Below are 228,513 nucleotides of genomic sequence, written 5' to 3'. Positions count from 1 at the left end.
TGAACCCCGAAGAACTCATCGGTGATCTTCGTGCCGAACAGGGCCGACTCGGCGTTGGACGGCACCCAGTAACGCTCCATGCCGGGCTCGCGGTAGGCGTTGACCATCGCGATCCGGGTGCCGGCCTTCTTGGCGTGGTAGAGATACTTCATCGCCACCGGCTGGTTGTTCGACGGGTTCGACCCGATGAACACGATCAGGTCGGAGCCGATCCAGTCCTGATACGAGCAGGTCGTGGCCGCCGCCCCGATGGTGTCCTTGAGCGCCACCGTCGACGGCGAGTGGCAGATGCGGGCGGCGTTGTCGACGTTGTTGGTGCCGAGCGCCCGCACCGCCTTCTGGGCCGCGTAGTAGTTCTCGTTCGGCATGCCGCGGCTGGTCAGGTAGGCGCCGAAGCGCGCGTCGCGCAGCCCTCCGGCCGCCACCCGCAGCGCCTCGTCCCACGACACGCGGGTGAAGCCGGGCTCGCCGGCGCGCCGCAGCATCGGGTACGGCAGCCGCCCCAGCTCGCGCAGCTCGGCGCTCCTCTTCCCGGCGAGCCGGTCGGCGTCCGCCAGCACCGACACGTCGAGCGCGGGCATCGTGTTGAGCGGCAGCAGCCGCAGCCTGATGTTGCACAGGTGGACCTCCCGCATGGTCCAGTCGCGCATGCCCTTGGTGCCGAGCGCGCACCCGTCGCACGTCCCCCGGGTGAGGATCCGCCACGCGTAGCGCCTGTTGCCCTTGACCGACCGGAAGGCCTTGATCAGCTCCAGGTAGTTGTTCGGCTTGCGCAGCCCGAGGCCGAACGGCCGCCACGAGGCCCAGTTGCGCGGATCCAGTCGCTTGCTCATGCGTCCATCTTGCTCCTGGCCGATCCGTGGTTCCGCCCGGCCCTTCCGGAGTCCGGCAGGCGGATGCGACAGGATGGGAGGATGTCTCGCTACCACGACCTCGACCGGCCACCCCTGTCCGAGGCGGCGCTCAACCGCGCCCTGGTCCGCCCCGGCTCGCTGTGGACGGGCGTCAGGGTCGTCGACAGCACCGGCTCCACCAACGCCGACCTCGCCAAGGCCGCCAGGGACGGCGCGCCCGAGGGCGCGGTGCTGGCCGCCGAGGAGCAGGTGGCGGGCCGCGGCAGGCTGGGCCGCCCCTGGACCGCTCCGGCGTACGCGGGGCTGACGTTCTCGGTCCTGCTCAGGCCCGAGGCGCCGGTCACCGCGTACGGGTGGCTGCCGCTGCTGTTCGGCGTGGCCGCCGCGTCCGCGGTGCGCCGCCTGGCCGAGGTGGACGTGCGCCTGAAGTGGCCCAACGACCTGCTGATCGGCGAGCGGAAGCTGGCCGGGGTGCTCGCCGAGCGGGTCGAGGGCGGGGTGGTGATCGGCATCGGGCTGAACGTGCTGCTGAGCGAGGACGAGCTGCCCGTCGCCACCGCGACCTCGCTGGCTGTGGAGAAGGCCGCCTGCGTCGACCGCGACCCGCTGCTGCGGGCCGTGCTGCGGGAGGTCGAGACCCACTACCGCGAGTGGGACGAGGCGGGCGGCGACGCCGACGCCTGCGGGCTGCGCGCCGCCTACCTGGCCCGCTCCGCCACCGTCGGCCGCGACGTGCGGGTGGAGCTGCCCGGCGGCAGCGTGCTCACCGGACGCGCCACCGGCGTCGACCGGTCGGGCCACCTTCAGGTGAGCGCCGAGGACCGGGCCTACGCGCTGAGCGCGGGGGACGTCGTACACGTTCGGGCCACGACGTAGCCGCCGATCGGCCGAGGTGGCACCATTTGCCCATGACCATTCCCGACCACCACCTGACACAAGGTGAGCGCCGCGTCCGGTCCTTCAACCCGCACTGGAAGCGGCTGGTCGTCCCCTTCATCGCGCTCCTCCTGATCGCCGCGGCCTCCGGCGCGGCGATCTACTTCGTCCCGGACACCTGGGAGTACGCCTCCTACGCCCGCATCGCGGTCGTCGTCATCGGGCTGATCCTCATGACGATCTGGTCGTTCGTCCCGTACCTGCAGTGGAAGAACACCGGTTACGTCCTCACCACCCACCGGTTCTCGATCAGCACCGGCGTGCTCAACAAGTCGACCGACGAGATCCCGATGGCGAAGGTCAACACCGTCAGCTCCGACCAGACGCTCTTCGAGCGGCTGCTTGGCTGCGGCACCCTCACCGTCGAGTCCGCCGGCGAGCGGGGTGAGATCGTGCTGCGCGACATCCCGCGGATCCAGGAGGTCCGCACCGAGCTGTTCCGGCTCCTGGAGGACGCCTCCGACGGCGACATCGACGGCCGGTAGCCCGTGCAGCGGCTCGGGCAGCGGCTCGGGCAGCGGCCGGTGAGAGGTCTCGGCGTGGTGCGGCCCCATGTCTTGCGGAGATCACCCTCCTGGACACAAGATGGCTGGCATGCCGTACGAAGTTCAGGGTGTCATCGCCCGAGGTAAGGGCCAGGAAGTCTCACTTGAAACGGTGCTCGTCCCCGACCCGGGCCCGGGCGAGGCGGTGGTGACCGTGCAGGCGTGCGGGGTCTGCCACACCGACCTCCACTATCGCCAGGGCGGCATCAGCGACGACTACCCGTTCCTGCTCGGGCACGAGGCGGCCGGCGTCGTGGAGGCGGTCGGCGAGGGCGTCACCGGCCTGGAGCCCGGCGACTTCGTCATCCTCAACTGGCGGGCCGTGTGCGGCCAGTGCCGGGCGTGCCTGCGCGGCCGGCCGTGGTACTGCTTCAACACCCACAACGCCACCCAGAAGATGACACTCACCGACGGCACCGAGTTGTCGCCCGCGCTCGGCATCGGCGCCTTCCTCGGCAAGACGCTGGTCGCCGCCGGGCAGTGCACGAAGGTCTCGGCCGAGGCGCCCGCGTCCGTGGCCGGGCTGCTGGGCTGCGGCGTGATGGCCGGCCTCGGCGCCGCCATCAACACCGGCGGCGTCACCCGCGGCGACACGGTCGCGGTCATCGGCTGCGGCGGCGTCGGCGACGCGGCCATCCTCGGCGCGTCCCTGGCCGGGGCCGCCAAGGTCATCGCGGTGGACGTCGACGAGCGCAAGCTGGAGTGGGCGCGCGGCTTCGGCGCCACCGACACGGTCAACTCCCGCGAGAACGACCCGGTCGAGGCGATCCGCGACCTCACCGGCGGCTTCGGCGCCGACGTGGTGGTCGAGGCGGTCGGCCGGCCCGAGACGTACGAGCAGGCCTTCTACGCCCGCGACCTGGCCGGCACGGTGGTGCTGGTCGGCGTGCCCACCCCCGAGATGCGCATCGACCTGCCGCTGCTGGACGTGTTCGGCAGGGGCGGCGCGCTGAAGTCGTCGTGGTACGGCGACTGCCTGCCGAGCCGCGACTTCCCGATGCTCATCGACCTGTTCCTGCAGCACCGGCTGCCGCTCGACAAGTTCGTCACCGAGACGATCGCGCTCGACCAGGTCGAAGAGGCCTTCCACAAGATGGAGCGCGGCGACGTGCTGCGGTCGGTGGTGATCCTCTAAATGCTCGACAAGGTCATCACCTCCGGCACCTTCTCGCTCGACGGCGGCACCTGGGACGTCGACAACAACGTCTGGCTGGTCGGCGACGCCCGCGAGGTCGTCGTCATCGACGCCGCCCACGACGCCGAGGCCATCGCCCAGCGGGTCGGCGGGCGCAGCGTGCGGGCCATCGTCTGCACCCACGCGCACAACGACCACATCAACGCCGCCGCCGACCTGGCCCGCCGCACCGGCGCGCCGATCCGGCTGCACCCCGCCGACCAGGTGCTCTGGGAGCAGGTCTACGGGGACGAGGTCGCGTACGAACCACTCGCCGACGGCGACAAGTTCGAGGCCGGCGGGATCGAGCTGCAGGTCCTGCACACCCCCGGCCACGCGCCCGGCGCGGTCTGCCTGTACGCGCCCGAGGTGGGCGCGCTGTTCAGCGGCGACACGCTGTTCAAGGGCGGGCCGGGGGCGACCGGGCGGTCCTACTCGTCCTTCGGCACGATCATCGAGTCGATCCGTGAGCGGCTGCTCACGCTGCCTCCCGAGACCGTCGTGCACACCGGTCACGGCGACTCGACCTCGATCGGCGCGGAGGCGCCGCACCTGGAGGAGTGGATCACCCGAGGTCACTGAATCCGCCTTATGGCGGACCTCACATAGGCAAGCCTTACCTCAGTGGGCTACCTTAGGTGTGCCTTACCTGAGTTGTTCCCCTGAGAGGCTGCCCCGGATGTACGTGTGTGTCTGTCGTGCCGTGACCGAGAACGAGGTTCACGACTGCATCGCCGCGGGCGCCAAGAGCGCGAAGCAGGTACGCGACACCACGGGCGCCGGGGGCGACTGCGCCCGGTGTGTACGAAAGATCTGTGCGATGCTGAAAAGGTCGGAGGAACTCACGACCGCATAGCACAAGGGGCTTGTTTCATGCAGGGTGACAGGCAGATCATCGAGCTGCTCAACGAGCAGTTGACCGCGGAGCTCACGGCGATCAACCAGTACTTCCTGCACGCCAAGATGCAGGAGAACTGGGGCTACACGAAACTCGCCGAGCACACCCGCGCGGAGTCGTTCGACGAGATGCGACACGCCGAGCGGCTCACCGATCGCATCCTGTTCCTGGAGGGACTGCCCAACTACCAGCGGCTGGGTACGCTCCACATCGGCCAGACGGTCCCCGAGCAGCTCCGGGCCGACCTGGACGTCGAGCTGGGCGTCGTGGAACGGCTGCGGCCCGCCATCGCGCTGATGCGCGAGAAGGGCGACATCACCTCCGCCCGCATCTTCGAGGAGATCCTCGAGGACGAGGAGGAGCACATCGACTACCTGGAGACCGAGCTCGAACTCATCCAGACGCTCGGTGAGCAGCTCTACCTCGCCCGCTACGCCGAGCCGCCGTCCAGCGACGACTGAGCCCGTCGCCCGCGCCCGAACTTCCGTCAATGCGACCCCCGCCCGCCGGTTCTCCCGGCGGGTGCGCGCGTTTCTGGGGGACGTAAGGGTTTAGCCCCGAGTATCGCGGTAATTTAATCACGACTAACCGACATTTAGTCGCGTTTGCCCAGGTCAATAGATAGGTCAACTACGAGTCAAACCGCGCGCTGTGCCCGGGAAACGATCGCCTAAGGACCTACGATCGCCTCATGACCTGCGTACTTCTCGCCGAGGATGACACCTCGATTTCCGAGCCGCTCGCGCGCGCCCTGCGCCGCGAGGGCTACCAGGTTGAGGTGAGCCCCGACGGCCCGCAGGCCCTGGAGAGGGCACTGTCGGGTGGCATCGACCTCATCGTCCTGGACCTGGGCCTTCCGGAGATGGACGGCCTGGAGGTGGCGCGCCGCATACGTGCGGAGGGGCACGGCACTCCGGTGCTGATCCTCACCGCACGCGTTGACGAGGTGGACACGGTGGTCGGCCTCGACGCCGGCGCCGACGACTACGTCACCAAACCGTTCCGGCTCGCCGAACTGCTCGCCCGGGTGCGGGCACTGCTGCGGCGCGGCACGTCCGAGACCCCGGTGGTCCAGGGCGTCCGCATCGACGCCGACTCACGCCGCGCCTGGATGGGCGACAAGGAGCTCCACCTCACCACCAAGGAGTTCGACCTGCTGCGCGTGCTGGTGCGCGACGCGGGCAAGGTGGTCACCCGCGAGCAGATCATGCGCGAGGTGTGGGACACCAACTGGTGGGGCTCGACCAAGACGCTCGACATGCACATCTCCTGGCTGCGCCGCAAGCTGGGGGACGACGCGGCGAAGCCTCGTTACATCACCACCGTCCGGGGAGTCGGCTTCCGCTTCGAACGCGAGTAGGCATGCGCCGACGCCTGCTCACTTCAACCCTCCTCGTCGCGGGCATCGCCGTCCTTCTGCTCGGAGTGCCCCTGGGCGTCGTCGTCAGCCGGCTGATCGTCGATGATGCCGCCCAGCAGCTCAGAGCGGAAGCGACACGCCTGGTGGGCGAGGTCGAGTACGCCCGGATCCAGGAGACGCCGCTCGACCCGCAGCAACTGGAGCAGAAATATCCGGATCGCTACATCCAGATATTCGAACGCGGGAACCCCCCGAAGGCCACCGTCATCGGCACGCCACCGCCGTCCGGTCAGCAGATGACCGAGGACGCGGAGTCCGACAGCGGCATCTTCGTCCGGGTGAGCCGCGACAGGGCACAGGTCGAGCAGGACGTGTACGCGCGCCTGCTGCTGATCGTCGCCCTGGCCGTCGCGGCTCTCGCCGTCGCCGTCGGCCTGGCCATCGTGCAGACACGCCGGCTCACGCTGCCCCTGCGCGACCTCGCCATGATCGCCGAGCGGCTCGGCTCCGGGGACGCCCGGCCGAGCAAGCACCGCTACGGCATCCCCGAACTCGACAGGGTGGCCCAGGTCCTCGACCGCAGCGCCACCCGCATCTCCGACCTGCTCACCCGTGAGCGCGAGTTCGCCACCGACGCCTCACACCAGCTGCGCACCCCGCTGACCGGCCTCACCATGCGCCTGGAGGAGATCGTCGCCGCCTCCAACCACCCGGAGGTCGTGCGCGAGGAGGGCGAGGCGGCCATCGTGCAGGCCGAGCGGCTCACGGCGGTGATCGACGAGCTGCTCGCCGCGGCCCGCCGCCAGCGTCACTCCCAGGCCGAGCCGACCTCGATCGACCAGGTGCTGGTCCAGCAGGTGACGGAGTGGGACCCCGTCTTCCGCGGCGTGGGACGCAGGCTCGTGCTCGAAGGCACCCGCGACCTCAAGGCGCTGGCCACCACCGGCGGCTTCGGCCAGGTCATCGCCACGCTGCTGGAGAACTCCCTGCGCCACGGCGGCGGCACCGTCACCGTCACCACGACGAGCGGCGACAACTACGTGGTGACCGAGGTGACCGACGAGGGGCCGGGCATCGACGACGAGATCGCACCCAAGATCTTCGACAGGAACGTGAGCGGGGGCGGCGGCACCGGTCTCGGGCTGACGCTCGCCCGCGCGCTGGCCGCCGCCGACGGCGGACGGCTGGAGCTGGTCCGGAGGAGGCCGGCGACGTTCGCCGTCTTCCTGCGCCCGGCCGACGCGCCTAACAGGAACCGCGTGGTCAGCGGTCCTGCCTGAGCTCGATCGCGGGCAGCTCGGCCGGGATCGGCGTGGTCGCCTCCAGGAACACCCACTTCTTGTAGGACCAGTAGCGGAAGAGGGTGCCTAGGCCGACGCCGACGATGTTGGCGATGTTGAGGCTGACCGGGTCGTCGAACTTGAGCGTGTAGGTGGTGAACCCGATCACCAGCACGCCGAACAGCAGCGCGATGCCGTTCATCAGGAAGAACAGGAAGTATTCGCGCCCCAGCCCGCTCTGCTCGCGGTGGCGGAACGTCCAGAAGCGGTTGCCCGCGTACGCGAAGGTGGTCGAGATCGTCGTGGCGAAGACCTTCGAGGTCATCGGCCCGATGCCGACGACCAGGTGGAAGAAGTTGAGCGCGCCCAGGTCGATCAGGAAGGCGAGCCCTCCGACGATGCCGAACTTCGTCAGCTCATGCAGAAGGGCGGCGAACCGCTGGTACAAGCTCTTGACGAACCGCACGTGTCTGCTCGGCCCTTCCGCCTCGTCACGCCATGACCACTTCAGCGTACCGGGGTACCTTACCGTGGCGTGTCAGCATCTTCTTTCCTGAAGACTGCCCGTTATAGCGCGGTTCGCACCGAGGGCGCTCTACCTGCGAGCGCTCCGGAATGCGGCCGGTATGCTCACCTCACGTGAACGCATACAGTCCCATCGGCCCCGTCGTCGGCATCGTCGGCGCCGGACAGCTCGCCCGGATGTCGCAGCCCCCCGCCATCGCTCTCGGCATCGAGCTGCGGGTGCTGGCCGGGTCCTCTGACGAGAGCGCCGCCCGGGTCATCGTCGACACCCGCGTCGGCGACTACCGCTCCCTCGACGACCTGCGCGCGTTCGCCGAAGGCTGTCACGCGATCACGTTCGACCACGAGCACGTCCCCGGCGAGCACATCCGGGCGCTCATCGACGACGGCCACGCCGTCCACCCCGGCGCCGACGCCCTCGTCCACGCCCAGGACAAGGCCGTCATGCGTGAGCGGCTGACCGCGATCGGCGCCCCGTGCCCGGCCTGGGCCCGCGTCTCCGGCCCCGGCGAGGCGGCCGCGTTCGCCGCCGGGCACGGCTGGCCGGTGGTGCTCAAGGCGGTCACCGGCGGCTACGACGGCCGCGGCGTGTGGGTGTGCGACTCGGAGGAGGCCGCGGCCGAGGCGTTCGCCGGCGCCGGCGGCCCGCTGCTCGCGGAGGCGCTCGTGCCGTTCGAGCGTGAGCTCGCCGTGCTCGTCGCCCGTTCCCCGCACGGCCAGGGCGTCAGCTACCCGGTCGTGGAGACCGTGCAGCGCGACGGCATCTGCGTAGAGGTGCTCGCCCCCGCCCCCGGGCTCGACCCCGAGGAGGCCGCCGAGGCGCAGCGCGTCGCCCTGCGGATCGCCGACGAGCTGGGCGTCACCGGCATGCTGGCCGTCGAGATGTTCCAGACCCGGCAGGGGCTGCTCGTCAACGAGCTGGCCATGCGCCCGCACAACAGCGGCCACTGGACCATCGAGGGCTCCCGCACCTCCCAGTTCGAGCAGCACCTGCGGGCCGTGCTCGACCTGCCGCTCGGCACGCCCGCCATGACCGCGCCGGTGGTCGTCATGGCCAACCTGCTCGGCGGCGACGACCCCGACCTGTTCAAGCGGTACGAGCACGTCATGGCCCACGATCCGGCCGTCAAGGTGCACTTCTACGGCAAGCAGGTGCGCCCCGGCCGTAAGATCGGCCATGTCACCGCCGTCGGTGACGACCTCGACGAGGTCAGGGCCCGCGCCCGCCACGCCGCCGTCTACCTGATGACCGGGGAGTACACGTGAGCATCGGCATCGTCATGGGCAGCGACTCCGACTGGCCGGTGATGAAGGCCGCCGCCGAGGCGGTCGCCGAGTTCGGGATCCCGTTCGAGGCCGACGTCGTCTCCGCCCACCGGATGCCCGCCGAGATGATCGAGTACGGCAGGCAGGCGGCCGGCCGCGGCGTCGAGGTCATCATCGCGGGCGCGGGCGGCGCCGCCCACCTGCCCGGCATGCTCGCCTCCGTCACGCCGCTGCCGGTGATCGGGGTGCCGGTGCCGCTGAAGTACCTCGACGGCATGGACTCCCTGCTGTCGATCGTCCAGATGCCGGCCGGGGTGCCCGTCGCGACCGTCGCGGTCGGCGGCGCCCGCAACGCCGGCCTGCTCGCCGTACGCATCCTCGCCGCCACCGACGCCACCCTGCGCGCCCGCATGGTCGAGTTCCAGGAGCGGCTCAAGGAGCAGGCGCACGCCAAGGGCGAACGGCTGCGCGCCGAGGCCGCGGCGCTGAAGCCGGCCGATTGATCCGCCCGCCCCGGGAGAGGGCCGTGCTGGACGTGCTCGCGGGCCACGCCGCCCGGGTACGCGCCGCCGACCCGCTGGCCGGCGGGCAGGACCGGCTGCCCAAGCCCGGTCCCGGGGAGCAGCTCGTCGAGGTGCCCGGCGCCGTCGGCCTGGCCTCGATGGACCGTTCCGGCCTCGACACACTCAACGCCACCTGGGGCCCGCTCGTCGTCCACCGGCTGCACGCCCGCGTCGGCGGCCCCGACCCGGAGGCGGCGCTCGGCGCGCTGCTGGACGCGTGGACGGCCGTGCCCCGGCGGGAGCCCGGCCCGCTCGCGGTGCTGTGGCCCAGCCGCGACACCGCCGCCGTCCGCGCCCTGGCCGTCCGCGGCTTCGCCCCGACGGTCACCGTCGCCGCCCGCCCCCGCAGGCCCCCGGCCGGGCAGGCCACGGACCCGTGCGTACGGCCCGCCACCGCTGACGACCTGGACGGGATCGCGCGCCTGTACGAGGCGCTGGTGGCGTACGACGCGCAGTTCGGCTGGGTCACGCCGCGGCCGTCGACGCCCGCCAGGATCAGGGAGCATCTCACCGGCACGCTGCCCCGCTCCTGGGCCTGCGTGGCCGAGCACGACGGCACGGTGACCGGCGTCGTCATCGTCGACCCGCCGCCCCGGTCGCGGTGGATCGCCTCCATGGTGACCCGGATGCCGGCCGCCTACCTGGGCGTCATGTACGCCGACCCCGCCGTACGGGGCCGGGGTGTCGGCGCGGCGCTGGCCGCCGCCGCGCACGCCCGGCTGGACGCGTGGGGCGTGGCCACGACGCTGCTGCACCACGCGGTGGCGAACCCGCTGTCAGGGCCCTTCTGGGCGCGCCAGGGCTACCGGCCGGTGCACACCCAGTGGGTGCGTCAGGGGCGGCCCAGCGCCCGGTAGTGCCACCCGGCGGAGCGCCACGCCTCGGCGTCGAGCGCGTTGCGCCCGTCGACGATCTTGCGGGTGGCCACGACCTCGCCCAGCGCCTCCGGGTCCAGGTCCAGGAACTCCTGCCACTCCGTCAGCAGCAGCACGACGTGCGCGCCCCGTACCGCGTCGAGGGCCGACTCGCCGTAGGCGAGCTGGGGGTGCGCCTTGCGGACGTTGTCGAGCGCGATCGGGTCGTAGATCGTGACCCGCCCGCCCTGCCGCCCGATCGTCACCGCCACGTCGAGGGCGGGGGAGTCGCGTATGTCGTCGGAGTTGGGCTTGAAGGCGGCGCCGAGCACGCCCACCGTGCAGCCGTGGAAGGAACCCCCGGCCAGCTCGCGGGCCAGGTCGACCATGCGGGCGCGGCGGCGCATGTTGATCGCGTCCACCTCGCGCAGGAACGTCAGCGCCTGGTCGGCGCCGAGCTCGCCGGCCCGCGCCATGAACGCCCTGATGTCCTTCGGCAGGCAGCCGCCGCCGAACCCGAGCCCCGGGTTCAGGTAGCGTCCGCCGATGCGGTCGTCGTACGAGAGCGCGAGCGAGAGCTGCTGCACGTCGGCGTGCGCCGCCTCGCACACCTCGGCCATCGCGTTGATGAAGGAGATCTTGGTGGCCAGGAAGGAGTTGGCGGCGGTCTTGACCAGCTCGGCCGTCGGGAAGTCGGTCACCACCATCGGCACGTCGCCGAGCGGCTCGTAGACCTCGCGCAGCACCTTCTCGGCCCGTTCGGAGCGCACGCCCAGCACGATGCGGTCGGGGTGGAGCGTGTCCTGCACGGCGAAGCCCTCGCGCAGGAACTCGGGGTTCCACGCCAGCTCGGCCTGCTCGCCCGCCGGAGCCAGCGCGGCCAGCCGGTCGGCCAGCCGGGACGCGGTGCCGACCGGGACCGTCGACTTGCCGACGACCAGGGACGCGCGGTCGAGATGGGGGGCCAGCGAGTCGATCGCGGCGTCGATGTAGGACACGTCGGCGGCGTACTCGCCCTTCTTCTGCGGCGTGCCCACGCAGACGAAGTGGACGTCGCCGAACGCGCCGGCCTCCTCGTAGGAGGTGGTGAAGCGCAGGCGGCCGGAGTCGAGGCCGCGGCGGAGCACGGGTTCGAGCCCAGGCTCGTGGATGGGGAGCTCGCCGTTGTTGAGGCAGCGGACCTTGTCGGCGTCGATGTCAAGGCCGAGCACCTCATAGCCGAGATCCGCCATGCAGGCCGCATGCGTGATGCCCAGGTAGCCGGTCCCGATCACCGTCAGGCGATATGGCACGAGTGAGCTCCTTTCCATTGCGGAGGAATGCTACAGGCCCGCGCCCACCCTTCTTCGTGCCACCTCTTCTCAAGCACAAACCGTACCGGTTGGTAGCAAGATGCTCGGACGTCCTACTATCTGTGCATGAGCTTTCCTCTGTACGCGCCCGCCGAAGAGCACGACATGCTCCGGGAGACGGTCAGGGCCCTCGCCGACGAGAAGATCGCCCCCCGCGCCGCGGAGGCGGACGAGGCCGAGGAGTTCCCCTGGGACGTCTACAAGGCCCTGGTCGCATCCGACCTGCACGCCATCCACGTCCCGGAGGCGTACGGGGGAGCCGGCGGCGACGCGCTGGCCGCCGTCATCGTCATCGAGGAGGTCGCCCGCGCCTGCGCCTCCTCCTCGCTGATCCCCGCCGTGAACAAGCTCGGCACCGTGCCGATCATGCTGTCGGCCTCCGAGGAGCTCAAGCAGCAGTACCTGCCCGCCGTGGCCCGCGGCGACGCCATGTTCTCGTACGCGCTCTCCGAGCCGGAGGCGGGCTCCGACGCCGCCGCCATGAAGACCCGCGCCGTCCTCGACGGCGACCACTACGTGCTCAACGGCACCAAGATGTGGATCACCAACGCCGGCGTGTCGGAGTACTACACGGTCATGGCCGTCACGGACCCGTCGGCCGGGGCGCGCGGCATCTCCGCCTTCGTGGTGGAGAAGTCGGACGAGGGTGTCTCGTTCGGACCCAAGGAGCGCAAGCTCGGCATCAAGGCCTCCCCGACGCGTCAGGTGATCCTGGAGGACGTGCGCATCCCCGAGTCGCGGATGATCGGCGCGCCAGGGACCGGATTCAAGACCGCCCTGGCCACCCTGGACCACACCCGGGTGACCATCGCCGCGCAGGCCCTCGGCATCGCGCAGGGGGCGCTGGACTACGCGGTCGGGTACGTCAAGGAGCGCAAGCAGTTCGGCAAGGCCGTCGCCGACTTCCAGGGCGTGCAGTTCATGCTCGCGGACATGGCGATGAAGCTGGAGGCGGCGCGGCAGCTCACCTATCACGCGGCGGCCAAGTCGGAGCGGGCCATGAAGGGTGAGCCGCAGAAGGACCTCACGTTCCTGTCGAGCGCGGCCAAGTGCGCCGCTTCGGACGCGGCCATGGAGATCACCGTGGACGCGGTGCAGATGCTGGGCGGGTACGGGTACACGAAGGACTTCCCGGTGGAGCGCATGATGCGCGACGCCAAGATCACGCAGATCTATGAGGGTACGAACCAGATCCAGCGCATGGTGATGGCGCGCCAGCTCCTCAAGTAGTCGTTGACGTGCACGAACCCCGCCTGGGCGGGCGGGGTTCGCCGTCCCGGGATCCCGGTTCAGCTGATCACTGACACCTGAGTCATAGCGCCCCGGGGGGGCCGGGCAGGACGATCTCGAAGAAGCCCTGCGCTCTGTACGTGGCGAGCTTCCTGGCCTTGCCGGTCCTGACGTTCACCGCGTACGCGGTCATGGTCCGGTACGGCTGGTCGATCACCGCGGGCTCGTCGTCCGGCACGTCGGACGCCGGCCTGCACCGCACGGACATGGTGAGAGCGGTGACCTCCTCGGCGCTAAGCCAGGTGCGCAGCGAGATCTGGGAGACATCGGCGGGCAGGCCGCTGATGACGGTCGGCTTCCGCTTCTCGCCGGTCAGCGTGTCCATGAGGGCCAGGTCGCCGCGGCGGCACGGCCGCTCGGCGGTGCTGAGGTTCTCGATCACCGCGACGGTTCTGCCATCGGGGGCGAGAGGGCTGAAGTGGTAGTCCACCGGCAGGATGACCGACGTGGTGTCGCCCTTGGAAGAACTGGGCCACAGGTTGGAGATCGTCCGCAGCCGTGATCGCGGCGAGTACTCCGCGAGGGTGATGGTCGCGCCGTCCGGGGACAGACCGATGGGGACCCAGCGGTTGGGCAACTCGCGGACGGCCCCGCCACGCATGTCGATGAGCAGCGCGGGATCCTTGAAGTCCGGAACCTTGCTGAAGGCGACGAACCGCCCGTCGTCAGACAGCATCAGTCGCGAGACGCTGCCCAACAGACTCTTGGGCACCTTCTGCGCGGCCGTCGTCTTCCGGCCCGAGGCCAGGTCGCGGACCTGGAAGGTGCCTTCATCGGCGCTGTAGTAGGCGATCTTGCGGCCGTCGCGGCTGATCGCCAGCGGGCTGTCGCGCAGGCCGGTGCGGCCGGGAGCGAGGCTGCGCAGCGCGTCCGGCACGTGGTAGGTCTCGCCGCTCCGGGTGACCACCCGCCAACCTCCGTCTCTGCAGCCCTTCGGCGCCTCCCCGCGGGCCGGCTCGCAGAAGGTCTTGTACGCGTGGCTCAGCGGCCCCACCCCGCGCGCCGGCAGGTCGCCCGTGGAAGCGGCCTCCTGCCGCCTGTCGGGCAACAGCCGGACGGCGGCCGTCGCACCAAGAGCGACGACCACGACCATGCCCGCCGCCAGGAGCGAGACCACCGTACGCCGCCTGCGGTGATGTGCCGCGATCGTACGTTCGGCCAGGTCCACCTGCGGAGAGTCGTCGGCCAGATCGACGAGCACGTCCCGTAGCCAGGTCATCGGCGGGCCTCCTCTGCTTCCAGGTCTGAGAGTTTCGGCGCCAGTTCGGGCGCCAGCTCGCGTAAACGGGCCAGCGCGTAGTGGGCCTGGCTCTTCACCGTGCCGACCGAGCAGTTCAGCAGCTCGGCCGTCTCGCGTTCGGTCCGGTCCTCGTAGTAACGCAGCACGATCACCGCCCGCTGCCGGGGCGGCAGCCGCATGAGAGCCCGGCGCATGACGAGCCGCACGATGGTGGAGTCCTCGCTCGAGTACAGCCGGTCGGGCGGGTCGGCGGTCGGAAGCTCGGCCCTGACCCGGCGCCGTCGCCACGAGATGTACTGATTCAGCAGCACCTTGCGCGCGTACGCCTCGGGATACTCGACGCGCGACAGCCTGAACCAGCGGCCGAACACCTTCAACAGGGCGCTCTGCAGCAGGTCCTCGGCCTGGTGGGCGTCTCCCGTGAGCAGGTACGCGGTGCGCATCAGCGCCTGCTGATGGGCGGCGACGAACTCGCGGAAGCTGTCATTGCGATCCAAAATGACTCCTCTCGACCGTTACGGACGCCGGTGACGCGTCGAAAGGTTCGGTCCCGTCAGGTGAGGGCTTCGGGTCGCGTTTCCTGAGGTGGACGGGCGGGGCGTCGGAAATCACGCAGATCTGTGAGGGTACGAGCCAGATCCAGCGCATGGTGATGGCCACCTTGACTTGGCGAAGCGCTGGGGAAGGACGTCGAGCCTGCGGTGGATATCAGACTAATCCCGGCGATTCGGTTGCTCTGACTTGTGTGCACCGCAGTCCAATGGCGTCACACCTCGACCTCGTGCCCATCATCGCGCCCGAGGGAGTCGCGCATGACCCGGGAGCAAGTGGAACAGGCGTTACGCCGAGCGGAGCAACTCACCGACGAGGCCAGGACCAGTCTCGATCGGGCGTTGGCCCTGATGGCGCAGAACATCTGGACCGGGCCGGCCGCGCAGCGCTTCGGCCAGGAGCTCACCGGTCAGCGCCAGGTCCTGCTCAGCGCCTGCACGGAGACGGTGAACGAACTTCGAGCGCTGCTCGCCCGTACCCCTGCCGACAGCCCCGGCTGAGCCGTGGGCGGTCTCGAAGGAATGGTCCCCGAGGGCGTCCGGGCGCTGAAGGCGGCCATGTATGCGGCCGAGACCTCGTTGGGCTCCATCGGCGACGAGTTGTGGGAGCTGCTGCGTGGGGCCTGGTTGTCGCCGATCCCGGCCGACAAGATCCGCCAGGTAGCCGCGTGGGCCGGACAACAAGGCCCGGAGATGAAGCCGTCCGTGGACGCTGACGCCGGGTGGTGAATCCGTTGCCGGTGACGCAGGACGCCAAAATGCGGTCCCGCGCATTCGGGTTGTGCAGTAGGTAGATGACGCGGATCAAAGAGTCGAGTTCCATGCGGAGCACGCTGCCGGCGATCGCCCACCAGCCCCGCTCCAGCGCGATCTCCATGGCTTGGTGATGTTCCAGCGAGCGGGCCTCGACTGTCCTGCGGAAGGTGTGGAAGTCCTCGGCTGCCGTCACAAGGGGGATGCTACGGGCGAGCGCCGTCCCGTGCGCTCCGGTGCAGGGATCACACTCGCAGACACACGGTCAAGGGCAGAACACCCGCAGGCGCCCGCTTCGGCGGCGAAGCCGGCGCCGCGGTGATGTCGTCGAGAAGGTGGTCGGCGACCGCGCCAGGGCAGACGTACGGGCCCGGTCAGCGGTGGGCCGGTGAGGGGCCGTGGAGGACCTGCCCGTCCTGGTCAGGGATGGTGCCGAGCTTGTCGACCTCCTGGGCCAGCCCTGCCAGCACGGCGCGCAGCTGCACCCGGGTGACGTCGGCGAAGGTGCGCAGGTAGGCGATCTGCCGCTCCAGTTCCTCGGCCTCGGCGCCGTGTTCGCCGCCGCGCGAGCGGTAGGCGCCGACCGCCTGGTCGGCGGCCTCCTCCGCCTGCCGCTGCGCCTCCGTGAGAATCACCTCGTACTGCTGGCGGGCTTCCCCCAGGATCCGCCGGGCGTAGTCTTCCGCCTCCGCGATCTGGACGTCGGCGGTCTGCTGGGCGCGGGAGAGGATATTGATCGCGTCGACGCTCAGGGCCTGCTGGGGAGCGGCGTGCTCGACGCTGACGCCGTGGTCCTTGTACCACTGCTTCAGACGGTCGATGTACGCCCGCAGGTCCGCCTTCTCCTTGTCCCCGGCCGCCATGTCCTCCGCGACCCGGTACAGGAACGAGCGCACCTCGTCCTCGCTGTAGCCGCGGCGTCCGAGCGGTGTGCGCGAGAACTCCTGCTTGCGTACCCGATCCGGGGTGAGAGGCTGGCGTTCGCGCTCCGGGTGATCTCCCCAAGGCATCTCTGCCGTCATGACTCCCCGCCTTTGTCGCTCGTGAACTCGTCGAAGTGGATCCGCTCGGAGGGCACGCCCGCGTCCAGCAGTCGTCCGACGGTGCTCTGAGCCATCTCCGTGGAGCCGCAGACGAAGACCTGCTGGCCACGCCATGCCTGGAGCGCGACGTCCACGGCGTTGCCGCGGACGCCCCGGTAGAAGGGGTCGTTGGAGACGGCCGGGACGACGGTCAGCCAGGGGTGCTCCGCGGCCATCTTGGACAGCGCTTCGAGGTCGTACAGCTCCCGGGACGTCCGGGCGCCGACGACGACGTCGACCTTCCGTGACGGGCCTTCGTACATCACCTGTTCCACCAGCGCCTTCAGCGGCGCGAGGCCGGTGCCGCCCGCGATGAGGAGCAGGTCGCCGGTGATCTCGGGGGTGAGGCTCAGCCGGTCTCCCACGGGCGCTCCCACGCGCAGGACGTCGCCGCGCCGCGCGCCCATGACCAGGGCGGCGCTCAGCACGCCGCCGTCGACCATGCGGACGTGCAGGTCGATGGTGTTGTCCTGGCGCGGCGCGTTGGCGAAGGAGTAGAAACGCCAGACGCGCGGCCGCATGGGATGCGCGATCGACGCCGACTGGCCGGGACGGTAGCCGTACTGGTAGTTCAGCCGCGCCCTGATCACCGCGATGCCGAGGGCGGGGGTCTCGTGGCTGATGATCTCGCCCTCCCACCAGGGCGGGGTGGTCCTGGACGCGTCCGCGGCGGCGTCCGTCATCACCTGGGCCACCAGGCTGTACGCCTTCGTCCAGTCCTCGGCGAGGGCGGGCGTCCACCGGTCGCCTATGAAGTGCTCCAGGGTGGCGAGCAGCGCCCTGCCGACGGCCGGGTAGTGCTCCGTCACCACGGCGAACTTGCGGTGGTCCCGGCCGAGCTGCTGCAGGAACGGGACCAGCTCCTCCACCCGGTCGACGTTGCTGACGATGTGCCCGAGCGCGCTGACGAGCCGGTCGCGCTGGCTCGCCATCGACACCGGGAACAGGTCCCTCGTCTCCGGGTTCATCAGGAACAGGGCCGAGTAGAAGTACAGCGGCACCTGGTCGCCTGACCGGGCGACGAGGCGCCAGCTGTCTTTCAGAGCTTGCGCGTCCACTCAGTCGGCCGTCTCTACAGGTTCGGCCACGATGGACGACTCCACCTTGTTCAGGGTCAGCACGACGTGCTGCAGGATCTCGTCCCCCACGCCGGCCCCCTGCAGCACCGAAAGCAGGATCTCGCCGACCTTCGCGTAGTGGTCGGCGGTGATGCCCATGCCGCGGTGCGCCTCCGCCAGGTCGCGGCCCTCGTACGGCTCGGGGCCGCCGAGGACGGAACACAGCAGCACCACCATGTGCCGCTTCAGCCTCGGCATGTCGATGCCGGCGAAGTAGGGCTTGAGGTCGGCGTCGTCGAGGACCCGCACGTAGAACAGGTCGACGACGTCGCGAACAGCCGGCGCGCCGCCGATCTGGTCATAGTAGGACGTCGAGGTTGTCACAGATCCTCCAAGGGGGCCAATGCGTCGCAGGACGCGGTCACGACTCGGGGCATGGTGAATAGACGCGCCCTGGCGCTCGGGGACACCGGAAGCCCGGGTGCCCGCGAGAAGGTGAGTGATGGTCGTGGGCTTCCTGCCGTCACCCTTCTTCGGAGCCAGAGCATCGGCGTCGAGACGGATGCCGTGACACGGGGCACGGCGGGGGCATCGCCTCAGACGCCTGGCCTATCTAAGCATGTCCCATACGCCACATGAACCCAGTTAGAGGCATTTTTGACTGCCGTCCCTCACGGACGGCAACCTCCGGTGTCCGACGGTGGAGGCGCCGATGAGCGTCCCGACCTCGGTGAACTCTCCCTCGCGACACACCGCGACGGAACCCTCACAGCGCACTCGCCGACGCTTAATCTGCAGAAACAGATTCATGTACGACGACCGCTGGATGTGGCGGCGGGCACCGAACGCCTGGTCGAGTGTCCTGGTGGCTTCCCGGCGAGCGAGCGATCGAAGGGCCTGACATGTCGAACCACTTCACCGGCCTCAGCCTCGGGCCACCACTGGGCGACCAGCGCCTCGATCTGTGCGACCTGTACGCCTTCCAGGCGCCCGGCGATCCGGGCAGGACCGTTCTCATCCTCAACGCCAATCCCGACGCGGACGCCCTGCACCCCGACGCCGTGTACCGCCTGAACATCGACAACGACGGCGACTACCTGACCGACGTCGCCTTCAGCTGGGTCTTCAGCCGGCCGGCGTCGGACGGCTCCCAGACCTACAGCGTCTTCATGGCGACCGGAGCGGAGTCCCGCGACTTCGGGGCGGTGGGCACCAAGATCGTGTCGGGCGCCGCCGTCTCCTTCGGCCCCCGGGCCAACGTGGTCAACAGCGGCGACTACCTGGTGGCCGCCGGCAGCCGCAGCGACGCCTTCTTCTTCGACTTCGACGGCATCAAGAACCTGTTCGACACCAGCGGCAAGCGGAACTTCACCGCACCGCATCTGGGTGGGAAGTCCCCGTGGACCGGCGTCGACTCCAACACCACGGCCAACGTCTTCTCCATGGCCATCGAGCTGCCGACCGCGGAGCTGGCGCCCGAGCCCACGTTGCGCGTCTGGGGCCGGTGCAGCGTCCTGCGCGACGGCGAGCTCGTCCACGCGGACCGGGCGGGACACCCGTCGATGAGCAGCTTCTTCAACACCGACGACACGAAGGAGGAGTACAACGCCGGCGAGCCGGTCGACGACCGGGAGAAGTGGACGGACCAGTTCGTCCATCTGCTGGGCCACACCGGCGGCTACTCCCGTGAGGAGGCGATCGCCGCGATCGACGAGCACGGCCTCCTGCCGGACGTGCTGAGCTTCGACCCGGCCAAGCCGGCCGCGTACCCCAACGGGCGGACGTTCACCGAAGACGTCATCGACATCCGCGTCGCGTTCCTCACCAAGAACGAAGCGCCGCCCACCGGGCTGACGCCGCACACCGACACTCTGGACCGGTTCCCGTACCTCGGCGACCCGCACCCGGCGGCCACCTCCTGACGGATCCCGGACGCGGACACGAACCGTCCGCGTTCGGCGGCAAGCTGGCGGTATGCCGGACACCACCGCACGCGCCCTCGCGCTCCTCAACCTGCTGCAGACGCATCGGCACTGGACGGGCCCCGAGCTGGCGGACCGGCTCGGGGTCTCGCGGCGTACGGTGCGCCGGGACGTCGAACGCCTGCGTGACCTCGGCTACCGGATCGAGTCGGTTCCGGGGCTGGCCGGCGGCTACCGTCTGGAGCCCGGCGGTGTGATGCCGCCGCTGCTGCTCACCGACGAGGAGGCCGTCGCCATGGCGGCGGGCCTGCGCCTGGCGGCGACGCGGCAGCTCACCGACGGCGCGGATACGACGATCCGGGCTCTCGCCAAGCTCGAACGGGTCCTGCCCGCCGCACTGCGCGAACGGGTCAACGCGCTCGCCGCCGCGGTGCGACCGGCCGGGACAGGACCCGGGTCCGGGGTGTCCCCGGCCGTGCTCACCGAACTGGCGCTGGCCTGCCGGGGCCACGAGCGTGTCCGCTTCGCCCACGTGTCGAGGTCGGGGCCGTCGTCGCGCCAGGTGGAGCCGCACCACCTGGCGCCGTCCGAGCGGCACTGGTACCTGCTCTGCTGGGACCTCGATCGCGACGGCTGGCGTACGTTCCGCATCGACCGGATCGCCGGCGTGCGGCGCACCGGGGCGTTCTTCGAGCCGCGGCCGCTCTCGCACCGGCAGGTCGCGGAGTTCGTGGCCGTCGCGTCGTCATGGGGCAAGCAGGCGACCGACGCGACCGCGACGATGCGGATGCCGATCGAGCGGCTGCGTGATCTCTTCGGCGAGTGGGCGCAGGGCGCCGAGCCGGGGGACGCCGGCACCACGGTCTGGCCGGTGGGCGGCGCCGACTTCAGGGACACGATGTACGCCCTGTCGTGGATTCCGGCCGGCGTCGCGTACACCGTCGACCTCCCCGATCCCGCGCGCTCGGAGCTTTGCGAGGCGCTCGGACGGATGCTGCGCGCCCTGGAGACGCCGCCGGACGCACCCTGACGAACGCGGACGGGATGTGACCTCGTCTGCTGCGAGAGTGCGTGCACCGCTCATCAGGAAAGGAACCTCATGACCGCACGACCTCACGCGCCCGCCGGCTCCAACACGGTGAACCCGTTCGTCATCGCCGACGGGACCGCCGAGCTGATCGACTTCCTCATCGACGTGTTCGGCGCGACCGACGTGCCGGAGGCCCGCACGATCGACGAGGACGGGCTCATCCTGCACGCCGAGCTCCGTCTGGGCGACTCGCTGCTGTCGCTCGCCGACCGCAAGCCCGACTGGCCGTTCACCCCGGCGCTCACGCGGGTGTACGTGGACGACGTGGAGGAGACCCTGGCCCGCGCGGAGGCCCGCGGGGCGCGGATCGTCACGCGTCCGACCGATTTCTTCGGTGACACGCTCGCGCGGTTCCAGGACCGGTCGGGGAATCTCTGGTGGGTGTACCAGCACGACCCCACGGCCGGCCAGGACTGGGCCGCCGAGGCCGAGGACGCCGACGACTGGACGAGCTTCTCCACGCCCGAGCTGGAGTACATCCACGGGACCTTGGTGGAGGCGATGCGCTCGCTCCACGACCCGAGAACCCAGCGGCACGCTTCCCCTGCGGATCAAGAGGGGGCCGATCAGTCCCGGCTCCGGATCTGAGTGCATCGCGGAAGATCCCCGATGCCGCCGCCCTCCGGGATCATGCCCCAGAGGAACGGGATCAGGTATCGGGGCGGTTCGCAGAGGAGCGCGGCCAGCTCGTCCTCGGCGACGTCGAGGGTGAATGCCGGGCCCGAGCGGCCCGGCCGCCATCCTCGCTCGACGGCCCGCCGGATGCACCCGCCGACGAGGAGCGGACGGATGGTGATCGTCCGCTCTTTCCGCCAGTTGTCCGGCCGGGCGCAGGGGAGCGTCACCACGAGGACGCTTCCCGGCTCCTCGGCCCGTTCGACGGTGAAGCGGAGCGGGGTCCGGCCGTCGCCCTGACGGCGGGCCGGCTTGTGGCGAACCCGCCAGCGGTAGCCGACGTCACCGACGGTGATGAGCCGCGAGCCCTTCTCCGGCATCGCCACAACCGCCTCCAAGATCTGCTGTCGTCATCTCCGCATGAAGGGGACGGCGTACGTGGGCGGCCCGTGCAGCATGGCGGTCAGGTCGTCATCGGTGAGTGCGAGGTCGAAGGCGTTGCCTGCTTGCCGGGGGTCCCAGCCGCGGTCGAGCGCCATGCGGACGGCGGCCTTCACGAGCGACGGCCGGACGGCGGTGGCCCGCTCTCCCAGCCACGCGTCCGGCCTCGAACAGGGAAGTGACACCAGGAGCGCGCGACCCGGCGCGTCGGCCCGTTCCACCGCGAACGTCATCGGGCCCCATCCGTTCCCCTGGCAGTACGTGGGCTTACGGCGAACACGCCACCGGAACGCGGTGCCGTCGACGGTGATGGGCCGCGCATACTTCTTCGGGATCGCCATGAGACCAACCTGCCTCGTGAGAGGGCCGAGGACCAGGCGCCACCGTAGCCCGCGCCCAGGCTCCCGGTCGACCGCTTTGATCGTGCTCCACGTCCCACACGCGGCATGCTGGGCGCAGGTCAGGCGGACTAGGTCACACCGAGGCCGGGACGGACACGCGGCCGGCGGTGCGGCGGCGGAGCCCGAAGGCGGTGATCAGGGCGCCGGCGGCGGCGGCCGCGACCGGGACGACGAGGGCGAGCCGCAGGGAGTCCAGCATCGCCTCGGGCGTGCCGGCGTCGCCGAGCGCCGCGACGCTCACCGCGGTCACCGCCGACAGCCCGAGTGCGGTGCCGAACTGGATGGAGGTGTAGAGCAGGCCGCCGGCCAGGCCGTGCTCGTGCTCGTCGATCCCTTCGGTGGCGGCCATGGTCAGCGGGCCGTACGCCAGGGAGAACGCCACGCCGAGCAGGAGCATGGTCGGCAGCATGGCCGCGTACGTCCAGTCCATCCCGAGCGGCAGGAAGAATGCGTAGGCCAGGGCGGCGACCACCAGTCCGCCGAAGAGCACGCGGGCGTTGCCGAACCGGTTCACCAGCCGTGGGGTGAGCGTCGGCGCGAGGATCGTGTCGATGCCGATCACCAGCATGGCCAGACCGGTCTGCAGGCTGCTCCAGCCGCGCACCTCCTGCAGGTAGATGGTGACCACGAACTGGAAGCCGGCGAACGAGGCGAGGAACAGCAGCGCGCCCAGGTTGGCCCGCACCAGCGGGTGGGAGCGCAGGATGCCAAGCCGTACCAGGGGATGGGCCGTGCGTCGTTCGATGAGGACGAAGGCGGCCAGCAGGGCGAGGCCCGCGGCGAACACGCCGATCGTGCCCGCGAGGCCGTCGCCGGGGTGCTCAAGCCGGACCACGCCGTACACCAGCAGCAGCATCGCGCCGGTGATGCTGAACGCGCCGGCCAGGTCGAAGCCGCCCGGGGGCCGCTCGGGCGCCTCGCTCTCCTTGAGCAGGACCAGCGCCGCGACGAGGATCACCGCCGCCAGGATCACCGGCGCGAAGAACACCCATCGCCAGCCGACGGAGGCCAGCAGACCGCCGGCGACCAGGCCGAGCACGTAGCCGCCCGAGGCCGTGCCGGCGTACACCCCGAGCGCCTTGGTGCGCTGGGGCCCTTCGGGGAAGTTGCCGGTGATCAGGGAGAGCCCGGCGGGCGTCATGAACGCGGCCGCGACCCCGGTCACGAAGCGGGCCGTCAACAGCGTCCACCCTTCGGTCGCGAAGCCCCCCAGACCTGAGAAGAGCAGGAAGACGATCAGCCAGAACAGGAACATCCGGCGGCGTCCCAGCAGGTCGGCGGCCCGGCCGCCCAGCAGCATGAAGCCGCCGTAGCCGAGCACGTAGGCGCTGACCACGCCGCTGAGCATGCCGGTGGACAGGCCGAGATCCGCCCGGATCGCCGGCAGGGCCACGTTCAGCATGGCCACGTCGATCCCTTCCAGGAAGATGGCGCCGGCGAGCACGAAGAGCACGCCCCACGAGCGTGGGGACATCGAGGTGGGCACGGTGCGGTCCTTTCACGAAGCGGAACCGGCCCACAGTTCCTCGACCGCCTGCCGGTTCCTTCTTGTAACCAGCAGAATCGTCGAGCATCATGAAATGTCATGGAAGACGGCACTTCTGAGTCCCTCGGTCACTGCGGGGATACCGGCGACGACTACGACGTTCTCCAGTGGGACACCCGGGAGGACTGCGAGGTCCGGCAGATCCTCGACCGCGTCGCGGACAAATGGTCGCTGTTGGTGATCGCCCTGCTCGACCGGCGCAGCCTGCGCTTCACCGAGCTGCGCCGCATGATCGACGGGGTCAGCCAGCGCATGCTCACCCGTACGCTGCGGCACCTGGAACGCGACGGACTGGTCAGCAGGACCGTGCACCCGACCGTCCCGCCGCGCGTCGACTACGAGCTCACCTCGCTCGGCACGACCCTGCACTCCACCATCCGCGAGCTGGTCACCTGGACGGAGACGCACCAGAACGAGATCGCCGCCGCCCGCACCGCCTACGACGCCCGCGTGCTCGCCGAGAAGCGGGCGGCTGAGGCGGAGGCCGCCGACCGGGCCGAGATCGCCCGCACCGCCCTGGCGAGCACCCGCTGACGGCGCGGACCCCGGGAAAAGAGGTTGCGGGCCGGCATCGGCGTGGGGAGGCTGATGGCTGCGGGCGGAAGCGGAGGCGGCCCGGGAGCTGGCGGGCCGGACGCGGTTCCGTACGCCCGAGCCCGTCGCGCTGGGTGAGCCGGGGGCGGGCTATCCGCTGCCGTGGGCGGTGCAGACGTGGCTGCCCGGTGTCGTGGCCATGGGAGCGGGGCCGGGCGTGGGCGTTCCAGCAGGCGATGGGCGCGGTCTGGTACTACGCGGAGACCAACCGGGCCATGAGCCGGATGGGCCGCCGCACCCTGGACCGCGTCCTGGGCGGCTGAGCCGTCAGCCGTAGGCCGCGAGGAACACCTCCACCGCCTGGCCGGCGATGCTCTCCAGCTCCTCGGCCGCGGGACCGGCGGGGGTGCCGGCGAACATCACCTGGTTCATCGGCTTGTACATGACCAGCCCGGCGAACTGGTAGGCGGCCAGCGTCGGGTCAGGCAGGTTCCGCAGCAGCCCGCGGCCCTCCAGGCGGCGCAGCGTCTCGCCCAGCATCACCAGCGACTCGTGGAAACCGTGCTCGAACCACGCCCCGGAGATGTCGGGGAACCGGTCGGCCTCGGCGATGACCAGGCGGCGCAGCCGCAGGACGTCCGGCTGGGTGAGGTTGGCGAGGAGGGCGCGGGCCAGGTCGTGCAGGGCCTGGCGCGCGTCGGTGGCCCGGTCGAGGTCGGTCGCGACCTGCCTGAAGCCGTCCATGAGCTGGGCTGTGGTGCCGAGGATGATCTCGGTGAAGAGGTGCTTCTTGTCCGCGAACTGCTTGTAGACGGTCTGCTTGGACACCGCGGCCTTGGCGGCCACCTCGTCCATGCTCGCTCCGAGGTAGCCGTTCTGCAGGAACACCTCGGTGGCCGCGTCCAGGATCGCGCGCCGCTTCCTGGCCGTGCGACCGGTCTCGGGCCCGGCGCCGCTCTGCTGTGGGTCCACAACACCTCCTTAGGGCTAGGCAGGGATAGTACTGGACAGTTCCGTACGGAAGATAGTACTGTACCGTCCAGTTCCGAAAATGAAGGAGAGTAACCATGGGCACGGTCCGCTCGAAGGACGGCACCATCATCGCTTTCGACGCTGTGGGCGAGGGTCAGCCGCTGGTCATGGTCGACGGCGCCACCTCCCACCGCGCCGTCAACCCGCTGGGCGCCGAGGTCGGGGAGCTGCTGCGCGACGGGTTCCGCACCTACACCTACGACCGGCGCGGGCGCGGCCAGAGCACCGACACCGCCCCGTACGCGACGGAGCGCGAGATCGAGGACCTCGCGGCGATCATCGCCGACGCCGGAGGGCCCGCCATCGTCTGCGGATTCTCCTCAGGCGCGGCCCTGGCCCTCGACGCCGCGGTGGCCGGGCTGCCGATCAGCCGGCTGGTGGTATGGGAGCCGCCGTTCATCATCGACGACACCCGCCCGCCCCTGCCGCCGGACTATGTCGAGCGGCTCGACGAGGCGATCGCCCAGGGCCGTCCCGGCGACGCGGCGGCGCTGTTCTGCACCGCGGCGGTCGGCATGCCCGCCGAGGTCGTCGACGGTTTCCGGCAGAGCCCGTCCTGGGCGGCCGTCGAGGAGGTCGCGCACACGATCGCCTACGACGGCCGGTTCGTGGCGTCCGCGATGGCGGGCAATCCGCTGGACCAGGACCGCTGGGCCGCGGTCGACGTCCCCGTCCTGGCCATGCACGGCGACGGCACCGATCCGTCGCTGATGGTCGGCGCCCGCGCCGTCGCCGAGCTGCTGCCGACCGCCACGCTGCAGGTCGTCAAGGGGGAGCAGCACAGCGTGGCCGCCGACGTGCTCGCCCCGGTGCTCAGGCGGTTCGCCGAGACCGGCTGACGCGACGGACGTCAGCCCGCCGCCACCGGCAGGAACAGGGGCCCGGCGGCGGCGCGGCTCTCGTCGCTGATGGGCGTGGGGCGGAACGTGACCGGGTCGAGGTTGACGTTGGCGCGGTAGCCCTCGGCGTGGGTGATCTCATGATCGGGGGACAGCACGAGGAAGCCGTAGACCACGCTGCTGCGCCCCATGCGCTCGATCCAGAGACGCACCGCCAGCTCGCCCGCCCCCATGACGGGCGCCTCATAGGAGATCTTGAACTCACGCACGGCGAAGGACACGTCCTTGAACGCCGAGGTGGCAGGATCGGGCGACCAGCCGAGCCTGGTCCAGTAGGCGCCGATCGCCCGCTCCACCAGCAGGGCGTAGCGCGAGTTGTGCAACAGGCCCATGACGTCGAGGTCGTCGAAGTGGACGTGGACGGACTCGTAGTGTCCTTCGTCGGTCATTCAATCCTCCGGTAGCAGTGCGGGGTCGGGGCAGAGGGCGCGCAGCCTCTGCAGGACGGCGCGGCGGGCGTGCTCGACGGCCCGGTGGTCGTCGAGCAGGCGGGTGTGGGTGACGGCCAGCTCGCCGAGGGCCTCGATCTCGTACGCGAGTTGCCCGGGATCGACGTCGGGCCGGAGCTCGCCCAGCGAGATCGCTTCGGCGACGAGCCTCCGGATGAACGCCAGCCAGTCGCGCAGCGCCCGGGAGACGCGTTCGCGCACCTCTCCCGGCCGGTCGTCGAACTCGGTCTGCGCCGCCAGGAAGAAGCACCCGCCGGGCAGCACCCGGTCGGCGTAGAAGCGCAGCCGCAGCTCGTGCAGCGCGAACAGCCTCCGGACGCCCGCCGGCGCGCGCAGCGCGGGAGAGATGATCTGCTCGGTCCACTGGCGGGCCGCCCAGTCGACGGCGTCGAGCTGGAGCTGCTCCTTGTCGCGCCAGTGGGCGAAGAAGCCCGACTTGCTGATGCCGAGCGTGGTGGCCAGCCGGCCGAGCGAGAGCCCGTCGAGGCCCTCCACGGAGGCCAGGCTCACGGCCTGATCGAGGATCGCCTCCCGGCTCCGCTGGCCGCGCAGCCGGCGGCCGTCGTGTGTCATACCGGCAGACTATATGAACGACCGGTCGTTTACCTAATCAGGTCTTCCTCCTGTTAAACCGGGCTGATGGTGGATAAGGAGGAAACGACGGTAAAGACACTGATCAAGGGAGATGCGCATGCTGCGTCGGAGGAGTCACAGGTCGATGCTCGCGGCCGCCGCGATGGTGGCCGTGCTCGGGTTGACCGGCGCCTGCGGAGGCGGTGGCGACGACGGCGACGACGACCCGGATGTCGTCAACACCAACCAGCAGAACGACGACCAGGACGACGGCCAGGACGACAACGACCAGGACGGCGACTGACCCGGGAGCCGGGAGCACGGCCGCCGGGTCAACCAACCCCCTTGATCCGGATATTTCCGGATTCGCTTCTGGCGACGATCGTCCGATCGCTCCTGGCGCTCTTCAGCTCGGAGCGTTCGGACCCCTCGGCGGACTCGGCGGTGATCGCGTACTTCTCGCGCGGCACCGCCACCGTCACCCCGCCCTCTCGCGACCGGGCGTCCAGCCTGACGGGCGCGACGGCGAAGGCCAGCGCGATCGAGCCGCTCACCGTCCGGGCCCGCACGTCGGCCGACCTGAGGCCCGAGCCCTTGATCGGCTCCTCGCCGCCCAGGAGGCGCAGCCTGCCCGACGTCCCCTCGGCCGTGATGGGACCGCGGGTCGAGACGTCCGCATCCTGGTCGAGGTTCTTCAGGATGACGCCGTCGTCGGAGCCGTCGACCACGAGCCTCGTCCCCGGCGGCACCCGTACGTGGTAGCGGGCGCCGCAGGTGCCGAACACCATGGTGCAGTCGGCGCTCAGCCGGAGCACGCCCCCTCGGAACGACCAGGAGGCGTTGCCGTCGCTGGCCGCCTTCCCCTCCAGCCACCGGTCGACCCGGACCTCGCCGGCCGTGCCCGGCAGGAAGCGCAGGCCGCCCACGGAGGACTTGACGACCAGCGTCGCCCCTGAATGGGCGAACGCCCGCGCGGAGTGCGTCTCGGTGTCGTCGAAGGTCGCGCCGCAACCGGCGAGCCCGGCCATCCCGGCGATCACCGCTGCCACTGTCAAGGTCCGCTTCATGCTTCCGATCGTGGCCGGGGCGCCGGTGGGCGCGGATCAGCCTTCCGGCCGATCGCCGTCCGCCTTTCGGCCAGATCCCGGTACGGGTCAGAGCGCGGTGAGAAGGGCCTCCACGTGGGGGACCGGGTCGGCGGCCACCGGGCGGACCAGCACCGTGCCGGCGCCCGCCGACCACAGGGCCCTGACGTGCGCCGCGGCCTCCTCGGCGGTGCCGACGGCGCTCGCCACCTCCTCCGGCGCCACGCCCAGGAACTCGGCCTGGCCTTCGGCCACGTGGCCGGGGAAGCCCGGCCCGACGTGCAGGTAGGTGAAGGCGGCCAGCTCGTGGTCACCGGCGGGGGAGATCTGGCCGAGCGCCTGCCTGACCTGGTCGGGACCGAGGCCCTCGGGCAGGATCGTGCCCTGCGCCACCCGCCCGGACAGGGCCAGCGAGCGGGGACCCTTGACGCCCGCCAGCACCGGCGGGACCTCGCGCGGCGGGTGCACCAGCGACAGCCCGTCCAGCTGGACCGACCGGCCCGCCATGGTGACCGTCTCGCCCCTCAGCAGCGCCCGTACGGAGGTGATCGTCTCCTCCAGGAGGGCCAGCGGCGACGGCGGCGCGGCCCCCGCCTGGGCCATCCACGCCGGCACCCCGTGGCCGATCCCGGCGGCCAGCCTGCCGGGGTGCAGCCGGGCCAGGTTGGCCAGCTCCATGGCCAGCAGCATCGGGTTGCGCAGCGGGGCCGGGGCGATGCCGATGCCGACGCGCAGCCGGGAGGTGACGGCCAGGGCGGTGGCGGCGGAGGAGACGCCGCCGGTCCAGCCCAGGTCCTCGACCACCCACAGGTCGTCCACCCGGTCCAGGGCGTCGAGCGCCCGCGCCACCGGCACGAGCCGCTCCGGCGGCAGATCCCGGTCGAAGATCACACCAAGTCTCACGAGGACATCCCATCACGGAGTCGCCAGTAGTAGCGGTGGAGGCGGCCGGCCTCGGAGTATCCGGCCCGCAGGAACGCCGCCGCGGTCGGGGCGTTGGCCACGTCGGTGGCGGCCACGACGCGCTGGACCCCGGCCTCGGCGAGCGTGCGGGTGCCGTGGGCCAGCAGGTCGTCGACGTAGCCGTGGCCGCGGTGCTCCGGCACCACCCCGATGTAGGCGATCGAGTGGTCGTCGGGCGCGACCAGGCCGACCGGCTCGCCGTCCAGACAGCCGATCACGAACCAGCCGGGCTTGCCCTTGCGGTTCATCAGGTCGTCGTACATCCAGCGCGCCTCGTGCTCGGCCCCCGCCGTCGCCAGCTCCACCCGCGTGTCGTGGTCGAGCGACCCGTACGAGATGCGCACCAGCAGGTCGAGCACCGCGGCCGGGTCGAGCTCCCTGGCCGGGCGGTAGGTCAGCCGGCCGGGGTCGGCGGGCAGGTCGCCGCCTGGCCGCCATTCGAGCAGCAGCCGCTCGACCTCCAGCGCGAACCCGGCGCCGGTCAGCGACTCGTGCTCGACCGCACGGTCGATGAGCGGCGACAGGCCGGACGGCAGCGAGATGTCATGGATGACCTTCTGCACGCCGGCGGCGGCGAGGGCGCGGCGCAGCAGGCGCGAGGCGGCGGCCGGGTCGGGGCCGGCCGTGAACTGCCAGACGATCATCGGCTCCGCGCCGGCGAAGGGCGCCCAGAACGCCAGCCGGACGGGCCCGTCAGCGAAACACCACTCCGGCCGGGTCCTGCCCTCGTCGTGGGCGGCCACGAGCTGGGACCGCGCGGGCTCGGGGAACTCCTCGAACAACGCCAATGCCTCCACAGGAGAACCGCAGGGACGATGACATCGTCTCGCATCCCGGGGCGGGGCTACGCCGCGGCGGCGAGCGCCGCCTGGGCGTCCGTGAGCGAGGGGCTCGTCTCGAAGTGGCGGTCGAGGTTGGTGATCGTCAGCAGGTGGCTGATCATGCCCCCCTGGAGGACCAGGATCAGCCTGCCGCCGGTGCGCCGCGCGTGGTTGTGCGTCGAGACCAGCACGCCCAGCCCCACCGAGTCGCAGAACGGCACCTCGCTCAGATCCATCACGAGCATGAGCGGGCCGGGGGAGGACAGGACCGGCTCCAGCTCGGCGCGGAGCCGGGGAGCGCCCGCCACGTCGAGCTCCCCCGAGACGCGCAGGACCGTGCAGAGTTCCTCCTGCCAAGACCTGACAATCATGGGGAAAGGGTGCCCTCTTGGCTGACTGTTAACCTATTTCTTGCAGATGTTCTGCGTTGCCGTTTCCGCAGATGGGGAAGCGCTCGGCCGCGCCGACGGCGTCGTCGAGGCCTTGGGCTTGGCCACCTTCGGCTGGTCGGCGCCGATGACGACCTCGATCTCCTTGACATCCGCCTTCCGCAGGTCGGACCCGGGGATGGCGGCGGCGACCGTGCGGGCAGCGGCCTCCTGGCCGGGGCCGTAGCGCACCACGGTCTTCTTGTGGTCCTTGCGCGCGGTGTTGCCGGCGTCCTCGGGCACCCGGAAGCCGTAGGCGACCAGCGCGGTGCGCGTCCGGGCGCCGAGCCCGGTGATCAGCGTGCCGTTGAGCACCTTGACCGAGATCTCCTGCGGCGGGACGGACGCCGGCCCGGCCGAGGCCTTGGCCGAGGGGCTCGCCTTGGGGGTGGGCTTGATCAGGTCCTGGTCGGCCTCGATGGCCCGGAACAGCTCACGCGCCTTCTGCTTGTCCCACAGCACCGCCGACTCGCCCGTGGAGGTGCGGAAGTCGACGTCTTCCAGCGGCACGTCGGCGAACTGCACGTTGTCGAGCTTGACGTCCCGCAGCTGGGTGGCCAGCCCGAGCAGCCCGTCGTCGGGGTCGACCTTGATCGTGCCGAGCGTGGTGTTGACGAACGAGGCCAGCTTGGCCGGGTTGGCCAGCGTGTCCGCGCTCAGCGCCCGGTTCAGCAGGGCCGAGATCACCTGCTGCTGCCGGTCGATCCGGTCGAGGTCGGAGCGGGCGGTGGCGCGGGTGCGGGCGTAACCCAGCGCCTGCGCGCCCTGCAGCTCGTGGGTGCCGGCGGTGAGGTTGAGACCGGTCTTCGGGTCGTTGATCGGCACGGGCGTGCAGACGGTGACGCCGCCGAGCGAGTCGACCACGTCGATGAAGCCCAGCACGTTGACCTCGATGTACCGGTTGATCTTCAGGCCGGTGGCCTGCTGCACGGCCTGCACGGTGAGCTTCGGGCCGCCGAACTGGTAGGCCGAGTTGATCTTGTGATCGCCCTTGCCGGGGATCGTCGTCCAGGTGTCGCGCGGCAGGCTCACCACGGTGATCCGGCTGTGGTCCTCCGACAGGTGGATCACCATCATGGTGTCGGTGCGCTGGCCCGACTCGCGGCCGAGCTTGAGCTCGTTCTGCTTCTTGCGGGTGAGGTCGTCGCGCTTGTCGACGCCCACCAGCAGGATGTTCTCCGCCCCGCGCGGCGCGGTCTCCTCGACCCCCGCGTCGACCGTGCCGATCTGGCGCGGCGTCGCCCACACCACGCCGGTGCCGATCAGGACGCCCGTGGACAGCAGGCCCGCGAGGACCGCGTTGCGCCGCCGCACCCTGGCGCTCCTGCGCGGCCTGCGCCGCCCGCCGGCGAGCTTGACGCCGCCGTAGGCGTCGCCGCCCACGATCACCCCGGCGTCCTCCTCGCCTGGGTCGCGCATGACCGTCCCCCTCCGTGCCGCCGGAGGATTGCGCTCTCGATTGCCGTCCTCCCGTGGTCGTACAGTAGCGTGAGCCCCGCCATGAAGCAGTTCCCCGACTCGCCGCACGCGCCAGCGGAGACGCGTGGCTGGCCCCCCATCTCCGTCGTCATGCCGGTCCTCAACGAGGAACGCCATCTCCGCGAAGCCGTCGACCAGGTGCTCGCCCAGCACTACCCGGGTGAGATCGAGGTCGTCCTCGCCGTCGGTCCGTCACACGACCGCACGCAAGAGGTCGCCGACGCCATCGCCGCCGCCGACCGCCGGGTGACCGTCGTGCCCAACCCCACGGGCCGCACACCCAACGCGCTCAACGCCGCCATCGCCGCCTCCCGCAACGGCATCATCGCCAGGGTCGACGGCCACGCCATGCTCCCGCCCGACTACCTGCGGGTGGCGGTCGAGACCCTGTACGAGACAGGAGCCGACAACGTCGGCGGCGTGATGGCGGCCGAGGGCGTCAGCCCGTTCGAGCAGGCTGTCGCGTGCGCGATGACCTCCAAGATCGGCGTGGGCGCGGCGGCCTTCCACGTCGGCGGCACGGCCGGGCCCGCCGACACGGTCTACCTCGGCGTGTTCAGGCGCTCCGCGCTGGCCCGGGTGGGCGGCTACGACGAGCACTTCCAGCGCGCCCAGGACTGGGAGATGAACCACCGCATCCGCCAGACCGGCGGCCTGGTGTGGTTCCAGCCGCGGATGCGGGTCTCCTACCGGCCCCGGCCCAACGTCAAGGCGCTCGCCAAGCAGTACTTCCACTACGGCAGATGGCGCAGGGTGGTGGCCCGCACCCACGAGGGCACGATCAACCTGCGCTACCTCGCGCCACCGGCCGCCGTGCTGGCCATCCTGCTCGGGCTGGTGGTCGCGCCGTTCTTCCCCCTGGGGCTGATCGTCCCGGGCGGATACGCCGCGGCCATCGTGGCGGGTTCGGCGCTGACCGGAAGCGGGCTGGCCTGGTCGGCCAGGCTGCGGCTGCCTGTGGTGTACGCGACCATGCACATGTCATGGGGCTGGGGCTTCCTCACCAGCCCTCGAAAACTGGCCCGCCCACCCCGCTGACGCCACGCACCGTTCCGTACGGTGCGTGAGCGTGGGATCAGCCTTCCATGACCTGTCCGGTCAGGCCGGAGGCGAGCGCGTCCAGGCAGGTCCGCGCCGTCCGGTGGGGGTCGGTCGTGAGGACCGCGTTGACGCGGACGTCGTCGGCTGCCCACTCGGCGGCCAGGGCTCGGGCCAGCTCGGCGGTCGCCGCACGGGCCGGGGCGGCGACGCTGCCGTCGCCGCCGCCTGCCTGGAGGACGAGCGTGCCGCCGGTCTCGCGCAGGAGCGGGTACGCGGCCCTGGCGACGTTCGCCGCCCCGAGGCAGGCCAGGGCCAGGGCTTCCGCGTCGGCCGCCGCGAGCGAACCGGGGCGCGGCCCCGCGAGGTGGATGACGTGGTGCACCGGGCCCGCCTCGGCCAGGGCCTTGGCCGCCTGCTCCTCCGTACGGGCCAGATCCGCGGGGAAGCACCGCACCACCGCGCCGTATCCGGACGCCAGGGCGGCGAGGACGGCGCCGTCGCCGAACACCGCGACCGTGCGGCCGGAGAGGACCCGCCGGTAGTCGGGCGGGGCGGGCGCGGGCGTGCCGGCGGCGGCCAGGCGCAGCAGCTGGTCGGCGATGGACAGGTCGATCGGGTGGGTGACCTTCATGTTGCGCTCGCTCCCCGGCACCAGGTAGATCGGCACCTCCGGCAGGTAACGCAGCACCACGCCGCAGTCGTCGGTCGCCTGCCGGGTGGCGAAGCCGGGATCGGCCATCGCCCGCCGGTACGCCTCGCGGATCACCGACAGCCGGAACGCCTGGGGCGTCTGCGCCCGCCGCAGCCGCGACCGGTCCAGCACCTCGCGCACGATGTCGTCCTCGGCCACCAGCACCGTGTCGGAGCTGGGGATCGCCACCTCGACGGCTTCGTACGTCTCCAGGGCGCGGACACAGTCGGTGATGATCCGGGGCTCCAGCAGCGGCCGCACGGCGTCGTGCAGGAGCACGTTGCACTCCCGCTCCCCCACCGCCTGAAGGGCCCGCCAGGTGCTCTCGGTCCGGCTCGCCCCGCCCTCGACGATCGCGGTCACCTTGCCGAAACCGCACCGCCGCACCAGCTCGCGCACCGGCTCCACGAACCCCGGCGTCATCAGCACGACCACCTCGTCGACGTCGGGAGAGGCGTCGAACAGCTCGATCGTGTGCTCCAGGATCGTCCGCCCGGCCAGCTTGATGAGCTGCTTCGGCTCACTGTGGCCGACACGCTGGCCGATGCCCCCCGCGAGCACCACGCCGATGGAGGGCAGCCGAGAAATCATAGTTCGAGGGTAACGGTACTGGTCCGTGCTATCGCGTGGCCCGATCGCTACGCTGTGTGCCACGCGCTCCCTCATCAAACGGGAGGACCCGCGCCTTGACCGACTCGCTCACCGAGAGCGGCACGATCGTGCTGCTCGCCACGACACCGGCGGCCCGGCTCGGCTGCCGCGAGGGCACGCTCACCGACCGGCTCGCGGACCAGCTCGCGACCCTGCCCGCCCGCGAGGTCCAGGTGCTGACGTCGGCCGGCGGGCTCGCCGCCGACCTGCGCATGGTGGCCAAGCTGGCGCGCGTGGCGTCGGGGCCGGTCGCCCTGCTGCCCGGCGACCTGGTGGCCCACACGGAGGCGCTGGCCGTACTGCTGGAGCACCCGGCGCGCGACACGCGGGCGCTGGTCGACGGCGAGGCCGCGGCGGGGCCGACGCGGCCGCCGCTCCGCGTCGAGGGCGGGCGGATCACCGCGGCGGGCAGCTCGTTCCACACCGTGCCGGAGGCCAACGCCGCGTTCGCCGGCGGGCTGCAGGCCGGCGAGGCCGACCTGGGCGTGCTCGCCGAGGTCGCGGAGGAGCTGGCGGAGCTGGCGGAGTCGGGCAGGCTCGGCCCCGTCACCCCTGTCGAGACCGTCGACCTGCTGCTGGTCGGGCTTGTCAGATCGGGGGTGCCGGTGCGCACGGCGGCGCTCGGGCCGCTCCACTGCGTGCGGCCCACCGGCCAGGCATCCGCCGACGCCGCGATCGAGCGGCTCGCGGAGGTGGACGAGGACCAGGTCCGCCTCGACGGCGCGGTGAAGTCCGACGACGGCTTCTTCACTTCGTACCTCGTCTCGCCCTTGACCCGCCACCTGATCAGGCCCGCGCACGCGCTCAAGCTCACCCCGAACGCCGTCACCGGCGTCTCGGTCGCCGTGGCCGTGCTGGCGGCGGTCTGGTTCTCCGAGGGCGGCAGGGTCGCGCTGGTGGCCGGGGCCCTGCTCTTCTACCTGTCGTTCGCGCTCGACTGCCTGGACGGCCAGCTCGCGCGCTACACGCGCGGGTACACGCCGCTCGGCGCGTGGGCCGACGGGATGGCCGACCGGTTCAAGGAGTACGCGGTCTACGTGGGGCTGGCCTACGGCTACATGGCCACGCACGCGTACGGCGGCGGCAACCCCGACGGCATCTGGTTCCTCGCCGTCGCCGCCATGATGCTGCAGGCCGTCCGCCACTCGCTCCAGTTCGCGTACGCCGGATCCGTGTGGGACGCCGGCCAGACCGGCGCGCTGCCTGCCAGGCCATCGCGCTCGCTGCTGGAGCCGTCCGACGCCGGGCGCCGACGCCCTCGGCAGGGTCTGCTCAGGATCGCCCAGCGGGTGCGTCACGGCTCCGCGGTCCACTGGCTGCGCAGGATGGTCGTGCTGCCCATCGGGGAGCGTACGGCGCTGATCGCGGTCACGGCCGCGGTGTCCGACGCCCGGGTCACGTTCGTGGCGCTGCTCGGTTGGGGCGCGGTGGCCGCCGCCTACCAGCTCGTCGGCCGGATGATGAGGTCTGCTGAATGAGCTCTGTCCACATGGTGCCGGTGCCCCGGGGCAAGGTCGTGGCCTACCGCGACGACGGGCCGCTCTCGCGCGGCATGGGCATGCTCGTGGCCGGGCAGCTCCCGCCGTTGCCGCCGCTCGTCGCCGCCGCCTTCGTCATCGGGATCCTGCTGCTGATGGGGGTGGCGGGGGCCGGCGGGCTGGCGGTGTTCGCGCCGCTCGTCACGCTGCTGCTGGCCGGGCCGGGCAGCTCCCATCCGCACGACGGCCGGCTCGACTGGATGGCGCCGCCGATCCTGCGCGGGATCGAGTACGCCTTCATCGCCGCCTGCGGCTTCGCCCACGGCGTGCCCCCGGTGCTGATCTTCCTGCTGCTCGGGGCGGCCGCCTTCCACCATTACGACCTGGTCTACCGGCTGCGTCAGCAGGTCTACCCGCCGCCCTGGCTGGCCGCGCTCGGCCTCGGCTGGGAGGGGCGGATGCTGGTGCTCGGCCTGTTCGCCCTCGTGGGCTGGGTGACCGGCGGATTCGTGCTGCTGGCGGTGTATCTGTGGGGCGCTTTCGGGTGGGAGAGCCTCACGTGCTGGCTCGCCGCGCCCAGGACCGGGGTACGCACGGCGGACACGGGAACGCAAGACTAACGGCGGATTACCCTCACGAGGCCGAAAGCCAACTAACCTTTGGGCCTACGTAGTCATGCTCGACTGAGGAGTGCACGTTGCTGGGAATGGTGCTGGCCGCTGGAGCCGGACGACGCCTGCGGCCGTACACCGACACGCTGCCTAAGGCGCTCGTGCCGGTCGACGGCGAGACCACGATCATGGACATCTCGCTGCGCAACCTGGCCGCCGTGGGCCTGCGCGAGGTCGTGGTCGTCGTCGGTTACGCGGCGCAGGCCGTACACGAGCGCAAGCGCGAGCTGGAGGAGCGTCACGGCGTCGAGCTCACCCTCGTGCACAACGACAAGGCCGAGGAGTGGAACAACGCCTACTCCCTGTGGTGCGCGCGTGATTACTTCGGCCGCGGCGCGCTGCTGGTCAACGGCGACACCGTGCACCCCGTGTCGGTCGAGAAGACGCTGCTCGCCGCGCCCGAGACCAGCGACATCCTGCTCGCCGTCGACGACGTGAAGAAGCTGGCCGACGAGGAGATGAAGGTCACGCTCTCCGAGGAGGGGGCGCTGCGCCGCATCACCAAGCTGATGGACCCGTCCGACGCGTACGGCGAGTACATCGGCGCCACGCTCATCCGGCCGGGCGCCGCCGAGCGGCTGGCCGACGCGCTCAAGGCCACCTTCGAGCGCGACCCGCAGCTCTACTACGAAGACGGCTACCAGGAGATGGTCGAGCGAGGCGAGGCCATCCACGTCGCCCCCATCGGCGAGGTCGACTGGGTCGAAGTGGACAACCACGACGACCTGGCCAAGGCCCGCACCATCGCCGTCCACTACTGAGGGGGCCGGATGCCGCTTCTTGCGAGGATGCTGCCCGCGCCGATCCAGATGGAGGTCAGGCGCGGTGCCGTCGCGGAGCTCGGCGCGCTGCTCGCCGACAGCAGGGTCGCCACCTCCGGCCGGGTCGCGGTGGCTGTCGGCCCCGGCCAGGGCGACCACATAGAGAGCCTGATCGCGCCGACGCTGGACGAGGCCCAGGTGTTCCGCGTCTCCGACGGGAGCGTGGAAGCCGCCGTCTCGCTCGGCGCCGACCTGCGGAAGGGCGCCTACGAGGTGGTGGTGGGCGTGGGCGGCGGCAAGACCATCGACACGACCAAGTACGCCGCCTCGCTGGCCGGCATCCCCATGGTCGCGGTGGCCACCAACCTGTCCCACGACGGCATCTGCTCGCCGACGGCCTCCCTGCTGTACGAGGGCGGCAAGGGCACGTTCGGTGTGCCGATGCCGCTGGCTGTCCTGGTCGACCTCGACTTCGTGCACAAGGCCCCGCAGTCGCTGGTCCGTTCAGGCGTCGGCGACGTGCTCGCCAACCTGTCGGCGTGCGAGGACTGGCAGCTCAGCAACGTCGAGCGCGGCGAGCCGATAGACGGGCTGGCCTGCTCGATGGCGCGCACGGCCGCCGAGGCGCTGCTCGGCAGGGCCGACTCCGTCGAGTCCGACGCGTTCCTGACCGTTCTGGCCGAGTCGCTGATCCTGTCGGGCATGTCGATGGTGGTCGCGGGCTCATCGCGGCCCGCGAGCGGTGGCGACCATGAGATCATGCATGCCGTGGACCAGCTCTTCCCCGGCACCTCCAACCACGGCGAGCTCGCCGGGGTCGGCACCGCCTTCTGCTACTTCCTGAGGGAGGACGAGGCCCGGCTCAAGCAGGTGGTCGGCTGCCTGCGGCAGCACCAGCTGCCGGTGACCCCCGGCGACATCGGGCTGAGCAGCGAGCAGTTCACCGCCGCGGTCTCGCTCGCGCCCGCCACCCGTCCCGGCCGTTACACGATCCTGGAGCACCTGCGTCTGCAGGACTCCGAGATCCGCGATCGGGTGGAGGACTATGTCCGGGCCTTCGGTCGCTGAGCTGCGCGGGGTTGCCCAGCCCGCCGGTCACCTGGAGCGCCGCAACGGCGAGCACTGGGCGGGCGTGCTCTACATGCGCAGGCTGTCGATCTACGTCACCTGGTTGATGACCAGGACGAGCGTCACGCCCAACCAGCTCACCTGGGTGATGACGGTGGCGGGGGTCGCGGCCGGGGTGGTGATCGCGCTGCCGGGGTTGTGGGCGGCCGTGGCCGCCGCCCTGCTGATCCAGGTCTACCTGCTGCTCGACTGCTCCGACGGCGAGCTGGCCCGGTGGACCGGCAAGACGTCGCTGACCGGCGTCTACCTCGACCGGGTCGGCGCCTACTTCGCCGAGGCGGCGCTGCTGGCCGGGCTGGGCTGGCGGGCGTCGGCCGTGCTGCCCGACTGGTACACCGTGCTGGGCTTCGCGGCGGCGCTCGGCGCGATCCTCATCAAGGCGGAGTCCGACCTGGTGGAGGTGGCGCGGGCCAAGGGCGGCCTGCCCGCCGCGACCGAGTCCGCCGCCGTGCAGTTCCGCTCGGGCCTGCTGGGGCTGGGCAGGCGGGTCCTGGCGGCGACCGGGTTCCACCGGATCGTGCAGCCGATCGAGCTGTCGCTGCTCGCGCTCGCGACGGCGGTGATCGACGTGGTGCGGGGCGATCTGGCGGCCACCCGGGTGCTCGTCGTGGCCTGTGTGGTCGCGGCAGGGCTACAGGTTGTCCTGCATTTGGTCAGCATTCTCGCGTCGAGGCGGCTGGCGTGATGCGATTCTCGGAACCGGCAGCGCCTCTCGTCCGTCGTATTGATCGGACATCCCCGGTTCGGTGGGGGTTCACTACCGGTTCCGATACGCTTAGCTCCACCAATATCAGGAAATAAGCCACCCAGCAGACTCGGTGATCATGAAAGATTGCTCCGCCCGTGCTCTCAACGCGTCAGGACGATGATTCGTTGAAGATCTCGTGCGTCATCCTCACCATGGGAAACCGGGTCGCGGAGCTGGACCGGGCGGTCGAGTCCGCGCTCAACCAGATCGACGGTGACGTCGAGGTGGTGATCGTGGGCAACGGCGCAGACGTGCCCGAGCTGTCCGCGACGCCCCCCGCCGGCTCGTCGGCGACCGTCAAGACGATCCGGCTCGACCACAATACGGGCATACCCGCCGGCCGCAACCGCGGGGTCGAGGAGTGCTCCGGTGACGTGGTGCTGTTCCTCGACGACGACGGCTGGTACGCCAACCAGAAAGTGGCCGCGCACGTCCGCGACCGCTTCGCCACCGAGCCCGACCTGGCCGTCATCTCCTTCCGGGTGATGGACCCCGACGGCGGCATCGGCCAGCGACGTCACGTCCCGCGCCTGCGCGCCGGCGACCCGGAGCGCAGCTCACCGGTCACCACGTTCCTGGGCGGCGCCTCCGCCGTCCGGCGCTCGGCCTTCCTCCAGGTGGGCGGGCTGCCGGAGCGGTTCTTCTACGCGCACGAGGAGACCGACCTGGCCTGGCGGCTGCTCGGCGAGGGCTACCGGATCGAGTACGACGCCGAGACCGTGATGTACCACCCCCAGGTCCCGCCGACCCGCCACGCCGAGTTCTACCGGCTCAACGCACGCAACCGGGTGTGGCTGGCCAGACGCAACCTGCCGTGGCCGCTGGCGGCGCTCTACCTGCTCGACTGGGTGGTGCTGACCCTGATCAGGGAGCGCGGCTCCAAAGACTCGCTGAAGGCATGGTTCACCGGGTTCTTCGAGGGCCTGCGCACACCCGCGGGCGAGCGCCGCCCGATGGCCTGGAAGACGGCCTGGCGCATGGTGAAGCTCGGCCGCCCGCCCATCGTCTGAACGCCCTCGCCGCCATGGCGGGGGCTTTTCCCCGCTTGACGGCTAACAGTGTTAGCCATAGCCTGCGGCTAACAGCGTTAGCCGACGAGAGGGCGGTCATGAGAAGAGGCGCGTGGGGTGGTCTGGCGATCTTCTGCCTGGCCTTCATCGTCTTCGAGGTGGCCAAGCACGGGGGAATGGCCTGGGTCACAGCGGTGGTCTTCGCGATCCTGCCGGACCTGACCATGCTCGTGGGGGCGAGGAAGGCCGGCGGCGGGCGGCTGTCACCGCGGGCGGTGCCGTTCTACAACGCGGCACACCGGGCGTGGGCGCCCCTCCTGCTGCTGGTTGGATACATCTTCTGGCCGATCGGCGGAGTGCCGACGTGGACCGCCGGGCTCGCCTGGCTGATGCACATCGCCGCCGATCGCGCGTTCGGTTACGGACTACGGGAGCGGGATGGGAGCCGGCGTGTCCGAGCGGTCACGGCAGATCGTTGAGGCGGCCCTGCGGCTCGTCGAGGAGGGCGGCGCGGAGGCGCTCACCATGCGGGCGCTGGCCGGGCGGCTGGGCATCCGGGCCCCTTCGCTCTACAAGCACTTCCCCGACAAGAGCGCCGTCGAGGCCGAGGTGATCGCGATCGCCATGCAGGACCTGGCGCGGGCCCTGGAAGCGTCGCAGGGCGGCCCGGGAGTGCTGGCGCGGGCCTACCGCGCCTACGCGCTGGCCCACCCCCATCTCTACCGGCTGATGAGCACCGGGCCGCTGCCGCGCGGACTTCTGCCCGCCGGACTGGAGGACCGGACGGCGCTGCCCCTGGTCAAAGCCGTCGACGGTGACCCGCTGCTGGCGCGGGCCGTGTGGGCCTTCGCGCACGGCATGGTGATGCTGGAGCTCGACGGCCGTTTCCCGCCAGGTGCCGACCTCGACGGCGCCTGGCGGGCAGGGCTGGCCGCGTTCGCCCGCTAGCGGACGAGCTCGGCCTCTTCCAGGGCCATGGTGGCGTGCGCGACCGTGCCGGCCAGCAGGGGGCGCTTGGGCAGGCCCAGCTCGCTCAGCTCCTTGGCGATGGGGTGGTTGCCCAGCCGGATCAGCGCGCCGCCGGGGCGCACGCGGAGGCCGCGGGTCTGGACGGTCCACGGGATGCGCCGGGTGAGCCCGTCGCGGTGCGTGTAGGCGTCCAGGGCGATCACCGGGCCCGGTCCGGGCAGCGGAGCGGCGGGCTTGACCAGCATGTCGAGCACGAGCCTGCCGTCCCTGCTCAGGACGCACCGTTTGTACGGGGAGCCGAGCCGCAGGTCGATGTCGGCCAGCTCCTTCGGCACGCCCCACAGCGAGCGCCCCGCCTCCAGCGTGAAGCCCTGGTCGACCGGCATCCAGTGGACGAACGCGGCAGCGTTCCGCAGGTCGGCGAGCCCCACCGAGCCCGTCGCCCCCGGCCGACGGATCAGGAACGCCATGCCGAACTCGTGATAGGAGTCGAGATCGCCGTCGCGGTAGTCGGCGAACACCAGCACGCAGACGGCCTTGCCGGGCAGCACCTCGGCCACGTCCAGCCCCGAATACGCGAGCACGGCCCTTGCGGCGTCGGCCCGGACCAGGTAGAGAGCGCCACACACCATGACGTCCCGTACCCGGACGGGCATGCTCACCGTCCGGCCCTGGATCAGATGCGATGCCATGGCGTCTAGTACATCAACCGCCGGACGCCGTGACCATCACCCCACGGACCTGCTCTGTACCGCGAACGACGGGGCGCGGGCGGGAACCCCGGCCCAGCCTTCCATCCGGGCCACGAACGCCGGCGCGTGGTCCGGCCAGTGGTGGTGCGCGCGGGCGTGCGCGTGCCCGCGCGCGGCGAGCGACCGGCGCAGCTCGGGGCTCTCCTTCAGGTCGAGCACGGCGTCGAGCGCCGCGTCCACGTCCAGCGGGACCACGAAGCCGCAGCCCGCCCGCTCCACCACTCCGGCGCCCTGCGAGGTGGTCACGACGGGGAGGCCCCGGCCCAGGTAGTCGAGGATCTTGGTGGGCGGCCCGGTCACCGCTGGACCGGCCAGCGACAGGCCGGCCAGCGCGCCCTCGGCCATCCGCAGCGCGTGCCTGAGCGGCACGTGGCCGAACCAGTCCAGCAGGCCGACCCGCTGGGCGTCGCGCAGCAGCGGGCGCGCCGCCGGGTCGGCCTGGCCGATGAGGTCCATCCGGATGCCGTGCGGGGCCAGCCGCCGGGCCAGGCCGATGAGCTCGTTAACGCCCCTGGCGGCCGACAGCCGGCCGATGTGGACCACTCTCGTCTCCCCGGGAGGGGGCGGGTCCGGCGCCACGAGAGTGGCCTCGGGCACCACGTCCGGTGTGATCACGTGGCACCTGCGTGCGGCCCGCGCCAGCCTGGCCTCGGAGACGTCCTCGCGTACGTCCCAGACGACCGGAGGGCGGCGGTACGGCAGCGCGCGGAGGAGACGGGCGTCGTGCACGAGCAGGAGGTCGGCGCCCCGCACGCCGCGCCTGAGAGCCGACCGGGCCCGGCCCGGGCCCGCCTCGCGCGCCACGTCGACGGCGGTGAGCCGTGGGGTGGGCGTCACGTTGTGGTAGGTGAACGGCGCGACGTAGGTCACCTCGTGGCCGGCGTCGAGCAGCGCCCTGATCTGCCGATGCATGATCCGGGCGTCCTCGGGATGATGGACGACGGTGGCAACGCATACCCGCATGCGTCGATGCTCCGCGCCGACCGGGTCAAAGGCGTGAATGCGGGGGTAACTGCCGCTTAACTTCTGGAAGGACGGCGATAGAGCCAGGTCAGGCGCGGCTCCAGCACCCACTTGAAGACCGTCCGGGTCTCCGGCAGGCACAGCACGATCGCCAGCGCGAAGCAGCTGAAGCTGATCGCCAGCGCCCCGAGCGGGCCGTGCAGCCACGGCAGGTCGAGCCAGCCCTGCTCCTTGGCGATGAGCACCGGGATGCCATGGAGCAGGTAGCAGTAGAGGGTGCGGGTGCCGAGATCGGAGTACCACGTCTCGCCCCGCGGCACCAGCGCCAGCACCGCGAAGCAGAGCGCCAGGGCGCAGACCAGCAGCCCGACGCGCACGCCCAGCCCCATGTACCAGGACAGGTCCATCTTCTCGTAGCTGTTCTTGAAGTAGAACGGCGCGAGCTTGGCCCAGGGCGCGATGAGGATGGCCACGGTGGCCGCGGCGACGATGGTGAACACCGAGGCGATCTTGATCCACAGCCGGTTGAGCAGCTCGAAGTGCTCCGGCTGCATGACCAGCCCGATCACGAAGAACGGCAGCAGGCCGAAGAACCGGTCCATGCTGAAGTCACCGGAGATCTCGGAGAACCCGGCGAACAGGTAGATCGCGATCGCCACCGGGATCGGGAACTTCATCCGCTTCCACACCGGCGTCGACAGCCGCCAGAACAGCAGCGCCAGCAGATACCAGTTGAGCCACGCCGGGTCGATGATCGTCAGGCTCCACTTCTGCCCGAGGGAGAAGCGCAGCGCCGCGTAGCCGACCTCGACGATCACGTACGGCACGAGGAACGTGTCGACGAGCTTGTTGGTCTTGGCGTTGGAGTTCCAGAAGTTTCTGGACAGGTAGCCGCTGATCAGCACGAACAGCGGCATGTGGAAGGTGTAGATGAAGATGTAGAGCGCCCGGTTGGAGTCGGCGTCGAGCGTCGGCACCAGCGAGTGGCCCACCACGACGAGCGCGATGAGCACGAACTTGACGTTGTCGAGGTACGGGTCGCGCCTGCGCTTCGGCGGCCCGGCCTCGGGCTCGGGCTTCTGGGTGGGCTCGGCCTGCTCCTGGCCAGGGCGCTCGAAGAGGCCGCCGCCGCCGGGGAGCGGCCAGCGGGCCCCTGTGTTCGCCGGCCCCGCACTCTCATCGCCGGGAACCTGGACCGGAGGGGAGTACTTGGTGTCAGACACAGGGAAGTCGCTCAGCTTCGCTCGGGGCCGGGGTACGCGACAGGCGGCGACGCCCGCGAGGGCGAGCCGCGTCGCCGACCCGAACCACCCTAGCGGGCGCCGGAGGTCCTGTCTCACGGCCTGAGGGTTACACAGACAACTTGCAGGAGCCTTACACGCAGACGTTCTTCTGCTGGGACGCGGTGATGGTGTTCTTCTCCACGGCCTCCGACAGCTTGGTGACCTTGACGGCCTTGAAGTCGGTGCCGATGACGAGCTGGAGCACCGGACCCTTCGGCCCGTCGGCGGCCGGCGCGGTGGTGGGGGCCACCGTCGGCGTGTACGGCTCGGTGTTGGTGGGCCTGACCTTGCCGGCCGTCGCGTCGGGCGCGGGGTTGAGCTTCTTGGTCAGCACGTCGGCGTGGTCGGCGCCGGTCTCGGCCGTCTTCGGGTAGCGGACCTCGGTGGCGGCGACCGGCTGGCCGCCGGCGTCGGCGTAGTTGCCCAGCCCGGTGACCTGGAAGCCCTCCTTGGCGAGCTGGTCGGCGACCTCGCGCGCCCTGCCCGGTTCGCCGGTGGCGTTGAGCACCTGGATCCGCACCTGGCCGGGCTTGACGGCGACCTTCGGCTTGTCGGCGGTCGCGCTCGGCGTGGGCTCGGGGAGCTCGGTGTCGTTGATGATGGAGTCGAACAGCTCGCCCGCCGCCGGCTGCTGCCAGACGACGCGGTTCTCGTCCTCGGGGTCGGGGATCCACGGGACCGTGGTGAGCTTGACGCCCTTGGCGGTGAGGTCCTTGGCGCTCATGCCGATGTCGATGAGCTTCTGCGGGTTGTTGGCCAGGTCGGGGTCCATGGTCACCGACTGGGCGGCCGACTTGATGAACCCGGTGAGTTTGATCGGGTCAGTGAGCAGGTCACTGCTGGTGGCCTTGGCGATGACCTTGCTGAGGAAGATCTGCTGGCGCTTGATGCGCTGGATGTCGCTGCCGTCGCCGTAGCTGCGCAGCCGCACGTAGCCCAGCGCCTTCTCGCCGTTGAGCAGGCTCTTGCCGGGCGGGAGGACCAGCTTGGCATTCTTGTCGTTGACGCCGGACTTGAGGCAGATCTCGATGCCGCCGAGCGAGTCGACGATGTTCTTGAAGCCGCTGAAGTCGACCTCGACGAAGTGGTTGATGCGGATGCCCGTCAGCGTCTCCAGGGTGGAGATCGTGCAGGCGACGCCGCCGTGGTTGTAGGCGGAGTTGATCATCGCGCGGCTGGGCGGCATCTCCTGTTTGGTCGTCTCGTTCTTGCACTTGGGGATGTCCACCATCGAGTCGCGCGGGAAGCTGATGAGCCTCGCCTGATCGCGGTTGGGGGAGATGTGCAGGACGATGATCGTGTCGGTGCGCTTGCCGCCCGCGTCGGCCAGCCGGGCCGTCTCCTGGCCGTACTGGGCGTTGCCGTCGCCCGCGCGGGTGTCGGAGCCGACCAGCAGCACGTTGAGCGCGCCGGTGTCGCGGGGGCGGGGGTTGATGATGTCGTCCTTGACGTTCTTCTGGTCGATCGCGCCGAACGCGTCGCGGTAGGCGACGTAGCCGGTCAGCGAGCCGGCGACCATGAGGGACGTGGCCGCGATGCTGACCCAGGCCAGCACGCGCATCTTGCCGTTGCCGCCGTCTCCGCCCCGCCGGCCGCGCTCGGGCTCCTTCGGCGGAGGCGGCGCCGATGCGGCGAGCCTGCGTGCCATCCTGCTGCCGGGCTGGGGGGACCTGCTGTCCTCTACGGACATGCCTCTGTAGTCACTCATGCGCCCCCTAGCCTCGTCGCTGCGCCTCACGCGCTGGCTCGGTCGTTCTGCGCCACGAGACTAGGTCACCGGCGGCGTCGCCGCAGCCATGACTGGAGGAATCGACCGTGACCCAGCGGTGATGATACCGGGGCAAAGCATACTCAGAGTTGGACATTTCGTGGAATAAGATCAGTAAATTCTCTACCGTTCCCGCAGGCCAGCGCCGCCGCCAGGCAGGCGAGTGGCACCGCCGGCAGCACGTACCGGTAGTCGAACTCGGCCACGGCCGCCGGAGTGATCAACAACACGACGGCCACCGACCAGGGCAGCAGCCAGAGGGCACGAGGGGAACCCGGGCCCCGCCCGTACCGGAATGCCCGCCACGCCACGGCGGCGGGCGGCACGAGCAGGACCACCAGCAGGACCGTGCCGGGGATCCGCGCCACGTCCTGGTAGGCGCGCATCCACCCGGCGTACGGCTCCACGATCGAGGTGCCGATCGGGCCCTGCTCGTAGCGCTTGGCGAACTCGGTGCCGACCTGCGCCGGGTAGCGGCCCGGCGGCCCCGGCGGGGTCTCGGGGAACTGGTAGTAGCCGTAGATCTCCTGGTCGGGGTAGACCGGGCGGCCCCACACGAACGAGCGGCCCAGCTCCGCCAGCACCGAGCCGGCGTAGTCGAGCGGCTGCGTGCGGATCGCCAGCAGCGCGAAGCGCATGGCCAGGTCGTCGGTCTCCTTGGTGAACGTGATGCCGGGCAGGGCAACGATCGGCGCGTCCCTGGCCCAGATGTACTCCTGCGACGGCGGCCGCTGGTCGGCCGGGCGCGGGTCGCACAGCACCCGCAGGTCGGGCGGCGGGTCCATCTCGGCGCAGTCGGCGAACGACATCGTGCGGGCGTAGAGGAAGACGCCGTTCGCGCCGATGACGCCGACCCGCTGGTAGGTGGCGTAGAACCAGCCCCCGTACGCGAGGATCGGGACCACCGCGGCCACCAGCATGATCCAGGCCGGCCTGATCTGGCGGCGCAGCAGGAACCAGGCCACCAGCACCACGATCAACGGCTGCCCGACGGTCCTGGTGAGCGAGGCGGCGGCCAGCAGCAGCCCGATCGTGACCGCCTTGGGCCGTCCGGCGAGCGCGAGCGCGACGGCGGCGACGACCAGGAACATGAACAGCGTGTCGGATACGAGCAGGTGCTCCAGCTCGATCTGGTACGGCTCCACCAGCACGGGGACGGCGGCCAGCGTCGCGATCCACCTCCGGGTGTGCCGCGCCGCGGCCCAGTAGACCAGCACCCCGGTGGCCAGCCCCAGCAGGTGCTGGGCGGCGGTGACCGCGCCGAAGGAGTGCAGCGGCTCCAGCAGCTTCATGAACATCGAGTAGCCCGCCGGGCGCACCAGATCGGGCCGGGGCCGCAGGACGGTGACCACGTAGGTGTAGGAGTCGGGGAACCACAGCGCCGGCCGGTAACCCAGCATCGTGACCACCCGCAGCGCGGCGCCGATCGCCAGGACCGCCAGAAACCACCCGTGCCGCCCGAACCCGGCCCGCTCATCCACCACGCCGCGCACGCGAGCGGCTGTTCGCCGCGCGCCCTCCCGATCTCCCCCCACGCCGCGTACGCTACCGGCCCCCGCCCGCGGTGCCGTCATCTCAAGCCGGTTCCTTGTCTTCCGTCCCGCTGCGTTCGCTACCGGCCCCCGCGCCCTCCCGATCTTCCCCCCGTCACGTACGTGACCGGCCCCGCCCGCCCTGCCGGCATCCCAAGCCGGCGACGTCGTGTGCTGCCGTGGTCATCTACTCGGGCTGTGGTCTCCTTCTTCTGTTTTCCGCCGTAGTAGGTGGGGTGGACACTCAAAAAGCCTTTTGGGAAACCCCTCGGGCTGGGCGCCGATAGCAAGCCTTCGGCCTGCCCGACCCGCCGTAGGTGGGGTGAACCCGTGACTCGTCCCTTTGGTCTTGGCTTTCGTCATCGTGTGCTGGGGGCGGGGGTTTGGTGTGATCATGATTGGTGGGTTCTCGGCGCTGCCTGGCGTGCCGTCGGCGTGAGGTTGGATACGCTCGCTCACCGATGGGAATCGCCTGGTTGGACCCGATGCGGAGGCCGCCGGCGGGCCGGGTGCTCGCGGCGCTCTCGGTGCTGCCCGCGCTGGCCGTGGCCGGGTGGCTGCTGGCCGCGCTGCCGCTGCTCGCGTTCGGCGTCTACCGGCCGGCGGTGGCGATCCCGCTCGGGCTGGCCATGGCGGGGCTGCTGTGCTGGGCGGGCACGCGCGGGCTGGTCAGCGTGCCGGAGGACGCCGACGGAGACGGGCCCGTCGACACCGTGCGGGCCACGGTGGGGCAGGTGGCCGCTGCTGTGGCGGTCGCGGCGGGGGCCGGGGTGTTCAACGGGGTCATGCACGGTGAGCAGCTCGCCGTCCGCCGTGACCCGTCCACCTACGCGCAGTACGCGATCTGGCTGGCGCGGGAGGGGTCGCTGCCGATCCCCGCGCGGCCGGAGGCGTTCGGCGGGGCCGACCCGTCGCTGATCTTCGAGAGCGTCGGCTTCTACGCCGTCGGCGACTCCGTGGTGCCGCAGTTCATGCCGGGCGCGCCGATGCTGTTCGCGCTCGGGGAGTGGCTCGGCGGGCTGTTCCTGGCCCCGGTCGTGCTGGGGGCGCTGGCGGTGCTCGCCGTGGCCGGGCTCGCGGCCCGGCTGGCCGGCGGGCGCTGGGCCCCGGTGGCGGCGCTGGCGTTCGCCTGCTGCATGCCGATCATCTACACCTCGCGCGCCACCTTCAGCGAGATCCCGTCGATGCTCCTGCTGCTCGGCGGGCTGGCGCTGGTGCACGACGCCCTGTACGGGCACGGGCGGCGGATCGGGGCCGCGCTGGGCGGGCTGACGCTCGGGCTGGCCGTGCTGGTGCGGGTGGACGGCCTGCGTGACGTGCTGCCCGTGCTGGCGTTCGCCGGGCTGCTCGTCGCGATGGGCCGCCGGTCGCCCGGCCGCCACGGAGGGCTGGGGCCGCCGCTGCTGGCCGGGCTCGCCGCCGGGGCGGGCCTCGGCCTGGCCGCCGGTTACGGGCTGTCGCGGCCCTACCTGACGTACCTGTCCAGCTCGATGCGGCCGCTGCTGCTGATCTGCGCCGCCGTCCTGGTGCTGACGCTCGCCGGTACGGTGGCCGCGCCGCTGCTGGCCAGGCTCAGGCCGCCGGGATGGCTGCCGGCGGCGGGGGCGACGCTGGTGGCGCTGACCATGGCCGGGCTGGCGGTGCGGCCCTGGCTGGTGACCGTGCGCCGGGTCCCCGACAACGTCGACGACCGGCTCACCGCCACCTTCATCGAGCAGATCCAGAAGGCCAACGGCCTGCCGGTCGACGGCACCCGCCTGTACTTCGAGCACACCCTGCACTGGGTGGCGTGGTACGTGGGCGTCCCGGCGCTCGTGCTCGCCACGCTGGCCGCGGCCGTGCTGACGCACCGGCTGCTGCGCGGCCGCGGCCTGCCATGGCTGCTGCCGCTGGCGGTCATCGGCTGGGCCACGCTCACCACGCTGCTCCGCCCGGCGATCACCCCCGACCACCCGTGGGCCGCGCGCCGCCTGGTGCCGGTGGTGATCCCCGGCGTGATCCTGCTGGCCGTGTGGGGAGCGAAGTGGCTGCGCGAGCGGGCGGGAGAGGGCAGGTGGCGCGGCTGGGTCGTGCCGGCCTGCGCACTGCTCCTGGTCGTGCCGCCGGCCGTGACCTCGATCGGCACCGCGTTCACGCCGGTCGGGCGGGGCGAGGCGGCCGCGGTGGCCGCCATGTGCGCGCGCATCCCGCCGGACGCCTCGGTGCTCATCGCCGAACGGGTCACCGCCGACCGGTACACGCAGGTCGTCCGCGGCGCCTGCGGCGTCCCGGCCGCGGAGGTGCGCCAGGTGGAGGGCGACACCGCGCCGGAGTCCGACGTGCGCCGCCTGGTCGAGCGGGTCCGGGCCGCCGGGCGCACCCCGGTCGTGCTGGCCGCCGAGGAGGGGCAGGTGGCCCCGTACGGTCCGGCCACGCAGCTGATCGGGCTGGTCACCCGGCAGGACGAGCGGTCGCTCACCGAGGCGCCCGACGGCACCTGGTCACTGCGGATCAACGTGTGGATGGCCCTGCCTTGACCTGTGATGTGCACTCTGCTGAGAGCGGGGCTGGGAACTGCTTTCAGCCCCTGTCAGGCATTCTCGGCCGAGGGGGGTGGGCGGCTCTCCACGCACGCAGTGGCGCCTCCTCCCACATCAACGTGCGTACCGATTCGCCCTCGACCCCACCCCTGCTCAGGGGGCGCGCGCTCGCATCCCACTGCGGCGCGGGTGGCGTTCAACTGGGGCCTCGCGCGCATCAAGGCGAACCTCGACCAGCGGTCCGCCGAGCGCTCCTACGGCATCCCTGACGAGTTGTTGACGCCATCCCTGTCATGGTCGATGTACTCGCTGCGTAAGGCGTGGAACATCGCAAAGGACGATGTAGCGCCGTGGTGGCGGGAGAACTCCAAGGAGGCGTACGCGTCCGGCCTTGACCGCCTCGCCACCGCGTTGAAGAACTGGACCGACTCCAGAAAGGGCGAGCGCAAGGGCCGGAGGATGGGCTTCCCGTCGTTCCGGTCCAAGCGGAACAGCGCGCCGTCGGTCCGGTTCGAAGCGGGACGCTGGTTCGCGTCGTTCTCGGTGCACGTGAGCGCGCCGAGCGTAAACCCTCGCGTCCGGACGCGGTGCTCGGCGTTGACCTCGGCGTCAAGATGTTGGCGGTGTTCTCGGACGGACGGGCTCCGGCAGAGAACCCGAAGCATCTCGCTTCGGCGCTACGGAAGCTACGCCGCGCCTCGCGGTCGGTCTCCCGAAAGGTCGGCCCTGACCGGCGGACCGGGCAACGGCCGTCCAACCGGTGGCGACGTGCCAACGCGCACCGCAACCAGGTCCACCACCAGGTGGTGGCACCGCGTCTTGATGCGATCCACAAGCTGACCGCGAGTCTCACCCGCGAGTACGGCACCATCGTGGTCGAAGATCTCAACGTCTCCGGAATGGTGCGGCATCGGAAACTCGCTCGCGCCGTCTCCGATGCCGGGTTCGGTGAGATTCGCCGCCAACTCGCCTGCAAGACCGCATGGAACGGCGGGAACCTGGTCGTCGCCAACCGGTGGTTTCCGTCATCGAAGACGTGCTCGGGATGTGGGGCGGTGAAAGCCAAGCTGCCCCTACGTGTCCGTACGTTCACCTGCGAGTCCTGTGGACTCACTCTGGATCGCGATGTCAATGCCGCGATCAATCTCGCTTCCCTTGTGAAGCATGTCGCCGGGAGTGGCCCGGAGACGCTAACCGGACGTGGAGCCGACCGTAGGTCCCCGCCTGGCGAGGCCGGTGGCTATGAAGCGTCTACCCCGCACGAGGCCAATCCGCCTGGGTCAGACGGGGACCTTCGCCCAGCAATGGGCGAAGCACCGAGAATTGCTGATGCTCGGTGAACGGCAGAGTACCCTCGTCCCACGTGAGAACGCTCAGAGCCCCCGCAGCAAGGTGGACCCGCCGTGGATGAGGAAACCCCGTACGTCACCATCGTCCTGCCCTGTTACAACGAGCAGGACCATGTCATCGACGAGGTCGACCGCATCACCAAGGCGATGGACTCGAGCGGCTACACCTACGAGCTGGTCGCCGTCGACGACTGCTCGACCGACGAGACGCTGGCCAGGCTCAAGGAGGCCGCGCCGCTCTACCCCCACCTGCGCATCCGGGCCTTCCACCGCAACGGCGGCTCCGGCACCGTGCGCAGGATCGGCACGCAGGAGGCCAGGGGCGAGATCGTCGTCTGGACCGACGCCGACATGACCTACCCCAACGAGCGCATCCCCGAGCTGGTGCAGATCCTCGACAAGGACCCGACGATCGACCAGGTCGTCGGGGCGCGCACCAGCGAGGAGGGGTCCCACAAGCTGCTGCGGGTGCCCGCCAAGTGGGTGATCCGCAAGGTCGCCGAGATGCTCGCCGGGCAGAAGATCCCCGACCTCAACTCGGGGCTGCGGGCCTTCCGCAAGTCGGTGGCCAAGCCCTACCTGCGGCTGCTGCCGCCCGGGTTCTCCTGCGTCACGACGATCACGCTGTCGTTCCTGTCCAACCAGCACGACGTCTACTACCTGCCGATCGGCTACGCCAAGCGGGCGGGCAAGTCGAAGTTCAGCTTCGTCTCCGACGCCTACCGCTACATCCTGCAGGTGCTGCGGATGATCATGTACTTCAACCCGCTCAAGGTGCTCATGCCGCCGGCGCTCTGGCTGGTCGGCATCGGGCTCGTGAAGGGCGCGTGGGACATGATCCAGCACCCGTTCTACTTCCCGGCCAACACCGTCATGATCTTCCTGTCCGGGATGCTGATCGGTTCGGTGGCGCTGCTGGCCGACCTGATCGTGCGGTCGCGGGGAGACTGAGCGTGCGCGTCGCGATCGTCGGCCCCACCTACCCGTACAAGGGCGGCGGGGCGCAGCACACCACCGAGCTGGCGCACCGGCTGGCCGCGCTCGGCCACGACGTGGTCATCGAGTCCTGGCGGGCGCAGTACCCGTCGTTCCTCTACCCGGGGCAGCAGACGATCGACGCGCCGGAAGGCGTCCCGTACCCGAAGGTGCTGCGCGAGCTCGACTGGCGCAGGCCCGGCGGGTGGGTGGCCGCCGGGCGGCGGCTGCGCGCCGCCGACCTGGTGGTCCTGGCCGTGCTCAGCCCGGTGCAGGTGCCGCCCTACCTGGCGATCCTGGCCGGGCTGCGGGGCCGGGCCCGGACGGTCGCGCTCTGCCACAACGTGCTGCCGCACGAGCGCAAGCCGTACGACCGGCCGCTGATGAGGGCGTTGCTCAGGCGGGCGGGGGTGGTGCTCACCCACTCCGAGCAGCAGGCAGGGGTGGCCCGCGAGCTGACCACCAGGCCGGTGCGGGTGGCCGCGCTGCCGCCGCACCTGCCGTCCACCCACGCCGCCCGGTCCGACCGGGTGCACCGGCGGCTGCTGTTCTTCGGCATCGTGCGCCCGTACAAAGGGCTCGACCTGCTGCTGCGGGCGCTGCCCGCGGGGGTGTCGCTGACCGTGGCCGGGGAGTTCTGGGGCGGGCTCGACGAGACGAAGGCGCTGGTCGGCGAGCTGGGCCTGGCCGACCGGGTGGACCTGCGGCCCGGCTACGTCGCGGCCGAGGACGTGCCCTCGCTGTTCGCCGGGGCCGACGCGCTGGTGCTGCCCTACCGCAGCGCCACCGCCAGCCAGAACGTGTGGCTCGCGCACGAGCACGGCGTGCCGGTGATCGCCACCCGGGTGGGGGCGCTCGCCGACCATGTCACCGACGGCGTGGACGGGCTGCTCGTGGAGCCGGGCAGCGCCGGCGCGCTCCGCGACGCGATCGAGCGGTTCTACGCCTCGGGGGAGCCCGAGAGGTTGCGGTCGGGCGTCAAGGCCGTCGACCCCGACCCGTTCTGGGCCTCGTACACCGCCACCCTGCTCGGCTGACGGCCCAGCAGGAACGCCAGCCCGGCGGCCGTCACGTCGGCGAGCGTGAACACCAGCCGCGACACCACCGCCACCGCGAGCGCCGGGCCGGTGCCGAGGATCGGGTGGAGCACCAGCACCAGCGCGCCCTCCCGCACGCCCACCCCGGCCGGCACCAGGAACGCGAGCAGCCCGGTCGACCAGGCGAACGCGTAGGCGCCGGTCGCGATCACGTACAGGTCCCAGCGGCCCGCGAGCATCCACGTGTGGAGCCCGTACACGAGCCAGCCGAGCACCGTCCAGGCGGCCGCGACCAGGACCGTGCGGCCGGGCAGCACGGAGTCGAGCGTGTCGCGGCGGGCCAGCCGCAGCGCCAGGTTGAGCCCCCAGGTGAGGATCTTCGGATGCATGCAGACGGCGATCACCGGCAGCAGGAGCAGCAGGTACCACGCCTGCCGCACCACCTCCTGGGTGGCCAGGGTGGCGGCGGCGATCGCGATGCCGACGCCCAGGTTGATCACCAGCGCCAGCGAGATGCACGCGAACGTGCGGCGCGGCGGGCTGCCGTGGTCGCGGCCCAGGTCCATCATCGCCGCGTACGCCCAGATCGCGCCGGGGATGTACTTGCCCATCTGGCCCACGAACATGATGCGCCCCGCGGTCCGCACCGGCAGCGGCGAGCCCAGCCCGGCCAGCACCTGCCGCCAGGCGAGCAGCATGCAGAACTGGCCGAGCAGCACGGCGGCGAACGCGCCGGCGACCGCCCACAGCGGGATCTCGGCGACCGCCGCCGTGGTGTCGGCCCAGTTGGCCGCCAGGCCGTAGCCCAGGAACCCGAGCGCGACCAGCGCGAGGACGATGCGCAGCAGGCGGCGGAACATCACGCAAGGGTACGGTGTCCGCCCAGGTGAAAGCCAGTTACCGCATCACGAACAGCGAGACGACGAGCGCGACCAGCGCCACCGCCGCCAGCACCGCCAGGGTGATCTTCACGGCGCTGTACGGGCGATCGCCCTGCACCTCTCCGCCCACCCCGTTGACCAGCACCTGGTACGGCCTGCCTCCGTACAGGTAGGAGCCGACCCAGACCGGCAGCAGCACCAGCTTGAACGTGACGTCCGCGTAGCGGGTGTCGACGCTGTGCAGACGTTGCACGTCGCCGCCGATGTCGCGCTTGCAGTCGGCGGCGATCACCTCGGCCATCTTGCCCTTGGCGTTCTCCAGGCCGGCCTCGGGTCCGGCGTCGTAGCGGAGGCTGTGGTGGCCGGCGACGAAGCCGGGCTCGAACGCCACCGCGCGCTCCAGCGGCCACGGCTCCAGCGCGTCCAGCCGCTCCCTCGGCACCCGGGCGGTGGCCGAGACCAGCACGTCGTCGAACGCCCTGGTCACCGAGCCGCTGGCTGGATACCAGCGGGTCTTGCGCACCCGGCGGGTCTTGGTCTGGCCGTTGTCCGTGTAGGTCTCGGTGACCCAGTAGTGGACGCCGCGCTGGCCGGAGTAGTGGGAGAAGGTGCTCGCGTCGAACGTCCAGTGGGGCAGGTAGGTGCTCTTCATCGACTCCGCCTCGGTGACCTTCTTGAGGCGGTTCGGGGCGAACCAGCGGGACCTGGTCCACGTGCGGAGCGCGTCGCGGGCGGCTCCCTTGTCGAGCGCGAACGGCAGCACGGCCTCCGGCGCGATCTCGTCGCCGGTGCTGCCCGCGACCAGCGCGGTGCCGCAGAACTGGCAGTCCTTGGAGATCGCGTCGCTCTCGGTGCGGGCGCCGCAGCCCGGGCAGGTGAACTGGTTCGGCGCGATGGCCTGGACGCGGGGCTTGGCCAGGAACGCGTCGTAGGAGTGCTCGCGGACGTGCCGGGTGGGGGCGGCGATCGGCTGCTCGTGGCCGCAGTACGGGCAGCGCAGCACGCTGGTGCCGGGCGCGTACTGGACGCTCGCGCCGCAGCCCCCGCAGGGGTGGGTGGTGGGGGTGAGCGAGGTCATCGCGGGTCTTTCCGTACGGGGCGCCGGGGCGGTGAGGACGAGGGAGCCGGTCAGGACGGCGGGAGCGGCGGCGGGGTGTTGTGCAGCAGGGCGGCCAGTTCGGGGACGTCGCGGGCGGGCGCCCACTGGGCCATGCCGGCCCGCCACACCAGCGCGTCGGGGGTGAGCCCGGCGGCGGCCAGTCCGGCCTCGTCGAACGGGCCGCGCCGCTCGCCGCCGACCCCGAGGAACCACTGGTGCTGCTGAGGGAGCGGCGGCGGCTGCTGGGCGGGCTGGCTCAGGGAGGCCGCCATCTGCTGGCCGGCCGCGATGCCCATGCCGAGGCCCATGCCCTCGCCGGCGCCGCCCGCGTTCTCCAGCGCGTTGGCCGCCTGGAACCTCGTGTATTGGCCCAGGTCGCCCGCCAGGCCCATCTGGGTGCGCTTGTCCAGCGCCTTCTCCACCTCGGGCGGGAACGAGATGTTCTCGAAGGAGAAGTTCGGGATCGACAGCCCCACGGTGGACAGGTCGGCGGAGAGGATGTCGGCCAGCTTCTGTCCCATGGCGTGCTGGTCGGCGGCCAGGTCCAGCACCGGCACCTGCGCCGCGCCGAGCGCGCCCGCCAGCCGGCCGACGATCATCTGGCGCAGGTAGCCCTCGACCTCCTCGGTGCGGAAGCGCTGGTCGGTGCCGGCCAGCTCGCGCAGCAGGCTCATCGGCTCGGTGACCTGGACCGAGTAGGAGCCGAACGCCCGCAGCCGCACCGGGCCGAACTCCGGGTCGCGCAGCATGATCGGGTTCTGCGTGCCCCACTTGAAGTCGGTGAACCGCCGGGTGCTGACGAAGTACACCTCGGCCTTGAACGGCGAGTCGAAGCCGTACTTCCAGCCCTTGAGCGTGGACAGGACGGGCAGGTTGCGCGTCTGCAGCGTGAACGTGCCGGGTGGGAACGCGTCGGCGATGTGGCCCTCGTTGACGAACACCGCCACCTGGGACTCGCGGACCACCAGCTTGGCGCCCATCTTGATCTCGTTGTCGTGCCGGGGGAAGCGCCACACGATCGTGTCGCGGCTGTCGTCGAGCCATTCGATGATGTCGATGAATTCGCCGCGGATCATGTCCAGAAAAGCCATAGAGCACCCGCTTATTGGTGGTTCGCACTGGCGGGCACCGTACCAAAGCCGGATCGACTGATGGTCGCGGCGGGCGCGGGTACTGTTGGGCGTCGTGGGGAAGCAACGGGTCGCGCAGCTGGCCTACTCCGAGTTCCAGGCGGCGATGCTCGACGAGGAGAAGCGCCGGCGCAAGGCCGCGAAGATCATCGCGGTGCTGGAGCACTTCCACGGGCCGCTCGGCGGGCTGACCGTGGGCGACGTCGGCTGCTCGGCCGGGTTCATCGCCGACGAGCTGGCCGCGGCGGGGGCCAAGCACACGCTGGGCGTCGACATCGACGTGCCCGGGCTGCGCAGGGCGGCCGACCGGTTCGGCGAGCGGGTGGCGTTCGTCTGCGGCGACGGCACGGCGCTGCCGTTCCCCGACGGGTCGATCGACGTGCTGGTCTTCAACCACATCTACGAGCACGTGGTCGACCCCGACGCGGTGGTGGCCGAGATGCGCCGGGTGCTCTCCGACGAGGGCGTGCTCTACCTCGGGCTGGGCAACCGGCTGGGCGTCATGGAGCCGCACTACAAGCTGCCGTTCCTGTCCTACCTGCCGCCCTCGCTCGCCGACCGCTACGTGCGCGCGTCCGGGCGGGCCGACCACTACTACGAGCGGTTCCGCACCCGGCGCGGGCTGCGCAGGATGCTGCGCGCCTTCCACGTGTGGGACTACACGTTCCCCGTGCTCGCGACGCCGGAGCGGTTCGCGGGCGGCGAGCTGTTCTCCGGCGTCCCGGGCCGTGTGGCGCGCGCTCTCCTGGCCCGCACACCCCGGGCGGCGCTCCGGCTGCTGCTTCCCCTCGTTCCCACGTACCTCTGGGTCGCGACCAAGACCCCGCGCCCGCCCGCGGGCCCCGCGCTCCCGCAGCCCCCCGAACGGGTCCGGCCGCTGTGACGGACGTCCCCCGGTCCGAGGCGTCGCCGTCCCTTCCGTCCGGTGGAGAGCCGCGTGCCGTGCCCGCCAGGCGGTGGGGGTGGCGAAAGGCCGTGCGGGGCGGGTTCCTCGTCGTGGCGCTGGGGTTCGGGGCCTGGGCCGTGGCGTCGCGGTGGGAGGAGGTCGCCGCCGGGTTCCGGCAGCTGACGCCGGGCATGGTCGGAGCCTCGCTGGCCGCCGTGGTGGCGGCGCTGCTGGGCGCCATGCTGACGTGGCGGACGCTGCTGGCCGACCTGGGGTCGCGGCTTCCCGTACGGAGCGCGGCCAAGGTGTTCTTCGTGGGCCAGCTCGGCAAGTACATCCCGGGAGCCGTGTGGCCGATGCTCGCGCAGATGGAGATGGGCCGCGACCTCGGGGTGCCGCGGGCCAGGAGCGCGGCGGCGTTCTTCCTGATGATGCCGGTCCAACTCGCCAGCGGGCTGCTGGTGGCGTTCGCGACGCTGGGCTGGGACCGGTTCGGATGGCTGCTGCTCCTGGTGCCGGCGCTGCTCGTGCTGCTGGAGCCCAAGGTGATCAACGCGGTGATCGGCTACGGGCTGCGCAGGCTGAAGCGGCCGCCGCTGGAGCGGCCGCTCACCCGTAAGGGGATGCTCGCCGCGCTCGGCTGGGCGTTCGCGGGCTGGGCCTGTTACGGGATCCACCTCTACTTCGTCGCCCCGCAGGGCGGGGTGGTCTTCGCCGTCGGGGCGTTCGCGCTGTCGTGGTGCCTGGGCATCATGACGTTCGTGGTGCCCGCAGGGGCGGGAGTCAGGGAGGTGGCCATGGTGGCGGCGCTGGCGCCGGTGATGCCGGCCGGACCGGCCATCGCGGTCGCGCTCAGCTCCCGCGTGGTGATCGTGCTGGGTGACCTGATCTGCGCCGGTGTGGCCGGATTGTCAGCGCGGCGTTCCTCCGTGTGATTTGGCGCACGTTTTGGGGGACGCTGGTCATAAGGTGGAAGAAGAGGGGGGCCGCCGGGTCCCACGTTGATCTTGAGGGGAGAAGATCACGTAATGCCTCGAGTGCTCGTCGACGCGGCGGCGGTTCCCGCCGACCGCGGCGCACTGATCAGATATGTCGACGGCTTGGTGGCGGCGCTCGACCGGGCGGGCGCCGACCTGGCGGTGGTCTGCCAGCGGGCCGACGCCGCCCGCTACAGACGCCTGGCCCCGTCCGCGCGCGTCCTCCCCGGTCCCGTCTCGATCACGAATCGCGCGGCCAGGCTCGCCTGGGAGCAGACCGGACTGCCGCTGCTCGCCCGCCAGGCCGGGGCCGACGTGATCCACGCCCCCTACTACTCCATCCCGCTCCGCTCGGGCCTGCCGACCGTGGTGACGGTGCACGACGTCACCTGGTTCACCGAGCCCGAGCAGTACAGCCCGGCCAAGGCCTCGTTCTTCCGCTCCGCGACCCGCACCGCCGTGCGCCACGCCAACCGGGTGATCGTGCCGTCCAAGGCGACCAGGGACGAGCTCGTGCGCGTCCTCCACGCCGACCCGACCCGCATCGACGTCGCCTACCACGGGGTCGACCAGAGCCAGTTCCACCCGCCCTCCGAGGAGGAGACCAGGCGGGCGGCCAGCCGGTGCGGGCTGCACGGGCAGCCGTACGTCGCGTTCCTGGGCGCGCTGGAGCCGCGCAAGAACGTGCCCAACCTGATCCGCGGCTTCGCCACGGCGGTCAAGGACCTGGAGACGCCGCCGGCCCTGGTGCTCGGCGGCGGCGTGCACGAGGACGACGTCGACGCGGCGTGCCGCGAGGTGGAGGCCACGGTCAAGGTGGTGCGGCCGGGCTTCCTGGGCGCCCCCGACCTGGCGGGGTTCCTCGGCGGCGCGCTCGTGGTGGCGTTCCCGTCACGGGGCGAGGGGTTCGGGCTCCCGGTGCTGGAGGCGATGGCCTGCGGGGCCCCGGTGCTCACCACCCACCGCACGTCACTGCCGGAGGTCGGCGGCGACGCCGTCGCCTACACCGAGCCCGACGCCGGCAGCATCGCCGCGGGGCTCGCCGACCTGCTGGCCTCGCCCGAGAGGAGGCGGCGGCTCAGCGAGGCGGGGCTGCGGAGGGCACGCGAGTTCACCTGGGAAGCTTCGGCCGAGGCACACCTGTGCGCCTTCCAACGCGCGACGGAATAGTTCGGTAACCTCCCACAACTATGGAGAGCAGCTCTTTGCCAGACCTCGAGGCGATACTCCTGGTCGGAGGCCGTGGCACGCGCCTGCACCCGTTGACTCTCGGCACGCCGAAGCCGCTGCTGCCGACGGCGGGGGTGCCGTTCCTGGCCCACCAGCTGGCGCGCGCCCGCGCGTTCGGGGTGCGCCGGATCGTCTTCGCGACGTCTTACAAGGCGGCGATGTTCGAGCCGGTCTTCGGCGACGGGTCGGCGCTGGGGCTCTCCCTGGAGTACATGACGGAGGAGACCCCGCTCGGCACCGGCGGCGCGATCCGCAACGCGGCCCAGGCGCTCGGCTCGGGGCCGTCCGATCCGGTCCTGGTGCTCAACGGCGACATTCTGTCGGGTCACGACATCGGCGAGCAGGTGCGCCTCCACCTGGCGCGCCAGGCCGCTGTAACGCTCCATTTGACGGAGGTGGAAGATCCGGCCCGGTTCGGTTGCGTGCCCACCGACGACGAGGGACGGGTGACGGCGTTCCTGGAGAAGACGCCCAATCCGGTGACCAACCGGATCAACGCCGGCTGTTACGTGTTCACCCGGTCGGTCATCGACGAGATCCCGCGCGACGAGGTGGTGTCGGTGGAGCGCGAGACGTTCCCCGCCCTGATCGAGTCGGGGCGGCCCGTGCTCGGTTACGCCACCCGCACCTACTGGCTGGACGTCGGCACGCCGGCCGCGTTCGTGCAGGGCTCGCGTGACCTGGTGCTCGGCCGGCTGGAGTCGCCCGCGATGCCGGGGGCCACGGGCGAGTTCCTGGCGCTGCCTGGCTCGTCGGTGTCCCCGGAGGCCAAGGTGCAGGGCGGCACGTCCGTCTGCGAAGGCGCGGTGGTCGGCGCGGGCGCCACGGTGACCGGCTCGGTGCTGTGCGAGGAGTCCGTGGTGGAGCCCGGCGCCGTCGTCACCGACTCGGTCCTGGGCCGGGGCGCGCGGGTCCGCGGCGGCGCGGTGGTGCGCGACGCGGTGATCGGCGACGGCGCCGTCGTGGGGCCGGGCAACGAGCTGCTGGCCGGGGTGCGCGTCTGGCCCGGGGTGGAGCTGCCGGAGCGCGCGATCCGCTACTCCAGCGACGAGTGACCGGCCGTGCGCCTTCGTACGGAGGACGAACGGGTGCGGGAGTGACGGGCCGTACGCCCCACCCGCGCCTTCGTGCTGGTGCGCTGAGCTGCGGGGGCACGGCAGACTGGACGGGTGAGGGAGCGTAGCTGGGTTCCGGACGGGCCGCTGGACGTGGGCCTGGCGCTGGCGCCGCACAAGCGGGGCGGCGGTGACCCGGCCTGGCGGCAGACGCCCGACGGCGCGATCTGGCGCACCTGCCGCACCCCCAGAGGGATCGCCACGCTGCGGGTGTCGGTGGCGGGCGGGCAGGTGCGCGGGCAGGCCTGGGGGCCGGGGGCCGAGTGGATGCTCGACGGGCTGCCGGCGCTGCTCGGCGCCGACGACGACGTCTCCGGGTTCGAGGCCAGGCACGAGATCCTGCGCGAGGCGGTGCGCAGGCACGCGGGGTTGCGGATCGGCAGGACGGGCCGGGTCATGGAGGCCCTGGTGCCCGCGGTGCTGGAGCAGAAGGTCGTCGGCCAGGAGGCCTGGCGGGCGTGGCGGTGGCTGCTGGGTCGCTACGGCGAGCCCGCGCCGGGGCCGGCCCCGGAGGGCATGCGGGTGGCGCCGGAGCCGTCGGTGTGGCGCGAGATCCCGGCCTGGCACTGGCACCGGTCGGGCGCGGAGACCGTGCGCGCGAAGACGATCGCGACCGCCGCCTGGCACGCCGCCAAGCTGGAGGCGGCGGCCACCAGCGAGGAGCTCGACCGGCTGCTGCGGGCGCTGCCGGGCATCGGGGTGTGGACGTCGGCGGAGGTGCGCCAGCGGGTCTTCGGCGACCCCGACGCGATCAGCGTCGGCGACTTCCACCTCGCCAAGATCGTGGGGTACGCGCTGACGGGGGAGAAGACCGACGACCCGGGCATGCTGCGCCTGCTGGAGCCGTATCTCGGCCATCGCCACCGGGCCGGTCTGTTCATCACGCTGACCGGCCGCCGCCCGCCGGCCCGCGGCCCCCGGATGGCCGCCAGGGACTACCGGTCGTTCTGACCGCGGTTCTGCGGTACCGGGCGTCCGCTTTGCGAAGTTCCCCTGAGTAAGGTCTGCCTATGACCGTTGTCAGTGATTCGGCCCTTCGCCGCGCTCTCGCCCGCGCCCGTGACGGCAAGGCGCTCGACCTCACCGAGGCCGTCGTGCTGCTGCACGCGCGGGGTGAGCATCTCGACGCCCTGCTCGGGCACGCCTCCCGGGTACGGGACGCGGGCCTGGAGGCCGTCGGCCGTGCCGGGACCATCACCTACAGCCGTAAGGTGTTCATCCCCCTGACCAGGTTGTGCCGGGATCGCTGCGGCTACTGCACGTTCGCCACCGCCCCGCACAAGCTGCCGTCGCCGTTCCTGTCCCCCGACGAGGTGCTGGAGATCGCCCGGCAGGGCGCCGCGCTGGGTTGCAAGGAGGCGCTGTTCACGCTGGGCGACCGGCCGGAGGACCGCTGGCACCAGGCCCGCGAGTGGCTCGACGCGCACGGCTACGACGACACGCTCTCGTACGTGCGCGCGATGGCGATCAGGGTGCTGGAGGAGACCGGGCTGCTGCCGCACCTCAACCCGGGCGTGCTGAGCTGGCGTGACCTGCAGCGGCTCAAGCCGGTGTCCCCGTCCATGGGCATGATGCTGGAGACCACGTCGCGGCGCCTGTTCGAGGAGAAGGGGCAGCCCCACTACGGGTCGCCGGACAAGGACCCGGCGGTGCGGCTGCGGGTGCTGGAGGACGCGGGGCGCAGCAACGTGCCGTTCACCACCGGCATCCTCATCGGCATCGGGGAGACGATCGAGGACCGGGCCGAGTCGATCTTCGCGATCCGCCGGGTGGCCCGCGAGTACGGCGGCGTCCAGGAGGTCATCGTGCAGAACTTCCGCGCCAAGCCGGACACGGCGATGCGCGGGCTGCCGGACGCCGACCTGGAGGAGCTGGCCGCCACCATCGCCGTGACCCGGCTCGTCCTCGGGCCGAAGGCACGCGTCCAGGCGCCGCCGAACCTGGTCGACGCCGAGTACGCGCTCATGATCCGGGCCGGGATCGACGACTGGGGCGGCGTGTCGCCGCTGACCCCGGACCACGTGAACCCGGAGCGGCCGTGGCCGCAGATCGACGAGCTGGCGACGCGTACCGCCGAGTCGGGGTTCCGGCTCAGGGAGAGGCTGACGATCTATCCCGAGTACGTCCGGGCGGGCGAGCCGTGGCTGGACCCGCGGCTGGCGGCGCACGTGGCCGCGCTGGCGGAGCCGGAGACCGGGCTGGCCAGGGAGGGCGCGATCCCGGAGGGACTGCCCTGGCAGGAGCCCGACGGCGGGTTCGCCCCAGGCGGGCGGGTGGACCTGCACGTCGAGGTCGACACCACGGGCCGCACCCACGACCGGCGGGACGACTTCGACCACGTGTACGGCGACTGGGAGGCCCTGCGCGACCGCCTCCCCGCCGCGACCGGCGGCGGCGGGACGCCCGCCGAGATCAGGAAGGCGCTGGGCAGGGCCGCGAGCGACCCCGCCGGGCTCACCGACGACGAGGCCGTGGCGCTGCTGTCGGCCGACGGCGAGGCGCTGGACGAGCTGGCCGGGATCGCCGACGCGCTGCGCAGGGAGGCGGCCGGCGACGACGTGACCTACGTGGTCAACAGGAACATCAACTTCACCAACGTCTGCTACACCGGCTGCCGGTTCTGCGCCTTCGCCCAGCGCAGGACGGACGCCGACGCGTACACGCTCAGCCTGGAGCAGGTGGCCGACCGGGCGGAGGAGGGCTGGCAGGCGGGCGCCACCGAGGTGTGCATGCAGGGCGGCATCCACCCCGACCTGCCCGGCACCGCGTACTTCGACATCGCCAGGGCGGTCAAGGCGCGCACACCGGACATGCACGTGCACGCCTTCTCGCCGATGGAAGTGATCAACGGCGCCAGCCGGGCGAACCTGTCCGTCGAGGAGTGGCTGCACGGCGCCCGCGAGGCCGGGGTCGACTCGCTGCCCGGGACCGCCGCCGAGATCCTCGACGACGACGTGCGCTGGGTGCTCACCAAGGGCAAGCTGCCCGCCGCCGAGTGGATCGACGTCGTCACGACGGCCCACCGGGTCGGCATCCCGACCACCGCCACGATGATGTACGGGCACGTGGACAACCACCTGCACTGGGTGCGGCACATCAAGCTGATCAGGCGGCTGCAGGAGGAGACCGGCGGCTTCTCCGAGTTCGTGCTGCTGCCGTTCGTGCACACCAGCGCGCCCATCTATCTGGCGGGTGTGGCCAGGCCCGGCCCCACCGCGCAGGAGAACCGCGCCGTGCACGCGCTGGCCAGGATTCTGCTGCACGGCGCGATCCGCAACATCCAGTGCTCCTGGGTCAAGCTCAGGGACGACCTGTGCCGCCAGGTGCTCCAGGGCGGCGTGAACGACCTGGGCGGCACCCTCATGGAGGAGACCATCAGCCGGATGGCCGGGTCGGAGAACGGCTCGTACAAGACCATCAGCGAGCTGCGGGCCATGGTGGAGGTGACCGGGCGGCCGGTCCGCCAGCGCACCACCGAGTACGGCGTGCCCGGCGCGGAGCGGCTGGCCGCCGCCGCGGCCAGCGACGGCGTGTGCCAGAGCGTGCGCAGGGTGCTGCCCCTGGCGTAGATATAACCAGTTCTAGTTAGACTGTCGTCCGCTCTGGGAGGCACTGGGAACATCGGCACCCCCTTCGGAGAGAGGTTTCACCGTGCGTTTGGGCCGACACCGCGCCGCGCTGTCCCCCCAGCAGAGGCGGAGCCGGGCGCTGTGGCGCGGCGTGCTGGCGGGCACGACCGTGGTGGCCGTGCTCGCGGCGGCGATCGTCCTGGTGTTCGGCGGCGGCGCGGCCGTGTGCGCCACGCGAGAGCCTGTTCTGGTCGACGTGGCGGCCGCGGTGGACGTGGCCCCCGCCGTCATGGAGGCGGCCGGGCGGTTCAACGAGACCAGAACCACGGCCGGCGGCCGATGCGTGCTCGTCCAGGTGACCGAGCAGCCTCCGGCCACGGTCTTACGCACGCTCATCGGCGACAAGGTGGGCGTGCTGCGCGAGCGGCCGGACGGGTGGGTGGCTGACTCGTCCGCCTGGATCCGGCTCGCCCGCGACCAGGGGGCCGGCGCGCTGCCGGGCGGCGAGACCGTGGTGGCCACCTCGCCGCTGGTGTTCGCCACCCGCTCGTCGCTGGCCGAGCGGTTCGCCATCGGCAAGACGGAGATGAACTGGCGGATGGTGTTCCCGGCCACCGTCCGGGGCCGGCTCGCGCCCACGGAGAACGAGCCCGACGTCGTCCGCGTGCCCGACCCGTCGCTGGCGGGCGCCGGCATCGCCACCGTCGCCGCCGCCCGCGACGTCGTCGGTACGGGCCCGGAGGCGGACAAGGCGCTGACCGCGTTCGTCCGGTGGGCGCAGGCCGGGTCGGCGCCCGACTACCGGAGCATGCTGACCGCGGTGGACGACCGCACGTTCTGGCAGCGGCCGGTCGTCATCGTGCCCGAGCAGTCGGTGTGGCACCACAACCGCGCCCCGTCGGACGACCCGGTGGTCGCGCTGCACCCGCGCGAGGGCACGATCACGCTCGACTACCCGTACGTGGTGACCGCCACCGACCCGGCCGTGGCCGAGGCGTCCAAGGCGTTCGCCGGTTGGCTGGCGGACGCCGAGGCGCAGGAGATCGTGCGCCGGGCGGGTTTCCGGTCGGGGGACGGCGCGCACGGGCCGATCTCGCCGGGCCCGGAGATCCCGCAGGCGACGCCGAAGGTGCGCCCGTCGGTGTCGTCCGAGGACATCGACGAGGCGCTGCGGGCGTGGAGCAGGCTCGCCCCGCCGACGAACATCCTCGTGCTGACCGACACCTCCAGGCACATGGCGGAGAAGCTGAAGGGCACAACCAAGGCCGAGGTCGCGCTGGAGGCGGCCAGGATCGGGCTCCAGCTCTTCCCCGAGTCCACGCACATGGGGCTGTGGGAGTTCGCGCACCGGGCCGGCGGCCTGCACGGCTACCGCGAGCGGGTCGGCCTGGGGCCGATCAACGAGCCGGAGTCCGGCCAGCTCGTCCGGCGCGGCGAGCTGAACCGGCTGACCACCACGATGAAGGCCGACCCCGACCGCGACAGCTCGCTCTACGACGCGATACTCGGCGGCTTCCGCGAGGTCGGCGGCGAGTACCGCGAGGAGATGAACAACACGCTCCTGGTGATCACCGCCGGGAAGGACGACGGCCGCGGCGTCAAGCGGCAGGCCCTGCTGGACCGGCTGCGCGGGGAGTGGAAGCCGGACCGGCCGGTGCAGATCATCGTCATCGCCTTCGGCGACGACGTGGACCGCGACGGCCTGACGGCCATCACCGCCGCCACCAACGGCTCGCTGCACGTGGCCCAGCAGCCCGGCGAGATCATCGACGTCTTCCTCGCCGCCCTGGCCCGCCGCCTCTGCCATCCCACCTGCAAGCCGGCGGCGTGAAGAAGGGGGCGCCGTGCGGGGCGCCCCCTTCGGTTCAGGGGATCGTCAGACGCGCTGCCAGAGGGCGGGCACGTTCGGCGGCTCCCAGCCGGTGAGGGCGGTGTGCGCCTGGATGCAGCGGTAGGTGGCGCCGCCGTAGGTCACGGTGGAGCCGACCGCGTACGCGGTGCCGGCCTTCCAGGTGCCGCCCGGGTTCGAGGTGGGCGTCGGGGTCGGTGTGGTGGGCGTGGGGGTGGGTGTCGGGGTCGGGGTGGGGTTCGGGTTGCCGCCGCCGCCGATCTGCAGGTCGATGCAGGCGTAGAAGGCCATGGGGGTGTCGGCGATGTTCCAGATGGCCAGCACCTTCTGCTTGCCGCTGTAGCCCGACAGGTTCACGGTGTGGCTGACCTGGGCGGCGGGCTGCCGGCCGCCGTCGTTGAACACGGCGACGCGGTTGGCGCCGATGTAGTACTCCCAGGTGCTGGTGGCGTGGCGGGCGGTCAGCGTCCAGTTGAAGTTGACCGTGGTGCCGACCGAGGTGACGGGCCAGTTCTTGCTCTCGTCGCTGAGCTGGGCGAACCGGGCCACGCCGCCGTGGCAGTTGCGCTGGCCCTTCTGGCCTTCCACGCTCTGCGGCTCGTAGATGATGTCGCCGCAGCCGGAGACCCGGCCCTGCGCGCAGTGGGCCTGCCGGCTGGGCGGCGCGTTCACGTACCCGTGGGCCAGGGCGGGGGCGGCGGAGACGACCGTGGTGGCGGAGGCGAGCGCCGCCACCGACAGTACTGTGAGCATCCTTCGCATCGAGTGGCTCCTTTACCTTGGGGGGTGCGCCCAATGTAAAGGAAAGTTTCCTAACAGTGAACCGATTCGTGACTATTCATGAGAAAGCCAGTCAGTGAGAGATACGTGACCCCTGCCGCCCCGGATCAACGCGTCACCGTGAAGTCCGCGGCGTCGCGCGGCGCCCGGTCGCGCGGGGGAGCGGCGGCGTGGCCCACCGCGACGCACCCCATCGGGTCCCACGCCTCCGGCAGGTCGAGCACCTCACGCACCACCGGGCGGCAGAACATGGTCGACGACACCCACGCCGAGCCCAGCCCTTCGACGGCGAGCTGGACCAGGAAGTTCTGCACCCCCGCGCCCGTCGCCACCACGAACATCTCCCGCTCCGCCGCGTTGCGCCGCTCGTCGCGGTACGTGTGCGAGCCCTCCATCACCAGGCACGGCACCACCAGGTAGGGCGCGTCGCGCAGCACGTCGCCGCGCTGGATCCGCTTGGCGATCGACTCCTCGGTGAACCCGTCGCCGCGCAGGTCGGCGATCCACGCCTCGCGCATGGCGTCGAGCAGCCGCACCCGGGTCTCCGCCGACTCCACCAGCACGAACCGCCACGGCGTCGTGTGGTGCGGCGCGGGGGCGGCGATGCCCGCCGCCACGGCCCGCCGCACCGCCTGCGGATCCACCGGCCGGTCGGCGAACGCCCTGATCGTCCGGCGGGCGAAGACCACGTCGCGCGACCCGTACCGGAACATGTCCTCGTCGGCGGGACGCACCAGCGGCCGGACCCCCGGGCCGTCGTCCTCGGTCACCAGGTGCGACAGCCCGCGCACGATCGCCACGGGGACCCCGTCGAGCTTGCCCTTGACCAGCTCGGCCGCGGCGGCGATCTCGTCGGCCAGGGCCGTCACGGTGGCGCTGAGCGGGTTGCCGTGGGTGTCGGCGCCGCCGCGGAAGTCGGCCAGCGGGAGCATCCCGGCCACGCCGACGGCCACGTCGGTCAGCCCGTTCCGCCACGGCCGGCCGAACGTGTCGGAGACGATCACTCCGACGCGGCGGCCCAGACCGGCCCTGATCCGGCGCGCCGAGGCGTCGGGGTCCTCGGGGAGCAGCAGGACGGTGCCGGCGGCGGTGTTGGACGCGTCGACCCCGGCGGCGGCCATGACGAAGCCGTGGCGGGTCTGCGAGATCACCGTGTCGCCGCGCCTGGCGACCACCCGGACGGTCTCGTCCTCGATGGCCTTGGCCCGGTCGGGGGCCTCGCGGACGCGGCCCTCCGCCTTGCTCACGATCTTGGACGTGACGACGACGATGTCGCCGTCACGCACGTCCGCGTCCGCCAGCAGGACGGCCAGGTCGTCTCCGGGGCGCACCTCGCCGAGGCCGGGCACGCCGAACACCTCCAGCCGCTCGGCCGCGGAGAGGGTGGGGTCAGTGGTCATCCGGAGAGCTCCTGCGCGAGGTCGAGGGCGGCGCGGGCGATGGCGGCCGCCGCGTCCTGGTCGGTCATGAGAAGGGGGCGGGCCGCCACCCGGACGCCTTCCAGCGCCACCCCGGAGTCCTCGGGCGCCACCAGCCAGCCGTCGACCAGGTCGGCGCCGTACAGCTCCAGCACCGCCTGGGCGCTGGTCTCCACCCCGATCGCCGTCAGGCAGGCGTCGGCCATGCCGCGCACCGGGGCGCCGCCGATGATGGGCGAGACGCCCACCACGGTCTTCGCCAGCAGCGCCTCGCGGATGCCCGGGACCTGGAGGATCGTCCCGATGCTGACCACCGGGTTGGACGGCGGCAGGATCACCAGGTCGGCCTCGGCGATGGCCTCCAGCACGCCCGGCGCGGGCTTGGCGGCGTCGACGCCGACCAGCGCGAACGACTCCGCCGGGACCGAGGCGCGCAGCCGGACCCACCACTCCTGGAAGTGGACGGCGCGCCTGCCCCGCTCGTCGGAGATGACCACGTGCGTCTCGCACCGGTCGTCGGTCATCGGCAGCAGCCGCACCCCCGGCTGCCAGCGGGTGCAGAGGGCCTGGGTGATCTGGGAGAGCGGGAAGCCGGCCTCCAGCATCTGGGAGCGCACGATGTGGGTGGCGAAGTCGCGGTCGCCCAGCCCGAACCACTGCGGTTCGACCCCGTACGCGGCCAGCTCCTCCTTGACCACGTGGGTCTCGTCCAGGCGGCCCCAGCCCTGTTCCTCGTTGATGCCGCCGCCCAGGGTGTACATGACGGTGTCGAGATCGGGGCAGACCCGCAGGCCGAACAGGGTGATGTCGTCACCGGTGTTGCCGATCACGGTGATCTGGTCGTCCGGGGCGGTGGCGCGCAGCCCGCGCAGGAAACGGGCGCCGCCGATGCCGCCGGCGAGGGACACGATGTGCATGCGGTCAGTCTTGCATCGTGCCCTTTTGTCCCTTCCCCTGAGCCGGGGCAAGCGGGAGGAAGGGCGCGCATTGAGACCAACGCGCGACCTGTGATCGAAGCGGTCTTTGCCACGATATGGCAAACTCCCTTCGGGCTAAAGGGTCTGATGGGGGTAGTTGTGAACAAGCTTGACGTCGCCCGGTTGAGAGAGCCGGCCGCCTGGATCATGCTGGCCGCCGGCGGTCTGGACATCCTGGTCACGCTCGGCCGGATCTTCATCGGCTCGTCCGACAGCTTCACGATCACGGAGCGCGCATCCACGTACTTCGGGGGCCTGACCAGCCCCGTGGTGACCGCGCTGCTGCTCGGCGCGGTGCTGCTGCTCACCAAGGTCGGCCCGCCCTCGCCCAAGGCCAAGATCGCGGCGTACGGCGCCACGGCGTTCCTCGGGCTGGCCACCCTGTTCGGCGCGCTGTCGCTGCTGCTGGGGCTGTTCGCGGACCGGGGCGCGCGCTCCACCGTGGAGTTCGTGCTCGGCGGCGCGCCCCAGCTCGCGCTGACCGTGATCGCGCTGGTCTATCTGCTGCCCCAGGTCCTGCCCGAGCGCAAGCCCACCGGCTACCCGCAGGGCTTCCCGCCGGGGTACGGCCCGCAGGGCTTCGGCCAGCAGGGGTACGGGCAGCAGCCCGACTTCGGCCAGCAGCAGGGGTACGGCCAGCAGCCTCCCTCCCAGGGCCAGCCGATGCCGGGCTACGGCCAGCAGCCGCCTTCGCAGGGCCAGCCGATGCCGGGGTTCGCCCAGCAGCCGCCGCCCCAGGAGTACGCCCCCCAGCCGCCGTCCCAGGAATACGCTCCCCAGCCTCCGTCGCAGGAGTACGCCCCGCAGCCTCCGTCCCAGGGCGTTCCCGGATTCGCGCAGCAGGGGCAGGAGGCATACCAGCCGCAGCCCCCGTCCCAGCAGCCGAGGGCCGCGCTCCCGGCCGCCCCCGCGGACCGCGACCAGAGCCACGAGCCGGCCTTCCCCCAACAGGCCCCGGCCCAGGACCAGTACGCCGCGCCCGTCCAGGACCAGTACGCTCCGCCCGCTCAGGACGCCTACGCCCCGCCCGTCCAGGACCAGTACGCCGCGCCCGCTCAGGACGCCTACGTCCCGCCTGTTCAGGATCAGTACGCCGCGCCCGCCCAGGACGCCTACGCCCCCTCCGCCCAGGACCAGTACGCCGCGCCCGCCCAGGGTGCGTATGCGACTCCTCCCGCGCAGGAGTTCGCCTCGCCCGCGCAGGACCAGTACGCCCCGCCCTCTCAGGGCGCGTACGCGACTCCGCCCGTCCAGGACCAGTACGCGCCGCCCGCGCAGGCCCCGGACCAGTTCGCGCCGCAGGCCCAGGACCCGTACGCGGCGCCGCCCGCGCAGTCGCAGGAGCAGTACGTGCCGCCCGGCCAGGGACAGGACCCGTACGCCACGCCCGCCCACGCCCAGGACCCCTACGCCCCCCAGGCCCAGCAGGCCGCGTACACCTCCGGTGAGACCTCGCCGGACGCCGGGTTCAAGCCCCAGGAGTATCAGCCCGCCCCGTACGTGCCCGCCGACAGCCTGCCCAACGCGTACCCCCCGCCCAACCCGTACGCCCCGGCCGAGAGCCAGCCCGACGTCTACGCCCAGCCGAACCCGTACACCCCCGCCGACAGCCAGCCCAACGCGTACGCCCCGTACACGCCGCAGGCGGACAGCCAGCCCCCGGCGGGCCAGTCCGGCGGGTTCGGCCAGCCCTACTCCTCGGGCGAGACCGCGCCGAGCGTCCCCTACCCCCAGGCCGACCAGGCCCAGCAGCCCTACTACGACCAGGCGCCGGCGTTCGACCAGCAGTCCCCGCCGCAGGGCGGCCAGCCGTTCACGGGGTACTCCGGCCACGAGTTCGGGTCCCCCCAGGAGCCCGACCCGCCCGTGGACCCGCGCTCGCAGCAGCTGCTCGACGCCTACCAGCAGGCGGAGACGTACCAGTCAGGCATCATCGGCACCCAGCCCGACCTGCGCGTGCCGGACTACACCAGCCAGCCGAATTCGTACGACGACCCGTTCGGCCACCCGCAGCAGCCGCCCCAGCAGCAGGCCCACCAGCCCCAGCCCCAGCACCAGGCGCCGCAGGAGGGCCAGCACCAGCCCGGCCAGCCGAACCCGTACGAGCCCCAGGCCTACCAGCCGACCCACCAGGCGCCCGCGGGCTGGAGCGGCGGTCAGCCGGCGGACTCGACGGTCAGGCTCGACCCGAACTCCTACCGCGGGGACGACCCGATCGACCCGACGGCGATATACACCCCCAACGAGCCCCGCAGGTAAGGGACCCGCAAAGGACTGCTAGAGAAGAGGTGGCTGAAGGGCGGAGCTCTATCCCGCCCTGATACGGTTCCGACCGCTGACAGCGTTGAACACGCCCGTCCACGCCGCATCAGAACGGCGCAATTCGGGCGCGAACCACACACGCGAGCTGGACCGGGGCGAGACCAGGTCTTTCCCCGGATACCGGCATGCCGCTTGACGTCACGTACAGCACACGCGTGTAATTACAACCATGTTGTTACGCCTTCCAGTGGGTGGGTAATAAGGAAGGCGTTCCATGGGGGGCTCCATTGCGGGCGGGCGGCAGGGAGGTGTGCAGTGACCGACTTGGTCATCGCACAAGATCAGCTTGACGCTGAAGAACTGGGCTGGCAGGAGCGCGCGCTCTGCGCGCAGACTGATCCGGAGGCGTTCTTCCCGGAAAAGGGCGGCTCCACCAGAGAAGCCAAGAAGGTGTGCCGATCGTGCGAGGTTCGTGCCGAGTGCTTGGAATACGCACTTGAGCACGACGAGCGCTTCGGCATCTGGGGTGGGTTGTCCGAGCGGGAGCGCAGAAGGATCAAGCGCGAGGCCGTTTAGCGATATGCGGACGGAGGGGTCACACGGGAGTTCCCGTGTGACCCCTTTTTCATGTGGATGACCCGGTTCGGCCTGTAGGGTAAGCGCCGCCGATCATCCGCCCCTTGGAGCCTGATGTCCCGTCCCTACGTCACCGTGGTCGTCGTCTCCCACGACGGGGCCCGCTGGCTCGGGGAGACCCTGCGTGGCCTGCTGGGCCAGAGCCGGCGCCCGGACCGCGTGGTCGGTGTCGACAACGGCAGCCGCGACGGCTCGGCCGACCTGCTGACGGAGGCGCTCGGCCCCGGCAACGTGCGCAGGCTGCCCCGGTCCACGGGCTTCGGCGAGGCCGTGGCCGAGGCGCTGAGCGACCTGCCCGCCGTCGAGGACGAGTGGGTCTGGCTGCTGCACGACGACTGCGCGCCCGACTGGCGGGCTCTGGAGGCGCTGCTGTACGCCGCCGGCCAGGACCGCAAGGCCGCCGTGCTGGGACCGAAGCTGCGCGACTGGCTGGACCGGCGGCGGCTGCTGGAGATCGGCGTGACCGTCGGGCTCACCGGCCGCAGGGACACCGGCCTGGAGCCGCACGAGTTCGACCAGGGGCAGCACGACGGCACCCGCGAGGCGCTGTCGGTGTCCACCGCCGGGATGCTGATCCGCCGCGACGTGTGGGAGGCGGCCGGCGGGCTCGACCCGTTCTTTCCGCTCTTCCGTGACGACCTCGACCTGTGCTGGCGGGTACGGAACGCGGGCCACCGCGTGCTGGCCGTCACCGACGCCGTCGCCTGGCACGCCGAGGCGGCGGCCCGCAGACGGCGGCGCATCACGGTCAGCGGCGACCACCCGCGCCGCCTGGACCGGCGCAACGCGATCTTCGTCGTCATGGCGAACCTGCCGTTCCGCACCATGCTGTGGGCGCTGGTCAGGAACGTGCTCGGCTCGTTCGTACGGACGTCGCTGTTCCTGGTGGGCAAGCAGCCCGCGAACGCGCTGGACGAGCTGGTCGCCCTCGGGTCCATCCTCATCCACCCGCTGCGGCTGCTGCGGGCGCGGCGGGCCAGGCGGGCAGGGCGCAAGAAGGGGTACGCGCGAGTCCGGTTGCTGCTCACGCCCAGAGGGTCGGGGCTGCGGCGGCTGGTCGACATGGTGCGCGGCTTCCTGAGCGGCGACCGGCCGGTCGAGTCCGCCGGCCGGCACCACCACGCCGCCGCCCCCGGCAAGCCGGAGGACCCCGACGAGCTCCCGCCGGAGGACCGCGGCGCGGTCAAGCGCTTCCTCGGCCGGCCGGGGGTGCTGCTCGTGCTGGCGCTCACTCTGGTCACGCTGGTGGCCTCGCGCTCTCTGCTGGGCGGAGACCGGCTCGGCGGCGGGGCGCTCGTCCCGGTGACCGGGAGCGCGGCCGACCTCTGGGCCTTCTACACCGGCGGCTCCGCCGGCTGGGCGCCGCCGTACGTGGCGGTGCTGGCGGCGCTGTCCCTGCCGGCGTTCGGGCAGACGGGTCCGGTGGTGTCGGCGCTGCTCCTCGGCGCGGTGCCCCTGGCCGGGGCGTCCGCGTACCTCGCCACCCGCCGCCTGACCACCCTCCCCGACCTCCCCCCATTCCTCCGCCGCTCAAAACACCCCCCGACAGGCCGCCCCTCCTCGTCCGACCGCTCTCCGGCCGCGGACGGTCCTTCGGGTCGTGATCCCTTCTCGTCCTCGGGTCGCTCGGCGATCGCGGATGCTTTCTCGGGTCGTCATCCCGTCTCGCCCTGGGGTCGTTCCTCGGTCGGGGACGGTTCTTCGGGTCCTGATTTCGCCTCGTCCTCGGGTCGCTCTCCAACTGGGGACGGTTCTTCGGGTCCGGACTTCATCTCATCCTCTGGCCGCTCCCCGGCTGCCGAGGGTTCCTCGGGCTTTGATCTCGCCTCGCCTTCCGACCGGGCTCTGGCCGCGAGCGGGTCTTCGCGCCGGGGTCTCTCCTCGACCCTTGACGTCACTCCGGCCGCTGGCCGCCCTTCGGGTGCCGAGCCGGGCAGGCGGCGGCGGGGGCGGCGTGGAGCTGCCGTCGATACCGGGACGGGAGAGCAGGTTGAGGGTTCGGCTGCCGCTTCTCCGGCGGGGCGGCGTGCGGGCCGGGCCACCGCTTCCGGGGCGGCCGGCATGGCCGCCGATTCCGCGGTGGGGTGGGGTGAGGGGGCGGTCACTCGTACTGGGGTGGCGGTTCGGGTGTGGGTGGCGGCCACGTACGCGTTGCTGCCTGTCGTGACCGGTGCGGTCGCGGCCGGGCGGCTGGGGACGGCGGTGGTGCATGTGCTGTTGCCCGCTTACGCGGTGCTCGGCGGGCACCTGCTGTTCGGGGACCCGCGCCGGTCGCGCCGCGCCGCCTGGGGGCTCGGTCTGCTGCTGGCCGTCGGGACCGCGTTCGTGCCGCTCGTCTACGTGCTGGTCGCCGTGCTGGGCGGGGCGGCGGCCTGGCTGCTGCGCAGGGCGCGGCCCGGCGTCCTGACCTCGGCGGGCATCGCGCTGGCCGTGCCGGTCGCCCTGCTGCTGCCGTGGCTGGTGGACCAGGCGCTGGACCCGGGCCGGCTCCTGCTGGAGGCCGGGCTGCACGGCCCGGCGCTGAGCGACGCCCGGCTCGGGCCGGAGTCCCTGCTGGCGCTCAACCCGGGCGGGCCCGGCGTGCCGCCGTTCTGGGTGACCGCCGGGCTGGTCGCCGCGGGGCTCGCCGCCCTGCTCGCCCGCAGGCGGCGGCGGGCGGTGGCCGCCGGGTGGGCGGCCGCCCTGTTCGCGATGCTGGTGGCGGTCGTGATCGCCCGGATCACCGTGTCGGGCGCGGCGGCCTGGCCCGGCGTGCCGCTGGCACTGGCCGCCGCCGCGCTGATCGTGCTCGCGGGCCTGAGCGCGCCGGGCCTCGCCGCGCTGGTTGCGGCAGGCGGGGTGCGCCGGATGGCGGCGGTGCTGGTGGCCGCCGTGGCGATCAGCACGCCGCTGCTCGCCGCCGGTCACTGGGTCGTCCAGGGGGTACGCGGGCCGCTCCGGTCGGACGTGCCCGACCCGACGCCGCCGCTGGCCGCGATCCACGCGCGGCCCGGAGAGCGGATCCTGCTCGTCAACGGTTCGGAGTTCACCTTGCTGCCCGGCCGGGCCCCGCTCCTCGGCGAGGCGGAACTGCCCGCCGACCCCGAGGCCCGCGCACGCGTCCGCACCGCCGCGGAAGGGCTCGTCGGCGGGCGCGGCGGCACGGACGCCGCCACGCTCGCCCAGCAGGGCGTGGCCGTGGTCGCCATCGCCCCGCCGGTGCCGGCCGGACTGGCCGAGACGCTGGACTCGCAGCCGTCGCTGCAGCGGATGAGCCTGTCGGAAGCGGGCGGGCTGTGGCGGGTGGCCGAGACGGTCACCCCCGTCCAGCCTCCGCCCGCGCACTTCCTGCACACCCCGTGGCTGTGGCTCCAGGGCGCGATGGTCCTCGCCGTACTGCTGCTGGCCGCACCCGGCCGCCGCGACCCCGCCACCGACCCCGAACCCTCCCAGCCGTCCCCGGTCCTGGCAGGCGCCCGATGAGAGCGCGCGTGGTGGGCCCTCGGTGGGTGGTCGGTCGGTCTCGGCTGGGGGGTGGGGTGTGAGGAGGTTCGCGGCCGGGCGGTTCGGGCTGGTCTTGCTGGTGGTGGGGGTGCTCGCCGGTCTGTACGGGGTCGCGTACGTGACCAGGCCGGCGGCGGAGCGGCCGGTGGAGGCGCAGCCGAGGAAGGTGGCGGTGGAGGCGGCGACCGCGGCCTGTCCCGCCACACGAGGTGAGGACGTCAGCGTCTACCTGCCGGGGACGCTGTCACGGGAGCCGATGAGGGACGCGGAACCGTACACGGTGAGCGGCCCCGGCGGACTGGAGGCCGGCTACATCACGCGGACGACCAGCGGCGCCGGGCGCGGGCTGGCCGGGGTGCGGTGCGCCGAGCCCGCCGCCGAGAGCTGGCTCGTCGGGCCGGGACCCGCCCGCGCCCGCGTCACGTTGCACCTGGTCAACGCCGACAAGGCGCCCGCCTTCGCCGACGTCGAGGTGTACGCGGCGGAGGGGCCCGTCTCCGGCGAAAGGGGCCTCGGGCTGGAGATCGAGCCCGGCGAGCACCGCCAGATCGACCTCCGCACGCTGGCCGACGCCGCCGACGTGATGGCGGTCAGCGTGAAGACGTTCACCGGGAGGCTGGCGGTCTCGGCCAGGGCGGTGCTGGAGACCGGCGGCGTCGACTGGCTGCCCCCGGCCGCGGCCCCGGCGACCGAGGTCGTGGTGCCCGCGGTCCCCGGCGGCGGCGGGCGTCGTGAGCTGCTGGTCGCCGCGCCCGGCGAGACCGACGCGACCGTGACGATCAAGGCCGTGACCGAGGGCGCCGCGTACGCGATGCGCGGCAGGGAGTCCGTCGACGTGCCGGCGGGCAGCGTGCTGCCGCTCGACGTGACCACCGGCATCGGCGGCGAGTCGGCCGCCCTGGTGCTCACCTCGACGGCGCCGGTGGTGGCGGGCGTGGTGATCACGGGTACGGGGCGGCAGCCGGACGTGGCGTTCACCGCCGGCACGCCCTCTCTCGACCTGGGCAGCGCGGTGGCCGCCAACGGCGCGAGCTCCCGGCTGGTGCTGACCGCGCCGGGCGCCGCGGGGAAGGTGCGGGTGCAGGTGGTGCCGGAGAGCGGCGAACCGCCCGCGCCGATCGACGTGACGGTGCCGGCGGACCGGACCAGGAACGTGCGGCTGAAGGGCGAGGGCGCGTACGCGGTGGTGGTCACGCCGGTGTCGGGACGGGTGTACGGGGGGCGGGTGATGGAGGAGCGGCTCAGGAGCGGTCTCCTGATCACGGCTCAGCCCCTGGCCCCCGCCCGGCTCTGGACCGTGCTCCGGCCGCTCACCGACACTCCCCGTGCGGTCCTTCCCTGACCTGCCGCGGCTGTCAGCGGCGTTCGTCGTAGCCCGGGTCGACGGTCTCGGGGGACAGGCCGAGGAGGGAGGCGACCTGCTCCACCACGGTGTCGTGGACGAGGGCGCCCAGCGTGTCGCGGTCGCGGGCGCGGGCCTCCAGCGGGCGCCGGTAGAGGACGATGGACGCCGGGTCCTGCCCCCTGGCCGTGTCGGCGCGGCCGAGCGGGATCGGGTCGGCGCCGAAGCCGGGCCCGTCGTCCAGCTCGCTGAGCGGCGGCACCTCCTCCACCGCGAACTCCACCGACGACAGCTGCCTGCCCCACTTCGGCCTGAGCCGGTCGACCGCGTCGAGCACCAGGTCGTCGAAGCGCTCGCTGCGGGCACGGGCCATGGGAACGTAGGAAGGGGCGATCGGGCCGCGCAGGCCGCGGCCGTGCCTGTCGCGCCGTCGAGGACCGCGCTTGCTAGTCACACGGCAAGTGTAAGCCGCCCCCGGCGAAGAACACCGGCATCGGTGCATGTAGGTGGAAAGGCTGCGACAGCTGTCCGAATTGTGGCGACACGCCTTTTAAGAGCGCTCAGATAGTGGCGTCCCGCCCCCTTACCAGATACGGTCCCTCCGTGAGCCCCGTCCGCCGCTGTTCCCGCACCGCCTGCAGTCAGCCTGCCGTCTTCACGCTCACGTACGTATACGCCGATTCGACCGCAGTTCTCGGCCCTCTGGCGACGTACGCCGAGCCGCACTGTTATGACCTGTGCGCCGAACACGCCGAGCGGCTCACCGCCCCCCGCGGCTGGGAGGTGGTGCGTCTGCCCACCGACGGCGCCACACCGAGCACCGACGATCTCGAAGCGCTGGCCAACGCGGTCAGGGAGGCGGCCAGGCCCAGCGGATCCGGCGTGGGGGAGCCCGTCGGCCAGGGAGTCGAGGTCGGGCGGCGCGGACACCTGCGTGTTCTGAGGTCGGCCCAGCAGCACCGCGACCGGTAGGCTCGGCTCTAGCCGGAGTGACGACCTAGGGGCGGAGCTGGATGGGCGATCTCGCCAGGATCTTCAAGGCGTATGACGTTCGTGGCCTGGTGCCCGACGAGTTCGACGAGCCGGTGGCCGAGGCCGTGGGGGCGGCGTTCGTCGAGGTGACCGGCGCCCGGTCGATGGTCCTCGCCCACGACATGCGCGAGTCGTCCCCGGTGCTGGCCGACGCGTTCGTCCGGGGCGCCCGTTCCCGCGGCGCCGACGTGGTGCACGCCGGGCTGGGCTCCACCGACCTGCTCTACTACGCCAGCGGCAGCCTGGGGTTGCCGGGCGTGATGTTCACGGCCAGCCACAATCCCGCGCAGTACAACGGGATGAAGATGTGCCGCGCGGGCGCGGTGCCGATCGGCGGCGACACCGGGCTCACCGAGATCCGCGACCGGGCGGCCGAGCTGGTCGGCGTCACGGCCACGCCCACCGGGTCGCTGATCGAGAAGGACCTGCTGCCGGGCTACGCCGACCACCTGCGCACGCTCGTCGACCTGTCGGGCATCAGGCGGCTCAAGGTCGTGGTCGACGCCGGCAACGGCATGGGCGGCCACACCGTCCCCGAGGTCCTCGCCGGGCTGCCGATCGACCTCACCCCGCTCTACTTCGAGCTCGACGGCTCCTTCCCCAACCACGACGCCAACCCGCTGGAGGCGGCCAACCTGGTCGATCTGCAGCGGGCCGTGGTGGCGGAAGGCGCCGAGATCGGCCTGGCCTTCGACGGCGACGCCGACCGGTGCTGGGTGGTCGACGAGCGCGGCGAGTCCGTCTCGCCGTCCGCGATCACGGCCCTGGTGGCGGTGCGTGAGCTGGCCAAACACCCCGGCGCGACGGTCATCCACAACCTGATCACCTCGCGCGGCGTGCCGGAGATCGTCCGCGAGCACGGCGGCGACCCGGTCCGCACCCGCGTCGGCCACTCGTTCATCAAGGCCGAGATGGCCCGCACCGGTGCCGTCTTCGGCGGCGAACACTCCGCTCATTACTACTTCCGCGACTTCTGGTTCGCCGACTCCGGCATGCTGGCCGCGCTGCACGTGCTGGCGGCGCTCGGCGAGCAGCCCGACCCGTTGTCGCGGGTGGTGTCCGCCTACTCCCGCTACCACGCCTCGGGCGAGATCAACAGCACGGTCGCCGACCAGGACGCGGCCGTGCGCCGCGTGCGCTCGGCGTTCGGCGGCCGGGGCGAGGCCGACGAGCTCGACGGGCTCACCGTGAGCGGCGACGGCTGGTGGTTCAACCTGCGCGCGTCCAACACCGAGCCGCTGCTCAGGCTCAACGCCGAAGCGGCCGACGAGACCACGATGACGGCGGTCCGGGACGAGGTCCTCGACCTGCTGAGAGAGGTTCAACAGTGAAGATCGACGACTGGCTGCTGGAGATCCTGGCGTGCCCGGCGTGCAAGGCGCCGCTCCGCGCCGAAGGCGAGGCCGAGGAGCTGGCCTGCACCGGTTGCGGCCTGGTCTATCCCGTCCGTGACGACATCCCCGTCCTGCTCGTCGACGAGGCCAGGAAGCCGTGACCTGGGAGCCCGAGCGGCTCGACGACACGCATCACCTCACCGAGGGCGACCCCGGCGGCATGCTCCGCGCGGTCGCCGACTCCGCCGCCCAGGTCCGCACCGGCTATCGGTGCGCGGTCGAGTCCGGCGTCGACCGCCTCTCCGCGAACGTGCGGCCGAGGGCGGTCGTGGTCGCGGGCATGGGGGGCTCCGCCCTCGCGGGAGACATCCTGGCCGCGGTGTGCGGGCCCGGCGCTCCGATCCCCGTGGTCACGGTGCGCTCCTACCAGCTCCCCGGCTGGGTGGGCGCGACCGACCTGGTGATCGCCGTCTCCTGGTCCGGAGAGACCGGAGAGACGCTCGCCATGGCGGCCGAGGCGGTGCGGCGCGGCTGCACGCTCCTCGCGGTCGGGCCCGCGGGGTCCGCCCTGGAGGCGGTGGCGGTCCAGTCGTCCTCGCTCCACGTGGCGATCCCCACCGGCCGCCGGCCCAGGGCCGACCTGTGGCTCGTGACGACCCCGCTGGTGGTGGCCGCCGCCTCGCTGAGGCTGGTGCGGGCCGAGCCGACGGTCTACGAGCGGGTTGCCAGGACGCTCGAAGACATCGCGCATCGGTGCCGGCCGTCCAGCGACTCGTTCATCAACCCCGGCAAGGCGCTGGCGATGGACCTGGCCGAATCCGTGCCGATGATCTGGGGCTCGTCCCCGCTGGCCACCGTGGCGGCCACCCGTTTCGCCCACCGGCTGAACGAGAACGCCAAATATCCCGCGATGGCCGGCGAACTGCCCGAGGCAGGCCACAACCAGGTGGCGGTGCTCGACGGGCCGCTGGCCGAGCGCGACATCTTCGCCGACACCTCCTCACGGACGCTCCGGCTGGTGCTGCTGCGCGACATGGAGGAGCACCCCCGGGTGACCAGCACGAGGGAGGCGGTCCTACGGGTCGCGCAGGATCGCGACGTGCGGGTCACCGAGCTGGCGTCCGACGGCGACCATCCGCTGGAGCGGCTGGCCTCGCTGATCGGGCTTACGGATTTCGCGAGCACCTATCTCGCGCTGGGTTACGGCGTCGACCCGACCCCGGTGCGGCCGATCACGGAGTTGAGGGCTCGGATTTCCCACTAGGATCCATCCGTCCAAAACTTTGTGATCGTATGACTGGAGACGACCGGTGAGTGCGAGCGGCGGAACCAAAGCAATCATCGCGGCTCTGGCCGCGAACATGTCCATCGCGGTCGCGAAGTTCGTGGCGGCGGCCTTCACCGGGTCGTCGTCGATGCTGGCCGAGGGCATCCACTCCGTCGCCGACTCGGGCAACCAGGCGTTGCTGCTGCTGGGCGGCAAGCGGGCCAAGCGGGCCAGCACCCGCGAGCACCCGTTCGGCTACGGGCGCGAGCGCTACTTCTACGCGTTCGTGGTGGCCGTGGTGCTGTTCGCGATCGGCGCGCTGTTCTCGCTGTACGAGGGCTATCACAAGCTGACCCACGCCGAGCCGCTCACCTCGCCCGGCTGGGCGTTCGGCGTGCTGATCTTCGCGATCATCGCCGAGATCTTCTCGTTCCGCACGGCCATCATCGAGGCCAACGCGGTCCGCGGCGACCAGGGGTGGATGGCGTTCATCCGCCGGTCCAAGGCGCCCGAGCTGCCCGTCATCCTGCTGGAGGACCTCGGCGCGCTGCTCGGCCTGATCTTCGCGCTGTTCGGCGTGACGATGGCCGTGGTGACGGGCAACCCGGTCTGGGACGCCGTCGGCACCCTCATGATCGGCGCCCTGCTCGCCGTCATCTCGGTGATCCTGGCCGTGGAGACCAAGTCGCTGCTGCTCGGCGAGAGCGCCGCCCCCGAGATGGAGGGCCGCATCCGCGCCGCGCTCGAAGCCTCCTCGCAGGTCGACCGCGTCATCCACATGAAGACGCTGCACATCGGCCCGGAGGAGCTGCTGGTGGCCGCCAAGATCGCGGTGACGCGGTCCGACACCGCGCCGGAGATCGCCCAGGGCATCGACGAGGCCGAGCGGCGCATCCGCGAGGCGGTGCCGATCGCCCGCGTCATCTACCTGGAGCCCGACCTCGACCGTGAGGTGTCGCCCACGGCCTGACCGGTCACTCGTGGCCGGTGACGCACGACCTGCCCGAGTCGGTCTGGTCGAACAGGCACCGGCCGTCTCTGGCCAGCGTCACGACCTTCTTGACGGTGGCGAACTGCTTGAGCGTCGCCTCGATCGTACGCAGCGCCCGGGCGTCGGAGCCGACTCCCGAGCCCCAGACCGTGCGGCAGAAGCGGAGCGTGGCGGTGCCCTTGCGGATCTTCAGCGTGAAGTCGGCGCCGCAGTCGGAGCGGCCGCGGAGCTTGCCGGTCAGCTCGGAGTGCAGGCCGCGGCGCCGCTCGGCGGCGGTGGGGCCCTTGATGAGCTGTTCGACGGCGAACCTGGCGACGCCGGCGTGCGGGGAGGTCCTGGTGACCGGCACGACCTTGCCGGGCACCCCGTGCCCCATGGAGAAGTAGACCTGGACGTCGGCGGTGGTCTGCGCGGGGGTGAGGGCCAGCCCTGTGGTGAGCACGGTGGCCAGCAGCAGCTCCTTCATGCCCTGTTCGACGTATCGCCGGCGGCCGGGGTTCGCAGCAGGCGCAGCGCCTTCTCCTTCTCGAAGTCCAGCGCCCTGCGCGGCACCTGGATGCGGCCGATGCGCACGCCCAGCTCGCGCACGCTCGCGGCGACGGCCGGCTCGCTGAGCGCGCGCAGCGCGAACGCCAGCTCGGCCGGTGAGACGTCGAACCGCTTCTCCAGCTCCACCGCGTGGGCGACGGCGGCGAGCTCCTCAGGGCCGAAACGCCGGTGCGCGCCGCGACCGCGCACCGGTGGCAGCAGCCCGAGAGCTTCCCGGTAGCGGAGCATCCTGGGGGACATGCCGAGCCGCTTGGCCGCTTCCGTGATTCGCATTCTTACATTCTTACGTCAACTTCCGGGGTCTCGGGGTGCGACCTTGCCGGACTGCCGCCTAGACTCGTCCGCGACCACACGATGACGCGAGGGGTAACGCAGATGGACTTCAAGGTCGCCGACCTTTCACTGGCCGAGTTCGGCCGCAAGGAGATCCGGCTCGCCGAGCACGAGATGCCCGGCCTCATGGCGATCCGCCGTGAACACGCGGCCTCCCAGCCCCTCCGCGGCGCGAAGATCATGGGCTCCCTGCACATGACCATCCAGACCGCCGTCCTCATCGAGACGCTGGTCGCGCTCGGCGCCGAGGTGCGCTGGGTGAGCTGCAACATCTTCTCCACCCAGGACCACGCCGCCGCCGCCGTCGTCGTCGGCCCCGACGGCACCGCCGACGACCCCAAGGGCGTGCCCGTGTTCGCCTGGAAGGGCGAGACGCTAGAGGAATACTGGTGGTGCACCGAGCAGGCGCTCACCTGGCCCGGCGCCGACGGCCCCAACATGATCCTCGACGACGGCGGCGACGCCACGCTCCTGGTCCACAAGGGCGCCGAGTACGAGAAGGCCGGCTTCGTGCCGGACGCCACCGACGCGGACCCCGAGGAGTGGCACGTCATCATCGGCCTCCTCAAGCGCACCGTCACCGACGAGAAGCGCTGGACCCGGATCGCCGAGGGCATCAAGGGCGTCACCGAGGAGACCACCACCGGCGTGCACCGTCTCTACGAGATGCACAAGAACGGCCAGCTGCTGTTCCCGGCGATCAACGTCAACGACTCGGTCACCAAGTCCAAGTTCGACAACAAGTACGGCTGCCGCCACTCCGTCATCGACGGCCTCAACCGCGCCACCGACGTGCTCATCGGCGGCAAGGTGGCCGTGGTGTGCGGCTACGGCGACGTCGGCAAGGGCTGCGCCGACGCGCTGCGCGGCCAGGGCGCCCGGGTCATCGTCACCGAGATCGACCCGATCTGCGCGCTCCAGGCGGCCATGGACGGCTTCCAGGTGACCACGCTGGACGACGTCGTCGGCATCGCCGACATCTTCGTCACCACCACCGGCAACTTCAACATCATCACTGCCGACCACATGGCGCGGATGAAGCACCAGGCGATCGTGTCCAACATCGGCCACTTCGACAACGAGATCGACATGGCCGGCCTGGCCAAGACCCCCGGCATCGAGCGGCGCAACATCAAGCCGCAGGTCGACGAGTGGGTGTTCGCCGACGGTCACTCCATCCTCGTGCTCGCCGAGGGCCGGCTGATGAACCTCGGCTGCGCCACCGGCCACCCGTCGTTCGTCATGTCCAACTCGTTCACCAACCAGGTGATCGCGCAGATCGAGCTGTTCACCAAGACGGAGGACTACCCGATCGACGTCTACGTGCTGCCCAAGCACCTCGACGAGAAGGTCGCCAGGCTGCACCTCGACGCCCTCGGCGTCAAGCTCACCCAGCTGACCAAGGAGCAGGCGGCCTACATCGGCGTCCACGTCGAGGGCCCGTACAAGCCCGACCACTACCGCTACTGATCTCCGGCGTGTTCGATGCTCCGGAGGGGCGGGCGCCCCTCCGGAGCCTTGGTGTCTGAAGGCTTGCATGGATCTGTGGGAGAGCGGGGAGCGGCACATCTCGTGGGCCGCCCGTTCGATGCCGGTGCTGACCGCGCTCGGGGAGCGGTTCGCCGCCGAGCGGCCGCTCGACGGGCTGCGGGTGGCCGCGTGCCTGCACGTCACGGCCGAGACCGCGGTCCTGATGGGCACGCTCAAGGCGGGCGGCGCGGAGATCGCGCTGGCCGCCTCCAACCCGCTGTCGACGCAGGACGACGTGGCGGAGGCGCTGCGCGGCTACGGCGTGGCCGTGCACGCCAGGGCGGGCGTCGACCGGGCCACCTACTACCGCCACATCCACCAGGCCCTCGACGTGCGGCCCGACCTGGTGCTCGACGACGGCTGCGACCTGGTCAACATCCTCCACACCGAGCGCACCGATCTGCTCGACGGGGTGTCGGGCGGGTGCGAGGAGACCACCACCGGCGTCATCAGGCTCCGGCAGATGGCCGCCGAGGGGGCGCTGCGCTTCCCGATGGTGGCGGTCAACGACACCCGGACCAAGCGGATGTTCGACAACCGTTACGGCACCGGCCAGTCGACGCTCGACGGCATCATGCGGGCCACCAACACCATGCTGGCCGGGAGCACGGTCGTGGTCGCCGGGTTCGGCTACTGCGGGCGCGGCGTGGCCGAGCGGGCCAAGGGGCTGGGCGCGCGGGTGATCGTGACGGAGATCGACGCGGTCAAGGCACTCGACGCCACCCTCCAGGGGTACGAGGTGCGCCCGATGGAGCAGGCGGCCCCGGCGGGCGACGTGTTCATCACCGTCACCGGCAACCGCGACGTGATCACGGCCGCGCACGTGGCGGCCATGAAGGACGGGGCGATCCTGGCCAACGCCGGCCACTTCGACGTGGAGATCGACGTGCGGGCGCTGGACGAGCTGGCGAGCGAGGTGCACCGCGGGATCCGGCCGAACACCGACGAGTACGTCCTGCCCGACGGCCGCCGCCTGCTGCTGCTCGCCGAGGGCCGGGTGGTCAACCTCACCGCCGCCGAGGGCCATCCGGCCGCGGTGATGGACATGTCGTTCTCCGCGCAGGCGCTCGCCGTCGCCTGGCTCGCCCGCGAGCGGGCGGGGATGGCGCCCGGCGTGTACGACGTGCCCCAGGAGATCGACCAGGAGGTGGCCAGGCTCAAGCTGGTGGCCGCCGGCATCGGCATCGACGTGCTCACCGGTGACCAGGAGTCCTACCTCCACTCCTGGCGCAGCGGCTCCTAGCGCTAACCGGCCGCCTGCATCTCGCGCATCCGCCGGATCTCCGAGAGCTGGGTGACGCCCACGTCGTTGGCCAGCTCCTCGATCCGCAGGTGTGAGCCGCCCTTGAGCACCTCGGTCGACATCTCGATCGCGCCCTCGTGGTGCTTGATCATCAGCTCCAGGAACAGCCGGTCGAACGCCTGGCCCGACGCCGCTTTCAGCTGCTCCATCTGCTCGGGCGTGGCCATGCCGGCCATGCCGTCGTGCGCGGCGTGGTGGTCGGGCACCCGTTGGCCCTGCTGCTGCAGCCAGGTGCGCATCCACTGGATCTCCGGGCCCTGGGAGTCCTTGATCCGCGAGGCGAGGCTCTTGAGCTTGGCCGACTCCGCCCTGTTCGGCGCCAGGATGGCCATGTCGAGCGCCTGCTGGTGATGGACGATCATGTCCTGGACGTACGCGACGTCGGCCGCGTTCGCGCTCGCCTGGGGCACGGCGGTGACCGCCTCACCCGGAGCGAGTGTCCTGGCCTCCTCGCCGGGTTTGCCGGGGGCGATGACCGGCGCCGTCGAGTCGGCGCGCGGGGCCTGAGTCTCTGAGGTGCAGCCGGAAACGGCGAATATCGTGAGGGCACCGGTGACGACGACGAGCGCAGCGCGCACTCAGCCTCCTGACGGTTTCGGTCGGAACGTCGCATTCTAAGAGGGAATGGTGATCATTAATAGAGGGCAACCTGCTCTAATGTTTGACATATTGCGTGCTGGTCGTGAGCGGAGTCGAAGGGTGAAAATTTCACCATTTATGCCCCCTTTATAGGAGGACACCTCCCGTGCCGTCCACCCGCAGGTTCCTCGTCCTCGCTGGAGCCGCCCTCACCTTGGTGATGGCCGGCCTTCCCGCGCAGGCTGCGGACATCCCGGCTCCCGGCGAGATCGTCAAGAGCCAGAACATCACGCACGTCACCAACGTGCCCAAGCCCGAGGCCCTGGCCGACATCAACACGGACATGGCCTTCCAGGGTGACTACGCCTACGTCGGCAACTACTACGGCTTCTCGATCTACGACATCAAGAACCCCAAGAAGGCCAAGGTAGTCAGCTCCGTGGTCTGCCCCGGCGGCCAGATGGACATCAGCGTCTACGGTGACCTGGTGTTCGGGTCCGTCGACTCCTCCCGCAACGACGACTCCTGCAACAGCACCGGCCAGAGCGCGGCCGTGAAGGAGTCGTGGGAGGGCATCCGGATCTTCGACGTCCGCGACAAGAAGAACCCGCGGTACATCAAGTCCGTCGAGACCAACTGCGGCTCCCACACGCACACGCTCGTCCCCGACCGCCGCGGCAAGAACGTCTACCTCTACATCTCCTCGTACAGCCCGAACGCGGCCTTCCCCGACTGCCAGCCGCCGCACGACCTGATCTCCATCGTCAAGGTCCCGCTGCGGGACCCGGGCTCGGCGTCGGTCATCGCCACGCCGAACCTGTTCCCCGACGGCGGCTTCCCCGGCGTGCCCGGCTCGTACCCCAACGGCAAGTCGGCCACCACCGGCTGCCACGACATCACCGCCTACCCGGAGAAGGGCATCGCCGCCGGCGCCTGCATGGGCGAGGGCATCCTCATGGACATCCGTGACCCGGAGAACCCGAGGGTGACCGCGACCGTCCGCGACGAGACCAACTTCGCCTTCTGGCACTCCGCCACCTTCAACAACAGCGGCTCGCGGGTGATCTTCACCGACGAACTCGGCGGCGGCACCAGGGCGACCTGCAACGCGGCCATCGGGCCGGACCGCGGCGCCAACGCGTACTACGACATCGGCGCCGACGGCCAGATGACCTTCCGCGGCTACTTCAAGATCCCGCGGCACCAGGACGACACCGAGAACTGCGTGGCGCACAACGGCTCGCTGATCCCGGTCAAGGGCAAGGACATCATGGTCCAGGCCTGGTACCAGGGCGGCATCTCGGTCGTCGACTTCACCGACCCGGCCAACGCCCAGGAGATCGCCTTCTTCGAGCGCGGGCCCGACGCGCCCAACCCGCTCAGCGGCGGCCACTGGTCGGCCTACTACTACAACGGCTACATCTACGGCTCGGACTTCAACCTGGGACTCGACGTCCTCAAGATCAACGACCCGCGGACCAACAAGGCCAACGGCGTGAAGTTCGACATCCTCAACGCCCAGACCCAGCAGTCCTACAAGGACCGCGGGCACCACTGATCGTCCGTCGGCGGCGGGACCTCACCGGGGCCCCGCCGCCTTCGGCATGAGGAAACACGAGACCAAGGAGGCTCTCTGCATGTCCCGTATGTTCCGAACGCTGCTCGCGGCAGGCGCAGCCGTCGCCCTGAGCCTTACGGCGTTACCCGCCACCGCGGGTGACATCCCGCCCGCGGACACGATCGTCCACAGCCCGAACGTGAGCCACGTGCTCAACATCCCCAAGCCGGCGCCGCTCGCCGGCACCATCAACACCGACATCGCCTTCCAGGGCGACTACGCTTACGTCGGCAACTACGGCGGATTCTCGATCTACGACATCAAGAACCCGAAGCGGGCCAAGGTCGTCAGCTCGGTCGTCTGCCCCGGCGCCCAGATGGACCTCAGCGTCTACGGCCACCTGCTGTTCGCCGCCGTCGACAGCTCCCGCAGCGACGACTCGTGCAACAGCACCGGGCAGAGCGCCGCGATCAAGGAGTCGTGGGAGGGCGTCCGGATCTTCGACATCCGCGACAAGCGCAACCCGCGCTACATCAAGTCGGTCGAGACCGACTGCGGCTCCCACACCCTGACCCTGGTGCCCGGCAAGGGCCGGGACCGGAACAAGAACGTCTACGTCTACGTCTCGTCGTACCTGCCGGCGGCCAACCTGCCCGACTGCCAGCCCCCGCACGACAAGATCTCCATCATCAAGGTGCCGCTGCGCAACCCGACGCAGGCGCACGTGGCCGCCACGCCGATCGTCTTCCCCGACGGCGGCAACGAGACCCAGCCGGGGCTGCTCGTGCCCACCACCGGCTGCCACGACATCACCGTCTACGCGGAGAAGGACATCGCGGCCGGCGCCTGCATGGGTGACGGCGTGCTGTTCGACATCCGCGACCGCCTCAACCCGCGGGTGACCGCCAGGACCACCGACGAGAACTTCGCGTTCTGGCACTCGGCGACCTTCACCAACGACGCCAGGACGGTGCTGTTCACCGACGAGCTCGGCGGCGGCGGCGCGGCCACCTGCAACGAGACCGTGGGGCCGAACCGCGGCGCGGACGCCATCTACCGCATCCACCGCGGCGAACTGGTCTTCCAGGGCTACTTCAAGATCCCGCGGCACCAGGCCGACACCGAGAACTGCGTGGCGCACAACGGCTCGCTGATCCCGGTCAAGGGCAAGAACATCATGGTTCAGGCCTGGTACATGGGCGGTGTCTCGTTCATCGACTTCACCGACCCGGCCAACCCGCGCGAGTTCGGCTACTTCGAGCGCGGCCCGAAGGCCGACGGCAGCGGCGGCGGTGTCTGGTCGGCGTACTACTACAACGGGTACGTGTACGCGGCCGACTTCGACAACGGCCTCGACGTGCTGAAGATCGACGACCCGCTGGTCAAGGGGGCGTCGCACGTCCGCAGCGACATCCTCAACGTCCAGACCCAGGAGTCCTACCCCGGTAGAGGCTCGGGCCGCCACTAGGCCACGATCCGACCATCAGCGCCGGTCCCGGCTCCCCGGGGCCGGCGCCCCTCATTGCGGCGGCGCGAACCCGCCGGTCCCCTCCGAAGCGGGCGGCGCCGGCGGTCCGTACGGATTCGGCCCGCCCTGAGGACCGGCGGCGGGCCCGTACGGGGCCGGCTGGACGGGAGGGGGGCCGTACGGGCCGGTCTGCGGCGCGTACGGGAGAGGCGCGGCCTGGCGCATCAGGCGGGCCTGCTCGCGGCGACGGCGCTCGGCGAGCACGGCGCTGAGGTAGGCGTGCGGCGGCACCCCCGGCGGCGCGGCCGGGGACACGAACGACGCCATCTGGGTGGCGATCCGCACCCCCATCTCGTACTGGATCCGCGGCGACAGGTCATGCCAGCGCAGGATGTAGTGACGGGCGGCCGTCGCCACCTCGTCCGGCACCTGTGACAGCTCCAGGGACGCCGCCCAGGACGCCAGCTGCGGCGGCATCACGATGGCGTCGGAGTTGTCGCGCGGCCCCCGCTCCGAGATCACCATCGTCCCGGCGAACAGGTCGCCCAGCCGCTTGCCCTTCTGCGAGACGAGCGAGGAGATCAGCGCCGGCGCCCCGAAGAAGGCCCAGAACTCCACGAGCCCGGCGAGCCCGCGGAACAGCGCCTGCCGGAACCGCTCGGGGCTGCCGTCGTCGCTCACCACCCGCAGCCCGAGCGCCAGCTTGCCGAGGCTGCGCCCGCGCGTGGCCGTCTCGAAGATCACCGGATACCCGACCATGACCAGGAACAGGAACAGGGTCACCACGGCCGCGAACATCGCCGGATCGGTGAACGCCGCGAGGTACGGCAGCGTGCTCAGCCCTCCGATCAGGAGCAGGATCTGGATGGCGTAGTCGATGAAGAAGGCCAGGGCGCGCGAGGGGAACTGCGCTACCCGTACCTCCAGGACGACGGCGTCACCGGTCACAACCTCTGACATATGTGGAGCCTAACGGCAATGACCGCCCGCGTGAGCGGCCAGAATGGTCACGTGGACATCGACGCGTTCGTCTCGGCCCACCGCCCGACATGGGATCGGCTGGAGCACCTGGTCAAGCACCGCTCCTCCCTGACGGGGGCCGAGGTGGACGAGCTCGTCGACCTCTACCAGCGGGTGTCGACCCACCTGTCGATCGTCCGCTCCTCCTCGTCGGACGCGATGCTGGCCGGCCGGCTGTCGGCGCTGGTCGCCCGCGCCCGCTCGGCCGTCACCGGCTCCCGCAACCCGGCCTGGCGGGAGGTCGTCCGCTTCTTCACGGTCTCTTTCCCGGTGGTGGCCTACCGGACGCGCTGGTGGTGGCTCGCCACGTCGCTGGCGTTCGTGGCGGTGGCCTGGGCGCTCGGCGCGTGGGTGGCCGGCGACCCGCGGGTGCAGGCCTCGATCGCCACCGAGGAGGCGATCACCCAGCTGGTCGAGCACGACTTCGCAGACTACTACTCGGAGAACCCCGCGGCGTCCTTCGCCAACCGCGTGTGGATCAACAACGCGCTGGTGTCGCTCCAGGTCATCGCCTACGCCGTCCTCCTGGGCCTGCCGATTCCCTACGTGCTCTGGCAGAACGCCGCCAACGTCGGCATCTCGGGCGGCCTCATGGCCTCCAGGGACAAGCTCGACATCTTCTTCGGCCTCATCACCCCGCACGGCCTGCTGGAGCTCACGGCCGTGTTCCTCGCCGCCGCCGTCGGCATGCGGCTCGGCTGGACCGTCATCGCGCCAGGCCCGCGCAGACGCGTCGAGGTGCTGGCCGAACACGGCAGAGCGGTGATGGCGGTCGCGCTCGGGCTGGTCGTGGTGCTGTTCGTGTCGGGCCTGATCGAGGCGTTCGTGACGCCGTCCGGGCTCCCCACCGCCGCCCGCGTCGGCATCGGGGTGCTCGCCGAGGTGGTCTTCCTCGGGTACGTGATCGCGTTCGGACGCCGCGCGGCCCGCGACGACCAGACCGGTGACCTGGAGGACGCCCCCGACGTGGCCCCGAGCGGCTAGAGCCGGCCCGCGGCTTTCAGCGCCAGGTAGTGGTCGGCCAGCGCGGGCGCGATGTCGTCGGGCGGCGCGTCGACCACCTCGACGCCGTGGCGGCGCAGCCTGGCCGTGATCCGCCGGCGTTCCAGCCGGGCGTGCTCGGCCGCCGCCGCATCGTACACCTCCTCGGCCGTGCCCCGTCCGGCGGCCATCGCCGCCACCCGCGGATCCGACACACCCGCCACCAGCACCAGGTGGCGCGAGGAGAGCTGAGGCAGCACCGGCATCAGACCCTCGTCCATCGCGGCCCCGTTCAGGTCGGTGAGCAGCACCACCAGGCAGCGGCGCTTGGCCCGGGACAGGATCGCGGCCACCATGCCCTGCGCGTCCGCCTCGACCAGCTCGGCCTCGATCGGCGCCATCACGTTGACCAGCGACGACAGCAGCTCGGTGCGGGAGGCGCCGCTCAGCCAGGCGCGCACCGACCGGTCGTAGGCCAGGAAGTCCACCCGGTCGCCGGCCCTGGCGGCGAGCGCGGCCAGCAGCAGGGCCGCGTCCATCGACCAGTCCAGCCGCGGCCATCCGGGCTCGGGACGCGGCGCGGGACGCACCAGCAGCCCGCCCTGGCCGTCCGCGACCGCCCCGGCCAGCGGGATCGGCGCCGCGCCCACCCGGCCCGCCGAGGTGCGGCCGGTGTCGAGCACGATCAGCACCCGCCGGTCGCGCTCCGGCCGCCAGGTGCGCACGACCACGTCGTGCCGCCGCGCGGTGGCCCGCCAGTCGATCGAGCGCACGTCGTCGCCGATCACGTACTCGCGCAGCGAGTCGAATTCGGTGCCCTGACCGCGCACCAGCGCCGGATGCTGACCTTCCAGCTCGCGCAGCCTGGCCAGCCGGGACGGCAGGTGCTTGCGCGACAGGAACGGCGGCAGCACCCGCACCGACCAGGGGGAGTAGTGGTTGCCCTGGCGGGCGGCCAGCCCCAGCGGCCCGCGCGAGCGCACGGTCACCGCCACGGACTCGCGGTCGCCGCGCCTGGTCGGGGTGAGCGTCACGACCAGCTTGCGGCGCTCGCCGGCCGGCACGTCCAGCGCCAGCTCGCGCGGCGCCGCCCCGGCGGACGGCGGCCACGCGTCGCGCAGCACCCCGCGCACCCGCCTGCTCCCCGGGTTCTCGACCGTCAGCTCCACCGTCGCCCGCTGCCCGAGCCGCACCAGCCGCTCGCCCGACCGGTGGAAGCGCAGCGGCCGCACCGCGCCCGCGAACACCAGGTCCACCATGATCCCGGCGGCCAGCAGCAGGCACACCCCGGCCAGCGCGGGGCCGGGCTGCGGGGCGAACAGCACCACCACGATCCCGAGCGCCGCGACCAGCCCGGCGCGTCCCGTCAGTGTCATCGGCGGGCCATCAGCGCGGGACCGGGACCGAGGCGAGGATGCCGTCGAGCAGGCCGTCGGCGGTCGCGCCCTCCAGCTCCGCCTCCGGCCGCAGCTGCACCCGGTGCCGGAGCGCGGGCCTGGCCAGCGCCTTGACGTCATCCGGAGTCACGTACGCGCGGCCCGACAGCCACGCCCACGCCCGCGAGGCAGCCAGCAGCGCGGTCGCCCCGCGCGGCGAGACGCCGAGCTGGAGCGACGGCGAGTTCCTGGTGGCGCGGGCGACGTCCACGATGTAGCCGAGCACCTCGGGGGCGACGTGCACCTGCGCCGCCGCCTGGCGGCCCGCCTCCAGGTCGGCGGCCGTCGCCACCGGCTTGATCTCCGACAGGTCGCGCGGGTCGAAGCCGAGCGCGTGCCGCTCCAGCACCGCGATCTCCTGGTCACGCGGCGGCAGCGGCACCGTCAGCTTCACCATGAACCGGTCCAGCTGGGCCTCGGGGAGCTGGTAGGTGCCCTCGTACTCGACGGGGTTCTGCGTCGCGCACACCACGAACGGGTCGGGCAGCGGGCGGGCCGCGCCCTCCACGCTCACCTGCCGCTCCTCCATCGCCTCCAGCAGCGCCGCCTGGGTCTTCGGCGGGGTGCGGTTGATCTCGTCGGCGAGCAGCAGGTTCGTGAACACCGGGCCCTCGCGGAACTCGAACTCCGCCGTCTTCGCGTCGTAGATGAGCGAGCCGGTCACGTCGCCCGGCATCAGGTCGGGGGTGAACTGCACCCGCTTGAAATCCAGCGACAGCGCCGCGGCGAGGGTGCGGACCATCAGCGTCTTGGCCACGCCCGGCACGCCCTCCAGCAGCACGTGTCCCCGGCACAGCAGGGCGATGACCAGCCCGGTCACCACCGCGTCCTGCCCGACCACGGCCTTGGACACCTCGGCCCGGAGCGCGCTCAGCGCCTCCCTGGCCGCGTCCGCGGGGGCCGCCGTCCGGGCGAAATGCTCAGAGCTCACTGACCTTCCTTTCGATGTGGTCCACGTATCCGGCCAGGGCGACCAGCTCGTCGTCCGTCTCCGGTGAGGGCCCGTACAGCGCGGCGCCGACCCGCTGCGCGTCCTCACCCGTCCGTACGGCGATCGCCGCCACCACTTCCCGGCTGTCCGCGCCCTGGCCCAGCCCGAGCCGGGGCGTCAGCCGGTCGATCGCGCCCGCCCGCAGCGCGTCGGCGGCCCTGGCCCTGGCCTTCCTGGCACGGTAGAGCCTGCCGCGGCCCTCCACCGTCTCGGCGGCCCGCACCACCACCGGCAGCCGCTCCACCACGACAGGGCCGAGCCGCCTGCCCCGCCAGAACGCCACCAGCGCCACCGCCACGCACGCCATCACCAGCGACCAGCCGACGCCGGCGGGCATGAGGTCGTACATGGACCGGCCCTCGGTGCCCGCCAGGTCGCCGGCGGGCGGGGTGTCAGGGGACACCAGCCAGGTCACGGGCTTGCCGGTGTCGAGCAGGTTGAGCGCCAGCGCGGCGTTGCCGTCCTCGGCCAGGCGCAGGTTCGTCATGAACGAGGCGCTGCCGACGACCGTGGTCGTGCCGGACCCGTTCGGGAAGCTGACGAGCGTCGAGCCCTCATGCGACGGGTAGCAGCCGGTGCCGCCGTCGGGGACCTCGAACGCGACCCCGCCGATGTAGGCGCTCCCCGCGGCGGTCGCGGCGGGCAGCGCGCACTCGGGGTCGCGCGAGCGCTCCCGCACCGCCTCCGGCACCGGGTCGACGTTCGGGGCGAGCGTCGGCAGGTCGTAGAAGCCCACGATCAGCCGGTCGCCGGGGAGTGAGGCCAGGGCGGACGTGTCCACGTACGTCGTGTCGCCGGCGAACAGCAGCCGGTCGCCGCCCAGGGCCCTGGCCGCCTCCGCCGAGTCCACCCGGTCCACCGTGACGCCTCTGGCCCGCAGCAGCTCGGCCAGCGCCTTGGAGCCCTGCAGCGAGGTGTCGTCCGGATCGAGGAAGCGCTGGGCGCCCCGGTCGGGGCCGAGCAGCACCACGGCCGTGGCGACCGCCACGACGATCAGGCCGAGCAGCGCGATCAGCCGGCCGCCCCGCCACACGGACCGCACGGTCGGCGACGTCGGCACCGACCCGCCCCCGGCCGCCGGCGCCAGCCCGCCCGACGCCGGAACGCTCTCCTCCGGCCTCACCCGCACGCCTTCACCGGCCATCAGAACCTCCGAACCGCACCCCACCCGGCCTCCCGGCCCGGCGTCCCTCCAGGGGGTGTCCTGCTGGGGTGGCCTGGACGGGGCGGTCGTGCGGGGGCGATGGGGGAAGGGTCATGGGGTGGCTCCCAGGGCGGCCGGGCGGGCGGTCGCGAGGCGGGTGTCCAGCGTGCTCATGGACTCGTAGGCCGCGGGGGTGCCGCGGACGTCGCCGTAGGTGACGTCGTCGAAGGAGCGGGCCGCCGCCGCCAGGTCGGCGGCGAACGGCGGGAGCGCCCGGCCGGCCTCGGCGGCGAGCTCGGCGGCGGTGCGGCCCGGCATGCCGTCGACCAGGGCGCGCTCCTCCAGGTCGCGGGCGATGGCGCGCAGCCGCTCCTGGATCGCCTCCGTCCACCGGCCTTCGGCGGCGAGCCGCTCGGCGGCCTCACGGTGCTCGGCCGCCGTCAGCCGCCGGGTGTCGAACAGCTCGCCGGGCGCGGCGGCCCTGCGCCGGCCGGCGCGGCGGACCTGCCAGACGACCAGCGCCCCGACGCCCACGAGCAGCAGCAGGATGACGATCGCCGCCAGCACACCGCCCGCGGTGCCGCCACCGGCCACCGTGTCGAGCAGGTCGTTGACGAACTGGAAGAACCAGCGCTGCAGCCGGTCGAACAGCGGCTCCCGAGCGTACTGAGGGTCGAGGAGCTCGCGCGCCGCACGCCCGGCGGCCTCGTCCCTGCCGATCGGGCTCACGACTTGGCGGAGTTGGACGGGTGCCACAGCTCGTCGGCCGTCGCGTGCACCCAGCCCTGCCGTTGCTGCTCGATGGCCGCCGTCTGCAGGACGAGGTCGAAGGCCTCGCCCCGCATGCGGCGGTCCGCGTACAGGAGCCCGGCGACGCCCGCCTCGAACGGGTAGGTGATCATGGCGCCGAGCGTGCCGCCGACGGCGACCAGGATGGAGCCGATCACGATCGTCGCCACCGACCCGCTGCCCACCAGCCCGATCACCATCCCGACGATCATGAACGGCACCTGAAGGATGCTGGCGATCAGCCCGACCACCAGCGTGGTCAGGAACAGGATGCCGAGGACGCGCCAGAAGTCGCCGGTCACCAGGTTCCACGAGCGGCGCATCGCGTCGACAGGCCCCCTGCCCTCCAGCACCACGGCCGCGGGCGCGAAGGCGAAGCGCGTGCGGAAGAAGAACACGTACCCGATGTAGAGCACGATCATCAGCAGGAACAGCAGGAGCAGCCCGCCGGCCGCCTCGGGCGAGCCCCCGGCGACGGTGCCGAAGGCGACCACGAGAACCGCGGCCATGACGGCCACCGGGGCCAGCATGATGAGGGCCAGCAGCCCGACGACGCCGAACAGGGCGGGCAGCCGCCTCCTGGTCGTCTGCCACGCCTCCTGAGTGGTGATCTTGCCGCCGAACACGGCCCGGCCGAGGATGCGCGTCAGCACCCCGGTCAGCACCGTCACCGCGACGAAGCTGATCGCGTACGAGACGAAGGCGCTGACGTACTGGGCGCCGAGCATGCCGTAGGTGCCGGCCGGGTCCTCGGCCTGGAGGGCGGCGGGGTCGTTCATCAGCGGCGCGACGGCGCCGAACACGAAGCCCTGGCCGACGGCCAGCGGGATGGCGGCGAGCAGCGCCGCGACCGCCGACAGCCCGAGCACGGCCTTCGGGTTGGAGCGGATGAGCTTGATGGTGCCGTCGTAGATGTCGCCCAGGGCCAGCGGGCGCAGGGGGATGATGCCGGGCCGCAGCGCGGGCGGGTGGGGACCGTACCCGTAGGGCTGGCCTGGCGGGTACGGGCCGTGGGGCGGCCCGTAAGACTGCTGCCCGCCGGACTGGGGGCCGGCTTCGTAGGGAGGACCGGAAGGCGGCGGCTGCTCGCTGCCGGGGGCGGTCCACGGCGACGCCGGAGGCGCGCCGTAGGGCGGGGGCTGCTCCGCTGCCCAGCCCGAAGGCCTCTCTGACGCGGAACCGTGACCGTCTGACATATCCCAATCCTGGCACGCTGGGCGGCTGGGTGGCGTCGCGCCGTCGAGAAGACCGCATCTTGGCTCGCATTCCACGCGTTTCGGCGCGGCGGATCTCGTCCAGGGTGGCCGAAAGACCTTCCGTTACCGCAGACTGAAGAAAGCGGTCGCGGCGCGAGCCTGATACGGACCTTTCGCGGGACTCATGTCACACTCATGGGCCGAGCGGGGGTAACCTTCACCGACCGTGCAGGTATGTCCCAGAATGCGTAGAACGAATGAGGGGCCATGAAAGGTCGCGTGCTGGTCGTCGATGACGATGCCGCTCTCGCCGAGATGCTCGGCATCGTGTTGCGCGGAGAGGGCTTCGAACCATCCTTTGTCAGTGACGGCGACAAGGCGCTGGACGCGTTCCGCGACACGCGCCCCGATCTCGTCCTGCTCGACCTGATGCTGCCCGGCGCCGACGGCATCGACGTCGCCCGCCGCATCAGGGCGGAGTCCGGCGTGCCGATCGTCATGCTCACGGCCAAGAGCGACACCATCGACGTGGTGCTGGGGCTGGAGTCGGGCGCCGACGACTACATCGTCAAGCCCTTCAAGCCGAAGGAGCTGGTGGCCCGGGTGCGGGCCAGGCTGCGCCGCACCGACGAGCCGACCCCCGAGATCCTGCAGATCGGCGACATCACCATCGACGTGGCCGGACACTCGGTCAAGCGCGGCGACGAGACCATCAACCTCACCCCGCTCGAGTTCGACCTGCTCGTCGCCCTGGCCCGCAAGCCGCGCCAGGTCTTCACCCGCGAGGTCCTGCTGGAGCAGGTCTGGGGCTACCGCCACGCGGCCGACACCCGCCTGGTCAACGTGCACGTGCAGCGCCTCCGCGCCAAGATCGAGAAGGACCCCGAGCACCCCGAGATCGTGGTGACGGTCCGCGGCGTGGGCTACAAGGCCGGTCCCGCTTAGGGACCCGGCTCTCCCCGCCATGCCCCCGACCAAGACGAGACGCACACGCCGCCGGACCCTCCGCCAGATACTCGGCGGGATCCGGCGGCGGGCTCGTCGTGCGGCGGGCAGGGCCCGCCGGCTGTGGCGGCGCTCGCTCCAGCTCCAGGTCGTCACCAGCACCCTGGTCATCTCGCTGATCGTCGTGGTGGTGCTCGGCATCTTCCTGTCCGACCAGATCAACAACTCGGTCATCGAGCGGCGGCAGCAGTCCGCCGCCAGCGAGGCCGCGGCCGACCGGCTGCAGATCGCCGACGCGCTCACCCGGCGCGAGGACGACCAGGCCAAGTCCTCCGACCCCGGCAAGAGCGTGCCGCCCGACCCGCTCGACGAGGTGATGGACAACATCATCGGCACCGGCAGGGACGGCTGGAAGAAGCGCTACGAGGTGCTGATCCTCAACGTCGACGAGCCCGGCCGGTCCCGCGCGTCGGGCAACGTCAACCAGCAGAACATCCCCGAGGCGCTGCAGCAGATGCTGCGCCGCCAGGCCGAGAAGTTCATCGACAGGCCGCAGCGCTACACCGAGCCGATCAGGCTGCCCGGCGAGAGCCAGCACAGGCAGACCCTCGTCATCGGCGCCATCATCCACGTCAACGGCAGCTACGAGGTCTACCACTTCTTCCCGTTCGACGAGGAAGAGCAGATGCTGTCGAACGTCCGGCTGGCCATCGTCGTGGTCGGCTTCGGGCTGGTGCTGCTGCTCGCCGCCATCGCGTACCTCGTGGCCCGCCAGGTCGTCACGCCGGTCCGGCTCGCCCGCCAGGCCGCCGAGCGGCTGGCCGCCGGGAAGCTCGACGAGCGGCTCAAGGTGCGCGGCGAGGACGACCTGGCGAGGCTCGCGACCTCGTTCAACGAGATGGCCGCCAACCTGGCGCTCAAGATCCACCAGCTGGAGGAGCTGTCGCAGGTGCAGCGGCAGTTCGTCTCCGACGTCTCGCACGAGCTGCGCACCCCGCTCACCACCGTCCGCATGGCCGCCGACCTGCTGTACGACGCGCGCGAGGACTTCGAGCCGATGGCCTCGCGCTCGGCCGAGCTGATGCAGGCCCAGCTCGAACGGTTCGAGTCGATGCTGGCCGACCTGCTGGAGATCAGCCGGTACGACGCCGGCGCCGCCGACCTGGACCTCGACTCCGTCGACATCCGCGACGTGGTGCTGCGCGCCATCGCCGACTCCGAGGCGCTGGCCGAGCGCCACAGCACCCGCTTCGAGCTGCGGTTGCCGAACGAGCCGTGCATGGCCGAGGTCGACAACCGCCGGGTCGAGCGCATCCTGCGCAACCTGCTGTTCAACGCCATAGAGCACGGCGAGGGCCGCGACGTCGTGGTCACCGTCGGCGCCGACAGGGACGCGGTCGCGGTCGCGGTGCGCGACCACGGCATAGGGCTCAAACCCGGCGAGGACACGCTGGTGTTCGACCGGTTCTGGCGGGCCGACCCGTCGCGGGCCAGGACCATCGGCGGCACCGGGCTCGGCCTGGCGATCTCCCGCGAGGACGCCGGCCTGCACGGCGGCTGGCTGCAAGCGTGGGGCCAGCCGGGCGAGGGCTCGCAGTTCCGGCTCACCCTGCCCAGGAAGGCCGGCACCGACCTCAAGGGCTCCCCGCTGTCGCTGGTCCCGCCCGAGATCGAGATGCGCCGCACCTGGCGCGGCCAGATGACGCCGGTCCTGCTGCCGGCCACCGGAGACGGGGGCGGCCATGACGAGGATTAGGCGGCTGGGCGGCGCCGCCGCCTTCGCGTTCACCATGCTCCTGGCCGGCACCGGCTGCGCGGTCATCCCCGTGGGCGGGCCGTTCCCGGTGGACGACGCGGGCAGCGGCGACTCCGTCACCGTGCCGTTCCAGCGCATGCTCGCCGTCGCGCCGCAGCCCGACTGGGGGCCGCAGCAGGTCGTGGAGGGCCTGCTGGCCGCCATGGCCGCCTACGACGACGACCCCTCCGTGCTGCCCAAGTACCTGACCGAGGAGGCCAGGCGGGTCTGGAAACCCGACGGCGCCATCACGGTGATCGACAACTCGTTCCGGTTCGGCGAGCTCGTCGAGAACAAGGAGAAGAACGAGACCGTCCTCTCCATCCAGGGCAACAAGATCGCGCAGATCAACGAGGACGACACGTACGTGCCGGTCGGCTCGTCGGGCGACCCCAAGATCAACCGGCCGATCACCCTGGTCAAGGACGCCAACGGGGCCTTCAAGGTCAACGGGTTGCAGCAGGGCCTGCTGCTCACCGACGCCGACGTGCGGCGCGCGTACCGTCCCACCAACCTCTACTACCTCAACGGCAGCTCCGGCGCCGACCCGCAGCCCGACCGGCTGGTCGTCGACCGGCTGCGGCTGCGCGTCGACCCCGACAAGAGCTTCGCCCAGACCATCGTCGAGCGCCTCGCCGAAGGGCCGACCAGCGGGCTGCAGGGCGCGGTCGGCAACGAGTTCCCGGAGGGCGCCAGAGTGCGGTGGATCCGGTCCAGCGAGGACCGGGTGGTGATCAACATGGGCGGCCCGTTCAACCCGCTCGACACCTACACACAGGGCCTGCAGGCCCAGCTCAGGGCCAGCCTGAGCAGCAACAACCTGGCCAACGGCCGCACCCTGGAAGTGCTGCTCGACGGCGAGCAGTTCTTCTCCTCCGGCCCGCTCACCGTGCCGGCCAACCTGCCGGAGAGCTGGCTGGGCAGCGAGGACAAGCAGGTGTTCTACAGCAGCGGCGGCGCGGTGTTCGTGCTGGGCAGCGACGGCGAGGGCCACCCCGTGACCGGCCCCGCCGGACAGCCCAGCCAGGGCTACACCGGCTTCGCCGTCTCCAAGGACCGCGACCGGATCGCCGCCAGGTCCGCGGCGGGCGGCATCTGGGTGACCCGGCACTCGCCCGACGGCCGCTGGCAGGAGTCCATCCCCGGCGCCGACCTCACCGACCCGTCCTGGCACCGCGACGGCAGCCTGTGGACGTTCGACCGGCAGAACGGCGAGGTCATCCGCTCCCACCCGGTCGTCGGCCGGGGGCCCGAACGCGTCGCCGCGCCCGCCCTCCAGGGGCTGAACGTCACCTCGCTGCGGATGGCGCGCAACGGGGTCCGCGTCGCGGTCGAGATCGGCGACAACCGGGTCCAGGTCGGCGCGCTCACGGGCGGCGGCGGGAACGCCATGCTGAGCAACTTCGAGACGCTGACCACGGTCTCGGGCGGCGACGAGATCGTGGACATCGCCTGGAGCGACGGCGGCCACCTGCTGGTCCTCGTCCAGACCAAGGCGGGCCAGGTCGTCAAGGAGATCAACGTCGGCGACGGGGAGACCACCCAGCTCCCGACCACCAGCAAGCGTCTGGAGCGCCTGGCCGCCCTGGGCGACGCGATCCTGGCGACCACCGAGGACAGCAACGAGATCCTCGAATACAGCCGCGACAAACAAACCTGGACCCCGAAGCCCGCCACCGCCGTCGACCAGCCGATCTTCGCCCTGGGCTGACTTCGGGGGATCGCTCCGGCGGCTCTCGATTGGTTCGGCCGCCTCAACCGCGAGCCGGAAGGTGCTTGGGGTGCGAGCGGGAAGTCTTTTGGGCGCGGGCGTGAAGCTTCTTACGGCGTGAGCCGGAGGTCTCTTGGGGGCGCGGGCGTGAGGCTTTCTGGGGCGTGAGCCGGATGTCTTTTGGGGCGTGGGCGTGAAGCTTCTTGGGGCGTGCGCCGGGCGTCTCTTGCGGGCGCTGGTGCGAAGCTTCCTGGGGCGCGAGCCCGAATTTCTCGGGGCGCGAGCGCAGAGGCACGCGCCTCTCTTGATCTTTTCTGTGCGGGCCCGAGGGACGCACGCTCGGTCAGCGTCTTGGGTTCAAACGAAAGATCCAAAAGCGAAAATCCTTTTGGGAACCCCCTCGGGCTGGGCGCCGATAGGCGTGCCTGACGGCCCGCTCAGCCCGCCGTAGTTCCGTAGAGAGTCGTTCGCGACAGGTGGCGTCTCTGGGTGCCCGTTCGGCTACTGAAAGTGTCGGTGGTGGGCGGCATGCTGGGGCCGTGTTCGCCGGTCTGCTTGATGTCGTGCTGCCGCAGCCATGTCTCGGCTGTGGTGCTCCGGGGGTGCGTCTGTGCGAGGGGTGCCTGGCGGGTGTGGTGGTGCCCTCTCGCCGGATGCCCGTGCCGTGTCCCGATGGGTTTCCCGTGTGCTGGTCCGCTTCTCCGTACGGGGGCGTGGTGCGCAAGGCCGTCATCGCCTACAAGGAACGGGGTGAGGCGGCCCTGGCGGCGGCCCTCGCCGACCTTCTGGCCTTCGCCCTCGTGGCGGCCCTCCGATCGCCGCAGGAGGGCGCTGAGGGCGCTGTGGAGAGGTTTCGTGGACGGGGGAGCGCTCGGTCGACGCCGAGGCTTCGTGGGGTGGGGGAGTGCGGGCTTCTTCCGGGAGGGGAGGGGGTGATCGTGGTGCCGGTGCCCAGTGGGCGGGCGGCCGTCAAGGGGCGGGGTCACGACCACGTGGGGGCGCTGGCGGAGCGGGTGGTGCGACGGCTGTGCGGACGGGGTGTGGCCGCCACGCTCTGGCCCGCGCTGCGGCAGCGCCGGAAGGTGGCCGACCAGTCGGGCCTGAGTTCCGCCGACCGGGTGTCGAACCTGGCCGGGTCCTTCTCCGTATCTGAGAGCGCTGTCCGAGATCTCGAAGTCGCAGGGAGGGGTGGGGTCCGCGTACGTGGGAGTTCGGCAGGCTTCGTGCGGAGGGCCGGGGGTGTGTTCGATCGTGCCCGGGTGGTCGTCGTGGACGATGTCGTCACGACGGGAGCGACGCTGGCGGACGCCGCGAGGGCGCTGCGGGCGGTGGGGGCGACGGTGCCGCTGGCCGTCACCGTCGCCGCGACACGCCGGATCTCACGAAATGGTCACGGTGACAGTCAGTAAAGAAAGGCCCAGGTGTGTTGCCTTCCGGAGGGCCACATGTCCGTAGCGGGAAGCGCCCGGTGAGGCAGCTCAGAAGGCTTGCCGCCCTGTCCTGTAAGGGGTGCCGTGGGACCAAACGGGGCATTCAGCCGGCCCGTAACCCCGCGCGAAAATCACGGAAAGTGATCCTTTGGAGCTTCCTCCGGCTGACATTCGCCGCCGATCCGGATAGCGTTCTGAACATGGCACCCGTTCGGGTCCGTGGTTGCGCAGAGCCGGGGCTCCCGGCTCCGCTAGCCGATGCCAGCCGCAGGCGAAACGGCCCACGTAAGGCGACTTTTCGTCGTCCGATCACGGTGCGGCTTAGGGGTAAGTCCTGCCTCCCCGGGGGTCCAGATGTCCCCCGCCAGGAGAGAAGGGCGGTAGTGGCATCAGAGCTGCGAAACCCTCAGCAGGCGGATGTGGGGTCGAAGACCAGGTCGGCCGGACGGGTGCCACCCGCGTTCCCGGTGACGAGGCGTCGGAGGAGGGTAACCCTGAAGGACAGGCGGACAGCAGAAAACCCTGCCCGGCACCACGCGAGTCGTCGGGCGCTCTATCTCAGTCGTTAGACGAAGGGGGGCTGTTGCATGGACATCATCGTCAAGGGCCGGCACACGGGAGTGAGTGATCGGTTCCGAGACCAGGTGACAACCAAGCTGGCCAGGATCGAGCGTCTGGACAACAAACTCATCCGAGTCGATGTGGAGGTGTCGAAGGAGCGCAACGTGCGCGCGGCCGACCAGCGAGAGCGGGTCGAGCTGACCATTCACACCCGCGGTCCCGCCATCCGCGCGGAGGCCAGCGCCGACGACCGTTTCGCCGCTCTGGACATCGCGATGGACAAGCTGGAGGGACGCCTCAGGCGGCTGGCCGACCGGCGCAAGATCCATCACGGCAACCACAAGCAGCCGTCCATGGCGGAGATCACCGCCACGATGCCCGACCTGGCCGCGCCCGCACCGTCCAAGGTCGAGCCCGCCCGCGAGGAGGCCGAGCCCGAGGAGGATCGGCTGCCGGAAGACAAGCAGTACGACGACATCGTCCCCATCCAGATGGACGGCGAAGGCCCTCTGATCGTCCGGGAGAAGCACCACAAAGCAGAGCCCATGACCATCGACCAGGCCCTCCTCGAGATGGAGCTGGTCGGACACGACTTCTATCTGTTCCGTGACAAGGAGAGCGGCCTGCCATCCGTCGTCTACAACCGGCGTGGGTACAACTACGGTGTGCTGCGGCTCGTAGAGCCCTGACGGCCGCCGGAAAGATCTTCTCGACCACCCGAGAACCGCGGCACACGTGCGATCATGGCGGTTCGACGGCTCTGGCCCCCCGACGAGGAGGAGACGTGAGCGAGCTCAGTCAGGCGAGGACGAGCGAGCGAACCGGAGACACGACGGTCGCGAGGCGCATCAAGGAGGCCTTGTGACGGAGTCCGGCGAGGCGCGCCCCTCCGGCGGCGAGCCGATCCGCGTGCTGATCGTGGACGATCACGAGCTGATCAGGCGCAGCCTGGCCCTGGCGCTGGCCGCGGAGCCTGACATCGAGGTGGTCGGGGAAGCGAGCGACGGTCAGGAGGCGGTCGAGCTGGCCGATCGCCTCATGCCCGACGTGGCGTTGATGGATGTGCGCATGCCGCGGCAGGACGGCATCGAGGCGACCAAGGGCATCAAGGCCTCGGTGCCGAGCACCCGCATCATCATGCTGACGGTGAGCGACGAGGAGGAAGACCTCTTCGAGGCCATCAAGGCCGGCGCGACCGGCTACCTCCTCAAGGACGTCCAGATCAACGACGTGCCCGCGGCGGTCCGCGGCGTCCACGAGGGGCAGTCGCTGATCAACCCGGCCATGGCGGCCAAGCTCATCAACGAGTTCGCCAGCATGAGCCGCAAGGAGACCGAACGCCCGCCGCAGGTGCCGGTCCCGCGGCTGACGGAGCGCGAGATGGAGGTCCTGCGGCTCGTCGCCAAGGGCATGAACAACCGGGAGATCGCCAAGCAGCTGTTCATCTCCGAGAACACGGTGAAGAACCACGTCCGCAACATCCTGGACAAGCTGCAACTGCACTCGCGCATGGAGGCCGTGGTGTACGCGGTCCGCGAGCGCATGCTGGAGATCACCTGATCCGCCCCAGCCCCGCCCGCCCCTCCCCCTGAGGGAGGGCGGGCTAAGGCGACGGCGGGCCCAGCGGCTCGCCGACCTGGGCAAGTCAGCGGGCCAGGGTCTCGGTCGGGCGGCTCGCCAGCCTGGGAATCAGCGGGCCAGGGTCGTGTTGAGTGCCTCGGCGAGCTCGGGTGGGTCGGCGCGTTCGACGCGTACGGTGTCGCAGCCGACCCAGGTGGCGGCCGATCGGAGCGCGTCGCCCATCGCCTCGACCCAGCGGGCGCTGGTCAGGCCCGGCTCCAGGCTGACCTTCCTGGCCACCAGCGTGGTGCCCTCGCGCGCCGGGTCCACCCTGCCGATCAGGCGGCCGCCGGCCAGCACCGGCATCGTGAAGTAGCCGTGGACCCGCTTGTGCTTCGGCACGTACAGCTCAAGCTGGTAGGCGAAGCCGAAGACGCGCTCGGTGCGGCCGCGGTGCCAGATCAGCGAGTCGAACGGCGAGACCAGGGTCGTGCGGTGGCGTCCGCGCGGCTCCGACTCCAGCGCGGCCGGGTCGGCCCAGGCGTTGGGCACGGCTCCGGGCGCCGAGCCGTTGCGGCCGGCCCTGACGGCGGGCCAGCCGGCGACGCGCACCGGCGTCAGCCCGGCGGCACCGCTCGCGAGGGCCTCGTCGAGGATCTCGGCGGAGCGCCCCTTGAGGCGGAGGAAGTCGATCAGGTCGGCCCGCGTGGCGACCCCGAGTGACCGGCCCGCGATGCCGGCGAGCCGGACGACGCACTCCTCGTCGGTGAGGTCCTCGGCCAGCAGTCCGGCGGGCACCACGCGCTCGGCCAGGTCGTAGACCCTGCGCCAGCCCACCCGGCGGGTGCAGACCACCTCGCCGATGTCGAGCAGCCACTCCAGGCCGATCTTGGAGTCGGACCAGTCCCACCACGGGCCGCCGTTCTTGGCCCCGCCGACGTCGGCGGTGGTGAGCGGGCCGTGGTCGCGCACCTGCTGGAGCAGCTTGTCGACGCTGTCGGGCACCTCGTGCCAGCGGAAGCGGCGCTCGCGGTAGGCGCGCCGCCGGAACGCGAAAAGGGGCCAGTTCTCGATCGGCAGGATGCAGGCGGCGTGGCACCAGTATTCGAAGCTGCGGGCCGGGGCGTCCCAGTAGGCCCGCTCGACGGCGGGCCTGCCCACGGCGCCGAGCCGGGCGTAGGCGACGAGCTCGTGGGAGCGGGCGAGCACCGAGATGGTGTCGAGCTGGACGGCGCCGAGCCTGCGGAGCATGCCCTGCACCCCGCCCTGACGGCCGTCGGAGCCGAGCAGCCCCTGGGCGCGCAGGATGAGCCGGCGCGCCTCGTCGGCGGTCAGTTCGGTCATGTTCGCGATTCCGTACGGGGGAGCATGGCCGGAATGCTAGCCGCGGCCACTGACAGAACGGGGCCCGGGAATTACCGTCAGCGGGCCCGCGTTCATCATGGGACGAACCCGTCGCCGTCGGGGGTGCTTCTCGGAGGGGCCGCCTCGACGGTGCCCGCTCCGAGGGGGAAACGTCAGCGGTGGTCTTCGGCGTTCAGCCCCACCCGGGGCGCGTCGATCACCACATCGGTGAAGATGTCGAACACGAGGGCGAGGATGCCGCCCACCACGAACAGGCCGACGCCGATCCAGACGACCATCCAGTTCTCCATGGTCAGGCCGAATCCGGCGACGACGCTGCCGAGCAGCATCACCGTCACGGCCAGCCATGAGGACGCGCGGCCGCCGTGGCTACCGAGATTCTCGGTCTGCTCCGACTTCTGTCCCTCAACCATGACAAATCCCTCCTTGCCCGGATATCCCGGTTATCGGGGCGAACCGGCCTTTGACCGGCGTACTATCAGCCCGCCTGACATTCTCCCAGACATGTCCTGCGCCCTTGTCGGCACGGTGGCTGTGTCTGGTTGGAGAACCGCCTACGATGGCAGCGGGGAAGTTTGTCTCGGCCTCTCCTCCTGGCGGCGCCGCCGGGGTAGACCTGCGAGGAGCTTTACATAAAGTGGCAGCCATTCTCGACAAGATCCTACGTGCCGGCGAGGGCAAGACTCTGCGTAAGCTCAAGCGGATCGCAGACCAGGTCAACTCCATCGAGGACGACTTCACGAGCCTGTCCGACGCGGAGTTGCGCGCCCTGACGGACGAGTTCAAGCAGCGCCATGCCGATGGCGAGTCGCTCGACGACCTGCTTCCCGAAGCGTTCGCCACCGTACGCGAGGCCGCGCGCCGCGTGCTCGGTCAGCGTCACTTCGACGTGCAGATCATGGGCGGCGCCAATCTCCACATGGGCAACATCTCGGAGATGAAGACCGGTGAGGGCAAGACCCTCACCTGCACCCTCCCCGCCTATCTCAACGCGCTGTCCGGCAAGGGCGTCCACGTCGTCACGGTCAACGACTACCTGGCCAAGCGCGACGCCGAGAACATGGGCCGCGTCCACCGCTTCCTCGGTCTCGAGGTCGGGGTGATCCTGTCCGGCCAGGCGCCCGACGAGCGCCGCAAGCAGTACTTCGCCGACATCACCTACGGCACCAACAACGAGTTCGGCTTCGACTACCTGCGCGACAACATGGCGTGGGGGCTCGACGAGTGCGTGCAGCGCGGCCACAACTACGCCGTCGTCGACGAGGTCGACTCGATCCTCATCGACGAGGCCAGGACCCCGCTGATCATCTCCGGCCCGGGCGAGCAGTCCGGGAAGTGGTACCAGGAGTTCGCCAAGATCGTCCCGCGGCTCCGCCGCGGCGTCGAGGCGAAGAACCCCGGCGAGGAGAGCACCGGCGACTACATCGTCGACGAGAAGAAGCGCACGGTCGGCATCCTCGAGTCCGGCGTCGAGAAGGTCGAGGACTGGCTCGGCATCGACAACCTCTACAAGGCCGAGCACACCCACCTGGTCGGCTTCCTGAACAACGCCCTGAAGGCCAAGGAGCTGTTCAAGAAGGACAAGGACTACATCGTCACCGACGGCGAGGTCCTCATCGTCGACGAGTTCACCGGCCGCGTCCTCCACGGCCGCCGCTACAACGAGGGCATGCACCAGGCCATCGAGGCCAAAGAAGGCGTGAAGATCAAGGACGAGAACCAGACTCTCGCCACGATCACCCTGCAGAACTACTTCCGCCTCTACACCAAGCTCGCCGGCATGACCGGCACGGCGACCACCGAGGCCAACGAGTTCCACCAGACCTACAAGCTCGGCGTGGTCCCCATCCCGACCAACCGGCCGATGGTCCGCAAGGACCAGGCCGACGTCGTCTACAAGACCGAGGACGCCAAGTTCAACGCGGTGGTCGACGACATCAAGGAGCGCCACGAGCACGGCCAGCCCGTCCTCGTCGGCACCACCTCGGTCGAGAAGTCGGAGCGGCTGTCCAAGGCGCTCAGGCGCCGAGGCGTCACGCACGAGGTCCTCAACGCGAAGAACCACGCGCGTGAGGCGTCGATCATCGCCGAGGCGGGCCGCAAGGGCGCCGTCACCGTCGCCACCAACATGGCCGGTCGAGGCACCGACATCATGCTCGGCGGCAACCCCGAGTTCCGCGCCGACCAGGAGCTGCGCCAGCGCGGTCTCGACCCGGTCGAGACGCCCGAGGAATACGAGAAGGCCTACCCCGAGGCGCTGGAGAAGGCCAAGGCCGCGGTGAAGGCCGAGCACGACGAGGTCACCGAGCTGGGCGGCCTCTACGTGCTGGGCACCGAGCGCCACGAGTCGCGCCGCATCGACAACCAGCTCCGCGGTCGCTCCGGCCGCCAGGGCGACCCGGGCGAGTCCCGCTTCTACCTGTCGCTCGGCGACGACCTGATGCGCCTGTTCAACTCGGTCAGGGTCGAGGCGATCATGACGCGCCTCAACATCCCCGACGAGCAGCCGATCGAGTCCGGCATCGTCTCCAAGGCCATCGCCTCCGCCCAGCACCAGGTCGAGCAGCAGAACTTCGAGATCCGCAAGGAAGTTCTCAAGTACGACGAGGTGATGAACCGCCAGCGCAAGGTGATCTACGCCGAGCGCCGGCGGGTGCTGGAGGGCGCCGACCTGCACGAGCAGGTGCGCGGCTTCATCGGCAACGTCGTCGACGGCTACGTCGACGGCGCCACCTCCGACGGGTTCTCCGAGGAGTGGGACCTCGAGAAGCTGTGGAAGGCGTTCGCCGGCCTCTACCCGATCTCCGTCAAGCTTGAGGACCTCCTGGAGGAGGCCGGTGGCCAGGAGAACGTCACCGACGACCTGATCAGGGAGCGGGTCAAGGCCGACGCGCTGGAGGCGTACGCCAGGCGCGAGGAGGAGTGGGGCGCCGAGGCGACCCGCGACCTCGAGCGGCGCGTCATCCTGTCCGTCCTCGACCGCAAGTGGCGCGAGCACCTCTACGAGATGGACTACCTGCGCGAGGGCATCGGCATGCGGGCCTACGCGCAGAAGGATCCGCAGATCGAGTACCAGCGCGAGGGCTTCGAGATGTTCAACGCGATGCTCGAGGGCATCAAGGAGGACTCCGTAGGCTTCCTGTTCAACCTGGAGGTGGAGGTTCAGGAGAACCCCATCGTCGAGGAGCAGGAAGACCCGGTGCTGGCCGAGACGCGCTCCATCATCGCGCGCGGCCTCCGCGGTCCCGACCGCCCGGCGGAGCTGGAGTACACCGCTCCCGGCGAGCAGGGCGACGTGGAACACACCCGCGTCCGCACCACCTCGGCCGAGCGCGCCGCCTACGGCAACGTCGAGCGCAACGCCCCGTGCCCGTGCGGCTCGGGCAAGAAGTACAAGCGCTGCCACGGCGACCCGAAGAACGCCGGCAACTGACGCGTGACACGAGGACCCCTCGCCCGGCGGACGGGCGGGGGGTCCTCGTGCGTCCGGCTCAGAGGTGGGTGGTGGTGGTTTCCGAAACCCGCTGCACGATCAGGGTTGAGCAGCCGGTCTTCAGCGTGAGGAACGTCCGGTGGCTGTCGGAGGCGCCGGGCCGCCCATCCCCGGAACACCCTGCTCACCCTGAGGCCCGGCGGGACCCGTCGCACCCTGGGGCCCCGTCTTGTTCCAGGTGAGCTCCGTCTCGCGGGTCACGAACCGCGCATCCCCCGCGACACGATCTGGGAGCTCGGTTGGATCCGGCTTGCCGTCAGGCGGTCTCGAAGTCCGTGCAGAGCCACTGCACGCCCCTGCGTTCCAGGCGCAGGGCCAGGACGCGGTCGCGCTCGCCGCAGTGGACCAGGAGGCACATCTCCACCACGCCGTCGCTGGGCTCCTTGACGTGCGGGACGCCGACGAAGGGCGGGCGGCGGGTGTCGAGCATGCGACCGGCCCGTACGAGCTCGCGGTATGCCTGGCCGGTGAGGCGGTCGGCGACCGTCTCCGGGGGCCGCCGGCCGGAGAGGACCTCGGCGAGCGCCTGGCCGAGGTGGCGCAGCCGGCGCTCGTCCGGGAGCGCGCCGGGCGGGCCCCACACGAGGGGCGTGTCGAGCGCGAGCGAGCCGTGGACCTGGGGAGAGGGCGACATCGGGAGCCTCCGGAGGCGTTCCTGGTGAGAGACGGTACTAAGAGGTTCCGGCCAGGCCCCGGGATACACGGCACGCCAACTTCCCCGATCCATGCCCTGGTTCGCGGTGGATGGCGAAGAAGGTCAGCGCGAGTTGGGGTGGCCGCGTCCGGGTTGCGGACCCTCGGCCACGCCGCGATGTCACGACCGAATCGGGGTGGCCTCGCCCGAGTCCACGTCCGGTTCCGGCTCCCGGCCCGGGGTCATGATGTTCAGCCGCCTGATGAGGAAGCTGAACACCACGTAGTAGACCGCCCCGTACGCCACCCCGAGCAGCAGGATGCCCGGCAGGTTCTGGGTGTTGGACTTGCTGGCGTTGAGCAGCATGTCGAGCAGCCCGGCCGAGAAGCCGAAGCCGAGCTGCCCGCCGATCAGCGTGGTCAGCGCCATGGCCAGCCCGGTGAGCACGGCGTGCACGGCCAGCAGCAGCGGCGCGACGAAGATGAACGCGAACTCGATCGGCTCGGTGATGCCGGTGACGAACGAGGCCAGCGCCGCCGACAACATGATGCCGCCCACCGTGGCCCGCCGGTGCGGGGGCGCGGCCCGCCACATGGCCAGCGCGGCGGCCGGCAGCGCGAACATCATGACGGGGAAGAACCCGGCCATGAACTGCCCCGACTCCGGGGCGCCGCCGAAGTAGCAGTTCCAGTCGCCGCCGAGCACCCGCCCGTCCACCTCGCAGGTGGGCACCACGTGCCAGACGATCGAGTTGACGAAGTGGTGCAGCCCGAGCGGGATGAGCAGCCGGTTGATCAGCCCGTACAGGCCGGTGCCGAGCGGCCCGAGGGTGGTCAGCGCCTCACCGGCGTGGCCGATCCACTCACCGAGAATCGGCCACACCCAGCCGATGAGCACGCCGAGCCCGAGCGCCACGAAGGCGGTGAGAATGGGCACGAACCGCCGCCCGCCGAAGAACGCCAGCCACGACGGCAGCTTGATCCGGTGGAAGCGCTGCCAGAGCAGCGCGGTGACCAGCCCTATCAGGATGCCGCCGAGCACCTTGGTGGGGTTCTGCATGCCGTGGTTGATGATCTCGATGACGCCCTGGTCCGCGGCCTGCCGCAGGGTCACGGTCTCGCGGATGGCCGAGCCGGCGAACATCACCTTGCTCACCCGGTCGAACACCAGGTAGCCGACCACGGCGGCGAGCGCCGTCGTGCCGTCGGACTTGCGCGCGAAGCCGATGGCCACGCCCACCGCGAACAGCAGCGGGAGGTTCTCGAACAGCGCCTCGCCGGCCGCCGCCAGCACGGCCGCGACCTCGGTCATCCAGGCGAAGCCCGCCACGTCGGCGAGCCCGCCGGGCTCGGCGCCGTTGGCGCCCAGCATGTCGGGCTGGCCGAAGCGGAGCAGCAGGGCGGCCGCGGGGAGGGCGGCGATGGGCAGCATGAGCGAGCGGCCCAGCCTCTGCAGCACGTTCATCAGGCGTGAGAACGGCGAAGGCCGGGCGGCGGTGGTCTCGTTCACCGGGTGTTCCTCCGGGTCGGGCCCTCAACCCCGTCTTGCGGGCATTTCGAGTATGGTGCGCAGCTGGTAGCGGTCCGCCCGGTAGGTGGACACGCCCAGCTCGGCGCAGACGCCTCCGGAGAACGACCTGCGCTGGAGCAGCAGCACGGCGCCACCGCGGGGAAGTTTGAGCAGGTCGGCGTCGCTCGGATCGGCTATCCCCCCGTCTATGGTCAGCTCGCCCGCGTCCATGACCAGCCCGTAGCGGCTCTCCAGGAGCTCGTACAGCGATCTGCCGGTCAGGTCGTGGTCGGCCAGGTCGGGGGCGAGCTTGACCGGGATGTGCGCGCGCTCGATCGACAGCGGTTCGCCGTCGGCGGTGCGCAGCCGTTCGATGAAGTGGACCTCCTCGCCCGGCTGGATGCCCAGCTCCTTGGCCAGGTGGGCGCTGGCGCGCATGGTGCGCCGGTCGAGGTCGCGTGAGCCGGGCGCCATGCCCCTGGCACGCATGTCCTCGGTGAACGACGTGAGCTGCAGGGCCAGCTCGATCTTGGGCCGGGCGACGAACGTGCCCTTGCCCGGCACCCGGTGCAGGCGGCCCTCGGAGACCAGATGGTCGACCGCCTGCCGCACGGTCATCCGCGACAGGCCGAAGCGCTGGCAGAGCTCGCGCTCGGACGGGATCGCGGCGCCGATGCTCAGCTCGTCGCTGTCGATGAGGTCGAGCAGGATCTCGCGGAGCTGGAAGTACTTGGGCACCGGGCTGTCCGGGTCGATGTGGGCCACGGGATCCTCCCTTCGCTCGGGCCAGTCTGATGGGTTATGGTTCTCACTGGTCTAGTCCGGACTAGACCACATGTCCTGAAACAGGGTCAAGTCCGGAACGCTAACTCCCCGAGGAATGAGCCCCCAGATGACCAAGATGCGCAGCGAGATCGCCGAGCAGCCCGAGGCGCTGCGGGCCACGATCGACTCCCTGTTGCCCAGGATCGACGAGGTGCGGGCGCTGGGTGAGCGGACCCGGCAGTTGTTGTTCGTCGCACGTGGCACCTCCGACAACGCCGCAGTCTACGGCCGCTATCTGGTGGAATCCCACGCCGGGCGGCTGTCCGCGCTCGCCGCGCCGTCCATCGCCACCACCTACCGCCGCAAGCTCGACCTGGAGGGCGTGCTGGCCGTCGCGATCTCCCAGTCGGGCCGTACGGAAGAGATCGTGGAGACGCTGGCCTGGGCCAAGGACTGCGGGGCCGCCACCGTCGGGGTCACCAACGGCGGCCCGGACAGCCCGCTCGCCCAGGCCGCCGACCTGGCGCTGTGCACGGTCGCGGGGACGGAGGAGGCGGTTCCCGCCACCAAGACCTACACCACGCAGCTCGCCGCGCTGGCCGTGCTGGCGATCGGGCTCGGCGCCGACGTTGACCGGGCCGACCTGCTGCGGGTGCCCGAGGCCGTGGAGAAGCTGATCGCCGAGCCCGGTGACGTGGATGCCGTCGTGGACGGGCTCGCGGACAAGCACGGCGTGGTCGTCTCCGGCCGCGGCCTGGCCTTCTCCACCGCGCTGGAGACCGCGCTGAAGCTCAAGGAGGCGTGCTACCTGCACGCCATGGGCTTGTCGTACGCCGACCTGCTGCACGGCCCGATCGCCGTGGTCGACCACGCCACCCCGGCGCTGCTCGTCGCCGCCGAGAGCGGCCCCACGCTGCAGGGCACGGTGGCGCTGGCCGAGCGGGTCGTCTCGGCGGGCGCGGCGGCGTACACGATCGGCGGCGGCAGGGCGCTGGCCGGGGCCGGCACGGCCGCGATGAACGGCCCCGACCTGCCCGAATGGGTGGCCCCGATGGGCCTCATCGTGCCGGGGCAGCTGCTCACCGAGGCGCTCGCCCGGCGGCTGGGCATCGACCCTGACGCGCCGCGCGGCCTGAACAAGGTCACCCAGACCGACTGAACCCGGCGCCTGAGTAGCCTGGTCGCACAGCCACGGACGAGGAGGGCCTGATGGCGGCGGACGTGAACGCGCTCATCGCCGGTCTGGGCGGAGCCGGCAACATCATCGACATCGAACCCTGCATCACCCGCCTGCGCACGGAGGTGCACGACACGTCCAAGGTCGACCAGGCCGCGCTCAGGGCCGCGGGCGCCCACGGCGTGATGGCGGCGGGCAACGTGATCCAGGTCGTCGTCGGCCCGGAGGCGGACACGATCGCGAGCGACATCGAGGACATCATCGGCTAGAGGGCGGGGCCATGACGACTGTTCTCGCCCCGGTGGAGGGCGCGGCGGTGGGGCTGGCCGCCGTGCCCGACCCGGTGTTCTCGGCCGGCATGGTGGGGCCGGGGACGGCGATCGACCCCAGCAGGGGGCCGGGCGAGGCAGTCGCCCCCATCACTGGAAAAATCATGAAACTGCATCCGCACGCGTACGTCATCGTGGGCGATGACGGCAGGGGCGTGCTGGTGCATCTGGGCATCGACACGGTGCAGCTCAAGGGGAGGGGGTTCCGGTTGCTCGCGGCGGAAGGCGACCGGGTGAGCGCCGGCCAGCCCGTCGTGGCCTGGGATCCCACCGAGATCGAGGCGGGCGGGCGCTCACCCGTCTGCCCCGTGGTGGCGCTGGACGCGCTCGACTCGGCGGTGACGGCGCTGGCCGAAGGCACGGTACGGGCCGGCGACGAGCTGTTCCAATGGACGTGACGCGACAGGGGTCCGGCTGGTCCGGACCGGAGAAGAAGGAGGAGCCCATGGGCGAACGGAAGGCGACCGTGGCCGCGGAGGTGGGGTTGCATGCCCGCCCGGCGGCCACGTTCGTGCAGATGGCGATGAAGGCACCGATGGACGTCACGGTGGCGCGGTCGTCGGGCGGCGATCCGATCAACGGCAAGAGCATCCTGCAGATCATGGCGCTCGACGTCCGCAAGGGCGAGGAGATCGTCATCAGGGCGGAGGGCGACGGGTCGGAGGAGATCCTCGACCGGCTCGCGGACATCGCCTCGACCCCCTGACCCCCGTCCCTGGCGGTCCTGTGGAAAAAGGGGACGGCGCATCCGCCGGTCATGGATAGCGTGGGATTCATGTTGCGACGGATCGGTACGGCGAGTCTCCTGGCGGTGGCACTCACGGCATGCGGCGGCGGGGCGGCGGACGTCGCCCCCGCCGCGAAGCCGCCCGCGTCCGAGGCGAGTCCCGCCACCGAAGCCAACGGCCGGCCCACCGAGCCCACCGCCACCGAGCCCACCGCCACCGGATCCAGAGCCGCCCCGGCCGCCGACCCCGTCAAGCGGGCGCTGGCCGGGATGAGCGTGCGGGAGAAGGTCGGCCAGCTGTTCATGCCGGTCGTCTACGGCACCGCGGCCGACACCGTCTCCGGCGAGAACCAGGCCCGCTACGGCGCCCAGACCCCGGAGAAGGTCGTCGCCAAGTACCACCTGGGCGGCGTCATCCTGTTCCCGGCCAACGTCAAGAGCGTCGGCCAGGTGGTAGGGCTGACCAACGGGCTGCAGAAGTCCGCCGACCTCCCGCTGCTGATCGGCACCGACCAGGAGAACGGCCTGGTGTCGCGGATGTCCGCGGTGATGACCCGCTTCCCCGGCGCCGCCAGGATCGGCGCCACCGGCAAGCCCTCGGTGGCGCGCGAGGTGGCCCAGGCCACCGGCGAGGAGCTGCGGGCCCTCGGCGTCAACCTCGACTTCGCGCCGGTGGCCGACGTCAACATCGATCCGAAGAACCCGGTGATCGGCGAGCGCGCGTACGGGAACCGGCCCGGCGAGGTGGCCAAGATGGTCGGCGCCGCCGTCAAGGGCTTCGAGGCCGCCGGGGTGGCCGCCACCGCCAAGCACTTCCCCGGCCACGGCGACACCCGGATCGACAGCCACACCGGCCTGCCGGTGATCAAGCACACCAGGGCCCAGTGGGAGCGCCTGGACGCGCCGCCGTTCAAGGCCGCCATCGCCGCCGGGGTCGACGCGATCATGACCGCGCACATCGTGTTCCCCAAGCTGGACCCCTCGGGCGACCCGGCCACGCTGTCCAAGCCGATCCTGACCGGGCTGCTCAGGAAGGAGCTCGGCTTCAAGGGCGTCATCTCCACCGACGCGCTCAACATGGCCGGAGCCCGGGTGAAGTACGACGACGGCGAGGTCGCGGTCCGCGCCGTGCTGGCCGGCGCCGACCTGCTGCTGATGCCCAACGACCTGCCGAAGCAGTATCAGGCGGTGCTGAAGGCGGTCGAGTCGGGCCGCGTCTCCAAGGCCCGGCTGGACGAGTCGGTCACCAGGCTCCTCACGCTCAAGAAGGAGCGCGGCCTGCTCGGCGAGCCGCCCGTCGTCTCCGCGGAGAAGGCGGCCGAGGTGGTGCGCTCGGCCGAGCACCGCAGGCTGGCCGCCCGCGTGCGCTGACGCCGGCGCCCGACCCTTTACTCTTTAACCTGATTTCCGTGAGTAGGGAGGCAGCGTGGTCACCGGGGTGCTGATCGACTGGGGTGGTGTGCTGACCACCAGCATGGCCGACTCCATCGCCAAGTGGATCGACGCCGACCGCATCGACGGTGAGCACTACCGTGCGGTCATGCGCGAGCTGGTCGAGGTCGCCTACAGCGGGGAGGACGAGGAGAACGCGATCCACGCCCTGGAGCGCGGCGAGCTCGACGGGGCCGCCTTCGAGCGCGACCTGGCGGCCCGCCTGCTGACGCTCGACGGCATGCCGCCCGTGGCCGAGGGCCTGCTGACGCGCATGTTCGCCGGGTTCGAACGGGCCGAGGCCATGTACGACATGCTGCGCGAGGTGCGCGGGCACGGCGTGAAGACGTGCCTGCTGTCCAACTCCTGGTCCAACACCTACGAGCGCGACGGCTGGGACGAGGTCTTCGACGCGGTCGTCATCTCCGGCGAGGTGGGCATGCGCAAGCCCGAGCCGCGCATCTTCCACCACGCGCTGGGCCTGATCGGGCAGCCGGGCGAGTCGTGCGTGTTCATCGACGACATCGAGGCCAACATCGTGGCCGCCCGCGCGCTCGGCATCGCCGGCATCCACCACCGCGAACCGGACACCACCATCCTGGAACTCGAGTCTCTCCTCCGGCTCCCGCTGCGGCGGGCATGATGGTGCCCGTGCAAGCTGCGAAAGGTTCCTGATGCGCGTCTACCTGCCGTGCACCCTGCCGGCGCTGGCCAGGGCCGTCGAGACCGGTGAGCTCGGCCCCGCCCCGCTGACCGGCTACGCGGTGACGCCCGCGCTGGTCGAGTGGTACGCCTCGGGCGACACCGAGGAGCTCGAGTACGTCGCCCTCACCGAGGCCGCCCGCGCCTCGCTGCGCATGCTCGCCGCCGATCTGGCCGACGGCGTGCACGCCGCGCCCCGCCGCGTCGTGGTGGCCGCCGAGGTGGCCGACGGGGCCATCCAGGCGAACGCCGACGTGGAGGAGAAGGGCAGGGTGCGGGTCGCCGAGCCGGTCCCGCTGGCCAAGGTGGCGGCCGTGCACGTCGACGACGAGTACGCGGTCGCCGACGTCAAGGCGGCCGTCGCCGCGCTCCCCGACGCCGACGGGGGCGACGACGACGCCCGGTTCGTCGTCGACGGCGCCGAGGCCCACGAGCTGATGTGGTACGCGACGCAGGAGATCCCCGACCTCCTGACCCTCGACCAGGCAGGCGGGTGACATGACGAAGCACATCGTGTGGGACTGGAACGGCACCCTCTTCCACGACATCGACGCCGTGGTCGGAGCCACCAACGAGGTCTTCAAGGCGTACGAGCTGCCCCCGCTCACCGCCGACGGGTTCCGCGCCGTCTACACCAGGCCCATCTGGGTCGCGTACGAGCGGATGCTGGGCAGGCCGCTGACCGAGGGGGAGTGGGAGCTGCTCGACGACGGCTTCCACGACGCCTACTACCGCCTGAGCGGCGTCTGCGGGCTGGCCGCCGACGCCGAGGTGACGCTGACCACGTGGACGGGCACGCAGTCGCTCTGCTCCATGGCGCCGCACTCCCATCTCGTGCCGAAGGTCGACTCGTTCGGCATCACCCGCCACTTCAACCGGGTCGACGGGCTGCTCGGCGTGACGGGCGGGGAGAAGGCGGCCCACATGGAGGCCCACATCGCCTCGGTCGGCGTGCGCCCGCGCGACGTGCTGGTGATCGGCGACAGCGTCGACGACGGGGTGGCGGCCCGCCACGTCGGCGCCCGCGCGGTGCTCTACACCGGGGGCATGTCGACCAGGGAGGAGCTGGAGTCGACCGGCTTCCCGGTCATCGACACGCTCGCCGAGGCGCTCGACCATACCTGAAACCGGCGGAGGGCGGCCCCGGCGGCGGAGTTGGCCGTAACCTGGCAGGGTTCGCTTTCAGGAGGCTGCCATCAACCGCTTGGTGCTGTGGAACGTCGACCTCACGCTGGTCGACGTGGCGATCGTGACCAGAGACGCCTACGCCGAGGCGTTCCGCGCCGTGACCGGGCGGCCGCTGGTCAAGCTGGTGCCGCCGATGGGCCGGCCCGACTCCGAGATCATCTTCGAGACGCTGGCCGTCAACGGCGTTGTCGCCGACGACGACCACCTGCCGCGCTTCCTCGACGCGCTGTCCGCGGCCTTCGCCGACCGGCGCAAGCGGCTGGCCAAGGAGGGCCGGATGATGGCCGGGGCCAAGGACGCGCTCAGGTCCGTGGCCCGGCTCGACGGCGCGATCCAGGCCGTGCTGACCGGCACGATCAAGAGCAACGCGGTGCTCAAGCTCAAGGCGTTCGGGCTCGACAAGTACGTCGACTTCGAGCTCGGCGGCTACGGCGAGGAGCCCTACCCGAAGGCGAGCCTGCTGCAGGTCGCCCAAGGGCGGGCGAAGGAGCGCCTGGGCGTCCCGTTCACCTCGGCCAACACGGTGATGATCGGCGACTCGGCGCGTGACGTGCAGGCGGCCCGCATCGGCGGGGCCGGGATGGTCGCGGTGGCCTCGGGGCGCGCGACGGCGGCCGAGCTGCGCGAGGCGGGGGCCGACATCGTGCTGCCCGACCTGTCGAACGCCGCCGAGGTGGTGGCGGCGGTCGCCGCCCTGACCAGCCCGATGGACCGCAAGGCGGGCTGATCAGGGCGACCAGGCCGGTCCCGAAGGCGCGGGATGATCAGCTCAGCTCACGCAGGAAACGGGCCGCGACCGGGGCCGCCACCGCGGAGCCCGCGCCCCCGCCTTCCACCACGACGGCGAAGGCCAGGTCGCCCCGGTAGCCGATGAACCACGCGTGCGAGGGCGGCTCCTTGCCCGAGCCGTACTCGGCGGTGCCGGTCTTGCCCGCGGTGCCGGGCGGGAAGCGCACGGCGTGCGCGGTGCCGTCGGTGACGACGGCGGGCATGAGGTCGCGCAGCGCGGCCACCACGTCGTCCTCCAGCGGCCGCGGCCGCAACGTGCGGTCGGGCACCGCCTCCTCGGCCACGAGCCGGGGCGGGCGCCAGGCGCCGTCGGCGATCGCGGCGGCCACCGACGCCATGTTGAGCGGGCTGGCCAGCACCCTGCCCTGCCCGATGGAGGCCGAGGCGAGGTCGGTGGCGTCCTTCGGGGCGGGGAAGTCGGCCTTGACCGCCGGCACCCCCGGGGTGATCTTCTCGCCGAAGCCGAAGCTCCGCGCCACCTCCGCCAGGCGCTCGGCGCCCAGGCCCGACACCGTCATGTCGCCGAACGTCGTGTTGCACGAGTGCGCGAACGCGTCACGGAACGACAGCGTGCCGAAGTCCTTGAACCCGGCGTTGTGGAACGGGAAGCCGCCGATGTTCTGCTCGGCCGGGCAGGACACGTCCGCGTCCGGCTCGGCCCCGCCGGCGACCAGCGCGGCGGCGGTCACCACCTTGAACGTCGAGCCCGGCGGGTACTTGCCGAGCAGCGCCCGGTTGAACCCGCCGGGCTTGTTCACCGCGGCCAGGATCTCCCCGGTGGAGGGCCGCAGCGCCACCAGCGCGGCCGGCTTGTCCACGTCCTCCAGCGCCGCGGCGCCGGCCGCGTGCACCTTCAGGTCGACCGTGATGCGCACGGGCTCCTTCTCGCGCGTCCCCGACAGGGTCTTGACCGGCTTGCCGCCTTCGTACAGCCGCACGAGGTTGCTCTTGGTCTCGGCGAACCGGTCGGGGTAGGTCTCGCGCAGCCCCGCGACGAGCTGCTGCACCGAGCCGGGGGAGCCGGGGGCGTCGACCTGGGTGCCGTCGGCGGCGAGCACCGGGGTGGCCTCGTCCTGGACCCGGATGAGCCTGATCGACCGGTTCCCGGTCAGCTCCGGGTGGAGCGCGGCCGGGCTCCAGTCGATCTTCCAGGTGCGGTCCCGCTCGACGACCTTCAGCTCCCCGCCGTACCTCCAGTCGCCCGCGCCCTGCACGGCGGCGGTGAAGCTGACCGAGCCGGTGTCCTCGGCGCTCGCGGCGAAGACACCGTTGGGCACGTGCCGCCGCAGCGTGATGTGCTCGGCCTTCAGGTCGGCGAGGAAGCGGCGGTGGCGGCGCTCGAAGTCGGCGGGCGGGTCGGCGACCAGCTCCCGCATCGCCGCGTAGTCGCCACCGCTCCACGCCGTCAGGTAGGCGTCGGCCACCTCTTCCGGCGAGCCCGTGGTGCGCAGCGCCCATACGGTCCCCGCGGCGACCACCGGCACCATGATCGCGGCCCCGATCCACGGCCACCTGCGTCTCCTGCGCCGGGGAGCGGCCTCCGGCTGCAGATATGCGTACATTTCCCCCATTTGCGAAGCCATGCGACGAGGACAGCAGAGCCCAACACAGCCTGTCCAATACTGATATATGGCCCTCATCGATATAAATCTAGATATAGTGGCTGGCCATGGACCTGGTCCGCCACCTCCGCTACTTCACCGTCGTCGCGGAGGAGCTCCACTTCGGCAACGCCGCGATCCGGCTCGGCATGGCCCAGCCGCCCCTCAGCCAGCGCATCAAGCGCCTGGAGGAGGAGCTGGGCGTGCGGCTGTTCGACCGGGGCGGCCGCCAGGTCCGGCTCACCGAGGCGGGCAGGCTGCTGCTCGGCGAGGCGAGGGAGATCGTGGCCAGGGTCGACAGGCTGCACGAGCTGGCCCGCCACGGCGAGGGCGCCGTGCTGAAGGTCGGCGTGCCGCCCGACCTGGCCGCCGCCGCGATCGCCGCCCTGGTCGAGGGCTTCCGCGAGACCAGTCCGGGCGTACGGCTCGCGCCCGCGGAGATCTGGACGGCCGACCAGGTGACGGCGCTGGCCGGCGGCACGATCGACGTGGGCCTGGTGCGCCACCCGGTGAACGCCCCCGGGCTCGGCTTCGGCCCGCTGCTGGTGCAACCGCAGGGCGTGCTGCTGGCCGAGAGCGACCCGCTGGCCCGCGCGGGCGAGCTGCACCTGGCCGACCTCGGCGGGCGCGAGCTGCTGATGCCGCCCAGAGAGGGGGAGCCCGGCATGCACGCCGAGACGCTGGCCGAGTGCCGCCGCCACGGCTACGTGCCCGGCCAGGTCCACCAGGGCGCCGGGCTGGGCTTGGTGCTGGCCGGGATGGCGGTGGCGTTCGCGCCCAGGGCGGAGGTGCCGGGCCTGGCCTGGCGGCCGCTGCTAGGCTCCCCCATCGCCTATAAGGTCTCCACGGCCTGGCGGGCGGAGACGGAGGCGGTCAAGGGCTTCTCCGCGCTGGCCGTACGGATTCTTAAGGAGCGGGCCGGGATGACGGACGAGGCGGCGGCCCCCGTGCGGCGGGTCAGCCGGAGGCCGGGGATGCTGGCATGACCGGGCCGGCGTTCGCGGAGCTGTTCCGGGTGGCGGGCGTGACCGGCTGGCTGTTCGCCGCCGACCTCGACTCCGGGCGGGAGGTCGGCCACGACCCCGACGAGTGGCTGCCGATGGCCTCGATGTTCAAGGTGGCGCTGATGGTCGAGCTCTGCCGGCAGGCCGACGCCGGGCTGCTCGACCTGACCGGCCGGGTGACCGTCACCGCCGCCGACCGGGCCGCGGGCCCCACGGGGCTGTCGGCCATGCACGACGACGTCACCATGTCGCTGCGGGACCTCGCCTACCTGATGATCGCGGTGAGCGACAACACCGCCGCCGACGCGCTGCTGTCCAGGGTCGGCATGGACGCGGTCAACGCCATGCTGGAAGGGTTCGGGTTCGAGGCCACCCGCGTGCTGATGACCGCGGGGGAGACCAACGGGAGCATGGCGGTCGACACCGGGCACGGCTGGCCGTACCTCGACCCGGAGGACCTGGCCAGGATGCGGGCGCTCGACCCCGCCCGCACCAACCGCAGCACCCCGCGCGAGCTGGCCCGCCTGTTCGGGCTGATCTGGCACGACGAGGCCGCCTCGCCCGAGTCCTGCGCGTGGATGCGCACCGTGCTCAACCTCCAGGTCTGGCCGCACCGGCTGGCCGCCGGCTTCCCGTACGACGACGTGGCGGTCAGCGGGAAGACCGGCACGCTGCCGACGATGCGCGGCGAGGCGGGCGTGGTCGAGTATCCCGACGGCGGCCGCTACGCCGTGGCGGTCATCACCCGCGCCTTCAGCGCCGCACTCAACCATCCGCGCGCCGACGCGGTGATCGGCACGGCCGCGCGTATGGCGGTGGACCACCTGAGGCGCTAGCAAGTTATGTGGGAACGCGGGTATGAATCCCGCCCGGCCTGCCGACAGGATGGGGCACATGGTTGCTGAAGGTGCACTTCTCTGGGAACCGACCGACGAGATCGTGGCCCGCGCCGAGCTGACACGCTATCTGGCGTGGCTGGGCCGCCCCGGCGAGGCGTACGAGGACGTGTGGCAGTGGTCGGTCGACCACCCGGCGGAGTTCTGGTCGTCGATCTGGGACTACTTCCAGGTGGTCGGAGAGCGTGGCGACGGGCCCGTCATCTCTGGGACGATGCCCGGCACCGAATGGTTCACCGGGTCCGCCGTCAACTACGCGGAGAACGCCCTGCGGCGCACCGAGGGCACCGCGGTCGTGTTCGTCTCGGAAGACGGCGCCCGCCAGGAGATCTCGTACGCGGAGCTGCGTGACGAGGTCGCCCGGGTGCGGGCCGGCCTGGTGCGGCTCGGGGTCGGGCGCGGCGACCGGGTGGCCGGCTACCTGCCGAACATCCCGCAGGCGCTGATCGCGTTCCTGGCGACCGCCTCGCTCGGCGCGATCTGGTCGGCCGGCTCGCCCGACTTCGGAGTGCCGAGCGTGGTCGACCGGTTCACGCAGATCGAGCCCAAGGTGCTCATCGCGGTCGACGGCTACCGCTACAACGGGAAGAGCTTCGACCGCTCGGACGCGGTCAACGAGATCGCCGCCGCGCTGCCCAGCCTGCGCGCCACCGTGTGGATCCCGTACCTCGCCGCCGCCGAGGACGGGCGGCCGCCGCAGCACGCCGAGCCCGCCAGGCCGGACACCGCCGAGGTGCCGCACGGCGAGGTGATCGGCTGGGAGGGGCTGCGCGCGGTGGCGGGGCCGCTGGAGTTCGAGCGGGTGCCGTTCGGCCATCCGCTGTGGATCCTCTACTCCAGCGGCACGACCGGGCTGCCCAAGCCGATCGTGCACGGCCACGGCGGCGTCGTGCTGGAACACCTCAAGTCGCTCTCCTTCCACCAGGACCTGGGTGAGGGCGATGTGTTCTTCTGGTACACCACGACCGGCTGGATGATGTGGAACTACCTCATCGGCGCCCTGCTGGTGGGGGCCACCCCGGTGCTCTACGACGGCTCGGCCGCCCATCCGTCGCCCGCCGCGCTGTGGCGGATCGCCGCCTCCGAGAGGGTGACCTACTTCGGGGTGGGGGCGCCGTACCTCATGGCCTCGATGAAGGCCGGGGTCGTCCCCGAAGGGCTGGAGCGGCTGCGCGGGGTCGGCTCGACCGGGTCGCCGCTGCCGCCGGAGGGGTTCGCCTGGGTGAGCGAGCGGTTGCCTGCGGTGCCGATCGGGTCGTTCTCCGGCGGCACCGACGTCTGCACCGGGTTCGTCGGGGCCACCATGCTCCATCCGATCAGGGCCGGGGTCATCCCGTGCCGGTCGCTGGGGGCGAAGGTTGAGTCCTTCGACCCCAGCGGCAAGGCGGTCGTCGGCGAGGTCGGCGAGCTGGTCATCACGGCGCCGATGCCCTCGATGCCGGTCGGGTTCTGGAACGACCCCGGCGGCGAGCGCTACCGGGAGAGCTACTTCGACGTCTACCCGGGCGTGTGGCGCCACGGCGACTGGATCAAGCTGAACGACGACGGCAGCTGCGTCATCTACGGCCGCTCCGACTCGACGCTGAACCGGGGCGGCGTCCGGATGGGCACCAGCGAGTTCTACCGGGTCGTGGAGCGGTTCGGCGAGGTGGCCGACAGCCTCGTCATCGACACCGGTCAGCTCGGGCAGGAAGGGCGGCTGCTGCTGTACGTGACGCTCGCCGACGGGGCCGACCTGACCCCCGAGGTGGAGCGGGCGATCCGCACGGCGCTGCGCAAGGAGCTGTCGCCCCGCCACGTGCCCGACGAGATCCACGCGGTGCCCGGCATCCCGCGCACGCTGTCGGGCAAGAAGCTCGAGGTGCCGGTACGCAAGATCCTGCTCGGCACGCCCGTCGAGCAGGCGGCCAACCCCGACGCCATGGCCAACCCCGAGGTGCTGCGCTACTTCACACCCTGAGCGGGCGCAGCGCCTTCGCCCACGAGCCGACCTGGTCGAGCATGACCGTGACCCGTTCCTCCTGGTGCGGACCGGGGGCCAGCACGCTCATGTTCTCGAAGTCGGTGTAGAGCGAGAGCGTGACCTGGGCCGGCACGTCGGCGATCTTGACCTGGCCGAGCACCTGCCGCAGGTGCTCGGCCGCCCGCGCCCCGCCGTCGACGCCGTAGCTGACCAGGCCCGCGGACTTGTCGCCCCACTCATGGAAGAGGAAGTCGATGGCGTTCTTCAGCGCCCCCGTGTACGAGTGGTTGTACTCGGGGGTGACGAACACGAAGCCGTCGAGCCCGGAGATCCGCTCCGACCACGCCTTCGTGTGTTCACGCGCGTACTGGCCCATGGCGGCGGGCACCGCCTCGTCCAGGTGCGGCAGCGCGAAGTCCTGCAGGTCGACCAGCTCGTAGTCCGCGTCGCCGCGCTTGACCGCCAGGTCGTGCACCCAGCGGGCGACGGTCTCGGCCGCCCGTCCGGGCCTGGTGCTGCCGATGACGATGCCAATCCTGATCACGAAGTGCTCCTCAGAAAGTGATGATGATCTTGCCGCGGATCTCGCCGGCCTCGGCCCTGCGGTGCAGCTCGGCCGACGCGGTGAGCGGGTGGGTCTCGGCGATCTCGACGACGAGCTCGCCCTTGTCGATCAGCGCCGCCAGCTCGGCGAGCTGGCCCGGGTCGGCGCGGCTGACGAAGTGGCGGGCGTTCGGGGCCTCGACCGGTGTGGCCACGGTGATGACCAGGTCGCCGAGCGGGGCCAGCGCCGCCGCGTCCGCGGGGGCCACGGCCGCCAGGTTGAGCACCACGTCCATGCCGCCGGGCAGCGGCTCCGCCGTGTAGTCGACGATCTCGTCAGGGCCCAGCCGGGCCACCGCCTCCCGGCTGCGCGGGCTCGCCGTGGCGGTCACGGTCGCCCCCGCCCGCTTGGCGAGCTGCACGGCGAACAGGCCGATCCCGCCGCCCGCGCCGTTGACGAGCACCCGCTGCCCGGCCCGGATCCCCGCCTCCTCGTACACCGCCTGCCAGGCCGTCAGCCCGGCGACGGGGATCGCGGCGGAGTGGGCCAGCGGGATGCCCTCCGGCGCGGCCGCCAGCTCGGTCTCGGACGCGACCGCGTACTCGGCGGCGCTCCCGCTCACCAGGCCGAACACCCGGTCGCCCGGCGACCAGCGGGTGACGCCCGCGCCGGTCTCGGCGACGGTGCCCGCCAGGTCCCAGCCCAGCGTGAGCGGCAGCGTCAGGTCGAGCACGTCCTTCAGATAGCCCGCCCGCAGCCCCACCTCCGAAGGGTTGAACGAGGTGGCCGCCATCCGGACGAGCACCTCGCCCGGCCCGGGAGACGGTCTCGGCACGGCCTCGTAACGGATCACGCCGGCGTCGCCGTACTCATGGATGCGCGCGGCGCGCATCAGTGTCGTGGTCACGGAATCCTCCTCTGCCGCAAGCAACGGTAGGAGGGATGGGTGCGCCTTCCAATGCGTGAATGTCTGTCGTTTATACGCGATCGTCTTCCGGGCTAGACTCACCCTGTGGACGTACTCAGCGATGTGATCGCCGGCATGCGGGTCGGGCTGCCCCACTCCGTCCGCGTCGCCTGGCACGCGCCGTGGGGTCAGAGGTTCCCCGCGATGCCCGGCTCCGCCGGTTTCCAGGTGATCCTGCAAGGGTCCTGCTGGCTGCTCCCCGACTCGGGCGAGCCGATCCAGCTCCACGTCGGCGACGTGCTCTTCTTCCCGCACGGCCATGGCTACGTGCTGGCCGACTCGCCGGCCACCGAGATCGCCGACAGCCACTGCGGTCCCGACGGGGAGATCGAGCTGTTCGCCTCCGCCTCGGCGGGCGGGTCCGGCGCGGTCACGGTGACGCTCTGCGGCGGCTACCGGCTCGACCAGACGCTCGGCCACCCGATCCTGCGCGATCTGCCCGACCTGATCCACCTGCCCGCGCGCCTGGGCGAGCAGCGGGAGCTCCGCGCGGCCGTCGACCTGCTCGCCGCCGAGATCGCCGACCCGCGGCTGGGCGCGGACACCATCGTGGCGTCCCTGCTCGACACCCTGCTCCTCTACATCATGCGCGCCTATCTGGACTTCGACGTCGAGCGCTGCACGGTCGGCCGCTGGGCCGCCGCCCTGGCCGACCCCGGCATCAGCGCCGCCCTGGAGGCCGTCCACGGCGACCCCGCCCGCCCGTGGACGGTCGCCTCGCTCGCCGAGCTGGCCGGGCTCTCCCGGGCCGCCTTCGCCCGCCGCTTCGCCACGCTGGTGGGGCAGCCGCCGCTGGGCTACCTGACCTGGTGGCGGCTCGCCACCGCCGCGCGGCTGCTGCGCTCGACCGACGCGCCGCTGAGCGAGGTCGCGCGCCGCGTGGGCTACGGCTCGGAGTTCGCGTTCGCCAACGCGTTCAAGCGCGCGCACGGGGTCGCTCCGGGCAGGTACCGGCGGGAGTCCTGCCCGCTGACACCGGCCCTTGCCGAGTGAAGTCCATCATGTACGGACGACGGGCCGCTTTTCAGCGTTTCGCGGGTTTTTGACAGTCGAGAGAAAAGCGTTCGCTGACGCGGCCTTTCGGTGGAAATATACGGAACTATGCGTAGTTGGCCGTTTTTTCGACTTTCCATCACGACGCCGCGTCTCGAACTCCGCTATCCCTCACTTGAGGACCTGGACGAGCTCGCGGAACGGGCGGCCGAAGGCGTGCACGAAGCCGGCGTGATGCCGTTCCTGTTCCCCTGGTCCGAGGCGGCCCCGGCCGAACGGGCCCACAGCACGATCCAGTACCACTTCCGGCAGTGGGGCGAGCTGTCGCCGGCCAAGTGGTCGCTGGACTTCGTGGTGGTCTTCGAGGGCCGCATCGTCGGCACGCAGGCGCTGGCCGGCCGCGACTTCACGCTCCTGCGCGAGGTGTCGTCGGGGTCCTGGCTGGGCCGCCGGTTCCAGGGCATGGGCATCGGCACCGAGATGCGCGGCGCGGTGCTCCACCTGGCCTTCGCCGGCCTGGGCGCCGAGTACGCGACCACCGAGGCGTTCGAGGACAACCACTCCTCGATCGCGGTGACCAGGAAGTTCGGCTACCACGATGACGGCATCACCCTGCACAGGCGGCAGGGCAGGCCGGTCGTCACCCGCAACTTCCGCCTGCCCCGCGCCGATTGGACCCCGGTGGAGGGGATCGAGATCCACCACCTGGGCCCGTGTCTCCCGCTGCTCGGCCTGTAGCGGTCAACCCGCCTCCGCCAGCCGCAGGGCGAGCGCCGGGCACATGTCCACGGCCCGGTTCGCCTCCTTCAGCATCCAGCCGGGCACCGTCTTGAACGACGGGAACCCGTAGTCGTCCAGCGTCACGAACTCCGGCAGCAGGTGCGCGCAGAGCCCGTGCCCCTGGCAGCGGGTCCAGTCGACGTCCAGGCGGTACTCCGGCTCGTCCTCGCGCTCAGGCAGCGGCAGCACGCCGCGCACCGGCCGCCCGCAGGAGCCGTGCTCCAGGTGGAGCGCGATGTCCTCCTCGAACGCGTCCAGCGACGACAGCACGAACCTGGCCGTGCCGTCCGGGTGGAAACAGGCCCCCCGCCGCTCCACCGCGCGCACCGAGCGGCGCACCGCGTCGATCGAGCCCGTGCCGTCCGCCAGCGCCGTCAGGCCCCTGGCCACGTCGGGCAGGCCCAGCCGGCACGGGCCGCACTGTCCCGACGACTGGGCCGCGAGATACGCGGCCACCCGGGCCGCCTCGCCGACCGGGCAGGTCGACTCGCCGAGAGGCACCACGATGCCGGCGCCCAGGCTGCCGCCCGCCTGCTTCATGCCCTCACGCGAGACGATCGCCGACATCGCGGTCCGGGAGTCCAGCCAGGCGCCGTGGTAGCCGCCGATGAGCACGCCGTCGCCGATCTCCGACTCGCACACGTCGAGCACGTCGATCAGCCTGGTGCCCGTCGGGGCCTCCACCACCGCCGGGTTCGCGGCCCCGCCGCTCACCGTCAGCAGCACGGTCCCGGGCTCCCTGCTGGTGCCCACCTTCGCGTACTGCTCGGCGCCGAGCTCGGCCAGCACCGCGAGCTGCGCGTACGTCTCGGTGTTCGACAGCAGGGTGGGCAGGCCGTCCACGCCGCTCGTGCTGGCCCGCCGCTTGCGGCCGGGCGGCACCGGCTCCAGGCCGTTGACGGCGCGCACCAGCGCGCCGCCCTCGCCGGAGATGAACCGCTCCTGCAGGCCGACGACGCGGATCCCGATGCGGCTCTCGGCGGCGCCCGCCACGTTGGCGGCGCGCCGCTCGGCCACGGCGGCGGTGATGGACGACTCGGCCACCTCGCCCGCCACGGTGGCGACCACCACCTCGCGGGCATTGAGCGCCTCCGCGGCCAGCACGGCGCCGTCCAGCACCAGGTGCGGGTTCCGGACGAGCAGCATCGCGTCCTTGGAGCTGGCGGGCTCCCCCTCGGCCCCGTTCACCAGGACCACGCACTCGCCCGAGCCGGCGGCGTCGGAGACCGCCCGCAGCTTGCGCGCGAACGGGAACGCCGCGCCGCCGCGCCCGCGCATGTCCACCTCCTCCACCTGGGCGATGATGTCGTCCAGCGTGCGGGGCACCTGGTCGCCGTGGAGCGTGCGATGCGCCGGCAGGTCCAGCCGCCTGGTGTGGTCGAGTCCGGCGGTGAGCCGGGCCGGTCCCAGCCGCAGCACGCGCGGCACCGAATGGGGGATCACGGCTTCTCCTGGTCGATCATGGGCGGGGTCATCCCGCCTCCCGGTACTTCCGCCGGGCCTCGGCGAGGCTCACCGGCGCGTTGACCCCCGCGGGCACCTCGACGGGTGCGTCACTGGCCTCGGGCGCGTCGACCCACTCCGCGGTCTGCGGCGGCCGCAGCATCGTCGCGAGCAGGCGGACGAGCAGCGCAGAGGCGACGGCGGCCAGGCAGGCGATGTACGACCAGGAGACCCAGCTCGCCGCCCACCGGCCCGCGGTGAGTCCGTGCAGGATGGAGACCGGCCAGGCCACGTAGGCGGAGGCGTGCATCAGCCGCCACACCCACGGCCTGCCGGTCACCGCGAACCTTCCCCGTACGATCCCCGTGATCACGACCACGACCATCGCGTCGAAGGCGATCGTCCCGAACCCGACGTAGATCCCCTCGACGGGGATCACGGCGGCGGCCGGCGAGACGTGCTCCAGCGAGATCATGAGCGCGACGTGCGTGAGCAGGAACGCCGTCCCGGCGAACGCGGCGGCCCGGTGCGCGAGCTGCGCGCGGACCCGGTTCGCCGGGGACAGGAAAACACGTTCGGTGGTGAGCAACCCCAGGGCCACCGTCGCTGTCAGGGACACCAGCGCCAGCACGCCCGCGTAGTACTCGAGGAAGCTCACCCCTCGGCCGAGCATCTCCATGCCGCGATCCGTCAGTGTCAGTGCGAAGACCGACAGAAGGACCGCGGCGATCGACGCGCTCGCCCCGAGCCGGATGTTCCTGGTATCCAGCTGAGTTGGGGCGTGCCGGGGGTGTCGTCTGTGGAGCATCCATTCCCTCCAAGGTCGGATGAGGGTGCGACTCGGGAGGGCCTACTCGGCCTCGTTGCTGTTCCCGGGGACGGAGGTCAGCAACGACGGCCTCGGTTGATGCAGTTCACGACGTTGGACATGAGCCGCTCCGGCATCACGTTCACGAAGTCACCGTGGTCGGTGACCGGGTTGTGCAACTGCTCGGGGAAGGCGTCGAGGGCGAACGAGGGGCCCCTCGGCACCGAGTAGGCCAGAGTCATCCGCAACTGCGGGACCGGCTGCGTGCCCTGCGGGCAGGCGCCGCTCTGGTCCGGGAAGACGATGTGCGTGCGGTGGTTGGCGCTGTCGTTGTTCTGGCCGTCCCAGCAGCTCGGGAAGTCCATGATCCGGAGGACCTGGCTGCCGCGCGGGCACAGGGGGTACTTGTCGGAGCTGATCCGGTTGGTGAAGCCGCTGCAGGACCAGCCGGCGCGGGCGTTGGCCGGGCCGTTGGTGGCCGCCTTGGCGTCGCCGGTGATGATCCGCAGGAAGCGCGGCATCGCCACGACCCGGGCGCGCGCGTTGCCGCGGAACTGCAGGGTCACCGACCGCGGACGGAGCACCTGGCCGACGTTGCGGTCGGGGTCGTCGACGTTCTCGTCGACCGTGCGGTCGCGCAGCACCGGCCAGAAGTACGTGGACTTGTCGCCCAGGCGGCACGTGGTGCCCGCGGCTTCCAGGCTCTCGTCGGTCGAGAAGGCGTCTGCCGACAGGTTGCCCACGTAGTCGTGCAGGTGGTGTGCCCCATTGCGCACTCCGGGAGCGACGATGAAGTTGTCAGGGTTGAAGTGGCCCTCACCGTTGGTGCCGCAGCGGGACACGAACGTGCCGCGCGAACCGCCTCGGCCGATGCGGGCGTCCTGCCGGCTGCGCGGGATCTGCCTGATGTCCACGAAGTCGGTCACGAACGGGCCGATGTTCAGGCAGTCCGACTCCTGGCCTCCGGTGGGCGACGGTGAGGCGGTGCTGGACGGCTGCTGACTGGGCCTGGGCCTGTTCCGGCGGCGGTCGCGGTCCTGGTCCCGGTTCCGCTGTCCGAAGGTCTCAGCGGACGCCTCAGGGTCCGCCGGCGGGTCGACGAGGGCCCCGCCCCCGTTCTGGTCCTGCTGGTCCTGCTGGGCCCCCTGGTCCTGGCCCTGCTGGTCGTTCTGGTTCTGGTTCTCCTGGTTCTGTTGCCCGTCGCCGTTCTGGTCCTGCTGGGCTCCCTGATCCTGGCCCTGCCGGTCGTCGTCCCGGCCCTGGTTCTCCTGATCCTGCTCCTGCGGAGCCTGGCTCTGCTGCGGCTGGTCCTGAGGCTGGTCTTGGGGCTGGTCTTGGGGCTGGTCCTGAGGTTGGTCCTGCGGTTGGTTCTGCTGCTGACCAGGAGGCCGCTGTTCGGTGATCTCACAGTCGGCGAAGGCCGGTTGAGCGCCGCCGACGACCACTGCGGACACCAGCCCGCCGGCCACCACCGCTAAGGCGGATATGGCCGCGGCCATGCGTCTGGATCTCATGGTTGTCTCCTCGGGTCGACCGCCGCTGGGGCGGGTGCTGCCTGTGAGGGCAACGGGGGCTCCGGAAGCTCGTCGTAATTGACCAGGCCGGTGGACTCCAGCAGCGTCATGTGCCGCATGACCACGGTCACGGCCGTCCCGGCGAACTTCCTGATCTCGGCGTTGCGGGTGCCCGCCCTCACGTTCGCCACGACGGCGAACACCTTGCCATGTGCCGCACGCAGCAGGCGGGCGAAGTCCCTGTCGAATGCCGGACCGGTCTCGGACGCCAGCTGCGCCATCCACCGTTGCTGGTCAGGGTTCGGCCGATCGGGAAGCGGGACGTTGAGCTTCGCCGCCACCCGGCGTACCTGCGCGTCCAGCTTCGTGTGGTCCTCCACGAGATGTTGCCCGACGTCCTTGACCCGCGCGGAGTCCGCGCGCTTCTGGGCCCATTGGCCGACGGGGATCTCCCAGAGGCCGGCTTGCCGCACCTTGACGAGGAAGTCGCGGTCCGCGGGCCCGAGCGGGCCCGTGGACGTCTGCGTCACCTCTGTCAGCACGGCCGTGTTCGCCTGCGGCATGACCAGGAGGATCGTGACCGCTGCCGCGAGGGCGAAGCCGCCGAACATCACTACTTCGCCACGCAAAAGCCTGTGCATGGTGGGAGGTACGCGGCCTTATCACGGCCGGTTCACCCATCCTGAGGAATAGTTAGAAATAACTGGAGTTATCGGAGTGGCTACCGGACTGATAACGAAGGTGTAAAGATGTGCCCCGTGCTGAGTCACCTCGACGGCAGGTTCGAGAGTGCTGATGCCGAGGCGGAGCACCGCATCGCGGTGCTGTACCAGGAGTTCGGCGGCCCTCTACTGCGCCATGTACGTAAGTCGACCGGTAACGATCTGCAATGGGCTGAGGATGTGGTGCAGGAGACGCTCGTCCGGGCCTGGCGCAACTCGGCCAGACTGCAGTGGGAACCGGGCCTCCTCTGGGCGTGGCTGCTGACCGTGGCCCGCCGGATCGTCATTGACGGACGTCGGCGAAAGAGTGTTCGGCCTCATGAGGTCGAGCCCCCGGAAGTCGACATGATGGCGGTGCCCGACGGCTCCGAGAGAGCGCTGTCCGCGATCGTCGTGGCGGACGCTCTGCGCAGCCTGTCGGACGAACACCGCGAAGTTATTGAGCAGACCTACCTACGGGACCGTACGATAAGTGAAGCGGCGGCGATTCTGGGGATCCCGCCGGGCACGGTGAAGTCCCGGCTCTACTACGGCATCCGGGCTCTCCGTGAACTTCTGCGGGACAAGGGGGTAGCCGGCTGATGCATGACGGGGTGGCCGCCTACGTCCTCGGCGTGCTCGATGATTCGGAGCACGAGGCGTTCGAGCGCCACCTCGAGGTGTGCGAGCAGTGCCAGGCTGAGCTTGTCGAACTGGCCGAAGTGCCGGACCGGCTCGACGAGCTCAAGCAGGCGCCCTCCGCATCCGAAGACGACCCGCCGATGTCGATGTCACGTTGACGTCTTTGCCCTTTTCGGGTGGTATCGGTACGGCGAGGCGTGCGCCCGGTTTCGCTTCACCGGGGATGTGGGGGAGGTGTGCGGTGGGCATCGACGACGATGCGACCGTCCCTCGCGACAGGCAGTTCGGTGAGGAGGGCCGCCGGTTGTCCTACGGCGGCCGCCTCCGGCTGGTCGAGCAGGTCGAGGTCCTGGGAGACGATGACGCCCCCAGGACTTTCTTGCGTTCGGGGCCGATGTCCCGCCGGCCGGAAGTTTTCAGTCCATACGGGCATGTCCGTAGTGAAATGTACTATTTCCCGCTGTCGTGGGAACTCAAAGCCTGGCTCCAACCCCGCCATGGCTAACCCTCACAAAGGAGTGAGAGCGAAATGCCGCTCGACGAGGCCAAGGATGAGCTGCTCCAGCGAGCCGCGCAACGGTGCGCGGTGGGCAGCGACCATGTGAGCCCCGAGGAGGCACTGACCTTCCTGCGCGTCTACTACCGGCACGTGCCCCCCGACGACCTGCTCGACCGCAATCTGGTGGATGTGTACGGTCCGGCGATGTCGCAGCGGCAGCTGGCCGAGACCCGCCCGCAGGGCAGGCCGGTGGTCCGGGCCTACACCCCCACCCTGGACGAGAACGGCTGGGACCCCGGCCGCTCGGTGGTCGAGGTGGTCACCGACGACATGCCGTTCCTGGTCGACTCCGTCACGATGGAGCTCGACCGGCACGGCATCGGCGTCCACCTCGTGGTCCACCCGCAGATCCGGGTCCGCCGCGACCTGACCGGCAAGATCCTCGGCAGCGGCCAGGAGGACGTCACCGGGCAGATGCTGGTCGAGTCGTGGATCCACGTCGAGATCGACCGCCAGTCCGACCCCGCGCTGCTCAAGGCCCTGGAGACCGACCTGCAGCGGGTGCTCACCGACGTGCGCCACGCGGTCGAGGACTTCCGCAAGATGCGCGCGCTGGCCCTGCAGACCGCCGAGGACCTGGCGGTGAACCCGCCGCCGCTGCCGCCCGCCGAGGTCGAGGACAGCCTCGACCTGCTGCGCTGGCTCGCCGACGGGCACTTCACCTTCCTCGGCTACCGCGAGTACCGCCTGGAGAGCGGCGAGGAGGGCGAGACGCTGCGCGCCCTGCCGGGCGCCGCGCTCGGCATCCTGCGCGACGACAAGGTGCACTCCGACAGCTTCTCCGCGCTCCCCGCCGAGCTGCGCGCCAGGGCCCGCGAGAAGCAGCTGCTCATCATCACCAAGGCCAACTCCCGCGCCACCGTCCACCGCGACGCCTATCTCGACTACATCGGCGTCAAGCTCTTCTCGCCCGAGGGCGAGGTCGTCGGCGAGCGCCGCTTCCTCGGCCTCTTCACGCACGTCGCGTACAACGAGTCCATCTCCCGCATCCCGGTGCTGCGCCGCAAGCTCGCGGCCGTGATCGAGGCCGCCGGGCTGACCGCGGAGAGCCACGACGGCAAGGACCTCATCGAGATCCTGGAGACGTTCCCCCGCGACGAGCTGTTCCAGACCTCGACCGAGCAGCTGCTGCCGATCGCGCTGGGCGTGCTGCGGCTGCGCGAGCGCAAGCAGGTCAAGCTGTTCCTGCGGCGCGACGACTACGGCCGCTACATCTCCTGCCTGATCTACCTGCCGCGCGACCGCTACACCACCATGGTCCGCCTGCAGATGCAGGAGCTGCTGCTCAAGGCGCTGGGCGGCAAGGGTCTCGACTACCGGGCGTCGATAGGCGAGTCCGCGCTGGCCCGGCTGCACGTCGTCATCCGCGGCGAGCGGGGCAAGCAGCTCCCGGCGCCGGGCGTGGACGTCGAGGAGCTGGAGGCGCGGCTGGCCGCGATCACCCGCTCCTGGGAGGACGACCTCGGCGCGGCCATCAGGGAGATGACCTCCGAGGAGGAGGCCCCGGGCCTGGTCAAGCGCTACCACGTCGCCTTCCCCGAGGCGTACAAGGCCGACTTCCAGCCCCAGGTGGCCGTGGCCGACCTGCGCCGGCTGGAGCACCTCGTCGGCGCGGGCGACGACGAGATCGACCTCAACCTGTACGAGCCGTACGACGCCGCGGAGGGGGAGCGGCGGCTCAAGGTCTACCGGCTCGGGTCGTCCATCTCGCTGTCGAAGATGCTGCCGCTGATCCAGCGCCTCGGGGTCGAGGTGGTGGACGAGCGCCCGTACGAGATCGACCGCGACAACGACCCGGCCACGAAGAACGCCTGGATCTACGACTTCGGGCTGCGCTACACCCCGTCACCCGAGATCGAGCGCGGCGACTTCAAGCGGCTCTTCCAGGACGGGCTGATGGCGCTCTGGCACGGGCGGGCGCCGGCCGACGACTTCAACGCGCTCATCCTGAAGGCCGGGCTGACCACGGAGCAGGTCGAGATCCTGCGCGTCTACGCCAAGTATCTGCACCAGGCCGGCAGCAACTTCTCCCAGCGCTACATCGAGCAGGTCCTGCTGGGCAACGTGCGGCTGTCCCGGCTGCTGGTGCGCCTGTTCGAGTCCCGCCTGGACCCGCGCCGCGACGGCGAGGTGCGCGAGGACCTGACGGGGGCGCTCAAGGAGGAGATCCTGGGAGCGCTGGACGAGGTGGCCTCGCTGGACGAGGACCGGATCCTGCGCGCGTACCTGGAGATGATCGAGGCGACCCTCCGCACGAACTACTTCCAGACCGTCGACGGGAAGCGGAAGCCGTACATCTCGCTCAAGTTCGACCCGCAGGCCATCAGCGTGCTGCCGCTGCCGCGGCCGAAGTACGAGATCTTCGTGTACTCGCCCCGGGTGGAGGGCGTCCACCTGCGCTACGGCAAGGTCGCCAGGGGCGGGCTGCGCTGGTCGGACCGGATGGAGGACTTCCGGACGGAGATCCTCGGCCTGGTCAAGGCCCAGATGGTGAAGAACACGGTCATCGTCCCCACCGGCTCCAAGGGTGGGTTCGTGGTGAAACGTCCGCCCGTGACCGGTTCCCGGGAGGACCTGCTCGCCGAAGGCGTCGAGTGCTACCGGATGTTCATCTCCGGCCTGCTCGACGTCACCGACAACCTGGTCGACGGCAAGGTCGTGCCGCCGCCCGACACCGTCAGGCACGACGGCGACGACACCTACCTGGTGGTCGCGGCCGACAAGGGCACCGCGACGTTCTCCGACATCGCCAACGGGGTCGCCAAGGAGTACGGGTTCTGGCTCGGCGACGCCTTCGCCTCCGGCGGATCCATCGGGTACGACCACAAGGCCATGGGCATCACCGCCCGCGGCGCCTGGGAGTCGGTCAAGTACCACTTCCGCACCATGGGCGTGGACGTGCAGACCACCGACTTCACCGTGGCCGGCATCGGCGACATGTCGGGCGACGTGTTCGGCAACGGCATGCTGCTGTCCCAGCACATCCGGCTGGTGGCCGCCTTCGACCACCGCCACATCTTCATCGACCCCAGCCCCGACGCGGCCCGCTCCTACGCCGAGCGGCGCCGTCTCTTCGAACTGCCGCGCAGCTCCTGGGCCGACTACGACGCCTCGCTCATCTCCAAGGGCGGCGGCGTGTTCCCCCGTACCGCCAAGTCCGTCCAGCTCACCCCGCAGATCCGCGACGCGCTTGGCCTGCCCGGCGACGTGACCTCACTGGCGCCCAACGACCTGATCAGCGCCATCCTGCGCGCCCCCGTCGACCTGCTGTGGAACGGCGGCATCGGCACCTACGTCAAGTCCAGCGCCGAGACCCACGCCGACGTCGGCGACAAGGGCAACGACTCGCTCCGGGTCGACGCCGCCGACCTGCGCTGCAAGGTCGTCGGCGAAGGCGGCAACCTCGGCTTCACCCAGCTCGCCCGCATAGAGTTCGCGCTCGACGGCGGCCTCATCAACACCGACTTCATCGACAACTCCGCCGGCGTCGACACCTCCGACCACGAGGTCAACATCAAGATCCTGCTGGACCAGGTGGTCCGCGACGGCGAGATGACCGACAAGCAGCGCAACCAGGTCTTCACCTCCATGACCGACGAGGTGGCCGAGCTGGTGCTGCGCGACAACTACGCGCAGAACGTCGTCCTGGCCGCCGCCCGCGCCCAGGCCGTCGAGATGCTCCACATCCACGCCCGCTACCTGCGCCGCCTCGAACGCGACGGCCGGGTCAACCGGGGTCTGGAGTTCCTGCCGTCGGACAAGGCGCTCGCCGAGCGCCGCCAGTCCAGGCTCGGGCTGACCGCGCCGGAGTTCTCCGTCCTGCTCGCCTACACCAAGCTCGTCGCCGACGCCGAACTGCTCGGCACCGAGCTCCCCGACGACCCGTACCTCGCGCCCCGGCTTGTCTCGTACTTCCCGTCGGCGCTGCGCGAGCGGTTCCGGGCGTACATGGACGCGCACCCGCTGCGGCGCGAGATCATCGTCACCGGCATCGTGAACGACCTGGTCAACTCCATGGGGACCACGTTCCTGTTCCGGGTCGGCGAGGAGACCGGCGCCTCGCTGCCCGACATCGTGCGGGCCTTCCTCGTCACGCGTGAGGTCTTCGACCTGGCCAGCTTCCACCGCAAGGTGGAGTCGCTGGACAACGAGATCGACACCGCCACCCAGCTCGCCATGCTGCTGGAGGCGCGCAAGCTCGGCGAGCGCGGCACCCGGTGGCTGCTCACGAACCGCCGCCCGCCGCTCGACCTGGCGGGCTCGGTCGGCTTCTTCGTCAAGGGCGTCAACGGCCTCCTCGGCCACCTGCCCAAGCTCCTCACCGGCCCCGACCTGGCCGCCTTCGAGGACCGCCGCGACTCCTTCGTGGCCCGCGGCGTCCCCGCCGACCTGGCCGAGCGGGTGGCCGCCATGGTGCCCGCGTACTCCACCTTCGACCTGGTGGAGATCGCCTCCATCAGCGGCCGCCCGGTCAACGAGGTCGCCGAGGTCTACTTCGACCTCGCCGACCGTCTCCAACTGGCCCGCCTCAGGGAACGCATCATCGCGCTGCCCCGCGACAGCCGGTGGAACGCGATGGCCCGCGCCGCCCTCCGCGACGACCTCTACGCCGCCCACGCCTCGCTCACCCGCGACGTCCTGGCCCACAGCTCCTCCGGGCTGCCCCCCGAGGAGCGGCTGGCCAGGTGGGTGGAGGCGAACTCGGCGGCGGTCGGGCGCAGCAGGCAGACGCTCTCCGAGATCTGGGAGAGCGACAACTTCGACCTGGCCACGCTGTCGGTGGCGCTCCGCGCCATCCGCACCCTGGTCTCGTCGACCAGCCTCCCGCGCACGAAGGCCTGAGCCCGTCGTCCGGGGCGGCGCCGGATACGCCGGTGCCGCCCCGGACGAGGCGTTTTTCACGGTGATCCGCATGGACGCGCCCCGTGTCAAGTCTGTGCCACTTTTCCCTGAATGAGGTGCTCTGTCCGTTTTCCGGGTAGGGCATGCCGCGGCGAACAGGCACCGGCACATTCGGGTCTGTCCGTCTGCACTGCACCAGTGTGCGTCGAGATGGTGAGCGAGCGGGAAGGAGCGCTGATCATGTCGAACAAGTTGCAGGTGGCCTTCGCCGTACTCGCCGGCTATTGCCTCGGAAGACGCCGGAAGCTGCGCACGGCGGCGGCTCTGGCGGCGGCGGGGCTGGCGGGGCGTGCGAGCTGCGGCAACGGGGGCCCGCTCGCGCAGGGCGTCAAGGCGCTCGGCTCTAACGTGGAGCTCCAGCAGATCACCGACCGCCTTCGCGGCGAGCTCGTGGAGGCCGCCAAGACGGCGGCCATGACCGCGGCGACCAGGCAGATCGACTCTCTGAGCCAGAGGCTGCAGGAGCGCGCGGGGTCGCTCGGCGGTGTCGGCGAAGCCGCGGACAAGGTCACCAAACAGGCGTCCCGCGACGAAGAAGGCGAAGAAGAGGACTACGAGGAAGAGCCTGAAGAGGAGGCCGGCGAGGAGGAGGGCGAAGAGGAAGAGGCCGAGGAGCCGGCGCGGGCCAAGCGGCCGGCGCGGACCCAGGAGAAGGCCGAAGGCGAGGGGGCACGTCGGCGCACGCGTCCCGTCCGGCGGGCCGGCCAGTCACGGGGGTGAGCGAAGTGGCTGATGCGGAGAGATTGAGGAAGGCGGCGACCGGTGCCGTCCGGGGAGTGGCAGGCAAGGCGGGGAGAACGGCCCGCCAGACCGGCGAAGCCGCGACGGAAACGGCCGGGGACCAGGTCAAGGACACCGCGGGGAAGGCGGCCGAGACCGGTCAGGGGGTCGCCGGGAAGGCGGCCGAGGCCGGCGAGGGAGTGGCCGGCGGCCTGCCGATGAGCCGGCTGGTGGAGTCGGCTCAGGGTCTCCTGCAGGCCGCGGGGACGCGCGTGCTGTCCTCCGCGGGGGACAAGATCGAAGGCCTGACAGGCCGGCTCACCGACTACGTGGAACACGGGGGCAAGAGTTTGATGAGCGCGGTGACGGGCTCGGACAAACCGGGCGGCTTCCTGGGCGGGGCTCTTAAGGGCGGGCTCAAGGGCGGGCTCAAGGGCGTGATGCAGAAGATCACCGGCGGTGGCGGCGGTGGCGGACGAGGCCACGAGAAGGTCACCAACATCGTGGAGGCGCTCGACGTCGGCGCGCCCCGCCGTCTGGTGTACGACCAGTGGACCCAGTTCCAGGACTTCCCGACCTTCATGAAGAAGGTCGAGACCGTCAAGCAGGACTCCGACGAGGAGCTCACCTGGAAAGCCCAGGTCTTCATGTCGCACCGTAGCTGGAAGGCGACCATCATCGAGCAGATCCCGGACCAGCGGATCATCTGGCGCTCGGAGGGGGAGAAGGGTCGCGTCGACGGGGCGGTGACCTTCCACGAGATCACTCCCGACCTGACCCGGGTCCTGGTGGTGCTGGAGTACCACCCGCAGGGCCTGTTCGAGCGGACCGGCAACCTGTGGCGCGCGCAGGGACGTCGGGTGCGGCTGGAGCTCAAGCACTTCCGGCGGCACGTGATGGCGCACCTCCTGCTGAACCCCGACGAGCTTGAGGGCTGGCGCGGCGAGATCCGCGACAGCGAGGTCGTCAAGGACCACGAGACCGCGGTCCAGGAGGAGCAGGCCGAGCAGGGCGAGGAGGAAGAGGAGCCCGAGGAGCCTGAAGAGGGCGAGCGGGCGGAAGCCGAAGAGCCCGAAGGCGAGGAGGAAGAGGAACCCGAAGAGGAGGAGGAAGAAGAGGAACCCGAGGAGGAGCCTGAGGAGGAGGAAGAAGAGGAGGAAGAGGAACCCGAAGAGGAAGAGGAGCCCGAGGAAGAGGAGCCGCCCAGACGGCCCGCCACCGCGCGGCGTCGTGGCACGACGTCCAGACGCCCGGCTCCCGAGCCCGAGCGGCCGGTGCGCCGCCGTCGGGCCAGATCCGAGTAAGTCACCCGTCAGGCCGGTCGGCCACTACCAGGGGGTATGACATGACCGTGCAACCTGCCGGTCGCGGCACGCCTGCCGGCGGCGGCAGCTCGGGGACGAATCTCGCGGACGTCATCGACACCATTCTCGACAAGGGCTTGGTCATCGACGCCTTCGTCCGCGTCTCACTCGTCGGCATCGAGGTGCTGACCGTGGACGCCAGGATCGTCGTGGCCAGCGTCGACACCTACCTGCGCTTCGCTGAGGCGGTCAACCGCCTCGACCTGTCGACCACGCAGAAGGACCTGCCCGAGGTCGTCCAGGGCGTGACGCAGGCCAAGTCCGTCGACCAGGGCGAGGAGCCCGCGCTCGAAGCCGCCGCCGACGAGGTCGAGGACGTGCCCGAGGAACAGCCCCGCGAGGCACGCCTCAGAGAGGATGACTGAGATGTCACCACGCGGAGAGGCCGCCCGGCCCGCGGACACCTCATCGGCGGACGTGAACGGCACCGCGTCCTACGTGTACGGGATCGTACCCGTGGATGTCGAAGTGGAGCCCGGGACTGAGGGTGTCGGAGAACCCGGCGGCCAGGTGGGACTGGTGACCTTCGGCGAGATCGCGGCCCTGGTGAGCGACGTCCGGGCCGACCGGCCGCTGGGCCGGCCGCAGGACCTGCGGGCGCACCAGACGCTGCTCGACCAGACGGCGGCGGAGGTGCCGGTGCTGCCGTTCCGGTTCGGGGCGGTGCTGACCGGCTCCGACGCCGTCCTGGAGGAGCTGCTGAAGCCGTACCACGACGCGTTCGTCGACGCCCTGCGCGAGGTGGAGGACCGGACGCAGTACGTGGTCAACGCCCGATACGACGAGCGGACGATCCTGAGGGAGGTGCTGGAGGAGAACGAGGAGGCCGCGACGCTCCGGGATCGGATCGCCGGCCTGCCCGAGGACGCGACGCGCAACGAGCGCATGCGCCTGGGAGAGATCATCGAGCACGCGATCGCCGGAAAACGGGAGACGGACACGGCGACGGTGCTGGAAGCACTCTCCGACGTGTGCGAACAACTGGTCGTACGCGACGTCGGCCACGAGCGCGAGGCCGCGCACGTGGCCGCGCTGGTGGAGCGGGACAGCCAGGCCGAGTTCGAACAAGCCGTGGACGAACTGGCCCGTCGGTGGTCGGGCCGCGTCGAGGTTCGCCTGCTCGGGCCGATGGCTCCGTACGACTTCGTGGGTACGGCCTGACCACGGACACGACGTCGTGGAGGAGTGAACATCGTTGGGACTGGGGACGCTGCTCTTTGGCTGGCCGCTGCTGCCGATCTACTCGGTCGTCAAGCTCGGCGAGCTCCTGAGAGACGAGGTCGAGCGGGAGCTGCGCGATCCGGCCGTGGTCCGGCGCCGCCTGGAGGAGGTGGAGCAGGCCAGGGCCGCCGGTCGGATCTCCGAGGAGGAGGAGGCCCGGGCGGTCGAGGAGATCTTGCAGGGGATGACCGGCTGGTGAGGCGGGGGCCGCACCAGCGGATACGGGGGTGATTTCGTGCCTGCCAGGCAGGGGACCGAGCGCAAGCACGCGTCAGGCGGAAAGGGAGCGGACGACGGCGGCGAGGAGCCGCCTCGCTCGCGTTCCGCGGACATCCCGGCCGCCGCGGCGGCCGACATGGGGCTGCGCATGATGAGCGAGCTGACCGGCAAGGACACCGAGAGCGTCACACGGGTCGAGCCGTCGGACGACGGGTGGCTGGTGGGCGTGGAGATCGTGGAGGACCGCCGGATCCCGTCGTCCGGCGACACCCTGGCTCTCTATGAGATCGACCTCGACATGGAGGGCGAACTGCTGTCCTACCGCCGGGTGCGCCGCTACAAGCGGGGCAGCGGCGACCCCGCCGAGAGCCCGCGGTGAGCGCCGTGAGGTCGGGCCCGTACGTTCCCGGGTCCTCGATGCAGCAGCAGGGCTACGGCGGCCGCGAGTCGGCCAACCTGGGGGACATCCTGGAACGGGTGCTCGACCGGGGCGTGGTGATCGCCGGCGACATCCAGGTGAACCTGCTCGACATCGAGCTGCTGACGATCAAGCTCCGCCTGCTCATCGCCTCGGTCGACACGGCCAGGGAGATGGGCATCGACTGGTGGGAGCACGACCCGTGGCTGACCGGCGACGCCCACGAGCTGGCCAAGCAGAACCGCAAGCTGCGCCGCCGCCTCGCGGCGCTGGAGGAGATCGTCGCCACGCGGGCGGAAGCCGCCCACGAGCCGGAGGCGGTCGAGCGTGGACGCTGAGCAGGGCGTCTACCTGTACGCGGTGACCCGTGACGAGGGCGGCGAGCCCGACGGCCCGGCAGGCGTCGCCGGTGCCCCCGTGCGCCGTCTGGCGCACCGGGGCCTGGCCGCCTTCATCAGCACGGTGTCGCTCCAGGAGTTCGGCGAGGAGTCGCTGCGGCGCTCGATGGAGGACCTCGCCTGGCTGGAGGAGATCGCGCGCGCCCATCACCGGGTCGTGGAGGCCGTCGCCCGCCGGGGCCCCACGGCCCCGGTGCGGCTGGTCACCGTCTACACGGGCGAGGCACAGGTCCGGGAGCTCCTCGACGAGCGGCACGCCCAGTTCGACGAGGTGCTGCGCCGGGTGTCGGGCCGGTGGGAGTGGGGCGTGAAGGCCTACGCCGTCGCGGGCCCCGCCGAGCCGGTGGCGGAAACCCAGGACGCGGCGCCGGGGGCCGCCTACCTCAACCGCCGCCGGGCGGCCCTGCGCGGACGTGAGGACGGCTGGCGCCGGGCCGCCGAGCACGCCCAGGCCGTGCACGAGGCGCTGATGGACATCGCCGTGGCCGGCACCCGTCACCGGGCCCAGGACCCGCAGCTGTCAGGGCGGCGGGAGCAGATGGTGCTCAACGGCGCCTATCTGGTGGACGAGGCCCGCGCCGCCGAGTTCGCCCGGGTGGTCGAGGACCCCGCCGAACGGGGCGTCACCCTGGAGCTCGTCGGCCCCTGGGCGCCCTACTCCTTCGCCGCGCTCGACCACGACGGTGAGACGGCGTACGGTGACGCCTCCTGAGCCGAGAGGGGGCCGGCTCGCCGCCGAGGGACGCCTGCCCGAGCAGCGGGTGGCGCTCGTCGACCTGCTGGACCGCCTGCTGGCGGGCGGGGTGGTGGTGACGGGCGACGTGGTGCTGTCCATTTCCGGCATCGACCTCGTACGGATCTCCCTGCGGGCGTTGCTGGTGTCGGTACGGGAGGGCGACGCGGTAGACGGAGGGATGCGGCATGACAGAGCCGACTGACCGGCAGGCGGTGAAACCGGGGGAGTGGCGGCTGGAGACCGACGCCGACTCGGTGCAGCGTGACCTGAGCCGCCTGGTGCTGACGCTGATCGAGCTGATCCGCCAGCTCGTGGAGCGTCAGTGTGTGCGGCGGATGGACCGCGGCGAGCTGTCCGGGGAACAGCTGGAGGCGGTGGGGCTGACCCTGATGAGGCTGGAGGAGGCCATGACCGAGCTGTGCGAGCGGTTCGGCCTGACGCCTGCCGACCTCAACCTTGATCTCGGGCCGCTCGGCACCCTGCTCCCGGAGGACTGATCCCGTTCACTGCCCGGTCGCCTTCGTCAGCGCCCCTTCGTGGCCGACGACCTCCGCCGCGGCCGGGGCCGTCGCCGGGGGGACCGCGGTCACGTACGTGTGGATCTCGGTGAGCCGGAGGTTGCGCCGCACCACCGGCGCCGAGATCGACCAGCGCGCCGAGTCGGGCACCGGGATGTAGTCGTCCTCGGCCGTCTTGGTCGTGGTCGTGGTGGTGCGGGAGAGCGAGTATTGGATGATCGCGCCTCCGTCGCCGGTGCGCAGGGCGTACACGGGGTGGTCGCCGGCCTGGAAGATGGAGTCGTAGCTGAAGCCGGCCTTTTTGGCCTTCTGCCTGGCCTCGGTGATCTGGCTGGCGACGTCGGTGGTGTAAGGGCCGTCGGCGATGAGGCCGGCCGCGACGCCGTCGGTGCCCGTCTCGGCCACGGTGGCGTGCAGAGGGCCGATGAGCTGGGGGCGGATGGTGACGCTCCGGTCGTCGCCGGCGATCACGGTGGCGTACCCCTGGTCGTCGAGGGCGACGTCGGGCCGGTGCGCGGGGTCGAGCAGCCGGGAGGCGGCGCTGAGCCGCCAGTCGCCGTTTCTGGCGAAGGTCAGCATGGTCGGCTCGCCGTCGCGGTCGGCCAGCACGGAAAACCACACCGCCTGGGCGCCCTCGGCGAAGCGCGGCACGTACAGGGTGGGGGAGCCCCACTCGTGACGGGGCGGCCGGCCGCCGCTGGACAGGTAGGCGACGGCGGTCAGCCGGGCTTCCGAGTCGCGTACGTACTCCATGGCGAGCCGCAGGTCGCCGGAGGCGCGCAGCACGCTGTCGGTGGCGACGAAGGTGGTGAACACCTCGCCCGCCTCGGCGAGCGTCACCTCGGGCTCGGCGGGCGTCGGGTCGGCGGACGGGCTCGGCGAGGCGGCCGCGGGGGTGCGCGAAGGATCCGCGGCGGAACCCGAGCAGCCGGACACCCCCGCCAGCAGGACGGCGGCGAGCGCCAGCGCCTTACGCCGACCGTGTACACGCACCTGGCCATGTTATTCGGCACCCCCGCCGGTCGCGTACTCTAAGGAGGCGTGGCAGACATCGATCCGGCAGATGAGATCAACGAGCTCGCCGGCACGCTCCGCAGCATCCAGGACGTGCTCGACCTCGACTCCATGCGCAAGCAGATCGAGGAGCTGGAGACGCAGGTCGCCGCCCCCGATCTGTGGGACGAGCCGGACAAGGCGCAGAAGGTCACCAGCAAGCTCTCCCACCTCCAGGGCGAGCTCAACCGCGTCGACGGCCTGAGCCGCCGCCTCGACGACCTCTCGGTCCTGTACGAGCTCGCGGCCGAGGAGGCCGATGACGACACCCGCGCCGAGGCCGACAAGGAGCTGGTCTCGCTGCGCTCCGACATCGGCGCGCTGGAGGTCCGCACCCTCCTGTCGGGCGAGTACGACTCGCGCGAGGCCCTGATGACCATCAACTCCCAGGCCGGCGGCGTCGACGCGGCCGACTGGGCGGAGATGCTGCTGCGGATGTACCTCCGCTGGGCCGAGCGCAAGGGCTACCCCACGGAGGTCTACGAGACCTCGTACGCGGAGGAGGCGGGCATCAAGTCGGCCACCTTCGCGATCAAGGCGCCCTACGCCTACGGCACGCTCAGGGGCGAGCACGGCACCCACCGGCTGGTGCGCATCAGCCCGTTCGACAACCAGGGGCGCCGCCAGACCTCGTTCGCGGGCGTGGACGTGGTGCCTGTCGTCGAGCAGACCGACCACATCGACATCAACGAAGACGAGATCCGCGTCGACGTCTACCGCTCGTCGGGCCCCGGCGGCCAGGGCGTCAACACGACCGACTCGGCCGTGCGCATCACCCACCTGCCGTCCGGCATCGTCGTCTCCTGCCAGAACGAGCGCTCCCAGCTGCAGAACCGCGCGACCGCCATGAACGTCCTCCAGGCCAAGCTGCTCGAGCGCAAGCGGCAGGAGGAGGCGGAGAAGATGTCGGAGCTGCGCGGGGCGACGACCACGTCATGGGGCACGCAGATCCGCAACTACGTCCTTCACCCGTACCAGATCGTGAAGGACCTGCGGACGGCCACGGAGGCGGGCAACCCGAGCGCGGTGCTCGACGGCGATCTCGACCAGTTCATCGAGTCGGAGATCCGCTGGATGCGCCGCCAGGAGTCAGACGCCCAGTAGGTGTTCGAGCACCAGGGTCGCGAAGAGCGCCACGAGGAGGACGACCGCGATCAGGGCGGGTGACAGGCCGGCGAAGCCATGACCGTGCAGCCGCTCGCGGTTGGCTCGGCAGAGGGCGCAGCGGCCTTCGATGACGGGGTGCGCGCACTGCGCGCATACGAGGTGTTGGCAACTCATGTCAGCCCCAAGTCTAGCCGCACAATCGTTTTGTTTCCGTTATGGACGTTCCATGCCAGTCTTCCCTCTAGACTGTGCTCCAGCCAATCGGAACGTCGATCAATGGTAAAGCTGGGCGTCCCCGATCGGTGCGTGGCGGGAAGTGGGCATGTGCCACCCTCGCTTCCGTCCTGACCCCTAGACTGGCATGCCGTGATGCTCTCGTGATCCATTTCGATAATGTCACCAAGGTCTACGCGAACCAGAACAGGCCCGCCCTGGACCACGTCTCTGTCGACGTGGACAAGGGTGAGTTCGTGTTCCTCGTCGGTCCTTCGGGATCAGGCAAGTCCACCTTCCTCCGTCTGATTCTCAAGGAGGAGCGGCCCAACTCCGGCGCGATCCACGTCGCCGGCAAGGACCTGGCCCGCCTCTCCAACTTCAAGGTGCCTCACCTGCGCCGCCGCATCGGCTGCGTGTTCCAGGACTTCAGGCTGCTCCCGAACAAGAACGTCTACGAGAACGTGGCGTTCGCGCTCGAGGTCATCGGCAAGCCGCGGCGGTTCATCCGCAAGGTCGTGCCGGAGGTCATCGAGCTGGTCGGCCTGGAAGGCAAGGCCCACCGCATGCCCGACGAGCTGTCCGGCGGCGAGCAGCAGCGCGTCGCCATGGCCCGGGCGTTCGTCAACCGGCCCATGATCCTGCTGGCCGACGAGCCGACGGGCAACATCGACCCCGCGACGAGCATCGGCATCATGAAGGTGCTCGACCGGATCAACAGGACCGGCACCACGGTCGTCATGGCCACGCACGACGCGGCCATCGTCGACTCCATGCGCAAGCGTGTCGTGGAGCTGGAGGACGGCAAGATCGTCCGCGACCAGTCGCGTGGCGTGTACGGCCAGGCGTACTGACAGGGAGCAGTAGACACAATCATGCGGGCGAACTTCATCTTCTCCGAGGTCTGGATCGGCCTCCGTCGCAACCTGACCATGACGATCGCGGTCATCATCACCGTCGCGGTCGGCATGGCGATGCTGGGCGTCGGCTTGATGATCAACGCCCAGGTCGGCATGATGACGACCTACTGGTACGACAAGGTCGAAGTATCCGTCTTCCTCTGCACCAAGAACAGTGACATGCCCGCCTGCAAGGGCAAGGCCGTCACCCAGGCGCAGACCCAGGCGCTGCAGAAGCAGATCGAAGGGCTTCCCGGAGTCGAGCAGGTCTTCTACGAGGACCAGGCGACGGCCTTCAAGAACTTCCAGGAGGCCTTCAGCGCCAACCAGCCCATGCGCGACGCCACCAAGGTCGAGGACATGCCGACCTCGTTCCGGGTCAAGCTGGCCAACCCGGACAACTACCAGCCGGTGATCCAGGCGTTGCAGGGACAGCCGGGCGTCTCGCAGGTGGTCAACCAGAGAGACCTGATCAGCCAGTTCTTCACCATGCTCGACAAGGTGCGCTGGGCCGCCCTGATCGTGGCCGTCATCCTGGTGCTCGCCGCCGCGCTGCTGATCGGCAACACGGTGCGGTTGTCGGCGTTCAACCGCCGTCGGGAGACGGGCATCATGCGGCTGGTCGGGGCCTCCAACCTCTACATCCAGCTGCCCTTCGTCATGGAAGGCATGATCGCGGGCCTGATCGGCGGCGTGTTCGCCGCGGTCATGCTGATCGTGACCAAGGTCTTCATGTTCGACGAGGTCGCCCAGTATCTGTCGTCCGGCGGGGCGCAGATCGGCTGGGACGACGTGGCGTCGGTGATCACCCTGACTATGATCATCGGTGTGGTGATCTGTGTCCTGGCATCGTTCGTCACTCTCCGCCGATACCTCAGGGTCTGACGAAACGCCGGTAAGGTCGAAGCATGCCACGTGAGACCGGGCGAAAGGTCATCGCCCAGAACAAGCGTGCCCGGCACGACTACCACATCGAAGACACCTTCGAGGCGGGGCTGGTCCTGCAGGGCACGGAGGTGAAGTCGTTGCGGGAGGGCCGCGCCTCACTGGTCGACGGCTACGCCAGCGTCGAAGGCGGCGAAGCGTGGCTGTTCAACGTCCACATCCCCGAATACGCGCAGGGCACCTGGACCAACCACGCAGCCCGCCGCAAGCGCAAGCTCCTGCTCCACCGCAAGGAGATCGACAAGCTCGCCACCCGGGTCAAGGAGGGCGGGCTCACGATCGTGCCGCTCCAGCTCTACTTCAAGGACGGCAAGGCCAAGATCGAGATCGGCGTCGCGAGAGGCAAGAAGGACTGGGACAAGCGGCAGTCGCTGGCTGAGAAGCAGGCCAAGCGCGAGATGGCCCGGGCGCTCCGTCACCGCAACCGATGAACCGAGTCCGCCGCACGCTGGCCGCGACCGTCACGCTGGCGATCGCGAGCATGACCTTGACCGGCTGCTTCGAGGAGGCGTCGCCGCACGACGCGGTGCGCGACTTCCTCGTCGGCTGGCAGTCCAACGACTACGAGCTGGCCGCCTCCCGCGCCGACGGTGACCCCGCCGTCGTGCGCAAGGCACTGTCGGACGCCAAGCTGCAGCTCGACGCGGCCTCGTTCCGGTTCCGCATCAAGAGCGTGCGGGTGACCGGCGACGAGTCGCAGGCCGAGTTCGGCGTCGAGGTCGACCTGGGCGACAACAACCCCCTGTGGACGTACGACAGCGTGCTGCCGCTCCGCCTCGACGACGGCAGGTGGAAGGTGAAGTGGTCGCCGGCGGTGCTGCACCCCCAGCTCAAGGAGGGGCAGCGGTTCGCGGTCAAGGCCAAGCCGAAGCCGCGCCAGCCGGTCCTCGACCGCGGCGGCGACCCGCTGCAGCAGGACATGTTCCTGTACGTGGCCGGCGTGGTGCCCGCCCAGCTCGGCGACCGCGCCGAGGAGGTCGTCAAGCAGCTGTCCCAGATCACCGGATACGCGGAGGACCGGCTGCTCAGCCGGATCCGGTCCGCGCCGCCCAACGAGACCGTGCCGCTGATCACCTTCGGCCGCACCCGCTACCAGTCGGTGAGACAGAAGCTCGACGCCATCCCCGAGGTCAAGACCGTCACGGAGAAGCAGCCCGTCGACCCCGCGAGCCCCAAGCAGATCGTCGGCCGGGTCAGCGCGCTCACCCCGGAGACCGAGCAGAAGCTCGGCGGCCCCCAGCGGGCCGGCGACTCGATCGGCCAGAGCGGGCTCCAGCAGGCCTACCAGGGCTACCTGACCGGCTCCACCGAGACCCAGGTGATCATCCTCGACCTCAACACCGGCGAGGAGGTGGCGTCGCTGCAGCAGTGGCCCGGCCGCCAGAACAGGTCGGTGCAGACCACGATCGACAGCGGCGTGCAGGTCGCCGCCGAACGCGCCGTCTCCAGCACCCGCGCCAGCGCCCTGGTGGCGGTCGACAGCTCGACCGGCGAGATCAGGGCGGTCTCCACCCGCGGCCTGCACCAGCAGAACGACGCGCTGGCGGGCCGCTTCCCGGCCGGCACCGCGTTCTCCATCGTGGCGGCCGACGCCATACTCAAGGCCGGGGTGCAGACCAAGCAGAAGCTCCCGTGCCCGGCCGAGCGCACGGTCGGCGGTGCCCGGTTCGTCAGCGCGGCCCAGGTCACCGGCTCCTCGCCCACCTTCCAGCAGAACTTCGCTGCGGGCTGCGTCACCGCGCTGGCCTCGCTCGCCCGCCGGGTGACCGGCGACGACCTGGCCCGGAGCGCCGAGAACTTCGGCATCGGCCTGTCGTGGCAGCTGCCGCTCAAGTCGTTCAGCGGCTCGCGGCCGGCCTTCGACGGCGACGCCGCCAAGGCCAAGGCCATCGCGGGCCAGAACGTCGAGGTGAGCCCGCTCAGCATGGCCCTGGTCGCGGGGGCGGTGGCGTCCGGCACCTGGCGGCCGCCGGTGCTGGTCACCGCGCCCGACACCCCCGACGCCGCCGACGAGGTGACGCCCGCGCCGCAGCCCCCGCCCCGGCAGCTCGACCCGCAGGTCCGCGAGGCGCTGACGGCCATGATGAGGGCGGGCGCCCAGGGCACCCCCGCCCAGGCGGGCAGCGGTCGCGTCCACGGCGTGACGTCCGCCGCCACCGGCAAGGAGAACGACGCCTGGTTCGTCGGCTGGCAGGGCGACCTGGCCATCGCCGTGTTCACCAGGAACTACAACCCCGCCGCCGTGGCCGGCAGCTTCTTCGCGGCCCTCGGCGACACTCCGTGATTTTTTCGTGACAAGAAGCAACCATCGGACAGGCCGGTTGCGTCTTAATGAGTGACCGGTCCCGCTCGGGGGGTTGCGGGACCAGTCGTCGTGATGAGATCAGGACTTCATCTCGGGGGAAGTCCTGCCGTCATTGACCGGCTCGACCCTGCCGGTCGCCCCCGGGAGCGTGATGCTGCTGTGCTGCGCTTCCGGGGGCTCCACGGCGTTCACCGGGAATCAAGTTGGCATCTGGGGTGTTGTCAGAGGTATCGTCGTCATGCTCGATCCTCCGGGATCGTGTTGACAACTCCACAGGGGGTGACTGGCTTCGACTTTGACCTTGCAAGTCAGGAGAAGCGGGCCGAGGACTGCGGACATAACCTCGTTAATCCTGTGACCGCAAACAACAAGTGCCAATTCTAAGCGCACTGAGGTCAGCCAGGGTTCCCTGGCTCTCGCTGCCTAAGTAGCGAAACCTCTGTCAGCCCGAGAGTGCCTTCGGCTCGGGATCTGGCATCGTCAGAAGGCTCAACCGATCGACCCGGCCACGGGGGTGATCGGGAAACCAAACAGTGGCTGAGCCCGTCGGCGACTCGCCTGCGTGATCGCCGGGGCTGAGAAAAGCACAGCAGGCTGCGCCCGGAGAAGCCCTGTCTTGGGGTTGAAGGACGCGGGTTCGATTCCCGCCACCTCCACTCGAAGACGCGAGAAGCCCGGCCGGATCATCCGGCCGGGCTTTCCGCGTTCCGTCAGGAGTCCTGCTTGACCATGTCGCGCAGGCGGTTCTTGAGGATCTTGCCCGAGGCGTTGCGCGGCAGTTCGCTCACCACGACGGCCTTGGTCGGCTTCTTGTACGAGGCGAGCCGGGTCAGGCAGAACTCGGACAGTTCCGCCACCGTGGGCGGGTCGGCCTCGTCGCGCGGGACGACCACGGCGACGGGCGTCTCGCCCCACTTCTCGTGCGGGCTGCCCACCAGGGCGATCTCGCGGACCTTGGGGTGGTCGGCGAGCACGGCCTCGACCTCGGCGCTGTAGATGTTCTCGCCGCCGGAGATGATCATGTCCTTGAGGCGGTCGACGACGTAGAAGAACCCTTCCTCGTCCACCCGGACCAGGTCTCCGGAGTGGAACCAGCCGCCCCGGAACGCCTCCTCGGTCGCCCCCGGGTTGTTCCAGTAGCCCGTCATGGTCTGCGGGCCCCGGTAGACGATCTCCCCGATCTCGCCCTGGGGCACGTCGTTCATGTCCTGGTCCACCACGCGCACCTCGACCAGGGGGACGGGCTTGCCGACCGAGCCGATCTTGCGGATGGCGTCCTCACCGGGCAGGGACGTGGTGATGGGCGACATCTCCGTCTGCCCGAACACTGACACGTTGGGCACGCCGGGGAAGGCCGCCTCCATCGCCCGCAGGATCGCCGGGGTCGCGGGCGCGGCCCCCCACGAGATGGTGCGCAGCGGGATGTCGCGCTGCGGGAGCGTGGGGCTGGCGCACACGGCCTGCCACTGGGTCGGCACGAGGAAGGCGTTGGTGACCCGCTCCGACTCGACCAGGTCGAGGAACGCCTCGGGGTCGAAGGCGCCGGTCGGCGTGATGACGGTGGTGTAGCCGAAGATGAGGTTCGGCACGATCACGCCGACCGCGGCGATGTGGAACATCGGTGAGGTGACGACGCAGATCTCGTCGGCGGCCGGACGCAACGTCTGCAGCAGGGTGATCGTCTGGCCGAGGAGGTTCTCGTACGTGAGCATGGCGCCCTTGGGCAGGCCCGTCGTCCCCGACGTGTACATGATCAGGGCGACCGCGCCGAGGTCGGCGGGGCCGCTCGCCCCGCTCGGCGTCGCGCCCGCGACGGCTTCCTCGTAGCGTTCCGCGCCCGCGCCGGCGGCGTCCGGGGCGTCGCCTACGACCAGGCAGGGGAACTCGGTCTCCTTCCCCGCCCGCACCGCGGCGACCACCGGGGCCAGCGGCTGCTCCACCACGATCGCGCACGAGCCCGAGTCCTCGGCGAGGTACGAGACCTCGGCCGCGACCAGCCGGAAGTTGACCGGGACGGCGATGGCGCCGAGCCTGTTGATCGCCACCAGTGTCTCGACGAACTCGGGACGGTTGGTCAGGAGCACCAGAACCCGGTCGCCCTCGCCCACGCCGCGGGCTTCGAGCGCGGCGGACAGGCGGCGGCTGCGCTCGTCCAGCTCGGCCCAGGTCGTCGTCTCGCCCTTGAACCGTATGGCGGGCTGTCTTGGCTGTGCGCCGGCGTGTTTGGTCACCTGGTGGACCCAGGTGAGTCGCTGGTGGGGGTGGGCACTGTGGACCGTGCTCATGTTCTTCCTTCCCGTCCCTCGGCTGTAAGTGAGAACTTACAGCCGGGTGCCCGTCAAGGTCGAGAGTCGGCGGACGTCCTGGCCGGCACGCGGATCCCCAGCGCCAGCCACTGATCGTCCGTCCGGACCATGAGCCGTCGCCGCAGGCAGTCCGCGAGGAATGTGAGCACGTCCTCGGCCGTCGCCCCCGCGGCCGTGCCGGCGGCGACGGCCGCGCGCTCCGCCGTGACCCTGTCGCACCGGGCGTACACCGCCGCCCGCCAGCCGGTCAGCCGGAACGACACCGTCCGTTCGTCGCGGGTGTCGACCAGGACCAGCCCGCAGTCGGGGTGCGCCAGCAGCGCGAGCGTGCCGTTGCCGCCGCGCTCGATCCACCGCCGCACCCGCTTCATGACCGGCCCGGCGTGGTCCAGGGAGCGCATGCCGTCGGCGTAGTCGAAGTCGAAGTAGTACGCGATGCGCCGCAGGGCCTCGTCCGGGAAGGGGTAGAGGCACCGGTACACCTCCATGGGCCGCACGCCGGTCATCCCGAACCGCTCCGGATCCTGGTGGAAGGGGCTGAACCGGTCGAGCCTGATGGCGTCCATGCCGTCCGGCGGCTGGAGGAAGTCGCACGCGTCCAGCAGGGGCAGCATCGACGCGTAGTCCTCGGCGGTCTCCCCGGGGAAGCCGAAGAGCAGGTTCCAGCGCGCGGTGACGCCGAACTCCGCGCACCACTTGAGGAGCTGGATGTTGCGCAGGGTCGTGGTCCCCTTGCGCATCAGCGCCAGCACGTGGTCGCTGAGGCTCTCCAGGCCAGGCTGGATCTCGCGGACCCCGGCGTCGGCGAGCGCGGGCAGCAGCGTGGTGAAGTACCGCATGTCGAGGATGTTGTCGACGACGCCCGCCGTGGTGAGGCCGTGGCGCCGGGTCAGGTGCCCGATCTCGTCCAGCACGCGCTCGGGCGACTTGCTGCGGAACGTCATCGCCTCGCCGTTCAGCCCGCAGAACGTGCAGTGGTGCCTGGCCCCCCACCAGCATGCCCCCCACCAGCATGCCCCCCTCCTGCTGGCCTGGACCGACGCCGGCTACAGCGTGCTCGTCCCGCCCGGCGGGCTGGACCTTCAGGTGTTCGAGTCCGAGGTCGCGCGCGCCCGCGCGGCGCGCGCGGAAGGCGATCTCCAGCGGGCCTCCGACGTGCTGCACGCGGCGCTCAAGCTGTGGCGGGGGCCGCTGTGCGAGGGGCTCGTCGGCCCCGGGCTGACCGCCGAGCGGGAGCGGCTCGGCGAGCGCCGCGTCGACGTCCTGGAGGACTGGATCGACCTCGACCTGGCTCTCGGCCGCACGCTGGAGGTGGTCAACGAGCTGCGGCTGCTGGTGGCCCAGCATCCGCTGCGGGAGCGGCTGCGGGTCCTGCTGATGCTGGCCCTGTACCGGTCGGGCCGTCAGGCCGAGGCGCTGGCCGCCTTCCACGAGGCGCGCCGCCACCTGCTCGACGAGCTGGGCGTCGAGCCGGGGCCGCAGCTGCGGCGCGTGCACGAGCAGATCCTGGCGGCCGACCCCCAGCTCACCACGGCCCCGGTGGTCCGGCGCGGGCGGCTGCCCTCACCCGCGCAGCTCCCGTACGGGCTGCCGGACTTCACCGGGCGGGAGGCCGAGCTGGCCCGCCTGGACGTGCTGTGCGCCGGTGGCGGCTCCGCGCGGCCGGTGGTGATCCACGCGCTCGCGGGCATGGGCGGCGTGGGCAAGACGGCGCTCGCCGTCCACTGGGCGCTGTCCACCTACCTCGACCGGCAAGGACACTGGCGGGACCTGAAGGCCGTACAGCTCGCCGCCCTGACCGCCGCCGAACGCGCCGGCGACCGCCTCGGCGAGGCGCTGTCGCACCGCGGCGTGGCCCGCGGCTGCGCGCGGCTCGACGAGTACGACGACGCCGACCGGCACCTGAGGGCGGCGCTGAAGCTGTTCAACGCGCTGGGCGACAAGGCCGGGCAGGCGTACACGCACCGCAACCTGGCCGCGCTGCTCGAACCTCAGGGGCGGGACGCGGAGGCGCTCCACCACGCCCAGAAGGCGCTGAGGCTCTACCGCGCCGTCGGCCATCGGGCGGGCGAGGCGGACACGCTGAACGCCGTCGGCTGGTTCCACGGCCGGATGGGCGACCACCGCCAGTCGCTCGTCTGCTGCGAGGAGGCGCTCGCCCTGCACCAGATGCTCGACGACCTCGGCGGCCAGGCCCAGACGTGGGAGAGCCTGGGCTTCGCGCACCACAGCCTCGGCGACCCCGGGCAGGCGGCGGCCTGTTACGACCAGGCGCTCAGGTTGTTCAGGGAGCTCGGCGACCGGTACAACCAGGCGACCACGCTCAGCCGGCTGGGCGACGTCCGGGAGGCGACGGGGGCCGGGGACGCCGCGCTGGAGGCGTGGAACGAGGCGCTCGCCATACTCACCGAGATCGGTCACGCCGCCGCGCAGCAGGTTAAGGCCCGGCTGGCGCGGCACCGCGCGGAGCGGGCGGCCTCGCCTCCGCTGTGGTGATCCCCCGGTACGGGCGTGCCGGGTCGTCGGCGTCGCCCGGAGCCGGGCGGGCGCGGGCCTAGGGACCTCCCCTGGCCGTCGCCGGAGGCGGTGCGGGGGCGCGGAACCTACCGTCCTGTGGGCGTGAGCCCGGCACGGTCCGGGCGGTCGACAGGAGGAAGATCATGATGCGACGGCATCTGGCCATGGCCGCGGCGGCCCTGGTGACGGTGGGGATGGCCGCGCTGCCCACGTCCGCGGCCACGTTCGCCGACGTCGGCACCTGCACGCTCGTCGCGGGCGAGCTGCGCTGCACGGCGGACGCGGGCGTCGCCAACGAGGTCGAGATCAGGCAGGACGGCGTGCGGTTCGTGGTCGAGGACAACGCCGGAGAGGTGGTGGCGGGCACCGGCTGCACGGCCGCGGGCTCCAACGCCACCGTCCCGGCGGCACAGGTGACCCGGGTCCGCGTCCTCCTCGGCGACGGCGACGACAGCGCCGACGTCAACGTCCAGCGGCGCGCGGTCATCCGCGGCGGCGCCGGCGACGACACCGCGCGCGGCGGGGGCGGCGCCGACGACGTGCGCGGCGGCAACGGGAACGACGACCTCAACGGGGGACCGGGCACCGACGACTGCAACGGCGGGCTCGGCACCGACACCGAGGCCGGCTGCGAGCCCTAGTGAGCGCCGGCTCACCTCCCGCCCCCGGGGAACCGGCGGGCGGGAGGCGGCCGGGCCGCTCGACCGCATGGACGTCAGGTTCCGCCGGCGGATGGCCAGGCGTGTGGACAAGAACCGGCTGCGCTTCCTGCCCCTGCACCTCGCCCTGGAGGGCTACCTGGCCCTGCACTTCCGCGGGCCCGTGATCGCCTGGGCGGAGTGGTCACGCCAGGCGGTCGCGCGGGGGCTGTCGCCGCGCGCCGAGGACGCCCGCACCGGGGCGGAGGTGCGCGGACTGGAGGACGCGCTGCGCGTCTTCGAGATCCACCCCGGCCAGTGCGGGCTGCTGCTGTACGCGGGTGACACGCTGGCGAGCGCGTTCGTGGTGCCGCATCCCGACGACTACCGGGCGCTGCACCCGACCCTGGTACGCGACCTGTACGGGGAGCTCATCCACGAGTACGCGACGTTCTACCCGGCCCGTGACTTCCCCGCGGTGATCGACGAGAGCCGGGTCTCCTCCCTGGCGGACCTGCGGGCCGAGGCGGCGCGGCAGGAGCGGGAGTGGGCCGGCTTCCACGACTCGGTCATGGCGGCGGGCCTGCTGGGCTCGCCGGACCGGGTGGAGGAGGTCTACAGGCTCAGCGGGTTCCGGCTGCGGCGCTTCCTGCCGGCCTTCGACCGCCGGGCGGAGAACCACATCGGGGAGACGATCATCGCCGAGGACGGGCGGCTCGCGTACCTGAAGACCTTCAGGCTGTCGCAGGCCCAGGTGCGGCGCGGCCACCTGCTGCGGCAGGACGTGCTGGACCGGTACCGCAGGGTCAACGGGCACAGCCGGCGAACTCGTCCAGCCGGCGGAGCATGACGGCCAGCATGGCGGGGAACATCGCCACGTGCGCCGCGATCATCACCCCGTGACCGTCGATGAGCCCCAGCCACAGCAGCGGGAAGAGCGGCACGGCCGGTGCGAACATGGCGGCGCACATCTCCAGCGTCGACCCCCAGCCGTGGCCGCGGAAGCGCATCCACACGGCCATGCCGATCGACATGTTGAGCGCCATGAGCAGGTACGCGGCCTCCGGGTGGGTCGCGTACGAGACGTGCACGCCGGCCATGGACCAGACGAGGTCCAGGAGGAACATGCCGGCGAACATCGCGATGATCATTTCGATGTAGTGCAGGGCGAATCGGCCCCAGTTGCGGCCTGTGGCGCGTGCGGTCGTCTCTGACATGTCTCCGACGGTGACGCCGTACGGGGAAGACGGGGAGGGGAGGGCGGGCTGCTGGTCCGGAAACTTGGGATCCTCGTCTTTCGGACACGGATACACGCCCCGAGCGGGACGATCCGGACCTGACTAATGTGTCTGCGATGAGCGATCGGGTCATCGGCGGGTACGCGCTGCGGCGCGTCCTCGGTCGCGGCGGCATGGGCGAGGTGCACCTGGCCGCCACCCCCACCGGCGGGCTGGCCGCCGTCAAGGTCATCCACCCTAGGCTGGCCCGCGACCCCGCCTTCCGCCGCAGGTTCGAGCGCGAGGTGGCGGCCGCGCGCCGGGTCGCCCGGTTCTGCACCGCGCCCGTCCTGGACGCCGGCATCGACGGCGACGTCGCCTACCTCGTCACCGAGTACGTGAAAGGCCCCGACCTGGCGCGGGCCGTGCGCGACCAGGGGCCGTTGTCCGGGGGCAACCTGGAGGCGCTGGCGGTCGGCATCGCCACCGCGCTGAGCGCCATCCACGGCGCCGGGGTGATCCACCGCGACCTCAAGCCGTCGAACGTGCTGCTGTCGCCGCTCGGGCCGCGCGTCATCGACTTCGGCATCGCCCAGCTCGTCGGGTCCGACACCAGCCAGGCGATCCTCGGCACACCCGCGTTCATGGCGCCGGAGCAGGCGCGCGGCGAGACCGTCGGGCCGTTCACCGACGTGTTCGCCTGGGGCGGGGTCATCGCGTTCGCCGGCACCGGCCGCTCCCCGTTCGGCGGCGGCTCCCCTGGCGAGGTGCTCAACCGCGTCGTCCACGGGAGGCCCCACCTGGACGGGCTGGACGACGGCGTCCGTGGGCTGGTGGAGCAGGCCCTCGCCAAGGACCCCCGGGCCCGCCCACCGGTGTCCCGCCTCCTCGCCGACCTCCTCGGCGGCCCCCCGACCAGCCCCGCCTCGGCAACCGAAGCCGTCGAGCGCACCTGGACCACCCCCCTCACCCGCCCCCCGTCCCCGTCCAGCGGATCCACCACGAGCCCACAACCTGCCCCCACCTCCCGGAGTGCGGTTCCGTACGGTCCGGAGGCGTCCCCCACATACCGGGGCGCGGTTCCGTACGGGGGCGTCTCTGGGGCGGCGGGTGGCTCGCCCGCGCTGCGGGGCGACCCTCAGCGGACGGGTGCTGCCGCTGAGGGCGGCGACGCGGTTCCGTACGGCGGGTCTGCTGTGAGTCCGCAGGGTGCCCCCGCCTCCCAGGGTGGGGGTGCGGTTCCGTACGGCGGGTCTGCTGTGAGTGCGCAGGGTGCCCCCGCCTCCCAGGGTGAAGGTGCGGTTCCGTACGGTCCGGAGGCTTCCCCCTCCTCCCGGGGTGCGGTGTACGGGGGATCTGTTCTGAGTGCGCAGGGTGGTCCTGACTCCCAGGGGGTCGTCGGCGGTGCGCGTAAGAAGGGGAGGGGTGGGGTGCGGTGGCGTTGGTGGGTGGGCGGGTTGGTGGCGGTGGTTGTGGGCGTGGCCGTTGCGGGGGTCCTGTTGAGGGGGGAGGCGTGGCCGTACGAGAGTGGGTTCGCCGATGGGTGGGAGGTGGGGGCGTCGGAGGCGGGGACCGCTGAGAAAGACGGTTCCGGGTATGTGCTGGCCGTCGAGGACGGGTGGCGGTTGTGGAAGTCGGCGCCGCGGCGGGAGCCCGGTGGCGGGGTGGTCGTCAGCGCGAAGGCGGAGTTGCGGGAGGGCGCGGGCGAGTACGGGGTGTGGTGTCACGGCGGCTCGGGTGGCCGGTACGAGTTCGGGGTCAGCGGCGCGGGCCGGGTGGCGATCGTCAAGCGCCGCACGGGGCAGGAGGGCGTGGTTCTGTACGGACCGGAGAAGGCGGCGTCCGAGGGCACGAACCGGGTCGTCGCCGAGTGCGCCGGTGGCGACGGCGAGGTGACGCTGCGGATGTGGCTGAACGAGCGCCTGGTGGCCGAGGCCACCGACGCGGAGGCGCCGCTGGGTCCCGGCATGGCGGGGGTGCACGCCGCGCCGGAGGCCGGGAAGACGGTGCGGGTGCGGTTCGAGTCGTTCGCGCTGCGACCGGCGCGGGGCTGAGGGACGGTGGGCGTGCGGTTCGGGCTGCTGGGCCCGCTCCGGGTCGGGGACGGCGGGGAGCCGGGCCCGGCCAAGCACCGGGCGCTGCTGGCGGCGCTGCTCCTGTCGGCGGGCACGGCGGTGCCGGTCGAACGGCTGATCACCGTGCTGTGGGGCGACCGGCCGCCCGCGTCAGCCGAGTCGGTGCTGCGGGTGTACGTGAGCGCGCTGCGCAAGCTGGTCGAGGGGATCACCACCGTGCCGGGCGGTTACCTGCTGGCGGTGGACCGGGACGAGATCGACTGCCACCGGTTCGAGCGGCTCGTGGGGGAGGCCAGGAGGATCCGGGAGGCGGGCGGGCACGTGGAGGCGGCCGCCCGGTTCAGGGAGGCGCTGGCGCTGTGGCGGGGGGAGGCGCTGGCGGGCGTCGACAGTGCCGAGCTGCGCCGTACGCATGGCGTACCCCTTGAGGAGTCGCGCCTGACCGCGCTGGAGGAGCGCGTGGACCTGGACCTGCGGCTGGGGCGCGGCGGTGAGGTGGTCGGCGAGCTGCGGGCGCTGGTGAACTCCCACCCGTTGCGTGAGCGGGGGTGGGCGCACCTGATGGCGGCCCTGCACCAGGCGGGGCGGCGGTCGGAGGCGCTGGCGGCCTACCAGGAGGCGCGGCGGGTGCTGGTCGACGAGCTGGGGCTGGAGCCGGGGCCTGAGCTGAGGGAGGCGCACGACCGGGTGCTCGCGGGCGAGGTGGTGGCTCCGGCCCGCATCTCCGCGACCCCGCTCGACGAGCTGCCGCCGGATATTTCGGACTTCACCGGTAGGCAGGACGTCCTCTCCTGGATCACCCGGTGGGCCCGCGACACCACGACAGGGAACACGGACGGCACTGGCGGTCCCGCGGCGGGTTTCTCAGGCGGTGGTTTCGCCACGGGCTTCGGTGGCGGTGGCGGTGGTCCGGCCTCGGGCTCTGGCGGTGCCGGTTCCGGAGGCGGTGGCGGTGGTCTCGCCTCGGGTGGCGGGGTGGCGCGGGCGCCGGTTTGTCTGGTGGTGCACGGGCCCGCCGGGTGCGGCAAGTCGGCCGTGGCCGTGCGGGCGGCGAACCTGCTGGAGCCCGGCGACGGGAGGCTGTACGCGGTGCTCGGCGAGCGGGCGCCGGGGGCCGTGCTGGAGGACCTGCTGCGGTCGCTCGGCCGGCCCGACGGCGCGGTGCCGCCGGCGCTGGACGAGCGGGTCCGGCTCTACCGCCGGCTCACCTCGGCCCGGCGGCTGGTCGTGGTGCTCGACGACGCGGCCGGCGAGACGCAGGTGCGTCCCTTGCTGCCGACCGGTCCCGGCAGTGTGACGATCGTGACCAGCCGCTCGCCGCTGGCCGGGCTGGAGGCGGCCAGGCCGTACGAGCTGGGCGTGCTGGATCCGGACGAGGCGTTCGAGATGCTCGCCGGGGTGGCCGGCCGCGACCGGGTGGCGGCCGAGCCGGAGGCGGCGCGAGAGATCGTCCGGCTGTGCGGCGGACTGCCGCTGGCGCTGCGGATCGCCGGGTCGCGGCTGGCCAGAAGGTCCGGCTGGACGGTCGCCCACCTGGCCGGGCGGCTCGGCGACGAGCGGCGCAGGCTGGACGAGCTGAGCGCGGGCGACCTGGCAGTGCGCGGCAGCCTGGCGCTCGGTTACCGCGGGCTGGCGGAGCCGGAGCGGCGGCTGCTGCGCGAGCTGGGCGCGTTCACGACTCCCGACTTCGCCCCGTGGGTGCTGGGCGAGGACCTGGAGCCGCTGGCCGAGGCCGGGCTGCTGCAGTCGCGCGGGCTGGACGAGGCGGGCCAGGAGCGGTTCGGCCGGCACGACCTGACCAGGCTGTACGCGGCCGAGCGGCTGGCGGAGGAGGGCGGGCCCGGCCCGGTGCTGGCGGCCAGGGCGGCGGAGATCCTCGACCGGACCAGGCGGGCCAGGGCCACCCTGCTGCCCGCGGAGCCCGGCTCCGGCCGGACGCTCGTCCGTACGGCAGAACAGATCCTGGAGACGGGCCGGCTGCGCCAGGAGGCGCGCTGGCTGAGCGCGGAGCGCCGCTTCCTGGTCGCGGCGGTCGGCGACTTCTTCCGTGCGGGCCTGTACGAGGCCGCGTGGCGGCTGGCGTTCTACCTGACGCCGCTGTTCGAGCTGGCCGGCCACCACGACGACTGGCATGCCACGACCGCCACCGGGCTGGACGCGGCCAGGGCGGCGGGCCACCGGCAGGGGGAGGCGCTGCTGCTGCGCGGCCTGGCCGACCTGCACCGGGCGGAGGGCAGGAACGACGCCGCGGCGGCCGCGCTCCGGGCCGCCCAGCCGCTGGTGGAAGGGCTGGAGCTGGCCCGCATCACGCTCCGGCTCGGGTTGGTCGAACCTCGCAGGGCCGAGGCGGAGCGGGTGCTGCGCCGGGCGCTGCACGTCTTCGGCCAGGCCGGTGACCAGCGCGGCAGGGCCGACGCGCTGCGGGCGCTGGGCGCGCTGCTGTCCGGCCGGGAGCCGCTGGAGGAGAGCCTGGCCGTCTACCGCGAGCTGGGCGACCCGCGCGGCGAGGCCGAGGCGCTGCTCGACCTGGCCAGGCTGCACCTGGGGGCGGGCCGCCGCGCCGAGGCCCGGGCCTGTGCGGAGCGGCGGGTCGCGATCAACCGGCGGCTCGGCGACCGGCTGCCCGAGGCGTCCGGGCTGCTGGTGCTCGCCCGCGTCGCCCGCGCCGAGGGGCTGCCGGACGCCGCCGCGGACTCGGCCGGGCAGGCGCTGGAGACCTTCACGGTCTACGGGGACCGGCGCGGTTCGGGTGCGGCCCTGCTCGTCCTGGCGGAGTCGTACCTGGACATGGAGAAGATCGATGAGGCGGTTGAGGCGCTGACGCGTGCTATGGGAGAGTTTGACCGGCTCGGTGACGAGCACGGCCGCGCGGCGGCCGAGCGGCTCGCGAGCGAGGCCCGCAGGAGGCGGGGTGTTTAGCCCGCTATGCGGATCCTGAAGGTCGCCTCGCTAACGTTCGGGCCCTGAGTTCGGAACCCCCGAAAGGTGATCAGTGACCATGCGCAAGACGTTCGTGCTGGCGGTCGCGGTCGTGGCGCTGACCGGCTGCGGCATGCTGCCCTCCACGACCGGCGGCGGCGGCCAGGAGAAGCAGGGCGGGACCCAGGCCGCTCAGACCGAGAACGCACCGCCCGAGACCACCGTGCCCACCGCGCCCCCCGCCGAGCAGCAGACCGCCCCGCCGCAGGGGGACAAGGTCATCGCCAGCCGCGAGACCAAGGCCGAGGGCACCGACGGGCCGACCAAGGTCAGGGTGGAGATCACCGGGCTGCTGCGCCAGGGCAAGACCGCGACGCTCAACTGGACCATCACCGGTCTGGAAGGCAGCTTCAACGTGCACAACGGCATGGGCGGCGGCGTCTTCGACTACACCGTGTCCGGCGTCAGCCTGATCGACCCGGTCAACGCCAAGCGCTACCGCGTGGCGCGCAACGGCACCGACGACAAGGCCGAGTGTGTCTGCTCGGGCACCCAGGGCGAGTTCCTGGAGAAGGACGAGAGCGCCAGCCTGTACGCGGTCTTCGCCGCGCCGCCGGCCGACGTCACCAAGGTCAACATCGAGATGCCGCAGATCGGCGTGTTCACCGATGTTCCGATCTCTTAGTCTCGCCCTCGCCCTGACGCTGACCTCCCCGACCCCTCCGCCGGAGTCGGCGATCGGCGTGGTGGAGGACCTGGTGCTGCCCGTCGAGGACATCATCGGCGAGGTCGAGTCGCTCGACGGCAGCGAGAGCGAGTCCCAGCGGGGCGACCAGGTGACGGTGGCGCTCACCAGCGACGTGCTGTTCGCGCTCGACAAGTGGCGGCTCACCGCCAAGGCCAGGCAGCGGCTCAAGGAGGTCGCCGAGCAGATCAACACCGAGGGCGCGGGCGGCCAGGTCAGGGTCGAGGGCCACACCGACGACCAGGGCGCCGACGCCTACAACGACACCCTCTCCCAGCGCCGGGCCGACGCCGTCAAACAGGTCATGGCGGGCCTGCTGACGCTCCCCGGCGTGACCCTCCAGGCCCAGGGCTTCGGCGAGACCCGCCCCAAGCTGCCCAACACGGCCGAGGGCAAGCCCTTGCCGAAGAACCGCGCCAAGAACCGCCGCGTCGACATCGTCTACACCATCAAGCAGTGAACGCGGCGGCCTGCGGATCACCCGGCCTGGAGTTCGGTCAGGGTGACGGTGACCTTCTGACTGGCGCCGTCTCGTACGAACTCGATCTCGACCTTGTCGCCCGGTTTGTACTCCGTGAGGGTCTCGGTGAGGTCGGCGATGGTGGGGATCTGCTTGCCGGCGACCGAGACGATGATGTCGCCCTCGCGGATGCCCGCCTTGGCGGCGCCGCCGTTCGGCTGGACCGAGCGGACGGCGACGCCGGCGGGCCGGCCGTCCTCGCCGATCACCGTCGAGCCCGTGATGCCCAGCGCCGCACGGTGGCTGTTGACCACGCGCCCGTGTTTGACGATCTGGGCGGCGATGTCCGTGGCGGTGTTGCTGGGGATGGCGAAGCCGATGCCCGGGGCCGCGCCGCCGCCCAGCGACGGGTTGGTGGCGGCGAGGGTCGGGATGCCGATCACCTGGCCGGCCATGTCGACCAGGGCGCCGCCGCTGTTGCCGGGGTTGATCGCGGCCGAGGTCTGGACGGCGCTGGCGATCGTCGCGCCGGGCGAGCCTTCGCCCTGCGGCTCGCTGACCGTGCGTCCCGTCGCGGAGACGATGCCGTTGGTGACGCTGCCCGACAGGCCCAGTGGGTTGCCCATGGCGAGCACGAGCTGGCCGACCCTGAGCTTGGACGAGTCGGCGAACGTGGCCGGGCGCAGGCCCCGCGCGTCGTCCACCTTGATCACCGCGAGGTCGCCGGCGGGGAAGGACTCGACCAGCTTCGCGCTGCGGGAACCGCCGCCGGTGGCGAGCGTGACCTCCATGGTGGTGGCCTCGCCGACGACGTGCGCGTTGGTGACGATGTGGCCCTTGTCGTCGTACACGACTCCGGAGCCGAGACCGGCCTTCGTGTTGATCTGCACGATCGACGGCAGGACCTGGGCGATCACGCGCTCGTACGTCTGCTCCAGCGGCAGCGCTTCGGCGGTGGGGCTGGGCGAGGGGGTGGTCGCCGTGGCGGTGGCGGTGGGTGAGGCGGTCGGCGAGGCCGTGCCGCGGACTCCGGGCGCGCCGGCGCAGCCGGTGACCAGGACGGCGGCGGCCAGCCCTCCAGCGATCTTGCGCATGCCCGGTACTCTGCCCAGCTCGGACGGAAAGATACGCAGGTCAGGGGTGTGGGTTGCGCGACGTCTCCTGATGGATACGGTACGTGACTTCGTTCTGGTGCGGGCATAGCGGAAATGTCGCCCGTCCAGGTGACGTAGCCTTCAAGCCATGGCGGACGTCGGCGATCAGAACAACGGCAACGATGCTCCCACCGCTCCCTTTCGCAAGATCGTCCCGCCTGCGGAGGAAACCATCGCCTTCCGCCGGGACCGTCCCTCAGGAGCCTCACCTCGTCCGGGCCAGGGAGAGGTGACCCCCGAGCCTCCCAAGCCGGCGGCATCGGGCGGCCCCTCCCGGCCTTCTGGTGCGAAGTCGGGTGGTGCCTCCAAGTCTGGGGGTGCCGGCGGTTCCGCGCCGTCCGGGCCGAATCCGATCGAGGCGTCCGGGAGAGCGCCCGGTAAAGGGGCTCCGCAGTCTGCGGGCCCCCAGAGGCCGGGAGGCGAGCGCCCCGCCGGTCGTCCAGGTCAGCCGGGCCCCGCGGGGTCTGCGGCCGGTCCCGCAAGACCTGCAAGCGGCTCGGCTGCGCCGTCCGGGCAGGCCGGTGCTGGAAAGGCTGGTCCTCCGGCCCGGAAGGCCAGGTCTCTGGCCGAGTTGGTCGGGCAGCCCGGGTCGGCAGGGAAGGCTGGGTCTCCGGCTGGTCCGGCTGGGCAGGGTGTGGGGCCGCGGCGGGCTGGGGTGGGGCCCGTGCGGGTGGGGGCGGGGCCGGTGGGGCCTGGGGGTGCGTCGTTCGGGCAGGCTGAGCCGTTGCCGGCGACGGCTGCGCCGCCTCCGTTGAAGGGTGGGCTGGTCAGCCGGATCGGGGACATCCCGATCAAGGTCGTCTATCTGCTCGGCGCCATCGTCGCCACGGTGGCCGCCGTCCTCCTGGTGTTCGTGATCTTCTCGGGCGACGTGCCGACCCAGCCGGAGAACGAGGACGTCGTCCAGGTCGCCCCGGTGCCCTCGACGTCGGCCGAGGCCTCGGCGACCCCGACCCCCACCGAGACGCCGCTGCCGGCGGTGCCCGCGAAGATGGCGTTCGCCGACCTGCCGGGCAAGGCCACCGCCGCCACCGGCACCGTGACCGACAGCAGGACCGGCATCAGCTACCCCAAGCTGGGCAAGCCCTGGCAGGCCAGGTCGTTCTCGCCGTTCGCGCACGCGCAGCGGGTGGGCAAGGCCGGGGTGCCGCAGACGGTGATCGCGTCGGCGATGCTGCCCGGCGACAACCCGGAGACCAAGCCCAGGTCGGACGCCGACTACCGGGCCATCGCGGCCAGGGCGGCCCGCTGGACGCTGGGTTCCCAGTATCCGGAGGGCGCCACCCTCGCCTGGACCGGCTCGCTGAAGGTGTCCGGGGGCAAGGGCTGGACGCTCGCCTTCCGGGTGACCTACACCGACGGCGGCAAGCAGCGCACCGGTCACGCCCTGGTGTCCGTCGTGGAGGTGGGCCAGACCAAGCCCGCCATGCTGATGGCCTCGATCCCGGAGAGCGGCAGGGCGTACTGGAGAGATCTGAACACCCTGGCGGAGAAAGTTCGCCCCCTCTAGGCCAGAAGCGTGCTCTAGAATATGATTCTGGCATCTACGGAACCGCCTGGAGGATGAGCTATGGCGATCGGGTTGAGCGAGGAGCACGAGGCGCTCCACGAGTCGGTGAGCGGCTGGGCGGAGCGCAGCATCCCCACCGACACGCTCCGCTCTGCCGGCGACGAGCGGCCCGCCTTCTGGCCGGGCCTGGCAGAGCAGGGCCTCCTAGGCCTCCACCTGCCCGAGGAGTCGGGCGGCTCCGGCTACGGGCTGCTTGAGGCCGCTGTCGCCGTCGAGGCGCTGGCCGAGCGGATGGCGCCCGGCCCTTACGTGCCGACCGTGCTGGCCAGCGCGGTGATCCACGCCTCGAAGCACCACGAGCTGCTGCCCGGCCTGGCCGACGGCACCCGCACCGGCGCGCTGGCCCTCACCGGGTCGCTGACCGGCACGCGGGCGGGCGACGGCTCCCTGACCGTGTCCGGCGCCGCGGAGCCGGTGCTCGGCGGCGCGATGGCCGACGTGCTGGTGCTTCCCGTCGTCACCGGCGACGGCGAGCTGTGGGTGGCGGTCGACGCCACCGCCGCCACCGTCACCTCGCTCAAGTCGCTCGACCTCACCAGGTCCGTGGCGAAGGTCGAGCTGAACGGCGTCACCGTGCCCGCCGACCGGGTGCTCGACGGGGTGGAGAGCGCCGACGTGCGCAACATCGCCGCCGTCCTGCTCGGCGCCGAGGCCGCCGGCGTCGCGTCCTGGTGCGTCACCGCCGCCGCCGAGTACGCGAAGGTACGCGTGCAGTTCGGCCGCCCGATCGGCCAGTTCCAGGGCATCAAGCACAAGCTGTCGCGCATGCTCGTCGCGCTGGAGCAGGCCCGCGCCACCGTCTGGGACGCCACCCGCGCCGCAGGTCAGGAACTCGACTACGCGGCCGCGATCGCCGGCGTCATGGCCCCCGACGCGGCCGTGCAGTGCGCCAAGGACGCCATCCAGACCTTCGGCGGCATCGGCTACACCTTCGAGCACGACGCCCACCTCTATTACCGGCGCGCGCTCACCCTGCGCGCGCTGCTCGGCGGATCCGCCGGCTGGGCCGCCCGCGTCACCGAGCTGGCCCTGCGCGGCGTCACCCGCGAGATGGAGCTCGACCTGCCGGAGGACGCCGAGCCGCTGCGCGAGGCCCTGCGCGCCGAGATCGCGGAGATCGCCCGGCTGGAGGGCAAGGAGCAGAAGCGGGCGCTGGCCGAGCGCGGCTTCGTCATGCCGCACCTGCCCGCGCCGTGGGGGCGCGGCGCGAGCCCGCTGGAGCAGGTGCTCATCGCCCAGGAGCTGAAGGCCGCCAAGGTCAGGCTCCCGGCGTTGATCATCGGCGCCTGGGTGGTGCCGTCCGTCGCCGTCTACGGCACGCCCGAGCAGCAGGAGCGGTTCCTGCCCAAGACGCTCAGCGGCGAGATGATGTGGTGCCAGCTCTTCTCCGAGCCCGGCGCCGGCTCCGACCTGGCCTCGCTGCAGATGAAGGCGGAGAAGGTCGAAGGCGGCTGGCGGCTCAACGGCCAGAAGATCTGGACATCCGTCGCGCACGTCGCCGAGTGGGGCATCTGCATCGCCCGTAACTCCAGCGAGGGCTCCAAGCACGAGGGCATCACGTACTTCCTCGTCGACATGAAGTCGCCCGGCGTCACCGTGCGCCCGCTCACCGAGATGACCGGCGAGAACCTGTTCAACGAGGTCTTCCTGGACGACGTGTTCGTCTCCGACGACCTGGTGGTCGGCCAGGTCGGCGACGGCTGGAAGGTGGCCAGGAACACGCTCTCGAACGAGCGCGTCTCGCTCTCCTCCGGCTCCGGCGGCACCGGCGCGTCCGTGCCCGACCTGCTCGGGCTCGTCAAGCGGCTCGGCCGGGACCTCACGCCGGTCGAGGCGGACGCGCTCGCGCACGTCATCTGCGAGGGCCACTCGATCAACGCGCTGTCGCTGCGGGTGACGCTCAAGCAGCTCGCCGGCAACGAGCCGGGCGCCGACGCCTCGGTGCGCAAGCTGCTGTCGACCTCGCACGCCCAGCACGTCTCCGAGACCGCGGTGAGCCTGATCGGCGCGCAGGCCACGGCGGCGGCCGACATGAAGCTCGGCGACCCCGGCTACTGGAACCGCGCCGTGCTCGCCACCCGGGCGATGACGATCTACGGCGGCACCACCGAGGTGCAGCTCAACATCATCGGCGAGCGCATGCTCGGCCTGCCCAGGGACCCCGAACCGGGCAAGTGACCCGCGCGCCCGATCCCCTCACGGCAGCACCGGCCGTGCGGGGATCGGCGTGCCGTGCTCGGCCGGCACCGGCTGCCCCGCCCTGATCTCGCCGACGCACGCGGGCGCGCCGACCGTCCTGAGAGCCAGTTCGTCCCCCTCGCCGTGCACGGTCGCGTACGTCGCGCCGAGGTCGCGCCCCGCCCGGACCTCGGCCTGCCCGCCGCCCAGCCGCACGATGAGCGTGGTCTCGGCCGAGTTCAGGTACGTGACCAGCACGGTCCACTCCCCGGCCGCCAGCCTCTCGGGCAGCGGGAAGACGACCTCCTCGGCGCCCACGGGCGTGCAGGAGGCGCCGCCCGGCACGGTGACCCCCTTGACGTCCACCGGGTTGAGCCGTCCCCGCGGGTCGAAGACGAGCGGGGCGCGCACCGGCCCCGACAGCCGTTCCGTCCAGTTCACCCGGCCGGGCGCGAGCGGGCCGAGGACCTTGGAGACGCGGGCGTACTGGAAGAAGAAGGCCGGGTCGGCCACCTTGACCGGCACGAAGGTGTCCAGCACGACCGAGTCCTGGGGGACCCGGGCCAGCGCGAGCTCGGCCGTCACCACGTAGCTCTCGACGTTGCGGCCGAGGGGCAGCGCGGTGAAGGCCGTCACCGACCAGACCGAGCCCGCCGCGCACACCGCGGCCAGCGGCGCCCACGCCCACCGCCACCGCGGCGGCGGGCGCAGCCACGGGCGCTCCTCGCCCGCCACGGGGATGAAGGCCAGGCCGATCACGATGGCGGCCACCATCGAGGTGGACGCGATGTACCGCAGCTCGAACCCGCTCAGGTCGGCCCCCAGCGCCTCCACCCGCCCCAGCATGACCGGGACGACGTCGGCCAGCAGGAAGTAACCGAGCAGCATCAGCCAGGCCAGCCAGGCCCGCCGCCGGTAGCGCAGGGACACGGCCACCACGGCCGCGCCCACCACGAGCGAGCCCCAGATCAGCGGCGCCGGGGTGGCGGCGAGCGCGTAGTCCTCGCCGATCGGCCACCACCGCCACGGGCCGCCCAGCGAGGTGGGCACGAGCGAGCCCGAGAACATCCGCCACGTGGCCTCCACGGCCAGCCCCGCGTCCGGCAGGGAAGGCCGCACCGTGTCGTTCGTGAGCTGCACGGAGGTGAACATCTGGTGGAAGAAGACCACCGAGTACGCCGCGAGCACCCCGCCGTAGAACAGCCACACGCGCGTCATCCGGTCCCGCGCCAGCCAGCCCAGGGTCAGCACGAAGGCCATCACCAGGATGAACGGCGACTTGACGTAGAACGCCATCGCGAACAGCGTCCAGCCCACGGCGGCCACCGCGTGCCGCCGGCGCCGCGTGCGGGTGTAGAGGACGTGTGACGCGAGCGCCATGGGCACAGCCACCTGGAAGGGCAGCGCCCCCAGCACCACGGACCACCATGACAGCGAGGGGATCGTCATCGGGGTCAGCAGGAAGAACCCCAGCGGCACCAGGATCGCCGGCCGCGACCCGAACAGCACCGTCAGCAGCCGCAGCAGCGCCAGCCCCGCCGCGGCCAGCAGGCACATCGTGACGCCGTGGGCCAGCGCGTCGTTGTAGCCGCCGAGCCGTCCCATCAGCCACTGGATCGCGAACGGGCCGGGAGCCATGTGCCCGTAGTCCACCCGCATCAGGTAGTCCCAGGTCAGGCTCTGTTCCAGGCCCCTGGCGATGAACATGAAGTCGTCCTGGCGGAAGTACGTGCGGCGGACCAGCTCGAACTTCCACACCAGCTGGGCGGCCACCATCAGCAGACCCGCGGCGAGCACCACGTCGCCGCGCACCGCCTGGCCGGCCCTCGCCACCCCGTCGTCCTTCCTGCCCGCGATCCCCCCACGCGACAGCATGCCGGAAACGTCCCTCAACTGGCGACATGCTGGGAAAAGCAGTCATAGAGGTGTGATGTCATAGCTGGATGCCACACCAGGCCAGAGCCGCCCTGGCCGGCGCCGCCCTCGGCCTCACCCTCGGAGCCCTCGCCCTCGGTCCCGCTCTGGGCTGGGGGTTCGTGCTGCTGCAGGACATGGTGTTCGTCCCCGACCCGGCGTTCTCCCTCTTCACCTTCGGCCTGGCGGGCGGCGCGCCCCGGGTGGTGCCCAGCGACGCGGTGGTCACCCTCCTGTCCCAGCTCCTGCCGGGGGAGCTGGTGCAGAAGCTCGTCCTGCTGTCGATCTTCGTGCTGGGCGCCTCGGGCGTCGCCGTCCTCGTCCCTTCCCCCGGACTGGCCCCCCGCCTGGCGGCGGCGGCCTTCTACGTCTGGAACCCGTTCGTGGCCGAGCGCCTCCTGATCGGGCAGTGGGCGCTCCTCCTGGGGTACGCGGGGCTGCCCTGGGTGGTCCACGCGCTCGACCGGGGTCGCCGCCTGGCCGTGTCCGTCCTGCCGGCGGCGACGGGCGGCTTCGCGGCGATGCTGGTCACCGTCGTCACCGCCCTCCCCGTGGCCGCCTCGTCCGGCCGCCGGTGGGGGAGGGTGCTCCAGGTGGGGCTGGTGCTGGGCGCCTTCTGCCTGCCGTGGCTGGTGCCGGCGGTGCTGCGGCCCGACGGTCTCGAAGGGGACCCGGTGGGGGTGGAGGCGTTCGCCTCGCGGGCCGACACGCCGTTCGGGACGGTGGGGAGCCTGCTGTCCCTCGGCGGGATCTGGAACGCGAACGCCGTGCCCGCCGGGTACGACGGGATCGTCGGGGCGGTGGCGCGGCTGGTGCTCGTGGTCGCGGGGATCGCCGGGTTCTGGTGGCTGGGCCGCCGGTTGCCGTACCGGAACGGGCTCGTGGCAGCCGCCGTCATCGGGTTCGCCGTCGCGTCCGCGGGGGTCACCGAGGCCGGGCGGTCCGTGCTGAAGTGGCTGGTCGGGGTGTGGGGCGGGTTCGCGGTGTTCCGGGACGCGCAGCAGTACGTGGCGCCGGTCGCGTTGCTGGCGGCCGTGGGGCTCGGGCTGCTGGCGGCGGCCGTCGTACGGGAGAGCCCGGCCGGGGCGAGCGGGTCCGCGGCGCCGGGCGGACAGCCGGCGACGGCGGGTGGGCGGCCTGGACGGTGGCTGGTCGGCGTGCTGGTCGTGGTGCCGGTGGCCGTGCTGCCGACGATGGCGTGGGGGGCTCTGGGGGCGCTGGACGCCGTCTCGTATCCGCGGTCGTGGTACGAGGCGAGGGACACGCTGCGTGACGACCCGGCTCCCGGTGACGTGCTGGTGCTGCCGTTCGAGTCGTACCGGAGATTCGGCTGGAACGGGCACAGGGCGGTGCTGGATCCGGCGCAGCGGTTCTTCGCGGTGCCGGGGCGGCGGGTGGTGACCAACGACGTGGTGCGGGTGGGCGAGATGGTCGTCGGGAGCGAGGACCCCCGGGCCGCGGAGGTAGAACGCGTACTAGAAGGCGGTTCACCTGACCTCGCCCGACTGGGGTTCCGGTACGTGATTGTTGATGCGGGGACGGTTGAGGAGAAGAACCAGTTCGCCGTCTGGCTCGGTGACGCCGAGGTGCCGGTCAACTCTGCGGAGCTGCGTCTGTACAGGTTGGAGCCGCCGCTTACGCCCCGATAAGGTACCTCATCAGGGGTTTTGTAAAATTTAGGTCTAGCTACTAGCGAGTAGCAGTAATTGGTTCTAGGTTTGTCCACATACCCCGGACCCCTGCCGCACCAGGAGGAACCCCCGTGATCAAGATCCTGTTAGCAGCGATCATCGGCGTAGCCGTGGCCGCACTAGTGACGACGATCACCACGGTCTCCCTGACCGGTTCCACCGCCACGCCTGTCAACCAGCCGCTCTACAACTACGGCACGCGGTAACAGAGCGCCGCCATGCCGCCCTCCTCCTCAGGGAACTCGGGGGCGAGCCGGCGACCACTGCTTGAGATCGTCGTTCCCGCGCACAACGAGGAACGACGGCTTCCCGGGGGGCTCCTGCAGCTGTGCGCGAAGCTTGCCCGCATGCCGTTCCCGACCGCGGTCATCGTCGTCGACAACAACAGCACGGACGGCACCGCCGAGATCGTCCGCACCTGGCCCGAGGGCGAGGTCCCGGTCCGGCTGGTGAGCTGCCCGGTGCCCGGCAAGGGAGCCGCGGTCCGTGCGGGGCTGATCGAGACCCGTGCCCCCTTCGTAGGTTTCTGCGATGCCGACATGGCCACCGACCTGGCCGCCGTCGACGTCGCCTTCGGCCTGCTCCTGTCCGGGGAGCGGGTGGTGATCGGCTCGCGGGCGCACGCGTACTCGAGTGTCGAGAACCGTCACAGCCGGATCCGCGAGATCGGCGCTGTCGGCTTCCGCGCGCTGGCCAGGGCGCTGGTGCACGGGGTGAGCGACACCCAGTGCGGGTTCAAGTTCTTCGACGGCCCGCTCGCCCGCGAGGTGGCCGCCGAGCTGCGCACGCCCGGGTTCGCGTTCGACGTGGAGCTGCTGGCGCGCTGCGCCGGCCGCGGCTCGCGGGTGCTGGAGATCCCGGTCCGCTGGCACGACATGCCCGGCTCCAGGTTTTCCCCGGCCCGGCACAGCTTCGGCATCATGCTGGAGCTGGGCAGGATCTGGCTGAGGCTGCGCGCCACACCGCCCGCGCCCGTCTGGGAACCTCCGCTCGACCCCGTCGGATATCCGTGAACGACCCATGAACGTCGCCGTCGTCAACTGGCGCGACCCCTGGCACCCCGCCTCCGGCGGCGCCGAGACCTACGCCTGGGAGCTGGCGCGCCGGATGGCCCGCGCGGGCCACGCGGTCTCGTTCGTCACCGCGCGGGCGCCCGGCCAGTCGCGGGCGGAGACCCGCGACGGCGTACGGGTGCGCCGGATGGGCGGGGTGTTCACCGTCTACCCGCTGGTGCTGCTCTGGCTGCTGGTCCGGCGCACCCGGTTCGACGCGGTGCTCGACTGCCAGAACGGCATCCCGTTCTTCACGCCGTGGGTGCTGCCGCGCCGTACCCGGATCCTGTGCGTCGTGCACCACGTGCACGACCGGCAGTTCGGCCTGCACCTGCCGTGGTGGCTGGCCGCGGTGGGGCGGTTCCTGGAGGGGCCGGTGTCGCGCTGGACCTACCGGCGGCACACCGGCGTGGCCGTGTCGCCGTCCACCGTGCGCGCCATGCGGGAGCGGCTGCGCTGGATCGGCCCGATCCACCTGGTCCACAACGGGGTGAGCACGGCCCCGCCGGAGAGCGACGTCCCCAGGAGCCCGGTGCCGCGCGTCGTCTGCGTCGGCAGGCTGGTCGCGCACAAGCGCGTCGGCCTGCTGCTGGACGCGGTGGCGGAGCTGCGCGAGCAGCGGCCTGACCTGGTCGTCGACGTCATCGGCCGCGGCCCGGAGGAGGCCGCGCTGCGCGCGCGGCTCCCCGGGGGCGTCACGCTCCACGGCTACCTGCCGGAGGAGGAGAAGGCGCGCCTGATCGCCGCCGCCTGGGTGCACGTCACCGCCTCGCAGGGCGAGGGCTGGGGGCTGTGCGTGGTGGAGGCGGCCGCGCTCGGCGTGCCGACCGTCGCCTTCGACGTGGAAGGGCTCCGGGACGCGGTACGGGACGGCGAGACGGGCTGGCTGGTCCCCGAGGGCGGCACCCCGGCCGCTGACCTGGCCAAAGGCCTCGGCGCGGCGCTGGACGAGGTCGCGGACGAGCTGACTGACCTGGGTCCGGACACCTATAACATGAAATGTCGGAAATGGGCTGGACGGTTTTCCTGGGACGCCAGCGCCGACCGCCTCATGGCGTTGATCACCGGTGCGGACGTGGAGGAGCGGTGACCGAGAAGGCCCGGCACCGTTTCTGGCTGGTGTTGTGCTGTGCCGGCTTCGCGATCCTGGCGTTCACCACCAAGCCCGGCCACCTCATCCCCGACACCAAGCTCGACCTGGCGCTGAACCCGCTCGGCTGGCTGGAGCGCGCCACCCACCTGTGGGATCTGCAACACTTCGGCCAGCTCCAGAACCAGGCGGCCGGCTACCTGTTCCCGATGGGCCCCTTCTTCGCCCTCGGCGAGCTGGCCGGCGTCGAGCCGTGGATCACCCAGCGGCTCTGGCTGACGCTGCTGTTCTGCGTCGCGTTCCTGGGCGCCGAGCGGCTGGCCGCCAAGCTCGGCGTCGGCACGCCGGGCACCAGGATCGCGGGCGCGCTGGCGTACGCGCTGGCCCCGCGCGCGCTGTCGATCGTCGGCGAGATCTCGATCGAGTGGCTGCCCGCCGCGATGCTGCCGTGGATCCTGATCCCGCTGCTCACCGCCGCCGAGACGGGGCAGCGGGCCAGGGCGGCGGTCCGGTCGGGGCTGGCCGTGGCGCTGTGCGGCGGGGTGAACGCGGTCGCCGTGCTGGCCGTGCTGGTCGCCCCCGTCGTCTACATCCTGACCCGGCCGCGCCCGGTGCCGCGCTGGCGGATGCTCGGCTGGTGGACGGCCGCCGTCGCGGTGGCCACCCTCTTCTGGTCGCTGCCGCTGCTGCTGGTGGGCCGGTACGCGTTCTCGTTCCTGCCCTACACCGAGACCTCGGCGGCGACCACGCAGGTCACGTCGCTGACGAACGTGCTGCGCGGCGCCTCCGACTGGGTGCGCTTCCTGCCGCTCAGCGGCGTGTTCGAGCAGCCGCCCGGGTACGCGATCGCGACCTCAGGCGCGATGGTGGCGGTCACCGGCGTCATCGCCGCGCTCGGCCTGGCCGGGCTGGCCCGCCGTGACCTGCCCGCCAGGGGCTTCCTCATCGCGCTCTTCCTGGTGGGGACGGCGGCGGTGACGGCCGGGCACATCAGCGCGCTGGAGCCCGCCGTGGCCGAGCCGATCCGGTGGCTGCTGGACGGCCCGCTCGCGCCGCTGCGCAACCTGCGCAAGTTCGACCCGCTCATCCGGCTCGCGCTCGCGTTCGGGCTGGCCCACCTGCTGGCGAGCGTGCTCGGCCGGGCCAGGCTGCCGCTGCGGGCGGTGGCGGCGGGCGCGTTCGCCGCGCTGGTCCTGCCGGTCTTCAACCAGGGCCTGGCGTACCCGGGGGTCTTCCAGCAGGTGCCGGACCACTGGCGGCAGGCCGCCGCCTGGCTCGACGAGAACGCCGGTGACGAGGGCGTGCTGGTCGTGCCCGGCGCCTCGTTCGGCGAGTACGTGTGGGGCCGGCCGATGGACGAGCCGCTCCAGCCCCTGTCCAGCGTCCGGTGGACGGCCCGCCAGATCACCCCGCCGGGCTCGGTGGGGCTGAGCAGGCTGCTGGACGCCGTCGACCAGCGGCTGACGTCCGGCCACGGCTCGGCCGGGCTGACCGAGGTGCTGCGCCGCATGGGCGTCCGCTACGTGCTCGCCAGGAACGACCTGCTCAGGGAGCAGCTCGCGGGCGCCTGGCCGGCCAGGATCCACGAGGCGATGAGCGAGTCGCCCGGCGTCACCAAGGTGCGCTCGTTCGGCGAGCCGGTCGGCGACGTGTTCGGCGACGACGCCGTCGACTCGCTCGACGCCGCCTTCCCCGCGCTCGACCTGTACGAGGTGTCGGAGCCGTCGGGCCTGGTCACCGTACGGCCGGCGGCGGACGCGCTGCGGGTGCGCGGCGGCCCCGACTCGCTGCTCAGCATGGGCGACCTCGGCCTGCTCGGCGACGGCCCGGTCCTGGTGAACGACGACGCGGCCGGGGTCGAGGCGCCGGCCGTGGTGAGCGACGCGCTGCGGCTGCGGGAGCGGCACTTCGGCGAGCTGCGCTCCAACATCAGCCCGACACTCACCGAGGACCGGCGGGCGGACTTCAGCGGCGTGCTGGCCCTGGACCTGATGGAGAAGGGCTGGCTGGAGAACACCGCCACCGCCGAGTACGACGGCATCGCCGGCGTCTCGGCCTCCTCCTCGGCCGCCGACGCCGGCGCGCCCGCCGGGATCAGCGACCCCTCGCGCGGCCCCTGGTCGGCGATGGACGGCGACGTGCGCACCGGCTGGGAGACCGACGGCGCGCGCACGCCCGAGGGCGAGTGGCTCCAGGTCGACCTGCCCGCGCGCCGGGAGGTCTCCCGCGTGCGTGCGATGTTCGCCGCCGAGTTCCTGCTCGGCCAGACGGTGGACCGGGTGGCGGTCGAGACCGAGGCGGGCCGCCGGGAGCAGGACGTCGAGCAGACCACGGACCCGCAGTGGCTGACCCTGCCTGAGGGGCCGACCTCGTGGATCCGGGTCACGATCCTGTCCGTCCGGCCCGGTGACTGGACCTACGGACAGCGCGCCGGGATCGTCGAGCTCAGCGTGCCCGGGGTGACCCCCGGCAGGACGATCCGGCTGCCCGGCTCCGGCGGCGACGTGTTCGTCATGGACCGCGGCCTGGACGCCCGGCCCGGATGCGTGCGCAGCCTGAACCGGTGGGTGTGCAATCCCCCGCGCCTCGCCCGTACCGGGGAGGAGAGCACCGGCCTGGACCGCACGTTCACCGCGGACGCGGAGCGGGCCGTCACCGTGCGCGGGTCGGCCGTGCTGCGCGACAGTGCGCTCGTCGACCGGTTCACCCGGGTCAGCGGCGGCGTGACGCGGGTGTCGGGCACCTCGCAGCTCAGCGAGGACGCGGTGGTCTCGCCCCGGTCGGCGTTCGACGGCGACCTGACCACCACCTGGGTCCCGGCCGACGGCGACCGCGAGCCCGCGCTGACCGTCGCGTGGAAGGGCAAGAAGAAGATCTCCCGCATCCAGGTCGGCAGGCCGGGCAGTGACACCCAGTCGCTCGACGTGGTGGTCACCGGCGACGGCGGTGTCTCCCGCGGCGGCCGGGTGGACGAGCGGGGCCACGTCAGCTTCGACCCGATCACCACCAGCCAGCTCAAGATCCGCTTCTACCCGCTCACGCAGCGGGTGCAGGTCACCGAGCTGGCCATCCCCGGGGTGGCCAAGGCGAGCACCCCCGGCGACATCCCGCTCCGGCTCGACTGCGGCACCGGCCCGCGGATCGAGGTGAACGGCCAGGTCGTCGAGACCCGCGTCGCCGGCAGCCACCGCGACCTGCTGGAGCAGCGGCCGGTGCGGATCACCGGGTGCGAGAAGGCGGAGCTGCTGGCGGGCGACAACCGGGTCAAGGTGGCCGGTTGGGAGCCGTTCCAGGTGGAGAACCTGGTCGTGGGCGCCCTGCCGGAGACGCCGCGCCAGGTGGAGGCCGCCGCGGTGCCGGGCACCTGGACGCAGTCCGCGCGCGAGGTGCACGTGAGCGCGCCCGACGACGCCTTCCTGGTGGTCGGTGAGAACTTCAACGCCGGCTGGCGGGCGAAGATCGGCGACCGGACGCTCCGGCCGGTCCGGATCGACGGCTGGAAGCAGGCCTGGGAACTGCCCGCCGGCTCGTCGGGCGTCGTGCGGATGGAGTACACGCCGGACCGGCCCTACTGGTTCGCGCTCGCCGCCGGGCTGGGCGGGATCGCGCTGCTGGCGCTGCTCTCCCTGATACCGCTCGGGCCGCGCCCCGAGCACGTGCGCGCGACCGCGCCGGCCGCCCTCTCGCGGCTGTCGAGCTGGCGGGCGCCGTACGCGGCGGTGGCGGGGCTGGCGTTCGGCTACTGGATCGCGGGCACGCCCGGCATGCTCGCCCTGGTCGCCGCCGGGGCGCTGGCGCTGTGGCTGGACGGCCGCACGCGGGGCGCGTACTGGCTGCCGGCCGGGCTGTTCTGCGCGGCGGCGGGCGCCCAGGCCGTCGCGCTCACGCTGCGCTCGTACGGGATCGAGGCCGGGATGCTGATGGACGTGCTTATGGACCACGTGCCGCAGCTCGTCGCGTGCGCGGCCATGGGCGCGCTGTTCGGGCGGCTCGTCACGCGGCGGGAGCCACCGGCCGCGGAGCCGGAGCTTCCGGTGGCCGAGCAGGTGCTGACCGGCGCCGGCCGAGCGTGAGGGCGACATGTTCGATCAGGTGATAGCTCGCGATGCTGAGCAGCAGCGACACGATGAACGACACCACGGCCAGGCTGGTGAAGTCGCCGGTGAACGGCGGGTCGCCGGTGATCTGCCGGTGCAGCGTGATGACCGGCGCGTGCCACAGGAAGAAGCTGTAGGAGATGCGGCCCAGGTAGGCGGCGACCGGGTTGCCGAGCAGCCGGTGGCGCAGCGAGCCGGGGTCGGGCGCGAGCGCGAACGGCGCCACCAGCAGGACGGCCACGGCCGCCTCCAGGGTCATCCTGACCATGGACTCCCCGAGGGTCGGCAGGGTGAGCGTGCGCGGCCCGGCCAGCGGCGTCGACAGCACCGCGTACAGCAGGAAGGCGAGCACCAGCAGCTGGGGGGCGAGCGAGCCGATCACCCGGCTGCCGCCGAGCCAGACCGACAGCACCGCCATCGCCATGCCGCAGGCGAAGAACACCAGGTGGTACGGGAGCCAGAGCGCGAGGTCCGGCACCTCCAGGACCCGGGCGGCCACCACGCTGGCCACCGAGACCACCGGCAGCACCGCGATGCCCCAGAGCAGCCGCACCGGCACGTTGCCGCCCCGGGCCGCCCACCGGTGCAGCGCCCAGCCGAGCAGTGGCAGCACCAGGTAGAAGGCCATCTCGATGGGCAGCGTCCACATCTGGTAGAGGCCCTCGGCGCTGTGCAGGCCGGGGACGTAGTTCTGCAGCAGGAGCAGCCAGACCACCCAGCCGGTCCAGTCGAGCGGCGTCCACGCCCACAGCGCCAGCGAGGCGACCAGCCAGTAGACCGGCAGCACACGCAGCGCCCGCCGCCACAGGTAGAGCCCGGCGGCGGGGCGCGGTGCGCCCTCGATGGCGGCCTTGGCCCACGGCCGGTAGAGCAGCAGGCCCGACAGCAGGAAGAACACCGGCACGGCCATCCCGAGGCGGGACAGCAGCCAGGCGTACATGCCCTCGCCGTACATCACGCCGGTGTTGCTGGCCACGTGCAGCAGCCACACGCCGAGCGCGGCCAGGGCGCGGATGCCGTCGAGAGCGGCGTCTCTCTTCAGTGCTCTCACCCCCGGGGTCTCGTCGGCGAAACCACGATAGAACATGTTTCTATCGATTTGGTTGCGGCTCGTGGTCGGCGGGTGACGCCGATCACTCACTGTCATACTTTGATCCAGGTCATACAAACCAGACGACAACACGTTCTAATTTTGCGGAGGTCTCGATGGGTCGTATTTCAACGCTCGTCCTCATCGGGCTCGGCGCGTTTTTCATCGCGCTCGCCCCGCTCCTGAAATTCTGGGCGGCGGACCAGCTGATCTCCGCGCCGGCGAACCAGTTCGGTATCTCCACCCTGGAGGCGAAGGGCGCCCAGTACTTCTCCCGCCAGGATCTCAAGGTGCTGAACGCCGACCTCGAGATCATCGTCACCACCCGTGGTGACGTGAAGGACGCCACCGGCGACCGGGTCGTCTGGGACGAGGCCACGGTGGTCAACGACGTGACCAACAACCGCAGGTCGGTGGACATCTCCGACCGGCGCAGCGCCTTCAACAAGTACACCGGCGAGGCCGTGAACTGCTGCGGCGTGAACATCGCCAAGGCCCCGGTCACGCTGGAGGGCCAGATCTACAAGTGGCCGTTCGACGTGGAGAAGAAGACGTACAAGGTCTTCAACTCCACCGCCAAGCAGGCCTTCGACGCGACGTTCGTGCGCGAGGAGAAGGTCAACGGCCTCGACACGTACGTGTTCGAGCAGCTGGTGCCGGCCACCAAGACCTCTACGCAGACGATCCCCGCCAACATCGTCGGCATCACCGACGTGACCGGTGACGTGCAGATCGACCGCTGGTACGACGGCAAGACCACCTACTGGATCGAGCCCGTCACCGGCTCCCCGGTCAAGCAGGAGGTCCAGCGGCACGAGGTGCTGAAGACGCAGGACGGCGTGGAGCGCGCCGCGGCCTTCGTCGCCACCGCCCAGATGACCGAGGAGACGGTGAACGGCCTGGTGAGCAACGCCCAGGACGGCAGGAGCCAGATCAACCTGCTGCGCAACACCATCCCCCTCGTCCTGCTCGTCGTGGGCGTCGCGCTGATCCTCGCCGGCGTGGTGCTCGGCCGCCGCCGCACCGCCTGATCCTTTTCCGACCCCGGGGCCCGCCGCGTGCGGGCCCTTTTACTTTTTCCGGGACCGTTACAACGAAAATTGAAACGTGTTCCAATAAAAAGTTACTCGCCGGTACAAGCGAAACATCTAGCAGTAGAACGTGTTGCAGTTCGGTCTTCCCGGTCGTATCGTCGGGACATGCGGACCCGTGTGACGGACATGTTCGGAATCGACCTCCCGATCTTCGCGTTCAGCCACTGCCGCGACGTGGTGGCCGCCGTCAGCAAGGCAGGCGGAATGGGCGTGCTCGGCGCCCTCTACTTCACCCCCGAAGAGCTCGAACGGGAGCTCGCCTGGATCGACGACCACGTGGACGGCAAGCCGTACGGGGTGGACGTCGTCATGCCGGCCTCCTACGAGGGCGCCGAGTTCCCGGCGGAGGAGCTCGTCGGCCGCCTGCAGGGGATGATCCCCGAGGGGCACCGGCAGTTCGTCGAGAACCTGCTGTCCAGCCACGGCGTGCCGCCGCTGTCGCAGGACGCCGACGCCGGCCGGGTGCTGCTCGGCTGGACGGACGCCACCGCCCGGCCGCAGGTGGAGGTCGCGCTCAGGCACCCGATCGCGCTGCTGGCCAACGCCCTCGGCCCGCCGCCCGCCGACGTGGTGGAGCAGGCGCACGCCCACGGCGTCAAGGTCGCCGCCCTCGCCTCCACCCCGCGCCACGCGCTCAAGCAGGTCGAGGTGGGCGTCGACGTGGTCGTGGCGCAGGGCACCGAGGCGGGCGGCCACACCGGCGAGATCTCCACGATGGTGCTCATCCCGCAGGTCGTGGACGCCGTGGACGTGCCGGTATTGGCGGCGGGCGGCATCGGCAACGGCCGCCAGATGGCCGCGGGCATGGCGCTGGGCGCGGAGGGCGTCTGGACCGGCTCGCTCTGGCTGACCGTCGAGGAGGCCGACACCCCCGAGATGGCCAGGCAGCGCATCCTCGCCGCGACCTCCCGCGACACGGTCCGCTCCCGCAGCTGGACGGGCAAGCCCGCCCGGCTGCTCAAGAACGAGTGGACCGACGCCTGGGAGGCGCAGGAGTCACCGGGCACGCTGCCGATGCCGCTGCAGTTCATGCTGGTCTCGGACGCGCTGCGGCGCATCGGCCGCTCCGACGCCGCCGAGCTGGCGACCTTCCCCGCGGGCCAGATCATCGGCATCACCAACCAGGTCCGCTCGACCAAGGACGTGGTCTACTCCCTGGTCGAGGAGTTCGCCGAAGCCCTCGAACGCCTCGGCCGCATCACCCGCGACTAACGGCCCCGGTAGGTCGGGGGGCGCTTCTCGCGGAAGGCGCGGGTGCCCTCCTTGGCGTCCTCCGACCCGATCACCGGCCAGCCCAGCTCGTCCGACACCTTGAGCGCCTCCGCCTCCGCGAGGCCCTGGGTGTCGCGGTAGGTGCGCAGGATCGCCTGGACGGCCAGCGGCCCGGCCGCCGCCACGCTCGCGGCCAGCTCGCGGGCGGCGTCCAGCGCCCCGCCGTCGGGGACGACCCGGTTGACCAGGCCCATCGCCAGCGCCTCGGCGGCGGTGACCGAACGGCCCGTGAGGAGGAGGTCCATCGCGTGGCAGTACGGGATCTGGCGCGGCAGGCGGACCGCGCTGCCGCCCATCGGGAAGAGCGCGCGCCTGGCCTCGAACAGGCCGAGGGTGGCCGACTCCGCCACCACCCGCAGGTCGGTGCCGACGAGCAGCTCGGTGCCGCCCGCCACCGCGTAGCCCTCGACGGCGCTGATGACCGGCTTGGCGGGCAGGTCCTCGCGGAGCAGGCCCTTCCAGTGGTAGTTGGCGATCTTCTCGCCACGCGCCACGACCTCGGGGTCCGACGGGGGAGCGGACATCGCCTTGAGGTCGGCGCCGGAGCAGAACGTGCCCTCCGCGCCCGTCAGGATCGCCACCCTGACGTCCGGCTCGGCCGACACGTAGGCCCAGGCGCTCGCCATGCCGATGAGCATGTCGGAGGAGAGCGCGTTGCGGGCCTCGGGGCGGTTCATGGTGACGATCACCACGTGGTGGTCACGTTCCACGCGGCAGTGGGGGGTGCTGATCGGCAGAAGCTCCACTCACTCCTCCTGAAATCAAGCGCTTGCTCACACCATAGCCGCGGGTTACGCTGCCCGAAAGAAATGAGAACCTGTTCTTATTTCGCCGGTTCGGGGGCCTCGTACGACCTGGTGAGGAGTACCGATGGGCACGCTCGGTTTCTGGCGGCTGGCGCAGGCGGACCCCGGCTGGATCGCGGCCGTGGACCCCGACGGCACCGAGCACCGGGCCGGTGACCTCCTCGCCCGCGCGAACCGCCTCACCCACGGGCTGCGCGCGCTCGGCCTGCGGGCCGGCGACGGCCTCTGCGGGCTGGTGCCCAACGGCTCCGACGGGCTCGTGCTCTACCTGGCGGCCCTCCAGGCAGGCTGGTACTACACGCCGATCAACTGGCACCTGACCGGGCCGGAGATCGCGTACATCTTGACCGACAGCGAGGCCAAGGCGTTCGTCACCCACCCCCGGTACGCGGCAGAGGCGACGCGGGCGGCGGAGGCCGTCGCTCCCGAGCGGCGCTTCGCCGTGGCGGACCTGCCCGGGTTCCGGCCGCTGGACGAGCTGACCGAGGGGCAGCCGGACACCATGCCCGCCGACCGCACGGCCGGCGCCACCATGCACTACACCTCCGGCACCACCGGCAGGCCCAAGGGCGTGCGCCGCCCGCTGACCGGCCTGGACCCCGACGACGGGGCGGAGCTGATGACGTTCCTGCTCGGCCTGTTCGGCGTCACCCCCGGGCGGCCCAACGCCCACCTGGTCACCTCGCCCAGCTACCACACCGCCGTCAGCCAGTTCGGCGGCACCGCCCTGCACATGGGCCACACGCTCGTCTACATGGACCGGTGGGACGCCGAGGAGATGCTCAGGCTCTGCGAGCGCCACCGGGTCACCAGCTCCCACCTGGTGCCCACCCACTTCAAGCGCCTGCTCGCCCTCCCCGAAGAGGTGCGGGGGAAGTACGACCTGTCCTCGCTGAAGTGGATGATCCACGCGGCCGCCCCCTGTCCCGTGCCGGTGAAGCAGGACATGCTCCGGTGGTGGGGCGACGTCGTGTACGAGTACTACGCGGCCACCGAGGGCGGCGGCACCCTGGCCACGCCCGGCGACTGGAAGGCGCATCCCGGCACGGTCGGCAACGCCTGGCCCATCACCGAGCTGCTCATCGCCGACGACTCGGGCGAGCCGGTGCCCGCCGGCACCCCCGGCACGATCTACATGAAGATGATGGGCGCCTCCTTCGAGTACAAGGGCGACCCGGCCAAGACCGAGGCGAACCGGCTCAAGGACTTCTTCACCGTCGGCGACATCGGCTACCTGGACGAGGACGGCTTCCTGTTCCTGTGCGACCGCAAGGCCGACATGATCATCTCCGGCGGCGCGAACATCTACCCGGCCGAGATCGAGAACGAGATCATGGTCCACCCGAAGGTCGCCGACGTGGCGGTGTTCGGCATCCCCGACGAGGAGTGGGGCGAGCAGATCAAGGCCGTCGTCGAGCCCGCGCCCGGCGCGGCACCCGGCCCGGAGCTGGCCGCGGAGATCCTCGCCTCGCTGGAGGGCCGCCTGGCCAGGATGAAGTGGCCGAGAACCGTCGACTTCATCGACGAGATGCCCCGAGAGCCCAACGGCAAGCTGCTCAAACGCAAGCTGCGCGCCCCGTACTGGGAGGGCCGCGACCGAGCCATCTGACCACCCGGGAGGGTGCATGTCCGATCCGCTGACCGCGGAGCACGTGCTGGAGTTCCCCGGCGGCTACACCCGCTCGACGGGACCGGTGATCGGCCGGTTCCTGACCGAGCTGCGCGCCGGACGGATCGTCGGGGTGCGCACCGCCGACGGACGGGTGCTCGTCCCCGCGCTGGAGTACGACCCCGCCACCGGCGACGCGGTGACCGGCGAGTACGTCGAGGTCGGCCCGGCCGGGACCGTCACCGCGTCCGCCTGGGTGGCCGAGCCGCGCCCCGGGCACCCGCTGGACCGGCCCTTCGCCTGGGCCATGATCAAGCTGGACGGCGCCGACACCGCGCTCGTGCACGCCGTCGACGCGGGCAACCCGAAGGCGGTCGCCCCCGGCACCCGGGTGTGGCCGGTGTGGCGCGGCGAACGCTCGGGCCACATCACCGATCTCGCCTGCTTCGCCCCCGAGGTCACCAGGATCGTCTCGCCGGTCCGCGTCCCGTACACGCTCCAGGCCGGCGGGGCGCTCCGCGTCTTCCTGGAGGGGATCAGGCGCGGCGTCTTCGTCGGCGGGAGGTGCGCGAGCTGCGGGAAGGTGTACGTGCCCTACCGGCTGTCCTGCCCCGAGTGCGGGATCGCGATCGGCGAGCAGGTCGAGCTGCCCGACACCGGCACGGTGACCACGTTCGCGATCAACAACCTGCCCGACCCGCGCGCCCCCGAGGTGCCCTTCGTCTCCGCGTACGTGCTCCTCGACCGGTCCGACGTGCCCGTGATCGCGCTCGTCGGCGGCATCCCCGCGCACGAGGTGCGGCAGGGCATGCGGGTCAAGGCCGCATGGGTGCCCGAGAGCGAGCGGACCGCGTCCATGGCGAACATCCGGTGGTTCGCGCCCACCGGCGAACCCGATGTGGAGCTGTGAATGAGCCGCGTGGCCAGAGAAGTCGCGATCGTCGCCTTCGCGCAGACCCGGCACACCGCCCACGACACCGGGCTGTCCGAGCCCGAGCTGATCCTGCCCGTGATCGAGGAGGTCAAGGCGCTGACCGGGCAGAAACGGTTCGGCTTCACCTGCTCGGGGAGCTGCGACTACCTGGCGGGGGCGCCGTTCTCGTTCGTCTCCGCGCTGGACGCGGTCGGCGCCTGGCCGCCCATCTCGGAGAGCCACGTGGAGATGGACGGCGCCTGGGCCCTGTACGAGGCGTGGGTGCGGCTCCAGCACGGCGACGTGGACACCGCCCTGGTGTACGGGTTCGGCAAGTCCAGCCAGGGCGACCTGCGGGCCATCATGACCTTGCAGCTCGACCCGTACTATCTGGCGCCGCTCGGCCTGGACCAGCTCTCGTACGCGGCGCTGCAGGCGTCGGCGCTCGGCGCCGGACGGGCCGAGCTGGACGCGATCGCGCGCCGCAGCCGCGCCGACGGCAGGCGCAACCCGTACGCGCTGGACCTGCCGGAAGAGCTGCCCGACGGGTACGCGGTCGAGCCGCTGAAGGCGTCGGACGTCGCGCCGATCACCGACGGCGCGGCGGCCGTGGTGCTCGCCGCCGGGGACCGGGCCCGCGAACTGTGCGCCACCCCCGCCTGGATCACCGGCATCGCGCACCGCATCGAGCCGCACTACCTCGGCCTGCGCGACCTCAGCCGGTCGCCGTCGGCGGCCGACGCGGGCCGCGCGGCGGGCGTCGGCAAGGGACCGGTCGACGTGGCCGAGCTGCACGCCCAGTTCGCGCACGAGGAACCGATCCTGCGCCGGGCGCTCGACCTGCCCGACGACACCGTGATCAACCCGTCCGGAGGGCCGCTGGCCGCGAACCCCGTCATGGCCGCCGGGCTGATCCGCCTCGGCGAGGCGGCCCGCCGCATCCACGACGGATCCGCCCGCCGCACCGTCGGCCACGCGGCGAGCGGCCCCTGCCTGCAGCACAACCTCGTCACCGTACTGGAGGCCTGATGGCTGAGCGCTGCGCCGTGATCGGCGTCGGGCAGACGCGCTACACGACCAAGCGCAGGGACGTGTCGATCGCCGGGCTCGTGCGCGAGGCGGCGCTGCGGGCACTGGAGGACGCCGGGCTGACGTTCAAGGACCTCGACGCCGTCGTCATCGGCAAGGCGCCCGACCTGTTCGAAGGCGTCATGATGCCCGAGGCGTACCTGGCCGACGCGCTCGGCGCCGCGGGCAAGCCGATGCTGCGCGTGCACACCGCGGGCAGCGTCGGCGGCTCCACCGCGCTCGTCGGCGCGGGCCTGATCCAGTCCGGCGTGCACGAACGGGTGCTGGTCGTCGGCTTCGAGAAGCAGTCGGAGTCCAACGCCACCTGGGCGCTCTCCACCCACCTGCCGTTCAGCTCGTCGCTGGTGGTCGGCGCGGGCGGCTACTTCGCCCCGCACATCAGGGAGTACATGCGCAGGAGCGGCGCCCCCGGCCACGTCGGCGCGCTCGTGGCCGTCAAGGACCGGCTCAACGCGCTCAAGAACCCGTACGCCCACCTGCGCATCCCCGGCATCGACCGGGCGATGGTCGAGTCCACGCCCATGCTGTGGGAGCCGATCCGCTACCTGGAGTCGTGCCCGTCCAGCGACGGCGCCTGCGCGATCGTGCTCTCGTCCGAACAAGCCGCCACCGGCACCCCGGCCTGGGTGCACGGCACCGCCATGCGCTCCGAGCCGCTCTCCAGGGCCGGCCGCGACACCGTGAGCCCGCAGGCCGGCAAGGACTGCGCCGCCGACGTCTACCGGCAGGCCGGCGTCACCGACCCGCGCCGCCAGATCGACGTGGCCGAGGTGTACGTGCCGTTCTCCTGGTACGAGCCGATGTGGCTGGAGAACCTCGGCTTCGCCGCCGAGGGCGAGGGCTGGAAGGTCACCGAGTCCGGCGCCACCGCGCTCGACGGGGACATCCCGTGGAACCCCTCCGGCGGCGTGCTGTCCAGCAACCCGATCGGGGCGTCCGGGCTGATCAGGTTCGCCGAGGCCGCGCTGCAGGTGCGCGGCATGGCCGGAGAGCACCAGGTCGACGGGGCACGCCTGGCGCTCGGGCACGCGTACGGGGGAGGAGCGCAGTTCTTCGCCATGTGGATCGTCGGACGGGAGAAGCCGTGATGGAGTTCAACCACGCTGACTTGTTCGAAGGGGTGGCCGACGCGATCGGGGACCGCACGGCGGTGGTCTGCGGGCCGGACCGCCGCACCTACGCCGAGCTGGACGCCGAGGCCAACCGGCTCGCCCACCACCTCCAGGACCGCGGCATCGGGCCCGGCGACCACGTGGGGATCCACCTCTGCAACGACATCGAGTACGTGGCCGGCCTCCTGGCCACCCTGAAGCTCCGCGCCGTCCCGGTCAACGTCAACTACCGGTACGTCGAGGCCGAGCTGCTCTACCTCTACCGCGACTCCGACATTCGGGCCCTGCTGTACGACGTCGAGTTCGAGCCCCGCGTGGCCGCCGTCGCCGGCCAGGCGCCCCGGCTGGGCCATCTCATCGCGGTGAACGGCCCGCCCGGCATCCCCGGCGCGATCTCGTACGAGGAAGCCCTGCGGAGCGGCGACCCGGGGCGCGGCTTCGGACCGCGGTCCGGGCAGGACGTCTACATCATCTACACCGGCGGCACCACCGGCATGCCCAAGGGCGCGATGTGGCACGTCGAGGACCTGTTCATGGCCTTCGGCGGCGGCAACCCGACCGGCGAGCCGCGCGCCACCCCGCAGGAGGTGGTCGACGAGGCCGTCAAGGCGAGCCCGATCGCGATGATGGCCGCCGCGCCGCTCATGCACGGCGCCGCCCAGATGGGCACCTTCATCGCCTTCTGGATGGGCGCGACCATGGTGTACGTGCGCACGTTCGACCCCGACGAGGTGTGGCGGGCCGTCGAGCGGGAGAAGGTGCTCACGATGAACATCACCGGCGACGCCATGGCCAGGCCGCTCGCCGAGGCGCTGGAGCGGGGCTCCTACGACGTGTCGTCGCTGTTCGTGCTCAGCTCGACCGGCGCGATCCTGAGCGGCACCGTACGCGACCGGCTCCAGGAGCTCCTGCCCAACGTGCTGATCCGCGACAACTTCGGCTCCACCGAGGCCGGCTACACCGCCGACGGGATCGACGGGGCCACCCCCGAGACGGGCCTGCGCTACCGGCCCAACCCGCACGCCAGGCTGGTCGTGCTCGACGACCGGCTGCACCCCGTCAGGCCCGGCTCCGGCGACCTCGGCACCGTCGCCAAGGCCGGCCGCATCGCGTTCGGCTACTACAACGACCCGGACAAGACCGCTCGCACCTTCGTCACCACCGAGGACGGCACCCGCTGGCTGCTCACCGGCGACCTGGCCACCGTCGAGGAGGACGGCACCATCACCGTGTACGGGCGCGGCTCGCAGTGCGTCAACACCGGCGGCGAGAAGGTGTTCCCCGAAGAGGTGGAGGCCGTGCTCAAGGGGCACCCGGCCGTCTTCGACGCGGTCGTGACCGGGGTGCCGGACGAGCGGTGGGGCAACCGGGTGGCCGCCGTGGTCGAGCCGCGTCCCGGCGCCGCCGTCACCGCCGAGGAGCTCGACGCCCACTGCCGGAAGCAGTTATCGGGCTACAAGGTGCCGCGCTCGTACGCGTTCGTGCCGCGCATGGAGCGCTCGCCATCAGGCAAGGCCGACTACCGATGGGCCAGGGACACGGTGCTGGCCGCACAATCTTGACCAGCGCAGGGCCGGCGCGGGCCCTGTGCTGGTCAACCACCGGTCAACGGGGCCGGAACCACCGAAGGTTGATGAGGTCGTGCTCCACCAGCGCGACCTCCCCGGCCCGCCCGGCCCGCTCGTTCAACCCCAGCCGCGCCCGCAGCACGTCCCGATGCATCTCGACCAACTCCTCGTCGTCATCGCCGTCGTCATCGCCGTCGTCATCGCCGTCGCCTTCGGCGTCGAGCAGCTCGCGCAGCCGCGCGTCCGCGGAGCGCAGCGCCGCGTCGGCGGCCTCGTCGCGCCCCAGCCGCAGTTCGCACAGGCCGAGCTGGTAGTGGGCGACCGCGCTCAGGTAGCCGTCCCGGATCACCCGCGTCCCCCGGTGCAGCACCGCGCTCGCCTCCGGCGCCCGGCCCGCCGCCAGCAGCGCGTCGCCCAGCATGAGCATCGCCCTGGCCAGATGGCCGCCCAGCACAGGGTTGCCCGGCGCGTACTGTTCCAGCGCCGTCACCGCCTCACGCAGCGGCGCCACCTCGTCCTCGTACCGCTCCTGCGACGACAGCGCCGCCGCCAGCGACAGGTTGGCGCCCGCCCGCCCGGCGTGCACGCTCTCGGCGCCCACCCCCGCCGCGATCAGCCCGTCGTACAGCTTGATCGCCTCACGAGCCCTGGCCTCCGCCCGCGGCCCGTCGTCCAGGTGCAGCATGGTGAGCAGCTCCGCGCTCTGCGCGAGCGAGTCCGCGAGCACCGCCCGGTACGTGAGATCGCCAGGAGCCCGCCTGGCGTCCACGATCAGCTCCTCCACCAGCGGAGCCGCCTCGCCCAGCGCGCCGCGCATCAGGTGGCAGCGGACCAGCCGCTGCTTGGCCAGCGCCTGCTTGAGCCGGGCCGCCGGGGACCCGGCGTACCCGTCGACGGCGAGCGCCGCGTACTCCACCGCCTCACCGGCCCGCCCGTCCGCCAGCATGTCGTCCACGATCACCACCGCCACCTCGGCCTCCGCCAGCCGCCGGGCAGCGGTACGGGGCAGCCGCCGGTACTGGTTGACCGCCTCCACGAGATGGGCGAGCGACTCCCGCTTCCTGCCCATCCGGCGCAGCACCAGCCCGCGCACCTCGTCCGCCCTGGCCCGCGCCGCCGGGTGGCCCTCCGGCAGCCGCTCCTGCTCGGCCACCGACCAGGCGACCGCCTCCAGCGCGGCCTGCGGCCGGTCCAGCGCGGCCAGCGCCGCACCCAGACACGAGTACGCCATGGCGGCGACACCGGGCTCGTCCAGCTCGTCGCACAGGTCGGCGGCCCGCTCCAGATGGGCCAGCGCCTCCACCGGACGGCGCCCGCCCAGCAGCGCGTCACCGTAGAGCGTCAGCGTCCTGGCCAGCGCCGCCTTCTCCGGCGTACCGGCCAGCAGGTGGGCGGCCTGCTCCAGGGTGGCGAGCACCGGGCGGGCCAGCTCGTGCTCGATCCCGGCCAGCGCGGCGAGCGCGACCCCCAGCCGCGCCCGGTGGCGGGCATCGGCCGCCGCCAGCCCCTGGAACACCCGCACCGCCGCCTCGGCCGCCGCCGCCTCGCCGGTCAGCGCCGCGTACCGTGCCAGGCAGTCGCCGAGCGACGCGTGCAGCTCCGGGCGGGCGCGGACCGGCACCTCGCGCGTGAACGCCTCGGCGAACGCGGTCATCGGCCCCAGCAGATCCACCTCGCCCGCCCCGTCCAGATGGTCGGCGAGGTCGTCCAGCAGAACCCGCAGCGCATCCGGGGGCGGCAACGGCCTGACCTCCAGCGCCCGCGCCAGGAACGGCGCCGGATCCTGCTGCATCTCACCGAGCGCCAGCAGGGCGAGCAGATGCGTGGCGGCCGGCTCCGGCGCGAGCGGCCCGTGGTCGTCCAGCAGCCCGGCGATCAGCGTGGTACCCCGCACCAGGTCCAGCCCTGCCCGCTCGTCGTCGTCCAACCGCACCCGGCACAGCCCCCGCAGTTGCAGACACGTCCCGGCCAGCAACCGCCTGGGCACCGTGGCCTCCTCCGGCAACGCCTCGACCGCCCCGCCGGCGGCCTCCAGCGCGCCGCCGAAGTCCCCCCGCGCGAACCGCGCCCCGGCCAGCAGTCGCAACGCGACAGCGCGCCCCAGCGGCTCCCGCACCAGCTCCGCCGCCCGCCCGGCCGCCTCCTCCGCCTCCTCCCACCGCTCCAGCCCGGTCCACGCACAGGCGACCAGCAGCACCCGCTCCGCCGCCCCCTCGTCCGCGTCCACTGCCGCCACCAGGTGCGGCAACGCCTCCTCGAACCGCCCCGCCCCCAGCAACCCTCGCCCCAGAGCCGCCTCGACCTTCCCCCACAACCGCACGTCATCCCCGCGCCGCCGGCGATCCTCGTCCTCTCCTCGCGCGCGAAGGCCCTCCTCCCACACCGGTCCCGGACGCGCGCGGTCACCCTGCGGCCGGGCGCTATCCCCCCGTTGCCCGAGCAGCAACTCGGCAGCCCGCGAGGCGAGCACCACCGCGTCCCGCGCCCGCCCGGCTCCCGCCCACACCCACGCCAGATGCGCCTGAGCGTCAGCGAGCGGGCAGACGTCCGTCCCCCCTCCCGCCACGAGAACCGCCAACGCCTCCTCGGCCCGCTCCACACTCTCCCCACCCCGCACCGCCACCCCAACCAGCGACAACCCCTCCACGAAGCGCCTGTCATAGGCCCCGCGAAGTGCAAATCCAAAGCCCTCTTCGGGCGTCCCGTGAGGTGTTGGTTCGGGGTTTTCGGCGGGTGTCCCGTGAGGTGTTGGTCTGGGGTTATCGGCGGATGTCCCGTGAAGTGTCGGCCCGAAGCCCTCTGCAGGTGTCGCGTGTCGTGCTTGTCGGAAGTCCTCCGCAGGTGGCGGGAGCGCAGGTTCGGCGGGTGGCAGGGCACGTCCCAGGAGCGCGCGCGAGCGGCGGACCCATCCCGCCACATCCCGCCGCAGTCGATCCTCGTCGCCCAGTTCCCGCAGCCACCCGGCCGCCGACTCGAACTGCGCCAGCCCGTCGGCGGGCCGATCCAGCTCCACCAGGCACATCCCGAGCAGCCGCCGGCATCCGGCCAGCAACCGGTCATGGCCGTCACCGAGCCCGTCGGCCACCCACACGGCCTCCCGCAGCGAGTCCAGCGCCTCCTCAGGCAACCGGCGGAGCAGCAGGTACTCGCCCAGGTCCCGCAGCCGCTCGGCCAGGTCCCGCCCGTGCCGCCCCGGTTCCAGGACGGCCAGCGCCCGCAGGTTCTCCACCGCCTCCCCGGCACTCCGCACCGCTGCCTGGAGATCCCCCCGTTCCCCGTGCACCCGCGACGCCAGCCCGGCCGCCCCGGCCAGCACCGCACGCAACCCCGGCTCCTCCGCCGCGATCCCGCGCAGCCGCACGACCGCCTCACCGGCGACCACCACGGCCGCCTCTCCCCGCCCTCGCCGGTCCAGCCGCGACCCCAGCCGGTCGAGCCGCCGGCACACCTCCAGATCGGTGACCGCCACCCCCCGCACGGCCTCGACGACCTCCACCGCCAGCCCGGCCCCCAGCCCGACCAGCCGCTCCTCGTCCAACTCATCCAGCGGCCCCAGCACCCCGCCCCCCACCAACGCCCACCACCCCTCACGGGAGCCAGGCGCGGACCGCCCCAACGACCCGTCACCCCCCGGATGCACCCCTCCATACGGCGAGGAACCATCCGACGAGCCCTCCCCACCCACGGGCGGTGTATCCTCCCGCACACCCAACGGCACACCAGCCCTTCGAGCACTCACGTACGGTGCGCCATCGTCCAGATACACCCCCGCAGCCCTCCCGTACGGCGGAGGGCCGCTCGGTGAGACACCTTCGCGCACCCCCGGAGTTCCGTCGTACGGCGGGGTACCGGTCGGGGCACCTTCACGAACCCCAGGAGCTCTGTCGTATGGCGAGGGACCGTTCGGTGGGGCGCCTTCACGTACCCCCGCAGCTTCTCCGTACGACGGGGTTTCGTAGGAAAGGCCGGGAGAGACCCCGGCCGGGTCGGGCAGTACGGAGAGGACCGCTTCCATGTCCCCGGCCAGCAGCACATCCCCGCCCGCGGCCAGGAACGCCGACACCGCCTCCCGCAGTCTCCCCGTCCCCGCCAGCGCGCAGGCCAGGTTGTACTGGGCCCGCTCCGCGTGCGCCGCGTACCGCGGATCCTCCTCCACCAGGATCCTGAACCGCGCCGCAGCCTCCCGCGCGGGCCTGACCGCGAGCTCCGGCACCCCCGACAACAGCAGGCACGCCGCCTGGTTGAACAGCGCCTCCGCCTGCCCCTCCGCCTGCTCGTACGGGGGAGCGGCCGCGAAGATCTCGGCCGCCTCACCCGCCGCGGCCACCGCCTCAGGCAGCCTCCCCGCCGCCGCCAGCCAGGCCGACGCCGTGGACAGCGCCGTGGCGACGTCGGCCCGCTTCCCGCCCCTGAGCCGCTCCACCAGCATCTCGGCCAGCGTCACCCTCAGCGCCCGCACCCCGGGATGCCCCGCCTGCCACGGCGGCAGCGCCGCCACCGCCCCGGCCACCTCCGGCTCATCCCGCAACAGCTGGAGCACCGCGTTGAGCCGGTCGCCGAGCTGCTCGCCCGGCCCCAAGGCGGCCTCGCACAACATCCTGTCCAGCCGGTGCACGACCAGCGACCGCAGCGCGACCCGTACCCGCCCGTGATCCGCGCAGACCCGCAGCACGTCGAGCATCCGCGCCAGGTGTGCCGCCGTCCGCCCCGGATGATCGTGTACGGCGGTCACCAGCGACTCCAGCCCCGCCGTCTCCTCCAACACCTGCCCGACCAGCACGTCAGGCACATCGATCACCAGCCCGCCGGACAGCCGCTGCCCATCAGAGGCAAGCCGCCCGCTGGAGAACCACTCACCTCGCACGTCGGGGACCCGGCTGCCCTGCGCGTCAGGGGTCTGCTGCTGGGCGAGCCGCTCGCTCTGTACGGCGGGAACCTGCTGTTCGGAGGGCCGCTCGTTCTGTACGGCGGAGGCCTGTTGCTCGGGGGGCCGCCCGCCCTGTACGTCGGGCACCCGCTGCTCGGAGGGCCGCCCACTCCGCACGTCGGGTGGGAACAGCCCCGCGACCCACGCCGCGACCTCGGCCCTCCGGTCCTCCTCCAGGCCGGGTACGACGGACAGCAGCGCCCGCAGTTCCCTCGGTGACGGCGCGAACAGCATGGCCACCGCCACCGCCGCGCCCGCCACGCCGTCGTCCGGCGCTCCCGGCGACGCCGACCACCGCTCGCGTTCGCGGTTCAGGAAGCGGTGGACCAGCTCGTTGCCTGGCCCCGCCTCATGGCCGCGCACCCGCATGAGGGCCGCCAGATGGACCCGCAGCGGGACCGCGTACAAGGGGTCGTCGAGCGGAAACGGGCGGATCCGGTCGAGTCCATCACCTGCCCCGGGCCGCGTGGCGAAGGCGCGGATGGCGGCGGCGGCGTGTCCTGCCCGCTCCGGAAGGGTCAGGGGGTGGTCCTCCAGGCGGACGGTCGCGCGGATGAGGCGCTTGAGACGGCCGCCGGCGGCGGTGTCCAGCCGACGCCACCAGGCGGCCGGAGGCGGGGCGGCACCCACGGAGGTACGGGCCACCAGCAGGAGACGGATAAGCGGGTTGTGCCGGTGGGCGGCCAGGCCGCGCACCAGCTCGGCCACCAGGGCGGCCGACGGCTCGGGGAAGTCGAGCACGAGCAGGGTGGGCCGCGGCGCGTCGAGCCGGACGGCTGGATCCGACAGCGGTCCCACGAGTGCCGTCGCCGGCAGGAGCCCGGCGTCCCACCCGGCCGCCGACAGCTCCGCGCACAGCTCCACCGCCAGCCTGCTCTTCCCGGACCCGCCCGGCCCGGTGATCAGCGCGGCCGACAGCGGCTCGGGCCCGGCGGCCCAGTTCCGCAGCGCCGTCAGCTCCGCCTTCCTGCCGACGAACGGCACCACCGCGTGCCGCGCCACCGGCAACGACCAGTCCGGGCAGTCCTCCGGAGGCTCTCCCGTGGCCGGTTCCAGCAGGTCGGGGAGCAGGACGACCCGCTCGTCCCCGGACACGTCCTCCAGCAGCCCCGACGCGGGAAGGGCGTCACCTTCCACCCACGCGCGAAAGGTGTCGTCCAGGAGCAGCGCCTCCACCGGTACGACATCCGCGTGCCCGTCCTCGTACCAGGAGACGACCACCCCCACGAGCTCACCCGTCGGCTCCGCCAAGAGGGCCGCGCCCGAGAAACCGAGCCTGAAGGCACCCGGCGGCGAGCCGGAGAACTCGACCCCCAGAGAAGCGGGCACCGTCCCCGCACCGGCGGCCGCCACCACCGAAACCAGCGGCTCGCCCCGCGAATCCACTCGGGCGAAACCCCGGACGACGCACCGCACCCCATCCCCGGTCACCCGCCCCCACCGAACCGGCCCCAAGGGCCCCTCCCAGGGCACCTCCGAAACGTCCGATCCCGACGGGTCCGGCGAGCCGGGATCCCCTCCGCGCCCGCCCGCTCCCCGTGCTGGGGACGGCCGGGCTGCGCCACCACTCCCTCCAGACGCCCCACCCACCGGAAGCCGGGACGAGCCGGGGTTCCGCCCGGACGGGGCCGGTGAGGGTGCCGGTGGGGCGGTGGGGACCTCAGGGATGTGGAGCAGGGCCGCGGCGAGAGGGCCGTGGCCGTGCCAGACAGGCTGGGCCCGGGTCCAGGGGCCGGTGCCGCGTACGTGGCAGGGGGCGGCGGGGTCGATCACCTGGGCGGAGGTCAGGATCAGGCCGGGGGCGACCACGTACCCGGAGCCGGTCACGCCCGTGAGGTCGTCGTGGCCGCAGTGCACCTGGACGACCCGCTCTGAGGCGACGCGTGCGGATCCGAAGTCGCGTGGTGGCCCGTCCATGGCGCCGTGTCCTGGAATGCCCTGCCCGGCGTCGATGTCGCCCCGGCTCAGGGAGAATTCCGCCACCCGCTCACTATCGCACTACGGCACCGAAATTTCCGGGCTTGTCAGGCCTTCTCACCTGTGAGCCAGGCCGCCAGCCCCAAGTAGACCAGCCCGCTGCCGATGTCGATCCGCCGCCGGGCCCGCACCGAGCGCCGCACGCGGGTGGCCAGCGCCGACGACAGCAGCGCGTACGTGCCGTCGGAGGCCATGCCGAGCGCCATCCAGAGCAGGCCGAGCACCAGCATCTGCGGCGCGACCGCCCCGGCCGCGGGGTCGGCGAACTGCGGCAGGAACGCCATGAAGAAGATCGCGGTCTTCGGGTTGAGCACGTTGACCACGAACCCCTCCCAGAACATCCGCCGCTTGGACTGCTCCGGCAGCTCGACCATCTCCTCAGCGCTTCCCCGGGCCAGCAGCTTGCGGAGCCCGAGCCAGACGAGGTAGGCGACGCCCGCGTACTTGACGATCGTGAAGGCGGTCGCCGACGCGGCGAGCAGGGCGCTGACGCCGAGGGCGGCGGCGACCACGTGGACCACCGACCCGGCGTGCACGCCGAGGACCGAGACCAGCCCCGCCGCCCGGCCCTGGGCGACGCTGCGCGTGACGATGAAGATCACCGCCGGGCCCGGCACGAGCAGAATCGCCAGGGTGGCCGCGCAGAAGAGGGCAAGTGTGGAGAGATCCGGCATGTCGTCATCCTATGGAGCCCGTCAACGGGGTTAAAGGCTGTCGCGCAGGGCCGCGACCAGCACCTCGGTGGCCGACGGGTGCGGCGGGTGGCCGTAGACGGCGGCGAACACGTGCCGGGTGGAGCCCGGGACGCGGCGCGCGGTCACGTCCGGATGGCGGTGCGCGCGCAGCGCGAGCGCCGGCAGCACGGTGACGCCTATCCCGGCGGCCACCAGCGCCTGCACGGCCACGATGTCGTCGCTGGTGAACGAGATCCGCGGCTCGAACCCCGCCTTGTCGCACAGGTCGAACAGATGGCTCCGGCACCGGTCACACCCGGCGATCCACGCCGCGTCCGTGAAAGCCCCCAGATCGGCCTCATCGGACTCCGGCGAACCGGCCTCCACGAATCCCGGCCCCGGGGTGATCAGGTAGCTCGGCTCGTCCCACAGGTGGATGAGCTGGAGCCCGGGAGCCTCCGGCGCCGTGTCGTCGTACCGGAACATGACCGCGACGTCCACCCGCCCGGCCCGCAGCAGCCGCAGCGCCTCCGGCGGCTCGGTCTCGGTGAGTTCGAGCCGCAGCCCCGGGTGCGACTTCCGCAGCAGGGCGGCCGCCTCGGGGATGAACGTGCCGAGCGCCGAGGGGAACGCCGCCAGCCGCACCCGCCCCGTCTGCAGCCCGACGTGCGCGGCCAGCTCCTCGGCGGCGGCGTCGAGCCGTCCGACGATGTCGCTCGCCCGCTCGGCCAGCAGCCTGCCGGCCTCGGTCAGCCGGATGCCGCGCCCGGCCCGCTGGATCAGCTTGGCGCCGGTCTCGGCCTCCAGCCGGGCGAGGTGGTGGCTGACGGACGGCTGCGCGTAGTGCAGCTCCCGGGCGGCCGCGGTGAGTGAGCCGGTACGGGCGACCGCGAGCAGGACGCGGAGCCGGGTGACATCCAGCATTCATCAATCGTATCTATAGGTCGGCTCGAATACTTCTGTTGGACCTATCGATGGTCGGCGCGAGACCGTAGGAAGAGGAAGCCGCACGACCTCGGGAGGATGCATGGACACCGTCACGACCGTACGGCCCGGCCTGGCCGAGCTGGTGGCGGGCGTCGGCGCGCTGACCGCGCGCCGCCTTCCCGCCCGCGACACCGCACTCGCCGTCGCGGACCTGATGCGCGACCGGCTGCCGAGCCTGGACATCCTGACCGCACAGGAGCGGCTGGGCTCGCCCGAGACGTACGTGTCATGGCCCCTGCACGCGCAGGACGACTTCTCGATCGTGGCCGTGGTCTGGCGCCCCGGCCAGGAGACCGCCATCCACGACCACATCTCGTGGTGCGCGTTCGCCGTGCTCAGCGGCAACGAGCACGAGACCCTCTACCGGGACGAGGGCGACCATCTGGTGGAGATCGGCCGCGCCGACAACCGGCCCGGCGACGTCAGCGGCTTCGCCCCGCCCGGCGACATCCACCTGGTGCGCAACACCAGCTCCGAGACGGGGGTGTCGATCCACGTGTACGGGGCCGACATCGGCAGGCTGGGCAGCAGCGTCCGCCGCGTGTACGAGCTGCCGGTCGTTCAGAGGTAGCCGGCGAGCCGGTCGGCCAGCTCCTCCGGCCGCGACAGCATGACGCTGTGGCTGCCGCCGATCTCGTCCGGTTCGATGCCCAGCCGCTCGCGCACCATCGGCCGGACGAACGCGGGCGGGAACCACCGGTCGTCGCGGCAGAGCAGGTAGCGGGTCGGCACGTCCGGCCACCTGTCCAGCGGCCACGGCTCCACGAGCGCCTTCTCGGCGTGCCCCCGCCCGTGCCGCAGCGCCTCGGCCGCGAGGTCGGCGGGCACGTCGTGCATGAACAGCGCGACCGGGTCGTCGATGTCCTTGTCGCCGAAACCGCTGTTCGCCCACCAGTCGGCGGGCGGCTCACCGGGCGCCGGCACCATGCCCGCCAGCAGCACCAGCAGGTCGGCCTTCGCCCGGTCGCAGACGATCGGGGCGACGAACCCGCCCCATGAGTGCGCCACGACGACGAGGCCGTCCAGGTGCCCGACGGCCTTCCGCACCTCGGCGATCACATGGTCGGCGTGGTCGGTGAGCCCGGCGTCCGGATCGTCCAGCGGCAGGTCCACGGCCACCGTGCGGTGCCCCCGCCCGCGCAGGCAGGTCTCCAGCGGGCGCCACGGCCAGGAAGTGCCGCCGCCCCCGTGGATCAGCGCGAACGTCGCCATCACGCCCCCGAGGGCATCTGGCCGGGCAGGCGGGTCTGGAAGTCCAGCACCCCGGCCCACGCAGGCCGGACGGCGATGCGGGCCATGCGGACTCCCGGCCGGTCGGCCTCGGCCACGTTCCTGGCGCCCTGCTCGGGGCCCGCGTAGCGGTGGTGGGCGAGCGCGTACTCCGGCACGATGCCGTCGACGTCGGTCACCTCGGCCCGGCCGCGGATGAGCAGCACCTCCGGCGGGGTGGCCGTGGTGTCGATGGTGATGGCGACCTCGGGCCTGGCCCGCAGCGCGTTGATCTTGACCGCGCCGGCGAACGTGGCCATGACGACCTCCTCGCCGTTCCAGTGGAACAGCGTCGGGTAGACGCGTGGCGTCCCGTCGGCGGCGACGTACGCCACCCGGGCGAGTTCCTTCGAGACGAGCAGCCTGCGTGCGGTCGGATGCTCCAATAGCCGGACATCTCCCTGTGGAAGGGTGTCCAGAGCGTTCATGTCATGGCTCCAATCACGTGTTGGTCCTAAACTAGGACTAACACGTACGAATTCGCAAGGATTTTCGATGCGAACCTACGACGACCCCTGCGGCGTCGCCCGTGCCCTCGATCACGTCGGGGAGCGGTGGGCGCTGCTGATCGTGCGCGAGCTGCTGCTGGGCCCCAAACGCTTCACCGACCTGCGCGCCGGCCTGCCCGGCGCGAGCCAGAACGTGCTCTCCCAGCGGCTGCGCGAGCTGGAGGAGTCCGGCGTGCTGCGCCGCCGCAAGCTGCCGCCGCCCGCCGCGAGCCGGGTGTACGAGCTGACGGAACGGGGGAGCGAGCTGGAGCCGGTGGTGCTGGCCCTGGCCCAGTGGGGCAGCCGGATGCCGCTCACCTCGACCGGGCCGCTGAGCGTCGACGCGCTCCTGTACGCCCTGAAGACGACATTCGACCCCGGGGCGGCGGACGGCTTCGAGGGCAGCGTCGAGCTGCGGCTCGGCGAGGAGAGCATCCTGGCGACGGTCTCGGCCGGGCAGCTCACCTTCGCCAGGGACGGCGCGGGAGGAGACGCCGTGCTGCGCGCCGACGCCGAGACGATCAGGAGCGTGGTGTTCGCCGGCCGGAACCTGGAAGAGTCCGAGGTGGAGGGGGACTGGCAGGTGGCCGAGCGGTTCGTCACGCTCTTCCCGCGCCCGCCGACGAATTTGTGACGTCCGCCGGGTCCACTCCTTGCGAAGGAGGAACCACCATGAACCCGATCACCGAGCTCGACGCCCGCTTCAGCGCCGGCGGCGCCGCCGCCACCACCTGGGAGGAGGCCGCCGAGCTGCTGGAACGCGCCGAGGTCTGGTGGCTGTCGACCGTACGCCGCGACGGCCGCCCGCACGTCACGCCCCTGCTGGCCGTCTGGCAGGACGGCGCGCTCCACTTCTGCACCGGCCCGGAGGAGCAGAAGGCCAGAAACCTGGAGGCCAACCGGCAGGTCGCGCTCACCACCGGCGCCAACACCCTGGGACAGGGCCTGGACCTGGTCGTGGAGGGCGTAGCCGAGCAGGTCACCGACGAGGGCGGGCTGAAGGCGCTGGCGGACGCCTGGGAGGCGAAGTACGGCCCCGACTGGCACTTCGACGTCCACGACGGGGCCTTCCACAACAGCGCGGGCGGGCGGGCCCTGGTGTTCGAGGTCGCCCCCGCGCGAGCCTTCGGCTTCCGCAAGGGCGACTACGCGCAGACCCGCTGGCGCTTCTGACTACGGCTGCGCCAGCTCCTGCAGGAAGAGCGCCTCGGTGGTCACCACCCGGCGCAGCTCCTCCAGGTCGACCCGCTCGTTCGGCGCGTGGCAGGCGGCGTCCTCGTCCTCGGCGCCGAACAGCAGGATCTCCGCCGCGGGGAACTGCTTGAGCAGCGTGTTGACCAGCGGGATCGAGCCGCCCGCCCCCACGTCGCGCGGCGGCCGGCCGAAGGCCCGCTCCATCGCCCTGTTGAGCGCGGCGCGCGCCGTGCCGCCCGAGTCGGCCTGGAAGCCCGAGCCGACCGTGAGGTCGCCGAATGACACCCGCACGCCCCACGGCGCCACCTGCTGCAGGAACTCCACCACCGCGTTGACCGTGGTCTTCGGGTCGCCCGCCGGCGGCACCCGCACCGTCACCCTGGCCCGCGCCACCGGCTGCACGGCGTTGACCGCACCCGAGACCGACGGCACGTCGAGCCCGGTCACGGTGATCGCGTACGAGGCCCACAGCCGGTCGGCCAGCGAGCCGGAGCCGACCAGCGACACGCCGTCGGCCACGCCCGCGGTCTTGCGGAACTCCTCCTCCGTCGGCCCCTGACCCAGGAAGCTGCCACGGGGCAGGCCGGGGACCCGGACGTCGCCGTTCTCGTCGTGCAGCGCGGCGCACATGCGCATCAGCGCCGCCAGCGCGTCAGGAGCGGCGCCGCCGAACGAGCCGCTGTGGAGCGGCTCGCGGAGCGTGCGCACCTCCATGGTGAAGGCCGCCATGCCGCGCAGCGAGGTCGTCACCGCCGGGTCGCCGACGCGCGGGTTGCCGGTGTCGGCCACCACCACCGCGTCGGCCCGCAGCAGGTCGGGGTTGCGCTCGACGAACGCCTCCAGCCGCTCGCCGGCGTATTCCTCCTGGCCCTCGATGATGACCTTGACGCCGACGGGGAAGCGGCCCTGGAAGACGCGGAGCGCGGCGACGTGCGACATGACGCCGGACTTGTCGTCGGCCACGCCGCGGCCGTACAGCTTGCCGTCGATCAGCGTGGGCTCGAACGGCGGCGTGCGCCAGGAGGCCGGGTCGCCCGCTGGCTGCACGTCGTAGTGGGCGTACAGCAGGACGGTCGGCGCGCCGGGCGGCGCGGGAGCCTCGGCGAACACGGCGGGGAAGCTGTTGTCGACCGGGACGCGCTGCACGCGCGGCAGGCCGGTGCTGCGCAGCAGCTCCTCCACCGCCGCCGCGGCGGCGTGCACGGGCTCCTCGGGGTGGCCGGGGAAGGCGACCGACGGGATGGCGGCCAGCCGCTTGAGCTCCTCGACGGTCTGCGGCATCGCAGCCGCAACGGCGCTCTCGATCTGCTCAGGAGTCACGGGACGGTCCCCCGGGGGTCTTCTCGGTGGTCGGGCGTTCCATTGGATCACACCGTCGCTCACAGCAGGTGAAAGGGTGTGACCACTGCGCCAGGGTACCTGCGGATTTCGTAGTTGTTACCGAAAAGTTCTGCGGATCTCGGTTCACGTCACTGGGGTAGCGACGCAATCCCTTGGCAAAGTGGCTGGTGAGGTTGCACACTGGTGTGCAGATCGAACGAGGGAAGATACACATGACGCAGCCGGAACACGACGTCCTGAAGGCCGCGCAGGACAACCTGTGGTTGCACTTCACCAGGCACAGCTCCTACCAGAAGTCCGAGGTGCCCACCATCGTCCGCGGTGAGGGCTCCTACATCTACGACATCCACGGCAAGCGCTACCTCGACGGTCTGGCGGGGCTCTTCGTCGTCCAGGTGGGCCACGGACGCGGCGAGCTGGCCGAGGCCGCCGCCAAGCAGGCGCAGGAGCTGGCGTTCTTCCCGCTCTGGTCGTACGCGCACCCCAAGGCCGCGGAGCTGGCCCAGCGCCTGGCGAGCCTGACGCCCGGCGACCTCAACCGCGTGTTCTTCACCACCAGCGGCAGCGAGGCCGTCGAGAGCGCGTGGAAGCTCGCCAAGCAGTACTACAAGCTCATCGGCAAGCCGCTCAAGCACAAGGTCATCAGCCGCCAGATCGCCTACCACGGCACCACGCAGGGCGCCCTGTCGATCACCGGCATCCCGGCGTTCAAGCAGATGTTCGAGCCGCTCGTGCCCGGTTCCGTGCGGGTGCCGAACACCAACCACTACCGCGCCGACGAGACCACCGGCGTCCCCGGCATGACGCCCGAGGAGTACGGCTACTGGGCGGCCGAGCGGGTGGCCCGCGCCATCGAGATGGAGGGCCCCGACACGGTGGCCGCCGTCTTCGCCGAGCCGGTGCAGAACGCCGGCGGCTGCTTCCCGCCGCCGCCCGGCTACTGGCAGCGGCTGCGCGAGATCTGCGACGAGTACGACGTGCTGCTCGTCTCCGACGAGGTCATCTGCGCCTTCGGCCGCCTCGGCACCATGTTCGGCGGCGAGAAGTTCGACTACGTCCCCGACATCATCACCTGCGCCAAGGGCATGACCAGCGGCTACTCGCCGATCGGCGCGATGATCGCGCACGACCGCCTGTTCGAGCCGTTCAAGAACGGCGACGAGATCTTCGCCCACGGCTACACCTTCGGCGGCCACCCCGTCTCGGCCGCCGTGGCGCTGGCCAACCTCGACATCTTCGAGCGCGAGGACCTGCTCGGCCACGTCACCAGGAACGAGCCGCTGTTCAGGGCTACGCTGGAGAGCCTGAAGGACGACCTGCCCATCGTCGGAGACGTCCGCGGCTCCGGCTACTTCTGGGGCATCGAGCTGGTCAAGGACCGTGACACCAAGGAGACGTTCAACGCCGAGGAGTCCGAGCGGCTGCTGCGCGGGTTCCTGTCGCAGGCGCTGTTCGACGCCGGCCTCTACTGCCGGGCCGACGACCGCGGCGACCCCGTCATCCAGCTCGCGCCGCCGTTGATCGCCGGGCCGCGGGAGTTCGAAGAGATCGGCGGAATTCTACGAAGTGTGCTGAAGGAGGCGTGGGCGCGCCTCTGATCGACAAAATATCCGGTACGGGATCCCGTACCGGATATTTTTTTCTCCGAAAGGACAGACAGCCCATGAAGATCGGCGTACCTGCCGAGGTCAAGAACCACGAATACCGCGTCGCCGCCACCCCGGCCGGGGTGCACGAGCTGGTCGAGCGCGGCCACGACGTGACCGTCCAGCGCGGCGCGGGCGAGGGCTCGCACATCACCGACGAGGAGTATCTCGCCGCCGGAGCGAAGATCCGCGACAGCGCCGACCAGGTGTGGGCCGAGGCCGACCTGGTGCTCAAGGTCAAGGAGCCGATCGCCGAGGAGTACCACCGGCTGCGCGAGGGCCTGGTGATCTTCACCTACCTGCACCTGGCCGCCTCACGGCCGTGCACCGACGCGCTGCTGGCCGCCCGCACCACCGCCATCGCGTACGAGACCGTGCAGGTCAACGGGGCACTGCCGCTGCTCGCGCCCATGTCGGAGGTGGCGGGCAGGCTGGCGCCGCAGGTGGGCGCGTACAACCTGATGCGGTTCAACGGCGGCCGCGGCGTGCTGCCCGGCGGCGTGCCGGGCGTGGCCCCCGCGAAGATCGTCGTCATCGGCGGCGGCGTCTCCGGACTGAACGCCGCGCAGATCGCCGTCGGCATGGGCGCGGACGTCACCGTGCTCGACACCAACGTCGACCGGCTGCGCTTCATCGACGCCGTCTACCAGGGCAGGCTCAAGACGCTGGTGTCGACCGCGTACGCGATCGAGCGGGAGGTCCTGGCCGCCGACCTGGTCATCGGCGCGGTGCTCATCCCCGGCGCGAAGGCCCCGACGCTGGTCACCAACGAGCTGGTCGCCCGCATGAAGAGGGGCTCGGTGCTCGTCGACATCGCGATCGACCAGGGCGGCTGCTTCGCAGACTCGCGGCCGACCACGCACGCCGAGCCCACCTACCGGGTGCACGGCTCGGTCTTCTACTGCGTGGCCAACATGCCGGGCTCGGTGCCCAACACCTCGACCTACGCGCTCACCAACGCCACGCTCCCGTACGCGCTCAAGCTGGCCGACCTGGGCTGGAAGGACGCGCTCAAGGAGGACGCGGGCCTCGCGGGCGGCCTCAACACCCACGACGGCGCCCTCACCAACGAGCCCGTCGCCCAGGCCCTGCACCTGCCGCACACCAAAGTCGCCGACGTCCTGGCGGCCTAGAACCCGGGCATGCGGGCGTCGGCGCCGTCACGGGCGGCGCCGGACAGCCCGAGCCTGCCGCGCAGCTCGCGCGCCGTCGACAGCACGTGGGCGACCTCCACCGGGCTGGGCCACGGGGCGCTGCCCGGGCGCAGCAGCGTGCCGCGCACCGACGCGAGGTGCTCGACCGCGCTCGCGTGCAGCCCGCTCCGCGCCACCAGCCAGGCGATCACCTCGCCGTGGTCGAGCAGCGGCCTCGTCACCAGGTCCCAGGTGCCGAGGATCTCGTTCAGCTCCGCCACCTCAAGGGCCACGCCGCCACGGCGATCGGTCGCCAGCGCCGCCAGCTCGGCCCTGGCGGCCAGCTCCGGCTCGGCCGTCCGGTCCCAGACGGGCGGCGGCGGGTCGGTCAGCCACTCCTCGGCCTCGGCGCCCCGGCCCGCCGCCGACAGCAGCCCGGCCAGCTCCAGCGCCGCCCGGTGGTGGCCGGCCAGCGCCGCCTGCCGGAACCAGTGGCGGCCGCCCTTCAGGTCGCCGAACTCGGCGATCAGCAGCAGCCCGAAGTTGAACGCCGACTCCGGGTCTCCGGCCGCCGCGCCCCTGCCGAACCAGTGGCTGGCGCCCTTCGCGTCGCCCAGCTCCACGCAGACGAACCCGGCCATCCGCTGGCCCTCCAGCCGCCCCGCGTACGCCGCCTGCTCGTACCAGCCCCTGGCGGTGCGCAGGTCGCGGCGCGACAGCGCGATGGCGCCGAGCTGGACCGCCGCGCCGGGATGCTCGCTCTTGGCGGCCAGCCGGTAGTAGGCCTCGGCGCCCTCCGGGTCGCGCCCGGCCTGCAGGAGCAGGCCCAGGCAGTAGGCCGCGCCGGCATGACCGGCCTGGCAGGCGGTCTCCCACCAGCGCACGGTCTCGGCGTCCTCGCCCGCCGAGTAGGCCAGGAAACCCAGGTCGTGCGCGGACGCGGCGTCGCCGCCCGCCGCCGCCTGCCGGTGCCAGTCACGCGCCGCCACGAGCTCGCCGGTGTCTTCGCAGATCAGCGCCAGCCTGCGCGCCGCCGTCCGGCTGCCCGCCTGGGCCGCGCGCTCGAACCAGATCCTGGCCCTGCCGGGGTCGCCGCGCTGCTCCTGCAGCAGCGTCGCCAGGTTGACCGCCGCCTCGGCGTCACCCGCCGCCGCCGCGCGCTTGTACCAGCCGAGCGCCTCGTCGAGCGTGCCGTGCTTCTCGTGCCACAGGCCCAGGTTGTAGGCGCTGTCGACGTTCCCGGCCCCGGCCGCGGACTCCCACCAGTGGCGGGCCGCGCCGCGGTCGCCGCGCTGGGCGTAGAGCCTGCCGAGCCGGTGCGCGGCCTGGGCGTCGCCCCGCTGCGCGGCCATCAGCAGCTCCGCCTCGTCACCCACGCGCGGCGCCGGGACGGCCGGCCTCGTCGCATCACCTTGCCAGAGCATGCCAGAAGGGTGGCATGTGATCGCCCGATTGCGAACCGTAATCGCCGAGCGGCTCAGGAGAACTTGATTATCCCGGTGAACATGCCCATGCCGCAGGCGTAGCGGAGCGTGCCCGGCGGCTGCGGCGGCAGCCGCACGGTCGCGGGCAGCGCCAGGTCCCGCCCGGCGAACGCCACGGTCTCCGTGCAGCCCCGGTCGACCAGCTTGAACACCACCTCGACCGGCACCCCGGCGGGCGCCTCCACCGCCGCCGGACGGTAGCCGTCGCGCAGCGCCCAGATGGTCACGACAGGGCTCCGCGCGCCGGTCGTGGTCGCGGTCGCGGGCAGCCAGCCCCCGAGGTTGACGCCCGTGCCGACCGTCCACAGCCCCGCCGCGGCGGCCAGCACCGCCGCCGCCCTCGCCAGTCTCGTACGGGTGACGCGCCGCAGCAGCCAGCCCAGCAGCGCCAGCGCGGGCGCGGTGCCGAGCACGAACCCGGCCATCACCGCGGCCCCCGACAGCGCCGAGCCGCTGGTGATCGCGAGCAGCTCCATGCCGATCGTCACCCCGCACGGCACCAGGATCGTGGCGGCCCCGAGCAGCGGCGGGCCCAGCCCGCCGAACGCACGGCGCGGCGGCTGGCAACCGGGGCGGCGGTAGAGCCTGACCGCGAACGCGATCACCATGAGGCCCGCCGCCACCAGCAGCACCGCCCGCGCCTGCGGCGGCGGCTTCACCGCCGAGCCCGCGAGCCCGAGCAGCGCGCCCGCCGCCGTGTAGGACACCAGCCGGCCCGTCAGGAACCACCCCAGCACCACCCGGTCGCGCTCCCCGGTCAGCCCGACGAGCAGACCTCCCTGCACGGCCGTGCACGACGCGGTCCCCGCCACCAGACCGGCGACGAGACCACTGCCGAACAGGGCCGCCGCCTGCATCATCGTCCCCTCCGCCGAAGGTCTCCTCCGAACGTAACGGCCCTGGCCCGGACGCGGCCAGTGACAGTTCTTTCACCCTCCGTGCCGTTTACCTCCTTTGCTTCCGTTCGCCGTCCCGTACGCCCGAGGATGTGCGTCATGGACTGGCAGACCTGGCACGACGCGTACGACCTCCCTGGTTCGTGGCTGGCGCGGCGGCTGCGGGCCGTCCAGGAGCGGGTCGGGGCGGCGCTGGACGCCTGCGCCCCCGGCCCGGTGAAGGCGATCAGCCTGTGCGCCGGCCAGGGCCGTGACGTCCTCGGCGTGCTGGCCGGTCATCCCCGCCGTGCCGACGTACGGGCGCGCCTGGTGGAGCTGGACCCGGGCAACGCCGCGATCGCCCGGCGGGCGGCCGCGGCGGCGGGCCTGGACCAGGTCGAGGTGGTGACGGCCGACGCCGCCCGCACCGACTGCTACGAGGGCATGGCGCCCGCCGATCTGGTGCTCGCCTGCGGGCTGTTCGGCAACCTCACCGACGAGGACGTCCGGCGCACCGTCGGCTACTGCGCGCGGCTCTGCGCCACCGGCGGCACCGTCATCTGGACCCGGCACCGCACCCCGCCCGACCTGGTGCCGCTGATCTGCGAATGGTTCGGCGAGCGCGGCTTCGAGCTCTCGTGGCTGTCGGACCCGGAGGCGGGGTTCGGCGTGGGCGCGCACCGCTTCACAGGACGTCCCGAGCCTCTGACGCCGGGCGAGCGCATGTTCACCTTCGGGCCGTGAGGGTTCAGAAGACGCAGAATTCGTTGCCCTCGGGGTCGGCCAGCACCGTCCACTCCTCGCGCCGGTCGAGCACGGCGGCCCCGAGCCCGGCGAGCCGCTCGACCTCGGCCTCCCGGTCCTCGGCCTGAAGGTCGAGATGGAGGCGGTTCTTGCCCGCCTTGCGCTCCGGGACCCGCTGGAACCACAGCCGCGGAGGCCCGCCCTCCACCAGGACCGTGGGGTCGTCCTCGGGGTCGTCGATCCCCTGGGCGCGCAGCCTGGCCAGCTCGGCGTCGTCGTACGGAGCCACCGCGTAGCCGTCGAGCGCGGCGGCCCAGAACCGGGCGAGCGAGGCGGGGTGCGCGCAGTCGACCACCACGTCACGCAGCCCGGCCATCGGGTGGCCTCCTCCCGGGGTTCAGAGCCAGCCCGGTTTCACCAGGCCGGACTCGTATGCGATCACCACCAGCTGCGCCCGATCCCGGGCGTGCAGCTTCATCATCGCCCGGCTCACATGCGTCTTGGCCGTGGCCGGGGACATGAACAGCTTCGCCGCGATCTCGTCGTTGGTCATGCCGCCGCCGACCAGGGTGAGCACCTCGCGCTCGCGGTCGGTGAGCTGGTCCAGGTTCTCGGCGGCCAGCGGTTCCTTGGCGCGGGACGCGTACTCGGCGATCAGGCGGCGGGTCACGCTCGGCGACAGGAGCGCCTCGCCGGCCGCGACCACCCGCACCGCCTGGATGAGCTCGGCCGGCTCGGTGTCCTTGACCAGGAACCCGCTGGCCCCGCCGCGCAACGCCTCGAAGACGTACTCGTCCAGCTCGAACGTGGTCAGGATGATGATGTGCGGCCCCTCCGGCATCTGCCGGGTGGCGGTGAGCCCGTCCATGCCCGGCATGCGGATGTCCATGAGCACCACGTCGGGCCCGTGCTCGCGGGCCAGCCGGATGGCCTCCGCGCCGTCGGCGGCCTCGGCGACCACGCCCATGTCGGGCTGGGCGTCGAGCAGGGCCTTGAAGCCCGCCCGCACCAGCGCCTGGTCGTCGGCGAGCAACACCTTGATCATGCGTTCTCCTCGGGAAGGGGCAGGCGGGCCGAGACCTGGAAGCCGCGGCCTGATGGACCGGCCGCCAGCGTCCCGCCCAGCGCGACGGCCCGCTCGCGCATGCCGGGGATGCCGTTGCCGCTGCCCTCTCCGGCCAGCACGGGGGGTGTGGTGGAGCCGCCGTCGGTGACCTCGATGACCAGCTCGCGGGCCCCGTACGCGAGCAGGACCGTCACCGCCGCGCCGGGGGCGTGCCTGGCGGCGTTGGTGAGCGACTCCTGGACGATCCGGTAGGCGGCCCGCTCGACCTGCGGCGGCAGCGCGCGCGAGCCGGCGCGTTCCAGCTTCACGTCCAGGCCGGAGCGCTCGAGCAGCTCGTCGAGGCGGTCCAGCCCGGCGGTGGGGGAACGGGGCGCGCCGTCGCGCAGCACGTTCAGCACCGAGCGCATCTCGCCGAGCACCTCCTTGGAGGCGGTCTTGATCGTGGCCAGCGCGGTCCGGGCCTGCTGGGGGTTGTCGTCGATGAGGTGCAGCGCGGTCGAGGCCTGCACGTGGATGAGCGAGATGTTGTGCGCCAGCACGTCGTGCAGCTCCTGCGCCATGGTCAGCCGCTCCTCGCTGGCCTGCCGCCTGTTCTCCTCCTCGGCCGCCCGCTGCTGCTGGGCGCGCCGCTCCCTGACGATCCTGGTCAGCTCCGCCACCACCATGAGGAGCAGGACGAACGCGGTCACCGCCAGGTCGTGGAAGAGCCCCGTCGGCTCCCCTGACCGGATGTAGCCGTAGGTGATGAAGACCACGATGGTCACCCCGGCCATCACCCACGCCTTGACCCGCTGCCCCAGGGTGACGAGGGAGAACAGCAGGATGATCGGCGACAGGTAGACGGGCCCGTACGGGTATCCGGACCAGGTGTAGGCGTAGGTGGCCGCGAGCGCGACGACGGAGGTCCCGACCGGATAGCGCCGCCGGAGCAGCACGCCCACCGGTCCCACCAGCAGCAGCGCGACCGCCAGCCAGTCCAGCGGCTCGCGGAAGTCGCGCTGCCCCCAGTACGCGCCGTACGAGAGCACGAGCTGGGCGGCCGCCACCACCAGCGCGTTGTACGGGTCCAGCCCTGACTTCTTGCGCACGGTCACCACGCTAGGCCCGGGTGCCCAGCGGCGCATCCCCCGGGTGTCGCAGGGGGCCCTACCGCCCGGGACGTACCTAGGTCATCGTGGAGTCCATGCGCCACGTGATCGTTCCCGCAGCAGCAGTCCTCGTCACCCTGGCCCCCGCCGCCCCGGCGGTGGCCGGACCACACCACCAACCGCAGAAGGTCCCGGTCGCCGAGGGGTACGGAGGCGCGGTCGCGACCGTCGACCTCGACGCCTCCAAGGCGGCCGTCGACGTGCTCAAGAGAGGCGGCAACGCCGTCGACGCCGCCGTGGCCGCCGGCGCGGTGCTGGGCGTCACCGAGCCCTACTCCGCCGGTCTGGCCGGCGGCGGCTTCATCGTCTACTACGACGCCCAGCGCCGGAAGGTGCACACCATCGACGGCCGCGAGGCCGCGCCCCGGGCCATGACGGCCACCTCGCTGGAGGGCATCCCCTTCGAGGAGGCGGTCACCAGCGGCCTGTCGGCCGGCGTGCCTGGCGCGGTCGCGCAGTGGGACCTGGCCTTACGCCGGTTCGGCACGATGTCGCTGAAGCAGGCGCTCCAGCCGGCCGTCACGGTCGCGTCCAGGGGATTCGTGGTCGACCAGACGTTCCACGACCAGACCGCGCAGAACGCCGCCCGCTTCAAGGACTTCACCTCCACGGCGAAGCTCTACCTGCCGAACGGCGCGCCGCCGCCCGTCGGCTCCGTCTTCAGGAACCCCGAGCTGGCCGCCACCTACCGCGAGCTGGGCCGGCGCGGCACCGGCTGGCTGTACGGGGGAGAGCTCGGCAAGGAGGTCGTGGCCACGGTCAAGCGCCCGCCGGTCGCCCCCGGAGCCACCAGGAACGTCAGGCCCGGCCTGATGGAGCTGCGCGACCTGCGCGACTACCGCGCGCTGATGCGTGAGCCGACCAGGTCCGGCTACAGGGGCCTGACGGTGTACGGCATGGCGCCGCCGTCGTCGGGCGGCTCGACCGTGGGGGAGGCGCTCAACATCCTCGACGCGCTGCCCGAAACCGGGGTGCACGAGTATCTGGAGGCGTCCAGGCTGGCCTTCGCCGACCGCAACGCCTACGTCGGCGACGTGCCTGGCGTGCCGCTGAAGGAGCTGCTGTCCGACGGCTTCGCCAAGGAACGCGCCTGCCTGGTCGGCGACCGCGCCATCGCGCACCCGGCCGCTCCCGGCAGCCCCGACGGCTCGTACGAGACCTGCCCGGCGCCGCAGGGCACCGCCGCGGAGACCACGGCCGAGGGTCCGGAGACCACGCACCTGGTGGTGGCCGACCGGTGGGGCAACGTGGTCGCGTACAACCTGACGATCGAGTCCACCGGCGGCAACGGCATCGTGGTGCCGGGCCGCGGCTTCCTGCTCAACAACGAGCTGACCGACTTCACCTTCGGCCCGGCGCCGGGCGACCCGAACCTGCCCGCCCCCGGCAAGCGGCCGCGCTCGTCGATGGCGCCGACGCTGGTGTTCGACCACGGCAGGCCGGTGATGGCGCTCGGCTCGCCGGGCGGTTCCACGATCATCACGACCGTGCTGCAGATCCTGGTCAACCGGTACGAGTTCGGCATGTCGCTGCCCGAGGCGCTGGCGGCGCCCAGGGCGACGCAGCGCAACACCGCGCAGACGCAGGCCGAGCAGGGCTTCCTCGACCGCTACGAGCAGGAGCTGGAGGCCAGGGGCCACGACCTGGTGCTGAACCCGGAGATCGGCGCGGCCACCGCGCTGGAGTTCCTCCGCGGGGACCGCGTCCAGGCGGTCGCCGAGCCGTCCAGGCGCGGCGGCGGCAGCGCTCTCGTGGTGCGTCAGCGCCGCTGATCAGAGGGCCCGGGGCATGACGAAAACCCGCCACGGTCCGTGGCGGGTGGCCCCCCGTGACGTGAAGGGAGGTCTACCGCAGCAGGAGGAACGCCGCCACACCGATGACGGCGACGACGACGACCACCGCGATGATCGGCAGAACCGGCGACTTCTTGGCAGCGGAGGCGGCAGACTCCTGCTCGGACCGCTGCGCGAACGCGCGGAACTGCTGGGTGTTGCCCGCGGGATCGATATGCTGGTCAGACATGGCCAGCAGCCTAGCGTGATCGCCTGCCGCATTTGCGCGTTTTATCGCCTTCCCCGCGGCGGGCTGGTTAGCAGACCGGTCACGTGGGCGGATAGTTTTGACGCATGCTCAAGACCCTGCTCTCGCCGCGCCTGCTTGGGCTGCACCTGCTCACGATCGGGGTCGTGATCGCGTTCATCATGCTGGGCCGCTGGCAGCTCGGCGTGTTCGAGGACTCGGGGCGGCCGGTGATGACCACCGACCCCGCCCCGGTCCCCGTCACGGAGCTGGCCCCCCTCGGCGCGCAGATGCAGGGCACCGCCGTCGCCCGCAAGGTCACCGTCGAAGGCGTCTACGAAGCCGGCCGCCAGCTCCTGGTCGCCGACCGGCGGCCCGACGTCGACGCGCCCGGCGGCAAGGTCTCGCGCGACCACGGCTACTGGGTGCTGACCCCGATCAGGCTCGACGACGGCACGCTGATGCCGGTGGTGCGCGGCTGGGTGGCCGACGCCGCCGACCCCGCGGCCACGGCCGTGCCGGCGGGCCGGATGAGCGTGCCGGGCCGGCTGCGCCCGCAGCAGGGCAGCGACACGGTCCAGCGCAGGCAGGAAGGGCTGCCCCCCGGCCAGGTGCAGACGGTGGCGACCGGCGAGCTGGTCAACCTGTGGCAGGGCGAGCGGGTGCGCAACGGCTACGTCGTGGCGGAGCCGCCCTCGGGCGCGCTCACCCAGGTCGCCTCGCCGCCGCCGATGGCCGGCGGCGAAGTCACCTGGCGCAACCTCGCCTACGCCGCCAACTGGTGGATCTTCGCGGGGTTCGCCGTGTTCATGTGGTTCCACTTCGTACGCGACGCCGTACGAGCGGATCGGGACCGTGAAGAGTCCCCCGAAATGGTTCTGGAAGGTTAACGGTGGAATCGGCTCTCAAGCCCTTCCGGGTGCTCGCCTACATCGTCGGCGTCATGCTGCTCGTGCTCTGCGGCGGCATGGTGCTGCGCTACGGCTTCGACATCCCCGGCCCGTCGAAGGTGATCTCGCCCATCCACGGCGGCCTCTACATGCTCTACCTGGTCGCGGTGATGAACCTGGGCATGAAGGCCCGCTGGGCGTGGCCCTACATGCTGGGCGTCATGCTCGGCGGCACCGTGCCGTTCCTGTCGTTCTACGTCGAGCGCCGCGTCACCCAGCGGGTGGCGACGGCGGCGGAGGCCTGAGGGCCCCCGCCGGATCGCCTCAGCGGCCGATGCCGCGCCGGCGGGCCCTCTTGAGCCGCTCGCGCTGCGACGGGTCGAGCATGAAGTAGCCGACCACGGGGGCGGCGACCACGCCGAGGACGACGAGCAGGGTCAGCCAGCCCGGAAGGAAGATCCACGAGAACAGGACTGCCACGCCGGCGCCGATGGCGTACTTCTGGATTGGCGACATACTCAACATCCTCCGAACGCGGAGCGCACGCCCCGCCTCTCCCACATTCTGCGTCGTGCGGACAACGAGCGAGCCCACCGCCGGGGTTCCCCGATCACGATATATCGCAACGGGCCAGTACGTCGAGCAGCTGCCGCCGCAGCGCCTCCGGCGTGGGCCGCCCGGCCGGCGGCCCTGACAGCAATCCGACCAGATACGGCGCCAGCGGCCCCGCGCGCAGCAGCGACGCGCCGGGAGCGGGCGGCCGGCCCTCCACGGCCAGGAACAACGTGGCCCCGAGCGCCCACAGGTCGCCCGCCGGACCCGGCACCCCCTCCGGCGGCAGGTAGGCGGGCGGCGGCGCCGGCACCGGCGGCGGGATCAGCGCGGCCCGGCCCTCGGCGTCGATCAGCACGGTGCCCGGCTGCACCCCGCCGTGGTGCTCGCCGCGCCCGTGCCACGCGGAGAGCCGGTCGAGCACCGCCAGCCCCACGCCCGCCACCCGCGCGGGCGGCAGCGGCCCGTCGGCCGCGACCACCTGCTCCAGGGAGCGGTCCGACGCGAGCCGCCCCAGCGTCCACTCCAGCGCGTCCACCGGCGGCACGGCCGGCGTGAGCATCGCCCTGATCAGCGCCCGGAGCGGGTCCGAGGCCTCGGCCGGCGCCTGGCCGGGCGGCCTGCCCTCGACCGCGAAGTGCAGCGTGGCCGCCAGCGACCACAGATCGGCGCCCGGCCGCATCCCCATCGAGGGCAGCCCGAACCCGGTCAGCAACGCCCGCCCGGTCGGCGACAGCAGCACGTTGCCCGGCTGCACCCGCCCGTGCACGATCCCGGCCGCGTGCGCCGCCGTCAGCGCCGACAGCACGTACACGCCCACCCGGGCCGTCTGCCGCACCGGCAGCGGACCCCGCCCGCGCACCGTCTGCTCCAGCGACGAGCCCTCCGCGAACGCCGTCACCAGCCACGGCTCGCCGTCCTCCACCGGCACGTCGAGCAGCGGCGCGATCGCCGGATGCACGAACCCCACCGTCCGGCGCGCCTCCCGCACCGCCGTGTCCAGGCTCCCGGCGGGGGCGCGCAGCCGCCGCACCACCACGTCACGGTGCTCCACCTCGTCGAAGGCCAGCAACAGCTCGCCCCCGCCGAGGGGGTTCAGCAGCCGATAACGCCCCGCGAGCTTCCCGGTGTCTCCCATGGCCACGTGCACCAGCGATACGCCTCCCGACGAGCTGTGTACCCCGTCAGGCAAGCCACGCCTCATGCGCGGCGTGCAACCTGCCCCACAGCTTCTCCTTCTCCCTGCCGCTCACGTCCTCCAGCGGCAGGGAGAAGACGTCGGCCAGCGCGGCGAAGTAGTCGCGGGCGCTGTCCAGCGTCACCCTGTCGGCCCCCACGCCGAGCCGCGACAGCACCAGCCCGCGCAGGCTGTCGATTCCCCGCGCGTCCCGCCGCTGCACCACCGCGACCCGCACGAACCCCGACTCCGGCGACGTGGTCAGGTGCTCGTGCTTGGCCGCGAAGTCCGCCATCACGGCCGGTTCCATGCCGAAGTCCATGCGGATGAACGAGCCGCTCGGGTCGTGGTCCAGCCGCCACCCGCCGGGCGCCATGTCCGACGGGCGCAGCCCGTACTCGTGCGGGCCCTGACGGTAGACGCCGGAGACCAGCGGGAGCGGCTCGTGCAGCCCGTCGCCCAGCCCGACGTCCGCCAGCCACGCGCCACCCGGGTTGGTCTCGTCCGGCAGCCCTGACACGGTCAGCACCAGGTGGTTGCCGGTGATCCCCGGCTCCTCGCCCCGGCCCTGCGCCCCGCCCACGTGCCGCGTCACCGCGTAGCCGAGCTTCGCCAGCAGCTCGGAGAACGCCCCGTTCAGGTGGTAGCAGTAGCCGCCACGGCCGCCGAGTATCCGGCCCGCCGACTCCAGCGGATCCACCGTCGTGGGCCTGCCCAGCCAGATCTCCAGCACCTCGTACGCGACCCGTTCCACGTGCGCGGTGTGCAGGGCGCGCAGGGCGGCGGCGGAGGGCGCGGCGTGCTCCAGTTCGGGCAGGCCGAGACGGCGCAAGTATCCAGGGATGTCCACTGCCCAAGTCTGCACCGGATGTGCACGAATTGGGGAGTGCCGTCTGCACACCCCGCTTCTAGGCTCTCGATTGTGACGCAGCGGCGACGCATTCTCGTGGTGGAAGACGACCAGACGATCGCGCTGGCCGTGCGCGACCGGCTGGCCGCCGAGGGGTTCCAGGTCAGGACGGCCGCCGACGGGCAGACCGGGCTCGCCGAGTTCGACCGGGCCGAGCCCGACCTGGTGATCCTGGACCGGCTGCTGCCGGGGCTCGACGGGCTGGAGGTGTGCCGCAGGATGCAGGCCGCCCGGCCGGTGCCGGTCCTCATGCTGACCGCGCTCGGCGAGGAGACCGACGTGCTGGTCGGGCTGGGCGTGGGCGCCGACGACTACCTGGCCAAGCCGTTCAGCATGCGCGAGCTGGTGGCCAGGATCCACGCGCTGCTGCGCCGGGTGGAACGGGCCGGACAGCTCGCCGCCGAGGACACCGTGATCAAGGTGGGGGAGGTGCGCATCGACACCGCCGCCCGCCGGGTCTTCGTCCGCGGTGCCGAGGCCCAGCTCACCCGCACCGAGTTCGACCTGCTGCGCCGCCTCGCCGAGCGGCCGGGCCAGGTGTTCGAGCGGGAGCGGCTGCTGTCGGACGTGTGGGGGTTCTCCGAGGCGGCCGCCACCCGGACGGTCGACAGCCACGTGCGGGCGCTGCGCCGCAAGCTCGGCTCCGACGTGGTCCGCACCGTGCACGGCGTCGGCTACGCGCTGGTGCGGCCATGAGACCGCTCGACTTCCTGGGCCGGATCAAGGTCAAGCTCGGCATCGTCATCGTGCTGGCCGTCGCCACCGCGTTCGTGGTGAACGAGGTCGGCATCAACTCGGGGCTCTCGCGCGAGGTGCGCATCGGCGTGGCCGTGGCGCTCGCCCTCATCATGGTGCAACTGCTCGCCATGGGCATGACCAGGCCGCTGCGCGAGATGGCCAGGGCCGCCCAGACCATCGCCAAGGGCCGCTACTCGCTGCGCGTCCAGGCCACCTCGCGCGACGAGGTGGGCGAGCTGGCGCGGGCCTTCAACGCGATGGCCGCCGACCTCGGCGAGGTCGACCGGCAGCGCCGCGAGCTGGTCGCCAACGTCAGCCACGAGCTGCGCACGCCCATCACCGGCCTGCGCGCCGTCCTGGAGAACGTCGTGGACGGCGTGTCCGCGCCCGACCCCGTCACCATGCGCACCGCGCTCGCCCAGACGGAACGGCTCGGCCGGCTGGTCGCCCAGCTCCTCGACCTGTCCCGGCTCGACTCCGGCGCGCGGCTCATCGAACCGGAGGCGGTCGAGCTCCGGCCCCTGGTGGAGCAGGCCGTCCTGGAGGCGGCGCTGGCGCGCGAGGACGTCCGGCTCGCCACCTCGGTCCCCGCCGGGCTCGTGGTCCTCGCCGACCCCGACCTGCTGGCGCAGGTCCTGGCCAACCTGCTCGACAACGCCGTACGGCACAGCCCGCCGGACGGCACGGTCACCGTGACCGCCTCGCCTTCCGGGGCCGGGGTGTGTCTCTCCGTCGCCGACCGGGGGCCGGGCATCCCGGCGCCGGCCAGGGCGCGCGTCTTCGAACGCTTCTCCAGGCTCGACGCGGGGCGCACCGCCGACGGCGGGGGCGCCGGGCTGGGCCTGGCCATCGTCAAGGAGATCGTCGAACTGCACGGCGGTTCGATCCGCATCGACGACTGCGCGGGATGCCGCATGCTCGTCGACCTACCAGGGAGGACTGCGATGGCGCCCGAAGAGGCCCGCCCGCCACGTTCCCAAGATCCCGCGCCTTCCCCCATCACGGCATCCGCCCCCACCTCTCCGGCAGATGCAGCCGCCAACCCCGAACCGGCTGGCGCTGTGTCGGCTCGGGCCGTGCCTGCGAGTTCCGGCGGCATCGATGCCCTGCGCGTCGACTCCACGCTCACGACCGCTGGACGTGCCGAGGCTTCGGATGCCGACCCCGCGCCGCCCACGGGGGCCGGTTCGGAGCACGTCGGCTCGGGGCGGTCTGACGCGTCGCGTGCCGGGTCCGGTCTCGCGCACGCGTCCGGGTCGGTCGGCGCCATGGCGGCGCGTTCGGGGGGCGTTGATGCGCTCGCGGTGGAGGCCGGGCAGGAGGACTCGGCGAGTTCCGGGCGGCCCGGCCCTGCTGGGGCGGGTTCCGTGCTGGGTGACTCCGGACGGTCTGACGCGTCGCGTGCCGGGTCCGATCTCGCGCACGCGTCGTCCGGGCGGGTCGGCTCCGTGCCGGTGGGCGGCGATGCTTCACGGGCCGGTTCCGCGCTCGCGGGTGCTGGGGGCGACCCTCTGGGTGTGGGCTCTGCGGCCGCCGTGCGGGTGGGGGCCGGGCGGGGTGACGTGGTGGGTATCGGTGGGGATCCGGGGCTTTCTTCAGTGGGGCGGGGTGGCTCCGGGGTGGTGGGCGGCGTGCCTCCGGTGCCGGGGGATGACTCGCCGATCAAGGGGCTGGTCAAGATCGCGGCTGGGGGGATCGTCGGGCTGGCCGTGGGGTTCGTGGCCGGGTTGCTCGCCGCCGCTTTCGCGAGCGTGATCTTCGGGGACTCGGCCGCGGTGGTCACGCTCGTGTGCGTGACCGCGTTGTTCGGGGCCATCGGAGCGTCGCTGGGCGCCAACGCGGCCCGCCGCGCCGCCGAGCACGCTCACCTGGTCGCGACGTACGGGCCGGTCGCGCAGGCGTACGGATCGGCTGGTCCGGGCGGGGAGGCCGGGCTGGGCAGGCGTGCGCAAGCGGGTACGGGCGGGCAGACGTACGCGGCAGCCGGTGCGGGTGTGCAGGGGTACGGCCCGGTCAGTTCAAGCGGACAGGTGCCACCAGGCGGGCCGGGGTCCGCTGGACAGCACGACCCAGGGTCCGCAGGGCAGCACGGATCGGGGTCCGCAGGGCAGCACGGATCGGGGTCCGCAGGACAGTACGGATCGGGGTCCGCAGGACAGCATGGGGCGAGGTCCGTAGGACAGTACGGATCGGGGTCCGCAGGACAGTACGGATCGGGATCCGCAGGGCAGCATGGGGCGAGGTCCGTAGGGCAGCACGGATCCGGATCCGCGGGTCAGTACGGGCTGGGATCGGGCGGTACGTACGGGCCGCCGCCGGTTTATACGCCGCCGCCGCTTTTCCCGCGGCCGGAGCTGCCCGAGACGCCTCGCTGGCTGTTGCCCACGGCCGGAGGGGCGGGGGTGTTCGCGGCGATCGCGCTGCCCGATGCCCAGATCGGGCTGGGGATCGTGCTGGTGTGCGTGGTGCTCGGGGCCGCCGCGCTCCCGGCCGTCGTACGGCGGATGACGCCGTGGACGATCGCGTTCGGACTCACCTCGTACTGGCTGATCGCGATGGCGGCCGTCAGGGACGCCGGCTGGCTGGTGACGATCCTGCTCCTGGCGGGGGCGGGGCTGGCCGCGCTGGCCGTGTCGGGCGCGGGGCTCGGATGGCTGGGCGTCATCAGGGGAGGCGCCTCCATCCTGCTCGCGTTCGGCCCGCTGCCCTGGTTCCTGGCCGCGCCGCTGAAGGGCCTGGCGGCCAGGCGGCGGATCCTGCCGACGCTGATCGGGCTCGGCATCACGGCGGTGCTGCTGGTGGTGTTCGGGCTCCTGTTCTCCTCGGCCGACCCGGTGTTCGCCTCCTACGTGGAGCGGCTGACCACCACGCCCGACTGGGCGGAGTCGCTGCCGGCGCGGATCGTGCTGTTCGCCGTGTTCGCGGCGCTGCTGGCGGCGGTGGTGCTGGTGGCGCTCCGGCCGGTCGCCGACCCGGTGGGCCCGGACATCAAGATGCCGGTGAGCAGGTCCATCTGGCTGGTGCCGCTCACCGCGGTCAACCTGCTGTTCGCGGCGTTCGTCGCGGTGCAGATCACCGCACTGTTCGGCGGCGACGCGTGGGTGCTGAAGACGGCGGGCCTCACCTACGCCGAGTACGCCAGGCAGGGCTTCTTCCAGCTCGTCGTGGTCAGCCTGGCCGTGCTGGGCATCGTCGCGGTGGCCGCCGGCGTGATCAAGACCGAGCGGCGGGAGCGGTGGGTGCTCGCCGGGCAGCTCGGCGTGCTCTGCGGGCTGACCATGGTGGTGCTGTTCTCCGCGCTGCACCGGATGGACCTCTATACGGACGCGTACGGGCTGTCCCGGCTGCGGCTGTCGGTGGAGGCGACGGTCTACTGGCTGGGGGCGCTGTTCGCGCTGGTGCTGCTGGCCGGGGCGGGGCGGCTCGCCGGCCGCGGCTCGGGGTGGCTGCCGCGCACCATCGTCCTGGTGACCGGGCTGGCCCTGGGCGCCTTCGCGGTGGTGAACCCGGACCTGCGGGTGGCGGAGTCCCAGGTGGCGGTGCGCGGCGTGCAGAAGCTGGACTCGGACTACCTCGGCGACCTCGGGGCCGAGGCGGTCCCGGCGCTGGACCGGCTGCCGGAGCCGCTGCGCAGCTGCGTGCTGGCCGACGTCGTGGCGGCGAACGGGCTGGACCGGCCCGACTCATGGAACGGCTGGAACCTGGACAGGACCGCGGCCCGCGCCCTCCTCGCCGAACGCCCGATCATCGGCAAGGATCTCTCGGACCCGACGCTGACGCGTTCTGACGGGTCGTGTTTCGTACAGGCTCCTGGTGGTTGAATCTTGGGGTGATGTTCGACGTAGTCATCAGCGGCGGGCGGGTGCTCGACGGCACCGGGGCTCCCCCGTACCGGGCGGACGTGGGGATCACCGGTGACCGGGTCACGGCGGTCGGCCGGCTCGACGGCGCCGGGGCGGCCGCCGAGATCGACGCGGCCGGGCGGCTGGTGGCTCCTGGGTTCGTCGACTGCCACGTGCACGGCGACGCGGTGGTGTTCGACCGGTCGGTGCAGCTCGCGGCGCTCCGGCAGGGCGTGACCACGTTCGTGCTCGGCCAGGACGGGCTGTCGTTCGCGCCCGGCTCGGCCGAGACCGTGGCGTACGCGTCCCGCTACTTCGCGGCCGTGAACGGTCCGCTCGGCGAGGGCCCGCTGACCGTGGCCGAGCTGCTCGGCGGCTACGACCGCGCGGTCGCGCTGAACACCGCCTACCTGCTGCCGCACGGCACGATCCGCTACGACGTGATGGGCGCCTCGCCCGCCCACGCCTCCCGCGACGACCTGGCGCTCATGCTGGCGGCCGTCGAGCGCGGCCTGTCCGAGGGCGCCGTGGGGCTGTCGAGCGGCCTGGAGTACCTGCCGGGACGTTACGCGGGCGCCGACGAGCTGGCCGAGCTCTGCCGCCCGCTCGGCGGTCTCCCGTACGTCACCCACATGCGCGCCTACGGCGCCAGGGCCGAGACCGGCATCAGTGAGGTGGTGGAGATCGCCACCCGGTCCGGCGCGGCCGTGCACGTCTCCCACCTGCACGGCCCGGCCGACCTGCTGCTGCCGCTGCTCGACCGGGCGCAGGCCGGGAGCGTCGACCTCACCTTCGACACCTACCCCTACCTGCGCAGCAGCACGATCCTCGCCATGGTGGCGCTGCCGCCCCAGGTGCCCGCCGCCGACACCGAGAGGGCCCTGGAGATGCTCCGCTCCGGCGAGCTCGACTCCTGGTGGCCGGAGCTGGAGCGGACCTGGCCGCGGCTGACCGTCTCGCACGCGCCCGGCCTGGAATGGTCCGAGGGCATGACCATGGTCGCCGCGGCGGAGCGCGCGGGGGTGGAGCCGGCCGAGTTCTGCCGCCGCCTGCTCGTCGAGACCCGCCTGGAGGCCGGCTGCGTGTCGGCCCGCCCCGACGAGGGCCCGGCGGGGGAGGAGTCGGTGCGCCGCGTGCTGCGCCACCCGTCGCACACCGGCGGCTCCGACGGCATCTACGTGGGCGGCCACCCGCACCCGCGCGGCTTCGGGGCGTTCGCCCGCTTCCTCGGCCGTCATGTCCGCGAGCTCGGCGACTGGACGTGGGAGCAGGCCGTGGTCCACCTGTCGTCCCACCCGGCGCGGCGGTTCGGGCTGGCGGACCGGGGGCTGCTGCGTCCCGGGTTCGCCGCCGACGTGGTGGTGCTGGACCCGCGCACCGTCGCCGACAGAGCCACGTACGAGGCGCCGCGCACGTTCGCCGCCGGGATCGGCGACGTGCTGGTGTCGGGGGAGCGGGTGCTGGCGGACGGCGAGCTGACCGGGGCCACTCCCGGCAGGGCCCTCCGGCCAAGATCCGCAGGATAAGGTCAGAACCGGGCAGAGGGGGAGTGCGTGCCGGAGATGCTGGGGCGTTCGGTGTTCGGCGGGGAGCTGGGCTTCCCTCTGATGGTCGTGCACCGCGACGCGCTGCACCACAACATCGCCACCATGGCCGCCTTCGCCCGCGACCACGGCATGGAGCTCGCCCCGCACGCCAAGACCCACATGTCACCCGAGATCTCCGCCCGCCAGCTCGACGCCGGCGCGTGGGGGCTGACCGTGGCCACGCCCGCGCAGGCGCGGACGGTGCGCGGGTTCGGGGTCAGCCGGATCATGGTCGCCAACCAGGTCGTGGACCCCGCCGGGCTGCGCTGGGCGGCCGCCGAGCTCGACGCCGACCCCGATTTCACGCTGATGTCCTTCGTCGACTCCCCGGCGGGAGCCGACCTCCTGGCCGCCGCCGCCGGCTCGCGGCCGTTCCAGGTGCTGGCCGAGCTGGGCCACCCGGGCGGCAGGGCGGGGTGCCGTACGCTCGACGACCTGCTGGCGCTGGCCGCGCACGTCCAGCGGACCGACGGGGTCGAGCTGGTCGGGGTCGCCGGGTACGAGGGATCGCTCGGCACGGCGCAAGAAGTCCGGAAATATCTGGATCTGTTGCAGGAGGCCGTCGAACACCTCCGCATCCGCACCCCCATCCTCACCGTCGGCGGCAGCCAGTGGTTCGACGTGATCGGCCGCCACCTGGTCGCCACCCATGCCAAGGTCATCCTGCGCAGCGGCGCCTACGTCACCCACGACGACGGCTACTACCGCGAGCGCACCCCGTACAACCGGATCGACGGCGAGCTGCGCCCCGCACTGGAGGTGTGGGCGCACGTCCTGTCGACCCCCGAACCCGGCCTCGCGGTGGTGGGCATGGGCAAGCGCGACGCCCCGTACGACGAGGGGCTGCCCGTGCCCAGGCGAGGCGGCGTCACCGTCGTCAAGATGCAGGACCAGCACACGATCGTGCGCGCCGACGGGCTCAAGCCCGGCGACCTGCTCGCGTTCGGCATCTCCCACCCGTGCACCGCCTTCGACAAGTGGCGCGAGCTGCCCCTGGTCGACGGCGACTACCGGGTTGCCGGCACCATCACCACCCGTTTCCAGGAGCAGCCGTGAAGAAAGAGCTGAGAACGACCGAGGGCGCCGCCCCCATCGGCGCCTACTCGCAGGGGCTCGTCGTGGGCGACTTCGTCTACACCTCCGGCATGGGCCCGCTCGACCCGCAGACCGGCGAGCTCGCAGGCGACGACATCGTCACCCAGACCCACCAGGTGATGCGCAACCTCGGCGCCATCCTGGCCGCCCACGGCCTCGGCTTCGACGACGTCGTCAAGGCGACCGTCCACCTCCAGCACCTCAAGCGCGACTTCGCCGCCTACAACGAGGTCTACCAGTCCTACTTCACCCAGCCCTACCCCGTACGCACCACCGTCGGGTCGCAGCTGCTCGACATCCTGGTGGAGATCGACTTCGTCGCGCACAAGAGCGCCTGAGGGACGCCCGTCGTGGACAGTTCGGTGTTCGCCTTCGTCGAGGACCTGCGCGGCGAGGGCGTCGAGCGGGTGCTCGACAGGATCAGCGGGTACGGCGCGGCCGGCGTCACGGTCGGCGCCGTCCACCACGCCGCCCGCGACATCACCCCGCACGGGCTGTCCCGGCTGACCGTGCGCCGCGACGGGGCGCACTTCACCCCGCCCGGTGACCTGTTCTCCGGCCTGCGGCTGCGGCCGCCGGCCGGACACCAGGACGCCTTCGACGGGCTGCGCGAGGCGTGCGGCGAGCGCGGCCTGCGGCTGCACGGCTGGACCGTGTTCCTGCGCAACGCCACGCTCGGCGAGGCGCACCCCGACGTGACCGTGCGCGACTGCTTCGGCGACCGCGGCTCGCCCGCCGACCTGTGCCCCGCCCATCCTGACGCGCGCGCGTACGCCGTCGCCCTCGCCAGGGCGGTGGCCAGGCTCGGCGTCGACTCCGTGGTGGCCGAGTCGCTGCACTTCAGGCCGCTGCGGGCGGAGCGCTCGTTCGTGCCGCTCGGGCCGATGGACGCCTACATGTTCGGGCTCTGCTTCTGCGACTACTGCATGCGCCGCGCCGCCGATCTGGGCGTGGACGCCGAGGTGGCGCGCGAGGAGTGCGCGAGGATCCTCGGCGGCGTGCTCAACGGGGACCCGCCCGCGCAGGGCGAGGTGACCAGGGCCGCGCTCACCGCGTACGCCGGACCCGACGTCGTCGCCTACGCCCGCGCCCGCTCCGAGACCGTCACCACGCTCGTCTCCGAAGTGGCGTCGGCCGTCGGCGACGAGGGGTCGAGACTGGTGTTCGCCGACGCGACCGGCGGCGTCAAGGGCTACCGCGACGGGCTGCCCACCCCCGGGCTGGCCGCCCACGACGCCTGGCAGCTCGGCGTCGACCTGGTGGCGCTCGGCGACCTGGTGCCCGCCTTCGCCGTGCTCGCGTACGCGCGCGACGCCGCCAGGGTGGCCGACGACGTCGGCGCCTACCTGCGCTCGGTCGGCAAGGACCGCGAGGTGCGCGCGGTGCTGCGGCCCGGCTACCCCGACACCGACTCCGCCGACCGGCTGGTCGCCAAGGCCCGCGCGGCCAAGGCGGCGGGCGCGTCGGCGGTCGACTTCTACGCCTACGGCCTCATGCCGCACCCGGTGCTCGACCGCATCCCGGCCGCCCTCTCGGAGATCCGCTGACCTGACGTACGGCACGCTCCCGTCGTACGCGGCCTTCAGCCGACCCCGTCCAGCACCGCCGCGACCGCGTCCCGCGCGAACCCGTCAGGCAGGGGCACCCCTCGGAACACCGACCTGATCCACACCGCCCCGGCCAGCAGGTCGACCACGAGCATCGGGTCGACCGACTCCTTCAGCTCGCCCCGCCGTACCGCACGCTCGAAGATCTCGCGTTCCCTGGCGAACCGGTCGGCGAAGAACCGCCGTGCGTCCAGCTCCGGATGCTCCACCGCCGCGCCCAGCGCGGCCACCGCGACATCCGCGGCCGGCGGCTCCGACAGGAGCCGCACCACCCCCTCCACCAGCGCGACCAGGTCGCCGCGCAGGCTCCCCGTGTCGGGCGCCGTGAACCCCAGCAGGTCGGCCTCGACCAGCGCCGCGCCCAGCAGCGCCGCCTTCGACGGCCACCACCGGTAGATCGTCGTCTTGTTCACCCCGGACCGCTCCGCCACGCCCTCGACCGTCAGCCCCGCGTAGCCCTTCTCGGCCACCAGACGCAGCGTCGCGTCGAAGATCTCCTGCTGCTTCCTCGGCGCCATGCGATCATTTTCTCCCGGCGAACGCGGTGGCCACGCCCAGACCGAGATAGACGACACCGCTCACGTACCTCAAGGTCCTGGCCCTGCGGGCGAGCCGGCCGCCCAGAGCGCCCGCCGCGACCGCGTACACGACGTCCGAGATCAGCCCGAGCATCAGCAGCGTGAGGCCGAGCACCACCACCTGCAGCGCCGGCGACCCCGCCGACGGGTCCACGAACTGCGGCAGGAACGCCAGGAAGAACAGCGTCACCTTGGGGTTCAGCACGTTGACCAGCACGCCCTCCAGGAACACCTGCCGCAGCGGCTGCCGGGGCGGCTCCTGCGCCGTCTCGTCGTCCTTCGCGGTGAACGCCCTGATCGCCAGATAGACGAGGTAAGCGACGCCCGCCCACTTCACGATCGCGAACAGCGTCGCCGACTGCGCGATCACGTACGACAGCCCCAGCGCCGCCGCGGCGATGTGCACCAGCGTGCCCGCCTCCACCCCGAGCGCGCTCGCCAGCCCCGCCGACCGGCCCTGGGCCAGCCCCCTGGCGGTGATGTAGAGGTGGTTGGGCCCCGGGACCAGCACCAGGGTGAGCGAAGCGGTGGCGAACAGCAGGAACGTCGTGAGGGAGACCATGCGCTGACTGTACGAGCACGTTTGGTCCCCATATAAGGGCCAATCCGCCCCGCTTGAGGTGGGCCAATCGATTGTCGGCCCCGCATGGCATAGTGACGGCGTGAACGGTTCTCTCGTCGGGCGAGCGACCGAGCTTTCCCGGCTCGTCCGCGTGCTCGAAGCGGCCGCGGCCGGCACCGCCGGGGTCGCGCTCGTCGGCGGCGACGCCGGCATCGGCAAGACCCGCCTCACCACCGAGCTGGTGGCCGAGGCCCGCGAGCGCGGCTTCCGCGTGCTCGTCGGCCAGTGCGCCGAGCTCGGCGACACGCTGCCCTACCTTCCGCTGGCCGACGCCCTGCGCGGCGCCGAGCCCGCGGTGGCCGCGGCCGCCGCCGCCCACCCGCTGCTCGGCCAGCTCCTGCCCGGCACCGAGACCGCCCCGCAGGCCGGCCTCACCCAGCAGCGGCTGTTCGGCTCGCTGCTCGGCCTGCTCAACGAGGTCCAGCCGGTGCTGTTCGTGATCGAGGACCTCCACTGGGCCGACCGGTCCACCCGCGACCTGCTCGTGTTCCTCAGCCGCATGGTGCAGACCGAGCGGGTCTGCGTCGCCGGCACCTACCGCACCGACGACATCCACCGCCGCCACCCGCTCCGCTCGGTCCTGGCCGAGCTCAAGCGCCTGCCGACCGTCACCAGCGTCGAGCTGGGCCCGCTCGGCACCGGCGAGATGTCCGACTACGTGTCCACGCTCGGCTCCGTCGCCGCCCGCGACCTCGGCCTGATCATCACCCGCGCCGACGGCAACCCGTTCTACGCCGAGGAGCTGTTCGCCGCCCTGGCCGAGGGTGACGACCTGCCCGACGGCCTGGCCAGCCTGCTCATGTCCCGGGTCGAGGTGCTCTCCGAGCCCGGCCAGCGGGTGCTGCGCGCCGCCGCCGTCGCCGGTCGCCGCGTCGAGGACGAGCTGCTGCGCGAGGTCTCCGGGCTGCCGCTGCCGGAGTTCGAGGAGGCGGTGCGGGAGATCGTCTCGCGCGGGCTGCTCCGCGTCCACGGCCAGGGTTACGCCTTCCGCCACGCCCTGCTGCAGGAGGCGGTCTACAACGACCTGCTGCCCGGCGAGCGCACCCGGCTCCACGCCGCCTTCGCCCGCCTGCTCACCTCGCCCGCCGAGCTGGCCCACCACCACCTCGCCGGCCACGACCTGGCCGGCGCGCTGGCCGCCTCCGCCGAAGCCGGCCGCCAGGCCGAGCGCCTGGGCGCCCCCGCCGAGGCCCACAACCACTACGACCGCGCGCTCGGCCTGTGGGACCGCGTCGACCGCGCCGAGGAGCTGGCCGGCGAGACCCGCGAGACGATCGCCTTCCGCAGCGCCGTCGCCGCCGCCGACAGCGGCGACAACCACCGCGCCGTCACCGCCCTGCGCGCCCTGCCGCAGACCTCCGAGGTGAGCGAACGGCTCGCCTACTACCTCGCCGAGATCGACCACCTCGACGCCGCCGTGGTGGCCGCCGAACACGCGGTCGCGACCGCGTCCGACCAGGTCTCGCTGGCCAGAGCCCTGGCCACGCACGCCCGCGCCCTCATGTGGACCCCACGCCACGCCGAGGTCGAAGAGCTCGCCCACCGCGCCCTCGACACCGCCCGCCGCGCCGGCGCAAAGGACGCCGAGACGAGCGCCCAGCTCATCCTCGCCCTCTACACCGAGCTCCACCACGGCCTGACCAAGGCCCACGACCTCGTGCGGCTCGTCACCACCGAGCGCACCGGCGATCTGGCGATGGACCTGCGCGCCCGCTTCCACCACGCCCGCATCCACTACGACCAGGGCCTCATGGCCCAGGCGGCCGAGGTCGCCGACGCCGGCATCCGCCTCGCCTACGAGACCGGCCTCAACTGGAGCACCTACGGCACCGAGCTGCGCTTCCTCCGCTTCCTCATCCACTACGCCTCCGGCGACTGGGACCAGGCCGAGGCGGTCGCGTCCGGCTTCGCCGCCCGCGTCGGCACCATCCCGGAGGCCACGCTCTCGTCGTTCGCCCTGTTCATCGAGGTAGGCCGAGGCAGCCCCGCCGTGGAGAGCCGCCTGGAGTGGCTGAGCCCGTTCCGGCACGACCAGTTCATCGCCTACATGTTCCGCGGCCTCGCCGCCGAGCACGCCCTCTGGAAGGGCGACCCGGCCACCGCCCTCGACCACGTGCGCGCCGCCCTCGGCGCCCTGGTCGCCGGCGACGCCGCCAGCATCCGCATCGCCGCCGTCGGCCTCTGGGCCCTCGCCGAGCTCGGCACCACCGACGGCGCCGACGACCTCCTCGCCACCGCCCGCCACGCCGCCGAGTCCGGCATCGTCGGCGAACGCGTCCAGATGGGCCCCGAGGGCCAGGCGTGGGCGCTGCGCGCCGAGGCCGAATGGCACCGCGTCCACGGCCGCTCCGACCCCGAGCTGTGGCGCCAGGTCGCCGGCGCCTTCTCCTTCTTCCCCTACGAGGAGGCCCGCGCCCGCTGGCGCCTCGCCGAAGCACTCCTCGCCTCAGGCGACCGCACTGCCGCCGAGGCCGAATGGTCCCGAGCCGACGCGACCGCCACCCGCCTGCGCGCCGAACCGTTGCGCCGCGCCCTCGCCGACCTCGCCCGCCGCGCCCGCTTCGGCGGCGGAGGCACGGACGGCCTGCTCACCGCCCGCGAGCAGGAGGTGCTCGGTCTCGTCGCCGAAGGGCTGACCAACAAGGAGATCGCCGGCCGCCTTTTCATCGCGCAGAAGACGGTCAGCGTCCACGTCTCCAACATCCTCGCCAAACTCGACGTCTCCACCCGCACCCAGGCCGCGGCCATCGCCCGCCGCGACGGCCTCATCCCGTGACGAGGTCCCGCACCACCTGGATCAGCTCGGCCGGATCGAACGGCTTCGTCAGATAGGCGTCGACCCCGATCTCCCTGCCCCGGCGCTTGTCGTCGTCCTGCGCCCTGGCCGTGATCAGCACCACCTTGATGTGCCGCGTCGCCTCGTCGTTCCGCAGCCGTGCCGCCGTCGTCCACCCGTCGAGCATCGGCATCATCACGTCGAGCGTGATCAGATCCGGCCGCACCTCCAGCACCCGATCCAGGCAATCCTGCCCATCGGTGGCCGTCTCCACCTCGAACCCCTCAAGGTTGAGATTGACGGCGATGAGCTGACGAATGACCTCGTCATCGTCTACGACCAGAACTTTGCCAAGAACGTCACCCACGGCGGTCAAGCTAGCGGTAGCGGGGCGGTCACGTGGGGTTTTCTGTGGATGTGTTGGCGGACGGTTATCTGGTGCGGAGTGGGTGCGGGATACTGGTAGCCTTGGTTCTCGTTGAGCCCCCTTAGCTCAGGGGATAGAGCACCGGCCTCCGGAGCCGGGTGCGTAGGTTCGAATCCTACAGGGGGCACTCGATCTTGATCAGCGGTTTGGGTCGCTGATCAGGGCAAACATTGTAGAACGGGCGGGCTTCCAGTCTCACGGAGTCCCGCCCGTTCTCGTTGTAGCTCGCTGACTGTGGACCAACCGTGGACCATGATCGATCTTCCGCCTGAGCCTCGAACGGCGAGGCGGCTCCATGTCACTGGTGCTTCCTCAGCTGCAGCTGAGATTGACGCCGGGCCAGCAGGTCCTCATCCCGCCCTGGGCGCTGATCACTCGCCAGTCACGTGATCGGCTTGAGATCGCCTGTGGTGAGCTGGTTAGAACCGCGATGCCCCGGCACGGACCCAAGTTCGTCCTTGAAAGCTGCTCGACCGAGATCCTTAAGCGCAAAGACCAGTCGGAACCTGTCAAACCCAGTGAGACATCAGGCTACTTGCGCACTTTGTGGTGAGGTGTCAATCTCGGCGGCCACGGGTGGCTGGTTGATCCACACCTTGGTCGGTAGTGCCGGCGGGTAGGGTCGCCGGCCGCGGAACCGTTCCGGGTGCGCCTGGAAGGCCGCGTGGAGAGTGGCGATCCGGCGGGCCTGGATGTGCACG

The 228,513-nt window shown here is 71.8% G+C and carries 211 protein-coding genes, 1 tRNA gene, 1 other RNA gene and 2 pseudogenes (1 of these 215 only partly in view); 135 read left to right on the top strand and 80 right to left on the bottom strand.

The window, feature by feature from the left end; genetic code table 11:
• A protein-coding gene (locus tag KME79_RS06095) for an FdhF/YdeP family oxidoreductase (protein WP_219543623.1) crosses the window boundary here: on the bottom strand, positions 1-833 show its start. 1,372 nt of this gene lie to the left of the window's left edge; 833 of the gene's 2,205 nt are visible here — the first part of the coding sequence; its start codon is at positions 831-833; its stop codon lies off the left edge, out of view.
• An 81-nt stretch (positions 834-914) separates the two neighbouring features.
• On the opposite strand from KME79_RS06095, the gene KME79_RS06090 reads away from it, so the two are divergent.
• From KME79_RS06090 to KME79_RS06055, 8 genes are all read left to right on the top strand, one after another.
• On the top strand, positions 915-1,730 hold the full coding sequence (locus KME79_RS06090; RefSeq protein ID WP_148037017.1) for a biotin--[acetyl-CoA-carboxylase] ligase: 816 nt from the start codon (positions 915-917) through the stop codon (positions 1,728-1,730).
• Between the two features lie 32 nt (positions 1,731-1,762).
• Complete coding sequence (locus KME79_RS06085) at positions 1,763-2,275, top strand: PH domain-containing protein (RefSeq protein ID WP_219543622.1); 513 nt, start codon at positions 1,763-1,765, stop codon at positions 2,273-2,275.
• A 109-nt stretch (positions 2,276-2,384) separates the two neighbouring features.
• Positions 2,385-3,470: an S-(hydroxymethyl)mycothiol dehydrogenase gene (locus tag KME79_RS06080; protein WP_219543621.1), complete on the top strand. Its 1,086-nt coding sequence runs from the start codon at positions 2,385-2,387 to the stop codon at positions 3,468-3,470.
• Entirely contained in the window at positions 3,471-4,091 is a 621-nt protein-coding gene (locus tag KME79_RS06075) for an MBL fold metallo-hydrolase (RefSeq protein ID WP_219543620.1), read from the top strand.
• Between the two features lie 97 nt (positions 4,092-4,188).
• Complete coding sequence (locus KME79_RS06070) at positions 4,189-4,365, top strand: (2Fe-2S)-binding protein (RefSeq protein WP_148037021.1); 177 nt, start codon at positions 4,189-4,191, stop codon at positions 4,363-4,365.
• 17 nt (positions 4,366-4,382) lie between these two features.
• Positions 4,383-4,868 carry a bacterioferritin gene (gene bfr / locus KME79_RS06065; protein ID WP_148037022.1) on the top strand — a complete coding sequence of 162 codons (486 nt, stop codon included), beginning with the start codon at positions 4,383-4,385 and terminating at the stop codon, positions 4,866-4,868.
• A 230-nt stretch (positions 4,869-5,098) separates the two neighbouring features.
• On the top strand, positions 5,099-5,767 hold the full coding sequence (locus tag KME79_RS06060) for a response regulator transcription factor (protein ID WP_012888073.1): 669 nt from the start codon (positions 5,099-5,101) through the stop codon (positions 5,765-5,767).
• A 2-nt stretch (positions 5,768-5,769) separates the two neighbouring features.
• Positions 5,770-7,047 (top strand): ATP-binding protein, encoded by a 1,278-nt coding sequence (locus KME79_RS06055; RefSeq protein WP_219543619.1) that lies wholly within the window; start codon positions 5,770-5,772, stop codon positions 7,045-7,047.
• Here the strand turns inward: KME79_RS06055 and KME79_RS06050 are convergent.
• Entirely contained in the window at positions 7,031-7,513 is a 483-nt protein-coding gene (locus KME79_RS06050; RefSeq protein WP_148037024.1) for a GtrA family protein, read from the bottom strand. The two genes, KME79_RS06055 and KME79_RS06050, sit on opposite strands and share 17 nt — an antisense overlap.
• Before the next feature lie 173 nt (positions 7,514-7,686).
• On the opposite strand from KME79_RS06050, the gene KME79_RS06045 reads away from it, so the two are divergent.
• The 3 genes from KME79_RS06045 to KME79_RS06035 are packed head-to-tail and all read left to right on the top strand — an operon-like array spanning position 7,687 to position 10,258.
• A complete protein-coding gene (locus tag KME79_RS06045) occupies positions 7,687-8,838 on the top strand; it encodes a 5-(carboxyamino)imidazole ribonucleotide synthase (RefSeq protein WP_308248809.1) in 1,152 nt (383 codons plus the stop codon).
• 14 nt (positions 8,839-8,852) lie between these two features.
• Positions 8,853-9,341: a 5-(carboxyamino)imidazole ribonucleotide mutase gene (gene purE, locus KME79_RS06040; protein ID WP_219543700.1), complete on the top strand. Its 489-nt coding sequence runs from the start codon at positions 8,853-8,855 to the stop codon at positions 9,339-9,341.
• 23 nt (positions 9,342-9,364) lie between these two features.
• Entirely contained in the window at positions 9,365-10,258 is an 894-nt protein-coding gene (locus KME79_RS06035) for a GNAT family N-acetyltransferase (protein ID WP_219543617.1), read from the top strand.
• Here the strand turns inward: KME79_RS06035 and KME79_RS06030 are convergent.
• Positions 10,234-11,547 (bottom strand): UDP-glucose dehydrogenase family protein, encoded by a 1,314-nt coding sequence (locus tag KME79_RS06030; protein ID WP_308248808.1) that lies wholly within the window; start codon positions 11,545-11,547, stop codon positions 10,234-10,236. The two genes, KME79_RS06035 and KME79_RS06030, sit on opposite strands and share 25 nt — an antisense overlap.
• A 126-nt stretch (positions 11,548-11,673) precedes the next feature.
• Between KME79_RS06030 and KME79_RS06025 the strand changes: the two genes are divergently transcribed.
• The gene (locus tag KME79_RS06025) at positions 11,674-12,837 is read left to right on the top strand and encodes an acyl-CoA dehydrogenase family protein (RefSeq protein ID WP_219543615.1); all 1,164 of its coding nucleotides are present in this window, start codon (positions 11,674-11,676) and stop codon (positions 12,835-12,837) included.
• 82 nt (positions 12,838-12,919) lie between these two features.
• Here KME79_RS06025 and KME79_RS06020 read toward each other — a convergent pair whose 3' ends face one another.
• Both KME79_RS06020 and KME79_RS06015 read right to left on the bottom strand, forming a co-directional pair.
• Positions 12,920-14,116, bottom strand: a complete 1,197-nt coding sequence (locus KME79_RS06020; protein WP_219543614.1) for a hypothetical protein — start codon at positions 14,114-14,116, stop codon at positions 12,920-12,922.
• Positions 14,113-14,634 carry a SigE family RNA polymerase sigma factor gene (locus KME79_RS06015; protein ID WP_148037030.1) on the bottom strand — a complete coding sequence of 174 codons (522 nt, stop codon included), beginning with the start codon at positions 14,632-14,634 and terminating at the stop codon, positions 14,113-14,115. Before KME79_RS06015 ends, KME79_RS06020 begins: the two co-directional genes overlap by 4 nt.
• 315 nt (positions 14,635-14,949) lie before the next feature.
• On the opposite strand from KME79_RS06015, the gene KME79_RS06010 reads away from it, so the two are divergent.
• Together KME79_RS06010 and KME79_RS06005 are read left to right on the top strand one after the other, a co-directional pair.
• Positions 14,950-15,189 carry a hypothetical protein gene (locus KME79_RS06010; protein ID WP_219543613.1) on the top strand — a complete coding sequence of 80 codons (240 nt, stop codon included), beginning with the start codon at positions 14,950-14,952 and terminating at the stop codon, positions 15,187-15,189.
• Between the two features lie 3 nt (positions 15,190-15,192).
• The gene (locus KME79_RS06005) at positions 15,193-15,417 is read left to right on the top strand and encodes a hypothetical protein (RefSeq protein ID WP_219543612.1); all 225 of its coding nucleotides are present in this window, start codon (positions 15,193-15,195) and stop codon (positions 15,415-15,417) included.
• Between the two features lie 398 nt (positions 15,418-15,815).
• Here the strand turns inward: KME79_RS06005 and KME79_RS06000 are convergent, their stop codons facing one another.
• Genes KME79_RS06000 through KME79_RS05990 form a run of 3 tightly spaced genes read right to left on the bottom strand, consistent with a single transcriptional unit; the run spans position 15,816 to position 17,965 of the window.
• Positions 15,816-16,463, bottom strand: a complete 648-nt coding sequence (locus tag KME79_RS06000; RefSeq protein ID WP_219543611.1) for a DivIVA domain-containing protein — start codon at positions 16,461-16,463, stop codon at positions 15,816-15,818.
• On the bottom strand, positions 16,460-17,581 hold the full coding sequence (locus tag KME79_RS05995) for a globin domain-containing protein (RefSeq protein WP_148037035.1): 1,122 nt from the start codon (positions 17,579-17,581) through the stop codon (positions 16,460-16,462). Before KME79_RS05995 ends, KME79_RS06000 begins: the two co-directional genes overlap by 4 nt.
• Complete coding sequence (locus KME79_RS05990; RefSeq protein ID WP_148037036.1) at positions 17,582-17,965, bottom strand: group I truncated hemoglobin; 384 nt, start codon at positions 17,963-17,965, stop codon at positions 17,582-17,584.
• Positions 17,966-18,483: 518 nt separating this feature from the next.
• On the opposite strand from KME79_RS05990, the gene KME79_RS05985 reads away from it, so the two are divergent.
• The 3 genes from KME79_RS05985 (at position 18,484) to KME79_RS05975 (ending at position 21,181) form a co-directional block, all read left to right on the top strand.
• The gene (locus KME79_RS05985; protein ID WP_219543610.1) at positions 18,484-19,503 is read left to right on the top strand and encodes a DUF4331 family protein; all 1,020 of its coding nucleotides are present in this window, start codon (positions 18,484-18,486) and stop codon (positions 19,501-19,503) included.
• Between the two features lie 52 nt (positions 19,504-19,555).
• Positions 19,556-20,533, top strand: a complete 978-nt coding sequence (locus tag KME79_RS05980) for a helix-turn-helix transcriptional regulator (RefSeq protein ID WP_219543609.1) — start codon at positions 19,556-19,558, stop codon at positions 20,531-20,533.
• Positions 20,534-20,602: 69 nt separating this feature from the next.
• Positions 20,603-21,181: a VOC family protein gene (locus KME79_RS05975; protein WP_219543608.1), complete on the top strand. Its 579-nt coding sequence runs from the start codon at positions 20,603-20,605 to the stop codon at positions 21,179-21,181.
• Here the strand turns inward: KME79_RS05975 and KME79_RS05970 are convergent.
• The 3 genes from KME79_RS05970 to KME79_RS05960 form a co-directional block, all read right to left on the bottom strand.
• Entirely contained in the window at positions 21,160-21,594 is a 435-nt protein-coding gene (locus KME79_RS05970) for a hypothetical protein (protein ID WP_219543607.1), read from the bottom strand. The two genes, KME79_RS05975 and KME79_RS05970, sit on opposite strands and share 22 nt — an antisense overlap.
• A 24-nt stretch (positions 21,595-21,618) precedes the next feature.
• Complete coding sequence (locus tag KME79_RS05965; RefSeq protein WP_219543606.1) at positions 21,619-21,990, bottom strand: hypothetical protein; 372 nt, start codon at positions 21,988-21,990, stop codon at positions 21,619-21,621.
• 133 nt (positions 21,991-22,123) lie between these two features.
• Positions 22,124-23,536 carry an MFS transporter gene (locus KME79_RS05960; protein ID WP_308248807.1) on the bottom strand — a complete coding sequence of 471 codons (1,413 nt, stop codon included), beginning with the start codon at positions 23,534-23,536 and terminating at the stop codon, positions 22,124-22,126.
• A 99-nt stretch (positions 23,537-23,635) separates the two neighbouring features.
• Here KME79_RS05960 and KME79_RS05955 point away from each other — a divergent pair, with 99 nt between their 5' ends.
• From KME79_RS05955 to KME79_RS46170, 3 genes and pseudogenes are all read left to right on the top strand, one after another.
• The gene (locus KME79_RS05955; protein ID WP_219543605.1) at positions 23,636-24,130 is read left to right on the top strand and encodes a winged helix-turn-helix transcriptional regulator; all 495 of its coding nucleotides are present in this window, start codon (positions 23,636-23,638) and stop codon (positions 24,128-24,130) included.
• A 58-nt stretch (positions 24,131-24,188) separates the two neighbouring features.
• A pseudogene (locus KME79_RS47375) lies at positions 24,189-24,275 on the top strand (hypothetical protein); the annotation flags it as partial.
• A 43-nt stretch (positions 24,276-24,318) separates the two neighbouring features.
• Positions 24,319-24,453 carry a hypothetical protein gene (locus KME79_RS46170; protein ID WP_281429302.1) on the top strand — a complete coding sequence of 45 codons (135 nt, stop codon included), beginning with the start codon at positions 24,319-24,321 and terminating at the stop codon, positions 24,451-24,453.
• 4 nt (positions 24,454-24,457) lie between these two features.
• On the opposite strand, the gene KME79_RS05950 is transcribed toward KME79_RS46170, so the two are convergent.
• Positions 24,458-25,102, bottom strand: a complete 645-nt coding sequence (locus tag KME79_RS05950; RefSeq protein ID WP_219543604.1) for a TetR/AcrR family transcriptional regulator — start codon at positions 25,100-25,102, stop codon at positions 24,458-24,460.
• A gap of 95 nt (positions 25,103-25,197) precedes the next feature.
• Between KME79_RS05950 and KME79_RS05945 the strand changes: the two genes are divergently transcribed.
• Positions 25,198-26,001 (top strand): alpha/beta fold hydrolase, encoded by an 804-nt coding sequence (locus KME79_RS05945; RefSeq protein WP_219543603.1) that lies wholly within the window; start codon positions 25,198-25,200, stop codon positions 25,999-26,001.
• An 11-nt stretch (positions 26,002-26,012) separates the two neighbouring features.
• Here the strand turns inward: KME79_RS05945 and KME79_RS05940 are convergent, their stop codons facing one another.
• Positions 26,013-26,450 (bottom strand): acyl-CoA thioesterase, encoded by a 438-nt coding sequence (locus KME79_RS05940; RefSeq protein ID WP_148037048.1) that lies wholly within the window; start codon positions 26,448-26,450, stop codon positions 26,013-26,015.
• Positions 26,451-27,083 carry a TetR/AcrR family transcriptional regulator gene (locus KME79_RS05935; protein WP_219543602.1) on the bottom strand — a complete coding sequence of 211 codons (633 nt, stop codon included), beginning with the start codon at positions 27,081-27,083 and terminating at the stop codon, positions 26,451-26,453. It abuts the gene before it with no gap.
• A 118-nt stretch (positions 27,084-27,201) separates the two neighbouring features.
• Here KME79_RS05935 and KME79_RS05930 point away from each other — a divergent pair, with 118 nt between their 5' ends.
• A complete protein-coding gene (locus KME79_RS05930) occupies positions 27,202-27,387 on the top strand; it encodes a hypothetical protein (protein ID WP_148037050.1) in 186 nt (61 codons plus the stop codon).
• Between the two features lie 28 nt (positions 27,388-27,415).
• Here KME79_RS05930 and KME79_RS05925 read toward each other — a convergent pair whose 3' ends face one another.
• The 5 genes from KME79_RS05925 to KME79_RS05905 form a co-directional block, all read right to left on the bottom strand.
• On the bottom strand, positions 27,416-28,150 hold the full coding sequence (locus KME79_RS05925; protein WP_219543600.1) for a hypothetical protein: 735 nt from the start codon (positions 28,148-28,150) through the stop codon (positions 27,416-27,418).
• 87 nt (positions 28,151-28,237) lie between these two features.
• Positions 28,238-29,071 (bottom strand): LLM class flavin-dependent oxidoreductase, encoded by an 834-nt coding sequence (locus KME79_RS05920; RefSeq protein ID WP_308248806.1) that lies wholly within the window; start codon positions 29,069-29,071, stop codon positions 28,238-28,240.
• Positions 29,068-29,928, bottom strand: a complete 861-nt coding sequence (locus tag KME79_RS05915) for a GNAT family N-acetyltransferase (protein ID WP_219543599.1) — start codon at positions 29,926-29,928, stop codon at positions 29,068-29,070. Before KME79_RS05915 ends, KME79_RS05920 begins: the two co-directional genes overlap by 4 nt.
• Positions 29,929-29,975: 47 nt before the next feature.
• Complete coding sequence (locus tag KME79_RS05910; protein WP_219543598.1) at positions 29,976-30,323, bottom strand: STAS domain-containing protein; 348 nt, start codon at positions 30,321-30,323, stop codon at positions 29,976-29,978.
• Between the two features lie 33 nt (positions 30,324-30,356).
• The gene (locus KME79_RS05905) at positions 30,357-31,799 is read right to left on the bottom strand and encodes an LCP family protein (RefSeq protein WP_219543597.1); all 1,443 of its coding nucleotides are present in this window, start codon (positions 31,797-31,799) and stop codon (positions 30,357-30,359) included.
• Positions 31,800-31,826: 27 nt separating this feature from the next.
• Between KME79_RS05905 and KME79_RS05900 the strand changes: the two genes are divergently transcribed.
• Positions 31,827-32,897, top strand: coding sequence for a glycosyltransferase family 2 protein (locus KME79_RS05900; RefSeq protein WP_504739472.1), 1,071 nt, complete (start codon positions 31,827-31,829; stop codon positions 32,895-32,897).
• 37 nt (positions 32,898-32,934) lie between these two features.
• On the opposite strand, the gene KME79_RS05895 is transcribed toward KME79_RS05900, so the two are convergent.
• Positions 32,935-34,182, bottom strand: coding sequence for a bifunctional cytidylyltransferase/SDR family oxidoreductase (locus KME79_RS05895; RefSeq protein ID WP_219543595.1), 1,248 nt, complete (start codon positions 34,180-34,182; stop codon positions 32,935-32,937).
• 95 nt (positions 34,183-34,277) lie between these two features.
• On the opposite strand from KME79_RS05895, the gene KME79_RS46165 reads away from it, so the two are divergent.
• The 8 genes from KME79_RS46165 to KME79_RS05855 all read left to right on the top strand — a co-directional run bounded on the left by KME79_RS46165 (position 34,278) and on the right by KME79_RS05855 (position 40,986).
• Entirely contained in the window at positions 34,278-35,720 is a 1,443-nt protein-coding gene (locus KME79_RS46165) for a CDP-alcohol phosphatidyltransferase family protein (protein WP_219543594.1), read from the top strand.
• Positions 35,717-36,340, top strand: coding sequence for a DUF5941 domain-containing protein (locus KME79_RS46160; protein WP_219543593.1), 624 nt, complete (start codon positions 35,717-35,719; stop codon positions 36,338-36,340). Before KME79_RS46165 ends, KME79_RS46160 begins: the two co-directional genes overlap by 4 nt.
• Positions 36,341-36,417: 77 nt before the next feature.
• On the top strand, positions 36,418-37,152 hold the full coding sequence (locus KME79_RS05880; protein ID WP_219543592.1) for a phosphocholine cytidylyltransferase family protein: 735 nt from the start codon (positions 36,418-36,420) through the stop codon (positions 37,150-37,152).
• A 9-nt stretch (positions 37,153-37,161) separates the two neighbouring features.
• A complete protein-coding gene (locus tag KME79_RS05875) occupies positions 37,162-38,220 on the top strand; it encodes an iron-containing alcohol dehydrogenase family protein (RefSeq protein ID WP_148037060.1) in 1,059 nt (352 codons plus the stop codon).
• Positions 38,198-38,965 carry a CDP-alcohol phosphatidyltransferase family protein gene (locus KME79_RS05870; RefSeq protein ID WP_148037061.1) on the top strand — a complete coding sequence of 256 codons (768 nt, stop codon included), beginning with the start codon at positions 38,198-38,200 and terminating at the stop codon, positions 38,963-38,965. The genes KME79_RS05875 and KME79_RS05870 overlap by 23 nt, the downstream gene beginning before the upstream one ends.
• 188 nt (positions 38,966-39,153) lie before the next feature.
• The gene (locus tag KME79_RS05865; RefSeq protein ID WP_219543591.1) at positions 39,154-40,038 is read left to right on the top strand and encodes a glycosyltransferase; all 885 of its coding nucleotides are present in this window, start codon (positions 39,154-39,156) and stop codon (positions 40,036-40,038) included.
• Positions 40,039-40,136: 98 nt separating this feature from the next.
• On the top strand, positions 40,137-40,517 hold the full coding sequence (locus tag KME79_RS05860) for a DUF4260 family protein (RefSeq protein ID WP_219543590.1): 381 nt from the start codon (positions 40,137-40,139) through the stop codon (positions 40,515-40,517).
• On the top strand, positions 40,489-40,986 hold the full coding sequence (locus tag KME79_RS05855; RefSeq protein WP_308248805.1) for a TetR/AcrR family transcriptional regulator: 498 nt from the start codon (positions 40,489-40,491) through the stop codon (positions 40,984-40,986). The genes KME79_RS05860 and KME79_RS05855 overlap by 29 nt, the downstream gene beginning before the upstream one ends.
• On the opposite strand, the gene KME79_RS05850 is transcribed toward KME79_RS05855, so the two are convergent.
• The 5 genes from KME79_RS05850 to KME79_RS05830 form a co-directional block, all read right to left on the bottom strand.
• A complete protein-coding gene (locus KME79_RS05850) occupies positions 40,983-41,699 on the bottom strand; it encodes an acetoacetate decarboxylase family protein (RefSeq protein WP_219543588.1) in 717 nt (238 codons plus the stop codon). The two genes, KME79_RS05855 and KME79_RS05850, sit on opposite strands and share 4 nt — an antisense overlap.
• A gap of 36 nt (positions 41,700-41,735) precedes the next feature.
• Positions 41,736-42,722, bottom strand: a complete 987-nt coding sequence (locus KME79_RS05845) for a glycosyltransferase (protein ID WP_219543587.1) — start codon at positions 42,720-42,722, stop codon at positions 41,736-41,738.
• Positions 42,723-42,778: 56 nt separating this feature from the next.
• Complete coding sequence (locus KME79_RS05840; RefSeq protein WP_219543586.1) at positions 42,779-43,945, bottom strand: acyltransferase family protein; 1,167 nt, start codon at positions 43,943-43,945, stop codon at positions 42,779-42,781.
• Positions 43,946-44,096: 151 nt separating this feature from the next.
• Positions 44,097-45,713 (bottom strand): LCP family protein, encoded by a 1,617-nt coding sequence (locus tag KME79_RS05835; protein ID WP_219543585.1) that lies wholly within the window; start codon positions 45,711-45,713, stop codon positions 44,097-44,099.
• Positions 45,714-45,856: 143 nt separating this feature from the next.
• Positions 45,857-47,308 carry a glycosyltransferase family protein gene (locus KME79_RS05830; RefSeq protein WP_308248804.1) on the bottom strand — a complete coding sequence of 484 codons (1,452 nt, stop codon included), beginning with the start codon at positions 47,306-47,308 and terminating at the stop codon, positions 45,857-45,859.
• Positions 47,309-47,766: 458 nt separating this feature from the next.
• Between KME79_RS05830 and KME79_RS05825 the strand changes: the two genes are divergently transcribed.
• From KME79_RS05825 to KME79_RS05810, 4 genes are all read left to right on the top strand, one after another.
• Positions 47,767-49,821 carry a hypothetical protein gene (locus KME79_RS05825; protein ID WP_219543584.1) on the top strand — a complete coding sequence of 685 codons (2,055 nt, stop codon included), beginning with the start codon at positions 47,767-47,769 and terminating at the stop codon, positions 49,819-49,821.
• Between the two features lie 422 nt (positions 49,822-50,243).
• The gene (locus tag KME79_RS47370) at positions 50,244-51,164 is read left to right on the top strand and encodes an RNA-guided endonuclease TnpB family protein (protein ID WP_372452405.1); all 921 of its coding nucleotides are present in this window, start codon (positions 50,244-50,246) and stop codon (positions 51,162-51,164) included.
• A 63-nt stretch (positions 51,165-51,227) separates the two neighbouring features.
• The gene (locus KME79_RS05815) at positions 51,228-52,124 is read left to right on the top strand and encodes a glycosyltransferase family 2 protein (RefSeq protein ID WP_148037069.1); all 897 of its coding nucleotides are present in this window, start codon (positions 51,228-51,230) and stop codon (positions 52,122-52,124) included.
• Positions 52,125-52,126: 2 nt separating this feature from the next.
• Positions 52,127-53,185, top strand: coding sequence for a glycosyltransferase family 4 protein (locus KME79_RS05810; RefSeq protein WP_219543582.1), 1,059 nt, complete (start codon positions 52,127-52,129; stop codon positions 53,183-53,185).
• On the opposite strand, the gene KME79_RS05805 is transcribed toward KME79_RS05810, so the two are convergent.
• From KME79_RS05805 to KME79_RS05795, 3 genes are read right to left on the bottom strand one after another with little or no spacing between them, the layout of a single operon-like run.
• Positions 53,089-54,045 (bottom strand): lysylphosphatidylglycerol synthase transmembrane domain-containing protein, encoded by a 957-nt coding sequence (locus KME79_RS05805; protein WP_148037071.1) that lies wholly within the window; start codon positions 54,043-54,045, stop codon positions 53,089-53,091. The two genes, KME79_RS05810 and KME79_RS05805, sit on opposite strands and share 97 nt — an antisense overlap.
• A gap of 37 nt (positions 54,046-54,082) precedes the next feature.
• A complete protein-coding gene (locus KME79_RS05800; RefSeq protein ID WP_219543581.1) occupies positions 54,083-55,144 on the bottom strand; it encodes a TFIIB-type zinc ribbon-containing protein in 1,062 nt (353 codons plus the stop codon).
• A gap of 50 nt (positions 55,145-55,194) precedes the next feature.
• The gene (locus KME79_RS05795) at positions 55,195-56,241 is read right to left on the bottom strand and encodes an SPFH domain-containing protein (protein ID WP_246639345.1); all 1,047 of its coding nucleotides are present in this window, start codon (positions 56,239-56,241) and stop codon (positions 55,195-55,197) included.
• Between the two features lie 109 nt (positions 56,242-56,350).
• On the opposite strand from KME79_RS05795, the gene KME79_RS05790 reads away from it, so the two are divergent.
• The 7 genes from KME79_RS05790 to KME79_RS05760 all read left to right on the top strand — a co-directional run bounded on the left by KME79_RS05790 (position 56,351) and on the right by KME79_RS05760 (position 65,903).
• Positions 56,351-57,178: a class I SAM-dependent methyltransferase gene (locus tag KME79_RS05790; RefSeq protein WP_219543579.1), complete on the top strand. Its 828-nt coding sequence runs from the start codon at positions 56,351-56,353 to the stop codon at positions 57,176-57,178.
• A 59-nt stretch (positions 57,179-57,237) separates the two neighbouring features.
• Positions 57,238-58,116, top strand: a complete 879-nt coding sequence (locus tag KME79_RS05785) for a lysylphosphatidylglycerol synthase domain-containing protein (RefSeq protein WP_219543578.1) — start codon at positions 57,238-57,240, stop codon at positions 58,114-58,116.
• Between the two features lie 93 nt (positions 58,117-58,209).
• Complete coding sequence (locus KME79_RS05780) at positions 58,210-59,328, top strand: glycosyltransferase family 4 protein (protein ID WP_246639344.1); 1,119 nt, start codon at positions 58,210-58,212, stop codon at positions 59,326-59,328.
• 35 nt (positions 59,329-59,363) lie between these two features.
• On the top strand, positions 59,364-60,443 hold the full coding sequence (gene manB, locus KME79_RS05775) for a mannose-1-phosphate guanylyltransferase (RefSeq protein ID WP_246639343.1): 1,080 nt from the start codon (positions 59,364-59,366) through the stop codon (positions 60,441-60,443).
• A gap of 114 nt (positions 60,444-60,557) precedes the next feature.
• Positions 60,558-61,454 (top strand): DNA-3-methyladenine glycosylase family protein, encoded by an 897-nt coding sequence (locus KME79_RS05770; RefSeq protein ID WP_219543577.1) that lies wholly within the window; start codon positions 60,558-60,560, stop codon positions 61,452-61,454.
• 59 nt (positions 61,455-61,513) lie between these two features.
• Positions 61,514-64,072 (top strand): bifunctional FO biosynthesis protein CofGH, encoded by a 2,559-nt coding sequence (locus tag KME79_RS05765; RefSeq protein WP_219543576.1) that lies wholly within the window; start codon positions 61,514-61,516, stop codon positions 64,070-64,072.
• Positions 64,073-64,154: 82 nt separating this feature from the next.
• Positions 64,155-65,903 (top strand): substrate-binding and VWA domain-containing protein, encoded by a 1,749-nt coding sequence (locus KME79_RS05760; protein WP_308248803.1) that lies wholly within the window; start codon positions 64,155-64,157, stop codon positions 65,901-65,903.
• 45 nt (positions 65,904-65,948) lie between these two features.
• Here KME79_RS05760 and KME79_RS05755 read toward each other — a convergent pair whose 3' ends face one another.
• The 3 genes from KME79_RS05755 to cofD all read right to left on the bottom strand — a co-directional run bounded on the left by KME79_RS05755 (position 65,949) and on the right by cofD (position 69,036).
• On the bottom strand, positions 65,949-66,683 hold the full coding sequence (locus KME79_RS05755; protein ID WP_219543575.1) for a lytic polysaccharide monooxygenase: 735 nt from the start codon (positions 66,681-66,683) through the stop codon (positions 65,949-65,951).
• 125 nt (positions 66,684-66,808) lie between these two features.
• Positions 66,809-68,101: a coenzyme F420-0:L-glutamate ligase gene (locus KME79_RS05750; protein WP_219543574.1), complete on the bottom strand. Its 1,293-nt coding sequence runs from the start codon at positions 68,099-68,101 to the stop codon at positions 66,809-66,811.
• The gene (cofD, locus tag KME79_RS05745) at positions 68,098-69,036 is read right to left on the bottom strand and encodes a 2-phospho-L-lactate transferase (protein ID WP_219543573.1); all 939 of its coding nucleotides are present in this window, start codon (positions 69,034-69,036) and stop codon (positions 68,098-68,100) included. Before cofD ends, KME79_RS05750 begins: the two co-directional genes overlap by 4 nt.
• Positions 69,037-69,195: 159 nt before the next feature.
• Between cofD and KME79_RS05740 the strand changes: the two genes are divergently transcribed.
• The 4 genes from KME79_RS05740 (at position 69,196) to KME79_RS05725 (ending at position 76,819) form a co-directional block, all read left to right on the top strand.
• Complete coding sequence (locus tag KME79_RS05740; protein WP_219543572.1) at positions 69,196-71,355, top strand: hypothetical protein; 2,160 nt, start codon at positions 69,196-69,198, stop codon at positions 71,353-71,355.
• Positions 71,356-71,673: 318 nt separating this feature from the next.
• A complete protein-coding gene (locus KME79_RS05735; RefSeq protein WP_185088496.1) occupies positions 71,674-71,934 on the top strand; it encodes a WhiB family transcriptional regulator in 261 nt (86 codons plus the stop codon).
• A gap of 114 nt (positions 71,935-72,048) precedes the next feature.
• Positions 72,049-75,456 (top strand): glycosyltransferase family 2 protein, encoded by a 3,408-nt coding sequence (locus tag KME79_RS44590; RefSeq protein ID WP_246639342.1) that lies wholly within the window; start codon positions 72,049-72,051, stop codon positions 75,454-75,456.
• 58 nt (positions 75,457-75,514) lie between these two features.
• Positions 75,515-76,819, top strand: a complete 1,305-nt coding sequence (locus KME79_RS05725) for a DUF5719 family protein (RefSeq protein WP_219543571.1) — start codon at positions 75,515-75,517, stop codon at positions 76,817-76,819.
• Positions 76,820-76,832: 13 nt separating this feature from the next.
• Here KME79_RS05725 and KME79_RS05720 read toward each other — a convergent pair whose 3' ends face one another.
• Positions 76,833-77,273, bottom strand: coding sequence for a metallopeptidase family protein (locus tag KME79_RS05720; RefSeq protein WP_308248802.1), 441 nt, complete (start codon positions 77,271-77,273; stop codon positions 76,833-76,835).
• Between the two features lie 149 nt (positions 77,274-77,422).
• Here KME79_RS05720 and KME79_RS05715 point away from each other — a divergent pair, with 149 nt between their 5' ends.
• The 5 genes from KME79_RS05715 to KME79_RS05695 are packed head-to-tail and all read left to right on the top strand — an operon-like array spanning position 77,423 to position 81,422.
• Positions 77,423-77,791, top strand: coding sequence for a DUF3499 domain-containing protein (locus KME79_RS05715; protein ID WP_148034239.1), 369 nt, complete (start codon positions 77,423-77,425; stop codon positions 77,789-77,791).
• 41 nt (positions 77,792-77,832) lie between these two features.
• Complete coding sequence (locus KME79_RS05710) at positions 77,833-79,182, top strand: phosphomannomutase/phosphoglucomutase (RefSeq protein ID WP_219543569.1); 1,350 nt, start codon at positions 77,833-77,835, stop codon at positions 79,180-79,182.
• Positions 79,179-79,346 (top strand): Trm112 family protein, encoded by a 168-nt coding sequence (locus KME79_RS05705; RefSeq protein ID WP_219543568.1) that lies wholly within the window; start codon positions 79,179-79,181, stop codon positions 79,344-79,346. Before KME79_RS05710 ends, KME79_RS05705 begins: the two co-directional genes overlap by 4 nt.
• Complete coding sequence (locus KME79_RS05700; protein WP_148034236.1) at positions 79,343-80,449, top strand: SIS domain-containing protein; 1,107 nt, start codon at positions 79,343-79,345, stop codon at positions 80,447-80,449. Before KME79_RS05705 ends, KME79_RS05700 begins: the two co-directional genes overlap by 4 nt.
• A gap of 46 nt (positions 80,450-80,495) precedes the next feature.
• Positions 80,496-81,422, top strand: a complete 927-nt coding sequence (locus KME79_RS05695) for a cation diffusion facilitator family transporter (RefSeq protein WP_219543567.1) — start codon at positions 80,496-80,498, stop codon at positions 81,420-81,422.
• 4 nt (positions 81,423-81,426) lie between these two features.
• Here KME79_RS05695 and KME79_RS05690 read toward each other — a convergent pair whose 3' ends face one another.
• Together KME79_RS05690 and KME79_RS05685 are read right to left on the bottom strand one after the other, a co-directional pair.
• Positions 81,427-81,909: a GerMN domain-containing protein gene (locus KME79_RS05690; protein WP_219543566.1), complete on the bottom strand. Its 483-nt coding sequence runs from the start codon at positions 81,907-81,909 to the stop codon at positions 81,427-81,429.
• A complete protein-coding gene (locus tag KME79_RS05685) occupies positions 81,906-82,265 on the bottom strand; it encodes a MerR family transcriptional regulator (RefSeq protein ID WP_148034233.1) in 360 nt (119 codons plus the stop codon). The genes KME79_RS05690 and KME79_RS05685 overlap by 4 nt, the downstream gene beginning before the upstream one ends.
• A gap of 102 nt (positions 82,266-82,367) precedes the next feature.
• On the opposite strand from KME79_RS05685, the gene ahcY reads away from it, so the two are divergent.
• Complete coding sequence (gene ahcY, locus KME79_RS05680) at positions 82,368-83,795, top strand: adenosylhomocysteinase (RefSeq protein WP_219543565.1); 1,428 nt, start codon at positions 82,368-82,370, stop codon at positions 83,793-83,795.
• A gap of 67 nt (positions 83,796-83,862) precedes the next feature.
• Positions 83,863-85,098 carry an adenosylhomocysteinase gene (locus KME79_RS05675; protein WP_148034231.1) on the top strand — a complete coding sequence of 412 codons (1,236 nt, stop codon included), beginning with the start codon at positions 83,863-83,865 and terminating at the stop codon, positions 85,096-85,098.
• A gap of 2 nt (positions 85,099-85,100) precedes the next feature.
• On the opposite strand, the gene KME79_RS44585 is transcribed toward KME79_RS05675, so the two are convergent.
• On the bottom strand, positions 85,101-85,736 hold the full coding sequence (locus KME79_RS44585) for a DUF305 domain-containing protein (RefSeq protein ID WP_148034230.1): 636 nt from the start codon (positions 85,734-85,736) through the stop codon (positions 85,101-85,103).
• A gap of 221 nt (positions 85,737-85,957) precedes the next feature.
• Here KME79_RS44585 and KME79_RS05665 point away from each other — a divergent pair, with 221 nt between their 5' ends.
• Together KME79_RS05665 and KME79_RS05660 are read left to right on the top strand one after the other, a co-directional pair.
• Positions 85,958-87,295 (top strand): LVIVD repeat-containing protein, encoded by a 1,338-nt coding sequence (locus KME79_RS05665; protein WP_219543694.1) that lies wholly within the window; start codon positions 85,958-85,960, stop codon positions 87,293-87,295.
• Between the two features lie 79 nt (positions 87,296-87,374).
• Positions 87,375-88,763, top strand: a complete 1,389-nt coding sequence (locus tag KME79_RS05660) for an LVIVD repeat-containing protein (RefSeq protein WP_219543564.1) — start codon at positions 87,375-87,377, stop codon at positions 88,761-88,763.
• A 51-nt stretch (positions 88,764-88,814) separates the two neighbouring features.
• Here KME79_RS05660 and KME79_RS05655 read toward each other — a convergent pair whose 3' ends face one another.
• The gene (locus tag KME79_RS05655) at positions 88,815-89,723 is read right to left on the bottom strand and encodes an RDD family protein (protein WP_246639341.1); all 909 of its coding nucleotides are present in this window, start codon (positions 89,721-89,723) and stop codon (positions 88,815-88,817) included.
• Positions 89,724-89,774: 51 nt separating this feature from the next.
• Between KME79_RS05655 and KME79_RS05650 the strand changes: the two genes are divergently transcribed.
• On the top strand, positions 89,775-90,767 hold the full coding sequence (locus tag KME79_RS05650; protein WP_219543693.1) for a stage II sporulation protein M: 993 nt from the start codon (positions 89,775-89,777) through the stop codon (positions 90,765-90,767).
• On the opposite strand, the gene KME79_RS05645 is transcribed toward KME79_RS05650, so the two are convergent.
• The 5 genes from KME79_RS05645 to KME79_RS44575 form a co-directional block, all read right to left on the bottom strand.
• Positions 90,764-92,140: a DUF58 domain-containing protein gene (locus KME79_RS05645; protein ID WP_219543563.1), complete on the bottom strand. Its 1,377-nt coding sequence runs from the start codon at positions 92,138-92,140 to the stop codon at positions 90,764-90,766. The two genes, KME79_RS05650 and KME79_RS05645, sit on opposite strands and share 4 nt — an antisense overlap.
• 10 nt (positions 92,141-92,150) lie before the next feature.
• The gene (locus KME79_RS05640) at positions 92,151-93,131 is read right to left on the bottom strand and encodes an AAA family ATPase (RefSeq protein ID WP_148034225.1); all 981 of its coding nucleotides are present in this window, start codon (positions 93,129-93,131) and stop codon (positions 92,151-92,153) included.
• Entirely contained in the window at positions 93,121-94,335 is a 1,215-nt protein-coding gene (locus tag KME79_RS05635) for a DUF4350 domain-containing protein (protein WP_219543562.1), read from the bottom strand. The genes KME79_RS05640 and KME79_RS05635 overlap by 11 nt, the downstream gene beginning before the upstream one ends.
• 111 nt (positions 94,336-94,446) lie before the next feature.
• Complete coding sequence (locus tag KME79_RS44580) at positions 94,447-95,064, bottom strand: DUF4129 domain-containing protein (RefSeq protein WP_308248801.1); 618 nt, start codon at positions 95,062-95,064, stop codon at positions 94,447-94,449.
• The gene (locus tag KME79_RS44575; RefSeq protein WP_246639339.1) at positions 95,061-96,320 is read right to left on the bottom strand and encodes a DUF7847 domain-containing protein; all 1,260 of its coding nucleotides are present in this window, start codon (positions 96,318-96,320) and stop codon (positions 95,061-95,063) included. Before KME79_RS44575 ends, KME79_RS44580 begins: the two co-directional genes overlap by 4 nt.
• A 267-nt stretch (positions 96,321-96,587) precedes the next feature.
• Between KME79_RS44575 and mtrA the strand changes: the two genes are divergently transcribed.
• The 6 genes from mtrA (at position 96,588) to KME79_RS05600 (ending at position 104,322) form a co-directional block, all read left to right on the top strand.
• Positions 96,588-97,265, top strand: a complete 678-nt coding sequence (gene mtrA, locus KME79_RS05625; protein WP_090763607.1) for an MtrAB system response regulator MtrA — start codon at positions 96,588-96,590, stop codon at positions 97,263-97,265.
• A 19-nt stretch (positions 97,266-97,284) separates the two neighbouring features.
• Positions 97,285-99,021, top strand: coding sequence for an MtrAB system histidine kinase MtrB (gene mtrB / locus KME79_RS05620; RefSeq protein ID WP_148034221.1), 1,737 nt, complete (start codon positions 97,285-97,287; stop codon positions 99,019-99,021).
• On the top strand, positions 99,008-100,771 hold the full coding sequence (locus tag KME79_RS05615; RefSeq protein ID WP_219543561.1) for an LpqB family beta-propeller domain-containing protein: 1,764 nt from the start codon (positions 99,008-99,010) through the stop codon (positions 100,769-100,771). The genes mtrB and KME79_RS05615 overlap by 14 nt, the downstream gene beginning before the upstream one ends.
• Before the next feature lie 716 nt (positions 100,772-101,487).
• A complete protein-coding gene (locus tag KME79_RS05610; RefSeq protein WP_308248800.1) occupies positions 101,488-102,180 on the top strand; it encodes a phosphoribosyltransferase family protein in 693 nt (230 codons plus the stop codon).
• A 608-nt stretch (positions 102,181-102,788) separates the two neighbouring features.
• Positions 102,789-103,451: a ribosome hibernation-promoting factor, HPF/YfiA family gene (gene hpf / locus KME79_RS05605; RefSeq protein WP_148034219.1), complete on the top strand. Its 663-nt coding sequence runs from the start codon at positions 102,789-102,791 to the stop codon at positions 103,449-103,451.
• A gap of 172 nt (positions 103,452-103,623) precedes the next feature.
• Positions 103,624-104,322 (top strand): response regulator, encoded by a 699-nt coding sequence (locus KME79_RS05600; RefSeq protein ID WP_148034218.1) that lies wholly within the window; start codon positions 103,624-103,626, stop codon positions 104,320-104,322.
• A gap of 129 nt (positions 104,323-104,451) precedes the next feature.
• Here KME79_RS05600 and KME79_RS05595 read toward each other — a convergent pair whose 3' ends face one another.
• Positions 104,452-105,666, bottom strand: a complete 1,215-nt coding sequence (locus tag KME79_RS05595; protein ID WP_219543559.1) for a winged helix-turn-helix domain-containing protein — start codon at positions 105,664-105,666, stop codon at positions 104,452-104,454.
• 173 nt (positions 105,667-105,839) lie between these two features.
• Positions 105,840-106,100 (bottom strand): HGxxPAAW family protein, encoded by a 261-nt coding sequence (locus tag KME79_RS05590; protein WP_148034216.1) that lies wholly within the window; start codon positions 106,098-106,100, stop codon positions 105,840-105,842.
• A 224-nt stretch (positions 106,101-106,324) separates the two neighbouring features.
• Here KME79_RS05590 and secA point away from each other — a divergent pair, with 224 nt between their 5' ends.
• The gene (secA, locus tag KME79_RS05585) at positions 106,325-109,120 is read left to right on the top strand and encodes a preprotein translocase subunit SecA (RefSeq protein ID WP_219543558.1); all 2,796 of its coding nucleotides are present in this window, start codon (positions 106,325-106,327) and stop codon (positions 109,118-109,120) included.
• Between the two features lie 316 nt (positions 109,121-109,436).
• Here the strand turns inward: secA and KME79_RS05580 are convergent, their stop codons facing one another.
• The 3 genes from KME79_RS05580 to KME79_RS05570 all read right to left on the bottom strand — a co-directional run bounded on the left by KME79_RS05580 (position 109,437) and on the right by KME79_RS05570 (position 112,088).
• Entirely contained in the window at positions 109,437-109,814 is a 378-nt protein-coding gene (locus tag KME79_RS05580) for an Rv3235 family protein (protein WP_148034214.1), read from the bottom strand.
• A gap of 180 nt (positions 109,815-109,994) precedes the next feature.
• Positions 109,995-111,323 carry a PTS transporter subunit EIIC gene (locus tag KME79_RS05575; protein WP_308248799.1) on the bottom strand — a complete coding sequence of 443 codons (1,329 nt, stop codon included), beginning with the start codon at positions 111,321-111,323 and terminating at the stop codon, positions 109,995-109,997.
• Between the two features lie 24 nt (positions 111,324-111,347).
• A complete protein-coding gene (locus KME79_RS05570) occupies positions 111,348-112,088 on the bottom strand; it encodes a GntR family transcriptional regulator (RefSeq protein ID WP_219543557.1) in 741 nt (246 codons plus the stop codon).
• A 136-nt stretch (positions 112,089-112,224) separates the two neighbouring features.
• Between KME79_RS05570 and KME79_RS05565 the strand changes: the two genes are divergently transcribed.
• From KME79_RS05565 to KME79_RS05525, 9 genes are all read left to right on the top strand, one after another.
• Complete coding sequence (locus KME79_RS05565; RefSeq protein ID WP_372452404.1) at positions 112,225-113,247, top strand: SIS domain-containing protein; 1,023 nt, start codon at positions 112,225-112,227, stop codon at positions 113,245-113,247.
• A gap of 50 nt (positions 113,248-113,297) precedes the next feature.
• A complete protein-coding gene (locus KME79_RS05560; protein ID WP_148034210.1) occupies positions 113,298-113,534 on the top strand; it encodes a PTS sugar transporter subunit IIB in 237 nt (78 codons plus the stop codon).
• A gap of 11 nt (positions 113,535-113,545) precedes the next feature.
• A complete protein-coding gene (locus KME79_RS05555) occupies positions 113,546-113,992 on the top strand; it encodes a PTS sugar transporter subunit IIA (protein WP_148034209.1) in 447 nt (148 codons plus the stop codon).
• Between the two features lie 47 nt (positions 113,993-114,039).
• Positions 114,040-114,300 carry an HPr family phosphocarrier protein gene (locus tag KME79_RS05550; protein ID WP_148034208.1) on the top strand — a complete coding sequence of 87 codons (261 nt, stop codon included), beginning with the start codon at positions 114,040-114,042 and terminating at the stop codon, positions 114,298-114,300.
• Positions 114,301-114,369: 69 nt separating this feature from the next.
• Positions 114,370-115,692: a beta-N-acetylhexosaminidase gene (gene nagZ / locus KME79_RS05545; RefSeq protein WP_219543555.1), complete on the top strand. Its 1,323-nt coding sequence runs from the start codon at positions 114,370-114,372 to the stop codon at positions 115,690-115,692.
• 55 nt (positions 115,693-115,747) lie between these two features.
• Positions 115,748-116,395, top strand: a complete 648-nt coding sequence (locus KME79_RS05540) for an HAD family hydrolase (RefSeq protein WP_308248798.1) — start codon at positions 115,748-115,750, stop codon at positions 116,393-116,395.
• Positions 116,396-116,426: 31 nt separating this feature from the next.
• Positions 116,427-116,951, top strand: coding sequence for a DUF6912 family protein (locus KME79_RS05535; RefSeq protein WP_148034206.1), 525 nt, complete (start codon positions 116,427-116,429; stop codon positions 116,949-116,951).
• 1 nt (position 116,952) lies between these two features.
• A complete protein-coding gene (locus KME79_RS05530; protein WP_219543554.1) occupies positions 116,953-117,579 on the top strand; it encodes an HAD family hydrolase in 627 nt (208 codons plus the stop codon).
• An 82-nt stretch (positions 117,580-117,661) separates the two neighbouring features.
• The gene (locus tag KME79_RS05525; RefSeq protein ID WP_148034924.1) at positions 117,662-118,369 is read left to right on the top strand and encodes an HAD family hydrolase; all 708 of its coding nucleotides are present in this window, start codon (positions 117,662-117,664) and stop codon (positions 118,367-118,369) included.
• A 37-nt stretch (positions 118,370-118,406) separates the two neighbouring features.
• Here KME79_RS05525 and KME79_RS05520 read toward each other — a convergent pair whose 3' ends face one another.
• The gene (locus KME79_RS05520) at positions 118,407-119,993 is read right to left on the bottom strand and encodes a penicillin-binding transpeptidase domain-containing protein (RefSeq protein ID WP_219543553.1); all 1,587 of its coding nucleotides are present in this window, start codon (positions 119,991-119,993) and stop codon (positions 118,407-118,409) included.
• A gap of 107 nt (positions 119,994-120,100) precedes the next feature.
• Between KME79_RS05520 and KME79_RS05515 the strand changes: the two genes are divergently transcribed.
• From KME79_RS05515 to KME79_RS05505, 3 genes are read left to right on the top strand one after another with little or no spacing between them, the layout of a single operon-like run.
• Positions 120,101-121,018, top strand: a complete 918-nt coding sequence (locus tag KME79_RS05515) for a LysR family transcriptional regulator (protein ID WP_219543552.1) — start codon at positions 120,101-120,103, stop codon at positions 121,016-121,018.
• The gene (locus tag KME79_RS05510; RefSeq protein ID WP_148034202.1) at positions 121,015-121,872 is read left to right on the top strand and encodes a serine hydrolase; all 858 of its coding nucleotides are present in this window, start codon (positions 121,015-121,017) and stop codon (positions 121,870-121,872) included. The genes KME79_RS05515 and KME79_RS05510 overlap by 4 nt, the downstream gene beginning before the upstream one ends.
• A gap of 58 nt (positions 121,873-121,930) precedes the next feature.
• Positions 121,931-123,892, top strand: coding sequence for an acetoacetate--CoA ligase (locus KME79_RS05505; RefSeq protein WP_219543551.1), 1,962 nt, complete (start codon positions 121,931-121,933; stop codon positions 123,890-123,892).
• Here the strand turns inward: KME79_RS05505 and KME79_RS05500 are convergent.
• Both KME79_RS05500 and KME79_RS05495 read right to left on the bottom strand, forming a co-directional pair.
• The gene (locus KME79_RS05500; protein ID WP_219543550.1) at positions 123,882-124,439 is read right to left on the bottom strand and encodes an NADPH-dependent FMN reductase; all 558 of its coding nucleotides are present in this window, start codon (positions 124,437-124,439) and stop codon (positions 123,882-123,884) included. The two genes, KME79_RS05505 and KME79_RS05500, sit on opposite strands and share 11 nt — an antisense overlap.
• A 10-nt stretch (positions 124,440-124,449) precedes the next feature.
• Positions 124,450-125,346 (bottom strand): NADP-dependent oxidoreductase, encoded by an 897-nt coding sequence (locus tag KME79_RS05495; protein ID WP_308248797.1) that lies wholly within the window; start codon positions 125,344-125,346, stop codon positions 124,450-124,452.
• 105 nt (positions 125,347-125,451) lie between these two features.
• On the opposite strand from KME79_RS05495, the gene KME79_RS05490 reads away from it, so the two are divergent.
• Together KME79_RS05490 and KME79_RS05485 are read left to right on the top strand one after the other, a co-directional pair.
• The gene (locus tag KME79_RS05490; protein ID WP_148034199.1) at positions 125,452-126,399 is read left to right on the top strand and encodes an AraC family transcriptional regulator; all 948 of its coding nucleotides are present in this window, start codon (positions 125,452-125,454) and stop codon (positions 126,397-126,399) included.
• 108 nt (positions 126,400-126,507) lie between these two features.
• Entirely contained in the window at positions 126,508-127,137 is a 630-nt protein-coding gene (locus KME79_RS05485) for a GNAT family N-acetyltransferase (protein ID WP_148034198.1), read from the top strand.
• A gap of 3 nt (positions 127,138-127,140) precedes the next feature.
• On the opposite strand, the gene KME79_RS05480 is transcribed toward KME79_RS05485, so the two are convergent.
• The 4 genes from KME79_RS05480 to KME79_RS05465 form a co-directional block, all read right to left on the bottom strand.
• Positions 127,141-128,622 (bottom strand): NADH-quinone oxidoreductase subunit NuoF family protein, encoded by a 1,482-nt coding sequence (locus KME79_RS05480; RefSeq protein ID WP_148034197.1) that lies wholly within the window; start codon positions 128,620-128,622, stop codon positions 127,141-127,143.
• A 28-nt stretch (positions 128,623-128,650) separates the two neighbouring features.
• Complete coding sequence (locus tag KME79_RS05475; protein ID WP_219543549.1) at positions 128,651-129,301, bottom strand: hypothetical protein; 651 nt, start codon at positions 129,299-129,301, stop codon at positions 128,651-128,653.
• A gap of 206 nt (positions 129,302-129,507) precedes the next feature.
• Entirely contained in the window at positions 129,508-130,944 is a 1,437-nt protein-coding gene (locus KME79_RS05470) for a DUF1996 domain-containing protein (protein ID WP_219543548.1), read from the bottom strand.
• Positions 130,941-131,585 (bottom strand): DUF4142 domain-containing protein, encoded by a 645-nt coding sequence (locus KME79_RS05465; protein WP_219543547.1) that lies wholly within the window; start codon positions 131,583-131,585, stop codon positions 130,941-130,943. The genes KME79_RS05470 and KME79_RS05465 overlap by 4 nt, the downstream gene beginning before the upstream one ends.
• 108 nt (positions 131,586-131,693) lie before the next feature.
• Between KME79_RS05465 and KME79_RS05460 the strand changes: the two genes are divergently transcribed.
• From KME79_RS05460 to KME79_RS05395, 14 genes are all read left to right on the top strand, one after another.
• The gene (locus tag KME79_RS05460; RefSeq protein WP_246639336.1) at positions 131,694-132,248 is read left to right on the top strand and encodes a sigma-70 family RNA polymerase sigma factor; all 555 of its coding nucleotides are present in this window, start codon (positions 131,694-131,696) and stop codon (positions 132,246-132,248) included.
• Positions 132,248-132,445 (top strand): zf-HC2 domain-containing protein, encoded by a 198-nt coding sequence (locus KME79_RS05455; protein ID WP_148034194.1) that lies wholly within the window; start codon positions 132,248-132,250, stop codon positions 132,443-132,445. Before KME79_RS05460 ends, KME79_RS05455 begins: the two co-directional genes overlap by 1 nt.
• A gap of 83 nt (positions 132,446-132,528) precedes the next feature.
• Positions 132,529-132,792, top strand: a complete 264-nt coding sequence (locus KME79_RS05450) for a hypothetical protein (RefSeq protein ID WP_148034193.1) — start codon at positions 132,529-132,531, stop codon at positions 132,790-132,792.
• Positions 132,793-132,816: 24 nt separating this feature from the next.
• Positions 132,817-137,688, top strand: coding sequence for an NAD-glutamate dehydrogenase (locus KME79_RS05445; RefSeq protein ID WP_219543546.1), 4,872 nt, complete (start codon positions 132,817-132,819; stop codon positions 137,686-137,688).
• Positions 137,689-137,928: 240 nt separating this feature from the next.
• Positions 137,929-138,468, top strand: coding sequence for a hypothetical protein (locus tag KME79_RS05440; protein WP_219543545.1), 540 nt, complete (start codon positions 137,929-137,931; stop codon positions 138,466-138,468).
• 56 nt (positions 138,469-138,524) lie between these two features.
• Entirely contained in the window at positions 138,525-139,772 is a 1,248-nt protein-coding gene (locus KME79_RS05435) for an SRPBCC family protein (RefSeq protein ID WP_308248796.1), read from the top strand.
• Between the two features lie 41 nt (positions 139,773-139,813).
• Entirely contained in the window at positions 139,814-140,197 is a 384-nt protein-coding gene (gene gvpJ / locus KME79_RS47655; protein ID WP_219543544.1) for a gas vesicle protein GvpJ, read from the top strand.
• 1 nt (position 140,198) lies between these two features.
• Entirely contained in the window at positions 140,199-140,993 is a 795-nt protein-coding gene (locus KME79_RS05425) for a GvpL/GvpF family gas vesicle protein (protein WP_246639335.1), read from the top strand.
• 34 nt (positions 140,994-141,027) lie between these two features.
• The gene (locus KME79_RS05420; protein WP_148034189.1) at positions 141,028-141,252 is read left to right on the top strand and encodes a gas vesicle protein GvpG; all 225 of its coding nucleotides are present in this window, start codon (positions 141,028-141,030) and stop codon (positions 141,250-141,252) included.
• A 36-nt stretch (positions 141,253-141,288) separates the two neighbouring features.
• A complete protein-coding gene (locus KME79_RS05415; protein WP_308248795.1) occupies positions 141,289-141,651 on the top strand; it encodes a gas vesicle protein GvpO in 363 nt (120 codons plus the stop codon).
• Positions 141,648-142,028 (top strand): gas vesicle protein GvpJ, encoded by a 381-nt coding sequence (gvpJ, locus tag KME79_RS05410; RefSeq protein ID WP_372452403.1) that lies wholly within the window; start codon positions 141,648-141,650, stop codon positions 142,026-142,028. The genes KME79_RS05415 and gvpJ (KME79_RS05410) overlap by 4 nt, the downstream gene beginning before the upstream one ends.
• Positions 142,018-142,800 carry a GvpL/GvpF family gas vesicle protein gene (locus KME79_RS05405; protein ID WP_219543542.1) on the top strand — a complete coding sequence of 261 codons (783 nt, stop codon included), beginning with the start codon at positions 142,018-142,020 and terminating at the stop codon, positions 142,798-142,800. Before gvpJ (KME79_RS05410) ends, KME79_RS05405 begins: the two co-directional genes overlap by 11 nt.
• Entirely contained in the window at positions 142,787-143,026 is a 240-nt protein-coding gene (gvpJ, locus tag KME79_RS05400; RefSeq protein ID WP_148034187.1) for a gas vesicle protein GvpJ, read from the top strand. The genes KME79_RS05405 and gvpJ (KME79_RS05400) overlap by 14 nt, the downstream gene beginning before the upstream one ends.
• Positions 143,010-143,321, top strand: coding sequence for a gas vesicle protein K (locus KME79_RS05395; protein WP_148034186.1), 312 nt, complete (start codon positions 143,010-143,012; stop codon positions 143,319-143,321). Before gvpJ (KME79_RS05400) ends, KME79_RS05395 begins: the two co-directional genes overlap by 17 nt.
• A 6-nt stretch (positions 143,322-143,327) precedes the next feature.
• On the opposite strand, the gene KME79_RS05390 is transcribed toward KME79_RS05395, so the two are convergent.
• Positions 143,328-144,335: a DUF8094 domain-containing protein gene (locus KME79_RS05390; RefSeq protein ID WP_219543541.1), complete on the bottom strand. Its 1,008-nt coding sequence runs from the start codon at positions 144,333-144,335 to the stop codon at positions 143,328-143,330.
• Positions 144,336-144,383: 48 nt separating this feature from the next.
• Between KME79_RS05390 and prfB the strand changes: the two genes are divergently transcribed.
• Complete coding sequence (gene prfB, locus KME79_RS05385; protein ID WP_219543540.1) at positions 144,384-145,499, top strand: peptide chain release factor 2; 1,116 nt, start codon at positions 144,384-144,386, stop codon at positions 145,497-145,499.
• Here the strand turns inward: prfB and KME79_RS05380 are convergent.
• Positions 145,485-145,676: a hypothetical protein gene (locus KME79_RS05380; protein ID WP_219543539.1), complete on the bottom strand. Its 192-nt coding sequence runs from the start codon at positions 145,674-145,676 to the stop codon at positions 145,485-145,487. The genes prfB and KME79_RS05380 overlap by 15 nt on opposite strands.
• Positions 145,677-145,879: 203 nt before the next feature.
• On the opposite strand from KME79_RS05380, the gene ftsE reads away from it, so the two are divergent.
• From ftsE to ssrA, 5 genes are all read left to right on the top strand, one after another.
• Positions 145,880-146,569: a cell division ATP-binding protein FtsE gene (gene ftsE, locus KME79_RS05375; protein ID WP_091079803.1), complete on the top strand. Its 690-nt coding sequence runs from the start codon at positions 145,880-145,882 to the stop codon at positions 146,567-146,569.
• 21 nt (positions 146,570-146,590) lie between these two features.
• The gene (gene ftsX, locus KME79_RS05370) at positions 146,591-147,499 is read left to right on the top strand and encodes a permease-like cell division protein FtsX (protein WP_148034182.1); all 909 of its coding nucleotides are present in this window, start codon (positions 146,591-146,593) and stop codon (positions 147,497-147,499) included.
• A 23-nt stretch (positions 147,500-147,522) separates the two neighbouring features.
• Positions 147,523-147,990, top strand: coding sequence for an SsrA-binding protein SmpB (gene smpB / locus KME79_RS05365; RefSeq protein WP_148034181.1), 468 nt, complete (start codon positions 147,523-147,525; stop codon positions 147,988-147,990).
• The gene (locus KME79_RS05360; RefSeq protein WP_219543538.1) at positions 147,987-149,843 is read left to right on the top strand and encodes a penicillin-binding transpeptidase domain-containing protein; all 1,857 of its coding nucleotides are present in this window, start codon (positions 147,987-147,989) and stop codon (positions 149,841-149,843) included. Before smpB ends, KME79_RS05360 begins: the two co-directional genes overlap by 4 nt.
• 296 nt (positions 149,844-150,139) lie before the next feature.
• Positions 150,140-150,523, top strand: a transfer-messenger RNA (tmRNA) gene (gene ssrA, locus KME79_RS05355).
• 51 nt (positions 150,524-150,574) lie between these two features.
• Here ssrA and KME79_RS05350 read toward each other — a convergent pair.
• The gene (locus tag KME79_RS05350) at positions 150,575-152,149 is read right to left on the bottom strand and encodes a long-chain-fatty-acid--CoA ligase (protein WP_219543537.1); all 1,575 of its coding nucleotides are present in this window, start codon (positions 152,147-152,149) and stop codon (positions 150,575-150,577) included.
• A gap of 53 nt (positions 152,150-152,202) precedes the next feature.
• On the bottom strand, positions 152,203-153,114 hold the full coding sequence (locus KME79_RS05345) for a radical SAM protein (protein WP_219543536.1): 912 nt from the start codon (positions 153,112-153,114) through the stop codon (positions 152,203-152,205).
• On the opposite strand from KME79_RS05345, the gene KME79_RS05340 reads away from it, so the two are divergent.
• The 3 genes and pseudogenes from KME79_RS05340 to KME79_RS05330 form a co-directional block, all read left to right on the top strand.
• The gene (locus tag KME79_RS05340) at positions 153,098-154,666 is read left to right on the top strand and encodes a BTAD domain-containing putative transcriptional regulator (RefSeq protein WP_219543535.1); all 1,569 of its coding nucleotides are present in this window, start codon (positions 153,098-153,100) and stop codon (positions 154,664-154,666) included. The two genes, KME79_RS05345 and KME79_RS05340, sit on opposite strands and share 17 nt — an antisense overlap.
• A 164-nt stretch (positions 154,667-154,830) precedes the next feature.
• Positions 154,831-155,328 carry a calcium-binding protein gene (locus tag KME79_RS05335; RefSeq protein WP_219543534.1) on the top strand — a complete coding sequence of 166 codons (498 nt, stop codon included), beginning with the start codon at positions 154,831-154,833 and terminating at the stop codon, positions 155,326-155,328.
• 58 nt (positions 155,329-155,386) lie between these two features.
• Positions 155,387-156,175 (top strand): annotated as a pseudogene (locus tag KME79_RS05330) (ARPP-2 domain-containing protein); the annotation flags it as partial.
• Here KME79_RS05330 and KME79_RS05325 read toward each other — a convergent pair.
• Entirely contained in the window at positions 156,132-156,542 is a 411-nt protein-coding gene (locus KME79_RS05325; protein WP_148034168.1) for a hypothetical protein, read from the bottom strand. The pseudogene KME79_RS05330 and the gene KME79_RS05325 overlap by 44 nt on opposite strands.
• A gap of 137 nt (positions 156,543-156,679) precedes the next feature.
• Here KME79_RS05325 and KME79_RS05320 point away from each other — a divergent pair, with 137 nt between their 5' ends.
• From KME79_RS05320 to KME79_RS05305, 4 genes are all read left to right on the top strand, one after another.
• The gene (locus KME79_RS05320) at positions 156,680-158,596 is read left to right on the top strand and encodes a serine/threonine-protein kinase (protein WP_219543532.1); all 1,917 of its coding nucleotides are present in this window, start codon (positions 156,680-156,682) and stop codon (positions 158,594-158,596) included.
• Positions 158,597-158,608: 12 nt separating this feature from the next.
• Positions 158,609-161,536 (top strand): AfsR/SARP family transcriptional regulator, encoded by a 2,928-nt coding sequence (locus KME79_RS05315; protein ID WP_308248794.1) that lies wholly within the window; start codon positions 158,609-158,611, stop codon positions 161,534-161,536.
• A gap of 79 nt (positions 161,537-161,615) precedes the next feature.
• The gene (locus tag KME79_RS05310) at positions 161,616-162,221 is read left to right on the top strand and encodes a lipoprotein (RefSeq protein WP_219543531.1); all 606 of its coding nucleotides are present in this window, start codon (positions 161,616-161,618) and stop codon (positions 162,219-162,221) included.
• Complete coding sequence (locus tag KME79_RS05305; RefSeq protein ID WP_219543530.1) at positions 162,205-162,741, top strand: OmpA family protein; 537 nt, start codon at positions 162,205-162,207, stop codon at positions 162,739-162,741. Before KME79_RS05310 ends, KME79_RS05305 begins: the two co-directional genes overlap by 17 nt.
• A gap of 17 nt (positions 162,742-162,758) precedes the next feature.
• Here the strand turns inward: KME79_RS05305 and KME79_RS05300 are convergent, their stop codons facing one another.
• Positions 162,759-163,835, bottom strand: coding sequence for a S1C family serine protease (locus tag KME79_RS05300; protein WP_219543529.1), 1,077 nt, complete (start codon positions 163,833-163,835; stop codon positions 162,759-162,761).
• 784 nt (positions 163,836-164,619) lie between these two features.
• Between KME79_RS05300 and KME79_RS05295 the strand changes: the two genes are divergently transcribed.
• Together KME79_RS05295 and KME79_RS05290 are read left to right on the top strand one after the other, a co-directional pair.
• On the top strand, positions 164,620-165,405 hold the full coding sequence (locus KME79_RS05295) for a hypothetical protein (RefSeq protein WP_219543528.1): 786 nt from the start codon (positions 164,620-164,622) through the stop codon (positions 165,403-165,405).
• 60 nt (positions 165,406-165,465) lie between these two features.
• Positions 165,466-167,643: an acyl-CoA dehydrogenase family protein gene (locus tag KME79_RS05290; RefSeq protein WP_219543527.1), complete on the top strand. Its 2,178-nt coding sequence runs from the start codon at positions 165,466-165,468 to the stop codon at positions 167,641-167,643.
• Between the two features lie 18 nt (positions 167,644-167,661).
• Here KME79_RS05290 and KME79_RS05285 read toward each other — a convergent pair whose 3' ends face one another.
• Positions 167,662-169,518, bottom strand: a complete 1,857-nt coding sequence (locus KME79_RS05285; RefSeq protein ID WP_219543526.1) for a hypothetical protein — start codon at positions 169,516-169,518, stop codon at positions 167,662-167,664.
• A gap of 68 nt (positions 169,519-169,586) precedes the next feature.
• On the opposite strand from KME79_RS05285, the gene KME79_RS46155 reads away from it, so the two are divergent.
• The 5 genes from KME79_RS46155 to KME79_RS05265 all read left to right on the top strand — a co-directional run bounded on the left by KME79_RS46155 (position 169,587) and on the right by KME79_RS05265 (position 177,463).
• Positions 169,587-171,206 carry an MmpA family trehalose lipid delivery protein gene (locus KME79_RS46155; protein ID WP_219543525.1) on the top strand — a complete coding sequence of 540 codons (1,620 nt, stop codon included), beginning with the start codon at positions 169,587-169,589 and terminating at the stop codon, positions 171,204-171,206.
• 113 nt (positions 171,207-171,319) lie between these two features.
• Positions 171,320-171,454, top strand: coding sequence for a hypothetical protein (locus KME79_RS46150; RefSeq protein ID WP_261808826.1), 135 nt, complete (start codon positions 171,320-171,322; stop codon positions 171,452-171,454).
• Between the two features lie 12 nt (positions 171,455-171,466).
• Positions 171,467-172,261, top strand: coding sequence for a glycosyltransferase (locus tag KME79_RS05275; protein ID WP_148034157.1), 795 nt, complete (start codon positions 171,467-171,469; stop codon positions 172,259-172,261).
• Between the two features lie 7 nt (positions 172,262-172,268).
• Positions 172,269-173,390 (top strand): glycosyltransferase family 4 protein, encoded by a 1,122-nt coding sequence (locus KME79_RS05270; RefSeq protein ID WP_219543524.1) that lies wholly within the window; start codon positions 172,269-172,271, stop codon positions 173,388-173,390.
• Positions 173,387-177,463 (top strand): alpha-(1->3)-arabinofuranosyltransferase domain-containing protein, encoded by a 4,077-nt coding sequence (locus KME79_RS05265; protein ID WP_219543523.1) that lies wholly within the window; start codon positions 173,387-173,389, stop codon positions 177,461-177,463. Before KME79_RS05270 ends, KME79_RS05265 begins: the two co-directional genes overlap by 4 nt.
• Here the strand turns inward: KME79_RS05265 and KME79_RS05260 are convergent.
• On the bottom strand, positions 177,384-178,574 hold the full coding sequence (locus KME79_RS05260; protein ID WP_219543522.1) for an acyltransferase family protein: 1,191 nt from the start codon (positions 178,572-178,574) through the stop codon (positions 177,384-177,386). The genes KME79_RS05265 and KME79_RS05260 overlap by 80 nt on opposite strands.
• A gap of 119 nt (positions 178,575-178,693) precedes the next feature.
• Here KME79_RS05260 and pgfA point away from each other — a divergent pair, with 119 nt between their 5' ends.
• Positions 178,694-179,608: a cell envelope lipid trafficking protein PgfA gene (gene pgfA, locus KME79_RS05255; RefSeq protein ID WP_219543521.1), complete on the top strand. Its 915-nt coding sequence runs from the start codon at positions 178,694-178,696 to the stop codon at positions 179,606-179,608.
• Positions 179,609-179,776: 168 nt separating this feature from the next.
• Positions 179,777-180,883, top strand: coding sequence for an NAD(P)H-dependent flavin oxidoreductase (locus KME79_RS05250; RefSeq protein ID WP_219543520.1), 1,107 nt, complete (start codon positions 179,777-179,779; stop codon positions 180,881-180,883).
• Here the strand turns inward: KME79_RS05250 and KME79_RS05245 are convergent.
• Complete coding sequence (locus tag KME79_RS05245; protein WP_219543519.1) at positions 180,880-181,689, bottom strand: crotonase/enoyl-CoA hydratase family protein; 810 nt, start codon at positions 181,687-181,689, stop codon at positions 180,880-180,882. The two genes, KME79_RS05250 and KME79_RS05245, sit on opposite strands and share 4 nt — an antisense overlap.
• A gap of 124 nt (positions 181,690-181,813) precedes the next feature.
• Here KME79_RS05245 and KME79_RS05240 point away from each other — a divergent pair, with 124 nt between their 5' ends.
• From KME79_RS05240 to KME79_RS05220, 5 genes are read left to right on the top strand one after another with little or no spacing between them, the layout of a single operon-like run.
• On the top strand, positions 181,814-183,358 hold the full coding sequence (locus tag KME79_RS05240; RefSeq protein WP_219543518.1) for an acyl-CoA synthetase: 1,545 nt from the start codon (positions 181,814-181,816) through the stop codon (positions 183,356-183,358).
• Positions 183,359-183,374: 16 nt separating this feature from the next.
• Positions 183,375-184,268, top strand: coding sequence for a Zn-ribbon domain-containing OB-fold protein (locus tag KME79_RS05235; protein ID WP_219543517.1), 894 nt, complete (start codon positions 183,375-183,377; stop codon positions 184,266-184,268).
• Complete coding sequence (locus KME79_RS05230) at positions 184,269-185,300, top strand: thiolase family protein (protein ID WP_219543516.1); 1,032 nt, start codon at positions 184,269-184,271, stop codon at positions 185,298-185,300.
• Positions 185,300-186,448: a thiolase family protein gene (locus tag KME79_RS05225; RefSeq protein WP_219543515.1), complete on the top strand. Its 1,149-nt coding sequence runs from the start codon at positions 185,300-185,302 to the stop codon at positions 186,446-186,448. Before KME79_RS05230 ends, KME79_RS05225 begins: the two co-directional genes overlap by 1 nt.
• Entirely contained in the window at positions 186,448-188,034 is a 1,587-nt protein-coding gene (locus KME79_RS05220) for an acyl-CoA synthetase (protein ID WP_148034146.1), read from the top strand. The genes KME79_RS05225 and KME79_RS05220 overlap by 1 nt, the downstream gene beginning before the upstream one ends.
• A gap of 43 nt (positions 188,035-188,077) precedes the next feature.
• Here KME79_RS05220 and KME79_RS05215 read toward each other — a convergent pair whose 3' ends face one another.
• The 3 genes from KME79_RS05215 to KME79_RS05205 are packed head-to-tail and all read right to left on the bottom strand — an operon-like array spanning position 188,078 to position 196,542.
• A complete protein-coding gene (locus KME79_RS05215) occupies positions 188,078-194,950 on the bottom strand; it encodes a tetratricopeptide repeat protein (RefSeq protein WP_219543514.1) in 6,873 nt (2,290 codons plus the stop codon).
• Positions 194,951-194,991: 41 nt separating this feature from the next.
• On the bottom strand, positions 194,992-195,618 hold the full coding sequence (locus KME79_RS05210) for a LysE family translocator (protein ID WP_219543513.1): 627 nt from the start codon (positions 195,616-195,618) through the stop codon (positions 194,992-194,994).
• Positions 195,619-195,648: 30 nt separating this feature from the next.
• On the bottom strand, positions 195,649-196,542 hold the full coding sequence (locus KME79_RS05205; RefSeq protein WP_219543512.1) for a LysR family transcriptional regulator: 894 nt from the start codon (positions 196,540-196,542) through the stop codon (positions 195,649-195,651).
• 103 nt (positions 196,543-196,645) lie between these two features.
• Between KME79_RS05205 and KME79_RS05200 the strand changes: the two genes are divergently transcribed.
• A complete protein-coding gene (locus KME79_RS05200) occupies positions 196,646-197,176 on the top strand; it encodes a cysteine dioxygenase family protein (RefSeq protein ID WP_148034143.1) in 531 nt (176 codons plus the stop codon).
• Here the strand turns inward: KME79_RS05200 and KME79_RS05195 are convergent.
• A complete protein-coding gene (locus tag KME79_RS05195) occupies positions 197,167-197,817 on the bottom strand; it encodes an alpha/beta fold hydrolase (RefSeq protein WP_219543685.1) in 651 nt (216 codons plus the stop codon). The genes KME79_RS05200 and KME79_RS05195 overlap by 10 nt on opposite strands.
• On the bottom strand, positions 197,817-198,302 hold the full coding sequence (locus tag KME79_RS05190) for a pyridoxamine 5'-phosphate oxidase family protein (RefSeq protein ID WP_219543511.1): 486 nt from the start codon (positions 198,300-198,302) through the stop codon (positions 197,817-197,819). Before KME79_RS05190 ends, KME79_RS05195 begins: the two co-directional genes overlap by 1 nt.
• Before the next feature lie 67 nt (positions 198,303-198,369).
• Here KME79_RS05190 and KME79_RS05185 point away from each other — a divergent pair, with 67 nt between their 5' ends.
• Together KME79_RS05185 and KME79_RS05180 are read left to right on the top strand one after the other, a co-directional pair.
• Positions 198,370-198,996: a winged helix-turn-helix transcriptional regulator gene (locus KME79_RS05185; RefSeq protein ID WP_219543510.1), complete on the top strand. Its 627-nt coding sequence runs from the start codon at positions 198,370-198,372 to the stop codon at positions 198,994-198,996.
• A gap of 38 nt (positions 198,997-199,034) precedes the next feature.
• On the top strand, positions 199,035-199,535 hold the full coding sequence (locus tag KME79_RS05180; protein ID WP_219543509.1) for a pyridoxamine 5'-phosphate oxidase family protein: 501 nt from the start codon (positions 199,035-199,037) through the stop codon (positions 199,533-199,535).
• Here KME79_RS05180 and KME79_RS05175 read toward each other — a convergent pair whose 3' ends face one another.
• Positions 199,536-200,876: a M20/M25/M40 family metallo-hydrolase gene (locus tag KME79_RS05175; RefSeq protein ID WP_148034138.1), complete on the bottom strand. Its 1,341-nt coding sequence runs from the start codon at positions 200,874-200,876 to the stop codon at positions 199,536-199,538.
• A gap of 233 nt (positions 200,877-201,109) precedes the next feature.
• On the opposite strand from KME79_RS05175, the gene KME79_RS05170 reads away from it, so the two are divergent.
• Both KME79_RS05170 and ald read left to right on the top strand, forming a co-directional pair.
• Positions 201,110-202,495, top strand: a complete 1,386-nt coding sequence (locus tag KME79_RS05170) for an aspartate aminotransferase family protein (RefSeq protein ID WP_219543508.1) — start codon at positions 201,110-201,112, stop codon at positions 202,493-202,495.
• 65 nt (positions 202,496-202,560) lie between these two features.
• On the top strand, positions 202,561-203,676 hold the full coding sequence (ald, locus tag KME79_RS05165; RefSeq protein WP_219543507.1) for an alanine dehydrogenase: 1,116 nt from the start codon (positions 202,561-202,563) through the stop codon (positions 203,674-203,676).
• Here the strand turns inward: ald and KME79_RS05160 are convergent.
• Both KME79_RS05160 and KME79_RS05155 read right to left on the bottom strand, forming a co-directional pair.
• Complete coding sequence (locus KME79_RS05160; RefSeq protein ID WP_219543506.1) at positions 203,673-205,100, bottom strand: tetratricopeptide repeat protein; 1,428 nt, start codon at positions 205,098-205,100, stop codon at positions 203,673-203,675. The genes ald and KME79_RS05160 overlap by 4 nt on opposite strands.
• Before the next feature lie 53 nt (positions 205,101-205,153).
• Positions 205,154-206,020 (bottom strand): sulfite exporter TauE/SafE family protein, encoded by an 867-nt coding sequence (locus KME79_RS05155; protein ID WP_219543505.1) that lies wholly within the window; start codon positions 206,018-206,020, stop codon positions 205,154-205,156.
• 135 nt (positions 206,021-206,155) lie between these two features.
• On the opposite strand from KME79_RS05155, the gene KME79_RS05150 reads away from it, so the two are divergent.
• Positions 206,156-206,779, top strand: a complete 624-nt coding sequence (locus KME79_RS05150) for a methyltransferase domain-containing protein (RefSeq protein ID WP_219543504.1) — start codon at positions 206,156-206,158, stop codon at positions 206,777-206,779.
• 4 nt (positions 206,780-206,783) lie between these two features.
• On the opposite strand, the gene KME79_RS05145 is transcribed toward KME79_RS05150, so the two are convergent.
• Genes KME79_RS05145 through KME79_RS05135 form a run of 3 tightly spaced genes read right to left on the bottom strand, consistent with a single transcriptional unit; the run spans position 206,784 to position 208,933 of the window.
• Positions 206,784-207,155 (bottom strand): VOC family protein, encoded by a 372-nt coding sequence (locus KME79_RS05145; RefSeq protein ID WP_219543503.1) that lies wholly within the window; start codon positions 207,153-207,155, stop codon positions 206,784-206,786.
• A 21-nt stretch (positions 207,156-207,176) separates the two neighbouring features.
• On the bottom strand, positions 207,177-207,824 hold the full coding sequence (locus KME79_RS05140; protein ID WP_148034132.1) for a response regulator: 648 nt from the start codon (positions 207,822-207,824) through the stop codon (positions 207,177-207,179).
• Positions 207,821-208,933, bottom strand: a complete 1,113-nt coding sequence (locus tag KME79_RS05135) for a sensor histidine kinase (protein WP_219543502.1) — start codon at positions 208,931-208,933, stop codon at positions 207,821-207,823. Before KME79_RS05135 ends, KME79_RS05140 begins: the two co-directional genes overlap by 4 nt.
• A gap of 95 nt (positions 208,934-209,028) precedes the next feature.
• Between KME79_RS05135 and ggt the strand changes: the two genes are divergently transcribed.
• Positions 209,029-210,765 (top strand): gamma-glutamyltransferase, encoded by a 1,737-nt coding sequence (gene ggt / locus KME79_RS05130; RefSeq protein WP_219543501.1) that lies wholly within the window; start codon positions 209,029-209,031, stop codon positions 210,763-210,765.
• 73 nt (positions 210,766-210,838) lie between these two features.
• Here ggt and KME79_RS05125 read toward each other — a convergent pair whose 3' ends face one another.
• Positions 210,839-211,015, bottom strand: coding sequence for a hypothetical protein (locus tag KME79_RS05125; RefSeq protein ID WP_187281371.1), 177 nt, complete (start codon positions 211,013-211,015; stop codon positions 210,839-210,841).
• A gap of 104 nt (positions 211,016-211,119) precedes the next feature.
• On the opposite strand from KME79_RS05125, the gene KME79_RS05120 reads away from it, so the two are divergent.
• Both KME79_RS05120 and KME79_RS05115 read left to right on the top strand, forming a co-directional pair.
• Positions 211,120-211,902 (top strand): SURF1 family protein, encoded by a 783-nt coding sequence (locus KME79_RS05120; RefSeq protein WP_219543500.1) that lies wholly within the window; start codon positions 211,120-211,122, stop codon positions 211,900-211,902.
• 2 nt (positions 211,903-211,904) lie between these two features.
• Positions 211,905-212,207, top strand: coding sequence for a DUF3817 domain-containing protein (locus KME79_RS05115; protein ID WP_187281369.1), 303 nt, complete (start codon positions 211,905-211,907; stop codon positions 212,205-212,207).
• A gap of 19 nt (positions 212,208-212,226) precedes the next feature.
• Here the strand turns inward: KME79_RS05115 and KME79_RS05110 are convergent, their stop codons facing one another.
• The 3 genes from KME79_RS05110 to KME79_RS05100 form a co-directional block, all read right to left on the bottom strand.
• Positions 212,227-212,418 (bottom strand): tail-anchor membrane protein, encoded by a 192-nt coding sequence (locus tag KME79_RS05110; protein ID WP_148034129.1) that lies wholly within the window; start codon positions 212,416-212,418, stop codon positions 212,227-212,229.
• Positions 212,419-212,512: 94 nt separating this feature from the next.
• Complete coding sequence (locus KME79_RS05105) at positions 212,513-213,592, bottom strand: protein kinase domain-containing protein (protein WP_219543499.1); 1,080 nt, start codon at positions 213,590-213,592, stop codon at positions 212,513-212,515.
• Between the two features lie 46 nt (positions 213,593-213,638).
• Positions 213,639-214,481, bottom strand: coding sequence for an arylamine N-acetyltransferase family protein (locus KME79_RS05100; protein ID WP_308248793.1), 843 nt, complete (start codon positions 214,479-214,481; stop codon positions 213,639-213,641).
• A 72-nt stretch (positions 214,482-214,553) separates the two neighbouring features.
• Here KME79_RS05100 and KME79_RS05095 point away from each other — a divergent pair, with 72 nt between their 5' ends.
• The 6 genes from KME79_RS05095 to KME79_RS05065 are packed head-to-tail and all read left to right on the top strand — an operon-like array spanning position 214,554 to position 223,349.
• Positions 214,554-215,237 (top strand): response regulator transcription factor, encoded by a 684-nt coding sequence (locus tag KME79_RS05095; protein ID WP_187281367.1) that lies wholly within the window; start codon positions 214,554-214,556, stop codon positions 215,235-215,237.
• Positions 215,234-219,100 (top strand): DUF4153 domain-containing protein, encoded by a 3,867-nt coding sequence (locus tag KME79_RS05085; protein ID WP_246639333.1) that lies wholly within the window; start codon positions 215,234-215,236, stop codon positions 219,098-219,100. The genes KME79_RS05095 and KME79_RS05085 overlap by 4 nt, the downstream gene beginning before the upstream one ends.
• An 11-nt stretch (positions 219,101-219,111) precedes the next feature.
• Positions 219,112-220,647: an N-acyl-D-amino-acid deacylase family protein gene (locus tag KME79_RS05080; protein ID WP_246639332.1), complete on the top strand. Its 1,536-nt coding sequence runs from the start codon at positions 219,112-219,114 to the stop codon at positions 220,645-220,647.
• Between the two features lie 36 nt (positions 220,648-220,683).
• The gene (locus KME79_RS05075; RefSeq protein WP_219543682.1) at positions 220,684-221,763 is read left to right on the top strand and encodes an alanine racemase; all 1,080 of its coding nucleotides are present in this window, start codon (positions 220,684-220,686) and stop codon (positions 221,761-221,763) included.
• The gene (locus KME79_RS05070) at positions 221,760-222,140 is read left to right on the top strand and encodes a RidA family protein (RefSeq protein WP_148034124.1); all 381 of its coding nucleotides are present in this window, start codon (positions 221,760-221,762) and stop codon (positions 222,138-222,140) included. Before KME79_RS05075 ends, KME79_RS05070 begins: the two co-directional genes overlap by 4 nt.
• A 12-nt stretch (positions 222,141-222,152) precedes the next feature.
• Positions 222,153-223,349, top strand: coding sequence for a hypothetical protein (locus KME79_RS05065; RefSeq protein WP_219543497.1), 1,197 nt, complete (start codon positions 222,153-222,155; stop codon positions 223,347-223,349).
• Between the two features lie 35 nt (positions 223,350-223,384).
• On the opposite strand, the gene KME79_RS05060 is transcribed toward KME79_RS05065, so the two are convergent.
• Together KME79_RS05060 and KME79_RS05055 are read right to left on the bottom strand one after the other, a co-directional pair.
• A complete protein-coding gene (locus KME79_RS05060; RefSeq protein WP_219543496.1) occupies positions 223,385-223,927 on the bottom strand; it encodes a TetR/AcrR family transcriptional regulator in 543 nt (180 codons plus the stop codon).
• Positions 223,928-223,931: 4 nt separating this feature from the next.
• A complete protein-coding gene (locus KME79_RS05055; protein WP_219543495.1) occupies positions 223,932-224,549 on the bottom strand; it encodes a LysE family translocator in 618 nt (205 codons plus the stop codon).
• Between the two features lie 100 nt (positions 224,550-224,649).
• Here KME79_RS05055 and KME79_RS46145 point away from each other — a divergent pair, with 100 nt between their 5' ends.
• On the top strand, positions 224,650-227,385 hold the full coding sequence (locus tag KME79_RS46145; RefSeq protein WP_219543494.1) for a helix-turn-helix transcriptional regulator: 2,736 nt from the start codon (positions 224,650-224,652) through the stop codon (positions 227,383-227,385).
• Here the strand turns inward: KME79_RS46145 and KME79_RS05045 are convergent.
• Positions 227,375-227,752: a response regulator transcription factor gene (locus KME79_RS05045; protein WP_148034913.1), complete on the bottom strand. Its 378-nt coding sequence runs from the start codon at positions 227,750-227,752 to the stop codon at positions 227,375-227,377. The genes KME79_RS46145 and KME79_RS05045 overlap by 11 nt on opposite strands.
• A gap of 115 nt (positions 227,753-227,867) precedes the next feature.
• Here KME79_RS05045 and KME79_RS05040 point away from each other — a divergent pair.
• A tRNA-Arg gene (locus KME79_RS05040) sits at positions 227,868-227,939 on the top strand.
• The last annotated feature ends 574 nt before the right edge of the window (positions 227,940-228,513 follow it).

Source organism: Nonomuraea harbinensis (genome assembly GCF_019396385.1).
In the GTDB taxonomy this organism is placed as follows: domain Bacteria; phylum Actinomycetota; class Actinomycetes; order Streptosporangiales; family Streptosporangiaceae; genus Nonomuraea; species Nonomuraea ferruginea.
This window is presented reverse-complemented; position numbering and strand designations above follow the sequence as displayed.

Excerpts from the sequence above, each read along its gene's own strand:
- KME79_RS06090 (WP_148037017.1), top strand. The coding sequence starts at position 915 with ATGTCTCGCTACCACGACCTCGACCGGCCACCCCTGTCCGAGGCGGCG.
- KME79_RS06085 (WP_219543622.1), top strand. The coding sequence starts at position 1,763 with ATGACCATTCCCGACCACCACCTGACACAAGGTGAGCGCCGCGTCCGG.
- KME79_RS06080 (WP_219543621.1), top strand. The coding sequence starts at position 2,385 with ATGCCGTACGAAGTTCAGGGTGTCATCGCCCGAGGTAAGGGCCAGGAA.
- KME79_RS06075 (WP_219543620.1), top strand. The coding sequence starts at position 3,471 with ATGCTCGACAAGGTCATCACCTCCGGCACCTTCTCGCTCGACGGCGGC.
- KME79_RS06070 (WP_148037021.1), top strand. The coding sequence starts at position 4,189 with ATGTACGTGTGTGTCTGTCGTGCCGTGACCGAGAACGAGGTTCACGAC.
- bfr (WP_148037022.1), top strand. The coding sequence starts at position 4,383 with ATGCAGGGTGACAGGCAGATCATCGAGCTGCTCAACGAGCAGTTGACC.
- KME79_RS06060 (WP_012888073.1), top strand. The coding sequence starts at position 5,099 with ATGACCTGCGTACTTCTCGCCGAGGATGACACCTCGATTTCCGAGCCG.
- KME79_RS06055 (WP_219543619.1), top strand. The coding sequence starts at position 5,770 with ATGCGCCGACGCCTGCTCACTTCAACCCTCCTCGTCGCGGGCATCGCC.
- purE (WP_219543700.1), top strand. The coding sequence starts at position 8,853 with ATGGGCAGCGACTCCGACTGGCCGGTGATGAAGGCCGCCGCCGAGGCG.
- KME79_RS06025 (WP_219543615.1), top strand. The coding sequence starts at position 11,674 with ATGAGCTTTCCTCTGTACGCGCCCGCCGAAGAGCACGACATGCTCCGG.
- KME79_RS06020 (WP_219543614.1), bottom strand. The coding sequence starts at position 14,116 with ATGACCTGGCTACGGGACGTGCTCGTCGATCTGGCCGACGACTCTCCG.
- KME79_RS06010 (WP_219543613.1), top strand. The coding sequence starts at position 14,950 with ATGACCCGGGAGCAAGTGGAACAGGCGTTACGCCGAGCGGAGCAACTC.
- KME79_RS06000 (WP_219543611.1), bottom strand. The coding sequence starts at position 16,463 with ATGACGGCAGAGATGCCTTGGGGAGATCACCCGGAGCGCGAACGCCAG.
- KME79_RS05985 (WP_219543610.1), top strand. The coding sequence starts at position 18,484 with ATGTCGAACCACTTCACCGGCCTCAGCCTCGGGCCACCACTGGGCGAC.
- KME79_RS05980 (WP_219543609.1), top strand. The coding sequence starts at position 19,556 with ATGCCGGACACCACCGCACGCGCCCTCGCGCTCCTCAACCTGCTGCAG.
- KME79_RS05975 (WP_219543608.1), top strand. The coding sequence starts at position 20,603 with ATGACCGCACGACCTCACGCGCCCGCCGGCTCCAACACGGTGAACCCG.
- KME79_RS05965 (WP_219543606.1), bottom strand. The coding sequence starts at position 21,990 with ATGGCGATCCCGAAGAAGTATGCGCGGCCCATCACCGTCGACGGCACC.
- KME79_RS05955 (WP_219543605.1), top strand. The coding sequence starts at position 23,636 with ATGGAAGACGGCACTTCTGAGTCCCTCGGTCACTGCGGGGATACCGGC.
- KME79_RS05945 (WP_219543603.1), top strand. The coding sequence starts at position 25,198 with ATGGGCACGGTCCGCTCGAAGGACGGCACCATCATCGCTTTCGACGCT.
- KME79_RS05940 (WP_148037048.1), bottom strand. The coding sequence starts at position 26,450 with ATGACCGACGAAGGACACTACGAGTCCGTCCACGTCCACTTCGACGAC.
- KME79_RS05935 (WP_219543602.1), bottom strand. The coding sequence starts at position 27,083 with ATGACACACGACGGCCGCCGGCTGCGCGGCCAGCGGAGCCGGGAGGCG.
- KME79_RS05930 (WP_148037050.1), top strand. The coding sequence starts at position 27,202 with ATGCTGCGTCGGAGGAGTCACAGGTCGATGCTCGCGGCCGCCGCGATG.
- KME79_RS05925 (WP_219543600.1), bottom strand. The coding sequence starts at position 28,150 with ATGAAGCGGACCTTGACAGTGGCAGCGGTGATCGCCGGGATGGCCGGG.
- KME79_RS05910 (WP_219543598.1), bottom strand. The coding sequence starts at position 30,323 with ATGATTGTCAGGTCTTGGCAGGAGGAACTCTGCACGGTCCTGCGCGTC.
- KME79_RS05905 (WP_219543597.1), bottom strand. The coding sequence starts at position 31,799 with ATGCGCGACCCAGGCGAGGAGGACGCCGGGGTGATCGTGGGCGGCGAC.
- KME79_RS05895 (WP_219543595.1), bottom strand. The coding sequence starts at position 34,182 with ATGATTTCTCGGCTGCCCTCCATCGGCGTGGTGCTCGCGGGGGGCATC.
- KME79_RS46160 (WP_219543593.1), top strand. The coding sequence starts at position 35,717 with ATGAGCTCTGTCCACATGGTGCCGGTGCCCCGGGGCAAGGTCGTGGCC.
- KME79_RS05875 (WP_148037060.1), top strand. The coding sequence starts at position 37,162 with ATGCCGCTTCTTGCGAGGATGCTGCCCGCGCCGATCCAGATGGAGGTC.
- KME79_RS05870 (WP_148037061.1), top strand. The coding sequence starts at position 38,198 with ATGTCCGGGCCTTCGGTCGCTGAGCTGCGCGGGGTTGCCCAGCCCGCC.
- KME79_RS05860 (WP_219543590.1), top strand. The coding sequence starts at position 40,137 with ATGAGAAGAGGCGCGTGGGGTGGTCTGGCGATCTTCTGCCTGGCCTTC.
- KME79_RS05850 (WP_219543588.1), bottom strand. The coding sequence starts at position 41,699 with ATGGCATCGCATCTGATCCAGGGCCGGACGGTGAGCATGCCCGTCCGG.
- KME79_RS05845 (WP_219543587.1), bottom strand. The coding sequence starts at position 42,722 with ATGCGGGTATGCGTTGCCACCGTCGTCCATCATCCCGAGGACGCCCGG.
- KME79_RS05835 (WP_219543585.1), bottom strand. The coding sequence starts at position 45,713 with ATGAGTGACTACAGAGGCATGTCCGTAGAGGACAGCAGGTCCCCCCAG.
- KME79_RS05825 (WP_219543584.1), top strand. The coding sequence starts at position 47,767 with ATGGGAATCGCCTGGTTGGACCCGATGCGGAGGCCGCCGGCGGGCCGG.
- KME79_RS05805 (WP_148037071.1), bottom strand. The coding sequence starts at position 54,045 with ATGTTCCGCCGCCTGCTGCGCATCGTCCTCGCGCTGGTCGCGCTCGGG.
- KME79_RS05800 (WP_219543581.1), bottom strand. The coding sequence starts at position 55,144 with ATGACCTCGCTCACCCCCACCACCCACCCCTGCGGGGGCTGCGGCGCG.
- KME79_RS05795 (WP_246639345.1), bottom strand. The coding sequence starts at position 56,241 with ATGATCCGCGGCGAATTCATCGACATCATCGAATGGCTCGACGACAGC.
- KME79_RS05780 (WP_246639344.1), top strand. The coding sequence starts at position 58,210 with ATGCCTCGAGTGCTCGTCGACGCGGCGGCGGTTCCCGCCGACCGCGGC.
- KME79_RS05765 (WP_219543576.1), top strand. The coding sequence starts at position 61,514 with ATGACCGTTGTCAGTGATTCGGCCCTTCGCCGCGCTCTCGCCCGCGCC.
- KME79_RS05755 (WP_219543575.1), bottom strand. The coding sequence starts at position 66,683 with ATGCGAAGGATGCTCACAGTACTGTCGGTGGCGGCGCTCGCCTCCGCC.
- KME79_RS05750 (WP_219543574.1), bottom strand. The coding sequence starts at position 68,101 with ATGACCACTGACCCCACCCTCTCCGCGGCCGAGCGGCTGGAGGTGTTC.
- cofD (WP_219543573.1), bottom strand. The coding sequence starts at position 69,036 with ATGCACATCGTGTCCCTCGCCGGCGGCATCGGCGGCGCCCGTTTCCTG.
- KME79_RS44590 (WP_246639342.1), top strand. The coding sequence starts at position 72,049 with ATGTCCCGTCCCTACGTCACCGTGGTCGTCGTCTCCCACGACGGGGCC.
- KME79_RS05710 (WP_219543569.1), top strand. The coding sequence starts at position 77,833 with ATGGGCGATCTCGCCAGGATCTTCAAGGCGTATGACGTTCGTGGCCTG.
- KME79_RS05690 (WP_219543566.1), bottom strand. The coding sequence starts at position 81,909 with ATGAAGGAGCTGCTGCTGGCCACCGTGCTCACCACAGGGCTGGCCCTC.
- KME79_RS05685 (WP_148034233.1), bottom strand. The coding sequence starts at position 82,265 with ATGCGAATCACGGAAGCGGCCAAGCGGCTCGGCATGTCCCCCAGGATG.
- ahcY (WP_219543565.1), top strand. The coding sequence starts at position 82,368 with ATGGACTTCAAGGTCGCCGACCTTTCACTGGCCGAGTTCGGCCGCAAG.
- KME79_RS05675 (WP_148034231.1), top strand. The coding sequence starts at position 83,863 with ATGGATCTGTGGGAGAGCGGGGAGCGGCACATCTCGTGGGCCGCCCGT.
- KME79_RS05665 (WP_219543694.1), top strand. The coding sequence starts at position 85,958 with ATGGCCGGCCTTCCCGCGCAGGCTGCGGACATCCCGGCTCCCGGCGAG.
- KME79_RS05660 (WP_219543564.1), top strand. The coding sequence starts at position 87,375 with ATGTCCCGTATGTTCCGAACGCTGCTCGCGGCAGGCGCAGCCGTCGCC.
- KME79_RS05655 (WP_246639341.1), bottom strand. The coding sequence starts at position 89,723 with ATGTCAGAGGTTGTGACCGGTGACGCCGTCGTCCTGGAGGTACGGGTA.
- KME79_RS05645 (WP_219543563.1), bottom strand. The coding sequence starts at position 92,140 with ATGACACTGACGGGACGCGCCGGGCTGGTCGCGGCGCTCGGGATCGTG.
- KME79_RS05635 (WP_219543562.1), bottom strand. The coding sequence starts at position 94,335 with ATGGCCGGTGAAGGCGTGCGGGTGAGGCCGGAGGAGAGCGTTCCGGCG.
- KME79_RS44575 (WP_246639339.1), bottom strand. The coding sequence starts at position 96,320 with ATGTCAGACGGTCACGGTTCCGCGTCAGAGAGGCCTTCGGGCTGGGCA.
- mtrA (WP_090763607.1), top strand. The coding sequence starts at position 96,588 with ATGAAAGGTCGCGTGCTGGTCGTCGATGACGATGCCGCTCTCGCCGAG.
- mtrB (WP_148034221.1), top strand. The coding sequence starts at position 97,285 with ATGCCCCCGACCAAGACGAGACGCACACGCCGCCGGACCCTCCGCCAG.
- KME79_RS05615 (WP_219543561.1), top strand. The coding sequence starts at position 99,008 with ATGACGAGGATTAGGCGGCTGGGCGGCGCCGCCGCCTTCGCGTTCACC.
- hpf (WP_148034219.1), top strand. The coding sequence starts at position 102,789 with ATGGACATCATCGTCAAGGGCCGGCACACGGGAGTGAGTGATCGGTTC.
- KME79_RS05595 (WP_219543559.1), bottom strand. The coding sequence starts at position 105,666 with ATGACCGAACTGACCGCCGACGAGGCGCGCCGGCTCATCCTGCGCGCC.
- KME79_RS05590 (WP_148034216.1), bottom strand. The coding sequence starts at position 106,100 with ATGGTTGAGGGACAGAAGTCGGAGCAGACCGAGAATCTCGGTAGCCAC.
- KME79_RS05580 (WP_148034214.1), bottom strand. The coding sequence starts at position 109,814 with ATGTCGCCCTCTCCCCAGGTCCACGGCTCGCTCGCGCTCGACACGCCC.
- KME79_RS05565 (WP_372452404.1), top strand. The coding sequence starts at position 112,225 with ATGCGCAGCGAGATCGCCGAGCAGCCCGAGGCGCTGCGGGCCACGATC.
- KME79_RS05560 (WP_148034210.1), top strand. The coding sequence starts at position 113,298 with ATGGCGGCGGACGTGAACGCGCTCATCGCCGGTCTGGGCGGAGCCGGC.
- KME79_RS05555 (WP_148034209.1), top strand. The coding sequence starts at position 113,546 with ATGACGACTGTTCTCGCCCCGGTGGAGGGCGCGGCGGTGGGGCTGGCC.
- KME79_RS05550 (WP_148034208.1), top strand. The coding sequence starts at position 114,040 with ATGGGCGAACGGAAGGCGACCGTGGCCGCGGAGGTGGGGTTGCATGCC.
- nagZ (WP_219543555.1), top strand. The coding sequence starts at position 114,370 with ATGTTGCGACGGATCGGTACGGCGAGTCTCCTGGCGGTGGCACTCACG.
- KME79_RS05535 (WP_148034206.1), top strand. The coding sequence starts at position 116,427 with ATGCGCGTCTACCTGCCGTGCACCCTGCCGGCGCTGGCCAGGGCCGTC.
- KME79_RS05530 (WP_219543554.1), top strand. The coding sequence starts at position 116,953 with ATGACGAAGCACATCGTGTGGGACTGGAACGGCACCCTCTTCCACGAC.
- KME79_RS05520 (WP_219543553.1), bottom strand. The coding sequence starts at position 119,993 with ATGTACGCATATCTGCAGCCGGAGGCCGCTCCCCGGCGCAGGAGACGC.
- KME79_RS05515 (WP_219543552.1), top strand. The coding sequence starts at position 120,101 with ATGGACCTGGTCCGCCACCTCCGCTACTTCACCGTCGTCGCGGAGGAG.
- KME79_RS05510 (WP_148034202.1), top strand. The coding sequence starts at position 121,015 with ATGACCGGGCCGGCGTTCGCGGAGCTGTTCCGGGTGGCGGGCGTGACC.
- KME79_RS05505 (WP_219543551.1), top strand. The coding sequence starts at position 121,931 with ATGGTTGCTGAAGGTGCACTTCTCTGGGAACCGACCGACGAGATCGTG.
- KME79_RS05485 (WP_148034198.1), top strand. The coding sequence starts at position 126,508 with ATGCGTAGTTGGCCGTTTTTTCGACTTTCCATCACGACGCCGCGTCTC.
- KME79_RS05475 (WP_219543549.1), bottom strand. The coding sequence starts at position 129,301 with ATGGAGATGCTCGGCCGAGGGGTGAGCTTCCTCGAGTACTACGCGGGC.
- KME79_RS05470 (WP_219543548.1), bottom strand. The coding sequence starts at position 130,944 with ATGAGATCCAGACGCATGGCCGCGGCCATATCCGCCTTAGCGGTGGTG.
- KME79_RS05465 (WP_219543547.1), bottom strand. The coding sequence starts at position 131,585 with ATGCACAGGCTTTTGCGTGGCGAAGTAGTGATGTTCGGCGGCTTCGCC.
- KME79_RS05460 (WP_246639336.1), top strand. The coding sequence starts at position 131,694 with ATGTGCCCCGTGCTGAGTCACCTCGACGGCAGGTTCGAGAGTGCTGAT.
- KME79_RS05455 (WP_148034194.1), top strand. The coding sequence starts at position 132,248 with ATGCATGACGGGGTGGCCGCCTACGTCCTCGGCGTGCTCGATGATTCG.
- KME79_RS05445 (WP_219543546.1), top strand. The coding sequence starts at position 132,817 with ATGCCGCTCGACGAGGCCAAGGATGAGCTGCTCCAGCGAGCCGCGCAA.
- KME79_RS05440 (WP_219543545.1), top strand. The coding sequence starts at position 137,929 with ATGTCGAACAAGTTGCAGGTGGCCTTCGCCGTACTCGCCGGCTATTGC.
- gvpJ (WP_219543544.1), top strand. The coding sequence starts at position 139,814 with ATGACCGTGCAACCTGCCGGTCGCGGCACGCCTGCCGGCGGCGGCAGC.
- KME79_RS05425 (WP_246639335.1), top strand. The coding sequence starts at position 140,199 with ATGTCACCACGCGGAGAGGCCGCCCGGCCCGCGGACACCTCATCGGCG.
- KME79_RS05395 (WP_148034186.1), top strand. The coding sequence starts at position 143,010 with ATGACAGAGCCGACTGACCGGCAGGCGGTGAAACCGGGGGAGTGGCGG.
- KME79_RS05380 (WP_219543539.1), bottom strand. The coding sequence starts at position 145,676 with ATGAGTTGCCAACACCTCGTATGCGCGCAGTGCGCGCACCCCGTCATC.
- ftsX (WP_148034182.1), top strand. The coding sequence starts at position 146,591 with ATGCGGGCGAACTTCATCTTCTCCGAGGTCTGGATCGGCCTCCGTCGC.
- smpB (WP_148034181.1), top strand. The coding sequence starts at position 147,523 with ATGCCACGTGAGACCGGGCGAAAGGTCATCGCCCAGAACAAGCGTGCC.
- KME79_RS05360 (WP_219543538.1), top strand. The coding sequence starts at position 147,987 with ATGAACCGAGTCCGCCGCACGCTGGCCGCGACCGTCACGCTGGCGATC.
- KME79_RS05350 (WP_219543537.1), bottom strand. The coding sequence starts at position 152,149 with ATGAGCACGGTCCACAGTGCCCACCCCCACCAGCGACTCACCTGGGTC.
- KME79_RS05345 (WP_219543536.1), bottom strand. The coding sequence starts at position 153,114 with ATGACGTTCCGCAGCAAGTCGCCCGAGCGCGTGCTGGACGAGATCGGG.
- KME79_RS05335 (WP_219543534.1), top strand. The coding sequence starts at position 154,831 with ATGATGCGACGGCATCTGGCCATGGCCGCGGCGGCCCTGGTGACGGTG.
- KME79_RS05325 (WP_148034168.1), bottom strand. The coding sequence starts at position 156,542 with ATGTCAGAGACGACCGCACGCGCCACAGGCCGCAACTGGGGCCGATTC.
- KME79_RS05320 (WP_219543532.1), top strand. The coding sequence starts at position 156,680 with ATGAGCGATCGGGTCATCGGCGGGTACGCGCTGCGGCGCGTCCTCGGT.
- KME79_RS05310 (WP_219543531.1), top strand. The coding sequence starts at position 161,616 with ATGCGCAAGACGTTCGTGCTGGCGGTCGCGGTCGTGGCGCTGACCGGC.
- KME79_RS05305 (WP_219543530.1), top strand. The coding sequence starts at position 162,205 with ATGTTCCGATCTCTTAGTCTCGCCCTCGCCCTGACGCTGACCTCCCCG.
- KME79_RS05300 (WP_219543529.1), bottom strand. The coding sequence starts at position 163,835 with ATGCGCAAGATCGCTGGAGGGCTGGCCGCCGCCGTCCTGGTCACCGGC.
- KME79_RS05290 (WP_219543527.1), top strand. The coding sequence starts at position 165,466 with ATGGCGATCGGGTTGAGCGAGGAGCACGAGGCGCTCCACGAGTCGGTG.
- KME79_RS05285 (WP_219543526.1), bottom strand. The coding sequence starts at position 169,518 with ATGCTGTCGCGTGGGGGGATCGCGGGCAGGAAGGACGACGGGGTGGCG.
- KME79_RS46155 (WP_219543525.1), top strand. The coding sequence starts at position 169,587 with ATGCCACACCAGGCCAGAGCCGCCCTGGCCGGCGCCGCCCTCGGCCTC.
- KME79_RS05275 (WP_148034157.1), top strand. The coding sequence starts at position 171,467 with ATGCCGCCCTCCTCCTCAGGGAACTCGGGGGCGAGCCGGCGACCACTG.
- KME79_RS05270 (WP_219543524.1), top strand. The coding sequence starts at position 172,269 with ATGAACGTCGCCGTCGTCAACTGGCGCGACCCCTGGCACCCCGCCTCC.
- KME79_RS05260 (WP_219543522.1), bottom strand. The coding sequence starts at position 178,574 with ATGTTCTATCGTGGTTTCGCCGACGAGACCCCGGGGGTGAGAGCACTG.
- pgfA (WP_219543521.1), top strand. The coding sequence starts at position 178,694 with ATGGGTCGTATTTCAACGCTCGTCCTCATCGGGCTCGGCGCGTTTTTC.
- KME79_RS05250 (WP_219543520.1), top strand. The coding sequence starts at position 179,777 with ATGCGGACCCGTGTGACGGACATGTTCGGAATCGACCTCCCGATCTTC.
- KME79_RS05240 (WP_219543518.1), top strand. The coding sequence starts at position 181,814 with ATGGGCACGCTCGGTTTCTGGCGGCTGGCGCAGGCGGACCCCGGCTGG.
- KME79_RS05235 (WP_219543517.1), top strand. The coding sequence starts at position 183,375 with ATGTCCGATCCGCTGACCGCGGAGCACGTGCTGGAGTTCCCCGGCGGC.
- KME79_RS05230 (WP_219543516.1), top strand. The coding sequence starts at position 184,269 with ATGAGCCGCGTGGCCAGAGAAGTCGCGATCGTCGCCTTCGCGCAGACC.
- KME79_RS05225 (WP_219543515.1), top strand. The coding sequence starts at position 185,300 with ATGGCTGAGCGCTGCGCCGTGATCGGCGTCGGGCAGACGCGCTACACG.
- KME79_RS05220 (WP_148034146.1), top strand. The coding sequence starts at position 186,448 with ATGGAGTTCAACCACGCTGACTTGTTCGAAGGGGTGGCCGACGCGATC.
- KME79_RS05210 (WP_219543513.1), bottom strand. The coding sequence starts at position 195,618 with ATGCCGGATCTCTCCACACTTGCCCTCTTCTGCGCGGCCACCCTGGCG.
- KME79_RS05205 (WP_219543512.1), bottom strand. The coding sequence starts at position 196,542 with ATGCTGGATGTCACCCGGCTCCGCGTCCTGCTCGCGGTCGCCCGTACC.
- KME79_RS05200 (WP_148034143.1), top strand. The coding sequence starts at position 196,646 with ATGGACACCGTCACGACCGTACGGCCCGGCCTGGCCGAGCTGGTGGCG.
- KME79_RS05195 (WP_219543685.1), bottom strand. The coding sequence starts at position 197,817 with ATGGCGACGTTCGCGCTGATCCACGGGGGCGGCGGCACTTCCTGGCCG.
- KME79_RS05190 (WP_219543511.1), bottom strand. The coding sequence starts at position 198,302 with ATGAACGCTCTGGACACCCTTCCACAGGGAGATGTCCGGCTATTGGAG.
- KME79_RS05185 (WP_219543510.1), top strand. The coding sequence starts at position 198,370 with ATGCGAACCTACGACGACCCCTGCGGCGTCGCCCGTGCCCTCGATCAC.
- KME79_RS05180 (WP_219543509.1), top strand. The coding sequence starts at position 199,035 with ATGAACCCGATCACCGAGCTCGACGCCCGCTTCAGCGCCGGCGGCGCC.
- KME79_RS05170 (WP_219543508.1), top strand. The coding sequence starts at position 201,110 with ATGACGCAGCCGGAACACGACGTCCTGAAGGCCGCGCAGGACAACCTG.
- ald (WP_219543507.1), top strand. The coding sequence starts at position 202,561 with ATGAAGATCGGCGTACCTGCCGAGGTCAAGAACCACGAATACCGCGTC.
- KME79_RS05160 (WP_219543506.1), bottom strand. The coding sequence starts at position 205,100 with ATGCTCTGGCAAGGTGATGCGACGAGGCCGGCCGTCCCGGCGCCGCGC.
- KME79_RS05155 (WP_219543505.1), bottom strand. The coding sequence starts at position 206,020 with ATGATGCAGGCGGCGGCCCTGTTCGGCAGTGGTCTCGTCGCCGGTCTG.
- KME79_RS05150 (WP_219543504.1), top strand. The coding sequence starts at position 206,156 with ATGGACTGGCAGACCTGGCACGACGCGTACGACCTCCCTGGTTCGTGG.
- KME79_RS05145 (WP_219543503.1), bottom strand. The coding sequence starts at position 207,155 with ATGGCCGGGCTGCGTGACGTGGTGGTCGACTGCGCGCACCCCGCCTCG.
- KME79_RS05140 (WP_148034132.1), bottom strand. The coding sequence starts at position 207,824 with ATGATCAAGGTGTTGCTCGCCGACGACCAGGCGCTGGTGCGGGCGGGC.
- ggt (WP_219543501.1), top strand. The coding sequence starts at position 209,029 with ATGCGCCACGTGATCGTTCCCGCAGCAGCAGTCCTCGTCACCCTGGCC.
- KME79_RS05125 (WP_187281371.1), bottom strand. The coding sequence starts at position 211,015 with ATGTCTGACCAGCATATCGATCCCGCGGGCAACACCCAGCAGTTCCGC.
- KME79_RS05120 (WP_219543500.1), top strand. The coding sequence starts at position 211,120 with ATGCTCAAGACCCTGCTCTCGCCGCGCCTGCTTGGGCTGCACCTGCTC.
- KME79_RS05110 (WP_148034129.1), bottom strand. The coding sequence starts at position 212,418 with ATGTCGCCAATCCAGAAGTACGCCATCGGCGCCGGCGTGGCAGTCCTG.
- KME79_RS05105 (WP_219543499.1), bottom strand. The coding sequence starts at position 213,592 with ATGGGAGACACCGGGAAGCTCGCGGGGCGTTATCGGCTGCTGAACCCC.
- KME79_RS05085 (WP_246639333.1), top strand. The coding sequence starts at position 215,234 with ATGAGACCGCTCGACTTCCTGGGCCGGATCAAGGTCAAGCTCGGCATC.
- KME79_RS05080 (WP_246639332.1), top strand. The coding sequence starts at position 219,112 with ATGTTCGACGTAGTCATCAGCGGCGGGCGGGTGCTCGACGGCACCGGG.
- KME79_RS05075 (WP_219543682.1), top strand. The coding sequence starts at position 220,684 with ATGCTGGGGCGTTCGGTGTTCGGCGGGGAGCTGGGCTTCCCTCTGATG.
- KME79_RS05060 (WP_219543496.1), bottom strand. The coding sequence starts at position 223,927 with ATGGCGCCGAGGAAGCAGCAGGAGATCTTCGACGCGACGCTGCGTCTG.
- KME79_RS05055 (WP_219543495.1), bottom strand. The coding sequence starts at position 224,549 with ATGGTCTCCCTCACGACGTTCCTGCTGTTCGCCACCGCTTCGCTCACC.